Origin of the sequence: Herbaspirillum frisingense, assembly GCF_047325095.1 — a bacterium.
GTDB lineage: Bacteria > Pseudomonadota > Gammaproteobacteria > Burkholderiales > Burkholderiaceae_D > Herbaspirillum > Herbaspirillum frisingense.
Window position 1 is genome coordinate 624,382 of sequence record NZ_CP168558.1, and the last position, 225,808, is coordinate 850,189.

213 protein-coding genes, 1 tRNA gene, 2 pseudogenes and 1 riboswitch (2 of these 217 running past the window's edge) are annotated in these 225,808 nt (G+C 62.4%); of the genes and pseudogenes, 91 read left to right on the forward strand and 125 right to left on the reverse strand.

Annotation, left to right across the window (positions count from 1 at the left end; genetic code table 11):
• The 6 genes from ACEOAC_RS02880 to ACEOAC_RS02905 form a co-directional block, all read right to left on the reverse strand.
• On the reverse strand, positions 1–732 hold the 5' portion of the coding sequence (locus tag ACEOAC_RS02880) for a recombination-associated protein RdgC (protein WP_413444991.1). The gene continues 195 nt to the left of window position 1, outside the view; only the first 732 of its 927 coding nucleotides appear in the window; it begins with the start codon at positions 730–732; its stop codon lies off the left edge, out of view.
• 139 nt (positions 733–871) lie between these two features.
• Entirely contained in the window at positions 872–1,063 is a 192-nt protein-coding gene (locus tag ACEOAC_RS02885; RefSeq protein WP_413628675.1) for a SlyX family protein, read from the reverse strand.
• A complete protein-coding gene (locus ACEOAC_RS02890; protein WP_413628676.1) occupies positions 1,060–2,358 on the reverse strand; it encodes a TIGR03862 family flavoprotein in 1,299 nt (432 codons plus the stop codon). Before ACEOAC_RS02890 ends, ACEOAC_RS02885 begins: the two co-directional genes overlap by 4 nt.
• A gap of 94 nt (positions 2,359–2,452) precedes the next feature.
• Positions 2,453–3,196: an amino acid ABC transporter permease gene (locus ACEOAC_RS02895; protein WP_006461384.1), complete on the reverse strand. Its 744-nt coding sequence runs from the start codon at positions 3,194–3,196 to the stop codon at positions 2,453–2,455.
• Positions 3,197–3,285: 89 nt separating this feature from the next.
• Positions 3,286–4,095, reverse strand: a complete 810-nt coding sequence (locus tag ACEOAC_RS02900; RefSeq protein WP_413443951.1) for a basic amino acid ABC transporter substrate-binding protein — start codon at positions 4,093–4,095, stop codon at positions 3,286–3,288.
• Positions 4,096–4,324: 229 nt separating this feature from the next.
• Entirely contained in the window at positions 4,325–6,397 is a 2,073-nt protein-coding gene (locus ACEOAC_RS02905) for a UvrD-helicase domain-containing protein (RefSeq protein WP_413443950.1), read from the reverse strand.
• Between the two features lie 156 nt (positions 6,398–6,553).
• Between ACEOAC_RS02905 and ACEOAC_RS02910 the strand changes: the two genes are divergently transcribed.
• Complete coding sequence (locus ACEOAC_RS02910; RefSeq protein ID WP_413443949.1) at positions 6,554–7,024, forward strand: SRPBCC family protein; 471 nt, start codon at positions 6,554–6,556, stop codon at positions 7,022–7,024.
• Positions 7,025–7,113: 89 nt separating this feature from the next.
• On the opposite strand, the gene ACEOAC_RS02915 is transcribed toward ACEOAC_RS02910, so the two are convergent.
• A complete protein-coding gene (locus tag ACEOAC_RS02915; protein WP_241811237.1) occupies positions 7,114–8,181 on the reverse strand; it encodes a YeiH family protein in 1,068 nt (355 codons plus the stop codon).
• 174 nt (positions 8,182–8,355) lie between these two features.
• On the opposite strand from ACEOAC_RS02915, the gene ACEOAC_RS02920 reads away from it, so the two are divergent.
• Complete coding sequence (locus ACEOAC_RS02920; protein ID WP_234294807.1) at positions 8,356–9,255, forward strand: LysR family transcriptional regulator; 900 nt, start codon at positions 8,356–8,358, stop codon at positions 9,253–9,255.
• A gap of 21 nt (positions 9,256–9,276) precedes the next feature.
• Here the strand turns inward: ACEOAC_RS02920 and ACEOAC_RS02925 are convergent, their stop codons facing one another.
• The gene (locus ACEOAC_RS02925) at positions 9,277–9,762 is read right to left on the reverse strand and encodes an asparaginase domain-containing protein (protein WP_241811236.1); all 486 of its coding nucleotides are present in this window, start codon (positions 9,760–9,762) and stop codon (positions 9,277–9,279) included.
• A 226-nt stretch (positions 9,763–9,988) separates the two neighbouring features.
• On the opposite strand from ACEOAC_RS02925, the gene ACEOAC_RS02930 reads away from it, so the two are divergent.
• The gene (locus tag ACEOAC_RS02930) at positions 9,989–10,753 is read left to right on the forward strand and encodes an L-asparaginase (RefSeq protein WP_102662800.1); all 765 of its coding nucleotides are present in this window, start codon (positions 9,989–9,991) and stop codon (positions 10,751–10,753) included.
• Here the strand turns inward: ACEOAC_RS02930 and ACEOAC_RS02935 are convergent.
• Both ACEOAC_RS02935 and ACEOAC_RS02940 read right to left on the reverse strand, forming a co-directional pair.
• Positions 10,731–11,717 (reverse strand): D-2-hydroxyacid dehydrogenase family protein, encoded by a 987-nt coding sequence (locus tag ACEOAC_RS02935; protein WP_006461393.1) that lies wholly within the window; start codon positions 11,715–11,717, stop codon positions 10,731–10,733. The two genes, ACEOAC_RS02930 and ACEOAC_RS02935, sit on opposite strands and share 23 nt — an antisense overlap.
• A 101-nt stretch (positions 11,718–11,818) precedes the next feature.
• Complete coding sequence (locus ACEOAC_RS02940; RefSeq protein WP_413443948.1) at positions 11,819–12,829, reverse strand: zinc-dependent alcohol dehydrogenase family protein; 1,011 nt, start codon at positions 12,827–12,829, stop codon at positions 11,819–11,821.
• A 206-nt stretch (positions 12,830–13,035) separates the two neighbouring features.
• Between ACEOAC_RS02940 and ACEOAC_RS02945 the strand changes: the two genes are divergently transcribed.
• Positions 13,036–13,926 (forward strand): LysR family transcriptional regulator, encoded by an 891-nt coding sequence (locus tag ACEOAC_RS02945; RefSeq protein ID WP_413443947.1) that lies wholly within the window; start codon positions 13,036–13,038, stop codon positions 13,924–13,926.
• 386 nt (positions 13,927–14,312) lie between these two features.
• Positions 14,313–16,181 (forward strand): phosphoenolpyruvate carboxykinase (GTP), encoded by a 1,869-nt coding sequence (locus tag ACEOAC_RS02950; protein ID WP_234294803.1) that lies wholly within the window; start codon positions 14,313–14,315, stop codon positions 16,179–16,181.
• A gap of 89 nt (positions 16,182–16,270) precedes the next feature.
• On the opposite strand, the gene ACEOAC_RS02955 is transcribed toward ACEOAC_RS02950, so the two are convergent.
• A complete protein-coding gene (locus ACEOAC_RS02955) occupies positions 16,271–16,714 on the reverse strand; it encodes an acyl-CoA thioesterase (RefSeq protein ID WP_413443946.1) in 444 nt (147 codons plus the stop codon).
• 363 nt (positions 16,715–17,077) lie between these two features.
• On the opposite strand from ACEOAC_RS02955, the gene ahpC reads away from it, so the two are divergent.
• Together ahpC and ahpF are read left to right on the forward strand one after the other, a co-directional pair.
• Positions 17,078–17,641, forward strand: a complete 564-nt coding sequence (gene ahpC, locus ACEOAC_RS02960) for an alkyl hydroperoxide reductase subunit C (RefSeq protein WP_006461404.1) — start codon at positions 17,078–17,080, stop codon at positions 17,639–17,641.
• A 240-nt stretch (positions 17,642–17,881) separates the two neighbouring features.
• Positions 17,882–19,483 (forward strand): alkyl hydroperoxide reductase subunit F, encoded by a 1,602-nt coding sequence (gene ahpF / locus ACEOAC_RS02965; RefSeq protein ID WP_006461406.1) that lies wholly within the window; start codon positions 17,882–17,884, stop codon positions 19,481–19,483.
• A 188-nt stretch (positions 19,484–19,671) separates the two neighbouring features.
• On the opposite strand, the gene ACEOAC_RS02970 is transcribed toward ahpF, so the two are convergent.
• The 4 genes from ACEOAC_RS02970 to ACEOAC_RS02985 form a co-directional block, all read right to left on the reverse strand.
• Positions 19,672–20,826 carry a D-alanyl-D-alanine carboxypeptidase family protein gene (locus ACEOAC_RS02970; protein WP_241811233.1) on the reverse strand — a complete coding sequence of 385 codons (1,155 nt, stop codon included), beginning with the start codon at positions 20,824–20,826 and terminating at the stop codon, positions 19,672–19,674.
• Positions 20,827–21,091: 265 nt separating this feature from the next.
• Entirely contained in the window at positions 21,092–21,754 is a 663-nt protein-coding gene (locus tag ACEOAC_RS02975; protein WP_413443945.1) for an alpha/beta hydrolase, read from the reverse strand.
• Between the two features lie 34 nt (positions 21,755–21,788).
• Positions 21,789–22,109, reverse strand: coding sequence for a (2Fe-2S) ferredoxin domain-containing protein (locus ACEOAC_RS02980; protein ID WP_006461409.1), 321 nt, complete (start codon positions 22,107–22,109; stop codon positions 21,789–21,791).
• 69 nt (positions 22,110–22,178) lie between these two features.
• Positions 22,179–23,339, reverse strand: a complete 1,161-nt coding sequence (locus tag ACEOAC_RS02985; RefSeq protein ID WP_413443944.1) for a VanZ family protein — start codon at positions 23,337–23,339, stop codon at positions 22,179–22,181.
• A 115-nt stretch (positions 23,340–23,454) separates the two neighbouring features.
• On the opposite strand from ACEOAC_RS02985, the gene ACEOAC_RS02990 reads away from it, so the two are divergent.
• From ACEOAC_RS02990 to argB, 4 genes are all read left to right on the forward strand, one after another.
• Complete coding sequence (locus ACEOAC_RS02990) at positions 23,455–24,279, forward strand: biotin--[acetyl-CoA-carboxylase] ligase (RefSeq protein WP_326491456.1); 825 nt, start codon at positions 23,455–23,457, stop codon at positions 24,277–24,279.
• Positions 24,276–25,061 carry a type III pantothenate kinase gene (locus tag ACEOAC_RS02995; protein WP_234294799.1) on the forward strand — a complete coding sequence of 262 codons (786 nt, stop codon included), beginning with the start codon at positions 24,276–24,278 and terminating at the stop codon, positions 25,059–25,061. Before ACEOAC_RS02990 ends, ACEOAC_RS02995 begins: the two co-directional genes overlap by 4 nt.
• A 64-nt stretch (positions 25,062–25,125) precedes the next feature.
• Entirely contained in the window at positions 25,126–25,974 is an 849-nt protein-coding gene (locus ACEOAC_RS03000) for an SPOR domain-containing protein (protein WP_413628677.1), read from the forward strand.
• A gap of 128 nt (positions 25,975–26,102) precedes the next feature.
• Positions 26,103–26,996, forward strand: a complete 894-nt coding sequence (gene argB / locus ACEOAC_RS03005; RefSeq protein ID WP_006465160.1) for an acetylglutamate kinase — start codon at positions 26,103–26,105, stop codon at positions 26,994–26,996.
• An 87-nt stretch (positions 26,997–27,083) separates the two neighbouring features.
• Here the strand turns inward: argB and ACEOAC_RS03010 are convergent, their stop codons facing one another.
• The gene (locus ACEOAC_RS03010; protein WP_413444534.1) at positions 27,084–28,004 is read right to left on the reverse strand and encodes a TraB/GumN family protein; all 921 of its coding nucleotides are present in this window, start codon (positions 28,002–28,004) and stop codon (positions 27,084–27,086) included.
• Positions 28,005–28,077: 73 nt separating this feature from the next.
• On the opposite strand from ACEOAC_RS03010, the gene ACEOAC_RS03015 reads away from it, so the two are divergent.
• Positions 28,078–28,815, forward strand: coding sequence for an HAD-IA family hydrolase (locus ACEOAC_RS03015; RefSeq protein ID WP_077236202.1), 738 nt, complete (start codon positions 28,078–28,080; stop codon positions 28,813–28,815).
• A gap of 42 nt (positions 28,816–28,857) precedes the next feature.
• On the opposite strand, the gene ACEOAC_RS03020 is transcribed toward ACEOAC_RS03015, so the two are convergent.
• The 4 genes from ACEOAC_RS03020 to ACEOAC_RS03035 all read right to left on the reverse strand — a co-directional run bounded on the left by ACEOAC_RS03020 (position 28,858) and on the right by ACEOAC_RS03035 (position 32,730).
• Positions 28,858–29,430: a Fur family transcriptional regulator gene (locus ACEOAC_RS03020; RefSeq protein ID WP_006465157.1), complete on the reverse strand. Its 573-nt coding sequence runs from the start codon at positions 29,428–29,430 to the stop codon at positions 28,858–28,860.
• Positions 29,431–29,555: 125 nt separating this feature from the next.
• Positions 29,556–30,551, reverse strand: a complete 996-nt coding sequence (locus tag ACEOAC_RS03025; protein WP_413444536.1) for a tyrosine recombinase XerC — start codon at positions 30,549–30,551, stop codon at positions 29,556–29,558.
• 64 nt (positions 30,552–30,615) lie between these two features.
• On the reverse strand, positions 30,616–31,284 hold the full coding sequence (locus ACEOAC_RS03030) for a DUF484 family protein (RefSeq protein ID WP_006465155.1): 669 nt from the start codon (positions 31,282–31,284) through the stop codon (positions 30,616–30,618).
• A 291-nt stretch (positions 31,285–31,575) separates the two neighbouring features.
• Positions 31,576–32,730 (reverse strand): porin, encoded by a 1,155-nt coding sequence (locus tag ACEOAC_RS03035; RefSeq protein WP_006465154.1) that lies wholly within the window; start codon positions 32,728–32,730, stop codon positions 31,576–31,578.
• Between the two features lie 368 nt (positions 32,731–33,098).
• On the opposite strand from ACEOAC_RS03035, the gene ACEOAC_RS03040 reads away from it, so the two are divergent.
• The gene (locus ACEOAC_RS03040; RefSeq protein ID WP_413444537.1) at positions 33,099–34,718 is read left to right on the forward strand and encodes a hypothetical protein; all 1,620 of its coding nucleotides are present in this window, start codon (positions 33,099–33,101) and stop codon (positions 34,716–34,718) included.
• A gap of 93 nt (positions 34,719–34,811) precedes the next feature.
• Here the strand turns inward: ACEOAC_RS03040 and dapF are convergent, their stop codons facing one another.
• From dapF to ACEOAC_RS03055, 3 genes are read right to left on the reverse strand one after another with little or no spacing between them, the layout of a single operon-like run.
• Complete coding sequence (gene dapF, locus ACEOAC_RS03045) at positions 34,812–35,675, reverse strand: diaminopimelate epimerase (protein ID WP_006465152.1); 864 nt, start codon at positions 35,673–35,675, stop codon at positions 34,812–34,814.
• Between the two features lie 41 nt (positions 35,676–35,716).
• Positions 35,717–36,601, reverse strand: a complete 885-nt coding sequence (locus ACEOAC_RS03050; RefSeq protein WP_077236195.1) for a lipid A biosynthesis acyltransferase — start codon at positions 36,599–36,601, stop codon at positions 35,717–35,719.
• Positions 36,598–37,446, reverse strand: coding sequence for a lysophospholipid acyltransferase family protein (locus ACEOAC_RS03055; RefSeq protein WP_413444538.1), 849 nt, complete (start codon positions 37,444–37,446; stop codon positions 36,598–36,600). The genes ACEOAC_RS03050 and ACEOAC_RS03055 overlap by 4 nt, the downstream gene beginning before the upstream one ends.
• A gap of 189 nt (positions 37,447–37,635) precedes the next feature.
• Between ACEOAC_RS03055 and metK the strand changes: the two genes are divergently transcribed.
• From metK to metF, 4 genes are all read left to right on the forward strand, one after another.
• Positions 37,636–38,799 carry a methionine adenosyltransferase gene (metK, locus tag ACEOAC_RS03060; protein ID WP_006465149.1) on the forward strand — a complete coding sequence of 388 codons (1,164 nt, stop codon included), beginning with the start codon at positions 37,636–37,638 and terminating at the stop codon, positions 38,797–38,799.
• A 142-nt stretch (positions 38,800–38,941) separates the two neighbouring features.
• Positions 38,942–39,031, forward strand: a riboswitch (S-adenosyl-L-homocysteine riboswitch).
• 49 nt (positions 39,032–39,080) lie between these two features.
• Complete coding sequence (gene ahcY / locus ACEOAC_RS03065; RefSeq protein ID WP_006465148.1) at positions 39,081–40,481, forward strand: adenosylhomocysteinase; 1,401 nt, start codon at positions 39,081–39,083, stop codon at positions 40,479–40,481.
• Between the two features lie 145 nt (positions 40,482–40,626).
• The gene (locus ACEOAC_RS03070) at positions 40,627–40,980 is read left to right on the forward strand and encodes a phage holin family protein (RefSeq protein WP_006465147.1); all 354 of its coding nucleotides are present in this window, start codon (positions 40,627–40,629) and stop codon (positions 40,978–40,980) included.
• On the forward strand, positions 40,977–41,819 hold the full coding sequence (gene metF / locus ACEOAC_RS03075) for a methylenetetrahydrofolate reductase [NAD(P)H] (RefSeq protein WP_413445518.1): 843 nt from the start codon (positions 40,977–40,979) through the stop codon (positions 41,817–41,819). The genes ACEOAC_RS03070 and metF overlap by 4 nt, the downstream gene beginning before the upstream one ends.
• 103 nt (positions 41,820–41,922) lie before the next feature.
• On the opposite strand, the gene ACEOAC_RS03080 is transcribed toward metF, so the two are convergent.
• The gene (locus ACEOAC_RS03080; protein ID WP_413445519.1) at positions 41,923–42,519 is read right to left on the reverse strand and encodes a 5-formyltetrahydrofolate cyclo-ligase; all 597 of its coding nucleotides are present in this window, start codon (positions 42,517–42,519) and stop codon (positions 41,923–41,925) included.
• A 34-nt stretch (positions 42,520–42,553) separates the two neighbouring features.
• On the opposite strand from ACEOAC_RS03080, the gene ACEOAC_RS03085 reads away from it, so the two are divergent.
• From ACEOAC_RS03085 to ACEOAC_RS03120, 8 genes are all read left to right on the forward strand, one after another.
• The gene (locus tag ACEOAC_RS03085) at positions 42,554–44,566 is read left to right on the forward strand and encodes a transglycosylase SLT domain-containing protein (RefSeq protein ID WP_413628678.1); all 2,013 of its coding nucleotides are present in this window, start codon (positions 42,554–42,556) and stop codon (positions 44,564–44,566) included.
• A 59-nt stretch (positions 44,567–44,625) separates the two neighbouring features.
• Positions 44,626–45,594 (forward strand): complex I NDUFA9 subunit family protein, encoded by a 969-nt coding sequence (locus tag ACEOAC_RS03090; protein ID WP_234294788.1) that lies wholly within the window; start codon positions 44,626–44,628, stop codon positions 45,592–45,594.
• Positions 45,595–45,639: 45 nt separating this feature from the next.
• Positions 45,640–46,341, forward strand: coding sequence for a glutathione S-transferase family protein (locus ACEOAC_RS03095; protein ID WP_006465142.1), 702 nt, complete (start codon positions 45,640–45,642; stop codon positions 46,339–46,341).
• A 10-nt stretch (positions 46,342–46,351) separates the two neighbouring features.
• Entirely contained in the window at positions 46,352–47,584 is a 1,233-nt protein-coding gene (locus ACEOAC_RS03100; protein ID WP_413445167.1) for a multifunctional CCA addition/repair protein, read from the forward strand.
• A 14-nt stretch (positions 47,585–47,598) separates the two neighbouring features.
• Positions 47,599–48,324: a GNAT family N-acetyltransferase gene (locus ACEOAC_RS03105; RefSeq protein WP_413445166.1), complete on the forward strand. Its 726-nt coding sequence runs from the start codon at positions 47,599–47,601 to the stop codon at positions 48,322–48,324.
• A gap of 80 nt (positions 48,325–48,404) precedes the next feature.
• The gene (gene phhA, locus ACEOAC_RS03110; RefSeq protein ID WP_006465139.1) at positions 48,405–49,286 is read left to right on the forward strand and encodes a phenylalanine 4-monooxygenase; all 882 of its coding nucleotides are present in this window, start codon (positions 48,405–48,407) and stop codon (positions 49,284–49,286) included.
• A 163-nt stretch (positions 49,287–49,449) separates the two neighbouring features.
• On the forward strand, positions 49,450–50,487 hold the full coding sequence (locus ACEOAC_RS03115; RefSeq protein WP_413628679.1) for a cytochrome-c peroxidase: 1,038 nt from the start codon (positions 49,450–49,452) through the stop codon (positions 50,485–50,487).
• 536 nt (positions 50,488–51,023) lie between these two features.
• Positions 51,024–54,629 (forward strand): indolepyruvate ferredoxin oxidoreductase family protein, encoded by a 3,606-nt coding sequence (locus ACEOAC_RS03120; protein ID WP_413628680.1) that lies wholly within the window; start codon positions 51,024–51,026, stop codon positions 54,627–54,629.
• Between the two features lie 41 nt (positions 54,630–54,670).
• Here ACEOAC_RS03120 and prmC read toward each other — a convergent pair whose 3' ends face one another.
• From prmC to ACEOAC_RS03200, 16 genes are all read right to left on the reverse strand, one after another.
• A complete protein-coding gene (prmC, locus tag ACEOAC_RS03125) occupies positions 54,671–55,504 on the reverse strand; it encodes a peptide chain release factor N(5)-glutamine methyltransferase (RefSeq protein ID WP_413445710.1) in 834 nt (277 codons plus the stop codon).
• The gene (locus ACEOAC_RS03130) at positions 55,504–55,998 is read right to left on the reverse strand and encodes a disulfide bond formation protein B (RefSeq protein ID WP_006465135.1); all 495 of its coding nucleotides are present in this window, start codon (positions 55,996–55,998) and stop codon (positions 55,504–55,506) included. The genes prmC and ACEOAC_RS03130 overlap by 1 nt, the downstream gene beginning before the upstream one ends.
• A 163-nt stretch (positions 55,999–56,161) precedes the next feature.
• Entirely contained in the window at positions 56,162–57,241 is a 1,080-nt protein-coding gene (gene prfA / locus ACEOAC_RS03135; protein ID WP_006465134.1) for a peptide chain release factor 1, read from the reverse strand.
• A gap of 117 nt (positions 57,242–57,358) precedes the next feature.
• Positions 57,359–58,651 (reverse strand): glutamyl-tRNA reductase, encoded by a 1,293-nt coding sequence (gene hemA, locus ACEOAC_RS03140; protein ID WP_413445359.1) that lies wholly within the window; start codon positions 58,649–58,651, stop codon positions 57,359–57,361.
• A 223-nt stretch (positions 58,652–58,874) separates the two neighbouring features.
• On the reverse strand, positions 58,875–59,576 hold the full coding sequence (locus ACEOAC_RS03145; RefSeq protein ID WP_006465132.1) for a response regulator transcription factor: 702 nt from the start codon (positions 59,574–59,576) through the stop codon (positions 58,875–58,877).
• Between the two features lie 95 nt (positions 59,577–59,671).
• On the reverse strand, positions 59,672–59,941 hold the full coding sequence (minE, locus tag ACEOAC_RS03150) for a cell division topological specificity factor MinE (protein ID WP_006465131.1): 270 nt from the start codon (positions 59,939–59,941) through the stop codon (positions 59,672–59,674).
• Between the two features lies 1 nt (position 59,942).
• The gene (minD, locus tag ACEOAC_RS03155) at positions 59,943–60,758 is read right to left on the reverse strand and encodes a septum site-determining protein MinD (protein ID WP_006465130.1); all 816 of its coding nucleotides are present in this window, start codon (positions 60,756–60,758) and stop codon (positions 59,943–59,945) included.
• Positions 60,759–60,837: 79 nt separating this feature from the next.
• Positions 60,838–61,647 (reverse strand): septum site-determining protein MinC, encoded by an 810-nt coding sequence (minC, locus tag ACEOAC_RS03160; RefSeq protein WP_413628681.1) that lies wholly within the window; start codon positions 61,645–61,647, stop codon positions 60,838–60,840.
• A gap of 12 nt (positions 61,648–61,659) precedes the next feature.
• Positions 61,660–61,908: a hypothetical protein gene (locus tag ACEOAC_RS03165; RefSeq protein WP_413445831.1), complete on the reverse strand. Its 249-nt coding sequence runs from the start codon at positions 61,906–61,908 to the stop codon at positions 61,660–61,662.
• A gap of 57 nt (positions 61,909–61,965) precedes the next feature.
• Positions 61,966–63,105: a BMP family ABC transporter substrate-binding protein gene (locus tag ACEOAC_RS03170; protein ID WP_077236178.1), complete on the reverse strand. Its 1,140-nt coding sequence runs from the start codon at positions 63,103–63,105 to the stop codon at positions 61,966–61,968.
• A 100-nt stretch (positions 63,106–63,205) separates the two neighbouring features.
• The gene (locus ACEOAC_RS03175; RefSeq protein ID WP_234294779.1) at positions 63,206–64,126 is read right to left on the reverse strand and encodes an ABC transporter permease; all 921 of its coding nucleotides are present in this window, start codon (positions 64,124–64,126) and stop codon (positions 63,206–63,208) included.
• 16 nt (positions 64,127–64,142) lie between these two features.
• Positions 64,143–65,237 (reverse strand): ABC transporter permease, encoded by a 1,095-nt coding sequence (locus ACEOAC_RS03180; RefSeq protein WP_241811213.1) that lies wholly within the window; start codon positions 65,235–65,237, stop codon positions 64,143–64,145.
• Positions 65,230–66,774 (reverse strand): ABC transporter ATP-binding protein, encoded by a 1,545-nt coding sequence (locus ACEOAC_RS03185; protein WP_413444107.1) that lies wholly within the window; start codon positions 66,772–66,774, stop codon positions 65,230–65,232. Before ACEOAC_RS03185 ends, ACEOAC_RS03180 begins: the two co-directional genes overlap by 8 nt.
• Positions 66,775–66,980: 206 nt before the next feature.
• A complete protein-coding gene (locus ACEOAC_RS03190) occupies positions 66,981–67,760 on the reverse strand; it encodes an ABC transporter permease (RefSeq protein ID WP_241811211.1) in 780 nt (259 codons plus the stop codon).
• Between the two features lie 27 nt (positions 67,761–67,787).
• Positions 67,788–68,573, reverse strand: a complete 786-nt coding sequence (locus ACEOAC_RS03195) for an ABC transporter ATP-binding protein (RefSeq protein ID WP_006461419.1) — start codon at positions 68,571–68,573, stop codon at positions 67,788–67,790.
• An 85-nt stretch (positions 68,574–68,658) separates the two neighbouring features.
• Positions 68,659–69,690 carry an ABC transporter substrate-binding protein gene (locus ACEOAC_RS03200; RefSeq protein WP_006461420.1) on the reverse strand — a complete coding sequence of 344 codons (1,032 nt, stop codon included), beginning with the start codon at positions 69,688–69,690 and terminating at the stop codon, positions 68,659–68,661.
• Positions 69,691–70,399: 709 nt separating this feature from the next.
• Between ACEOAC_RS03200 and ACEOAC_RS03205 the strand changes: the two genes are divergently transcribed.
• A complete protein-coding gene (locus ACEOAC_RS03205) occupies positions 70,400–71,224 on the forward strand; it encodes an outer envelope protein (RefSeq protein ID WP_413444106.1) in 825 nt (274 codons plus the stop codon).
• Between the two features lie 226 nt (positions 71,225–71,450).
• Positions 71,451–72,710: a urate hydroxylase PuuD gene (locus ACEOAC_RS03210; protein WP_413444105.1), complete on the forward strand. Its 1,260-nt coding sequence runs from the start codon at positions 71,451–71,453 to the stop codon at positions 72,708–72,710.
• An 81-nt stretch (positions 72,711–72,791) separates the two neighbouring features.
• Here the strand turns inward: ACEOAC_RS03210 and puuE are convergent, their stop codons facing one another.
• The 5 genes from puuE to ACEOAC_RS03235 all read right to left on the reverse strand — a co-directional run bounded on the left by puuE (position 72,792) and on the right by ACEOAC_RS03235 (position 78,541).
• The gene (puuE, locus tag ACEOAC_RS03215) at positions 72,792–73,724 is read right to left on the reverse strand and encodes an allantoinase PuuE (protein ID WP_241811208.1); all 933 of its coding nucleotides are present in this window, start codon (positions 73,722–73,724) and stop codon (positions 72,792–72,794) included.
• 64 nt (positions 73,725–73,788) lie between these two features.
• Positions 73,789–74,523, reverse strand: a complete 735-nt coding sequence (locus ACEOAC_RS03220) for an aspartate/glutamate racemase family protein (RefSeq protein ID WP_413444104.1) — start codon at positions 74,521–74,523, stop codon at positions 73,789–73,791.
• Positions 74,524–74,563: 40 nt separating this feature from the next.
• Complete coding sequence (locus ACEOAC_RS03225; RefSeq protein ID WP_413444103.1) at positions 74,564–76,030, reverse strand: NCS1 family nucleobase:cation symporter-1; 1,467 nt, start codon at positions 76,028–76,030, stop codon at positions 74,564–74,566.
• A gap of 236 nt (positions 76,031–76,266) precedes the next feature.
• Positions 76,267–77,025, reverse strand: coding sequence for a GntR family transcriptional regulator (locus ACEOAC_RS03230; protein WP_039874068.1), 759 nt, complete (start codon positions 77,023–77,025; stop codon positions 76,267–76,269).
• 457 nt (positions 77,026–77,482) lie between these two features.
• Entirely contained in the window at positions 77,483–78,541 is a 1,059-nt protein-coding gene (locus ACEOAC_RS03235; protein WP_234294773.1) for an adenosine deaminase, read from the reverse strand.
• A gap of 294 nt (positions 78,542–78,835) precedes the next feature.
• On the opposite strand from ACEOAC_RS03235, the gene ACEOAC_RS03240 reads away from it, so the two are divergent.
• On the forward strand, positions 78,836–79,381 hold the full coding sequence (locus tag ACEOAC_RS03240) for a hypothetical protein (RefSeq protein WP_182993156.1): 546 nt from the start codon (positions 78,836–78,838) through the stop codon (positions 79,379–79,381).
• A 123-nt stretch (positions 79,382–79,504) separates the two neighbouring features.
• Here the strand turns inward: ACEOAC_RS03240 and ACEOAC_RS03245 are convergent, their stop codons facing one another.
• The 18 genes from ACEOAC_RS03245 to ACEOAC_RS03330 all read right to left on the reverse strand — a co-directional run bounded on the left by ACEOAC_RS03245 (position 79,505) and on the right by ACEOAC_RS03330 (position 95,481).
• Positions 79,505–80,239 (reverse strand): amino acid ABC transporter ATP-binding protein, encoded by a 735-nt coding sequence (locus tag ACEOAC_RS03245; protein WP_077236161.1) that lies wholly within the window; start codon positions 80,237–80,239, stop codon positions 79,505–79,507.
• On the reverse strand, positions 80,220–80,876 hold the full coding sequence (locus ACEOAC_RS03250; protein WP_006461431.1) for an amino acid ABC transporter permease: 657 nt from the start codon (positions 80,874–80,876) through the stop codon (positions 80,220–80,222). The genes ACEOAC_RS03245 and ACEOAC_RS03250 overlap by 20 nt, the downstream gene beginning before the upstream one ends.
• Positions 80,873–81,544, reverse strand: a complete 672-nt coding sequence (locus tag ACEOAC_RS03255; RefSeq protein ID WP_182993155.1) for an amino acid ABC transporter permease — start codon at positions 81,542–81,544, stop codon at positions 80,873–80,875. The genes ACEOAC_RS03250 and ACEOAC_RS03255 overlap by 4 nt, the downstream gene beginning before the upstream one ends.
• 163 nt (positions 81,545–81,707) lie before the next feature.
• On the reverse strand, positions 81,708–82,490 hold the full coding sequence (locus tag ACEOAC_RS03260; RefSeq protein WP_006461433.1) for a transporter substrate-binding domain-containing protein: 783 nt from the start codon (positions 82,488–82,490) through the stop codon (positions 81,708–81,710).
• A 55-nt stretch (positions 82,491–82,545) separates the two neighbouring features.
• Positions 82,546–83,295 (reverse strand): GntR family transcriptional regulator, encoded by a 750-nt coding sequence (locus tag ACEOAC_RS03265; protein WP_413628682.1) that lies wholly within the window; start codon positions 83,293–83,295, stop codon positions 82,546–82,548.
• 325 nt (positions 83,296–83,620) lie between these two features.
• A complete protein-coding gene (locus ACEOAC_RS03270; RefSeq protein ID WP_413628683.1) occupies positions 83,621–84,571 on the reverse strand; it encodes an NAD(P)H-dependent flavin oxidoreductase in 951 nt (316 codons plus the stop codon).
• The gene (locus ACEOAC_RS03275) at positions 84,568–85,323 is read right to left on the reverse strand and encodes an enoyl-CoA hydratase/isomerase family protein (RefSeq protein WP_006461436.1); all 756 of its coding nucleotides are present in this window, start codon (positions 85,321–85,323) and stop codon (positions 84,568–84,570) included. The genes ACEOAC_RS03270 and ACEOAC_RS03275 overlap by 4 nt, the downstream gene beginning before the upstream one ends.
• Positions 85,320–85,799: a MaoC/PaaZ C-terminal domain-containing protein gene (locus ACEOAC_RS03280; RefSeq protein WP_006461437.1), complete on the reverse strand. Its 480-nt coding sequence runs from the start codon at positions 85,797–85,799 to the stop codon at positions 85,320–85,322. The genes ACEOAC_RS03275 and ACEOAC_RS03280 overlap by 4 nt, the downstream gene beginning before the upstream one ends.
• Before the next feature lie 22 nt (positions 85,800–85,821).
• Positions 85,822–87,456, reverse strand: coding sequence for an AMP-binding protein (locus ACEOAC_RS03285; RefSeq protein ID WP_413444689.1), 1,635 nt, complete (start codon positions 87,454–87,456; stop codon positions 85,822–85,824).
• Complete coding sequence (locus tag ACEOAC_RS03290; protein WP_413444690.1) at positions 87,456–88,193, reverse strand: ABC transporter ATP-binding protein; 738 nt, start codon at positions 88,191–88,193, stop codon at positions 87,456–87,458. The genes ACEOAC_RS03285 and ACEOAC_RS03290 overlap by 1 nt, the downstream gene beginning before the upstream one ends.
• Positions 88,190–88,996, reverse strand: a complete 807-nt coding sequence (locus ACEOAC_RS03295; RefSeq protein WP_077236152.1) for an ABC transporter ATP-binding protein — start codon at positions 88,994–88,996, stop codon at positions 88,190–88,192. The genes ACEOAC_RS03290 and ACEOAC_RS03295 overlap by 4 nt, the downstream gene beginning before the upstream one ends.
• A complete protein-coding gene (locus ACEOAC_RS03300) occupies positions 88,993–89,889 on the reverse strand; it encodes a branched-chain amino acid ABC transporter permease (RefSeq protein ID WP_006461441.1) in 897 nt (298 codons plus the stop codon). Before ACEOAC_RS03300 ends, ACEOAC_RS03295 begins: the two co-directional genes overlap by 4 nt.
• Positions 89,890–89,896: 7 nt before the next feature.
• Entirely contained in the window at positions 89,897–90,769 is an 873-nt protein-coding gene (locus tag ACEOAC_RS03305) for a branched-chain amino acid ABC transporter permease (protein ID WP_039873933.1), read from the reverse strand.
• Positions 90,770–90,843: 74 nt separating this feature from the next.
• Complete coding sequence (locus ACEOAC_RS03310) at positions 90,844–91,983, reverse strand: ABC transporter substrate-binding protein (protein ID WP_413444691.1); 1,140 nt, start codon at positions 91,981–91,983, stop codon at positions 90,844–90,846.
• 64 nt (positions 91,984–92,047) lie between these two features.
• A complete protein-coding gene (gene paaG, locus ACEOAC_RS03315; protein WP_413628684.1) occupies positions 92,048–92,848 on the reverse strand; it encodes a 2-(1,2-epoxy-1,2-dihydrophenyl)acetyl-CoA isomerase PaaG in 801 nt (266 codons plus the stop codon).
• Between the two features lie 3 nt (positions 92,849–92,851).
• Positions 92,852–93,637: a citryl-CoA lyase gene (locus ACEOAC_RS03320; RefSeq protein WP_077236147.1), complete on the reverse strand. Its 786-nt coding sequence runs from the start codon at positions 93,635–93,637 to the stop codon at positions 92,852–92,854.
• Positions 93,634–94,551, reverse strand: coding sequence for a MaoC family dehydratase (locus tag ACEOAC_RS03325; RefSeq protein WP_241811198.1), 918 nt, complete (start codon positions 94,549–94,551; stop codon positions 93,634–93,636). The genes ACEOAC_RS03320 and ACEOAC_RS03325 overlap by 4 nt, the downstream gene beginning before the upstream one ends.
• Positions 94,552–94,575: 24 nt before the next feature.
• A complete protein-coding gene (locus ACEOAC_RS03330; protein ID WP_077236144.1) occupies positions 94,576–95,481 on the reverse strand; it encodes an SDR family NAD(P)-dependent oxidoreductase in 906 nt (301 codons plus the stop codon).
• 733 nt (positions 95,482–96,214) lie between these two features.
• Between ACEOAC_RS03330 and ACEOAC_RS03335 the strand changes: the two genes are divergently transcribed.
• Both ACEOAC_RS03335 and ACEOAC_RS03340 read left to right on the forward strand, forming a co-directional pair.
• A complete protein-coding gene (locus ACEOAC_RS03335; RefSeq protein ID WP_413628685.1) occupies positions 96,215–97,102 on the forward strand; it encodes an IclR family transcriptional regulator in 888 nt (295 codons plus the stop codon).
• Complete coding sequence (locus ACEOAC_RS03340) at positions 97,099–97,956, forward strand: IclR family transcriptional regulator (protein WP_077236142.1); 858 nt, start codon at positions 97,099–97,101, stop codon at positions 97,954–97,956. The genes ACEOAC_RS03335 and ACEOAC_RS03340 overlap by 4 nt, the downstream gene beginning before the upstream one ends.
• A 21-nt stretch (positions 97,957–97,977) precedes the next feature.
• On the opposite strand, the gene ACEOAC_RS03345 is transcribed toward ACEOAC_RS03340, so the two are convergent.
• Both ACEOAC_RS03345 and ACEOAC_RS03350 read right to left on the reverse strand, forming a co-directional pair.
• Positions 97,978–99,537, reverse strand: a complete 1,560-nt coding sequence (locus ACEOAC_RS03345) for a CHAD domain-containing protein (RefSeq protein WP_413445559.1) — start codon at positions 99,535–99,537, stop codon at positions 97,978–97,980.
• Positions 99,522–100,415 carry an AraC family transcriptional regulator gene (locus tag ACEOAC_RS03350; protein WP_077236140.1) on the reverse strand — a complete coding sequence of 298 codons (894 nt, stop codon included), beginning with the start codon at positions 100,413–100,415 and terminating at the stop codon, positions 99,522–99,524. The genes ACEOAC_RS03345 and ACEOAC_RS03350 overlap by 16 nt, the downstream gene beginning before the upstream one ends.
• Positions 100,416–100,539: 124 nt before the next feature.
• Here ACEOAC_RS03350 and ACEOAC_RS03355 point away from each other — a divergent pair, with 124 nt between their 5' ends.
• A complete protein-coding gene (locus ACEOAC_RS03355) occupies positions 100,540–101,751 on the forward strand; it encodes an MFS transporter (protein ID WP_413628686.1) in 1,212 nt (403 codons plus the stop codon).
• Here the strand turns inward: ACEOAC_RS03355 and ACEOAC_RS03360 are convergent.
• Entirely contained in the window at positions 101,748–102,047 is a 300-nt protein-coding gene (locus ACEOAC_RS03360; RefSeq protein ID WP_413628687.1) for a hypothetical protein, read from the reverse strand. The two genes, ACEOAC_RS03355 and ACEOAC_RS03360, sit on opposite strands and share 4 nt — an antisense overlap.
• A gap of 11 nt (positions 102,048–102,058) precedes the next feature.
• Complete coding sequence (locus tag ACEOAC_RS03365) at positions 102,059–102,463, reverse strand: VOC family protein (RefSeq protein WP_182993151.1); 405 nt, start codon at positions 102,461–102,463, stop codon at positions 102,059–102,061.
• 160 nt (positions 102,464–102,623) lie between these two features.
• Here ACEOAC_RS03365 and ACEOAC_RS03370 point away from each other — a divergent pair, with 160 nt between their 5' ends.
• Positions 102,624–103,496 carry an AraC family transcriptional regulator gene (locus ACEOAC_RS03370; RefSeq protein ID WP_413628688.1) on the forward strand — a complete coding sequence of 291 codons (873 nt, stop codon included), beginning with the start codon at positions 102,624–102,626 and terminating at the stop codon, positions 103,494–103,496.
• Between the two features lie 107 nt (positions 103,497–103,603).
• Here the strand turns inward: ACEOAC_RS03370 and ACEOAC_RS03375 are convergent, their stop codons facing one another.
• Entirely contained in the window at positions 103,604–104,545 is a 942-nt protein-coding gene (locus ACEOAC_RS03375; RefSeq protein ID WP_241811193.1) for a 5'-nucleotidase, read from the reverse strand.
• Between the two features lie 252 nt (positions 104,546–104,797).
• On the opposite strand from ACEOAC_RS03375, the gene ACEOAC_RS03380 reads away from it, so the two are divergent.
• The 6 genes from ACEOAC_RS03380 (at position 104,798) to otnI (ending at position 111,129) form a co-directional block, all read left to right on the forward strand.
• Positions 104,798–105,499: a FadR/GntR family transcriptional regulator gene (locus ACEOAC_RS03380; RefSeq protein ID WP_006461461.1), complete on the forward strand. Its 702-nt coding sequence runs from the start codon at positions 104,798–104,800 to the stop codon at positions 105,497–105,499.
• Positions 105,500–105,696: 197 nt separating this feature from the next.
• Positions 105,697–106,593 carry an L-threonate dehydrogenase gene (gene ltnD, locus ACEOAC_RS03385; RefSeq protein ID WP_102663687.1) on the forward strand — a complete coding sequence of 299 codons (897 nt, stop codon included), beginning with the start codon at positions 105,697–105,699 and terminating at the stop codon, positions 106,591–106,593.
• A 45-nt stretch (positions 106,594–106,638) separates the two neighbouring features.
• Positions 106,639–107,925 (forward strand): 3-oxo-tetronate kinase, encoded by a 1,287-nt coding sequence (gene otnK, locus ACEOAC_RS03390; RefSeq protein WP_182993147.1) that lies wholly within the window; start codon positions 106,639–106,641, stop codon positions 107,923–107,925.
• Positions 107,922–108,560, forward strand: coding sequence for an aldolase (locus ACEOAC_RS03395; RefSeq protein WP_006461464.1), 639 nt, complete (start codon positions 107,922–107,924; stop codon positions 108,558–108,560). The genes otnK and ACEOAC_RS03395 overlap by 4 nt, the downstream gene beginning before the upstream one ends.
• A gap of 325 nt (positions 108,561–108,885) precedes the next feature.
• A complete protein-coding gene (locus ACEOAC_RS03400; RefSeq protein WP_006461465.1) occupies positions 108,886–110,199 on the forward strand; it encodes an MFS transporter in 1,314 nt (437 codons plus the stop codon).
• 126 nt (positions 110,200–110,325) lie between these two features.
• Positions 110,326–111,129, forward strand: coding sequence for a 2-oxo-tetronate isomerase (gene otnI, locus ACEOAC_RS03405; protein WP_413445031.1), 804 nt, complete (start codon positions 110,326–110,328; stop codon positions 111,127–111,129).
• 90 nt (positions 111,130–111,219) lie between these two features.
• Here otnI and ACEOAC_RS03410 read toward each other — a convergent pair whose 3' ends face one another.
• The 3 genes from ACEOAC_RS03410 to cheD form a co-directional block, all read right to left on the reverse strand.
• On the reverse strand, positions 111,220–111,708 hold the full coding sequence (locus ACEOAC_RS03410) for an addiction module antidote protein (RefSeq protein WP_413445032.1): 489 nt from the start codon (positions 111,706–111,708) through the stop codon (positions 111,220–111,222).
• Between the two features lie 27 nt (positions 111,709–111,735).
• Positions 111,736–112,035, reverse strand: a complete 300-nt coding sequence (locus ACEOAC_RS03415; protein ID WP_006461468.1) for a type II toxin-antitoxin system RelE/ParE family toxin — start codon at positions 112,033–112,035, stop codon at positions 111,736–111,738.
• Positions 112,036–112,215: 180 nt separating this feature from the next.
• The gene (gene cheD, locus ACEOAC_RS03420) at positions 112,216–112,827 is read right to left on the reverse strand and encodes a chemoreceptor glutamine deamidase CheD (protein WP_102663692.1); all 612 of its coding nucleotides are present in this window, start codon (positions 112,825–112,827) and stop codon (positions 112,216–112,218) included.
• Between the two features lie 518 nt (positions 112,828–113,345).
• Between cheD and mqo the strand changes: the two genes are divergently transcribed.
• Positions 113,346–114,995, forward strand: a complete 1,650-nt coding sequence (mqo, locus tag ACEOAC_RS03425; protein ID WP_413445176.1) for a malate dehydrogenase (quinone) — start codon at positions 113,346–113,348, stop codon at positions 114,993–114,995.
• 106 nt (positions 114,996–115,101) lie between these two features.
• Here the strand turns inward: mqo and ACEOAC_RS03430 are convergent, their stop codons facing one another.
• On the reverse strand, positions 115,102–116,028 hold the full coding sequence (locus ACEOAC_RS03430) for an alpha/beta hydrolase (protein WP_413445177.1): 927 nt from the start codon (positions 116,026–116,028) through the stop codon (positions 115,102–115,104).
• A 72-nt stretch (positions 116,029–116,100) separates the two neighbouring features.
• Positions 116,101–119,466, reverse strand: coding sequence for an autotransporter domain-containing protein (locus tag ACEOAC_RS03435; protein ID WP_413445178.1), 3,366 nt, complete (start codon positions 119,464–119,466; stop codon positions 116,101–116,103).
• A 211-nt stretch (positions 119,467–119,677) separates the two neighbouring features.
• On the opposite strand from ACEOAC_RS03435, the gene ACEOAC_RS03440 reads away from it, so the two are divergent.
• Both ACEOAC_RS03440 and ACEOAC_RS03445 read left to right on the forward strand, forming a co-directional pair.
• Positions 119,678–120,373 carry a hypothetical protein gene (locus tag ACEOAC_RS03440; protein ID WP_413628689.1) on the forward strand — a complete coding sequence of 232 codons (696 nt, stop codon included), beginning with the start codon at positions 119,678–119,680 and terminating at the stop codon, positions 120,371–120,373.
• 12 nt (positions 120,374–120,385) lie between these two features.
• Positions 120,386–121,222 carry a flagellar motor protein MotB gene (locus tag ACEOAC_RS03445; protein ID WP_413628690.1) on the forward strand — a complete coding sequence of 279 codons (837 nt, stop codon included), beginning with the start codon at positions 120,386–120,388 and terminating at the stop codon, positions 121,220–121,222.
• 411 nt (positions 121,223–121,633) lie between these two features.
• On the opposite strand, the gene ACEOAC_RS03450 is transcribed toward ACEOAC_RS03445, so the two are convergent.
• The 4 genes from ACEOAC_RS03450 to ACEOAC_RS03465 form a co-directional block, all read right to left on the reverse strand.
• On the reverse strand, positions 121,634–122,392 hold the full coding sequence (locus tag ACEOAC_RS03450) for a hypothetical protein (RefSeq protein WP_413443969.1): 759 nt from the start codon (positions 122,390–122,392) through the stop codon (positions 121,634–121,636).
• 95 nt (positions 122,393–122,487) lie between these two features.
• Positions 122,488–124,020, reverse strand: coding sequence for an antiviral reverse transcriptase Drt5 (drt5, locus tag ACEOAC_RS03455; RefSeq protein ID WP_413443970.1), 1,533 nt, complete (start codon positions 124,018–124,020; stop codon positions 122,488–122,490).
• Between the two features lie 674 nt (positions 124,021–124,694).
• Positions 124,695–126,926: a S8 family peptidase gene (locus ACEOAC_RS03460; protein ID WP_413443971.1), complete on the reverse strand. Its 2,232-nt coding sequence runs from the start codon at positions 126,924–126,926 to the stop codon at positions 124,695–124,697.
• On the reverse strand, positions 126,919–127,740 hold the full coding sequence (locus ACEOAC_RS03465; RefSeq protein WP_413443972.1) for an AAA family ATPase: 822 nt from the start codon (positions 127,738–127,740) through the stop codon (positions 126,919–126,921). Before ACEOAC_RS03465 ends, ACEOAC_RS03460 begins: the two co-directional genes overlap by 8 nt.
• A gap of 525 nt (positions 127,741–128,265) precedes the next feature.
• Here ACEOAC_RS03465 and ACEOAC_RS03470 point away from each other — a divergent pair.
• The 3 genes from ACEOAC_RS03470 to ACEOAC_RS03480 all read left to right on the forward strand — a co-directional run bounded on the left by ACEOAC_RS03470 (position 128,266) and on the right by ACEOAC_RS03480 (position 131,115).
• Entirely contained in the window at positions 128,266–128,739 is a 474-nt protein-coding gene (locus ACEOAC_RS03470; RefSeq protein WP_413443973.1) for a hypothetical protein, read from the forward strand.
• A 52-nt stretch (positions 128,740–128,791) separates the two neighbouring features.
• Entirely contained in the window at positions 128,792–129,796 is a 1,005-nt protein-coding gene (locus ACEOAC_RS03475) for a DUF4917 family protein (protein ID WP_413443974.1), read from the forward strand.
• Between the two features lie 326 nt (positions 129,797–130,122).
• The gene (locus ACEOAC_RS03480) at positions 130,123–131,115 is read left to right on the forward strand and encodes a DUF4238 domain-containing protein (protein WP_413443975.1); all 993 of its coding nucleotides are present in this window, start codon (positions 130,123–130,125) and stop codon (positions 131,113–131,115) included.
• A gap of 102 nt (positions 131,116–131,217) precedes the next feature.
• Here the strand turns inward: ACEOAC_RS03480 and ACEOAC_RS03485 are convergent, their stop codons facing one another.
• From ACEOAC_RS03485 to ACEOAC_RS03520, 8 genes are all read right to left on the reverse strand, one after another.
• Positions 131,218–131,511, reverse strand: a complete 294-nt coding sequence (locus tag ACEOAC_RS03485) for a hypothetical protein (RefSeq protein ID WP_413443976.1) — start codon at positions 131,509–131,511, stop codon at positions 131,218–131,220.
• A 545-nt stretch (positions 131,512–132,056) separates the two neighbouring features.
• Complete coding sequence (locus tag ACEOAC_RS03490; RefSeq protein WP_413443977.1) at positions 132,057–133,442, reverse strand: type II secretion system protein GspD; 1,386 nt, start codon at positions 133,440–133,442, stop codon at positions 132,057–132,059.
• Positions 133,439–134,740, reverse strand: coding sequence for a zonular occludens toxin domain-containing protein (locus ACEOAC_RS03495; protein WP_413443978.1), 1,302 nt, complete (start codon positions 134,738–134,740; stop codon positions 133,439–133,441). The genes ACEOAC_RS03490 and ACEOAC_RS03495 overlap by 4 nt, the downstream gene beginning before the upstream one ends.
• Positions 134,741–134,743: 3 nt before the next feature.
• Positions 134,744–135,031: a DUF2523 family protein gene (locus ACEOAC_RS03500; protein WP_413443979.1), complete on the reverse strand. Its 288-nt coding sequence runs from the start codon at positions 135,029–135,031 to the stop codon at positions 134,744–134,746.
• Positions 135,032–135,038: 7 nt separating this feature from the next.
• Positions 135,039–136,394, reverse strand: coding sequence for a hypothetical protein (locus ACEOAC_RS03505; protein WP_413443980.1), 1,356 nt, complete (start codon positions 136,392–136,394; stop codon positions 135,039–135,041).
• 139 nt (positions 136,395–136,533) lie between these two features.
• Positions 136,534–136,767 carry a hypothetical protein gene (locus ACEOAC_RS03510; RefSeq protein ID WP_220406282.1) on the reverse strand — a complete coding sequence of 78 codons (234 nt, stop codon included), beginning with the start codon at positions 136,765–136,767 and terminating at the stop codon, positions 136,534–136,536.
• 544 nt (positions 136,768–137,311) lie between these two features.
• Positions 137,312–137,623: a hypothetical protein gene (locus ACEOAC_RS03515; RefSeq protein ID WP_112068111.1), complete on the reverse strand. Its 312-nt coding sequence runs from the start codon at positions 137,621–137,623 to the stop codon at positions 137,312–137,314.
• Positions 137,624–137,644: 21 nt separating this feature from the next.
• Positions 137,645–138,919 carry a replication initiation factor domain-containing protein gene (locus ACEOAC_RS03520; protein WP_413443981.1) on the reverse strand — a complete coding sequence of 425 codons (1,275 nt, stop codon included), beginning with the start codon at positions 138,917–138,919 and terminating at the stop codon, positions 137,645–137,647.
• Between the two features lie 400 nt (positions 138,920–139,319).
• Between ACEOAC_RS03520 and ACEOAC_RS03525 the strand changes: the two genes are divergently transcribed.
• A complete protein-coding gene (locus tag ACEOAC_RS03525; protein ID WP_413443982.1) occupies positions 139,320–140,057 on the forward strand; it encodes a hypothetical protein in 738 nt (245 codons plus the stop codon).
• Positions 140,047–141,045: a tyrosine-type recombinase/integrase gene (locus ACEOAC_RS03530; protein ID WP_413443983.1), complete on the forward strand. Its 999-nt coding sequence runs from the start codon at positions 140,047–140,049 to the stop codon at positions 141,043–141,045. Before ACEOAC_RS03525 ends, ACEOAC_RS03530 begins: the two co-directional genes overlap by 11 nt.
• A gap of 152 nt (positions 141,046–141,197) precedes the next feature.
• Here ACEOAC_RS03530 and ACEOAC_RS03535 read toward each other — a convergent pair.
• Positions 141,198–141,273, reverse strand: a tRNA-Phe gene (locus ACEOAC_RS03535).
• 85 nt (positions 141,274–141,358) lie between these two features.
• Here ACEOAC_RS03535 and ACEOAC_RS03540 point away from each other — a divergent pair.
• Positions 141,359–142,591: a UbiH/UbiF family hydroxylase gene (locus tag ACEOAC_RS03540; protein ID WP_077236112.1), complete on the forward strand. Its 1,233-nt coding sequence runs from the start codon at positions 141,359–141,361 to the stop codon at positions 142,589–142,591.
• A gap of 183 nt (positions 142,592–142,774) precedes the next feature.
• Positions 142,775–143,542, forward strand: coding sequence for a DsbC family protein (locus ACEOAC_RS03545; RefSeq protein ID WP_413444933.1), 768 nt, complete (start codon positions 142,775–142,777; stop codon positions 143,540–143,542).
• Positions 143,543–143,611: 69 nt separating this feature from the next.
• Here the strand turns inward: ACEOAC_RS03545 and pth are convergent, their stop codons facing one another.
• Positions 143,612–144,190, reverse strand: a complete 579-nt coding sequence (pth, locus tag ACEOAC_RS03550) for an aminoacyl-tRNA hydrolase (protein ID WP_006461482.1) — start codon at positions 144,188–144,190, stop codon at positions 143,612–143,614.
• A gap of 223 nt (positions 144,191–144,413) precedes the next feature.
• Here pth and ACEOAC_RS03555 point away from each other — a divergent pair, with 223 nt between their 5' ends.
• Complete coding sequence (locus ACEOAC_RS03555) at positions 144,414–146,765, forward strand: Tex family protein (RefSeq protein ID WP_413444932.1); 2,352 nt, start codon at positions 144,414–144,416, stop codon at positions 146,763–146,765.
• A 125-nt stretch (positions 146,766–146,890) separates the two neighbouring features.
• Here ACEOAC_RS03555 and ACEOAC_RS03560 read toward each other — a convergent pair whose 3' ends face one another.
• The 8 genes from ACEOAC_RS03560 to pilM all read right to left on the reverse strand — a co-directional run bounded on the left by ACEOAC_RS03560 (position 146,891) and on the right by pilM (position 156,064).
• Positions 146,891–147,640, reverse strand: a complete 750-nt coding sequence (locus ACEOAC_RS03560; protein WP_413444931.1) for a DUF5610 domain-containing protein — start codon at positions 147,638–147,640, stop codon at positions 146,891–146,893.
• 470 nt (positions 147,641–148,110) lie between these two features.
• Entirely contained in the window at positions 148,111–149,262 is a 1,152-nt protein-coding gene (locus ACEOAC_RS03565) for a deoxyguanosinetriphosphate triphosphohydrolase (protein WP_413444930.1), read from the reverse strand.
• A 2-nt stretch (positions 149,263–149,264) separates the two neighbouring features.
• Positions 149,265–151,073, reverse strand: a complete 1,809-nt coding sequence (gene aroKB / locus ACEOAC_RS03570) for a bifunctional shikimate kinase/3-dehydroquinate synthase AroKB (RefSeq protein WP_413444929.1) — start codon at positions 151,071–151,073, stop codon at positions 149,265–149,267.
• 210 nt (positions 151,074–151,283) lie between these two features.
• Positions 151,284–153,329: a type IV pilus secretin PilQ gene (locus ACEOAC_RS03575; protein WP_413628691.1), complete on the reverse strand. Its 2,046-nt coding sequence runs from the start codon at positions 153,327–153,329 to the stop codon at positions 151,284–151,286.
• A complete protein-coding gene (locus ACEOAC_RS03580; protein WP_413445830.1) occupies positions 153,326–154,030 on the reverse strand; it encodes a hypothetical protein in 705 nt (234 codons plus the stop codon). The genes ACEOAC_RS03575 and ACEOAC_RS03580 overlap by 4 nt, the downstream gene beginning before the upstream one ends.
• The gene (gene pilO, locus ACEOAC_RS03585; RefSeq protein ID WP_413445829.1) at positions 154,027–154,605 is read right to left on the reverse strand and encodes a type 4a pilus biogenesis protein PilO; all 579 of its coding nucleotides are present in this window, start codon (positions 154,603–154,605) and stop codon (positions 154,027–154,029) included. Before pilO ends, ACEOAC_RS03580 begins: the two co-directional genes overlap by 4 nt.
• Positions 154,602–155,168, reverse strand: a complete 567-nt coding sequence (locus tag ACEOAC_RS03590; RefSeq protein ID WP_413628692.1) for a PilN domain-containing protein — start codon at positions 155,166–155,168, stop codon at positions 154,602–154,604. The genes pilO and ACEOAC_RS03590 overlap by 4 nt, the downstream gene beginning before the upstream one ends.
• A complete protein-coding gene (gene pilM / locus ACEOAC_RS03595) occupies positions 155,165–156,064 on the reverse strand; it encodes a pilus assembly protein PilM (RefSeq protein ID WP_413628693.1) in 900 nt (299 codons plus the stop codon). The genes ACEOAC_RS03590 and pilM overlap by 4 nt, the downstream gene beginning before the upstream one ends.
• Before the next feature lie 343 nt (positions 156,065–156,407).
• Here pilM and ACEOAC_RS03600 point away from each other — a divergent pair, with 343 nt between their 5' ends.
• Complete coding sequence (locus ACEOAC_RS03600) at positions 156,408–158,723, forward strand: penicillin-binding protein 1A (protein ID WP_413444619.1); 2,316 nt, start codon at positions 156,408–156,410, stop codon at positions 158,721–158,723.
• 126 nt (positions 158,724–158,849) lie between these two features.
• On the opposite strand, the gene ACEOAC_RS03605 is transcribed toward ACEOAC_RS03600, so the two are convergent.
• The 4 genes from ACEOAC_RS03605 to ACEOAC_RS03620 form a co-directional block, all read right to left on the reverse strand.
• The gene (locus ACEOAC_RS03605; RefSeq protein WP_413444620.1) at positions 158,850–160,037 is read right to left on the reverse strand and encodes a serine hydrolase domain-containing protein; all 1,188 of its coding nucleotides are present in this window, start codon (positions 160,035–160,037) and stop codon (positions 158,850–158,852) included.
• 38 nt (positions 160,038–160,075) lie between these two features.
• Positions 160,076–160,834 (reverse strand): 7-cyano-7-deazaguanine synthase QueC, encoded by a 759-nt coding sequence (gene queC / locus ACEOAC_RS03610; protein ID WP_077236290.1) that lies wholly within the window; start codon positions 160,832–160,834, stop codon positions 160,076–160,078.
• Between the two features lie 116 nt (positions 160,835–160,950).
• Positions 160,951–161,721, reverse strand: a complete 771-nt coding sequence (locus ACEOAC_RS03615; RefSeq protein ID WP_413444621.1) for a DUF3108 domain-containing protein — start codon at positions 161,719–161,721, stop codon at positions 160,951–160,953.
• A gap of 196 nt (positions 161,722–161,917) precedes the next feature.
• On the reverse strand, positions 161,918–163,066 hold the full coding sequence (locus ACEOAC_RS03620) for a DUF3108 domain-containing protein (protein ID WP_413628694.1): 1,149 nt from the start codon (positions 163,064–163,066) through the stop codon (positions 161,918–161,920).
• 123 nt (positions 163,067–163,189) lie between these two features.
• Here ACEOAC_RS03620 and ACEOAC_RS03625 point away from each other — a divergent pair, with 123 nt between their 5' ends.
• The 4 genes from ACEOAC_RS03625 to rfaE2 all read left to right on the forward strand — a co-directional run bounded on the left by ACEOAC_RS03625 (position 163,190) and on the right by rfaE2 (position 167,041).
• On the forward strand, positions 163,190–164,503 hold the full coding sequence (locus ACEOAC_RS03625) for a branched-chain amino acid ABC transporter substrate-binding protein (protein ID WP_413444625.1): 1,314 nt from the start codon (positions 163,190–163,192) through the stop codon (positions 164,501–164,503).
• A gap of 29 nt (positions 164,504–164,532) precedes the next feature.
• Positions 164,533–165,423, forward strand: coding sequence for a PhaM family polyhydroxyalkanoate granule multifunctional regulatory protein (locus ACEOAC_RS03630; RefSeq protein WP_413444623.1), 891 nt, complete (start codon positions 164,533–164,535; stop codon positions 165,421–165,423).
• A gap of 138 nt (positions 165,424–165,561) precedes the next feature.
• Positions 165,562–166,416, forward strand: coding sequence for a diiron oxygenase (locus ACEOAC_RS03635; RefSeq protein ID WP_241811170.1), 855 nt, complete (start codon positions 165,562–165,564; stop codon positions 166,414–166,416).
• A gap of 142 nt (positions 166,417–166,558) precedes the next feature.
• Complete coding sequence (gene rfaE2 / locus ACEOAC_RS03640) at positions 166,559–167,041, forward strand: D-glycero-beta-D-manno-heptose 1-phosphate adenylyltransferase (protein ID WP_006461502.1); 483 nt, start codon at positions 166,559–166,561, stop codon at positions 167,039–167,041.
• A 96-nt stretch (positions 167,042–167,137) separates the two neighbouring features.
• Here rfaE2 and ACEOAC_RS03645 read toward each other — a convergent pair whose 3' ends face one another.
• The gene (locus ACEOAC_RS03645; protein ID WP_413444624.1) at positions 167,138–167,662 is read right to left on the reverse strand and encodes a copper chaperone PCu(A)C; all 525 of its coding nucleotides are present in this window, start codon (positions 167,660–167,662) and stop codon (positions 167,138–167,140) included.
• A 100-nt stretch (positions 167,663–167,762) separates the two neighbouring features.
• Positions 167,763–168,140 (reverse strand): DUF2946 family protein, encoded by a 378-nt coding sequence (locus ACEOAC_RS03650; RefSeq protein WP_413628695.1) that lies wholly within the window; start codon positions 168,138–168,140, stop codon positions 167,763–167,765.
• 256 nt (positions 168,141–168,396) lie between these two features.
• Between ACEOAC_RS03650 and ACEOAC_RS03655 the strand changes: the two genes are divergently transcribed.
• From ACEOAC_RS03655 to ACEOAC_RS03670, 4 genes are all read left to right on the forward strand, one after another.
• On the forward strand, positions 168,397–169,377 hold the full coding sequence (locus ACEOAC_RS03655) for an ABC transporter substrate-binding protein (RefSeq protein WP_006461505.1): 981 nt from the start codon (positions 168,397–168,399) through the stop codon (positions 169,375–169,377).
• Positions 169,378–169,506: 129 nt separating this feature from the next.
• Complete coding sequence (locus ACEOAC_RS03660; protein WP_006461506.1) at positions 169,507–170,478, forward strand: ABC transporter substrate-binding protein; 972 nt, start codon at positions 169,507–169,509, stop codon at positions 170,476–170,478.
• A 129-nt stretch (positions 170,479–170,607) separates the two neighbouring features.
• The gene (locus tag ACEOAC_RS03665) at positions 170,608–171,501 is read left to right on the forward strand and encodes an ABC transporter permease (RefSeq protein ID WP_006461507.1); all 894 of its coding nucleotides are present in this window, start codon (positions 170,608–170,610) and stop codon (positions 171,499–171,501) included.
• 1 nt (position 171,502) lies between these two features.
• Positions 171,503–172,297 carry an ABC transporter ATP-binding protein gene (locus ACEOAC_RS03670; protein ID WP_413445725.1) on the forward strand — a complete coding sequence of 265 codons (795 nt, stop codon included), beginning with the start codon at positions 171,503–171,505 and terminating at the stop codon, positions 172,295–172,297.
• A gap of 72 nt (positions 172,298–172,369) precedes the next feature.
• Here the strand turns inward: ACEOAC_RS03670 and ACEOAC_RS03675 are convergent, their stop codons facing one another.
• Both ACEOAC_RS03675 and ACEOAC_RS03680 read right to left on the reverse strand, forming a co-directional pair.
• Entirely contained in the window at positions 172,370–172,852 is a 483-nt protein-coding gene (locus ACEOAC_RS03675; protein ID WP_182993106.1) for a tRNA (cytidine(34)-2'-O)-methyltransferase, read from the reverse strand.
• A gap of 60 nt (positions 172,853–172,912) precedes the next feature.
• On the reverse strand, positions 172,913–173,800 hold the full coding sequence (locus ACEOAC_RS03680) for a phosphoribosyltransferase family protein (protein WP_413628696.1): 888 nt from the start codon (positions 173,798–173,800) through the stop codon (positions 172,913–172,915).
• Positions 173,801–173,902: 102 nt separating this feature from the next.
• On the opposite strand from ACEOAC_RS03680, the gene ACEOAC_RS03685 reads away from it, so the two are divergent.
• From ACEOAC_RS03685 to ACEOAC_RS03720, 8 genes are all read left to right on the forward strand, one after another.
• A complete protein-coding gene (locus tag ACEOAC_RS03685; protein WP_413444187.1) occupies positions 173,903–174,853 on the forward strand; it encodes a methyltransferase domain-containing protein in 951 nt (316 codons plus the stop codon).
• A 454-nt stretch (positions 174,854–175,307) separates the two neighbouring features.
• Positions 175,308–175,778 carry a DUF2244 domain-containing protein gene (locus ACEOAC_RS03690; protein WP_006461512.1) on the forward strand — a complete coding sequence of 157 codons (471 nt, stop codon included), beginning with the start codon at positions 175,308–175,310 and terminating at the stop codon, positions 175,776–175,778.
• A gap of 22 nt (positions 175,779–175,800) precedes the next feature.
• The gene (gene coxB / locus ACEOAC_RS03695) at positions 175,801–176,961 is read left to right on the forward strand and encodes a cytochrome c oxidase subunit II (RefSeq protein ID WP_077236087.1); all 1,161 of its coding nucleotides are present in this window, start codon (positions 175,801–175,803) and stop codon (positions 176,959–176,961) included.
• 18 nt (positions 176,962–176,979) lie between these two features.
• Positions 176,980–178,608, forward strand: a complete 1,629-nt coding sequence (ctaD, locus tag ACEOAC_RS03700; protein ID WP_077236086.1) for a cytochrome c oxidase subunit I — start codon at positions 176,980–176,982, stop codon at positions 178,606–178,608.
• A 39-nt stretch (positions 178,609–178,647) separates the two neighbouring features.
• Positions 178,648–178,758, forward strand: a complete 111-nt coding sequence (locus ACEOAC_RS03705; protein WP_006461515.1) for a cytochrome oxidase small assembly protein — start codon at positions 178,648–178,650, stop codon at positions 178,756–178,758.
• Positions 178,755–179,327, forward strand: a complete 573-nt coding sequence (locus ACEOAC_RS03710; protein WP_039873973.1) for a cytochrome c oxidase assembly protein — start codon at positions 178,755–178,757, stop codon at positions 179,325–179,327. The genes ACEOAC_RS03705 and ACEOAC_RS03710 overlap by 4 nt, the downstream gene beginning before the upstream one ends.
• 28 nt (positions 179,328–179,355) lie before the next feature.
• Positions 179,356–179,586 (forward strand): DUF2970 domain-containing protein, encoded by a 231-nt coding sequence (locus tag ACEOAC_RS03715; RefSeq protein ID WP_006461517.1) that lies wholly within the window; start codon positions 179,356–179,358, stop codon positions 179,584–179,586.
• 169 nt (positions 179,587–179,755) lie between these two features.
• Positions 179,756–180,616 carry a cytochrome c oxidase subunit 3 gene (locus tag ACEOAC_RS03720; protein WP_039873976.1) on the forward strand — a complete coding sequence of 287 codons (861 nt, stop codon included), beginning with the start codon at positions 179,756–179,758 and terminating at the stop codon, positions 180,614–180,616.
• 83 nt (positions 180,617–180,699) lie between these two features.
• Here the strand turns inward: ACEOAC_RS03720 and ACEOAC_RS03725 are convergent, their stop codons facing one another.
• A complete protein-coding gene (locus ACEOAC_RS03725) occupies positions 180,700–180,900 on the reverse strand; it encodes a twin transmembrane helix small protein (RefSeq protein WP_006461519.1) in 201 nt (66 codons plus the stop codon).
• 108 nt (positions 180,901–181,008) lie between these two features.
• Between ACEOAC_RS03725 and ACEOAC_RS03730 the strand changes: the two genes are divergently transcribed.
• The 5 genes from ACEOAC_RS03730 to ACEOAC_RS03750 are packed head-to-tail and all read left to right on the forward strand — an operon-like array spanning position 181,009 to position 185,007.
• On the forward strand, positions 181,009–181,731 hold the full coding sequence (locus ACEOAC_RS03730) for an SURF1 family protein (protein WP_413444188.1): 723 nt from the start codon (positions 181,009–181,011) through the stop codon (positions 181,729–181,731).
• A complete protein-coding gene (locus ACEOAC_RS03735) occupies positions 181,718–182,344 on the forward strand; it encodes an SCO family protein (RefSeq protein ID WP_413444194.1) in 627 nt (208 codons plus the stop codon). Before ACEOAC_RS03730 ends, ACEOAC_RS03735 begins: the two co-directional genes overlap by 14 nt.
• A gap of 41 nt (positions 182,345–182,385) precedes the next feature.
• The gene (locus tag ACEOAC_RS03740; protein WP_077236083.1) at positions 182,386–183,522 is read left to right on the forward strand and encodes a COX15/CtaA family protein; all 1,137 of its coding nucleotides are present in this window, start codon (positions 182,386–182,388) and stop codon (positions 183,520–183,522) included.
• A complete protein-coding gene (gene cyoE / locus ACEOAC_RS03745) occupies positions 183,519–184,412 on the forward strand; it encodes a heme o synthase (RefSeq protein ID WP_006461523.1) in 894 nt (297 codons plus the stop codon). The genes ACEOAC_RS03740 and cyoE overlap by 4 nt, the downstream gene beginning before the upstream one ends.
• Before the next feature lie 4 nt (positions 184,413–184,416).
• Positions 184,417–185,007: an SCO family protein gene (locus ACEOAC_RS03750; protein WP_077236082.1), complete on the forward strand. Its 591-nt coding sequence runs from the start codon at positions 184,417–184,419 to the stop codon at positions 185,005–185,007.
• Positions 185,008–185,088: 81 nt separating this feature from the next.
• On the opposite strand, the gene rpoH is transcribed toward ACEOAC_RS03750, so the two are convergent.
• From rpoH to ftsY, 4 genes are all read right to left on the reverse strand, one after another.
• Positions 185,089–185,988 carry an RNA polymerase sigma factor RpoH gene (gene rpoH, locus ACEOAC_RS03755; RefSeq protein WP_077236081.1) on the reverse strand — a complete coding sequence of 300 codons (900 nt, stop codon included), beginning with the start codon at positions 185,986–185,988 and terminating at the stop codon, positions 185,089–185,091.
• Between the two features lie 533 nt (positions 185,989–186,521).
• On the reverse strand, positions 186,522–187,445 hold the full coding sequence (gene ftsX, locus ACEOAC_RS03760) for a permease-like cell division protein FtsX (RefSeq protein WP_413444189.1): 924 nt from the start codon (positions 187,443–187,445) through the stop codon (positions 186,522–186,524).
• Positions 187,442–188,134, reverse strand: a complete 693-nt coding sequence (locus ACEOAC_RS03765; RefSeq protein WP_413444190.1) for a cell division ATP-binding protein FtsE — start codon at positions 188,132–188,134, stop codon at positions 187,442–187,444. The genes ftsX and ACEOAC_RS03765 overlap by 4 nt, the downstream gene beginning before the upstream one ends.
• A 4-nt stretch (positions 188,135–188,138) precedes the next feature.
• A complete protein-coding gene (gene ftsY / locus ACEOAC_RS03770; protein ID WP_413444191.1) occupies positions 188,139–189,332 on the reverse strand; it encodes a signal recognition particle-docking protein FtsY in 1,194 nt (397 codons plus the stop codon).
• A gap of 168 nt (positions 189,333–189,500) precedes the next feature.
• Between ftsY and ACEOAC_RS03775 the strand changes: the two genes are divergently transcribed.
• From ACEOAC_RS03775 to ACEOAC_RS03805, 7 genes are all read left to right on the forward strand, one after another.
• Entirely contained in the window at positions 189,501–190,880 is a 1,380-nt protein-coding gene (locus ACEOAC_RS03775; protein ID WP_413444192.1) for a M16 family metallopeptidase, read from the forward strand.
• A gap of 55 nt (positions 190,881–190,935) precedes the next feature.
• Positions 190,936–191,592, forward strand: coding sequence for an AAA family ATPase (locus tag ACEOAC_RS03780; protein ID WP_413444193.1), 657 nt, complete (start codon positions 190,936–190,938; stop codon positions 191,590–191,592).
• A gap of 26 nt (positions 191,593–191,618) precedes the next feature.
• Positions 191,619–192,953: a M16 family metallopeptidase gene (locus tag ACEOAC_RS03785; protein WP_413628697.1), complete on the forward strand. Its 1,335-nt coding sequence runs from the start codon at positions 191,619–191,621 to the stop codon at positions 192,951–192,953.
• A gap of 30 nt (positions 192,954–192,983) precedes the next feature.
• On the forward strand, positions 192,984–193,646 hold the full coding sequence (rsmD, locus tag ACEOAC_RS03790; protein ID WP_413628698.1) for a 16S rRNA (guanine(966)-N(2))-methyltransferase RsmD: 663 nt from the start codon (positions 192,984–192,986) through the stop codon (positions 193,644–193,646).
• 36 nt (positions 193,647–193,682) lie between these two features.
• Positions 193,683–194,165 carry a pantetheine-phosphate adenylyltransferase gene (coaD, locus tag ACEOAC_RS03795; protein WP_006461533.1) on the forward strand — a complete coding sequence of 161 codons (483 nt, stop codon included), beginning with the start codon at positions 193,683–193,685 and terminating at the stop codon, positions 194,163–194,165.
• 63 nt (positions 194,166–194,228) lie between these two features.
• The gene (locus ACEOAC_RS03800) at positions 194,229–194,489 is read left to right on the forward strand and encodes a YfhL family 4Fe-4S dicluster ferredoxin (RefSeq protein ID WP_102663732.1); all 261 of its coding nucleotides are present in this window, start codon (positions 194,229–194,231) and stop codon (positions 194,487–194,489) included.
• A gap of 211 nt (positions 194,490–194,700) precedes the next feature.
• Positions 194,701–195,588, forward strand: a complete 888-nt coding sequence (locus ACEOAC_RS03805) for a DMT family transporter (protein WP_413445451.1) — start codon at positions 194,701–194,703, stop codon at positions 195,586–195,588.
• Here ACEOAC_RS03805 and ACEOAC_RS03810 read toward each other — a convergent pair whose 3' ends face one another.
• The 14 genes from ACEOAC_RS03810 to ACEOAC_RS03875 form a co-directional block, all read right to left on the reverse strand.
• Complete coding sequence (locus ACEOAC_RS03810) at positions 195,589–196,707, reverse strand: sensor domain-containing diguanylate cyclase (protein WP_077236072.1); 1,119 nt, start codon at positions 196,705–196,707, stop codon at positions 195,589–195,591.
• Between the two features lie 189 nt (positions 196,708–196,896).
• On the reverse strand, positions 196,897–197,829 hold the full coding sequence (locus ACEOAC_RS03815) for a class I SAM-dependent methyltransferase (RefSeq protein ID WP_182993092.1): 933 nt from the start codon (positions 197,827–197,829) through the stop codon (positions 196,897–196,899).
• 232 nt (positions 197,830–198,061) lie between these two features.
• A complete protein-coding gene (locus ACEOAC_RS03820; protein ID WP_413445904.1) occupies positions 198,062–198,850 on the reverse strand; it encodes an enoyl-CoA hydratase-related protein in 789 nt (262 codons plus the stop codon).
• Positions 198,850–200,055, reverse strand: a complete 1,206-nt coding sequence (gene pcaF, locus ACEOAC_RS03825) for a 3-oxoadipyl-CoA thiolase (RefSeq protein WP_413628699.1) — start codon at positions 200,053–200,055, stop codon at positions 198,850–198,852. Before pcaF ends, ACEOAC_RS03820 begins: the two co-directional genes overlap by 1 nt.
• A gap of 37 nt (positions 200,056–200,092) precedes the next feature.
• On the reverse strand, positions 200,093–201,454 hold the full coding sequence (gene paaK, locus ACEOAC_RS03830) for a phenylacetate--CoA ligase PaaK (RefSeq protein ID WP_234294714.1): 1,362 nt from the start codon (positions 201,452–201,454) through the stop codon (positions 200,093–200,095).
• A gap of 120 nt (positions 201,455–201,574) precedes the next feature.
• A complete protein-coding gene (gene paaI / locus ACEOAC_RS03835) occupies positions 201,575–202,057 on the reverse strand; it encodes a hydroxyphenylacetyl-CoA thioesterase PaaI (protein WP_413444540.1) in 483 nt (160 codons plus the stop codon).
• Positions 202,050–203,522 carry a 3-hydroxyacyl-CoA dehydrogenase gene (locus tag ACEOAC_RS03840; protein ID WP_413444546.1) on the reverse strand — a complete coding sequence of 491 codons (1,473 nt, stop codon included), beginning with the start codon at positions 203,520–203,522 and terminating at the stop codon, positions 202,050–202,052. The genes paaI and ACEOAC_RS03840 overlap by 8 nt, the downstream gene beginning before the upstream one ends.
• Positions 203,523–203,649: 127 nt before the next feature.
• Positions 203,650–204,450, reverse strand: coding sequence for a 2-(1,2-epoxy-1,2-dihydrophenyl)acetyl-CoA isomerase PaaG (gene paaG / locus ACEOAC_RS03845; RefSeq protein WP_006461543.1), 801 nt, complete (start codon positions 204,448–204,450; stop codon positions 203,650–203,652).
• A 33-nt stretch (positions 204,451–204,483) separates the two neighbouring features.
• A complete protein-coding gene (paaE, locus tag ACEOAC_RS03850; protein ID WP_102663741.1) occupies positions 204,484–205,554 on the reverse strand; it encodes a 1,2-phenylacetyl-CoA epoxidase subunit PaaE in 1,071 nt (356 codons plus the stop codon).
• Between the two features lie 57 nt (positions 205,555–205,611).
• Complete coding sequence (gene paaD, locus ACEOAC_RS03855; protein ID WP_326491484.1) at positions 205,612–206,181, reverse strand: 1,2-phenylacetyl-CoA epoxidase subunit PaaD; 570 nt, start codon at positions 206,179–206,181, stop codon at positions 205,612–205,614.
• The gene (gene paaC, locus ACEOAC_RS03860; RefSeq protein WP_413444541.1) at positions 206,178–206,930 is read right to left on the reverse strand and encodes a 1,2-phenylacetyl-CoA epoxidase subunit PaaC; all 753 of its coding nucleotides are present in this window, start codon (positions 206,928–206,930) and stop codon (positions 206,178–206,180) included. The genes paaD and paaC overlap by 4 nt, the downstream gene beginning before the upstream one ends.
• Positions 206,931–206,943: 13 nt before the next feature.
• The gene (paaB, locus tag ACEOAC_RS03865; RefSeq protein ID WP_413444542.1) at positions 206,944–207,228 is read right to left on the reverse strand and encodes a 1,2-phenylacetyl-CoA epoxidase subunit PaaB; all 285 of its coding nucleotides are present in this window, start codon (positions 207,226–207,228) and stop codon (positions 206,944–206,946) included.
• Between the two features lie 94 nt (positions 207,229–207,322).
• Entirely contained in the window at positions 207,323–208,309 is a 987-nt protein-coding gene (paaA, locus tag ACEOAC_RS03870; protein ID WP_182993085.1) for a 1,2-phenylacetyl-CoA epoxidase subunit PaaA, read from the reverse strand.
• 148 nt (positions 208,310–208,457) lie between these two features.
• Positions 208,458–209,060 carry a phenylacetic acid degradation protein PaaY gene (locus ACEOAC_RS03875; RefSeq protein WP_413444544.1) on the reverse strand — a complete coding sequence of 201 codons (603 nt, stop codon included), beginning with the start codon at positions 209,058–209,060 and terminating at the stop codon, positions 208,458–208,460.
• 342 nt (positions 209,061–209,402) lie between these two features.
• On the opposite strand from ACEOAC_RS03875, the gene ACEOAC_RS03880 reads away from it, so the two are divergent.
• The 6 genes and pseudogenes from ACEOAC_RS03880 to ACEOAC_RS03905 all read left to right on the forward strand — a co-directional run bounded on the left by ACEOAC_RS03880 (position 209,403) and on the right by ACEOAC_RS03905 (position 217,249).
• Entirely contained in the window at positions 209,403–210,023 is a 621-nt protein-coding gene (locus ACEOAC_RS03880; RefSeq protein ID WP_413444545.1) for a TetR/AcrR family transcriptional regulator, read from the forward strand.
• A 106-nt stretch (positions 210,024–210,129) separates the two neighbouring features.
• On the forward strand, positions 210,130–211,275 hold the full coding sequence (locus tag ACEOAC_RS03885; protein ID WP_413444547.1) for an ABC transporter substrate-binding protein: 1,146 nt from the start codon (positions 210,130–210,132) through the stop codon (positions 211,273–211,275).
• Positions 211,276–211,384: 109 nt separating this feature from the next.
• A pseudogene (paaZ, locus tag ACEOAC_RS03890) lies at positions 211,385–213,447 on the forward strand (phenylacetic acid degradation bifunctional protein PaaZ).
• 140 nt (positions 213,448–213,587) lie between these two features.
• Positions 213,588–214,640: a branched-chain amino acid ABC transporter permease gene (locus tag ACEOAC_RS03895; RefSeq protein WP_413628700.1), complete on the forward strand. Its 1,053-nt coding sequence runs from the start codon at positions 213,588–213,590 to the stop codon at positions 214,638–214,640.
• A 19-nt stretch (positions 214,641–214,659) separates the two neighbouring features.
• Positions 214,660–216,452, forward strand: a pseudogene (locus ACEOAC_RS03900) (ABC transporter permease subunit).
• The gene (locus tag ACEOAC_RS03905) at positions 216,452–217,249 is read left to right on the forward strand and encodes an ABC transporter ATP-binding protein (RefSeq protein WP_413628701.1); all 798 of its coding nucleotides are present in this window, start codon (positions 216,452–216,454) and stop codon (positions 217,247–217,249) included. Before ACEOAC_RS03900 ends, ACEOAC_RS03905 begins: the two are co-directional and overlap by 1 nt.
• A 145-nt stretch (positions 217,250–217,394) precedes the next feature.
• Here ACEOAC_RS03905 and ACEOAC_RS03910 read toward each other — a convergent pair whose 3' ends face one another.
• Positions 217,395–218,435 carry a restriction endonuclease gene (locus ACEOAC_RS03910; protein ID WP_413443464.1) on the reverse strand — a complete coding sequence of 347 codons (1,041 nt, stop codon included), beginning with the start codon at positions 218,433–218,435 and terminating at the stop codon, positions 217,395–217,397.
• Between the two features lie 313 nt (positions 218,436–218,748).
• Between ACEOAC_RS03910 and ACEOAC_RS03915 the strand changes: the two genes are divergently transcribed.
• The gene (locus ACEOAC_RS03915; protein ID WP_413443463.1) at positions 218,749–219,486 is read left to right on the forward strand and encodes a type I restriction-modification system subunit M; all 738 of its coding nucleotides are present in this window, start codon (positions 218,749–218,751) and stop codon (positions 219,484–219,486) included.
• Here ACEOAC_RS03915 and ACEOAC_RS03920 read toward each other — a convergent pair.
• A complete protein-coding gene (locus tag ACEOAC_RS03920) occupies positions 219,448–219,849 on the reverse strand; it encodes a winged helix-turn-helix transcriptional regulator (protein WP_413628702.1) in 402 nt (133 codons plus the stop codon). The genes ACEOAC_RS03915 and ACEOAC_RS03920 overlap by 39 nt on opposite strands.
• A 105-nt stretch (positions 219,850–219,954) precedes the next feature.
• Between ACEOAC_RS03920 and ACEOAC_RS03925 the strand changes: the two genes are divergently transcribed.
• Both ACEOAC_RS03925 and ACEOAC_RS03930 read left to right on the forward strand, forming a co-directional pair.
• Positions 219,955–220,191, forward strand: coding sequence for a killer suppression protein HigA (locus tag ACEOAC_RS03925; protein WP_413443462.1), 237 nt, complete (start codon positions 219,955–219,957; stop codon positions 220,189–220,191).
• Positions 220,184–221,314 (forward strand): helix-turn-helix domain-containing protein, encoded by a 1,131-nt coding sequence (locus ACEOAC_RS03930; protein WP_413443461.1) that lies wholly within the window; start codon positions 220,184–220,186, stop codon positions 221,312–221,314. The genes ACEOAC_RS03925 and ACEOAC_RS03930 overlap by 8 nt, the downstream gene beginning before the upstream one ends.
• Before the next feature lie 145 nt (positions 221,315–221,459).
• Here ACEOAC_RS03930 and ychF read toward each other — a convergent pair whose 3' ends face one another.
• Positions 221,460–222,551 carry a redox-regulated ATPase YchF gene (gene ychF, locus ACEOAC_RS03935; protein ID WP_006461559.1) on the reverse strand — a complete coding sequence of 364 codons (1,092 nt, stop codon included), beginning with the start codon at positions 222,549–222,551 and terminating at the stop codon, positions 221,460–221,462.
• Between the two features lie 425 nt (positions 222,552–222,976).
• Here ychF and ACEOAC_RS03940 point away from each other — a divergent pair, with 425 nt between their 5' ends.
• The 4 genes in view from ACEOAC_RS03940 to ACEOAC_RS03955 are tightly spaced (at most 60 nt apart) and all read left to right on the forward strand, a layout consistent with a single transcriptional unit that may run on beyond the window.
• Positions 222,977–223,780 (forward strand): ABC transporter ATP-binding protein, encoded by an 804-nt coding sequence (locus tag ACEOAC_RS03940; RefSeq protein WP_006461560.1) that lies wholly within the window; start codon positions 222,977–222,979, stop codon positions 223,778–223,780.
• Positions 223,777–224,556, forward strand: coding sequence for a lipid asymmetry maintenance ABC transporter permease subunit MlaE (mlaE, locus tag ACEOAC_RS03945; protein WP_102663538.1), 780 nt, complete (start codon positions 223,777–223,779; stop codon positions 224,554–224,556). The genes ACEOAC_RS03940 and mlaE overlap by 4 nt, the downstream gene beginning before the upstream one ends.
• Before the next feature lie 60 nt (positions 224,557–224,616).
• Positions 224,617–225,093: an outer membrane lipid asymmetry maintenance protein MlaD gene (gene mlaD, locus ACEOAC_RS03950; RefSeq protein WP_006461562.1), complete on the forward strand. Its 477-nt coding sequence runs from the start codon at positions 224,617–224,619 to the stop codon at positions 225,091–225,093.
• Positions 225,090–225,808, forward strand: partial view of a VacJ family lipoprotein gene (locus tag ACEOAC_RS03955; RefSeq protein WP_077236054.1) — the 5' portion only. 19 nt of this gene lie beyond the right edge of the window; the window shows 719 of its 738 coding nt (coding positions 1–719); its start codon is at positions 225,090–225,092; the stop codon falls past the right edge of the window. Before mlaD ends, ACEOAC_RS03955 begins: the two co-directional genes overlap by 4 nt.

Here is a 225,808-nt window from a genome sequence, read left to right on the forward strand (position 1 = left end):
GTTCTCGGTCAGCACGAAGGACACCTTGTCCGCCCAGGTCAGGGCCAGGCGGGTGCACTGCTTGCCGGCCTCGATGTGGCGGCGGATGTCTTCCGCTTCCAGTGCGTGGCGGACATAGCGCACGGTGGCCTTGCTCTCGGCGGTGGAGCGCAGTTCGGTATCCTGGTCCACGGTGAAGCCGTTGGGGGCTTCATCGCTGACCAGCCAGTCGGTCATCGCCGCGCCTGGCGACATGACCGTACGCAGCGTTTCCAGCGGGAACTTCGGAATGGCCTTGAACAGCAGTTTCAGGACTTCCTCGGCCTTGGAGGGCGAGCCGGCATCGACCAGCAGCCAGCCATTGACCGGATCGATCCACACCCAGGTGCTGCGCACCACGGAAAAGGCGCGTGGCAGCAGCTCATCGGTGACCTGCTCCTTCAATTCCTTGGTCTGCTTGCGGCCGGGCGGGAAGCCCTGCTGTTCTTCCAGCTCGGCGGCGCGGGCCTTGGTGACCTGGTTGATGACGGTCGAGGGCAGCAGTTTCTTTTCGGTATCGAGCTTGAGCAACAGCTGGCGGTTCACCACATGCACCAGCTTTTCATTGTTGCGCGGCGGGACCCAGCCCTGGCTTTGCATGTCCAGGCTGGAGCAGGCGGTGAAGGCCTGCGGTGCCAGGTGGGATTCGAGTTCGTCGGCGTTGATCGCCCACGGTGCGGGCAGACGATAGATCTGTAGATTCTTAAACCACATAGGCTTCCGGAGGCAGGGGCAAAAAGGAAGATTTTACACGTCCGTCCCGACACAAGCGATGTCGGATTGTCCACGTCCGTCCCTGAATTCTCCATCCCGCGACAGTGCCGTCGCCTATGGTTCAGTAATGCGGCGGCCTTTAATTGGCCGCCGCACGATCCTGGCTGCTGTCGGACATTTCCTTGAAGCGTTTGGCCAGGGCATGCAGCAGCATTTCCAGTTCCTCGATCTTCTTCTGCTGGCGATAGACGGTCTGGTTCAGCTCATCCACCAGGTCTTCCTGATGGGCGATCTTCATCTCGATGTCGATGATGCGGTCTTCGTTGATCACTTCTGTCCTTCCGTAGAGGGGGTGGCCAGGCCGGCATGGCGGCCTTCGTCCTTGAGCCATTGGACTACGCCAAGGCCGGCGGCATGGCCGGTGGCGAAGCAGGCGGTGAGCAGGTAGCCGCCCGTGGGCGCTTCCCAGTCCAGCATTTCGCCGGCGCAGAACACACCCGGCAGGGCGCGCAGCATCAGTGCGTCGTCCAGCGCCTCGAAGCTGACGCCACCGGCACTACTGATGGCTTCCTCGATCGGACGCGGTCGCAACACCGGCAGCGGCAGTGCCTTGATGGCACGCGCCAGTTTGCCCATGTCGGCGAAATCTTCCTTGCTCATCAATTCGCGCAGCAGGCCGGCCTTGACGCCCTTGAGATGCAGGCGGCTCTGCAGGTGGCTGGACAGCGAGCGGGCGCCCCGTGGATGGGCCAGCTCGGCTTCCACCTTTTCCAGCGACCAGTCCGGCAGCAGGTCCAGGTAGAGGCGGGCCGATCCGGTGCTGGCGATGGTCTCGCGCAGGGCGGCCGACATGGCATAGACCAGGCTACCTTCGATGCCTTGTGCGGTGACGATGAATTCACCGCGACGATTCTGTACGCCGCCGCTGGGCAGCGCGGTACTGGCGACCACCGGCTTGACCGGCTCGCCGGCGAAGCGCTCGCGGAAGTGTTCGCTCCAGTCCAGTTCGAAGCCGCAGTTGGAGGGCTGCAGCGCAGCGACCTCGACCTGCCGTTCACGCAGCAATGGCACCCAGCTGCCGTCCGAGCCCAGGCGCGGCCAGCTCGCTCCGCCCAGGGCCAGGACCACGGCGTCGGCGCGCACGCTGATGTCGCCCTCGGGGCCGGCCAGACGCAGGCTGCCATCGTCCTGCCAGCCCAGCCAGCGATGGCGCATGTGCAGGCGCACGCCGGATTCGCGCAGGCGATGCAACCAGGCGCGCAGCAGCGGTGCAGCCTTCATCTCGCGCGGAAAGACCCGGCCGGAACTGCCGACGAAGGTATCGATGCCCAGTTCGTGAATCCACTGGCGCAGGCGATCCGCATCGAAGCGGCGCACGAAGGGCGCGACCTGCTCGCGGCGATTGCCGTAGCGCGGCAGGAAGTCGGGCTGCGCTTCGGAGTGCGTGATGTTCATGCCGCCACGCCCGGCCAGCAGGAACTTGCGGCCGGCTGAGGGCATGGCGTCATAGACATCCACGGCCAGGCCATGGGCGGCCAGCACTTCGGCCGCCATCAGCCCGGCCGGGCCGGCACCGATCACGATTGCGCGGCCGTTGCCAGGGGTGTTGCTTGGGAGAGTCTGCATCTGTGTCATGCGCGGGATGATACCGCCCGCCTGCGCTGAGCGCACGCGATTGCCGCACATTGCTGCGGTGGCAGTCAGTAGTGGTCAGCTGCGATCAACGACGATGCGGTGCGCTGTACTTGTTTTCCAGGCGCGACACGACCAGCGCCAGGCAGATGGTCATGGAGAAATACAGTACCGAGATGGTGATATACGGTTCCCAGTAGCGGGCATAGGTGCCGGCCACGGTACGGGCCGCATACGCCAGTTCGGCCAGGCCGATGGCCGAGACCAGGGACGAATCCTTCAGCAGCGTGATGGCTTCGTTGCCCAGCGGAGGCAGCATGCGGCGAAAGGCCTGGGGCAGCACCACGTAGCGCATCGTCAGGCCGTAGTTCATGCCCAGGCTGGCGGCGGCATAGGACTGGCCGCGCTCGATGGACTGGATGCCGGCGCGGAAGATTTCCGAAATGTAGGCCCCGGCATTGAGCGACAAGGCCACCGTACCCGACAGGAAGGCGCCGTAGTCCTGCTTGATGGTCCTGGCCAGTTCACCGCTGATCAGGAGGCCATGTTCCTGCTGCACCAGCAAGGGCATCACTGCAAAGTGGATCAGCATGATCTGCACGAACAACGGCGTGCCACGGAAAAAGGCCACATAGAAGCCGGACAGCCAGCGCAGGCATCTGAGCGGCCACTTCCAGGCGCCGTGCTGTACCTCGGCCAGGCGCAGCATGCCCACCAGCAAGCCGATCACGGTGCCGATCAGGATACTGATCAGCGACACCTGCAAGGTCATGAGAACGCCCTTGGCGAACAGCGGCGCATAGCCTTGGATGATGCTCCAGCGGAAATCCATGTCGGACTCGATCGGTGATTGAAGAAATCGGGTGTCGAAAATGCAGGACGGCGGCATGGCGCCGCCGTCCTGTCTTGGCAGCGGTCTGCTTACTTGCCGAAGTATTGTGCGCTGATGGCGGCGAAGCTGCCATCGGCCTTCATCTCGGCCAGGCCCTTGTTGATCCTGGCCAGCAGTTCCGGATCATCCTTGCGCACGGCGATGCCGTAGTCTTCCTTGGGGAAATCCGGATCGGTGACGGTGCGCAGCTTGCTGTTGGGGTTGTTGGCGATGTAGTTCTTGACCACCGGCTCATCGGCCACGACCGCATCGACGCCACCGCTTTCCAGTTCCTTCAGGGCCAGCGGGGTCGAGTCGAAGCGCTTGATCCTGGCGCTGTTCTTGCCCAGCACCTGCTGCACCAGTTCGTCACCGGAGGTGGCGCTCTGGGTGCCCACGGTCAGGGGCTTCAGGTCGGTCATCTTGCTGACCTTGGTATCAGCGGCCGGCAGGGCGATGGTCTGGGTGGCCACGAAGTAGGGCTCGGAGAAGGCCACCGACTTCTTGCGCTCGTCGGTGATGGTGATGGCCGAGATCAGCAGGTCACGGTCGCCCTGCGCCAGGAAGTTGAAGAAGCCTTCGAACGGGGTCGGCACGAACTTGACTTCGATGCCGATCTTCTTGGCCAGCGCCTTCATGATGTCGATGTCGAAGCCGACCACTTCCTTCTGTTCGTTTTCCGAGGAGAAGGGCGCATAGGCCGATTCCACGCCGACCACGTACACGCGTGCCGGGGCGGCCTGCGGCGCGGCGGCGGCGCTCTTGTCTTCCTGCTTGCCGCAGGCAGCCAGGCCCAGCATGCCGACGAAGCCGGCGGTCAGCGCCAGCGCGCGGGCGTGGCGGGAGAACATCTTGATCATCTTGTGGATTTCCTTGTCTGGAATGGTTGGGCGGAGCAAGGCGGCACGCGCGGATGGCACAGCCGGTGATGTTGCTCCGGTGAAACTCGGGGATTTTTTAGCAGGCGGCATTTTAAACCGCGAGACGGCCGGGGCGGGCGCTTGCACATCAAATCCGGGCAAATCGCACAATATATGTGCGTGTGGACGACATTTTTGCCACGTTTTGAACACTCTGGCGCGGCCAGGCTCAACTTCCTTCCGGCGTCGGACGAGGTTTCTGCAACAAGGCCTTCAGATTGGCCAGCCGCGCCTGGGGCGTGATCTTTTCACTTTCCTGCGGCACCGCCTCGCCTTCGTCCAGCCGCATCTCCTTCACGAAGCGCGAAATCTGGCACTCGATCACTTCCTTGGCGCGCTTGCGGCGCTTGCACCAGGACAGGTGCAGCGAGCGCTGGGCGCGGGTGATGCCGACATACATCAACCGGCGTTCTTCTTCCACGCGTGCGGCGGCGGCTTCGGGCGGGGTATCGGGGTCGCCCTTGTGGGGCAGAATGCCTTCTTCCACACCCACCAGGAAGACGTGCGGAAACTCCAGTCCCTTGGAGGCGTGCAGGGTCGACATGCGCACCGCATCCTGCTCTTCATCGCGGCCTTCGAGCATGCTCATCAGGGCCACCATCTGGGTGATCTCCAGCAGGTTCTTTTCCTCGCCGTCGCCATCGCGGCCGCCGCAGGCGCGTTCCTTCAGCCAGTTGATGAAGTCCACCACGTTCTGCCAGCGTGCCTGGGCGGCGCGCTCCTCGAAGCTGTCATAGAGGTAGAACTCGTAGTTGATGGCCTCCATCATGTCGTCCAGCACGCGGCCGGCCTCGGCACCGCTGCCGGAGGGGCCGGGGCGGGTGGCACGCGATTCCAGGGCGTTGATGAAGTCGCAGAACTTGCGCAGCGGCAGCAGCTGGCGGTCGGTCAGCTTGTCTTCCAGGCCGCCCTTGTAGACGGCCTCGAACAGCGAGCACTGCCACTGCCCGGCCAGCGTACCCAGCACTTCCAGTGTGGCCTGGCCGACGCCCCGGCGCGGGGTAGTGACGGCGCGGATGAAGGCGGGGTCGTCATCCTGGTTGGCGATCAGGCGCAGGTACGCAATGATGTCCTTGATCTCGGCGCGGTCGAAGTAGCTCTGTCCGCCCGACATGACGTAGGGAATGCGTTCGCGCCGCAGCGATTTTTCCAGGATGCGGGCCTGGTGGTTGCCGCGGTACAGGATGGCGTAGTCGGCGAACTTGGCGCGCCGTTCGAAGCGGTGCGCCGAGAGGGTGATGGCGATCTGGTCGGCCTCGGCTTCCTCGTCATCCATGGCCATCACGCTGATCGGATCGCCCAGACCGTGTTCCGACCACAGGGTCTTGTCGAACAGCTTTGGGTTGTTGGAAATGACCGCATTGGCCGCCTGCAGGATGCGCGTGCTGGAGCGGTAGTTCTGTTCCAGCTTGATCAGGTGCAGGTTGGGGAAGTCCACACCCAGCAGTTTGAGGTTTTCGATGGTGGCGCCGCGCCAGGCATAGATGGCCTGGTCGTCGTCGCCCACGGCGGTGAACATGGGCTTCTTGCCCACGCCGGTGACCAGCAGCTTGACCAGTTCGTACTGGCAGGTGTTGGTGTCCTGGTATTCATCGATGAGCAGATAGCGCAGCTTGCGCTGCCAGCGGTCGCGTACTTCCTCGTTGCTGCGGAACAGTTCCACCGGCAGGCGGATCAGGTCGTCGAAGTCCACTGCCTGGTAGGCCTTGAGCGTGGCGACATAGCTGCGATAGATGCGGGCCGCCTGGGCCTCGTCCTCGGTACGGGCGTTCTTCTCGGCCAGTGCCGGATCGACCAGGCCGTTCTTCCACAGCGAGATGGCGTTCTGGATGCCGCGGATGATGGCCTTGTCGGTGGTCACCGCCAGTTCTTGCACCAGGGAAAAACAATCGTCGCTGTCCATGATTGAAAAGCGGTCCTTCAGCCCCAGATGCTTGGACTCCTGCCGCAGTATCTTCACCCCCAGCGAGTGGAAGGTCGAGACCGTGAGGTGCTTGGCCTGTTTCGGGTCCTTCAACAGCTTGGCGATACGCTCCTGCATTTCCAGCGCAGCCTTGTTGGTGAAGGTCAGCGCGGCGATGTTGCGCGATTCGTAACCGCAGTTCTCGATCAGGTGTGCGATCTTCTGCGTGATCACCCGGGTCTTGCCCGAGCCGGCCCCGGCCAGCACCAGGCAAGGTCCGGCCATGTAGTGGACGGCTTCGCTTTGTGGCTTGTTCAGGCCGAAAGAAGGGGCGGACATACGGAGGGTATCGGCGGCGGCAGGGGGTGGAAAAGAGGCGCCATTGTAGCAGTCCGCCTGCAGCCCGGCCGCTTCAGGTCGCTACCGGCGGGCCGGCCCTGTGGGACAATGCGCGCATGGGCTCACCCAGCGTGGCCAGACTAAACGAGTGCAAACATGAAATTCAATCACCTCATCCAGATCAACGATCCGCTCAACCCGTTGATCGACACCCTGAGCCGCGACGAGCTGTGGCATGGCCTGGTCCTGCGGGCGGAGTCGCCGCGCCTGTTCATGCCGCACCTGGACGAGTGCCGCCTGTCCGGCAAGAGCCTGGACGGCGTGCATCGCGAGTTGCGCTATGGCGAACTGGTGATCATCGACAAGGTGAGCTACCTGCCGCAGATCCAGGTGCTCTACGAAGTGCCGGCGCAGGGTGACATCCCGGCCTCGCGCATGAGCATGACCATCGAGGAGCCGCAGGCCGAGGTGCTGTTCGTGCGCTTCGAGTACGACGATGGCAAGCCGGCCGATATCGATGGTTCCGAAGCCTTCTACGACAATTTCCGGCGCCAGGCCTATCAGGAGGCCGATATCGATACGATACGCATCATCCGTGAATTGTCCCAGCGCGGCGGCTTGCACTGAGTGACGTCCCCTGTCTGGCAGTCATTTCCGCATGCGAAAAGCGCGGCTCCCCAGGGAGACCGCGCTTTTTTTCAGTCTGGTGCCAACACTCAGGCCAGCAAGCGTCCCAGTGCGCCGTTGACCAGTGCGCCGCCGATCACCAGCCAGGCGAACAGCACGGCACCCAGGATCATCGGCTTGATGCCGGCGCTGCGCAGGGCCGAGAGGTGGGTGGACAGACCCAGGGCGGCCATGGCCATGGCCAGCATCAGGGTATCGATCTGCAGCAGCACCTGGTTGACCTGGGCCGGCAGCGGGAAGAAGGAGTTGAAGATCACCACGCCGATGAAGGCAAAGGCAAACCAGGGAATGGACAGCTTGCGCTGCTGGTGCGACTGGTGCGGTTGGTGTTGCTGACCCGAGCTGCGCGGAGCGACCCGCATCGACAGCATCAGCAGGAAGGGCGCCAGCATCATCACGCGGACCATCTTGGTGATCACCGCCACGTCGGCCGTATGCTGGTCGATGGAGCGCGCTGCAGCCAGCACTTGCGCCACTTCATGGACGGTGGAGCCGATGTAGACGCCGAAGTCCGGCAGGCGCAGGCCCCAGACCGGTTCGGCCTGCAAGGTGTAGAGCAGCGGATAGAGGAAGATGGCCAGCGAGCCGAAGATCACCACCGTCGATACCGCCACGGTGACTTCTTCGCTGCGTGCTCGCAGTACCGGTTCGGTTGCCATCACCGCGGCCGCGCCACAGATCGAGCTGCCGGCGCCGATCAGCAACGCGGCATCGCGATCCAGCTTCAGCACCCGGGTACCGACCAGCCAGGCCAGGCCGAAGGTGGAAAGCAGCATGGCCGCATCGATCACCACCCCGGAGATGCCGACATGGGCGATGTCCTGGAAGGTCAGGCGAAAGCCGTACAGGATGATGCCGGCGCGCAGCAGCGTCTGCTTGGAAAAGCGCACGCCCTCGCCACAGTAGGCGCCCATGCGCGCATAGACGGTGTTGCCCAGGATGATGCCCAGCACGATGGCCACCGTCAGGGCCGAAAAGCCGTGGTTCTGCAGCCAGGCGATATCGCCCAGGCGCATGGCGACCCACGCCACCGCGCCCGAGAGGACGATGCCGGCCAGCGCGGGATGCAGGGGGGAAGTTTGGGTTGCGGTACGCATGATGCTCTCCACACAGGATGTGTTCGATAGATCAGTTCGGTTGATGGAGTGCACTGTACGTGGGCTGGATGTAAAAGAAAAACGCGTTGTTTTGCTAATATCTACCTGTTAAATGGGTAGATTGATGGTGGCTCCCGGGCGCCGGGAATGCACTTGGTGGATATTGGGGAAAATATGCGGATCACACTCAGGCAATTGCAGATCTTCCTGGCCGTGGCCCAGTCGGGTTCGACCACGGCCGCAGCCGGGCTGGTCGCCTTGTCGCAATCGGCGGCCAGCGCTTCACTCAATGAGCTGGAGAGTCTGCTGGGAGTGCAGCTGTTCGACCGTGTCGGCAAGCGGCTGGTCTTGAACGACAGCGGACGGCAGCTGCTGCCGCAGGCACGCCACATGCTGGACGCCGCCCATACCATCGAGCGCCAGTTCAACGACCCGGCCTCCGGCAGCGAGCTGCATCTGGGGGCCTCCACCACCATTGGCAGCTATCTGTTGCCGGCCATGATCGCGGCCTATCGCCGGGATCACACCGGTGCACGGGTACGGGCGCTGGTGGCCAATACGGCCGACATCGTCGATGCGGTGGTCAATTTCGAGGTCGATGCCGGCCTGATCGAAGGCCCCTGCCACGCCGATGACGTGCAGGTCGAACCGTGGATGATGGACGAGCTGATCGTGGTGGCCGCGCCCGCGCATCCCATTGTCACGGGCGGGCGCAAGATCACGCTGAAGATGTTGCGCGAGGCCGACTGGCTCTTGCGCGAGGCCGGTTCAGGCACGCGCGAGGCGGTCGAGCATGCCTTGATTCCCTATCTGCATCACTTGCCGTCGTCGTTCGAATTCGGCAATTCTGAGGCCATCAAGCGCGCTACCGCCGAGGGTTTGGGTATCAGTTGCCTGTCGCGCTCGGTGGTGGAGGACCTGATCGAGTCCGGCAAGCTGGTCGAACTGGAGACCCCATTGCCGACCTTGCGCCGCCATTTCTACATGGTCGTCAGCCGGCACCGGGCTGCTTCGCCCAGCCTGGCGGCGCTGTTGTCGTTCTGTCGGGAGTGGGCGCAGCAGCAACCCCGCTAGCGCAGGGCGGCCGGTACCATTTCAGATCGGCTCGAAGACGCCGGCACTGCGGTTCTTGGCGACCTTGTTCCAGGCGAAGATGCGTCCATTCATCGCCACATACACACCCGGTGGCAGCACTTGCGCCACGCCGCAGGCGAAGCCGAAATTGAACAGGGCATCGGAGTTGGCGATCTCGTAGGGGATCATGGCGCCGGTCAGCACCACGGTCTTGTCGGTCAGCGCCTGGCCCAGCACCTGGGCGGTCTGCTGCATGGTATCGGTGCCGTGCACGATGACAATGGCCTGTTGCTGCGAGGCCTGGCAGGCCGCCAGCACGCGCTGGCGATCGCCATCCTGCATCTCCAGCGAATCGAGCAGGCTCAGGATTTCGAGGGACACTTCGGTGGTGATGCGGGCACGGGCGATGACGTCCGGCAGGTGGCTTTCGCCGAAGCCAAGCTGGCCTGCGATTTCGTCATAGTGCTTGTCGAAGGTGCCGCCGGTGGCGATGATGCGCAGGCTCATGGTCTTCCTATCTTCCAACTGGTCAAAAAATCGAGAAATCGAGAAAAGGGTGTTCCGGGGATCAAGCAAGGAACGCTCCAATGGCGCGGGGAACGGCAGTTCCGGCACGGGCCAGCCGCTATCTTACACGCAGCCGCGGCTGTTTCCTGCCTGGTGCGACCGTGGCGCACGCGTTGCGGCCTGGTCGCCAATGCGATTCTGCAAGGACATCTATAATGGTTCGGATATGAAACCTTTGGCACCCGGCACCGTTATCTTCCACCGCCATCGCGGCTATGGCGTGATCGTGCTCGTCAACCTGTTGACGGGCTGGATTTCTGCACGTTTCGGCAGTGAAGTGCGTACGCTGGATCTGAACCTGTCCTCCGACGAAGTGCAGCACGCCGATGGCACGCCCATCCTGTTCCGTCGCACCCCGCCGGACCGCATGCCGCATGCCCGGCTCATGGAGATGGTGCGCGAACTGCATCGTGCCGGTTATCAGCGGCTCTATCTCTACAGCTGGCCCAAACCGTCCGGGCTGCACTGGCGCTGGCACCTGTTCAGCGGCCCGCGCAACTGGATCGAGCGGCCGTGGCGGGAGGGCTGGTATGGTTCGGGCGCCGATTACAACTTCAATCCGGTGCTGGGCTGGGGCGATGGGCCCTCGGCCTCGCCGCAGGAACTGGCACGCCTGCTGGCGCAGTTCGATCCGCACGGGCTGGCGCAGGCGCTGGGCGAGGACCAGGAGCACGCCAACTGGTTCGAGCTGGTGTGCGCCACCTTGTTGCCGGATTATGCGTTCAGCCTGGGCTGGCACTACAACGGCAGCATGCCGGAGCATCTGCCGGTCATTCCGGTGCGGCGCAATGTCCCGGAGTATGCGGGGCCACCGCTGCCATGGCCGCCGGGATGGCGGCATCTGTGGAAGTCAGGCGGCCCGATGCCGCAGTCGGCGTATCAGCCGCCGGTGCGCACCATTCATCGCATCACCCCAGAACCTCAGGATTGAGCACATTCGCGGGCGTGCCGGCGGCATAGTCCACGATGTTCCGGAAGGCGGCGCGGAAGTAGAGTTCGTAGCCGTCCTTTTCCACATACCCCAGGTGCGGGGTGGCCACCACGTTATCCATCTTCAGCAGGGGGGAGTCCACCGGCAAGGGTTCGCGCTCGAAGACATCGAGCCCGGCCAGGCCGGGGCGTCCTGCCGCCAGTGCGGCTTCCAGCGCGTCCGGCTCGACCAGCTCGGCGCGGCTGGTGTTGACGAAGCAGGCCGTTGGCTTCATCAGTGCCAGGTCGGCCGCCTTGACGATGCCGCGGGTGGCGTCGTTCAGGCGCAGGTGCAGGCTCAGTACATCGGCCTGGGCGAAGAAGGCTTCCTTGCTGGCAGCAGCCTGGTAGCCATCCTTGACTGCCTGTTCGCGGCTGGCCTCGCGGCCCCACACCAGCACCTGCATGCCGAAGGCGCGACCATAGCCTGCCACCATGCGACCGATCTTGCCGTAGCCCCAGATGCCCAGCGTGCGGCCCTTGAGTGCCGTGCCCAGCAGGTTCAGGTGCGGGGTGGGCGAGACCTGCTGCCAGGCACCGGCACGCAGCGCGCTGCAATACTGCGGCACCCGGCGCATGGCCGCCATGATCAGTGCCCAGGTCAGTTCGGCCGGCGCAGTCGGGTCGCCGACGCCTTCCACAATGGCGATGCCGCGTTCGGTGGCGGCAGCCACGTCGACATGGCCACTGACCTTGCCGGTCTGCGAGATCAGCTTGAGCAGGGGCAGCTTTTCCAGGACGGGTCGGGTCAGGGCAGTGCGTTCGCGGATCAGCACCACGGCGTCGAAGGGTGACAGGCGCGCCACCAGCTGGCCGGTGCCGCGGATGGTATTGGTGAATACCTTGACGTCGTGACCGTCGAGCAGGCTGAAGCAATCGAGGTGGCGTACTACATCCTGGTAGTCGTCGAGGATGGCGATCTTCATGGGGGGCTCCGTGGCAGTCTTGCGGGGCTGCGCCGGCCAGGTGGGTGGCCGGCGTGGGCGTCCATCATAAAGCGATTGCCAGGATTCGGCACGAGCTGACCCTAGCGGGCGATATCGATGACCACCTTGCCCCGGGCCTGAGCTTCGCTGACCAGCGCGTGGGCCTGGTTGACCTGCTCCAGTGTAAAGCGATGCGTATCGGTGAGCACGCGCAACTGCCCGGCATCGACCATGCGGGCGGCCTCGGCCATGATCCGGCCGTGACGCGCACGCTCCTGCCCGGTCAGCAGCGGCAGCAGGGTGAAGACGCCCGAATAGCTGGCCGCCCGGAACGACAGCGGCGCCAGCTTGTGCACGCCCCAGCCCAGGCAGCTGACGACATGACCGAGGTAACGCCGGGCGGCCGCGAACGAGGCATCCAGGGTCGCGCCGCCGACGGTGTCGTAGATGACATCGAAGCCCTCGCCGCCGGTGTACTGCTGCACGTACTGCTCCACCTCCTGGGCGCGGTAGTCGATGGCGGTGGCGCCCAGGCTCTCGATCACGGTCTTCTGGTCGGCGCTGCCGGTGGCATAGACCTCGGCACCCAGGGCGACAGCGATCTGCACGGCCACGTGGCCCACGCCACCAGCGCCGCCGTGGATCAATACCTTCTGCCCTGGCTGCACGCGGGCGCGGTCAACCAGGCCTTCCCAGGCGGTGATGAACATCAGCGGCAGCGCGGCGGCTTCGCGCATGGACACCGTGCGGGGCTTGTGGGCCAGCAGATCGGCATCGAAGGCGGCGAACTGCGCCAGCGAACCGGGGACGCCACCGATGCCGCCGCTCATGCCGAAGACTTCGTCGCCGGGCGAAAATCGCGTTTCACCGGGCGCCACGGATTCGACCACGCCGGCCATGTCCATGCCGAGGATGGCCGGCAGGCGGGTCTGGGCGTGGGCGGCATTGCCGGCCTGGATCTTGGTATCGAGCGGGTTGACGCCGCTGGCAGCGATGCGTACCAGCACCTGGCCGGGACGCAGGCTGGGCGTTTCGATGTCGGTGATGTCGAGTGGTGCGCCGAAGCGGGTGAGGACGGCGGCTTGCATGGTGGCAGGGATGGCGTGGGTCATGATGGCTTCCTTGAGACTGGGTGGACGGGTGGATATCGCCATGCGCCAGGTGGCGGTGAGGTCGATGCACGCAGTCTAGGTAGCCCGGGCCAGCGGAAAAACCGGGCGCGACCGAAGTCAGAATTGCGGGGTTGCGGATAATCGCGGCGTCGTGAGGCCCTAGAATCTCGCTAACGGATGACGACAACCAAACCGGGGAGAAAAAGATGGACAGGCTGGACATGCTCAAGGTGTTCTGTACCGTGGTCGAGGCTGGCGCGTTCAGTCGGGCGGCCGAGAAACTGTCGATGTCGACCTCCTCGGTGACCACCCACGTCGCCGCCCTGGAGGCACATTTCAAGGTGCGGTTGCTCAACCGCACTACGCGCAGCATGTCGCTCACCGAAGAAGGCCGCCACTGCCACCAGCAGGCACTGCGACTGCTGGCGGACATGGGCGAGCTGGGGGCCGGCTTGCGTGCCTCCGATACCCGTCCGGCCGGTGTGCTGCGGGTCGACCTGCCCAGCGTCATCAGCCGCCGCTATGTGGCGCCCGCGCTGCCACGTTTCTTGCGCCAGTACCCGGAGCTGGAGCTGCGCATCACCGTCAGCGACCGCATGGTCGACATGGTGGAAGAAGGCGTGGACGTGCTGGTGCGCATCGGCGCGCTGGGCGACTCGGGGCTGGTGGCGCGCAAGCTGGCCGCGACCCGTTACCTGTGCTGCGCCGCGCCGGCCTTCCTGCAGCAATACGGCTGGCCGGAAACGCCCGACGCACTGGACCAGTTTGCCTGCCTGGGCTTTCTCAATCCGCGTACGCGCATGGTCCGGCCCTGGCGCTTCAGTCATGAGGGGAAGGAAAGCTCGCATATTCCCCGGGGCCTGGTGATGATGGATCACGTCGAGTCGATGGTGGCGGCCGCCCAGGCCGGTTGCGGCATCATCCAACAGATGTCGGTGACCCTTGCTCCGGCCTTGCAGGAGGGCAGTCTGCTACCGGTGCTGTCCGAATGGCAGGCGGCTGGTCCCGATATCGTCGCGCTCTACCAGCCCACACGTCGGGAAACCGCCAAGGTGAAAGTTTTTGTCGAATTTCTGCGCGAGATATTCACAACGTGAATGATGAATCGCCCGCAATCCCTCGCAAATCCAGTCTTCATGCGGTTTTTAACGAAATCGATGTTATGCGCCACAGTAATGAAAAAACAGAATTTTTTTGATTTGTAATTACCTACTACATAAGTCGGGTATTTTCCGCTACAAATTTGCGTAAATTCTTTTTTATCGGGGTACAATCGCTGCCACTTTCTTGCATTCTCGACTGTCGAAGAGTGAGCAAAACCCGCCGCCGTCCACGGTGACGGGCAAGGTGGCCGGCCTCGGCGAGGCGGTCGCCATCGACAAGACCGCCGTCTCGCAGCCTGATGTGAACACCCCATCGCCTGGAAACGACGATCCTGCCGTGCCAACCGAATTCATCAACTTAGTGGCATTGGAGGTAGCATATGAACCAACCCCTCATGGCAGGCATTCCCGCAGTGAACGCCCCCGCCTACGTCAAACACCAGAAACTGATCAACTGGGTCGCAGAAATCGCCGCGCTGACCAAGCCGGCTCGCATTTACTGGTGCGATGGCTCCCAGGAAGAATATGACCGCCTGTGCGGCGAGATGGTCGCCGCCGGTACCATGAAGAAGCTGAACGCCGAAAAGCGTCCCAACAGCTACCTGGCCTGCTCCGATCCGTCGGACGTGGCGCGCGTGGAAGACCGCACCTTCATCTGCTCCAGGAACAAGGAAGACGCCGGCCCGACCAACAACTGGACCGACCCGGCCGAGATGCGCCAGACCCTGAACGGCCTGTTCGATGGTTGCATGGCCGGCCGTACCCTGTACGTCGTGCCGTTCTCGATGGGCCCGCTGGGTTCGCCCATTGCCCACATCGGCGTGGAACTGTCGGATTCGCCCTATGTGGCGGTGAACATGCGCATCATGACCCGCATGGGCAAGGCGGTGTACGACGTGCTGGGCAGCGATGGCGAGTTCGTGCCTTGTGTGCACACCGTGGGCGCGCCGCTGGCCGCCGGGCAGAAGGACGTGCCCTGGCCGTGCAATGCCACCAAGTACATCGTGCACTACCCGGAAACCCGCGAAATCTGGTCCTTCGGCTCCGGCTACGGTGGCAACGCGCTGCTGGGCAAGAAGTGCTTCGCGCTGCGCATCGCTTCCACCATGGGCCGCGCCCAGGGCTGGCTGGCCGAGCACATGCTGATCCTGGGCGTGGAATCTCCGGAGGGCAAGAAGCATTACGTCGCAGCGGCCTTCCCCTCGGCCTGCGGCAAGACCAACTTCGCCATGCTGATCCCGCCCAAGGCCTTCGGCGGCTGGAAGGTCACTACCATCGGTGACGACATCGCCTGGATCAAGCCGGGTGCCGATGGCCGCCTGTATGCGATCAATCCGGAAGCCGGCTACTTTGGCGTGGCCCCGGGCACCAACGAGAAGAGCAACTACAACTGCATGGCCTCTGTCTCGGCCAATACCATCTTCACCAACGTGGCGCTGACCGATGACGGCGATGTCTGGTGGGAAGGCATGACCAAGGAAGCCCCGGCCCACCTGATCGACTGGCAGGGCAAGGACTGGACGCCGGAAATCGGCAAGGAAACCGGCCGCAAGGCGGCTCACCCGAACGCCCGCTTCACCGTCGCCGCCACCCAGAACCCGGTGATCGACCCGGCCTGGGATGATCCGGCCGGCGTGCCGATCTCGGCCTTCATCTTCGGCGGTCGCCGCTCCACCACCGTGCCGCTGGTGACCGAAGCCCGCAACTGGGTCGAAGGCGTCTACATGGCCGCCACCATGGGTTCGGAAACCACCGCTGCGGCTGTCGGTCAGCAGGGCGTGGTGCGTCGCGACCCGTTCGCCATGCTGCCCTTCGCCGGCTACAACATGAGCGAATATTTCCAGCACTGGCTGGACATCGGCAAGAAGATCGCCGCCTCCCCGGCCGAGCTGCCCAAGATCTACTGCGTCAACTGGTTCCGTACCGATGCCGACGGCAAGTTTGTCTGGCCGGGCTTTGGCGACAACATGCGCGTGCTGAAGTGGATGCTGGACCGCATCGAAGACCCGCAAGGCGTCAAGACCGGCGGTGTCGAGCACCTGTTTGGCGTCACCCCGCGCTTCGATGACCTGCAATGGGAAGGCCTGGACTTCAGCGCCGAGCAGTTCTCCACCATCACCTCCATCGACAAGGCCGCCTGGCTGAAGGAACTGGAGCTGCATGCGGAACTGTTCGACAAGCTCAAGCACAAGCTGCCGCCCGAACTGCAGGGCGTGAAGGACAAGCTGGAGAAGAAGCTGGCAGCCTAAGCTGACCGGCACGGAGAAGACGAGAGGCGCCTGCCGCAGCGATGCGGCAGGCGTTTTCTTTTGCGGATCAGCCTCGGATCAGCCGCGGATCAGCTCTGTATCAGGCCGGCCAGCGCCTGACGCAGCGCGGCCGGCAATTCCACCGGCCGCCGCGTAGCGCGATCCACATAGACATGCACGAAGTGGCCGCGTGCCGCCGTCAGCTCTTCGCCGGCCTTGAAGATACCCAGTTCGTAGCGCACGCTGCTGCGACCCATGTGTGCCACCCGCACGCCGACCTCGATCGCATCCGGAAAGGCGACTGACGCAAAATAATTGCAATGGGTTTCGATGACCAGGCCGATGACTTCCCCGTGCTCGATATCCAGCACGCCCTGTTGCACCAGGTAGTAGTTCACGGCGGTATCGAACCAGCTGTAGTAGACGACGTTGTTGACGTGACCATAGACGTCGTTATCCATCCAGCGCGTCTGGATCGGGTGGAAATGCGGAAAATCGGCGCGTTGGCCGGCTTGCGGTCGGGAATCACTCATCTCGGGCAGGGCGTCAGGATTGGTCGGCTTGTGCGGCTGCACAAGAACGGCAGGCTTGCAGTAACATTGCTCCCACTTTCGCTGCTCCCCGGTCAGACGTCGGCCGGAGCGTCGAAAGTGCTTCATCTTAAGCGATCGATATCGGATTTTGGCTCGCGTCGCGCTTGCATCTGCAGGCCGTGCCGCCATGTGATCCGGGTGCCCGGGCTGTTTGCCGGTCGCTGGCGAGTCCGATAGCCTCGCCTCTACGACTGATAGATAAATCCAATCAAAAGTATTGATTAAATAAAATTGATCTATTTTGTTTGGCGTTCTACTATTCAACCCATCGCTTCACTCAACCCCCCTTAAAAGGAAATCGACATGTCCCTGATCAACACCACTATCAAACCGTTCAAGGCAACTGCTTACCACGATGGCAAGTTCGTCGACATCACCGAAGCCACCCTGAAGGGCAAGTGGTCCGTGTTCGTGTTCTACCCGGCGGACTTCACCTTCGTGTGCCCGACCGAACTGGAAGATCTGGCCGACAACTACGCTGAATTCAAGAAGCTGGGCGTTGAAGTCTATGGCGTGTCCACCGACACCCACTTCGCCCACAAGGCATGGCACGACACCTCCGACGCCATCAAGAAGGTCCAGTACCCGCTGGTGGGCGACCCGACCGCTACCCTGGCACGCAACTTCGAAGTGCTGATCGAAGAAGAAGGCCTGGCACTGCGCGGCACCTTCGTGATCAATCCGGAAGGCGAAATCAAGGTCATGGAAGTGCATGACAACGGCATCGGCCGTGACGCTTCGGAACTGCTGCGCAAGGTCAAGGCTGCACAATACGTCGCCTCGCACCCGGGTGAAGTCTGCCCCGCCAAGTGGGAAGAAGGCGCTGCCACCCTGAAGCCGTCCCTGGATCTGGTCGGCAAGATTTAATTTCCGATTGGGCTACTGCGCGGCGCGATCTCTGCGCTGCGATGCTCACCGTACTCAAGTACGGTTGCGCTTCTCCCGCAGACCCCGGGCCGCTCGCTACGCCCACCCGGCAATTAAATTCAGCTAGAAATTATCCTGTAGTACCTGTCTGGAGCGGCCCCTTTGGGCCAGCGGCGGATCCCCACAAGGGCCAAGCCGTGCTCCAGAAGACTCGAATCTCCCAACTAGGAAGTAATCATCATGCTTGATGCCAATCTCAAGACCCAATTGAAGGCCTATCTGGAAAAGGTCAGCCACCCGATCGAGATCGTCGCGTCGCTCGATGATGGCGCCAAGTCCCGTGAGATGCAGGAACTCCTGCAGGAAATCGTGCTGCTGTCGGACCGCATCAAGCTGGTCGAGCAACGCGACTCCAGCGCGAACGCACGTACCCCGTCGTTCACACTGAACCGCCCCGGGACCGATATCAGCGTCGAATTCGCCGCGATCCCGATGGGCCACGAATTTACCTCCCTGGTGCTGGCCCTGCTGCAAGTGGGCGGGCACCCGATCAAGCTCGACGACAAGGTCATCGAGCAGATCAAGAACCTGGATGGTGACTACAGCTTTGAGACCTATGTCTCGCTGACCTGCCAGAACTGCCCGGAAGTCGTGCAGGCCCTGAACGTGATGTCCATCATCAACCCGCGCATCCGCTCGGTGACCATCGATGGCGCGCTGTTCCAGGGTGAAGTCGAGCAACGCCAGATCATGGCCGTGCCGACCGTGTACATGAACGGTGAAGTGTTCGGCCAGGGCCGTACCGGCGTGGAAGAAATCCTCGCCCGTCTGGACACCGGCGCCGCCGCCCGCAAGGGTGAGGAACTGAGCGCCAAGGAAGCCTACGACGTGCTCATCGTCGGCGGTGGTCCTGCTGGTGCAGCTGCTGCAATCTACGCCGCCCGCAAGGGTATCCGCACCGGTGTGGTGGCTGAGCGTTTCGGCGGCCAGGTACTCGATACGCTGGCGATCGAAAACTTCATCTCGGTGAAGGAAACCGAGGGCCCGCAATTTGCCACCGCGCTGGAACAGCACGTCAAGGCGTATGACGTCGACATCATGAACGTGCAACGCGCCGAGGCCCTGGTGCCGGGCGACAAGCTGATCGAAGTGAAGCTGGCCAACGGCGGCGTGTTGAAGGGCAAGACCGTGATCCTGTCCACCGGCGCCCGCTGGCGCAATGTGAACGTGCCGGGCGAGCAGGAATACAAGAACAAGGGCGTGGCCTATTGCCCGCACTGCGATGGTCCGCTGTTCAAGGGCAAGCGCGTGTCGGTGATCGGCGGTGGCAACTCGGGCGTGGAAGCGGCCATCGACCTGGCCGGTATCGTCGCCCATGTGACCCTGATCGAGTTCGCTGCTGAACTGAAGGCCGATGCAGTGCTGGTGCGCAAGCTGAAGAGCCTGCCCAATGTCACCATCGTGACCTCGGCGCAGACGACCGAGATCACCGGCGATGGCCAGCGCGTCAACGGCATCAGCTACAAGGAGCGTGACACCGGCGAGGTCAAGCACGTGGAACTGGAAGGTGTGTTCGTCCAGATCGGCCTGGTGCCCAATACCGAATGGCTGAAGGGAACACTGGCGCTGTCCAAGCATGGCGAGATCGAGATCGATGCCCGTGGCCAGACTTCGATTCCCGGCGTGTTTGCAGCGGGTGACGTGACCACCGTGCCGTTCAAGCAGATCGTCATCGCCGTGGGTGCTGGCGCCACTGCAGCCCTGTCGGCCTTCGATCACCTGATCCGCTCCTCGGCCGACGATGTCGCGCCGGCCGTGACCAAGGAAGCCGTGGCTGCCTGAGCATCATCGCAGTCCTGAACAAAACGCCACCGGTTCGATGCCGGTGGCGTTTTTGTTTGTGGGATGCCTGCATCGGAGTCGGCATCTCACGCATTTCACGCATCGCATGCCTACCCAGGAGGCATAAAAAAACGCCATCGATTGCTCGATGGCGTTTTGCTGGATGCCGAAGCGGCCGGAAGACCTGCTTACTTGAACATCAGGCGCAGCGAATCCCAGGCACGGCCGATGAAGCCGGCCGGACCCACCGATTCCAGGGCCACTACCGGCAGTTCTGCCACGGTCTTGTCATCGATGGTCACCTTCAGGGTACCGATCTTGGCGTTTTCCGAGATCGGAGCGATCAGCGGATCGTTGCGATCCAGCTTGGTCTTGACCTTGTCGGCGCTGCCCTTGGGGATGGTGATGTAGACATCGTTCTTGAAGCCGACCTTGATCTTGCCCTGCGAACCTTTCCATACGTCAGGCGTATCGACCGGCTGGCCCTTGGCGTACAGCTTGACGGCGTCGAAGTTCTGGAAGCCCCAGTTCAGCAGCTTCTGGCTTTCCTGCGTACGGACCTGGTCGGAGACGGTACCGATCACCACCGAGATCAGGCGGCGCTCGCCGTTGGGCACCGGGCGATGGGCCGAGGTGATCAGCGAATAGCCGGCGCTGGAAGTGTGACCGGTCTTCATGCCGTCCACCGTCGGGTCCAGCCACAGCAGGCGGTTGCGGTTGGGCTGGGTGATGTTGTTGTAGGTGAACTTCTTGACCGAGTAGTAGCGCTTGTAATAGTCGGGGAAGTCGTTGATCAGGTTGCGGCACAGGATCGAGAGGTCACGCGCGGTGGTATAGGTGTCCGCGCTGGGCAGGCCGTGCGGGTTGCTGAAGTGGGTATTGGTCAGGCCCTGGCGCTGGGCTTCGCGGTTCATCAACTGCACGAAGGCGTCTTCGGTGCCGGAGACCGCTTCGGCCACGGCCACGGCGGCATCATTGCCGGAGACCGAGATCAGACCGTACAGCAGGTTGTCGATGGAGACCGGCTTGTTGGGCTCGATGAACATCTTGGAGCTGCTCGGGTCGACCTTCCAGGCGTTGACCGAGACGCTGACTTCCTGTTCCAGGCTCAGGCGCTTGTCGCGCAGGGCGGCAAAGGCCAGGTAGGCGGTCATCAGCTTGGTCAGCGAGGCTGGCTCCACGCGGGTGTCCGGATCGGCGGAGGCGATCACCTGGTTGGCCGAGGCATCCAGCAGCAGCCAGCTCTTGGCAGCCACGGTAGGCGGCGGCAGACTCTGGGCGGAAGCGGTAAGGGCGGAAACGGAAAGGACGGTTGCGGCGAGCGCCGCGAGAAGCTTTTTCATCGGTGCCTAAGAAAAATTGCCAGCACGGGGGGACATCGTAGCTGTTGGTTTGAAAAGAGAGTAAGGCAGGGCAGGCTCAGTTTGAGGTGGCAGCGTGGCGAAGGCGCCGAGGACACCGGGCCGGCTGCACGCACTGAATTATAAACGTCATGTGGCTTCGTTCCCAATTGAATGGATCTTCACCCCGAAAATCCCCTCACGAAACCGGCATGGCGCCCTGTGCTTCACAGCGCCGCCGTGCCTTCGGGCCGTCGGTGAAAAACGCTCAGGCCTGAAGCTGCGCCGGGCGGCGATGCCAGCTTTCGACCACGACGTTTTTGATATGTTGCAGCTTGCGGTGAAAAAAGTGGTCCGATCCCGGAATGACGACTACCGGCAGTTCCTGCGGGCGGGCCCAGTCCAGTACGGCGGTCAGGGGAATGGTGTCGTCCTGCTCGCCGTGGATCAGGATGGTATTGGCCGGAGCCGGTGGCATGGGCCACTTGCCAGCGGCGGTGCCGACCAGCACCAGGCGCTCGGCAGCCGAGCCCGCGTCCTGTTGCAGCAGGCGCTGCTGCAGTTGGGCCTGGACGAAGGTACCGAAGGAAAATCCGCCCAGCGCCAGCGGCAGGCCCGGATACTGGTTGCGCATGTGTTGCAGCAGCAGGGCCATGTCGTCGGTCTCCCCGGCGCCATGGTCGTGCACGCCCTCGGACTTGCCCACGCCACGGAAATTCATGCGTACCGCCACATAGCCCAGCGCCAGGAAGGTGCGGGCCAGGGTTTGTGCGACCTTGTTGTCCATGGTTCCGCCATAGAGCGGGTGGGGATGGGCCACCAGGGCCAGGCCGACCGGGGCGGCGAAGAGTTCGGGGTCAGGCAGGTCGAGTGCGCATTCTAGCTGGCCGACGGCGCCTGCGATCATGAAATTCTGGGTGTGTGCGTTCATGTTGCTAGATTGCTAAACAGAGGGAGCGGAGAGGCTAGATCTTGAGGCGGTCGACTACCTTGCCACCGACGATGTGGCTGTCGATGATCTCGTCGATGTCTTCGTTATCGACGTAGGTGTACCAGGTACCCTGCGGGTAGATCACCACCACCGGGCCTTCTTCGCAGCGCTCCAGGCAGCCGGCCTTGTTGATGCGGACCTTGCCGGGTGCCGACAGGCCCAGTTGCTTGATGCGTTTCTTGGCATGTTCCTGGGCTGCCTGGGCGCCCTTGTCGGCACAGCAGGTGCGCTCGCCCGGCTTGCGCTGGTTCAGGCAGAAGAAGACGTGGTGTTCGTAGTAGGGTTGATCGCTCATGGATGAAGACCTCTGGACAGTGGCGACGCTGCCGGCGCGGGCCGGCAAAGCGTCAATGATACACCCCGCTCAGACTTGCCTGCGGTGCACCGGGTGGAACAGGAACCAGATCGCCAGGAAGGGCCACAGGACCGACAGGAACTGGGCGGCGCCGTCGAAGTTGAGGAACTTGCCCTGTACCCAGGTCTCCAGCGTGGAGAGGTAGTAGGGGTTGGCCGGTACGGCATTGGTCACCACCAGGCTCAGGATCAGCGCCAGCGCGGCGACGCGTCGCTGTGCCGTGGGGGGCGCCCAGGTCAGGCCGGCGATCATCAGGGTGCCCAGCATGATCCCGCCCACGGCGCTGGGCGAAATCCAGATGAAGGCATTCTGGGGCGCGAAGAATAGCGCGCAGGCTAGCGACTTGGCGGCGATGCAGGCCAGCAGGTACAGCGCCACCAGCCGCCGTCGTGGCGCCTGCCTGCGCAACAGCAGCAGGAACAGCAAGGCGGCCCCGGTCAGGCCGCAGGCGGTGACGATGACGTCGGCCAGCCAGTACTGCTCGGCACTGAGCTGGGCGCTGTTGAGCCAGGTGGTGGCCAGGTCGATGGGGGTATCGAGCAGGTCGGAAAAGAAGGCCGACAAGGGTGGCACCAGATGACCCAGGCCGAACAGGTGGTTCTGGGGATAGATCAGCGCCAGCGGCCACAGGCCCGCCACCGCCAGTCCGCGGCTGGCTTCACCCGAGAACCAGCGCCGCCGTACCAGCAGGAAGCGGCTCTCGTGCAGGAAATAGCGACTGCAGAGCGCTCCCAGTACGGCGCCCAGTGCGGCCCCGGCGGAGTTGGTCAGGAGATCGAGGTTGGAAGGCACGCGGGTCGGCAGGTAGGTCTGCACCGCCTCCATGCAGGCCGACAGCAGCGCCCCGCCCAGCATGGCCGGCCATACGGCCCACCACGGCCGGATGCGCGGATACATGGCCAGCACCAGCAGCGCTCCCAGGGGCGCGTAGCCGGCGACATTGGTCCAGACGTCGAAGGCGGTCCAGTAATAGGGTAGCCGCGCGCCCAGGTAGTCGAAGGGTTTGATGCCCATGTCGCGCCAGCCGCTGAAGGGGTACCAGCTGGCGTAGACGATCAGCACGGCATAGACCAGCAGGCTGACCCGCGCAAAGGAAGACGCGGTCGGCGCAGCAGGAGCGCGGGTGCGGTTGGCCTCGCTGTTGGCGGCGGAATCGGTTGGAGCTGGCATGCGCCAGAGGGTAACCGATTTCGCGGGCCGCCGCCCCTGCCGTCCCTACTGCCCCTGGCCCGCCGCGTGGACACTGTCTGCCGGTACAATGCGCGCTATGACCCTGACTTTTCCCATGCCCGCCGAATCGGAATCGGCGCCGCTGGTGCGTCCCGAGCGCATCGGCATGTTGCTGGCCGGCTCCGACCGCGATGGCCAGCAACGCATCGACGTCGAGGCGGTGGCCCAGACCGGTTCCACCAACGTCGACCTGATGCAGCGTTTGAGCAGCCTGCAGCGCCCTCTGTTGCTGGTGGCGGACCGCCAGACCGCTGGTCGCGGCCGCGCCGGCCGTCCCTGGCGCGCGGCCCCCGAGGATTCGCTGACCTTTTCGCTGGCCTGGCGCCTGCAGCGCCCTACGCATGCTTTGCTGGGTCTGCCGCTGGCCATCGGCGTGGCGCTGGCCGAGGCGCTCGAAGTGTTCGGCGTGCGCCCGCAGCTGAAATGGCCCAATGACGTGCTGCGCGACGGCGCCAAGCTGGCCGGCATCCTCATCGAGACCGCTTCCGACGGTGGGCGCGGTGACGCCACCTGGGCGGTGATCGGCATCGGTATCAACCTGGCCGTGCCGGTGGGCCTGGCCGACGAGCTGCAGCGTCCGGTGGGGGCGGCGACCGAATTGCAGAAGGCGCCCCGCGAGACGGTACTGGCCATCATCGCCAGCGCCCTCGCCGGCGTGCTGGAGGAGTTCGAACAGCGCGGCTTCGGTGCCTTCGTCAAGCGCTGGGAAGCCTTCCACGCCTACGCCGGACAGGCCGTCAAGATCGTCGACAACGGTCGCGTGGTCCATGAGGGGACCGCCGTTGGCGTGGACATGATGGGCCGCTTCCTGATGGATACCGAGCTGGGCCAGGTCGAGGTGCTGGCCGGTGACCTGTCGTTGCGCCTGCAGGACGGATGATGCTGCTGATCGACGCCGGCAATACCCGTATCAAGTGGGCCCTGTCCAGCGTTGACACGGCCGTGACGGGCGGCTGGCTGCAGCAGGGCGCGGTCGAGCGTGCCGACGTGGCCACGCTGTTGCAGGCCTGGTCAGGCATGGTGGTGCCGGCTGCAGGAATGCAGGTGTGCGTCTCCAACGTGGCCGGCCCGGCGTTGCGGGACAGCCTGCAGGCTGTCTTGCAGGAGGCATTCGGGCCGCGCGTCATCGTCGAATGGTTTGCCTCCACCGCCGAGCGTGCCGGCGTGCGCAACGGCTATCGGCATCCCGGCCAACTCGGTTGTGACCGTTTCGCCGCCGCCATCGGCGCGCGCGCGCTATTTCCCGACGAGGAATTGCTGGTGGTCACCTGTGGCACGGCCACGACCATCGACGTGCTCAGTGCCGCTGGTGTGTTCGAGGGCGGCATGATCCTGCCCGGCTTCGGCACCATGGCCACCTCGCTGGCGCTGAACACCGCGCAACTGCCACGCATCGATGGCGCGGCACCGCCCGAGAAGGTGTTTGCCGACAATACGGTGGACGCCATCGTTTCCGGTTGCATCGCCGCCCAGGTCGGGGCGATCGAACATGCGCTGGTGCAGCGCCAGCTGGCGCGGCCCCAGGCGCGGGTGCGCTGCCTGCTGTCCGGTGGTGCCGGCGTGCTGCTGGCGCCTTACCTGCGGCTGGGCGATACGGCGCTGGAAAAAGTGGATAATCTGGTCCTGCTCGGCCTGCAGACGGCCATGAACCATGGGCGTTGAAGCCAGTCCATCGAGTCAGGCAGATCAACCAAGGCAAGCAAAGACAAGGAAAGACAAGGCACGGATGAAGCTGAAACTGCTTTTTTGGCTATTGCTGGTCGGTAACGTGGTCCTGTTCGGCTTGCCGCGTGGCTATTTCGGTGCCAGCGCGACCGAACGACGCGAGCCGCAGCGCCTGGCCGAGCAATTGCATCCCGAGCTGTTGAGCGTGCTGCCGGCCAATAGCGAGAAGCTGGCCTCCCAATTGCGGGCGCAGCCGGCGCCCGGCGCGCCTGCCAGCGCCGAGGGGGCGTCCGTCGCAGCATCCGCTGCCGCCGCCCCGGCCGCCGCCACGCCTGCTGCAAGTGAACCTGCCGCCGCTGCGCAAGCGACGCCGGCGGGGCCGGCCACCTCAGCAACCCCATCCACCCCAGCCACGACGGCGCCTCAGGTCGCTGCCGTTACCCCTTCCTGCACCGAGGTCGGCAACTTCACGGCTGCCGATGCCCGTCGCTTCTCGGCCCAGCTTGCCAGTCTCAACCTGGGTGACAAGGTGGTCCAGAAGCTGACCCAGGATGTGACCAGCCACATGGTCTACATCCCCCCGCAGGATGGCCGAGAGGGAGCCGACCGGCGCATCGCCGAGCTGCGTCGCCTGGGCATCGGCGACTTCTACGTCATTCCTGACAGTTTCCCCAACCCGGCATTGCGCTCGGGCGTTTCGCTGGGCATCTTCCGCACCGAGGAGGCGGCCAAGGCCTATGTCAGCCAGCTGATCTCGCGCGGGGTGCGCAGCGCCCGCATCATTGCGCGCCGCTCCGGGGCCGGCAAGCAGGTCTTCCAGTTGCGTGATCTGACACCGGAGGCGCGCAGCGCCCTGGACAACATCAAGAGCGCTTTCCCGGACCAGGAAATCCGCGGCTGCAGCGCCTGAAGGCGGCGGCGTTGTCTGGATCGGACACGCCGCATGTTGCGCTGCGAAGCCGGGCGGCTTTCCATGTAAAATCCCGTCCCTAACCTTTACCCGTCACCCATCCCTCATCGCATCGACAGGACATTGCCATGACCACCGACCTGACCAACGTAGCCCCCCAGATCAAAGCCGAAATCCTGGCCGAGGCGCTGCCGTATATCCGTAAATTCCACGGCAAGACCATCGTGGTCAAGTACGGTGGCAATGCGATGACCGAGGAAAGCCTCAAGCACGGCTTCGCCCGTGACGTGATCCTGTTGAAGCTGGTCGGCATGAACCCGGTGGTGGTCCACGGTGGCGGCCCGCAGATCGATGCGGCACTCAAGAAGATCGGCAAGCAGGGGACCTTCGTGCAGGGCATGCGCATCACCGACGAAGAGACCATGGAAGTGGTGGAATGGGTGCTGGGCGGCGAAGTGCAGCAGGACATCGTGATGCTGATCAATCACTATGGTGGCCAGGCGGTGGGCCTGACCGGCAAGGACGGCGGCCTGATCCGCGCACGCAAGATGCAGATGCCGGACAAGGAGCATCCGGGCCAGTTCCTGGACATCGGCTACGTGGGCGAGATCGAGGCGATCAACCCGGCGGTGGTCAAGGCGCTGCAGGACGATGCCTTCATCCCCATCATCTCGCCCATCGGTTTCGGTGACGACGGCCAGGCCTACAACATCAATGCCGACGTGGTGGCCGGCAAGATCGCCGAGATCCTGCACGCCGAAAAGCTGATCATGATGACCAACATCGCCGGTGTCCAGGACAAGGCCGGCAATCTGCTGACCGACCTGTCGGCCCGCGAGATCGACGAGATGTTCGCCGACGGCACCATTTCCGGCGGCATGCTGCCCAAGATTTCCTCGGCCCTGGATGCGGCCAAGTCGGGCGTGAACACGGTGCACATCATCGACGGTCGCATCGAACACTCGCTGCTGCTGGAAGTGCTGACCGAGCAGGCCTTCGGGACCATGATCCGCTCGCACTGATACTGCGTTCGGGCAGTCGGCAGCACAAAAAATGGATGAGCATGCTCATCCATTTTTTTATGCCCGCCGGTCAAGGCGTGGTACAGATCAATAGAGTTGTTTGACCTGCAATCCCTTTTGCTTCAGCAGGAACGGCACGCTGTCCGGTCCCACCAGGTGGAGGATGCCGATCGCCGCCACGGCGCCGTCATGCTGGCGCAGCAGGTCGGCCACGCCCTTGGCCAGCCCGGGATTGCGTTGCTGGAGCAGGGTCTTGAGCGTAAAGCGGGTGGCGAAGCTGTCATCCTGCCGCATGTCCTTGAGCGCGGTGGCGAAGCCGGCGCTGTCGGCGTGACGCCAGGCGGTCACCAGCAGGTCGAGCTTGCGGCTCAGGGCGGCGTCATCCAGTTCCCGCAGGGTATCGGCCAGGAATTCGGCCTGTTGTGCTTCGGTAAGCTGGCTGAAGAGGCTCATCTGGCGGTCCGCGCTCTCCAGTTCGACTACCTCGCCACCGTGGGCGCGCACGGCGTTGGCCAGATGGCTGTCCACGGCCAGGTCGGTGCGGTAACCGTGGCGCCCGTATTCCTGCACCGTCAGGGCCATGGCCAGCATCCATGGACGCATGTGCTGCACGGCCTGCAGCGGCAGGCCCAGACGTTCCAGCGTGGCAATCGTGCGCTGCGCCAGGGCGGGATAGAGGTGGTCCTGGATGCGCTGACCGTCAGGGTAGAGGGCATAGCGCTGCACGGCGTTCTGCATCGCGGCGCCATTGTCCGGGTCCAGTTCCAGCGCCAGCACGGGGGCGGCAGACAGGGAGCGGGTCAGGCGCGGCTCCAGCGGATAGAAATCGGGTGCACCCACGTGGATGGTGCCGAACAGCAGCAGGGAATGGCGACCATCGGAGACCTGATACAGCGCGCCGCGCGGCGGGATACTGCTTTGTCCCTCGCCGGTAGCGGCCGCATGGGCGGGGAGGGAGAAGTTAAAGCAGGACAACCAAGTCAAACTCACTATAATCACCCGTTGCATCAATCCGTTCACTGCTGGCCTTTCTTTGCTGAAGGTGCGTCCATGCCTGCTGGCAGGCGCGCCGGTCCGATTTATGGCGTCCAATACTACACCGCTCTGGCTTTTCGACCTCGACAACACCCTGCACAACGCCTCGCACGCGATCTTCCCGGCCATCAACACCAACATGAACCGCATCATCCAGCGGGTGCTGGAGAACGACGGGCAGCCCAGCGACGAGGCGGCGGTGAACTATCTGCGCCGGCATTACTGGAAACTGTACGGTGCCACCCTGCTGGGCCTGGTGCGCCATCACGGCATGGATATCGATGAGTTCCTGCACGAGGCACACCTCTTCGATGACCTGCCCGGCATGGTCCGTGCCGAGCGTGGCATCGGCCGCTGGCTGCAGCAACTGCCGGGACGCAAGATCCTGCTCACCAATGCGCCCCGCCGTTATTCACGCGAACTGGTGCGGCATCTGGGGCTGCACCGCCATTTCTCGCATCACATTTCCATCGAGAGCATGCACGTGCATCGCCAGTTGCGGCCCAAACCTTCGCGGCTGATGCTGCGCAAGCTGCTGGCGCGTCACAAGATCGCGCCGCGTCGCTGCATCCTGGTCGAGGACACCGTAGATAACCTGAAAAGTGCCCGTGAACTTGGCGTGCGTACTGCCTGGGTGACCCAGTACCTGCGCGGCAGCCAGGCGCTCCTGGGACATATGGGGGGACAGCGCGCCTTGAGCCGCTTACCGGGTTTCGTTGATGTGAAGGTTCGTTCAGTGCGGCAGTTGCCGCGCCGGCTGGCGGCGCTGGGAGCCTTGCGCTAGGCGAGGATGGGGTTGCTGGGTTGCTGAGTTGCCGGGCTGGTCTTAGTCGGCGCAATCGGCGCACCAGCCCTTGATGGTCAGCTCCACTTCGTGGCTCTGGAAACCCTTGCCCAGTGTCTTGCGCAGGGCCGATTGCAATTGCGCGGCGGTGGAGCGATGCCGATCGGCATCGGGCAGGACGGTCGCCAGGAAATCGGTGCCATCGCTGGCATCCAGGCAGAACACTCGGTGGCAACGGGTGCATTTGAAATGACCGTGCTGGTGTTGCTTGCCATGGGAGTGGTCGTGCAGGCCGTGCTCGGGATGATCGGCACCGGCGCTGTAGCGGAAGATCCGGTCATCGCTGGAAATCTTGTGCGCCAGGCCGGCCTCGGTCAGGCAATCCAGGGCGCGGTAGAGCGTGACCCGGTCCATGTCGGCGAAGCGATCCTGGATATCCTGGTGTGACGCCGCACTGCGGGTTTCCAGCAATGCTCCCAGCACGTTCACGCGGGCCTGCGTCACCCGCACGCCGGCTTCGCGCAGTTGCGCCTCGGCCAGCGCCGTCACGGTCGCGGCTTGCGCGCTGGTGCTGGCGGAGGAGTGGTCGGCGGCTTTGGCTTTCATGGTCGGCATTGGCTGGAACGTTCGAGGAGCCAGGTCACTGGCAGAGAAACTTGGCGGCGCAGCAAGCGCCGGTCATCTATTTTAGCCCATGCGGCGCTCACCCCCCGCGCCGACAGCCGTAGCGGCGGTCGCGGCTAGTTGTTGTTGTCCTTGCCGCCCTTGCGCGCGCGGGGGTGGGCCTGGTCGTAGACCTGGGCCAGGCGCTGGAAGTCCAGCGCGGTATAGACCTGGGTCGCGGTGATGGAGGCATGGCCCAGCATTTCCTGTACCGCACGCAGGTCGCCCGAGCTCTGCAGCACATGCGAGGCAAAGGAGTGTCGCAACATGTGAGGATGCACGTCGGACGCCATTTCCACTCCCTTGCCATGCGCTTTCAAACGCAATTGCGTGACCCGGGGCGACATGCGGGCGCCCCGCTCGTTGAGGAAAAGTGCATGGCAGTCGCTGCCGCCATCGGCGCGCACCAGGCCGGCCCGCAGCGGCAGCCAGTCGCTGATCGCCTGCAGGGCGGCTTTTCCCACCGGCACCTTGCGCTTCTTGCCACCCTTGCCGGTGACGGTGACCTCGGCTTCTTCCAGGTCGATCCAGCCGGCGGACTCATAGCTGCCTTCGCCGATATCGGCCACGTCGATGCCCACCAGCTCGGAGACGCGTAATCCGCTCGAATAGAGCAATTCGAACATGGCGCGATTGCAGGCCGCCAGGGTGGAGTCGGGGTCGCGCCCCGGATCGGCCTGTGCGACCAGGCGCACGGCATCATCGGCGGCCAGCGCCTTGGGCAGGGGTTTGCTCTTCTTGGGGGGCTTGACGCCATCGACCGGGTTGGCGGGCAGTTCGATTTCCATCGACAACCACCCGAAGAAGCCGCGCCAGGCCGACAGCTTGCGTGAAATCGAGCGGGCATTCAGGCCGCGTGCATGCAGCCGGGCGGCGCATTTCCTGATCTGTACCTGGGTGACGCCGCGCAGATCGAGCTCGGCATTAGATGCGTCCGCGTCGGCCGGCGCCAGCAGCGAGCGTAATTCCTGCAGGTCACGGCCGTAATTGTCCAGTGTATGAGGGGACAGCTTGCGCTGGGCGCGCAAAAAGGAGAGATAGTGGCCGATCAGGGCGGAGGCGGTGCCATCCATGGCGTCATCCTTCACATTGGCGGCGTGCGCAGAACGGAACGGGGCCGCTCTGCCAGGCGGTGCATCAGCGCAGCAGGCAGGCCAGTGCGGCGCTACCGGTTTCGCCGATGCGGGTCAGGAAATCGGTCCCCATGTCGGAGGTGAAACGGCTCGGGTCCGGCGAGCCCAGTACCAGCAGGCCGAAGGCTTCAGGCGCTGCGCCCACGCGCAGTGGCAGGATGGCGACCGATTTCACCGAGTCGGCATCGTCCAGCCAGGTGGCCGCTTCGAATTCCTTGTTGGGACCGCAGAAGGGCGCCGACAGACCGTTGGCAAAGATGCGGGCGTCGTCCGAGACTTGCCGGGTGGCCCAGTTGTCGGCATGGGCCTGGCCCAGATTCCACAGGCGCACGGTCACTTGCGGCACGTGGAAGATTTCCTGCAATTGGGTGACCAGCGTGCGTGGCAGGTCGGCGGCGTCGCGCGTCAACAGCAGGGCGCGGCTCCAGGCCTGGAACTTGTTGGTGATCTCGTCGTTTTCCTGGGCGATACGCATGAGGTCGGCCATGCGCAATTCCTGCACGCGGATCTTTTCGCGCAGGATTTCCATCTGCCGCTCCTGCAGCGAGACCGCGCGGCCCATTACCGGGCTGGTCAACTTGATGGTCGAAAGCAGCTCTGCATGCTCCTCGAAGAAATGAGGATGTTCCAGCAGGTAGTCGGCAATCAGGTTGGAATCCAGTTCGGAGGTCATCGTCGAGGGTCTGTGAGTGAGGTACCAGCGGCAGGCAAAAGGTGGCGTGCCGGAAATATCGCGAGATTATCCTCGCTATCGGACATGCTGACAATCATCGCCGGCGTGGCCAGGCGGCCTTGCCTGCCATGGCGTGCAAAGCATGGCGGCGCGATAAGAAAAGGCAAGGGAAGGTAAAGGAAAGGTAAAAGAAAAAGGCCTGCATGATTGCTCATGCAGGCCTTTTTCGTTCCAGCTCAGGCTCAATTCAGGTTGAAACTGACACATTCATGCCAGTTTCAGATCCATGAATTAGAACTTGTGACGGATACCGGTGATGACAGCGGTTTGGCTGGCATCGGAACCGGTTGCGCCACCGGTGACACCCGGGTTTTGGATGTCGCTAGCGCGCATGTTGGACACGAAGGCGTACAGGTCGGTACGCTTGGACAGCCAGTAGTCAGCACCCAGGCTGATCTGGGTCAGCTTGCCCTTGCCGTCGACGCCGTTGAAGGTCGCGCGGGAGTGGTCAACAGCTGCCAGCAGCTTCAGGGAAGGCGACAGGGAGTAGGCGGTACCGACTTCATAGGTATCAACCTTCTGTGCGTTGCCCAGGGTTGCGGTAGCAACGGTCGGGGTGCCCTTCAGATCTTGCTTGACGCGCGAGTAGTTAGCGTACACGCGGGCGGCGCCGAACTGGTAGGAAGCCACAACGTTCAGGGACTTCAGAGCGGTGTTGCCAGCGACGGCAGCAGCGGTGTTGGCGTTGCCGGTGGTGCCAGCAGCCGGGATCAGGCTGGTGTCAGACGGGGTCGAACCGGCCTTGGATTGGTAGTAGTTGATACCCAGACCCAGAGGACCGTTGTCGTACTTACCACCGATGCCGTAGGCTTGACCAGCGGAGGTCTTGCCAGCTTGTTCGCCGAAACCGTAGATCAGGTTACCGGTGAAGCCGCTCAGGTTGGTGGTGGTGTAGCTGATCGAGTTGTTGGTACGAACACCTTGCAGGCGGTTCAGGCCCGAACCCGAGTTGGAGACCACGCCGCCGAAGTCGTTAACAGCGGTGTAAGCGGAGATGGTGTCCGAGAAGTCGGTTTGACGACCCAGCAGAACGGTACCGAAGCCACCAGCCAGACCGACCACCGACTTGCGGCGGAACAGGTTGGAGGAGGTCACGGCGTCGGAGCCTTGCAGGCCGCCGTCGTCGTTGGTGAAGCCGGCTTCCAGGTTGAAGACTGCGGACAGACCGCCGCCCAGATCTTCAACGCCCTTGAAACCGATACGGGAACCTTGGATCACGCCAGAGTTGATGCCGAACTTGCTGCCGGTGCCACCGGTTGCGGTAGCGACCTTGCTGGAGTAAGCGATACCGGTATCAACGATACCGTAGATGGTGACGGAGCTTTGTGCTTGAGCAGCACCTGCGAACGCGCCGAGGACGGCCAGTGCCAGCAGAGATTTTTTCATTTGACATCCTTCTATAAAAATAGTCTTGAGGATCCGTACTTCTGGTCGGATGGTGAGACATTAAGGGTTCTCATTTGGCGTGGCCGCAGATTGGTCACGTGGGGGGAGGAATTTTGGTTGAAAGCGCCAAAGTGCAGTATGAGTGTTGTTTTTTTCAAACGCTTTCCACCCCGTCAATGCATGACAGGCAAATTTTGGCACTCAGCTTGTCACTTATTAACGGCAGGTATGACGCAAACTTGATCCGCATCGTCTCGTCAATACGCTTGTTGTCAAAAAGATGCATTCTGATAGTTTTTCGAGTCATTTTTAAAGAAATGTCGATTGTGGGGCATAATTTTGGCTTTCTGACCGGACGTGGAGGTCTGATGGCCAATCGCGAGGATCTTGCAATCATCCGCGCCGCGCGTGCTGGAGAGGCGCAGGCGCAATTGACGCTGGGCAAGCGTTATCTGTTTGGCGGTAATGGTTTGCCGCAAAGTGCAGGCACTGCCTTTCATTGGCTGGAGCGGGCGGCGCGCCAGGGGCTGGCCGATGCCTGGATGCTGATCGCCCAGCATATTCCCTATGAGGTCGTGGTACCGCTGGCCAAGCCGCAGGAAGCTGCGCAATGGTACGAACGTGCATTCGACGCCGGCCTGACGCGCGCTGGGTTGGTGTTTGCGCGGCTGGTGCTGGATAACCCTGCCGTCACCGCGACCATCAGCGTCGAGTTGAAGCACAAGGCCATCCGCGCCCTGGAAGTGGTCGCCCGCGAGGGGGATCCGGACGCGCAGTGGTTATTAGCCCGGCAGGGCGAGCGCATGCTGGCCCCCGCCACTGCAGCCTCTTCGAACGCCATCCCTGGCGAAGCGCAGTCGCCCGCGCCGGCGGTCAAGGCCGAGGAGCTGCATCAGTGGACGAAGAAAGCCGCTGACGCCGGCGTCGAACAAGCCCAGCACGCGCTGGCCGACGCGGCCTGGCGGCAATCCGACTTCGCCACCTTCCGCCAGCGGGCTCAGCCCCTGGCTGACGCCCTGTTGCGCCAGCACGAGGGCACGGTGGCGCAACTCAATGCCCCCTCCGAGGCCCTGGCGGCGGCGCTGGGCGCGCAGAACATCCAGCTGCTGTATCGCCTGGCCCAGGTCCATATGGCTGACAAGCGTCCCGACCTGTTGCACGCCCAGCAATTGCTGGAACTGGCCGCGCTGGCCTGCGACCGTGACGCGCAGCTGGCCCTGGGTCTTTTATATGGACGTCTGGACCAGGCGGGCGTGCGGCGCTTCGCCGGCCAGGGTTCGGCCAACTACAAGAAGGCCATCCGCTGGCTCACCCTGGCCGGGGAGCAGGGCATGGCAGCGGCCTGGTATGTCCTGTCGCGTATCTATCTGAAGCCCGAGTTTTCGCAACGCAATCTGGCTGACGTGCAGCATTACCTTGAGCGTGCTGCCGAGATGGGCCATGTGGAAGCGCAGGTCGAATGCGGGGTGGGCGCCTGGCGTAACCGTCGCGATGATCCGGGCAACGACGTGCGTGCCCTGTATTGGTTGCAGAAGGCCGCCACTCAGGGAGCGCAGCAGGCGCGGACCTTGCTGGACAAGGTCGCCGATCGCCCCCTGGCTGCCGAATGGGCGATGCGGGCGCGCGCGCAGCTCAGTCGCGAGCAGATCAATGCGCATCCCTTCCTGGCGGCACGCATCGAACTGGCGGCCCTGTTCGGACTGACCCGGCCGGAAGCGCTGCTGATCGATCTGAAACAGGCCGATTGCGGCCATTGCCTGATGGTGGACATCCGCAGCCAGTATGCGCGCAGCAAGCGGCGCCTGATCCTGGTGGAGACGGGAGAGCAGCGCGGTACGCTCAATCGCATCGGACGCCTGTTCGAAGACATGGATTGTGGCCCCGCCGGTCCGGAAGGCAATTATCGTCAGCGGCTGTACCGCCTCAAGAGCGTGTTGCCGCAGGTGCAGGAGGACGACGAGGTGGAAGAACAGGATCTGGCTGCTTGAACCGCCGCGCCGCGGCCTTCCAAGGTCGCAGGCAAATGAAAACGGCTTGCTGATGTGTTCAGCAAGCCGTTTTCATATGTGTATTAAATTGTCTCAGAGCTGATCCGGCAAATCGATCTCGCCTTCGAACACGGTCACCGCCGGTCCGGTCATCATCACCGGTTCGCCCGGGCCGGCCCAGGCAATGTTGAGCACGCCGCCATGGGTCTGCACCGCCACCGGTGAATCCAGCAGGCCGCGCCGGATGCCGGCCACCACTGCGGCACAGGCGCCGGTGCCGCACGCCAGGGTTTCGCCGGCACCGCGTTCATAGACACGCAGGTTGATGTGATGGCGATCGACCACCTGCATGAAACCGGCATTGACGCGCTTGGGGAAGCGCGGGTGATGTTCGATCAGCGGACCGTCGGTCAGTACCGGCGCTGCTTCACTGTCATCGACCAGTTGCACCGCGTGCGGATTGCCCATCGACACCACCGAGATCCAGGTGGTCTTGCCGGCCACGTCCAGCGGCCACAGATTGTCTTCGGCCTCGCTGCGATGCTGCAGGCCATGGCTGTCGAAGGGAACGTCGGCCGGGGTCAGGATGGGGGCGCCCATATCCACGGTGATCTGGCCGTCGTCTTCCAGGCGCGGTTCGATCACGCCGGACATGGTTTCCACACGGATGGCGCGCTTGTCGGTGAGCCCCTTTTCGGTGACGAAGCGCACGAAGGCGCGCGCGCCATTGCCGCATTGCTCGACCTCGCCGCCATCGGCGTTATAGATGCGATAACGGAAATCGATGCCGGCACCCTGTGCTTTTTCCACCACCAGCATCTGGTCGGCACCGATGCCGAAGCGACGGTCGGCGATGAACTGCCACTGGGCGGGGGTCAGCGAAATGGCCTGGTTGACGGCGTCGAGGACGACGAAGTCGTTGCCGGCGCCATGCATCTTGGTAAATTTGATTTTCATGTGCAGATTATAGGACGGCTGCTGGCCGTCGCGCTCGCTGCTCAGTCCGCGTCGCGTCCATAGACGTCCGGCTCGCCCGGCGGACGGGTCTTGAAGCGCTTGTGGGCCCAGAAGTATTCAGCCGGATGCTCACGTACGCGTTCTTCGATGAAGGCATTCATGCGGCGCGTGGCGGCCACGATGTCCTCGCCCGGATAGTCGGTCCAGGCGGGATAGTAGGTGGCTTTCCAGCCCTTGTAGTTGGGCAGGAAGGTGCAGACCACCGGCACGACCGCGGCACCGGTAGCCGCGGCGATGCGGGCCGTGGCTGTGAGGGTGGCGGCGGGTACCCCGAAGAAAGGCACGAATTCGGCGTCGCGGATGCCGAAGTCCATGTCCGGCAACATCAGGAAGGGCAGGCCCTTGCGCATGGCGCGGATGATGGGCTTGACGCCCTGTTCGCGCGCCAGCAAGGTTGCCGGCCGGAAGCGCAGACGGCCCTTCAGCAGTGCGCGGTCGATGACGGCATTGCGTTGCTTGGTATAGATGGTACAGGCCGAATATTCGGAGAACACGCCCAGGGTCGCGCCGGGAATTTCCAGGCAGACGAAATGCGGCGCCAGCAGGATGGTCGGCCCCTTGGCGAAGGTCTCCAGCGGCATGCCCGGGTCGACCTGGATCAGCCGGCGCAGACGCGATACCGGCGCCCACCAGAGGATGCCGCGTTCCAGTGCACTGCGGGCGAACAGGCGGAAATGCTCGCGGGCAATGCGTACGCGTTCTTCTTCGGTCTTCTCCGGGAAGCAAAGGCGCAGGTTGGTCAGCGCGATATGACGCCGGGGACGCATATAGATATAGAGCAGCGCGCCGATACCTTCGCCCAGGCGGCCGAGGATGGGCAGGGGCAACCAGTGCAGCAGCCACATGATGGCCAGGAGCAGTCTCATGACGATGCCTCCCCGGGCCTGGTCACGCCGGGCGGTGTCTTGTAGCGGTTGTAGCTCCAGATATATTGGGCCGGGCAGTGGGCGATCAGTTTTTCCATGGCGGCATTGATGGCGCGGGCCTGCTGTACCGGCGATTCGGGAAGTTCACCTTCAAATGGAACGAAGTGCACGTCAAAGCCGCGTCCCCAGGACAGCCTTTCCGCATAGACCAGCAGCAAGGGCGCACCGCTCATCTGTTGCAGCTTGGCGGGCAGGGTCATGGTGTAGGCCGGCTTGCCGAAGAAGTCGGCCCAGACGCCTTCGCCGTTTTGCGGCACCTGGTCCGGCAGCAGGCCGATGGCCTGGCTATTCTTCAGCGCCTTCAGCAGGATGCGCACGCCCGCCAGGTTGGCCGGGGCCAGGTGCAGGTTGGCGCGGGCGCGGGCGCCCTCGATCAGGGGCTTGAGGGCAGCCTTGCGCGGAGGGCGGTAGAGGACACTCAGGCTGGTATGGTGCGCCACGACCTGGGCCGAGATTTCGAAGCAACCCAGGTGCGGCGTGAGCAAGATGACACCGGACTTGGCTGCCAGCGCCTGCTCCACCATATCCCAGTTGCGCAGGCGTGCCGTGCGCAGCACCCGGCGGGGCGAGGCGCACCAGATGAACGGCAGCTCGAACATGCCCTTGCCCGCCTCGCCGACCGCCTTGAACAGGCTGGCGCGATGTCCGGCCAGGGCAATGTTGTTCTGCAGGCGGCGCCGGTAGGACGGCGAGAGCAGGAACACCAGCCAGCCCGTCACCACACCGATGGCATGCAGTACTGGCAAGGGCAGGAAGGACAGCAGGCGGAATAAAGAAACGAGCATACGTGCCGATAACGGTTGAGCGGGGCGCTTCCGCCGCCAAATTGCAGAAAATTGCAAGAGGCGTAAAATAGCACAAGCCGTCGAGTTAATGACAACTTGCGAGACGGGGTACAAATTTCGCTAAAGCGTCGCAGGCACGACTAACGATGGGCCGCGACATTGCTAAATCGTTTTCAGTCAGAGGCTTGCATGTCCAACGAATATCTCTTCACTTCCGAATCCGTTTCCGAAGGTCATCCCGACAAGGTCGCCGACCAGATCTCGGATGCCATCCTGGATGCCATCTTCACCCAGGATCCGCAATCGCGCGTGGCCGCCGAAACCCTGTGCAACACCGGTCTGGTGGTGCTGGCCGGTGAAATCACCACCCGCGCCAATGTCGACTACATCGATGTGGCCCGCGAAACCATCAAGCGCATCGGCTACGACAATGCCGATTTCGGCATCGACTACAAGAGCTGCGCCGTGCTGGTCGCCTACGACAAGCAATCCCCCGACATCGCCCAGGGCGTCGATGAGGGCAAGGGAGTGGACCTGGAGCAGGGTGCCGGCGACCAGGGCCTGATGTTCGGCTACGCCTGCAACGAAACCCCGGAGCTGATGCCGGCTGCCATCTACTATGCGCACCGCATCGTGGAACGCCAGTCGCAACTGCGCAAGGACGGCCGCCTGCCCTGGCTGCGTCCGGACGCCAAGTCCCAGGTCACCCTGAAGTACGTGGACGGCAAGCCGGTCGCCATCGACACCGTGGTGCTGTCGACCCAGCATTCGCCCGAGATGGACCAGAAGGACATCCACGAAGCCGCCATCGAGGAAATCATCAAGCCGGTGCTGCCGGCCGAATGGCTCAAGAACACCCGCTACCTGATCAACCCCACCGGCCGCTTCGTCATCGGCGGCCCGCAGGGTGACTGCGGCCTGACCGGCCGCAAGATCATCGTCGATACCTACGGCGGTGCAGCGCCCCACGGCGGTGGCGCCTTCTCCGGCAAGGACCCGTCCAAGGTCGACCGTTCGGCCGCCTACGCCGGCCGTTACGTGGCCAAGAACATCGTCGCTGCCGGCCTGGCCGAGCGTTGCCAGATCCAGGTGTCCTACGCCATCGGCATCGCCAAGCCGACTTCGGTGATGGTGACCACCTTCGGCACCGGCAAGATCAGCGACGAAAAGCTGGCGCAACTGGTGATGGAACACTTCGACCTGCGTCCCAAGGGCATCGTCCAGATGCTGGACCTGCTGCGCCCGATCTACGCCAAGACCGCCGCCTATGGTCACTTCGGCCGTGAAGAGCCGGAATTCACCTGGGAGCGCACCGACAAGGTCGCCGCCCTGCGCGCTTCGGCCGGTCTGTAATACGCACCCTGCCAGCGCGGGCCGGGCATTGACTAACGCCCGGCCCGCGCTACAATGCTGTTCCCGCGGATGAACAGCTTCATCCGCTCCCCGTACCGATGTCGGCATTGCGTCCGGTACGTCAATCCTCACAATGCCTCACCGCCGCAAGGAGCGTTGCGACAGGGACAACCCCTGCCAGGCTTGCAGCGATGAACAGGCGCACCGCGCCTGGCAACCGCGCTCACGTTACTTTTTTTCTGGCTTTTTCATGAAAGGAGGGCGTGAACAGCGCCATTGCCATGACTACTCAACAAGACTACATCGTCGCCGACATCAACCTGGCTGACTGGGGCCGCAAGGAAATCAAGATCGCCGAGACCGAAATGCCGGGCCTGATGGCGATCCGCGAGGAATTCGCTGCTTCCCAGCCCCTGAAGGGCGCCCGCATCACCGGTTCGCTGCACATGACCATCCAGACCGCCGTGCTGATCCAGACCCTGGAAGCACTGGGCGCGCAGGTGCGTTGGGCGTCCTGCAACATCTACTCGACCCAGGACCATGCCGCTGCCGCGATTGCTGCCAACGGCACCCCGGTGTTCGCCGTCAAGGGCGAGAACCTGGACGAATACTGGGAATACACCCACCGCATCTTCGAATGGACCGACGGTGGCTATTCCAACATGATCCTGGACGACGGCGGCGACGCCACCCTGCTGCTGCACCTGGGTGCCCGCGCCGAGACCGACATCTCGGTCCTGGCCAAACCTGACTCCGAAGAAGCGGTCTGCCTCTTCAACGCCATCAAGCGCTACCTGGCCAAGGATGCCAACTGGTACTCCAAGCGCCTCAAGGAAATCAAGGGCGTCACCGAAGAGACCACCACCGGCGTGCATCGCCTGTACCAGATGCACAAGGAAGGCAAGCTGGCCTTCCCGGCCATCAACGTCAACGACTCGGTCACCAAGTCCAAGTTCGACAACCTGTACGGCTGCCGCGAATCGCTGGTGGACGGCATCAAGCGCGCCACCGACGTGATGATCGCCGGCAAGGTCGCCATCGTGGCCGGCTACGGTGACGTCGGCAAGGGTTCGGCCCAGGCCCTGCGCGCGCTGTCGGCCCAGGTATGGGTTACCGAGATCGACCCGATCTGCGCCCTGCAGGCCGCCATGGAAGGCTATCGCGTGGTGACCATGGACTATGCCGCCGAACACGGCGACATCTTCGTCACCTGCACCGGCAACTACCATGTGATCACCCATGAGCACATGAAGAAGATGAAGGACCAGGCCATCGTCTGCAACATCGGCCACTTCGACAACGAAATCGAAGTCGCCGCCCTGAAGCAGTACACCTGGGAAAACATCAAGCCGCAGGTCGACCACGTGATCTTTCCGGACGGCAAGCGCATCATCCTGCTGGCCGAAGGTCGTCTGGTCAATCTGGGTTGCGCCACCGGTCACCCGTCCTACGTGATGAGCTCGTCGTTTGCCAACCAGACCATTGCCCAGATCGAACTGTTCGTCAACACCAAGGCCTACCCGGTCGGCGTGTACACCCTGCCCAAGCACCTTGACGAGAAGGTCGCCCGCCTGCAACTGAAGAAGCTCAACGCCCAGTTGAGCGAACTCACGCCAGAGCAGGCCGCCTACATCGGCGTGAAGCTGGAAGGTCCGTACAAGCCGGAACACTACCGCTACTGATCCATGCCAGCGGCCGGCTTCACGCCGGCCCTGCATGGTTGGCAACGTTTGATCCAGCGGCCTGTGCGGCGTCCCGAGGGGCGCCGCGCTTACAGTGGCCGCTGCTGTCTTCATCACTCCCCTGACGGGGTCGAAAGGAATCTCCGTGCGCCTGCTGCTGACCTGGCTCATCAACGCCCTGGCCTTGCTGGCCGTCCCCTACCTGATGCACTCGGTGCAGGTCGACAGTTTCGGCTCGGCCCTGCTGGCCGCGCTCATCCTGGGTTTCGTCAATACCATCGTGCGCCCGGTGCTGGTCGTGCTGACCCTGCCGGTGACGGTGGTCACGCTGGGTCTGTTCATCCTGGTCATCAATGGCCTGATGTTCTGGGTCGTGGCGCAACTGGTGGGCGGCTTCCACGTGGCCGGATTCTGGTCTGCCGTGGGCGGCGCGCTGCTCTATAGCATCGTGTCCTGGGCCTTGTCGACGCTGTTGCTGAAATCGGGATCGAATCAATGAGTACGCATAATTTCAGTATCGAATTCTTCCCGCCCAAGACCGCCGAAGGCGCGCAAAAGCTGCGCGCCACCCGCGCCCGGCTGGCTCAACTGCAGCCCCGCTATTTCTCGGTGACCTTCGGCGCCGGCGGCTCCACCCAGCAGGGCACCCGCGACACCGTGCTGGAGATCATCGGCGAAGGCCATCAGGCTGCACCGCACCTGTCCTGCATCGGCAGCTCGCGTGCCAGCCTGCGTGCCATCCTGGACGATTACCGCGCCAACGGTATCAAGCGCCTGGTGGCGCTGCGCGGTGACCTGCCCAGTGGTTATGGCGCCATGGACCAGGCATCCAGCGAATTCCGCTATGCCAACGAATTGGTCGAGTTCGTCCGCGCCGAGACCGGCGACTGGTTCCACATCGAAGTGGCGGCCTACCCCGAAATGCATCCCCAGGCCCGTTCGCCGCAGGACGATGTCCAGAATTTCGCGCGCAAGGTCAAGGCCGGCGCCAATGCAGCCATCACCCAGTATTTCTACAACGCCGATGCCTACTTCCGCTTCGTGGACGAGGCTGCTCGCCTGGGCGCTACCGTACCGGTGATCGCCGGCATCATGCCCATCACCAATTACTCGCAGCTGATGCGCTTCTCGGACATGTGCGGCACCGAGATCCCGCGCTGGATCCGCCTCAAGCTGGCCAGCTATGGCGACGATACGGAATCGATCCGCGCCTTCGGCCAGGATGTGGTCACGCAACTGTGCGAGCGCCTGCTGGCCGGTGGCGCACCGGGTCTGCATTTCTATTCACTGAACCAGGCCGCTCCCACCGAGGCGATCTGGCAGCAACTGGTCAAGTAACGCCACACCCGGCAAGCGGGTGCCAGTTGCAGAGCCGGGCCGTGGCCCGGCTTTTTCATTGTCCAATCGATAATGGCGTATGGCTGGCCGACATCAGCCGACATCAGCCGGCATCGGTGAGGATGGCATCCAGCGGCACGTCATGCGCCTGCGGTTCGAACACCACCAGCCCGAAGCCATAACACACGCCCACCGCCAGCGGCCGCACCGGGCCGGCCAGGGTGCGGTCATAGAAGCCGCCCCCGTAACCCAGCCGGAACCCGGCCTCGTTGAAGCCGAGGCAAGGAATGAGCAGGGCCTGCGGATGGACCACTGCGGTACCCGCCGGCGGCACCCTGGTACCCATGGCATCCTTTTCCAGGGCATCACCCGGGCGCCAGCGGCGAAACTCCAGCGGCATCTCCCGCCCCACCACCACCGGCAGGCACAGGTCCACGCCGTGCGCTGCCAGCGCGTTATAGGCGTCAGCCAGGTCGGGTTCACGCCGTATCGGCTGATATACCGCCAGGCTGGTGATGGCCGAGCCGACGCACCAATCCACCACACGCTGGCCGATGCGCTGTTCGGCGTGCAGCTTGTCCGTGTCGCCCAGGGCCTTGCGACGTCCCAGCAGGTCGGCGCGCAGGGCATTCTTGCGCAGCACCGCGAGGGCCTGTTCGGTCTCCGGCGCGGGTGCATCGCGTGCTATGCTTGGGTTCATTATTTGTTCCATCAATCTGCATGAAGAAGCTTGCATGAGTATGCGTCCGAAGAAACATCCGTTCAACCAGCGCCTGCGCGCGCTGGCCGCCTCATTGGCTACCTCGCTGGCGCTGCCCCTGGTCGTGGCGACCGGCACCATCCTGATCGCGGCGCCAGCGGCCCACGCCCAGAAACGCCTGGCGCCGGACGCCGCGCCCGACGATCTCTTCCTCGCCCTGCGCCAGGCCGCTGCCAGCGACAATGCCGCGCTGGCGCAGGACCTGGCCGCGCGCCTGTCCGGTTACGAACTGGCCTCCTACGTCGACTACTACCGCCTCAAGCCGCGGGTGCGCGACTATAGCGCCAGTGAACAGGAAATCCGCGATTTCCTGGCACGTTGGGATGGCCAGGCCATCGTCGACCGCCTGCGCAACGACTGGCTGCTGGCATTGGGCAAGACCGGCAACTGGACCGTCTTCGACGAGCAATACCCCAAGTTCGTGCTCAACGACGATGTCCAGGTCAAGTGCTTCGCCCTCAACTCGCGCGCCCTGAAGGGCGAGAACGTGGCCGAAGAAGCACGTGCCCTCTTGAGCAACCCCAAGGACTATGGTCAGGGCTGCAGCGACCTGATCTCCACGCTGGCCCAGAACGGCCAGTTCAGCCAGGCCGATGTCTGGTTCCAGATCCGCCAGGCGGCCGAGAACGGCAATGCCACCGTCGCCCGTCGCGCCGCCGTGCTGGTCGATAGCGGCGATGTCGGCGTCACCCAGGTCATGGACCGCCCGGCGCTGATGCTGGCCAAGGGGCCGGGCAAGGGTGCTGCCAACCACCAGCTCTACATCATCGCGCTGGGCCGTATCGCCAAGAGCAATCCGACCCAGGCCGCCACCTATCTCGGCGATGCCGGGCGCAACATGACGGCGCAGGAAGTCGCCCAGGGCTGGGCGCAGATTGCGCTGGCGGCGTCCTACAAGCTGGCGCCGGAAGCCTCCGATTACTGGCGCCGCGCCAAGGATGCAGCGCTCACACAAGATGCCATGCAGTGGAAGGTCCGCATGGCCCTGCGCGATGGCGACTGGAAGACCGTGCGCAAGACCATCGAGGCCATGCCGGCCCCGCTGCGCAGCGACACCGCCTGGGTCTACTGGCTGGGCCGTGCGCTGAAGGAAGAAGGCCAGACCGACGCCGCGCGGCGCCTGTTCGAATCGATCGCACCCAACTTCAGCTTCTACGGTCAGCTGGCCCTGGAAGAGCTGGGCCAGAAGATCAGCATCCCGCCCGGACCGACGCCCCCCGGCGCTGGCGAAGTGGCGCTGTATTCGCAGAATGCCGGCTTCAAGCGTTCGCTCAAGTTCTATCAGTTGAACCTGCGCTTCGAAGCCATCCGTGAATGGAACTGGGAATTGCGCAACATGAGCGACCGTCAGCTGCTGGCCGCCGCCGAGTACGCGCGCCAGAGCGACGTGCTGGACCGCATGGTCAATACCTCCGATCGCACCCGCAGTGAATTCGATTTCACCCAGCGCTTCCCGGCCCCGCACCTGCCCGAGATGAACGCCGCCACCAAGCCGCTGGGCATGGAGAACGCCTGGGTCTATGGCCTGATCCGCCAGGAATCGCGCTTCATCAAGTCGGCCCGTTCCCATGTGGGTGCCTCCGGCCTGATGCAGTTGATGCCGGCTACCGCCAAGTTCGTCGCCAAGAAGATCGGCATGAGTGAATTCACCGCCGACCAGGTCAATGACATCAACACCAACCTGCTGCTGGGCACCAGCTATCTCGACATGGTGCTCAACAACATGGAAGGTTCGGAAACCCTGGCCACCGCCGGCTACAACGCCGGCCCCGGCCGCCCCCGTACCTGGCGCGCGACCTTGCCGCGTCCGGTGGAAGGCGCGATCTTCGCCGAGATCATCCCTTTCAATGAAACCCGGGGCTATGTCAAGAACGTGATGTCCAATGCGACCTACTATGCGGCCATGTTCGAGAACCGCCCGCAATCGCTGAAGCAGCGCATGGGCACGGTGGCGCCCAATTCCAGCGTCGCCACCGACCTGCCCTGATCCCGTCGCCCGCGCCGTCGGCAATGGCCGGCGGCCAACAGGAAATCGGAGAGTGACAAATGGCAGTCAGGAAGATCCTCGTCATCGGTGGTTCCGGCTTCATCGGCACGCGGCTGGTGGAACTGCTGGGCAGCAGCACCGCTTATCGCATCATGGTCCCCACGCGCCGCTACGAGCGCGCCAAGCATCTGCTGGTGTCGCCGGTGGTCAGCGTGGTACAGGCCGATATCCATGACGACGCCGTGCTGGCGCGGCTGGTGGCCGAGGCTGATGCAGTCATCAATCTGGTCGGCATCCTGCAGTCGCGCCCGGCACGCGGTGGCGCGCCCTATGGGCCCGACTTCGAACGCCAGCATGTCCTGCTGCCGCGCCGCATCGTCGCCGCCTGCGTGCAGCAAGGCGTACCGCGCTACCTGCACATGAGCGCGCTGTGCGCCGATGCCCAGGGGCCGTCGATGTACCTGCGCTCCAAGGCGGCCGGCGAACAGGAAGCACTGGCCTCGCCGGCGCTGGACGTGGCCATCTTCCGGCCGTCGGTGGTGTTTGGCGAGGGCGACAACTTCCTCAACATGTTTGCCGGCCTGAACCGGATGTTCCCCGTGATCCCGCTGGGCAGCGCCCAGGCGCGCTTCCAGCCGGTCTATGTGGGTGACGTGGCACAGGCCTTCGTCAATGCGCTGGCGTTGCCGCGCCTGGGCGGCAAGGTGTTCGAGCTGGGCGGGCCCAGGCAATACGCCCTGCGTGATCTGGTGCGTCTGGCGGGCTGGTACAGTGGCCATCCGCGCCCGGTGGTGGGCTTGCCGGATGCCCTGGGTTGGCTGCAGGCCTTCGTCCTGGAACACCTGCCCGGCAAGCTGATGAGCCGCGACAACGTGGCTTCCATGCAAGTGGACAACGTACTGCACGGCCCTATCGCAGCCGAACTGCGGCTTGCCCCCAGGTCGGTCGAGGAGATCGTCCCCGGCTACCTGTCGTCGCGCAGCCCGCAACAGCAGTTCGACCTTTTTCGCAGTACCGCGCGGCGCTGAGCCTGTCGCTCACCGCGCTTTTCGACCTTCAAGAAACGAGCCCCCATGCAAGACACTGAACTTGATCCGGTACTATCCGAGACGCTGCAAAAAGCCGGCCGCCACATGCCTACGCTGGTGATCGCCAACAAGAACTACTCGTCCTGGTCGATGCGACCGTGGGTGGCCATGGTCGCCTTCGATATCCCCTTCAAGGAAGTGCGCGTGCTGCTGGACCAGCCTGATACTGCCGCTGACATCGCCCGCTACACCGGCTCCGGCCGCGTGCCGGTGCTGCTGGATGGCGACATCGCGATCTGGGATTCGCTGTCCATCTGCGAATACCTGGCCGAACAATTCCCCGACCGTGGCCTGTGGCCGGCACGCACCGATGCCCGCGCCATCGCCCGCAGCATCTGCGCCGAGATGCACTCCGGCTTCACCGGCCTGCGCAGCGCCATGAGCATGGACATCCGCGGTCGTTACCCCGGCCAGGGCCGCACCCCCGAGGCGCAGGCCGATATCGGCCGCGTCTGCGAAATCTGGGAAGAATGCCTGTCGCAGTTCGGCCATCACGATTTCCTGTTCGGCGATTTCTCGATCGCCGACGCCTTCTACGCGCCCGTGGTGATGCGCTTCATCAGCTACCAGGTGCCGCTGGCCCCGGCCCTGCAAGCCTACGCCGACCGCGTGTGCGCGCATCCGGCGGTGGCACGCTGGATCGCCGAGGCGCTGGCCGAGAAGGAAGTCCTTCCCGATCACAAGTGAGGCAAGCAAGATGAAGATCTACACCGTCGGCGGCGCAGTGCGCGACGGCTTGCTGGGCCTGCCGGTGAAGGACCGCGACCACGTGGTGGTCGGCGCCACCCCGCAGCAGTTGCTGGAGCGGGGCTTTCGTCCGGTGGGCAAGGATTTTCCGGTGTTCCTGCATCCCGAGACCCAGGAGGAATACGCCCTGGCCCGCACCGAGCGCAAGACCGCGCCCGGCTACAAGGGCTTCGCCTTTCATGCCGCACCCGACGTCACGCTGGAAGAAGACCTGGCGCGCCGCGACCTGACCATCAACGCCATCGCCCAGGGCGAAGATGGCACCCTGGTCGATCCTTATCACGGCCGCGCCGATATCGAGCGCCGCGTGTTCCGCCATGTCTCCGATGCCTTCATCGAGGACCCGGTGCGCATCCTGCGCCTGGCGCGCTTTGCCGCGCGCTTCGCCGATTTCAGCGTGGCCCCCGAGACCCAGGCGCTCATGCAGCGCATGGTCGAAGAGGGCGAAGTCGATGCCCTGGTGCCCGAACGCGTATGGCAGGAGCTTGCACGTGGTCTGATGGAGCGCAAGCCCTCACGCATGTTCGAGGTATTGCGCAGCTGTGGCGCATTGCAGCGCATCCTGCCCGAGCTGGCCGCGCTATGGGGCGTGCCGCAACCCGAAAAATGGCATCCCGAGATCGATACCGGCGTGCATGTCATGCTGGTGGTGGACTGGGCAGCGGCACAGGGCTTCTCCTTGCCCATCCGCTTCGCCGCGCTGTTGCACGACCTCGGCAAGGGCAGCACGCCGCCCGAGATGTGGCCACGTCATCATGGTCATGAAGCACGCAGCGAGCGCCTGGCCGAACAGGTCTGCGCCCGCCTGAAGGTACCCGGTGAATGTCGCGACCTGGCGCTGATGACGGCCCGCGAGCACGGCAACGTCGGCCGCGCCTTCGAGATGCGCCCCGATACGCTGGTCAGGTTCTTCGCCCGTTGCGACGCCTTCCGCAAGCCGCAGCGCTTCATCGACATGCTGCGCGCCGCCGAGTGTGATCATCGCGGCCGCACCGGCCTGGAGCAGCAGCCCTTCCCGCAGGCGCCCTATCTGGAGGGTGCGCTGCAGGCCGCGCAACAGATCGATGCCGGCGCCATTGCAGGCCAGCAGACGCAGCCGCAACGCATCCCCGAGGCCATCCTGGCAGCCCGTACCGCCCAGGTCGAGGCCTTCGTCGCGCAGCACCGGCCGGTGCAGCACTGAAGCAGAGGCCGACCATGGGCAACCCCTTCACCCGCTGGATGCAACGACTGCGCGGCGCCTCTGCGGCCACGGGCGAGCGGCATGAGAAGCCGAATGTCTTCGTCAAGGAATTGTCACCCCGCTCGCGGCGTCACCTGTTGCGCCACTTCCTGGCGCTGGAAGAAAAGGATCGCCTGCTGCGCTTCGGCTCCAAGCTTTCCGACGAGATGGTGACGCGCTACGTCGAAGGCATCAACTTCGAACGCGATACCGTCTTCGGCGTCTACGACCGGCGCCTGCGCCTGCTGGGAGTGGGGCACCTGGCTTTCGCGCCCAAGGAAAGCACGCGCATCAGCGGCGCCACCATCAAGCCGGTGGTGGCCGAGTTCGGGGTCTCCGTCACGGCCGCCGCACGCGGGCTGGGCGTGGGAACGCGCCTGTTCATGCGGGCTTCCATGCGCTGCCGCAATGCCGACGTCGATACGCTGTACATGCACTGCCTCTCCTCCAACAAGGTGATGATGCACATCGCCAAGAAGGCCGGCATGGAAATCCATCGTGATTACGGCGAAGCCGATGCCTACCTCAAGATCAAGCCCGCCAATTCGGCCACGGTGTTCCAGGAGGCCGTGGAGGAACAGGTCGCCATGCTCGACTACATCGTCAAGGCCAACTTCAAGGCCCTGCTCAAATGGGGCGCCCGCGTGACCGGCATCGGCAGCGACAAGAAGGACCGGACGCCGCCTCCGCCCGGCGCATAGATTCACTCCCGCACCGCCACGCATGACCATACCGGCAAGGGGGCGCATAATATGCGCCTCACTTTGATAACGGGTATGCCATGAGCACCAATCCCAACACTGACGATTTCTTTGCCACCGTCGCCACCAAGTCCGATAGCGGCGCCTTGCGCGGCGACTACAGCCAGGCCGACGCCAACTATGTCGTGGCCCAGAACTGGGAAGCCTATACGCCGGCCCAGCACGCACTGTGGCGGCGCCTGTATGAACGCCAGGCGCGTCTGATCCCGGGGCGCGCCTGCGACGTCTTCATCGACAGCCTGAAGGCTCTGGATGTTTCGCAAGGCATCCCGCGCTTCGACCAGACCACCGAAGCACTCTTCAAGGCCACCGGCTGGCAGCTGGTGGCCGTGCCGGGCCTGGTACCGGACCACACCTTCTTCGAGCATCTGGCCAACCGCCGCTTCCCGGTCACGGTCTGGCTGCGCGAAGAACACGAATTCGACTACATCGTCGAGCCCGACGTGTTCCACGACTTCTTCGGTCACGTACCGCTGCTGTTCAATCCGGTCTTCGCCAATCACCTGCAGGAATACGGCAAGGGCGGCCTGAAGGCGCTCAAGCTCGACGGCCTGGCCTACCTGGCGCGCCTGTACTGGTACACCATCGAGTTCGGCCTGATCCAGAGCGAACAGGGTTTGCGCATCTACGGCGCCGGCATCCTGTCTTCCGGCGGCGAGGTGGAATATTGCCTCTCCAGCGAGCAGCCACGCCGCGTGCCTTTCGACGTAGAGCGCATCATGCGCACGCTCTACAAGATCGATACCTACCAGGAAACCTATTTCGTCATCCGCGATTTCGAGCAACTGTTCAATGACACCGCGCCCGATTTCACGCCCATCTATGAGCGACTGAAGCAACAGGAAGCGTTGTCCGCCCACAGCCTGCTGCCGGGCGAGACCAACCTGCCACCGAATCGCTGAAACCTGAAGAGATCGGCAGGCGGCCTCGTTGAAAACCACAGAAGAACTTCGAGGCCGCCGGTCAGCTTGCTGACCCTTCACGGGGAGATGATGCAGGTCAAGAAAGGGGCGCCTTGGCTACAGACAATGATCGGCTTCATTGTCCATCACCAAGGAGTAAGCCATGCCCTTCAAGCCCATCCTGTCCACCCTGCTGCTGGCCGCCAGCACCTTGCTGGTACCGCCCGCCCACGCGGCCCCCACCACCACCGTCACTACCGCCACCACCGGGAAAGAGCCGATCACGCCCATCCAGCCCGCCCGCGTGAGCAATCGCGCCATGGTCGAGCTGGGCAAGCAGCTGTTCTTCGATCCCCGCCTCTCGCGCTCCGGCGCCATCTCCTGCAACTCCTGTCACAACCTGTCGATGGGTGGGACGGACAACCTGAAGACCTCCATCGGCCACCAGTGGCAACAGGGACCGATCAATTCGCCCACCGTGCTCAATGCCAGGTTCAATGCCGCGCAGTTCTGGGACGGACGTGCCGCCGATCTCAAGGCCCAGGCCGCTGGCCCCATTGCCAACCCCAAGGAGATGGCCTTCTCGCATGCCCTGGCGGTGGATGTTCTGCAGTCCATTCCGGGTTACGTGGCTGCCTTCAGGCAGGCTTTCGGTCACGGCCGTCTGGGTATCGATGAAGTGACGCAGGCCATTGCCGCCTTCGAAGAAACCCTGGTCACGCCCAATTCGCGTTTCGACAAATGGCTCAAGGGCGACCGCAAGGCGCTCACCAGGAACGAGCTGGACGGCTACAAGCTGTTCAAGTCGGCCGGCTGCGTGGCTTGTCACAACGGTCCTGCGGTGGGCGGCAATTCCTTCCAGAAGATGGGCCTGGTCGCTCCCTACCTGACCAGCAATCCGGCCCTGGGTCGCGCCGATGTCACCGGCAGGGAAGAAGACCGTCACCACTTCAAGGTGCCGACCTTGCGCAACGTCGAGCTGAGCTATCCCTACTTCCATGACGGCGCTGCCGCCACCTTGACCGAAGCCGTCGATACCATGGCGCGCCTGCAGCTGGGTCGGCAGTTCAGTGCCGATGAAAACGCCAAGGTCGTCGCTTTCCTCAAGACCCTGACCGGCGAGCAGCCGCGCGTGAGCCTGCCATTGTTGCCACCTTCGACTGGAAAGACGCCGCCTCCACGACCCTTCGACCAGCCCTGACCAACCCTGCAGACATAAAAAAAGCGGACCCGGCAGGGGGGGCCGGATCCGCGAGCTAGTGGTGCTTTCAACACTAGAGGGGAGGAACCTTGCACAGTAACGGATAACCAATCAATCGCTGTTCAAGTGAGGTCTATTAAACGTCAGCGCAGAACCTCGTCCAATGGCTTTTACTGGTTGTTACATTCACGTCTTGCTTGTAACAACTGAACTTGTCGCCCATTTTTTTTCAGCCGGAAATATTGTTCTTTTCACCTTTCCGGCATTTTCTCCTCCCTATCACCGGGATTGCCGCAGGACCTGCGGAAAGTGTTTCCGGTATGTCAAAAAAGCCCGGAAACCCTGCTGCAGCGTGCGTAGCGGGGCGATCACCCTTGTGCTAACTTGATACCACAACATTAAGAAAACCCGGCCCACAAGGCCGAGGTGTTCCCTTTTCCCGACAGCGCGACGGATTTCGAGATTCTGATTCTGCTGCCGATTCTGCTGCCGGGAGCATGTGCAGGCAAAAACAAGATTTTTGGCACGGAGACCACATGAACGCACCCCTACCCGCCGGGCAACGCCTGCTGCTGGACGATGTATCCCTGGACGACAAATATGCGCTGGAGCGCGGCCGCGTCTTCATGACCGGCATCCAGGCGCTGGTGCGCCTGCCGATGCTGCAGCGGCAATACGATGAACGCGCCGGGCTCAATACCGCCGGCTTCATCACCGGCTATCGCGGCTCGCCCCTGGGCGCGGTGGACCAGACCGCCGAGAAGGCCCGCAAATACCTCGAAGCGAAACAGGTCCGCTTCCACCCTGGCATGAACGAGGACCTGGCTGCCACCAGCGTGTGGGGCACGCAGCAGGTCAATCTCTTCAAGGACGCGCAATACGATGGCGTCTTCTCGCTGTGGTACGGCAAGGGACCGGGCGTGGACCGCTGTGGCGACGTGTTCAAGCATGCCAACATGGCCGGCACCTCCAGGCATGGCGGCGTGCTGGTGATCGCCGGCGACGACCATGCCGCCAAGTCCTCCACGGCTGCGCACCAGAGCGAACACATCCTCAAGGCCTGCGGCATTCCGGTGCTCTATCCGTCTTCGGTGCAGGAGTATCTGGACTACGGTCTGCACGGCTGGGCCATGAGCCGCTATACCGGCCTGTGGGTGGCCATGAAGTGCGTGACCGATCTGGTGGAGTCCGGGATGTCGGTGATGATCGATCCCGATCGCGTCAAGATCCAGTTGCCGGAAGACTTCGCACTGCCACCTGATGGCCTCAACATCCGCCAGCCCGACACCGTGCTGGGTCAGGAAGCGCGGATGATCAACTACAAGTGGTACGCCGCGCTGGCCTATGCCCGCGTGAACAAGCTCAACCGCATCATCTGGGACAGCCCGCGTGCGCGCATCGGCATCATCACTGCCGGCAAGTCCTATCTCGATACACGCCAGGCCCTGGAAGACCTGGGCATCGACGAACAGGTCGCCGCCGACATCGGTATCCGCCTCTACAAGGTCGGCATGACCTGGCCGCTGGAAGCCGAAGGCGTGCGCGAATTCGCCCAGGGACTGGATGAAATCCTGGTGGTGGAAGAGAAGCGCCAGATCCTCGAATATCAGTTGAAGGAAGAGCTCTACAACTGGCGCGACGATGTGCGCCCGCGCGTGGTCGGCAAGTTCGACGACACCGGCGAATGGAGCGGATCGCAGCGCGAAGGCCATGGCAACTGGCTGCTGCCGGCCACCTATGAACTGAACCCGGCGCAGATCGCGCGCGCCATCGCTACCCGCATCTCGCGCTACTTTGCCGGCCATCCGGTGGAGCAGCGCGTGCGCACCCGCGTGGCCTATCTGGAAGCCAAGGAAGCCGCACTCAACATCAGCAGCAAGCCCGATCCCGACAAGGACCGCATCCCGCATTTCTGTTCAGGTTGTCCGCACAATACCTCCACCAAACTGCCCGATGGCAGCCGTGGCCTGGCCGGTATCGGTTGCCACTACATGGTGACCTGGATGGACCGTGAAACCAATCTCTTCACCCACATGGGTGGGGAGGGCGTGACCTGGGTCGGGCAGGCGCCCTTCACCAGCGAGAAGCACGTGTTTGCCAATCTGGGCGATGGCACCTACTTCCACTCCGGGCTACTGGCAGTACGGGCCTCGGTCGCCGCCAAGGTCAATATCACCTACAAGATCCTCTATAACGATGCGGTCGCCATGACCGGCGGCCAGGAGTTCGATGGCCCGCTCGATCCGGCCATGATCTCGCGCCAGCTGGCCGCCGAGAACGTGGGGCCGATCATCGTCGTCACCGACGAGCCGGACAAGTATCCGGCCGGCACCCGCTGGGCCGAAGGCGTGACCATCCGCCATCGCAGCGAACTCGATGCGGTCCAGCGCGAGCTGCGTGAGAAGCCGGGCGTTTCGGCCATGATCTACGACCAGACCTGCGCCTCGGAAAAGCGTCGTCGACGCAAACGCAATGCCTACCCGGACCCGGCCAAGCGTGCCGTCATCAACGAAGCCGTGTGCGAAGGCTGCGGCGATTGCAGCGTGCAGTCGAACTGTCTCTCGGTGGAGCCGCTGGAAACCGAGTTCGGCCGCAAGCGCCAGATCAACCAGTCGTCCTGCAACAAGGATTATTCCTGCGTCAACGGCTTCTGTCCCAGCTTCGTGACGGTGGAAGGCGGGCAGTTGAAGAAGCCCGCCCGTGCCAAGGCCGCCGCCGCTCCGAGCTTGCCGGCGCTGCCGCAGCCCGTGCTGCCGGGGCTGGCCCAGCCCTACGGCATCCTGGTCACCGGCGTCGGTGGCACCGGCGTGATCACCATTGGCCAGATCATCGCCATGGCCGCGCACGTGGAGGGGCGCGCCTGCTCGGTGCTGGACATGAGCGGCCTGGCACAGAAGGGCGGTCCGGTGATGTCGCACGTGCGCGTGGCCGAGGATGCGACGCACATCCATTCCACCCGTGTCGGTACCGGCATGGCGGATCTGGTCATTGGTTGCGACGTGATCGTCACGGCGGGCCGTGACGCCCTGTCACGCATGGGAGAGGGGCGTACCCATGCCGCCGTCAATTCCACGCAGATGCCGACGGCAGCCTTCGTGCGCAATCCCGACTGGCAATTCCCCACCGCCTCCAGCGAGGGCGAGATCGCCCAGGCCTGCGGGCGCGACAACCTGTCGCTGGTCGATGCCGGCCGGATCGCTACCGCCCTGATGGGGGACGCCATCGCGACCAATATGTTCATGCTGGGCTATGCCTGGCAAAAGGGCTGGGTCCCCTTGTCGGAAGCCGCCCTGCTGCGCGCCATCGAGCTCAATGCCCTGCAGGTGGACTTCAACAAGCAGGCCTTCGCCTGGGGCCGGGTGGCGGCGCATGACGTCGAGTTCGTCCTCAATGCCGCCGGTCGTAACGGCACGAGTGCGCAAGTGATCGATTTCAAGCGCACGCCATCGCTGGATGAATTGGTGGAGCGTCGCGTGGCCTTCCTGACCGATTACCAGAACGCCGCCTATGCCCGCAGCTATCGTGATTTCGTCGAGCAGGTGCGCCAGCGTGAGAGTGCGCTGGGCGAGGCCGGTCGCGGCCTCAAGCTGAGCCGGGCAGTGGCGAACTACCTCTTCAAGCTGATGGCCTACAAGGATGAATACGAGGTCGCGCGCCTGCACAGCGATCCGGCCTTCCGCGCCAAGATCGCCGGCATGTTCGAGGGCGACTACAAGCTGCGCTTCCACCTGGCGCCGCCGCTGCTGGCCCGCCGCGACGAAAAGGGCCACCTGCGCAAGCAGGCCTTCGGCAGCTGGATGATGCCGGCCTTTGGCGTGCTGGCCCGCTTGCGCTTCCTGCGCGGCACGGCCTTCGATCCCTTCGGCTATACCGGGGAACGCAGGCAGGAGCGCGCCCTGATCGGCGCCTATCGCGACACCCTCATGCGCCTTTTGTCACAACTTACACCGGCCAATCTGGAGCAGGTCATTGCCGTGGCCCGCGTCCCAGAAGGGATTCGGGGCTATGGGCATGTCAAGGAGCGTCACTTGCAGGATGCAAAACTGAAGGAAGCTGCATTGCTGGCTCAACTGGGCCAGGGGTCGTCGCAAGCACCGCAATCACCACAATCACCGCCGGATGGAGGAAAGCAGGCGGCCTGAGCGGCCCCTGTGGAGTGAACTGAGGGTGTGGAGGGAGCGCGTCAGGCCAGGCGGCCGCCGCTGACGCGTTCGATGCCGGCCAGGTCGTGCCAGCTTTGCACGTCCGTAAAACCGGTACCGGCCAGCAGGGCGCACACCGCGGCGGCCTGGTCGTAGCCGTGTTCCAGCAACAGCCAGCCTTGCGGTAGCAGATGCGCCGGGGCGCCATCGATGATGGTGCGGAGGTCGGAGAGGCCATCGCCGTGGTCGGTGAGGGCATCCACCGGTTCGAAGCGCAGGTCGCCTTGCGACAGATGGACGTCACCCTCGACGATGTAGGGCGGGTTGGAGGCGATCACGGCAAAACGCTGGTCCTTGGCCAGGGCGCCGTACCAGTCGCTCTCCAGCAGGGTTACGCGGGCCTGGTGGGCGGCGGCGTTCTCGCGTGCGATGGCCAATGCCGCCGCGCTGGCGTCGAGCGCCGTGACCACGGCATCGGGGCGGCTATGGGCGATGGAGACAGCAATCGCGCCCGACCCGGTGCCCATGTCCAGCAAGGCGCCGCCGGTGGGTAGGCGCTCCATGGCCAGCTCCACCAGCAGTTCGGTATCCGGGCGCGGGATCAGCACGTCCGGCGTCACCCGGAAATCCAGTCCATAGAACTCGCGCAGGCCCACGATGTAGGCGATCGGCTCGCCCCGCAGACGGCGTGCGAAGAGGGCCTTGAGCGCATCGGACTCGGCCTGGTCCAGGCGCCGTTCCGATTGCGTGATCAGTTGCACCCGCGTCAGACGCAGTGCATGGCAGAGCAGGATGCGGTTTTCCAGCGGGTCCAGCGGCGCCGTCTTCAATACGGTAGCCAGCGTGCAGCCGGCGTAGCTGGACAGCGGTTCCATCATTTCCAGATGGTGGTGCGCGGCGCGCGCTTGAAGGCCTGGACCGCCAGCACCACGGCCAGCACGCCGAACCAGATCAGCGACCAGGTCGGGATCTGCAGTCCGAATACCGGCGGCCACGGGGCCGAGCAGAAACCGTCAGCGGTGAACATCTGCGGCAGCAGCTTGGCGGTGGGCAGCTGGTTCAGGGCCGTTTCCAGCGGATCGGTGGTGCAGGAGACGCCAGGATGCGCCTTCACATACAGATGCCAGATCGCCGTGCCGGCGCCGCCCAGCGCGGCCAGCAGGCCCAGTGCCGCGCTACCGCGACGCGCCCCGGCCGGCAGGCCGGCGCCGATCAGCGCAAAGATGCCCACCAGCACGAACATGTAGCGCTGGATCACGCACAGCGGGCAGGGCTGCATTTCCTCGACGATCTGCAGATACATGGCAAAGCCCAGCAGGCCGGCGCACACCAGCGCCACCAGCAGGAAAACCGGTTTGGATGATTTCATGGTTGTTGTTCGAAATTGTCTTGGTTGGTGGGATTCTCATGGCTGCGGCAATCCGGCCATGACGCGATTGTAGAGACATCCCGGGGACCCTGCACTCTGTTCCCCCGAACAGGCCGCATGGTCAGCCTGAGACCGGTGCAGGAAAACCTGGTTCCGTGACCGCTCAGTCATCCCCCAGCTGCGCCAGCAGTTCGGCCTGGTGTTCGGTGATGAGCGCATTGGTCAGTTCGTCCAGGTCGCCATCCATGATGAAGTCCAGCTTGTAGAGCGTGAGATTGATGCGGTGGTCGGTCATGCGCCCCTGCGGGAAATTGTAGGTGCGGATGCGCTCGCTGCGGTCGCCCGAGCCGATCAGGGACTTGCGGGTGGCCGCCTCCTTGGACTGCTGTTCCCGCAGTTGCACGTCCTTGATGCGCGCGGCCAGCACCTTCATGGCCTGGGCCTTGTTCTTGTGCTGGCTGCGGTCGTCCTGGCACTCCACCACGATGCCGGTGGGCAGGTGGGTGATACGCACGGCCGAATCGGTCTTGTTGATGTGCTGGCCGCCCGCGCCGGAGGCGCGGTAGGTATCGATGCGGATATCGGCTGGGTTGATGTCCACATCCTCGACCTCGTCGGCCTCGGGCATCACCGCCACCGTGCAGGCCGACGTGTGGATGCGGCCCTGGGTTTCGGTGGCCGGCACGCGCTGCACGCGGTGGCCGCCCGATTCGAACTTCAGGCGCGAATAGGCGCCGAAGCCGACGATGCGGGCAATCACTTCCTTGTAGCCGCCCAGTTCCGATTCGGAGGACGAGACGATCTCCACCTGCCAGCGCTGGCGTTCGGCATAACGCGTGTACATGCGCAGCAGGTCGCCGGCAAACAGGGCCGATTCATCGCCACCGGTGCCGGCGCGGATTTCCAGGAAGATGTTGCGTTCGTCATTGGGGTCGCGCGGCAGCAGCATCTTCTGCAGGTCCAGTTCCAGCGCCTCCATGCGCGCCTTGGCGCCATCGATCTCTTCCTGGGCGAAGGCCTTCATGTCAGGGTCCGACAGCAGTTCCTGGGCGGTGCGGATGTCGTCACCGGCCTGTACGTAGTCGTGATACAGCGCCACCAGCGGCCCCAGTTCGGCGTGTTCGCGGGTCATCTTGCGGAAGTTGTCCATGTTGGCGGTGGCATCTTCCTGGGCCAGCAGGCTGTTGAGCTCTTCCAGCCGTTCGGCAAGCTGGTCGAGTTTGGCGAGCATCGATGGTTTCATGGGTGTCGAATCCGGTAACGTAAAACAGGGGAAGAAGGAGATATCGGCGGCCCGGGAAAGGCAGCACGATCAGCCGTCGGCATCAGGCAAGGATGCAGGCGGCGGGAGAGGGGAACGCTAACGCTTGGCGCGGAACAGTTGCGGCAGCAGCGAAGCCAGCTGGCTGCGCTGTTCGCCCTGAGCGTGGTGCAGGGCCTGTTGCGGGCCGTGCAGGAACTTCGCGGTCAAGCCCTTGGAGAGGGCTTCCAGGACGGCTTCCACGTCGTCGCCCTTGGCCAGCATGCGACGGGCGCGATCCAGTTCGGCCAGGCGCAGAACCTCACCGGTTTCCTGCAGGTCCTGGATCAGCGGCACCATGGCGCGGCTGTCGATCCAGTGCATGAAGGACTGCACGCGGGTCTCGATGATGGCCTCGGCCTGCGCCACCGCTGCCTGGCGGTTTTCGACGCCGCTCTGGACCACCGAAGCCAGGTCGTCCACGGTGTAGAGGAAGACGTCATCCAGGCGGCCGACTTCGGCTTCGATGTCGCGCGGCACGGCCAGGTCGACCATGAAGATGGGTTTGTGGCGGCGCGCCTTGACGGCCCGTTCCACCAGCCCCAGGCCGATGATGGGCAGTTGCGAGGCGGTACAGGAGACCACGATGTCGAAACTGGCCAGCTGCGCCGGCAGGTCGGCCAGGCGGATGGCACGGCCGTTGAAGCGGTGGGCCAGGGTTTCGCCGCGCTCCATGGTGCGGTTGGCCACCGTCAGGGTCTTGGGATTCTGCGCGGCGAAGTGGGTGGCGCACAGCTCGATCATCTCGCCGGCGCCGATGAAGAGCACGTTCTGGCCCGAGATCGAATCGAAGATGCGCTGTGACAGCCGCACCGCCGCTGCCGCCATCGACACGCTATGGGCGCCGATCTCGGTGGTGGTGCGCACTTCCTTGGCCACCGCAAAGGTGCGCTGGAACAGCTGGTGCAGGTAGGTGCCAAGCCCGCCGGCGGCATCGGCCTGGCGCACCGCATCCTTCATCTGGCCCAGGATCTGCGGCTCGCCCAGGACCATCGAATCCAGGCCGGAAGCGACGCGGAAGGCGTGGCGCACGGCATTGTCCTGCGGCAGCGAATACAGATAGGGGCGCAGGTCGGCGTAGGGGATGTGATGGTAATCGGCCAGGAACTGCGCGGTGCGGTCGATGGCGAACTCCACCCCGTCGCGCCCGGCCGCCGCCGCGGCATACAGCTCGGTGCGGTTGCAGGTGGAGAGGATGGCCGCTTCACCGCTGGCGATGATCTTGTCATTGCCGCCAAACCAGGCACGCGCGGACGACACCGCCTGACCGATCTGGTCAGCGGGGAAGGCCACTTTCTCGCGCAGCGAGACAGGCGCGGTAGTGTGGTTGAGTCCGACAGCGAGCAAGTGCATGGAGTGCGCGGCAGCAGTGCCGATGAGCTGGGATGGTGCGATCTATGAGTCCCGAAACGGACAATTTCGAACAGTTTCGGGCCCGGTTTTGGGAATAATTATACTCTTCGGGCCATTCCGGGTTGGGACGGTCCCCGATAATCGGTATATGTCTGTGACATGGATCAGGTTTGGCGTTCACTGGAAACGACAAAAACAACAGCCCGCTGACCGGCCCCGGCGGCTATTCCAGCCGTTCCAGCTGATAACCGTAGCCATAGACGGTCGCCAACTGGTAGCCATTGGCCGGTTGCAGGCCCAGCTTGGTCCGGATGCGCGAGACATGGGTATCGATGGTGCGGGTCGGGGTCTCCGGCTCGGCGCCCCAGATGCGCTCCTGCAGGAAGGCACGCGACAGCGGGCGCCCCAGGTGCTGCATGAACAGCAGCGCCAGTTCGGCCTCCTTGCGGGTCAGCGTGGCATCCAGATGTGGCAGCCCTGGATGGGTCACCCGCAGGCGCGCCAAGTCGACCATGAAGCCGCCGGCCTCGACGATGCTGGGCGGCGCCTCGTAAGGTTGCGCTGCCAGCAGCAGCAGGTCCAGGCGCAAAGCCAGTTCCTGGCGTCGCACCGGCTTGACCAGGAAATCGTCGGCACCGGCCAGCAGCAGGCTGCGCAGCCAGGCCTGGTGCGCCGGTGTGCACAACAGCAGCAATACCGGCCTGGCCTTGGCGGCCGCCGGCGGGCGATGGCGTTGCACCAGGGTCGTGATCGCCTGGAGATGCCGTTGCACGTCATCCAGGTCCAGCACCACCAGCTGGGCGCCATCGTCGCAGGCCGCAGCAAAGCCATCGGCGCCACGATAGACGGTGGCGTCGTGACGTTCGGCCAGTTGCGTCACCAGCGTGACGGTATCGGCGTCGGAAGAGATGATCCCGATCTTCATGGCATCAGGCTGGACAAGGGCAGGTTATCGACAAGGAGACTCAGATGGACGAAAGGGCAGCCAGGGCTGCCCTTGCATCGGTGGCGACCGTCGCGTCAGGCCGCCGGGACGTCGCTGTCGGGCAGCACCACGTTCACGTCCAGCACTTCCAGGTTGCCCTGGCGGTCCAGCGAGATCTTGATGTCGTCGGCATTGACCTTGGTGTACTTGGAGATGACCTCGATCAGTTCCTTGTGCAGGGCCGGCAGGAAGTCCGGACCCTGACGGCCGTTGGAGCGCTCGCGGGCGATGATGATCTGCAGCCGCTCCTTCGCCGCCACCGCGCTCTTGGGCTTGCTGGGGAACAGGAAAGAAAGCAGGGACATGTCACTTACCTCCGAAGATGCGCTGCAGCAGACCCGGCTTTTCGTAGGTGGTGAAACGCAGTTCGACGGTCTCGCCGAGGAAGCGCGACACCACGTCCTGGTAGGCCTGGGCGACGTCGGAATCCTTCATGTGGATCGCCGGGGAGCCCTGGTTGGAGGCCTGCAGCACGGTTTCCGACTCGGGAATGATGCCGATCAGGGGAATGCGCAGGATTTCCTGCACGTCGGTATAGGACAGCATCTCGCCGTCTTCCACGCGCTTGGGCGAATAGCGGGTGATCAGCAGATGCTCCTTGACCGGCTCGCCGCCGGCCGAGGCACGACGCGACTTGGCCTGGATGATGCCCAGGATGCGGTCCGAGTCGCGCACCGACGACACTTCCGGGTTGGACACCACGATGGCCTCGTCGGCGAAGGTCAGTGCCATCACCGCGCCATGCTCGATGCCGGCCGGCGAATCGCAGATGATGTATTCGAAGTCCATCTTCGACAGGTCGCCCAGCACGCGCTCCACGCCTTCTTCGGTCAGGGCGTCCTTGTCGCGGGTCTGCGAGGCCGGCAGGATGAACAGGTTGTCGCAGTGCTTGTCCTTGATCAGGGCCTGGTTCAGCGTGGCTTCCTTGTTGATCACGTTGATCAGGTCGTAGACCACGCGGCGCTCGCAGCCCATGATCAGGTCCAGGTTGCGCAGACCGACGTCGAAGTCGATCACGGCCGTCTTGTGGCCACGCATGGCCAGGCCCGATGCGAAACTGGCGCTGGACGTCGTTTTGCCGACGCCGCCCTTACCCGAAGTCACAACGATGATTTTTGCCACGAAAAACTCCTTAAGAAGAACAGTACGCCGGTGGGGTCCGGCCCGATTATTCGTTTAGATGATGATGGTCACCGGAGGCTCACGACGCCGACATCGGCAGCACGTCGATGCGTTCGCCCTGCAGGCGCACCTGCACCTGCTTGCCCGCGAGCTCCGGCGCGTGACCGTTCTCGAAGGTTCGATAGACTCCGGCAATGGAAACCAGTTCCGCTTCCAGTGAAGCGGCGAAGATGCGCGCCTCGGTATTGCCCGACGCACCGGCCAGCGCCCGGCCGCGCAAGGGCGCGTAGACGTGGATGCAGCCGTCGGCGATCAGTTCGGCACCGTTGTTGACCGCAGCCAGCACCACCAGGTCGGCGCCACGCGCATAGATGCGCTGGCCGGCACGCACCGGAGTATCGACCACCACGGTACGGGCCTGGGGGGCGGCGGGCGCTTCAGGCGCGGCAGCCGGTGCGGGGGAGGCGGGTGCCGGTGCCGCAGCGACAGGCGCGGGAGCCGGTGCGGGTGCAGCCACGGCTTCCTGGGCGGCCTCCTGGGCGCGGGCATTGGCCGCACCGGCGCCGGACACCGCCGAGGTATCGATGGCCAGTCCGTGGCCGACGATGCCGGCGTGCAATTGCTCGGGCGCGTTGCGCACCGCCACCGTGTTCAGGCGGAAGCGCTTGAACAGCGCCACCACGGCGCTCCAGTCGATGCCGGCAGCCGCCTCGGCGTCCAGGGAGCCGATATCGAGGACCGCGAACTCGTCTTCGAAGAAGTCGGCCACACCACCGGTCATTTCCTTCAAGGCGGATTCCAGCGAAGTCGGATCAGTTTCATGCAGGATTGCCGAAATGGCAACCACAGTGGAAATTTTGATTTCGATCGGTTTGCGGGCTTTTTGCATAAATCCTGTAGTTCAATGCGGCAGAAAGTGAAGGAAAAAGCCAGCTTTCCGCCCGGGCTGGCTGTGCATTATACAGGCAGGATGCGGCTGCGATAGCGGTGGATCGCGGCTTTCAGCGGATATCCGCCGCACCGCCCGCAAGCCGAAATCGGGCATCAAAAAATTGTAGGGAGGCAATATATAGACGAGAAGCGGCTTGCGTGGAATGCCGATTTGCCAAAAAAAAGCCGCCGACACCTCGCGGTGCCAGCGGCCTTTCATGCTCACCCCCGGTACGGGCGCCGTGACTGCGCCCGTAACACCGTTAAGCCGTAGCTATCAGCCCGGAACCTTGCCGTCCACGCCTTCGACGTAGAACTTGATGCCATGCAGGAAGCCGTCATCGGCCACGGCGTCCTTGCCCAGCACTTCCTTGCCGGCGTTGTCCTTGATCGGACCCTTCCAGATCGGCGCGGAGCCATCGACGATGCCCTTCTTGCGCTCTTCCACCAGGGTCTTCACGTCAGCCGGCAGTTCCGGATTGAAGGCGGCCAGGTCGATGCCGTTTTCCTTCAGGCCGATCCAGCTGGTGCTGCTCTTCCACGAGCCATCCAGCACTGCCTGCACGCGGGCGGTGTAGTACACGCCCCAGTTGATCATCGAGGCGGCCAGGTGGGCCTTGGGGCCGAAGCTGGTCATGTCGCTGTCCCAACCGAAGGCATAGACGCCCTTTTCCTGCGCGGTCTGGACCACGGCGGCGGAGTCGGTGTTCTGCATCAGCACGTCCACGCCCTGGCCGATCAGGGTGGTGGCGGCTTCACGTTCCTTGCCCGGATCGAACCACTTGTTCACCCAGACCACGGCGGTGGTCGCCTTGGGGTTCACCGAACGCGCACCCAGGGTGAAGGAGTCGATATTGCGGATCACTTCGGGGATAGGCACCGAGGCCACCACGCCCAGCTTGCCGGACTTGCTCATCTTGCCCGCGACCACGCCGGCCAGGTAGGCACCTTCATAGGTACGCACGTCGTATTGCGCCAGGTTGTCGGCGGTCTTGAAGCCGGTGGCGTGTTCGAACTTGACGTCCGGGAATTCCTTGGCGACCTTCAGCATGGCTTCCATGTAGCCGAAGGTGGTGCCGAAGATCAGCTTGTTGCCATCGGTGGCCAGCTGGCGGAACACGCGCTCGGCGTCGGCTGCGGATTCAGGAATGTTTTCCACGAAGGTGGTCTTGACCTTGTCGCCGAACTTTTCCTCGACGGCCTTGCGACCCTTGTCGTGGGCGAAGGTCCAGCCGGCATCGCCCACCGGGCCGATGTAGACGAAGGCTACCTTCAGCGGATCGGCGGCGGGAGCGGCGGCGGCCGGCGCAGCAGCGGGCGCGGCGGCAGCGGGTTCTTCCTTCTTGCCGCAACCGATCAGGGTTGCTGCCGCCAGGGTGGCGAGCATCGTCAAGGATGCCCTGCGCGAAATCTTCATTGTGTTCTCCCTCAAGGTCAGTGGATAAATACAGGTGCTGCTACAAAAACGGAACGGAACGAAAGCAAAAAACGAAAGCCGCAAAGACCGTCTGCGCCCATCAGGATGCCCCGGGGCGGAAGGGCTTGCCCAGCGAGGCCGGCATGTTCAGGCGGATCCAGTCGGGGTTGCGCGAGATCAGCGCCAGCACCACGATGGTGGCCAGGTAGGGTGCCATCGACAGGATCTGCGACGGCACCGTCACGCCCATGCCCTGCAGGTAGAACTGGGCGATGGTGACGCCGCCGAACAGCAGCGAACCCAGCAGCACCCGCGCCGGACGCCAGGTGGCGAACGCGGTCAGGGCCAGCGCGATCCAGCCGCGTCCGGCCACCAGGCCCTCCACCCACATCGGGGTATAGACCAGCGACATATAGGCCCCGGCCAGTCCGCAGCAGGCACCGCCGAACAGCAGCGCCAGATAGCGGATGCCGCGTACCGAATAGCCCAGCGCATGGGCCGACTCCGGCGACTCGCCCACCGCGCGCAGCACCAGGCCGGCGCGCGTGCGATACAGGAACCAGATGCTGGCCAGGCACAGCGCCAGCGCCACGTAACTCATCCAGTGCTGGTGGAACAGCGCCTTGCCCAGAAAGGGAATGTCTTCCAGCAGGGGAATCGAATTGGGTTGGGCCGGCAGCGCCAGTCCGACGAAGCGCTGGCCGACGAACGCCGACAACCCCGCGCCGAAGATCGACAGCGCCAGGCCGGTGGCCACCTGGTTGGTGGCCAGGCGCAGCGCCAGCCAGGCGAACAGCGTGGCCATCAGCATGCCGCACACGGCACCGGCCATGAAGCCCAGCAGCGGGCTCTTGGTGGCATAGCCCACGGCGAAACCGGCGATGGCCGCCACCAGCATCATGCCCTCGGCGCCCAGGTTGAGCACGCCGGAGCGTTCATTGATCAACAGCCCGATGGCCGCCAGCAGCAAGGGTGTGCCGGCATTGATGGAGGCTGCGATGAGAGGAGCGAGTTGTTCCATGTCCTGTCCTGATTCCTTAGACTTTCTTTTTCCACGCCAGGCGGTAATCGATCAAGGTATCGCAGGCCAGCAGCAGGAACAGCAGCATGCCCTGGAAGACCCCGGTGATGGCCGATGGCAGGCCCAGACGCGACTGCGCCAGCTCGCCGCCCAGATACAGCAGCGACATGATCAGCCCGCCCAGGATCGCGCCGATCGGATGCAGGCGGCCGATGAAGGCCACGATGATGGCCGCAAAGCCATAGCCCGGCGATACCGACGGCAGCAACTGACCGATCGGCCCGGCGATCTCGAACGCTCCGGCCAGGCCGGCGAAGGCCCCCGAGATCAGGAGCGACACCCACAACGCCGAGCGTGCCGAGAAACCCGCGTAGCGCGCCGCATGCGGTGCCACTCCGCCCACCATCAGCGAAAAGCCGCGCAGGCTGCGCATCATGAAGATCGCCATCAGCACCGCCAGCACGATGGTCACCGCAAAGCCCACGTGCAGGCGTGTGCCGGAGAGCAGCATGGGCAGCATGAACTCACTGGAGAACACTTTCGATTGCGGGAAATTCATGCCATTGGGGTCCTTCAGCGGACCATTGACGGCCCACATCAGCAACAGCTGCGCCACATAGGTCAGCATCAGCGACACCAGGATTTCATTGGCATTGAACTGGTCGCGCAGGTAGGCCGTCACCGCCGCCCACAGCGCCCCGCCGACCACGCCGGCCAGGATCATGAGCACCAGACCCATGCCGCCGGAGATACCATGTCCCGGCACATCCAGCCAGACCAGCATGGCGCCCGAGCACAGCGCGCCGACCGTGAACTGACCCTCTGCACCGATGTTCCAGATGCTGGCGCGGAAGCACACCGCCAGTCCCAGCGCACACAGGATCAGCGGTATCGATTTGAGCAACAGTTCGCTGATGGCGCGCTTGCTACTGAAGGGATCGACCAGGAACACCTTCAGCCCGGCCAGCGGGTCCTTGCCCAGCGCCAGGAACAGCAGCGCGCCAAGCAGCAGCGTGGCGACGATGGCGATCACCGGCGAGAGGTAGGTCATCGTCTTCGACGGTGCGCCACGCAGCTCCAGGCGCAGCGGGAAACTCATGCGCTCAGCCATGACCCACCTCCGTGGCGGCGGGGGCATCCCACAGGCCGCTCATCCACACGCCGACCTGCTCGCGGGTGGCTTGCTCAATGGGAATGGAGGGCGACAGCCGACCCTTGGCGATGACGTGCAGGCGATCACATAACGCGAACAATTCGTCAAGTTCTTCCGAGATCACCAGCACCGCACACCCTTCCTGTTTCAGTTTCAAGATTTCGCCGTGGATCTGTGCCGCCGCGCCGACGTCCACGCCCCAGGTCGGCTGTGCCACCACGAAGACGGCGGGCTTGCGCTCCATCTCGCGGCCGACGATGAATTTCTGCAGATTGCCGCCCGAGAGGCTCTTGGCCGGCGCATCGGGGCCTGCCGCCTTGACCTTGAAGCGTTCGATGATGGAGGCTGCGGCGCGCCGGGTGAAGGCGAAATCGATCATGCCGCGCTTCACGTAAGGCGCCTTCTGGTGTGACAGCAGCATGTTGGCCGTCAGCGAGAGCGTGGGGACGGCACCGCGTCCCAGGCGTTCTTCCGGCACCAGGCCGAGGCCGGCGGCGCGACGCGGGTTGGGCGACAGATCACCGACCGCCTTGCCGCCCAGCATGATCATGTTGGGCGCGGCGCGCTGGTCCTCGCCCGACAGCGCCGCCAGCAATTCCTGCTGACCATTGCCGGACACCCCGGCGATGCCGACGATCTCGCCAGCCCGCACTTCGCACTCGATGCCCTTCAGCTCGGTGGCGAACAGGTGGGCCTTGGGCAGCGACAGGCGATTGACGTGCAGCTTGCGCTCATTGCGCTGCGAATCGGGATTGCGCTCGCGCTGCAGGCGCACCAGTTCGTCGCCGATCATCATGCGCGACAGGCTGGCGCTGCTTTCATTGCGCGGATCGCAGTTGCCGGTCACGCGACCGCCGCGCATCACCGTGGCGCTATGGCACAGGGCGCGGATCTCGTCGAGCTTGTGGCTGATGTAGAGGATGCTGCAACCCTCGTCGGCCAGGCGACGCAGGGTGATGAAGAGTTTTTCCACCGCCTGCGGCGTCAGCACCGAGGTCGGCTCGTCCAGGATCAGCAGTTGCGGCTCCGTCAGCAGGGCGCGCACGATTTCCACGCGCTGGCGCTCGCCCACCGACAGGGTGTGCACATGACGTTGCGGTTCCAGTTCCAGGCCGTATTTCTCGCCGGTACGGGTGATGCGCTCGGCCAGTTCCTTCAGGTCGGTCTTGGCATCCAGGCCCAGGGCGATGTTCTCGGTCACCGTCAAGGTATCGAACAGCGAGAAATGCTGGAACACCATGGCGATGCCCAGCTTGCGCGCCACCTGCGGATTGGCGATCTGCACGGTCTCGCCGTTCCAGCGGAGTTCGCCGGCATCGGGCTTGACCGCGCCAAAGATGATCTTCATCAAGGTGGACTTGCCCGCGCCGTTCTCTCCGAGCACGGCGTGGATCTCGCCGGGCGCGACCGCCAGGCTGACATCGTCGTTGGCCAGCACGCCCGGATAGGACTTGCGCACATGGCTGATTTCAAGACGGAGTGGAACTGCGCTCACGTGATTTCCCTGTGGTTTCGTATCGTTGTTGCTTCGATGGTCGCGGGCAGCCCCTCTGCCCCGGTTTCTTCAACTGCCTGCTGCGGCCTGCCGTGCCGGTAGCGAGCAGCCGGCGCGTCCGCGCGACATCATAGACAAATTGGGCCGCGCCGCATACCGCTTTCGCCGTGTTGGCCCCGGCGCTGTGGCGCAAAGCCCGATTTGTTTCATTTTCCGCGATGCGCCCAGCCGGTGGTGCGCCGTTCGATGATCGCAAACAGTTCGTACATCGCCATGGCCATGGCGCCGATCACCACCAGCCCGGCAAAGGCCAGCGGCATCTTCATCGACGACCCTGCCGATACCAGCAGATAGCCGATGCCCTGGTTGGACGCATTCATCTCGGACACCGTGGAACCCACGAAGGCCAGCGTGATGGCCACCTTCAGCGAGGCGAAGAAGTAGGGCATCGAGCGCGGCAGGCCCACTTTGAGCAGGATATCCATGCGGCGCGCGCCCAGCACGCGCAACACGTCCTCCAGTTCGGGCTCCAGCGTGGCCAGCCCGGTGGCGATGTTGACCATGATGGGGAAGAAGGAAATCAGGAAGGCCGTCAGGATCGCCGGCCCCGCCCCGATTCCGAACCAGACCACCAGCACCGGCACGAAGGCCGCCTTGGGCAGGGCATTGAAGGCCGTCATCAGGGGATAGGCGGCGGCATACAGCATGGGCGAGGAGCCGATCACGAAGCCCAGCGTCACCCCCACGAACACCGCAATGGCAAAGCCCACCATGGTGACCCAGAAGGTCGAGAGCGCATGCTCGGTGATCGGCCCGGCATAGTCCACCATGGCCTGCAGGATGGAGGCCGGACTGGGGAAGATGAAGTCCGAGACCTGCCAGACACTGCAGATGAACTGCCAGATGCCGAGGATGACGATCAGCAGGAACCACGGCGCGAGCGTGGTGGCGGCGCGGTTGAGCTTGCCGTTGAACGGTGTTTTCATGTTGGGTCCTTGGCCGGTCGATCAGGGTCAGGTATTGCGCACATGGCCGATGTGCTCGCGCAGTTCATGCACCAGCGCGTTGAAGCCGTCGGTATAGGTGGTTTCCAGGTCGCAGGGACGCGGCAGCGGGTTTTCGCGGCGCACCACGATGCGCCCCGGGCGCTTGCTCATCACGTAGATAGTGTCGGCCAGGAAGGCGGCTTCGCGCAGGTCATGCGTGACCAGGATGACGTTGAAGCGGCGCTCGGCCCACAGGTCGCGCAGCACGCACCACAGTTCCTCGCGGGTGAAGGCGTCGAGCGCGCCGAAGGGCTCGTCCAGCAACAGCATCTTGGGTTCGTGGATCAGCGCCCGGCAGATCGAGGCGCGTTGCTGCATGCCGCCCGACAGTTGCCAGGGAAACTTGTCGGCGTAGCCCTCCAGGCCTACGGTCTTCAACAATTTCAGGGCGCGCTCGGTATATTCGGCCTTCTTCTGCTTGAAATCGCGCCGGTAGGGCTCGACGATCTCCAGCGGCAACAGCACGTTGTCCAGCGTAGTGCGCCACGGCAACAGGGTCGGCGCCTGGAAGGCCATGCCCACGAACTTCAGCGGCCCGGTCACTGGCTGACCATCGATGACGACGCTGCCGCGATTGGCTTGCTTCAGGCCCGTGGCCAGTTTCATGAAGGTCGACTTGCCGCAGCCGGAGGGGCCGACGATGGCGATGAATTCGCCCGCGCGGGTCTGCAGGTCGATGTCTTCCACTGCAAAATCGGTGGCGCCGTCATAGGCCAGGTAGACGTGGCGGAAATCGACGAAGGGTTCGCTCATGGAAACGGTCTGCCAAGGATGCGGCCTTGTTCCTGGCTGGCCCGTTGTGGCCAGCCAGGGTCGTGGCCGGAAAAAATTAAATGATTTACTTCGGGAACACGTCCAGCTCGGCCTTGGAGGGCAGGAAGCTGGCATTCCAGATCTTGTCGGCATTGACCCGCGTCTTGGTGCCGTAGGCATCCGAGACCTGCGAGGCCATCAGCGTCAGGCGCGGGCCATAGACCTGGCCATAGCCTTCCGACTTGGCATGCGGCGTGGCGATGGCGCTGGCAATGGCCAGCTTCAGCCGACGCAGTTCGAGTTTTTCGTCGATCAGGCCGTCGCGCTCCTTGAGCACCTTGATGGCGGCGTCCGGATTGGCCATCACGTCACGGCTGGCCTTGGCGAAGGCGCGCAGGAAGCCCTTGATGGCTTCCGGCTTCTGCTTGACCATGGCGTCGGAGGCGATGATGGCGTTGCCGTACAGACGCACGCCATAGTCCGGATACATCATCACGTTGATGTCTTCATCCTTGATGCCGCGGGCATTGAGGTTCAGCAGGGAGGTGAAGTAGAAACCGGTGATGGCATCCACATCGCCGCGGGCCAGCATGGTTTCACGCAGCGGCGGGTCCATGCTGGTCCACTGGGTCTTGGTGGCGTCCAGGCCGTTGGCCTTGGCAAAGATGGGATAGGCACGGCGACCGGCGTCGAATACCGGTGACCCCAGCTTCTTGCCGACCAGGTCGGCCGGTTTCTTGATGCCGGATTTCTTGAGCGAGAAGATCGCTGCCGGCGTGTCGTTGTAGACCATCATCACGCCCACCGGCTTGCCCGGCGCATCCGGGTTGTTGGCGGTGAATTCCATCAGCGCGGCCATGTCGGCAAAGCCCATGTCATAGGTGCCCGAGGCCACGCGGTTGACCGCATTGCCCGAGCCATTGCCGGCGTCGATGGTGACATCCAGTTTTTCCTGGGCGAAGTAACCCTTGGACTTGGCTACCAGGAACAGGGCCGACGGACCCTCGAAACGCCAGTCGAGCTGGAACTTGATCCTGGTTTCCTGGGCGGCCGCGAGGGTGCAGCTGGCGCCCAGCAGCAGGCTGATGCCGAATTTGAAGAACTTGCTGGAATGCACGGTGGACTTCCCTTCCTGGTTCGTTTGAATGGCAGATTCCCACCGGTTAAAAGCATTTAATGTGCCAAGCGCCGTCCGGCCCCGTTGAGCACCCTCACGCTCCCCGCGGCTCGCGGCCGCAAGCGCAATCCGGTCGGCAGGCCGGTCAGCAAGCCGCTGGGCAATGATCGACAGCGCCTGGATTTTTTGTCGACAATCAAAAAATCCATTTGCGACAATTTGGTGCTTGTCTGCACCTTCATAGATAAAAATGCACTAAAAAAAATGCGATGACGGGGCTGGAAGGCTTATCGGCTGCGCCTTTGCCTGTTCCCTGTCGGTTGCCGGATGAGCGGGTTGATTGTCGACAATCGAAATGACGGACCCAGGGTGTCGCCCGCAGGCCCTTGGGATTCGGCCCGGACTCGGCTAGGATTGCGCCCCTGCGCGGGCCGATGCCTGTCCTTTCGGGGGAAAGCGACTCGTGTTTTTGACCACCGCAGACAAGTCAACCGGAGCCCCCGGAAGGGCTGGCACGGGCTTTGCGTAATGGCTGCCGTCGGTGCGGGTGTCGGCAGTGCTGTCAGCAATTTGCCAGGCCTTATTTGACAGGTAAGCACAGCGGAATGGCCGGTTTCATCCGGTGGCGGGGAGAGTGCAGGACGCCACGGGTGAACACGGAGATCCGGTCCAACAGCATTTTTTACAGTAGCAATACAGGGAGAAACTTATGAAAAAGGGTATCAAGGGGAAGTACTGGATGATGGCGGCCGTGGTCGCCTCGGCAGCTGGCAGCATGTCGGCGCAGGCTGCCGACTGGGCTGACAACTCGATTGGCTATCGCTACGGCACCCGCTTCGCCGAGCCGTACAACTCGCAGGACATCACCAAGAACATCGTCAACTTCCAGCACGCCAGTGGCTACAAATACGGTACCAACTTCCTCAACGTCGACCTGCTGATGTCCGACAGCAAGGATGACAATGCGCAGGAAGCCTACATCACCTATCGTCATACCCTCGATTTCAGCAAGATCAGCGGCAAGAACCTGGCCTTCGGCCCGGCACGCAGCGTGGGCCTGACCCTGGGCTTCGACTGGAACACCAAGAACGACAACAGCTATGCCTCCAAGAAGCGCATGCTGGTGATCGGTCCGACTCTGATGATGGATGTGCCTGGCTTCCTCAACGTGAGCGTGCTGGCACTGTTCGAAAGCAACCAGCCCAAGGGCATCAGCAGCCGCTATACCTACGATACCCACCCGATGCTGAACCTGGCCTGGGGTATCCCGCTGGGTTCGACCGGCCTGGCCTTCGAAGGCTACATGAACTATATCGCCGCCAAGGGCAAGAACGAGTTCGGTGGTTCCACCGGTCCCGAAGTCAACTTCGACGGCCAGATCATGTATGACGTCGGCACCCCGCTGGGCATGGGCAAGAACACCTTCCGCGTCGGTCTGGAATACCAGTACTGGCGCAACAAGTTCGGCAACCCGTCCAACGTCCCGGGCTCGCTGGCCAAGACCCCGATGGTGCGCGCCGAGTACCACTTCTAAGCGGTCCGGTCGCTGCCGCTGCTGGCAGCATCATGGCGATGCCGGATCATTCGATCCGGCATTTTTTGTTGGCGCGCCGCCTGCGTGGCGCGAGCCGGAATTGGCTACACTGTCGGTCCCCGGGTGCATGGATGGCGCGCCCGGAACGGCGGGATGGCAATCCCGGAAATGGATCACCCCTGGTCGTGATGGGGGAATGATCGGCGGTACTTGAGAGCGGAACATCATGGAAGCATATCTACTCGACTGGCTGAACCTGCTGCTGCGCTGGCTGCACGTGATCACGGCCATTGCCTGGATCGGTTCATCCTTCTATTTCGTCTGGCTGGACAACAGCCTGGTGGCGCCCACCGATCCCGAGCTGAAGGAAAAAGGCGTCGGTGGCGAACTGTGGGCGGTCCATGGTGGCGGCTTCTACAATCCGCAGAAATACCTGCTGGCGCCCAAGGCCTTGCCTGAGCATCTGCACTGGTTCTACTGGGAGTCCTACAGTACCTGGCTGTCGGGCTTCGCCCTGTTTTCACTGCTGTACCTGTTCAATGCCAATGTGTTCCTGGTGGACCGCAACGTGTTCGACATGTCGGCCTCGATGGCCGGCGGCACTGCCATCGCCTTCCTGCTCTTCAACTGGCTGATCTACGACGCCATCTGCAGCACCATCGGCGACCGTCCCGGTGCGGACCGGCTGGTCAACCTGCTGGTGGGCCTGCAGGTGATCGTCTCGGTGTGGGCGGCCTGCCATCTGTTCTCGGGACGGGCAGCCTTCCTCATCAGCGGTGCCTCGCTGGCCACCATCATGAGTGCCAATGTGCTGATGTGGATCATCCCGGGCCAGCGCAAGATGGTGGCGTCGATGCGCGCCGGGCAGGCGCCCGACCCCATCCACGGCAAGCGCGGCAAGCAGCGCAGCGTGCACAACACCTACTTCACCCTGCCGGTGTTGTTCGCGATGCTCTCCAATCACTACAGCATGACCTACAGCGCGCCACATAACTGGCTGGTGCTGCTGTTCATCATGGCCGCCGGCGCCCTGATCCGGCAGTTCTTCGTGTTGCGCCACAAGGGTGTCTACAACTGGTGGTATCCCGGAGCCGCCGTGGTGCTGCTGCTGGCGGTGATCATCTGGATGAGCCCGGCGATGCAGGCCAGACCGGCTGCCCCGGCGGCTGCTGCTGCCACGCCTGCCGAGGCTGCTGGCGCGGCAACAGCGCCATCGACATCGCCATCGGCTGGCGGGTTTGCCCAGGTGCAGCAGGTGATACAGGCGCGCTGCATCCAGTGCCATGCGGCCAAGCCGACGCTGATGCCGGTGCCGGGCAAGGGCGTGCTGCTGGATAGCCCCGACAACATCGCCCAGCATGCGCAGCAGATCTATCAACAGGCCGTGGTGCAGAAGTCCATGCCACTGGGGAACATGACCCACATCACGGATGACGAGCGGGCGGTGATCGGCAAGTGGTTCGAGAGCGGCGCCTCCATCAAGTAGAAATGCCGCCAGCAGAAGCGGGCGGCATCGGTCCTGATGCTGATGTCATACAGGGCGTCCAGCCATCCGACGCCCTTCTCTTCAGCGTTGCGCGAAGGGATGCGTCTTCTGCCAGTGCTCGGCGATATCGATGCGGCGGCAGATCCAGACCTTGTCGTGTGACTGCACGTAATCCAGGAAGCGCTGCAAGGCGCGGAAGCGCCCCGGGCGTCCCAGCAGGCGGCAATGCATGCCGATGGAGAGCATCTTCGGCGCTTCTTCTCCCTCCTCGTACAGTACGTCGAAACTATCCTTCAGGTACTGGTAGAAATGCTCGCTGGTGTTGAAGCCCTGCGGCGTGGCAAAGCGCATGTCGTTGGAGTCCAGCGTATAGGGCACGACCAGATGCGGACGCTTTTCGCCGCTGGCGGTCTGGACTTCGGTCCAGAACGGCAGGTCGTCGCCGTAGTAATCCGAGTCATAGGCGAAACCGCCATGCTCCACCACCAGTTGCCGGGTATTGGGTGAATCGCGGCCGGTGTACCAGCCCAGCGGGGCCGATCCGGTGAGTTCACGGAAGATCTGCACGGCCTCGCGCATGTGGGCGCGTTCGGTCTCGATGTCCATGCTCTGGTAATGAATCCAGCGCAGGCCATGGCAGGCAATCTCATGCCCCAGCTCCTGGAACGCCTGCGTGACGTCGGGTGAGCGCTGCAATGCCATGGCCACGCCGAAGATGGTCATGGGCAGGCCGCGTTTCTCGAATTCGCGCAGGATGCGCCAGACACCCACCCGTGAGCCGTATTCGTAGATCGATTCCATCGACATGTGCCGCGCCGGATACGCCGCCGCGCCCACGATCTCCGAGAGGAACTGCTCCGAGGCGGGGTCGCCGTGCAATACGCAATTCTCGCCGCCTTCTTCGTAGTTCAGCACGAATTGCAGCGCCACCCGCGCCTGGCCGGGCCAGTGTGCGTGCGGCGGGTTGCGGCCGTAGCCGGCGAGGTCGCGTGGGTAAGTTTGTTGCTGTGACATAAGTTCTTCGTTTGGCTATCAAGAAAGAAAACCGCAGCGCCCGACAACGGCGCTGCGTGGGAAATCAGATGCGTGCAAAACCGCTGAGCAAACCATGATAAGCCTTGGGCAGCGGGCGCGCCCATTCGCCACCCTTGGCCGTACCCAGGCCCAGTGCCACCAGCGACTCGGCCAGCTTGACGGCGGCGGTGACGCCATCGATCACCGGTGCACCGATGTCGCGACCGATTGCCGCGCACAGGTCGGCCATGCCGGCACAGCCCAGGACGACGGCCTCGGCGCCGTCTTCGGCCAGCGCACGCCGGCATTCCTCGGTGATGCGGGCACGCGCATCGGAGGCCGGGTTCTCCAGCTCCAGCACCGCGATCTCGCAGGCGCGCACGTTGCGGCAGAAGCGCTGCATGCCGTAGCGCTCGGCCAGGTGCCAGGCCATGCCGCTGGTGCGCGCCAGCGTGGTCACCACCGAGAACGAAGGGGCGACCAGGCTGGCCATGTGCATGGCCGCTTCGGCAATCCCGATCACCGGACCACGGGCCAGCTCGCGTGCCGCCGACAGTCCCGGGTCGCCGAAGCAGGCGATCACGTAGGCATCCATGCCGGCGCGCTCGCCCTCTTCGATTTCCTGCAGCAGCCCCGGCACGGCCAGCGCCTCGTCATAGTGGCTCTCGATCGAGGCCGGCCCCATCTGCGGGCTCACGCCCGTGATCTCGGTGCCGGGCGCGGCCACCTGGCGGGCGCAGGCGGTCATGGCCGCGGTCATGCTCATGGTGGTGTTGGGATTGATCAGCTTGATGCGCATGCTTGTTCCTTGATGCAAGGGGGGACGATGTCGACGGCGTTCAGCGCTTGCGCGTGAACATCAGGTAGAACACCGAGCCCAGCGCCGCGCCGATGAACCAGGAGAAGTCGGCTGCCTTGCGCAATTGCGGCAGCATGACGCAGGCCACGCACACGGCAGCGGCCAGCACCAACGCCTTGACGGCGTCGCGGTTGATCCCGTTGGTGTACCAGTAGCGACCCTCCGGACGCATGGTGTACAGGTCCTCGACCTTGACCTGGCGTTGCTTGACCAGGTAGTAGTCCGCCAGCAGGATGCCGTACAGCGGGCCGATGAAGCCGCCCAGCACATCCAGGGTGTAGTGGATCACTTCGGGATTGCCGAACAGGTTCCAGGGCGTGATGAAGATCGAGGCCGTGGCCGCGATCATGCCGCCGGCACGCCAGCTGATGCGGCTGGGCGAGAGGTTGGAAAAGTCGAAGGCGGCCGAGACGAAGTTGGCCACGATGTTGATGCCGATGGTGGCCGTCAGGAAGGTCAGTGCGCCGATCACCGCAGCCGTGGTGCTGTCGATGCGCGAAACGGTTTCCACCGGGTCGGTGATGAGTTCACCGAAGACGGCAATGGTGGCCGAGGTGGTCACCACGGTGACGATCGAGAACGCCAGGAAGTTCACCGGCAGGCCCCAGAAGTTGCCGCGCTTCACATCGGCGAAGCTATGGCAGTAGCGCGAGAAGTCGCCGAAGTTGAGCATCGGCCCGGAGAAGTAGGACACCACCAGCGAGATGGCCGTGATCATCACCGAGACTGCCGCCCAGCCGCTGTACTTGATCTCGCCCAGGTTCAGGCCGACATTCTGCCAGCCGGCCTTGTAGATCATCCAGCCGGCCAGCAGGAACATCACCACGTACACCGCCGGTCCGGCAAAGTCGATGAATTTCTTGATGGTCTCCATGCCGTTCCAGAACACCAGCGCCTGCAGCACCCACAGCAGCAGGAAGCCACCCCAGCCCAGCGCCGAGAGGCCGGCGAAGGAGTGCACGTGGACATCGGCATAGGGCTTCAGTTCGGGGAAGAACTTCAGCACCACCACCACGAAGGCGGCCGAGGCCAGGTAGGTCTGGATGCCGTACCAGGCCACCGCGATCAGGCCGCGGATCATGGCCGGCACGTTGGCCCCCAGCACGCCGAAGGACAAGCGGCTCATCACCGGATAGGGCACGCCATGCGCCTGGCTGGGACGCGCCACCAGATTGCACAGCAGGTAGACGATGCTGATGCCGATCAGCAGCGAGATCAGCACCTGCCAGCTGGTCAGGCCCAGTGCGAACAGGCTGCCGGCGAAGACATAGCCGCCCACGCTGTGCACATCGGACATCCAGAAGGCGAAGATGTTGTAGGAACCCCAGGTCTGTTTTTTCAGCGGGGCGAGATCTTCATTGGTCAGGCGCGCATCATTGCCGCCGGTGGCACCGGTGGCGCCAGCAAGCGCAGGGCCGGAAGCAGAGGGGGAAGCATCGGTAGTCATGGCCGGTCTCCATCAGAGAGAAAGGGTGGGGCGAAACGAATCACGCCCGGCCGGGCCGGGCTGTTCAACGGACTTCCTGCATGCTCTTGGCGGCATGGTGGTGGTCACACGGTCGGTGCTGCAGCGAGCCGCGCGACGTGGCCCTGTCTGTTGCTGACTTCCTTTTTCACTTCCTTCTTCCATCTTCCTGAGGCCCCCCGTCGGGGGAAATCAGGGTGTGCGCGCCGGCCCGTGGTTCACAGTCCCTTGCCGAGCACGGCGCGCAGATCGAACTGGTCATCCGCATCCGGCCGTACCCGGTCCTCGCACAAATGCAAGTGATGTGCCATATGCGACTGGGCTGCGGCGATGTCGCCCTGTTCCAGCGCTTCCAGCACGGTCTCGTGTTCATCGAAGGAGCAGGCGTTGTGGCCCGGCGCCTCCGTCTTGGCAATCATCAGCGTGGTGCGCGAGACCAGCTTGCGCAGCGTCTCCACCAGCAACGCGTTGCCGGTCAGTTCCGCCAGCGCCAGGTGGAACTGGGCCGAGAGCCTGATCCAGCGCGGCCGGTCGCCGTTGAGATAGCAATCCCGTTCTTCTTCCACCATGCGCCGCAGGCCTGCGATCTGGCGCGTCCCGGCGGCCTGCCCGACCTTTTCCAGCACCGCGTGTTCGAGGATGTTGCGCAACTCGAACATGTCGCGCACCTCGGCGTGCGAGGGACTGGCGATGAAGGCGCCGCGATTGGCTTCCAGGTCCACCATGCCCTCCGAGGCCAGCCGCGAGAGCACCTTGCGCACCGTGTGGCGGGCCGTGTCGTAGATCTGGCACAGCGTCTGCTCGGTCAGCTTGGTCCGCGGCGGCAGCCGGTGTTCCATGATGGCGTCGTAGATGTCCTGATACATCCTCTCCTCGACCGCCCCGGTGTGTTCACGCTCGCGGGCGCTGGTACCGGAACTGGCACTGGCACGCGTGGCGGGGGCAGGGGGGCGGGCGGTCTTGTTGGCTTTGTTCATGGTGATCGTGCTCTGGCTGGTCATTCTGGTCTGGAAGGTCTTCGCCGGATGACGAGGGAGTGCAGGAATCGTCAACAATCGCGGAACAGATGTGCAACAAAACGGGGCTTATTCTGCACCAAAAAGAGAGGAATGTGTCCCCCTTTGGTTCAGCCATCTGCCGCGTTTCGATGCTGCGATGCAGCGCCGCTCAGCCTGTGCTGCCTTGAGGGCCAGTGCTTGTCGGCATGTTGCAGGGCATGATCTGCGTTCCACAGATTGTCGGCAATCCGTCTCGTGATTCCCGGCAAAAATCCTGCTCAATGGCGTAGTCCAGTTGCCGTCATTCACGGACGGGACGGTTGCCAATTCAGGGCCACACACATGCAAGAAGCGTGCTTGCCGGCGTCTTGCCAAACAAAAACGCCCGGCCAGGGCCGGGCGTGGAAGGCGGAAAGCGGGGCAAAGCGGGCTGCGCTCAGTGGGCGGCGGCGTACTGTTCCAGTTCCTGATGCAGGATGGCCTTGTCCTCGTCGGACAGGAAGCAGGCGTCGATGCCATTGCGTGCCAGTTGCAGTACCTGTTGGCGCGACAGCTCAAGCGAGCGCGCCACGGCGTGGTAGTTGGCATTCATGTAGCCACCGAAGTAGGCCGGGTCGTCGGAGTTGACCGTCACCGCCAGCCCGGCATCGAGCAGGCGCGCCAGGTTGTGTTCGGCCATGTCCTTGACCACGCACAGCTTCAGGTTGGACAGCGGGCAGACCGTCAGCGGCGTGCGCTGCTGCGCCAGGCGTTGCATCAGGGCCGGGTCTTCCTCGCTGCGCACGCCATGGTCGATGCGCTCCACGTGCAGCACGTCCAGCGCACCGATGACGTAGGCGGCCGGGCCTTCCTCGCCGGCATGGGCCACCAGGCGGAAGCCCAGTTCGCGGCAGCGCGCATAGACGCGTTCGAACTTCTCCGGCGGATTGCCGCGCTCGGAGGAGTCCAGGCCGATGCCCAGCCACAGGTCGGCATATTGCTCGCGCAGCGGCAGGGCGGCCTCCAGGGTGGCGAAGGCATCTTCTTCCGACAGGTGGCGCAGGAAGGACATGATCATCACGCTGCCGAAACCATCGCGACGACGCGCATCGCGCAGCGCACCGGCGATGCCGGCAAACACGGTGGCGATTGGAATGCCGCGCTCGGTGTGGGTCTGCGGATCGAAGAAGATCTCTGCATGACGCACCTGGTCGGCCTGGGCGCGGGCGATGTAGGCAGCCGTCATGTCGTAGAAGTCCTGCTCGGTGCGCAGCACGTTGGCGCCGGCGTAGTAGAGGTCGAGGAAGGACTGCAGGTCGCTGAAGTTGTAGGCGGCGCGCAGGTCTTCCACCGAGGCGTAGGGCAGATCGACCTGGTTGCGCTGGGCCAGGGCGAACATCAGCTCGGGTTCCAGCGTGCCTTCGATATGCAGATGCAGTTCGGTTTTCGGCATGCCGGCGATGAAGCCGTCGAGGGCGGTGCCGGTGGCGGTGGAGGAAATGGCTGCTGAGCTCATGGAGACGACCCTTCAAAAATGGCGGTAACAGGGGAGGCGGGCATAGGCTGGCCCCGGGCCAGTTCAAGCAAACGGGGTTCGCGCCAGTATGGCCGCCTTCCGGACCCCGCATTATCACGCAAATCCCATACCGGGCTCCATCTGCGTACGCGATGCTGAACCATCCGCAGGCACCGTGCTCTGAGTAGCACGGCAACAGGCATCCCGCCAGACGGGACTTTGACGGGGATGCAAGGAAATATCGCCAGCGACCGGCAAGACATGATTAAATGCTAAGCTTCTTGGGGGAAACGAATGCGCAACACGATCAGGGGTACTGTGCAGTGGATGTTGACCGGAACCATGCTGGCCACCATGGCCGGCTGTTCCATGATGCCGTGGACCGACGAGGAGGACCCGACCGTGGTCCCCTACAAGACCATTCTCAGCGGTTCCTACCAGGGCTTCCTGAAGAACTGGGATGACCAGCGCCAACCGGTCTTCTGCGCCCTGATCCGCAGCCGCAGCGAATGGGACCGCTGGATGCAGCCGGCCCCGACCAACGGTGACCAGCGCCCCACCGGCCCCTCGGCCGATCACTTCGAACGCAAGCAATACCTGCTGGTGGCCCGCACCATGAGCGCCCCGGATGCGGCCGAACGTCCGCATGTCTTCACGCCGCTGTCGGTCCGCCTGCGCGATGGCCGGCTGCGCCTGAACTACCTCTATCGTGCCCCGGCCTCGGGCGCTTCCTACCGCATCAAGGATTACCTGATGGTGGCCATTCCCAAGGAACGCTTCACCACCGGACCGGTGGTGTTCTATGAGAATGATCGCAAGGTGTGTGAGATCGAACGCTGATCACGCGTCCCGGCTCGGCTTGAGCGCTTTCATTGGCATCAAATAAAAACACCCCAGGTCCGGAAAATCTTCCGTACCTGGGGTGTCTTCTATCCGGCAATCGATGCAGTACAGTGCGGTCGCTCAGGCGCCCTGCGTCATGCCGATGAACTGCTGCAGTTCCGGGGTCTTCGGATTGCCGAACAGTTCTTCCGGCGGTCCGATCTCATGGACCTTGCCCTGGTGCATGAAGACCAGGCGATTGCAGACCTCACGGGCGAAGCGCATTTCGTGGGTCACCATCAGCAGGGTCATGCCCTCCTTGGCCAGACCGCGCATGACGGTCAGCACTTCATTGACCAGTTCCGGGTCCAGCGCCGAGGTGATTTCGTCGCACAGCAGGGCCTGCGGGCTCATCGACAGCGCGCGCGCAATCGCCACGCGCTGCTGCTGGCCGCCGGAGAGCTGGTCGGGGAAGGCGTCGAACTTGTGACCCAGGCCGACCTTCTCCAGGTTGGCCTTGGCCGTGGCCATGGCTTCGGCTTCGGACGTGCCCTTGACGATCATCGGCGCGATCATCACGTTGCGACCCACCGACAGGTGCGGGAACAGGTTGAACTGCTGGAAGATCATGCCGACCTTCAGGCGCAGGTTGCGCAGTTCCAGTTCGCTGGCGCCCAGCTTGGCGCCGGCCACGCTGATGTTGCCTTCGTCGATGCTCTCCAGACCGTTGATGCAGCGCAGGAGGGTGGACTTGCCCGAGCCGCTCTTGCCGATGATGGCGATCACTTCGCCGGGCTCGACATCCAGGCTGATGCCCTTGAGGACCTCGTTGTCGCCGAAGCGTTTCTTGACGTTGTCAATGGCGATGAGCGGCATTGTATTTCCTTTCTAAAGACTGGCTGTACTTGGACAGCGGCCAGCAAAGCACGAAGTAGAAGGCGCCCACGATGGCGAACACCGTGAAGGGGCGGAAGGTGGCGTTGGTGATGACGGTGCCGGCCTTGGACAGTTCGATGAAGCCGATGATGGACGTCACCGCAGTGGATTTGATGATCTGCACGCCGAAGCCGACGGTGGGCGCAATGGCGATACGGAAGGCCTGCGGCAGCACGATGTAGCGCATCTGCTGGAAGTAGCCCATGGCCAGCACCGAGGAGGCTTCCCACTGCCCCTTGGGTACGGCTTCCACGCAGCCGCGCCAGATTTCGGCGAGGTACGAGGCGCTCCAGCACATCAAGGCCAGTCCTGCCGCCAGCCAGGCCGGCACTTCGATGCCGAACAGCGCGATGCCGAAGAAGACCAGGAACAGCTGCATCAGCAGCGGCGTGCCCTGGAACAGTTCGATGTACAGCCGCGCCACCTGACGCAGCCAGTTCTGGCGCGAGGTGCGCATGAACAGGATGATCAGGCCCAGCGCGCCGCCGAGCAGGAAGGTGACCAGCGAGAGCAGAATGGTCCAGCGCCACGCCAGCATCAGGTTGCGGACGATGTCCCAGGTGGTGAACGAGATCATGCGGTCCTCCGGGCGGTGATGAAGTGTTGACCGATCAGGCGCAGCAGTTGGCGCAACAGGATGGCCAGTACCAGGTAGATGGCGGTGGCCACGATGTAGGCCTCGAAGGCGCGGAAGTTGCGGCCCTGGATATAGTTGGCGGCGAACGACAGTTCTTCCACCGCGATCTGCGAGCATACGGCCGAGCCCAGCATCACGATCACCACCTGCGAGGACAGCGCCGGCCAGATCTTCTGCAGCGCCGGGCGCAGGATGATGTGGCGGAAGATCTGCATGCGCGACATCGATAGCGATTGCGCCGCTTCGATCTGGCCGCGCGGGATGGCCTGCACGCCGGCACGGATGATTTCGGTGCTGTACGCGCCCAGGTTGATCACCATGGCCAGGATGGCAGCGCTGATTTCACTGATATGGATATTCAGCGAAGGCAGGCCGAAGAAGATGAAGAACAATTGCACCAGGAAGGGCGTGTTGCGGATCATCTCCACATAGGCGCTGACGATGGGCTTGAGCCAGCCCGGTCCCTGCGTGCGCGCCCAGGCGCCGAAGATGCCCACGGCCACGCCGAGCACGCCGCCGATGGCAATGAGCTCGATGGTGGTCACCACACCCTTGACGATGACGTCGGTGTAGTCGAGGGTGGAAAGGAAATCGAATTGATAAGCCATGATGTCGTGTCTGCCCTGCCTTTATATTGCTGCGTGCTGCCGGGTTGTCCGCCTGCCCTGCGATGGTGCTCTTGCTCTGAAAACGTGTATCTGGTGCTGCGTGCATCGCCGGTTCCGGGCGGAATCGGACCGGCAATGCAGGGTACTGCGGGGCTATTGCAATTTACAGGCCAGCCGGCAGCGGCAGGCCCAGCCACTTCTGCGAGATGGCGTTGAGGCTGCCATCCTTCTTGGCTTCGGCCAGGATCGCGTCGACCTTGTCCTGCAGCTTCTTCTCACCCTTGTTCAGACCGATGAAGCAAGGCGAATCCTTGATCAGGAACTTGGTTTCGGGCTTCTTGGGCGGGTTCTTGGCGATGATGGCAGCGGCCACCACGTTGCCGGTGGCCACCAGTTGCACCTGGCCCGAGAGGAAGGAGCTGATGGTGCTGTTGTTGTCTTCGTAGCGCTTCACTGTCGCAGTGGGCGGGACGATCTTGGTCAGTTCCAGGTCTTCCACCGAACCACGGGTGACCGCGATGGTCTTGCCGGCCAGGTCGGCCGCGCCCTTGACGGACAGGTCGGCCGGGCCGAACACGCCGTTGAAGAACGGTGCATAGGCAGCCGAGAAGTCGATCACTTTCTCACGCTCTGCGTTCTTGCCCATGCTGGAGATGACCAGGTCGACCTTCTTGGTGGTCAGGTAGGGGATACGGTTGGCGCTGGAGACCGGGATCAGTTCCACCTTCACGCCCAGCTTCTTGGCGATCAGGGTGGCCACGTCGATGTCCAGGCCCAGTGGCTTGAGATCGGAGTCGACCGAGCCGAACGGCGGGAAGTCGGCCGGCACGGCCACGCGCAGCGTGCCGTTCTTCTGGATATCGTCCAGGGCGTCGGCACGGGCAGCCGAAGCGGAGAACATCATGGCGCCGGCCATCAGGCCGAGCAGGAGTTTGGTCAGTTTCATAGCAGTTTCCCTAGTGTTGACGACGTTGATGAGTGGCCCTGCGCGGTGCTGGCGCTTACTGCGGCCGTTTGCCTGGCGGGCCCGCGACGCCGGTCCCTGCGGCGGCCCCCTGCCGCGAGACCGATGCCAGTGCCTGCCGCAGCGGTTCCAGCGGATCGCTGCTGCGCACCTGGTTGAGACCTGATTCCACGTGTTGCAAGTGGACCTGCATCAGGTGCTCAGCCTGTTCCAGATCGCCGCGTTCCAGCGCCTCGACGATCAGGACATGTTCCGAACACGAATCCTCCGCCTGCTCCGACGACTGATGCAGCATCGCCGTCAGCGTGGTGCGGGCGGTCAGGTCGCGCAGCGTTTCCGACAGCAGCGAGTTGCCCAGGCATTCGCACAGGCAGACGTGGAAGTCGCCCAGCAGATAGCTGCGCGCCCCGACATCGGCGCCGGCAATGGCGGCCTCTTCGCGGGCGATGTGCTCGCGCAGTTGCCGGATTGCCTCGCCGCTGACCGGACGTACCCGCGCCTGTCGCAGCAGACCCAGCTCGATCACGCGGCGCGCCTCGAAGGCCTCGCGCGCCTGCTCCGGCGTGGGTTCGATGACGAACCAGCCGCGTCGCGCACTGACCGTGACGATGCCGCGTGCCATGAGCCGCGTCAGCGCTTCCCGCACCTGGGTGCGCGAAACGCCGAACAGGTCGGCCAGTTGCTGCTCGCCCAGCCGGGTACCCGGCGCCAATTGCTTGGCGAGGATGGCCTCGGTGATGCGGATCGCAATCTGCGACGACGACTTGACGGAAGGATTGGTGCTCATGTCCCCTCATCAGCAAGTTGTGTGCCACGCTGATATACAAGATTGGCATACAACACACGGCGACGATTATTGGTGGCGAAAAGCTAGTGTGGCAAGGATTTTCGCTGGGTGCTGGGCAGGGGGAATACTGCGGGGGTGAAGTGTGCTGCAGTGCGATGCGAGTGGAAGTGAAGCTTAATACTGCACCTTCTGCTGCTTTTTGGTGCAGGAAAAGATACGCCGGGGTCATCGCCGCCGCCCCGGTTTTGTGCATTGCATTGTCGTCATGCCATCGTTGGTGGCGGGCGACGGCGGGCCTGTCCCGGCCTGCGGGACGATGGTGTGGCTAGGGCAACCGGCCCAGCGCTTCCCTGGCCTGCCGGTATTGCTCGACCAGCTGCTCCACAATGCCTGCGGCCGGCAGCACTTCGCTGACGGCGCCCAGCCCCTGGCCGCTGCCCCAGATGTCCTTCCAGCGCTTGGGGCGGGCTACATCCATGCCTTGCACCGGCGCCTCTCTAAGCTGGTCGGGATCGAGGCCGGCGGCGCGGATGCTCGGTCTGAGGTAATTGCCGGGGACGCCGGAGAAGTAGGGGGTATAGACGATATCCTCGGTGCTGCCCTGCACGATCATCTGCTTGTACAGCGGTGCCGCCGCCGATTCTTCCGAGGCGATGAAGCGTGTTCCCATATAGACCAGGTCGCAGCCCAGGGCCTGTGCCGCCAGGATGCCGCGTCCATCGGAAATGGCACCGCCCAGTACCAGCAGCCCGTCGAACAGACGGCGCACCTCGGCCGCCAGGGCGAACGGACTGAGCGCGCCGGCATGCCCTCCGGCCCCGGCGCAGACCAGGATCAGGCCATCCACACCGGCGGCGATGGCCTTGCGCGCATGGCGCAGCGTGGTCACATCGTGCAGCACGATACCGCCATAGGCATGTACCGCAGCCACTACCTGCTCGGGCGCATGCAGCGAGGTGATGACGATCGGCACGCGGTGGCGCACGCAGGTGGCCAGGTCATCCTGCAGGCGCTGGTTGGAGGGATGCACGATCAGGTTCACTGCATAGGGCGCAATGATGCGCGAAGGATGGGCCTGGCGCAGGGCGTCCAGGTCTTCTTCGATGCGGCACAGCCATTGCTCCAGTTGTTCCTGCGGACGGGCATTGAGGGCCGGGAAGGCGCCGACGATGCCGGCCCCGCATTGCGCCGTCACCAGCGCCGGATTGGACACCAGGAACATGGGCGAGCCGATCACCGGCAGCCGCAGCCGTGCCGCCAGGGTGGCGGCGCTCATGCCGTCCTCCCGCTGGCCTGGCCGAAGGCGGCGATGCGTGCGGCCATGTCCGGGCCCTTGCCGGCATTGCGGAATACTTCGTGCGCCAGTCCGGCCGCCAGGGGCAGCCCATCAGTCTCTTCCAGCAGGCGCTTGGTGGCGCGGTGAGAGAACCAGGAGCCGGCCAGCAGCTCGCGTACCAGTGCCTGGAGTTCGGTCTCGAACTGCGCATCGTCGAAGCAGAGATTGGCCAGCCCCATCTCTGCGGCGCGCTGACCGTCGTAACGCCGGCCCAGCAACATCATCTCGCGCGCACGGGCCACGCCGATGCGTCTTGGCAGGCGCTGACTCATGCCCCATAACGGCGTCAGCGCCCAGCGCGCATGGGTATCGGCAAAGCTGGCCGAGCGGCTGCAGACGATCAGGTCGCCGGCCAGCGCCAGTTCCAGCGCACCGGTGTAGCAATGGCCGTGCACCGCCACGATCACCACCTGCGGCAGCCGCGCCAGGCGATCGATGGTGCGCGCCTGCAGATGCGGCAGCGGCAGGGCCTGGCCGGCGGCGATGTCGTGCAGATCGTTGCCGGCCGAGAAGCAGCGGCCGGCACCACGCAGCAGCACCGCACCGATGTGCTCCTGTTGCTGTTCCAGCGCACCCAGGTGGGCGTGCAACTGCTGGAACATCTCTACCGTCAGGGCATTGAGCTTGTCGGGCCGGTTCAGCGTCAGCGTGCATAGCCCATCGCAGTCCTCCCGCAACACCTGCGCGCTCATGACTGCACCGACTGCGCCTGCTGGCGCGCGCCTTCGCGGGTGAGGACGAGGACCTCGCTGTCGCCTTCCTGGGCGACCTCGCCGCGCTGGTTCAGCAGCCGGAAGCGTCGTCCCAGCTTGCCGCTGCGTCCGCTCTTGCCGGCTTCCACCGTCAGGATCTCCAGCTCCAGGTGCAGTGTGTCGCCCACCAGGATGGGTTGCTTGAACTCCCACTGGCGCAAGCCCAGCATGGCAATCACCGAGTGTTCGAAGATGCCCAGCTGGTGCAGCATCCCGGTGCACAGGGCGATGCCCAGGGTGCCATGCACCAGGCGCTGACCATAGCGCGTGTGGCGCGCAAATTCGGCATCGGCGTGGATCGGGTTCCAGTCACCGGACAGCATCGAGAACATGGTCAGGTCCGTCTCCGTGAGAGTGCGTCCGCCGCTGGTGAAGCGTTGGCCGGGCTGGAAATCTTCGAGGTAGAGGGAAGGCATGCGGGCTCCGTGGGCAAAAGGGTCAGGCGGCTGCGGTCAGCCGTTGCAGCGCCATGTCGCGCAGCTTGGCGCGCTGGATCTTGGTGCCGTTCGAACTCTGGGTGGTCGGGAAGGCATCGACCAACCAGACATGCGCCGGCACCTTGAAGGGCGCCAGGTTCTGGCTGGCGCTGCGCAGGATGGCCTGCGTATCGGGACGGGCGTCGGGCGCGGCGATGACGAAGGCCACCGGCCGCGCCTGGCAGCCGATATCCACCGAGACCACCTGCACATCGGCGACCCCGGCCACGGTCTTGATGACATCCTCGATTTCCACCGGGCTGACCAGATAGCCGCCCAGCCGCATGGCGTCGCCCTGGCGAGTCAGATAGACGAAGCTGCCATCGGCGCGCAGGTATCCGACGTCGCCGGTACGGAAGTAGCCTTCGGCGTCCATTGCGCGGGCGCTGGCTTCGGGGTTGTTCAGATAAGTCACGAAGTTGGTATCGGCGCGGATTTCGATGGCGCCGCTCTGGCCGGGACCCAGCAGCTCGCCACTGTCGATGTCGCGGATGCGGATCTGCACGCCGAAAGCGTGGCTGGCCGGCAGGCCACCGCCGAGAATGCGCTCCGACAGCGGCAACGCGCGCGCTTGCAGCGAGAACAGTGCCTGCACCTCGGACGAGCCGTACAGACCGATCAAGGGGATGCCTCTGGCCCAGGCGGCCTCGGTGAATTCCACCACGCCCGGATGGAAGCAGGCAAAACCGAATACGCGTGCACTGGGGAAGGGGCGTTCGCCCTGTCCGTGTTCGATGATGCGACGGAACATCTCGTCGCTGCCGAAGACATGCGTGACCGCGTGGCGCACGATGAGCTGCGCGGCCTGTTCTCCATCGAAGGTATCCATCATCACGATGGGCTGGCCGGCAACGAAGGTCGCCATCGCCGCATTGAATCCGAACACGCCGGCGAAGGGCAGGGCCGCCAGCAGCCGCACCCCATCCTCGCTGAAGCCATAGGCCGGCGCCGCGCGCTGGCTGTGCAGGCAGATCGTGCGCTGGCTATGCAGCACCAGCTTGGGACCACTGGTGGTCCCTGAAGTGGTGAATAGGATACTGGCCATATCCGGTGCGGCGGCCGTGATGGGGTCGTCGGCGGCCACCGGCGGCAGCCGATGCAGATCGAAGCGCACTGCGGGTTTGCCCAGTACCTGCGCGGGTGGCGCATCGCCGGCATCCAGTACCACCACCTCGCGCAGCGCTGCCGCAGCTTGCGGCGGCACATCGGCCAGCACCGCCGGAAAATCGATCTTGCGGAAGTTCAGTTGCAACACCAGCAGACTGGCCTGGGAACGTTCCAGGATGTAGGCCAGCTCGTGCGAGCGATAGCGGGTATTGACCGTCATCACGGCCGCGCCCAGACGCGCCAGTGCGAAGTACAGCGCCAACCACTCGATGCGGTTGACCAGCCACAGCGCCACCCGGTCGCCGGGCTTGACGCCGCGCGCCTGCAGCCAGGCTGCGCTGCGTCGGACCATGTCATCGAATTGTGCGTAGGTAATGCGCTCTTCATCGACGATGAAGGCGGTGGCGTCGCCGCGTTCGGCCACATGACGGGCCAGCAGAGCGGGCAGGGTCAGCAGGGTCTGCGGAGTTTGCAGAGTTTGGTCGGGCATCAGTACAGCTCCATCAGCTTGGCGTTGTCGTCCAGTTCGGCGGGCAGGGCTTCGCGGATGATGGCACCGGACTTCATGACCACCACCCGATCCGAGATCTTCAGGGCCTGCTTGACGTTCTGCTCCACCAGCAGGATCGCCATGCCGGTCTCGCGCTGCAGTTGCCGGATCGGTTGCAGCAGGTCCTGGAACAACTTGGGTGCCAGACCGATCGAGGGTTCGTCCATCAGCAGGCAGCGTGGCCGCGACAGCAGTGCGCGGCCGATGGAAACCATCTGTTGCTGGCCGCCCGAGAGGGTGCCGGCGCGGCGCCCGTAGAACTGCCGTAGCGCTGGCAGGACCGACATCACCCAGTCCAGTCGTGCCTGGCGTTCGCCTTCGGCTACGCCGGCGGCCCACAGCCCCGTCTTCATGGTCTCGGCCACCGTCAGTCCGGGAAACACGCCGCGTCCCTCCGGCACCAGCGAGACACCGGCCGCACACAGGCGACGCGGTTCCACTACCGCCAGCGGTTGGCCGTCCAGCAGCACCTGGCCTTCCTGGCGGGCGACCAGACCGAACAGCGTCTTCAACAGGGTCGACTTGCCGGCGCCGTTATGTCCGATCAGGCAGAGCACTTCGCCCGGCAGCAGGCGGAAATCGAAATCGCGCAATACCGGACGACCGCCGTAGCCCACCACCAGCTGGCGGGTTTCCAGCAGGGCCGGGGCAGGGTCGGGATGGACTTGGGCATTCATGAGGTCTGGTCTCCGAAATAGATGGCGGCGAGGTGCGGATTCTTCAGTACCTCGTCCGGCAGGCCATCGGCCAGCAGCTTGCCCTGATCGAGGAAGGCGATGCGGTCGGAAATGCCGACCACGATGTCGAGGTTGTGTTCGATGATGCACACCGTCACGCCCTTGGCGACCTCGCTGCGCAGTAGTCCGAGGAAGCGCTCGTAGGAGCTGCGGTCCAGGCCCGAGGCCGGTTCGTCGAGCAGCCAGATGCGGGCATCGGCGGCCATGATGCGGGCCATGCTGAGAAACTTGCGTTCCGCATAGGAGAGGTCGAGGGCACGGGTGCGCGCCTTGGTCGCCAGGCCGGTGCGTGCCAGGATATCGTGCACCCGTTCCAGGCGCTGCTGGCGCGCGGCACGCCCGCCCGGTTGCCAGATCCACGACACCGGCTCCATCACCGTCAACACGTTTTCTTCCACGCTCATCTGGTTGAACAGGCGCAGGTCCTGGAAGGTACGGGCGATGCCCATGCGCGCGATCTGGAAGTGGCGGCGACCGATCAGGGATTGACCGCGCCACAGGATCTCCCCGTCATCCGGGACCAGATGGCCGGTGATCTGGTTGAACAGCGTGGTCTTGCCCGCGCCATTGGGGCCGACCAGCGTGGTGACGATGCCGGCGCGCAGATCCAGGCTCACATCGTTGGTCACCTTCAAGCCGCCGAAGCTCTTGTTGAGGTGGCGTATCGACAGCAGCACTTCGCCATCGCCCTGCGGCGCAAGCGCAGCCTGCATGGCGCCTTCGTGTTCGGTGATGGCATTCATGCGGCCTTCTCCTTGGCGGGTCGTGCGGACGAGGAACCGACGATGCCGCCGGGGCGATAGATCATCAGCAGCACCATGGCCAGGCCATAGGCGATCTGCTGGATCGAGCCGATCTCGGTCTGCGGCAGGAAGGACATGTAGCTGAACACGCCCGGCAGCAGCATCAGCAGCACCGTGCCTACCAGGGGGCCGAGCAGGGTGCCGGTGCCACCGATGATGACCATGGCCATCAGCAGTACCGAGGTGTCGAGCATGAAGCTCTCGACATTGATGAAGCCCATGTAGAACGCGTAGAGGGCGCCCGCCACCGCGGCCAGCATGGCCGAGATCACCACCGACAACGTCTTGATCACGGCCACGTTCTTGCCGCAGGCATGCGCGGCCGATTCACTGTCGCGGATGGCCTTGAGATTGCGACCGAACGAGGAGCGCAACAGCACGCTGGTCAGCAGCAGTACCGGGATCAGGCAGCACAGTGCCAGCAGCAGGAACTGCACCGGATCGGCCACGGCATGCCCGAACAGTTCGGCGGGCGGGATACCGATCATGCCGCCCAGCCCGCCGGTGACCGACTTCCATTCGGAGAACACGGTCACCCCCAGGACCTGCAGCCCCAGCGAGGCGGCCACGAAATATTCGCCGCGTACCCGCAACGCCGGCAGTGCCAGTACCAGCGACAGGGCGCCGGCCACCAGCATGGCCAGCGGGATCACCAGGAAGATGTTGGCGCTGGCGTGGAGCGCCAGCCAGGCCGCGCTATAGGCCCCTACGCCGAAGAAGATGGCATGGGCGATCGAAAAGATGCCGGCATAGCCCATGATGAAATTGAGCGTGATGGCCAGCACCGCATTGATGCACATGAGCGTGGCCAGATTCAGGAGATAGGCAAGCATGGTGGCCTCAGCTGGTGGCGACCCGACCGAAGAAGCCGGAGGGGCGGAACAGGATGAACAGGAACAGCACGATGAAGGTGATGGCCTCGCTCCATTGCGGCTCGAACCAGGCCAGCGCCAGGTTTTCGGCCAGGCCCAGCAACAGGCCGGCGCAGGCGGCGCCACGCAGGCTGCCCACACCGCCCACGATGGTGGCGGCCAGGCTGATGAGCATGACGTGGTGACCGATGGCTGGATTGAGTCCCGAGCCGGCCGCCGACAGCAGCGCTGCCGGCACCACCAGCAGCGAACCGAGTGCGAACACCATCATCGACAGCCGGCGCGGCGACAGGCCGTAGGCGCGCACCAGTTCCGGGTTCTCCGAGAGGGCGCGCATGGCCATGCCGGTATGGGTGCGCATGAGGAAGAGCTGCAGTGCGAAGAAGAACAGCAGCGCGATCACGATGGCAATGCCGGCCAGCGGTGACACATATAGCCCCGGCAGCCATTCGACGCTGCGCGAGAGCGGTGTGCTGACGGCCACGAAGCTGCGTCCGAACAGCATGCCGCACAGGTTCTGTACCACGATGCCGACCCCGAAGGAAGCGACGAAGACGGTGAAGAACGATCCCTCGTGCTTCTGGATCGGTACATACACGAAGCGGTTCAGCGCCAGTCCGAACAGGACCGCCGCTGCAGCCGAAGCCAGTACCGCCAGGCTCCAGTGCCACTGCGCGATGGACAGCAGGTCATAGAAGACGTAGGCGGCGATGGTAAAGGTGGAGCCGTGGGCGAAATGGAAGATGCGGGTGGAGCCGAAGATCAGCGAAAACCCCACCGCAATGAGCGCATACAGGGCGCCCACCTGTACTCCATTGATCAATAGCTGTAGCAATAGCATGTCTGGATCCTCCGGGTGCCGTCCGGCGACGGACGGCACGCTCCTGTAGTTGCACCGATGGCCGGGATACCGGATCAGCGGGCCGAGGTGCTGACCACCTTGCCACCCTTGCCGTCGATCTCGTTGATCTGCATCGGCATGGTGACCGTACCGTTGGCCGCGAAGCTGACCTTGCCGCCGACCAGGTCGAAGCTGGCGCTCTCGATGCGCTGCTTGAGCAGGTTCTCACCGGTGACAGGCAGTCCCTTCTTGATCAGCTGCTGTGCCAGCAGGCCGAACATGCGTACCGCGTTGTAGTAGTTGGCGATATAGGCCGTGGGCATCTTGTTGTACTTCTTGCGGTAGTCGTCGACGAAGCGTCGCGTCACCGGATCCTGTGAATTCCAGTCGATGTTCTGCGAGGTGTAGAGCGAGCCGGCGGCCTCGGGCAGGGCATTGATCTCCGGAATCGAGAAGGCGGTATAGCTGGCGAACTGCTGCTTGATGCCGTTGTCGCGGAACTGCTTGACGATCTGCGACTGCTGCGAGCCGTAGGAGGCCACGTAGATCACGTCCGGATTGGCGGCCCGCACACGCGCGGCGATGCCGCCGAACTGCTGCGCCGTGGCCGGCACCGACAGGGCTTCTACCAGCTTGCCACCGGCACCGGGCAGCACGCTTTCCATTTCCTTGCGGATGGCCTGGCCGAGCGGGTCATCGACATAGATCAGCACGAAGTTCTTCAGCTTGCGCTCGTTGATCAGGTAGGGAATGATGGCCCGCACTTCATAGTTGGCCAGCGGGATGATGTTCCAGAAATAGGGACCGAGTTCGGCCAGGTCCGGTCCCACGCCGCCGCCGTTGACGGCGACCGTCTTGCTGCGTCCGGCAATGGTGGAAATGGCCTTGGAAACGCCGGTGAAGGCCGACAGTACATAAGGAACCTTCTCCACGTTGACCAGCTTGTTCATGCCGATCACCCCCTGTTGCGGCAGCGCCTGGCTGTCTTCGTACTGGATGCTCAGCTTGCCGCCCAGCATCTGGTCGGCATTGATGTGGTCGGCCGCCAGATTGGCACCTGAACCGAAGATGTCGCCATAGGAAGCGTTCGGGCCACTCATCGGGAACAGCGCGCCGATGCTTATGTCCCCCGCGCGCGCCAGACCCGGTGCGGCAGACATTGTCAGTGCGCAGGCCATGATCCCGGCCGTCCATGCCTTGTTCCACTTGCTCATGTTCATCTCCTTGTCTCCTCGCTTGTGATAGGCGCTGGTCGGATGGCCGCGCCGGTTTGTACCGTCAATGCCCCCGAAAGACGGGGCTGCGTTTTTCGCGGAAAGCGCTCACGCCCTCCCGGTAGTCATCGGTATGGCCGAGCGCACGTTGACCCTCGGTCTCCAGGTCGAGTTGGCGTGCCAGGTCGTTGTGGGCGGCGGCATGGATGGCGGCCTTGGTCAGACCCAGGGCACGGGTGGCGCTGCCGGCCAGCTGCTGCACCAGCGCCTGGCTGGTCGCCTCGAACTGTGCGTCGTCCACGCAGCGCCAGATCAGGCCCCAGTTGGCCGCCTGTTCGGCATCCAGCCGCTCGTTGAGCAGGCACAGCCCCAGGGCGCGCGCCGTGCCGATGCGCTGTGGCAGAAACTGCGTGGCACCGCCGTCTGGCATCAAGCCCAGTCGTGAGAAACCCTGCATGAAGTAGGCCGAGCGAGTGGCGATGACGATGTCGCAAGCCAGCACCAGGGTGGCGCCTACGCCCACCGCCAGTCCATTCATGAGGCACACCACGGGCACCGGCAAGGCACGCAGGCGCAGCATCAGGGGTTTGTAGTAACGCTCCAGGGCTGCACCGAGATCGCGCTGCTGGCCGGGCGGCAGCGGCGCGCGGTCGCTCTGGTCCTGGCCGGCGCAGAAGGCGCGTCCGCGACCGGTCAACACCAGCACCCGCAAGCCCGACTCTGCTTCGATGCGATCAAGGAAGGCACGAATCTGCTCATGCATGGCGTCGTTGAAGCTGTTGAGCCGCTCCGGCCGGTTCAGCGTAATGCTGGCCACGCCCTGCTCGAAGCTGCACAGTACGGAACTGTCCTCCATGGCGCTCATCCCTTACTCCTGCTCGCGCAGGTGGGCGCTGGCGCGGGCTTCGATCTCGTGCCACAGCTGATAGGACATGGGCGACTCCGATTCCTCCAGCAGATGGCCGACCAGGCCGATGGCGCGCGCCATCACGCCGAAGCCGCGCACGATCTTCCAGGGAAAGCCGAACTCGCAGCAGATGGCGCCCAGCGCGCCGGTGGCATTGATGGGCAGCTGCTTGCCGGAGGCCCGTTCGGCCTCCTGCTGGATCAGCTGGATCAGTTGCACATAGCGTCCCGCCATGCCGTTCTCCTGCGCCAGCGCGAACAGGCGTGGGGTACGTGGATCGATGGGCTTGTGCACCGGATGGCCAAGCCCGGGGATGATCTGCCGGCGCTCGCGATAGTGCGCCACCGTCTGCACTGCCAGGGTCGGCAGGTCAGCTTCGTCGCCGGCCTGTTCGAAGGCTTCGTAGAGCATCCGGGCGGCGCCTTCGGTGGTGCCGACGAAGACCGTACCCAGTCCGCACAGGCCGGCTGCCACTGCCGCCTGCAGCGACTCCGGCGCACCGGCATAGGTCATGCGTGCGGCGATCGCACTGGGAGTGATGCCGTGTTCCACCAGCGTGATCAACAGGGCGTTGAACATGTTGGATTGTTGCGGCGTGGCAGTCTTGCCGGTCAATTGCAGGTAGGCGAAGTCGCCCAGGTTCATCTTGCCCAGGATGTCGTCGGGCAAGCTCTTGCCGCGCACCACGATGCGGTCGGCCGTGCTGAAGGCGATGTCGGAGCGGATCGGCTGGTTGTTGCTGGTCATGGGGTCTCCGTGGAGAAGTTCGAAGGCGTGGCATCGGTCATTTCGGCGGTACCGTTGGCGAGCACGATCACGTCGCGTTCCAGCGCACGCATCTGGAACTGCAGGTGGCGACCGTCACGCCAGATTTCGGTACGCAGGGTTTCACCCGGGTAGACCGGGGCGGAAAAGCGCGTGGCCAGGGCGCACAGGCGGCTGGCGTCGTAATCGCAGCAGCTGCGTAGCAGGGCGTGGCAGGCGATGCCATAGGTCGCCAGGCCGTGCAGGATGGGCCGCCCGAAACCGGCACGCAGGGCGGTCTGTGGATCGGCGTGCAATGGGTTGCGATCGGAAGAGAGGCGATACAGCAGTGCCGCCTCCGACCGGGTCGGCAGGTCACAATGCAGATCTGGCGCGCGCATCGGGACCGTTGGCATGGGCGCCGACGGGGCATCGGCTGGCGTGTGCGCATCGCTGAAGCCGCCGTCGCCACGACAGAAGCTGGTCTGTTCCACCGTTGCCAACAGCTCGCCGCCGGCATCGCGCAATTCGCGCTCCACGATCAGCAGCGCGCCCTTGTCACGCCCCTTGTCGATCACCGCCCTGACCCGCGAGCGGCCGACCACGCTGCCGCTGGCCGGCAATGGGCGATGCAGACGCAGGCGCTGTTCACCATGGACGACCTTGAGCAGGTCCACCCCGGCTTGCGGCGCGCCCATCCACAGGCCGGGGTGCGCCAGGATCACCGCCATGCTTGGCAAGGCCTGCAGGCGGGCCTCGTAGACGTAGCGCAGGGCTCCGTCGCGTTGCCCGTCGTCGCTGGTGGCGGCGGCTCCCAGTCCCACTGCCAAGGCATAGCGCATGGTGTCATCGGCGTCGTAGGCGTGCTGCAGGACCGGGAATTGCCAGTTCTTCAGGGTCTGGTAATCGATGCTCATGATGGGCTCGTTGCCGTGACCGGTTCAGACCGGGTCCCACTGGAAGACATCGGCGGAGCGATCCAGCGGTACGAAGCTGGCCTTGAGGGCTGGCATGGCATGCTCGGCCACGGTCTGTGCGGTCCAGCCCTCGCCACGGTGGATGGAGCGCAGCGGACGCGGCTGGCTCATCAGGAAGATCTCATTGTTGCGCACCGTGAAGACCTGGCCATTGACGTCGGCGGCAGCGTCGCTGGCCAGATAAGTGGCCAGCGGCGCGATCTTGTCGGGCGTCATGCGCTTGATCTTGTCCACCCTGGCCTGCTGTTCCTCGTTCTTGACCGGGATGGAACTGATCATGCGGCTCCACGCAAACGGCGCGATGCAGTTGGAGCGCACATTGAATTTCTGCATATCCAGTGCGATCGATTTGGACAATGCCGTCAGTCCCAATTTTGCGGCCGAATAGTTGGCCTGACCCAGATTGCCGATCAGGCCCGAGGTCGAGGTCATGTGCACCAGGCTGCCCGATTGCTGTTCGCGGAAGTGCAGCGCCGCAGCGCGACTGACGTGATAGGCGCCATAGAGGTGGACCTTGATCACGGCATCCCATTCGTCGCCACTCATCTTGTGAAACAGGGCGTCACGCAGGATGCCGGCGTTATTGACCACGCAATCGACGCGACCGAAGCTGTGCACTGCCTGCTCCACGATGCGTGCCGCGCTGGCGGCGTCGGCCACGCTGTCGGTGTTGGCCACAGCCTGGCCACCGGCCTGTCGGATCTCATCGACCACCTGCTGCGCCGGACCGGCGCTGGCGCCTTCACCGGTGAGCGAGACACCGATGTCGTTGACCACCACGGCGGCGCCCTGCTGCGCCATCGCCAACGCGATTTCACGTCCGATGCCGCCACCGGACCCGGTGACGATGACGACCTTTCCTTCCAGCATGCGGGGAGTGCTCATCTTTTTTCCTGTGCGGGAAACGACGGGCAAAGCTGCGCCCTCGCGCCGGTCTGCGCGTTGTCGTTTCGGTTGATCGGTGGTGCCGGTTCCGGTCGTGACCGGGATCCGGTGAACGCTGTGCGCCGTGACTCCTGCGGGAGTGGCGGCAGCGAACTGCTGCTGATGCTGACGTGATGGTGTTGCTCACACGTGCGGACTGCTACGACGGGTGTGGCTGGTGTCTCGTATGTTCTGCTGTTCTTGTATGCGCTTGACGGTGCTGCGGGTACTGCGATGTGCGTATAGTCTGGAAGAGCCAAAACAGTGTCAAGCCGGCCGGGGACGATGTTCCGTACATCGGAATGAATTTTTTTCTTCCATCCTCCGTGTCACTGATCGTCCGGCCGGCAGCGGCCAATTGCGCGCCGCAAGAGAAAATCCGAGTGCCTCTAGAAGTCCCCAGAATACAAGGCCGATTTGGGATAGCTGCATCGCATCAAAGCTGGTCAGGAATCTGCGGATGATCTGCGCCGTTGGAGAGAAAATTCAAAACTGCATTGGAAATTCCAAAGTACGGAACATAAAATATTCATCGGTTGACCCTCGGCGGATCGTTGTCGCAAGGTAGCGTCCAGGAAACAATCCCGCGCCTGGCGCTCTGCGCAAGGCCGGACCATAGAGGGCAAGGAGACCCGGTGAATCTGATCATTGCAGCGGCATCCATGGCCGCCGGTCGCGCATGAGCACGGCGACCCGCCAGCCTCACCCGCAGGCCCCACGGCAGCGGCGCGCACGCATCAAGGATGTGCGCCTGGTGCTGCGCGCTCCCCATCCGCCCGGCTATCGCGCAGGTGCCGATGCCGGTACGGTCGGCGAGAGTGCGGTCATCAAGCCGGTCGAACGCGGCTTCGCCGTGCTGGATGCCTTCCTCGGTACCGACGAGTGGCTGGCCAACCAGGACCTGGCCGCGCGCACCGGTCTGCCCAAGGCCACGGTGTCACGCCTGACGCAGACGCTGACCGCCTTGGGCTATCTCGGCTACAGCGAACAGCGGCGCAAGTACCGGCTTGGCGTGGCCGTACTCACCCTGGGTTTTGCCGCCATGGTCGATGCCGACGTGGTCCTGCAGGCGCGTGCACTGATGCAGAAGCTGGCCGACGACAATGGTGTCTTCGTGGCGCTGGCCGGACGTGACGGACTGGACATGATCTTCTTCGAGAACTGCCATAGCGCTTCCAGCAATGCGACCGTGGGACTGGGTGTGGGCGAACACCTGCCGATGGCATCCTCTCCAGTGGGATGGGCCTTGCTGGCCTGCCTGCATGAAAACGAACGTAATTACCTGCTGGACCACATGCGCCCCTATCACAAGCGTGACGAATGGATGCTGCTGCGCCAGAAGCTGGCCGATGCCCAGCAGCAGATCGCCGACAAGTCGTATTGCCTCTCCACCGGTGACTGGGGGCCGGAGATCACCGTACTGGCGGCGCCGCTGCAACTGGCGCAACGCATGCCCATGGTGCTCTTGTGCGCCGGCCCTGCGCTTAGCCTCAGCAAGGCCCGTGTCGAGCAGCGCATCGGTCCGCAACTGCTGGCCGTGCGTGCGCGCCTGGGGGCGGGCACATGAGTGGCGCTGCAGGGAACCGGCGTGCGGCACGTCAATTGCCGGCCGCAGCGGCGGGGCAGGCCGATGAGCGTAGCGAGGCCGGACAGGCCGCCACCCATTCGCTGGAGCGCGCGCTGTTGCTCATGAAGGTTTTCCAGGGCAGCGCCAAGCCCTTGTCGCATGCCGAACTGGTGCGTCGCAGTGGCTACTCCAAGGCGTCGGTCTCGCGCCTGACCGCCACCCTGGTGGCCCTGGGCTATCTGGATCGCGCACCGGATGGCGTGCGGGTGCAGGTGGGTGTGCGCGGCTTGCGACTGGGGCAGCGCTACCTGTCCAATAGCCTGGTACAGGATGCGGCCCGTCCTATCATGCAGGACTTCGCCGACCGCTTCGACATGTCCGTCGGGCTGGCCGTGGCCGATCAGCTGGACATGGTCTATATCCAGTATTGCAATGGTCGCAAGATCGCCACCTTGAGACTGGGCGTGGGACGTTCGGTGCCGATGGCGCTCAGTTCGATAGGACGCGCCTACGTCTGGTCACAGTCGCCGGAGCAGCGCCAGCGCCTTCTGTTCGGCATATGGAAGAAAAGCGGCGAGCACGGCCCGCAGGTGGTGGCACGGATGGAGCGTGCCTTCGGCGAGCTCGATGCCCATGGGTATTGCCTGGCGGCCGGCGAATACCAGCGCGACACCTTTGCCATCAGCGTCCCGCTGGCGCTGGGCAATCCACCGCTGCGCATGGGCCTGAACTGCAGTGCCGTGGGAGCGCTGCCGGATCGCGAGGTGATCCGCGAACAGCTGGCGCCAGCCTTGATGAAGACTGCCAGGCTGCTGATGCTGGAACTGGAAGAGGTCGACTCCAGCTGCTTCTGAGCGACTTCCGGCTGAGGGTACCTAACGCGGCAACTCCTGCGCCTGCCATTTCTTCCAAAGGCGCCGTGTGCGCGCATGACCATCCCCCGCCTGTCCGCTCAGGAAGCCGCGGACCCAGGCCACGCTGGGCGCCAGCCGGGCCTGCCGGCGCTGCAGTTGCTGCAGCAGGGCGTCGGCCACGATCAGGTCGTTCTGCTGGCCGAGCTGATCCTGCAGGCGGGCCAGCGCCTTGAGATAGGGGCGGCTCTTCTTCTCGCCATACAGGGCCAGGAAGAATTCGATGTCATAGCGCATCTTCTTGGCGGCGATGCGGGTGCGGTGACGGGCGCGAGCGCTTTCGTCCATGTGCGCGCCGCGTTTGTTCAGCCGCTTTTCATCCTGACGCAGATGCTGTCGGGCAAAGCGTGCCAGGGCTTGCTCCAGGGCTTGGCGGTTGTCCCCCGTGGCGGTCGTGCGCCAGCCGGCCTGCAGCAGCCAGCGACTGAATTGCAGCACCAGTGCGGTGTAACGCGGCGAGGCTACGGTTTCGACCGCCTGCGCATGTTGCTTGCGCGCCTGGATCAGGGCGGCGTGACGTACCGCCTCAAGATCGATTCCCGCGATGTTGTCTGCTGCCAGGCCCGGCAGGGTGGATAGGGTCTGGGTGGCCAGCACGTCCCAGTCGCGGGCGTGGCCGATGGCTTCGGCGATCCAGGTGAATTCCTGCTCCAGTGCAGCGGGCAGGGCGATCACCTCGCCGAACAGGCTGAAGGCAGAACGCAGGCGTCGCAGGCCTACGCGCATCTGGTGCAGGCGTTCGATGTCGCCGCTGTCCTGGTCGGCAATGTCGTTGGCCTGGATCTGCGCCACGCAATTGCCCACCACTGCGAGGAAGGCCTGTTCCACCGGCATTTTGCGCGCCAGTTGCAGCGCCGTGGCGCGGCTGGCGGAGGAGATCGGCGCCGCATCGCCGCGCCGGGCCTGGTGGAACAGGGTATAGCCGCGCTGCGCCTTGCTCTGGATGCCGATGCGCAGGGGCAGGTCCTGCAGCAATTGCAACGCGAAGTCGAACAGGGCATTGACGTCACCGCTCTTGAGCTCCAGCTCGATCTCGCACACCGGCGACTGCAACGCGCCGTGTTCCACCGTCCCCTGGTCCAGTACGCATTCCACTTCGGTGCCGTCTTTCAACCGCAGGTCCCACACCATGCGCTGGATGCGGGTGCTGAAGATAGGCGTGATGCGTGCCGCCACCTCGTCGGACAGGATCTCGGCCACCTGCTCGTCGTCGCCGGCCACCAGTGCACGCAGCGCGAGCAGGTCCGGGGTCTCCGCTGCCACCTGCGACTCCCACTCGTTGCGCTGATGCAGCCCGCCGGACACGCCGCCGCCGGCCTTGAGGGTCTGGATGAATTCATTGCCGGTGCGGCGCACCCGCAGGCCGGCATCGTGACGACGCAGCAGCAGGTCGGGGGTATCGAAGTAGGTGCCGGTCTGGTCCTTGATGCGCGGCGCAGCCAGGGCATGGCGCTTGACCAGCGGATGACGGATGAAGGCTTTGGTGTGGGCCGGGGCGAGCAGGAGTTTCAGTTCGGTTTCCATGAGGGGGTCCGTTTCGGTTGGAAGTAGGGGGCCGTCGGCAGCGGTGGCGAAGTTGGCGAGGGCGGCGGCGGGTGCACCTGGCGCTGCGCCATGTAGCGCGCCGGTGGCTTGCCCAGGGTCTTCTTGAACATGGTGATGAAGGCGCTGACCGAGTCATAGCCCAGGTCCTGCGAGACGCGTTGCACCGAACTGCCCGAGGCCAGACGCTGCAGCGCCACCATCAGGTGGATCTGGCGCCGCCAGCGGCCGAAGCTCATGCCGGTCTCGGCCTGGACGAAGCGGGCAAAGCTGCGCTCGCTCATGGCGTGGCGCTGACCCCACTCGGCCACGGTGCTGCGGTCGGCCGGCTGTTCGGCCAGGCGCCGGGCGATCTCGCGCAGGCGCGAATGCTGGGGCATGGGCAGCGGTGGCGGCAGGTGTGCGGGCTGGGCCTGGCGTTGGCTGTGTTCCAGTTCTTCCACCAGTACCGCCGCCAGGCGCGCAGTACGTTCATGGGGGGCATAATCCTGTGCCTGTTCGGCCAGGTGGCAGATCATCTGAACCAGCAGGGGCGTCAGCGCCAGTGTGCAGCAGGTGGTGGGCATGCGCGCCGCATCGGGATCGATGAACAGGAAGCACAGCTGGCCGTCCAGTGTGACCCGGTTGCTGTGGGGCACGCCGGCCGGGATCCACACCGCCGATTGCGGCGGCACGATCCACATGCCCTGCGCCGTCTCGCAGGTGACCGCGCCATGCAGTGCCACCACCAACTGACCCTTGCGATGGCTGTGGAAGGGCGTTTCCCGCTCGCTCTCGTGGGTATGCACGCGCAGCGCCGTCACGGCGGCGGCCAGGCGGTCCGGATCGTGTTCGACGAGGCTGGCGTAGAGAGTGGGCATATGCGTGGTCATGCGGCGGCAGGGCAGGTGGGTTGACCGTTTTTAGCAATATCCTGGCATTGTAGCCAAATACGTCCACGCTGCGATTGGCTAAGCTTGGCGCTCCATCTTTCCGCCCGCTGACATGCACGCTACCGACACCGATTCTTCTTCCCCAGCCGCCAGCCCGTCGGCTGTGCGCCGCGCCGCTCGTCTGTGGCTGGTGGCCGGTATCCTGCTGATCGCCGCCAACCTGCGCGCCCCGGTCACGGCCGTGGGGCCGGTCATGGAACTGCTGCAGCAGACCTTTGCGCTCTCGGCAGGGGCAGCCGGACTGATGCTGACCTTGCCCCTGCTGTGCTTTGCGCTCATTTCGCCGCGGGGGGCGCGGCTGGCCCGAAGCCTGGGGCTGGAACGCGCCCTCTTGCTGGCCTTGCTGCTGATCGCCGCCGGCATCGTGTTGCGCTCGACCGGCTCGATGGCCGCGCTTCTGGCGGGGACCTGTATCATCGGCTGTGGCATCGCCGGCGGCAATGTCCTGCTGCCCAGCCTGCTCAAGCGCGACTTCCCTGACCAGCTCACGCGCATGACTGCGATCTACGCCCTGACCATGGGCGGTGCCTCGGCGCTGGGCTCGGTGTGTGCGGTGCCGCTGGCCGGCGCCCTGGGCTGGTCATGGGCGCTGGCGACCTTCATCGTACTGCCGCTGGTGGCCATCCTGGTCTGGTTGCCCCAGTTGCGCCGTGCCACCCGCCCCGCTGCCATGCCGGCCCGCGCTGCGTCCATGTGGCGCCAGCCCCTGGCCTGGCAGGTGACTTTTTTCCTCGGCACCAATTCGCTGGTGTATTACGTGGTCACCGCCTGGCTGCCTTCGATACTTGCGGCCAATGGTCATAGCGCGGTCGAGGCCGGCAACCTGCATGGCCTGATGCAACTGGCCTCGGCCCTGCCGGGCTTGCTCCTGATCCCGCTGGGCGGGCGCATCCGCGACCATCGTCCGGTGGCAGCCAGCATGTCGGCGGCCACCGTGCTGAGCCTGGTCGGCCTGATTGCCTGGCCGCAGGCCTCCATCGTCTGGGTGCCGCTGTTCGGGTTTGGCACCGGCGCGGTGCTGATCCTGGGCCTGGCTTTTGTCGGCACCCGGGTATCGACGCCACCCCAGGCGGCGGCGCTGTCGGCGATGGCGCAAAGCGTGGGTTACCTGCTGGCCGCCGCCGGTCCCATCCTGATGGGCCGCCTGCACGATGCCAGCGGCCACTGGACCGTGGTCCTGGCCTTGTGCGCGGCCGGTGCGGTACTCATGGGTGTGCTGGGCTGGCTGGCCGGCAAGCCGGGCCGGGTGATTGCGTCGCCCTAGTCCACTGCATCGACGGCATGCTGACAAGACCTGACTGACCAGTCGACCGTGGCATGGTCGATGGCGGCATGCACGGGTGAACCGGCCAGCTCGGTGACGATGCCCCGGGCCGCCCGCTGGCCGTTAGCGACCGAGGTCCACAGGAGCATGTCGACGACCATCCCGTCGTCCTGTACGCAGATGCGCCGCAGGATGAATCCGGGCTGTTGCCTGAGCCATTCGTCGACATCGGCATTGGCCGCGATGAATTGCTTCATCGTCACGCCGGGCGCGAGGTGAAAGCGCGTGATCTCCATTGCCTGCGCCATCATGCCTCCGGGTGTTGCCAGCTCTTGTAGACGAACTCCAGGCTGTAGCCATCCGGGTCCAGTACATTGGCGGCGTAGTAGCGTGGATCGTAATAGGTGCGTGCTGCCGGCGCGCCATTGTCGGTGGCACCGGCGGCCATTGCCGCCGCATAGGCTGCCTGTACTTCATCACAGCTATTGGCGACGAAGCCGACATGGGCGGCCTGTCCTTCTACCTTGCCCTCGCGTAACCAGAAGAACATGCGCCCACGGGCGCCGAAGCCTTTCAGGTCAGGGTGTCCTGGCGGACCGTCCTTGCCGTCATAGTCATGGCGTGCGGTGATGCCCAGTGGCGCCAGGGTTGCCGTGTAGAAGGAGATCGAGCGTTCAAGGTCGCTGACCGACAGAAATAGGTGATCCAGCATGGCGTCGTTTCTTTCGTGAAGCAGGGTTTGTCGGAATCCTTCAGCTTAGCCACTCAGGCGCAGACTCGCCGTGCCGGTTCCTGCCTCAAGCCTGCCTGTTTCTGCTTTTTCATTGCCGGAGCACCGTCATCCCGGTTCTAATGCGCAGATGAAAGATCAATTGAACGAACTACGCCAGCTCGCCGCAGGGGCCGAGAACCGGCGTACCGAGACCGGCATTGCGCGCGTGGCCATGGTGCAGGGGGAGATTCCCCAGCACCAGTTGGCCGCCGTCTACGATCCCATGGTCAACCTGATCCTGCGCGGCAGCAAATCCATGACCGTCGGCGGCAGCACCCTGCATTACGATCCTGCGACCTATTTCGTGATGTCGGTAGACCTGCCGGCAGCCGGGACTGTCCATCCGGATGCACAGGGGAATCCCTATCTTGCGGTGAGCCTGACGCTGGACCCCGGCATCATCGTCAAATTGCTGGGCGACCTGCCGGACCATATCGGGCGACCCAAAAACTCAGCCGGTTTTTCGGTGGCGTCGGTGACGCCGGAACTGCTCGATGCCTGGATCAGGATGTTGCGCCTGATGGGGCAGCCGGCCGACATTGCCGCGCTGGCCCCGGTGTATGAACGTGAAATCCTCTATCGTGTCCTGCAGGGGCCGATGGGCTGGATGCTGCGCGACATCGCCCTGCCCGACAGCGCGCTGGCGCGGATCAATGCGGCAATCCAGAGAATACGTCGTGACTATGCGCAAGCCCTGCGCATCGAGGACCTGGCCGATGGCGTGGCCATGAGCGTGTCTGCCTTCCATCGCCACTTCAAGGCGGTCACCGCGATGAGCCCGCTGCAATACCAGAAGCAGATCCGTCTGTTGCAGGCCCGTACCTTGCTGGTGGCCGCGCGCTATAACGTCAGCGCCGCCGCCCATGAAGTGGGCTACGAGAGCGCGACCCAGTTCAGCCGGGAATACGCACGTGAGTTCGGCAGTCCTCCCGGACGTGATGCCGAAAGGATAGTGCGCGAGATGAAGCCCTAGGAACGTTGAAAAAGCCGTGCCGTGTCGCACAGGTTGCCATGGCTCTGCGATGTGTGACCGGGTGAATGCGGCTGAAGGGTTTGTCTCCGCCCGCATCCAGTCTCACCTCAGCCCTTGCCGGCTCGGCTTCGCGCCACTCGCCCACCCTCCAGCGTGCCGCCCTTGTACGGCACGCGTCCCGACGGCACCACCACTGCCGCCTTCTGCACATGCCCCTCCTGATCGTCGAAGAACATGTGGGCGCCGAAGGCCTGCAATACCTCCGCCTTGTTCAGGCCACCGAGGAAGAAGGCTTCGTCCACCGTCACGTTCCAGGTACGCAGGGTGTGGATCACGCGCTGGTGTGCGGGACTGTTGCGGGCCGTGACGATGGCGATGCGCACCGGGCACTGCTTGGGCGGAAACTGTTTCTGGATCGCCGACAGGGCCAGCAGCAGCTTGGCGAAGGGGCCTTCCTTCATGGCCTTCTTGCGATGCCGCTGCTCGTGGCGGGCGAAGGCTTCCAGGCCCTTCTCGGCAAAGATGCGTTCGGACTCCGCCGAGAACAGCACGGCGTCGCCGTCGAAGGCGATGCGGATCTGGTTGTCCGGTGCGCTGTAGTCCAGCGGTGCCGCATACAGTTGCGCAGCGGCCACGCCGGCATCGATGGCTTCCTGCACGTCACCGGTATCGCGTGACAGGAACAGGTCGATCTTGAAGGCCTGCAGGTAGGGTGCGGTCGGTCCACCGCCAGTGAAGGCGGCACGGCTGATGTCGAGCTTGTGGGCGGCGATCGCGTTGAAGGCGCGCAGGCCGGTATCGGGCGTGTTGCGCGAGATCACCACCACTTCCACCAGCCGGCGTTCCGGGATCAGTTCATTCAATTGCAGCAGCGCCTTGACCAAGGGGAAGGCCGTGCCGGGTTGCAGAGGATCGTTCTCGTGGGCGCGCTGGTAGTCAGCGTAGGTCTCGACGCCTTGCTCGTCGTAGATGGCGTTTTCCACCTCCAGGTCGAACAGGGCGCGGGAGGAAATTCCGATGACGAGCTTGTCCGAGAGATCGTAGGGCATGCGGCGAATCCGTAGCGGGAAACCGTCGATTGTAGAGCCAGCCGCCCGACGATGCAGCTATGGCTCAGATATTCACATTCTTGATGTCTGGAGCGAACGGCTGGATATAACACTCCAATTTCTTTCATCTCCTTCAAATTCTTGCAAAAAGGGGGTGTTACTCCGCGTAAAGAGAAAAAATCGGATTGCCGGCCTCAAAATAAATTTGTATGATGACCGGATAACCTGACGATAAAACGACCGCGAGACAGCATGTTTCAGAAAATCCCCGCCCAGGCCCTGAGCGACACGGTAGCCCGGCAATTGCTGGAAAACATCGATGCCGGCGCCTTCCCGCGTGGCAGCAAGCTGCCGACCGAAGCGGTGCTGGCTCAGCAGTTCGGCGTCAGCCGCACGGTGGTACGCGAAGCCATCGCGCGGCTCAAGCATGAGGGCGTGGTCGAGCCGCGTCAGGGAAGTGGGGTGTTCGTCACCGAGCAGGCCGGCATCAAGCCCTTGCGCATCGATTACACCGAAGTCAGTTCGCCCGACGCGGTGCTGCAGATCGTCGAGCTGCGCCGCGCCATCGAGGCCGAAGTGGCAGCGCAGGCGGCCAAGCGTCGCAGCGCCGAGGACCTGCGCGCCATCGACGATGCGCTGGCGCAGATCGGCGCCGATGTCGCCGGCGGCGGTGACGGCGTGGCGGCCGATGTGGCCTTCCACCGGGCGCTGGCGCAGGCCACGCGCAATCCCTACTTCATCAAGACGCTGGAATTCCTGTCGCAGTACCTGGAGGCGGCCACGGCGGTCACCCGGGGCAACGAGGCCCGTTATGAGGACTTCTCGCGCCAGGTGCGCGAAGAACATGAGGCCATCGTCGAGGCGATCCGTGCCGGCGATGAAATGGCTGCGCGCAATGCTGCGCAGACCCACATGTTCAATGCGGCGCGTCGCCTGAGCCAGGGCCAGGCCTGAAGCCGGCGGCGTCAGATGAGCCGCACGTAAGAAGCAAGCAGCAAATGAGCAGCACATGATTCGATGATCTGGCGGGGACTTCCCTCCAGACCAAGTTGGAAATACGGACGCCGGCATGAGCCGGCGTCGCATCATCAACCCGGCGCAACGTCCTGCCCTCATTCATCGGCAGCGGCGCCAACAACGCGGAGGCAATTATGTCCAGGAATGTAGGTGTGATCGGTTTGGGTGCCATGGGTTATGGCGTGGCCAGCTCGCTGTTGCGTGCCGGCTTCAACGTGCATGCCTGTGACGTGCGCAAGGAAGTCCTGGACAAGTTCGCCGCCGCCGGTGGCGTGGCCTGCGCCAATCCGGCCGAGCTGGCCAAGTCGGTGGACGTGGTCATCACCCTGGTGGTCAATGCCGCCCAGACCGAGACCGTACTCTTCGGTGAGAACGGTGCGGTAGCGCAGATGAAGCCGGGCAGCGTGGTCATCTCCAGCGCCACCGTGGCGCCGGACTTCGCCATTGAACTGGGCCAGCGCCTGGCCGCCAAGGGCCTGCTGCTGCTGGACGCGCCGGTCTCCGGTGGCGCCGCGCGTGCCGCCTCGGGCGAAATGACCATGATGACCTCCGGCCCCGCCGAGGTCTATGCCAAGATCGAAGACGTGCTGGCCGGCATGGCCGGCAAGGTCTACCGCCTGGGCGACACCCACGGCATCGGTTCCAAGGTCAAGATCATCAACCAGCTGCTGGCCGGTGTGCACATCGCCGCCTCTGCCGAAGCCATGGCCCTGGGCCTGCGCGAAGGCGTCAATCCGGATGCACTCTACGACGTCATCACCCACAGCGCCGGCAATTCCTGGATGTTCGAAAACCGCGTGCCGCACATCCTCAATGGCGACTACACCCCGCTGTCGGCCGTGGACATCTTCGTCAAGGACCTGGGCCTGGTGCTCGATACCGCCCGCCGCAGCAAATTCCCGCTGCCGCTGTCGGCCGCTGCCCACCAGATGTTCATGATGGCCTCCACCGCCGGTCATGGCGGCGAGGATGACTCGGCCGTCATCAAGATCTTCCCGGGCATCGACCTGCCGCCGGCCAAGGCCAAATAAGTCGTCGGCAAGACGCCGTCACCACCACAGAATCGAGGAGCTTCCATGTCCCAATCCCGACCCTTGCTGGGCTGCATCGCCGATGATTTCACCGGCGCCACCGACCTGGCCAACATGCTGGTGCGCGGCGGCATGCGCACCGTGCAGACCATCGGCGTGCCCAGCGAAATGCCCGGCGTCGCTGCCGACGCGCTGGTGATCGCGCTGAAGTCGCGCACCGTGCCGGCTGCCGAGGCCATCGAACAATCGCTGGCCGCGCTGCGCTGGTTGCAGCAACAGGGCTGCACGCAGTTCTTCTTCAAGTACTGCTCCACCTTCGACTCCACCGACGAAGGCAACATCGGTCCGGTCACCGATGCGCTGATGAAGGAGCTGGGCGTGGACTTCACCATCGCCTGCCCGGCCTTCCCGGAAAACGGCCGCACCCTCTATCGTGGCTACCTGTTCGTAGCCGATGCGCTGTTGAATGAATCGGGCATGGAAAACCATCCGCTCACGCCCATGACCGACGCCAACCTGGTGCGCGTGCTGCAGCGCCAGACCGAGTCCAAGGTCGGCCTGGTGCGCTACGACACCGTGGCCCGTGGCGCGGCTGCCACCCAGGAGCGCTTCACCGCGCTGCGCACCGAAGGCGTGAAGATGGCGATTGCCGATGCCGTCTCCGACAAGGACCTGTTCACCCTGGGTGAAGCCTGCGCCGAACTGAAACTGATCACCGGCGGCTCCGGCGTGGCCCTGGGCCTGCCCGAGAACTTCCGCCGCGCCGGCCTGCTCACCGCCGCCGGCGAAGCCGCGCAACTGCCCAAGGTCGATGGCCTGTCGGTGGTGCTGGCCGGTTCCGCTTCCAAGGCGACCAATGCCCAGGTGGCCGAATGGAAGGCCAAGCGTCCGGCCTTCCGCATCGATCCGCTGGCCCTGGCCCGTGGCGAAGACGTGGTGGCCCAGGCCCTGGCCTTCGCCGACGAGCGCATCAAGAACGAACCGGTGCTGATCTATGCCACCGCCACCCCTGACGAAGTCAAGGCGGTGCAGAAGGAACTGGGTGTGGCCAAGGCCGGCCATCTGGTCGAGCAGGCGCTGGCCAGCATCGCCGCCAGCCTCAAGCAGCGCGGCGTGCGCCAGTTCGTGGTGGCCGGTGGCGAGACCTCCGGCGCGGTGGTGCAGGCGCTGGATGTGCGGGCGCTGCGTATCGGCCCGCAGATCGATCCGGGTGTGCCGGCCACGGCCACGCTGGATGAGCAACCGGTGGCACTGGCCCTGAAGTCGGGCAATTTCGGCAGCGTCGATTTCTTCGAAAAGGCACTGCGCTACCTCGACGGGAAAACCGCATGAGCCAGGAAAGCCAACTGCGCGAAGAGATCTGCCGCATCGGTGCTTCGCTGTACCAGCGCGGCTACACCGTAGGCTCGGCCGGCAACATCAGCGCCCGTCTCGATGACGGCTGGCTGATCACGCCCACCGACGCCTGCCTGGGCTACCTCGATCCGGCCGCCATCGCCAAGGTCAATGCGGCCGGCGAATGGGTCTCGGGCGACAAGCCCTCCAAGACACTGGTACTGCATCGCGCGATCTACGACAACAATCCCGAGATGCATGCCGTGGTGCACACGCACTCCACGCATCTGGTTGCGCTGACCATCAACGGCGTATACAGCGAACAGGACGTGCTGCCGCCGATCACGCCGTACTACGTGATGAAGGTGGGCCACATCCCGCTGATCCGCTACGCCCGCCCGGGTGCACCGGAAGTGGCCGAGCAGGTCGCCAGGATCGCCACCAGCGTGCGCGGCGTACTGCTGGAACGTCTCGGTCCGGTGGTCTGGGAGAGTTCGGTGTCCAAGGCCGCCTTCGCCCTGGAAGAACTGGAAGAAACCGCCAAGCTGTGGCACCTCGCCGGTGGCCGCGCCACGCCGCTGGAAGAGCCCGCGCTGCAGGATCTGCGCGATACCTTCAAGGCGCGCTGGTAGGCCAGGCGATTTCAGGGCAGGTCCGGACAAGTTTGCGCAAGTCCGGGCCAGCCCAAGGAAGCTCGCGCCACCCAACAGCAACAACGCAATCATGGCGGCCATCGAATGGCCGCCATGCCCTGCCTGCGCCCATCGTCAGGAGATAGGTGCAGGAATGGGACAAGAAAGCCGGCGCAAGACCGGTCCATCAATGCCGGGCGCCAGCCTCTTTCGGAAGGAGAGGCTGGCGCCCCGATTGAATCCATAAATTGCCCGTCAGACCACGGGCGCCAAGCAACCAGCGGCCGCAGCTGCAGCCGCGACACTCTTAGGGAGATGTAACACCATGACCACCGCAAGCAACACCGGCGTCGGACTCGACGTCAACGACAAGACCAAGGACGGTCTGTACAAGAAAGTCTTCTGGCGCATCATGCCCTTCCTGATGCTGTGCTACGTGATCGCCTACCTGGATCGCGTCAACGTCGGCTTCGCCAAGTTGCAGATGTCGCAGGACCTGGGCTTTTCCGAGACCGTCTTCGGTCTGGGCGCGGGCCTGTTCTTCATCGGCTACTTCCTCTTCGAAGTGCCCAGCAACATCCTGATGCACAAGGTCGGCGCGCGCATCTGGATCGCCCGCATCATGATCACCTGGGGCATCCTCTCGGCGGCCTTCATGTTTGTGCAGAACGCCACCCAGTTCTACATCCTGCGCTTCCTGCTGGGTCTGGCCGAGGCCGGTTTCTATCCCGGCATCATCCTGTACCTGACCTACTGGTTCCCTTCACACCGTCGTGCCAAGGTGATCGCGGTGTTCATGTCGGGCATCCCCGTGGCCGGTATCCTGGGCAACCCGCTGTCGGGCTGGATCATGGATGCCTTCCACAACAATGGCGGCCTGGAAGGCTGGCAGTGGATGTTCCTGATCGAAGCCATTCCCGCCGTGCTGATCGGCGTGGCCACGGTCCTGTACCTGGACAACGACGTCAAGAGCGCCAAGTGGCTCAGTGACGACGAAAAGAAGTCCCTGCAGGCTGACATTGACGGCGACGCCAAGGGCAAGGAGAGCAAGCACGGCTTCGGCGCCATCGTCAAGGATGCGCGTGTCTGGCTGATGTGCCTGATCTACTTCTCCTTCGTGATGGGCCAGTACGGCCTGACGCTGTGGATGCCGACCCTGGTCAAGGCCACCGGCGTGAAGGGCAACCTGGAAATCGGCCTGCTGTCGGCCATTCCCTTCGGCTGCGCCATCGTCGCCATGAACCTGATCGGCCGTAGCGCCGACCGCATGCGCGAGCGTCGCTGGCACCTGGTGATCCCGGCCCTGATGGGTGGTGTGGGCTTCGTGGGCGCGGCCCTGTTCGCCGACAACACCGCCGTGTCGATCGCCGCACTGTCGCTGGCAGCCGCTGGCGTGCTGACCTGCGCACCGTTGTTCTGGTCGCTGCCGACGTCCTTCCTGTCGGGTGCTGCTGCTGCCGTCGGTATCGCCGCCATCAACTCGGTGGGCAACCTGGCCGGTTTCGTCAGCCCCTACCTGATCGGTTACTTCAAGGACCTGACCCAGAGCAATGCGACCGGCATGTACATGCTGGCCATCATGCTGGTGGTAGGTTCGGTCGCCACCCTGATGACCAAGCCCAGCGTGGTCAACAAGTAATGTGATGTCCCGTTCGAAGCCCGCATGCCTGTGCCTGCGGGCTTTGACGTTTTCTGCACCGTCGGTGTCTGCGCGGCGATCCGCGTTCGCGCTACACTGGCCCCCTTCGTTATCAAGGAGAACCCGATGCTGCGTTTTGCCGCCAACCTGAGCATGATGTACGTGGAACACGATTTCCTGGACCGCTTCGCCGCCGCCGCCAAGGATGGCTTCTCCGGCGTCGAGTTCCTGTTCCCCTACGACTATCAGCCGCAAGAGATCAAGTCGCGCCTGGAGGCCAACGGCCTGACCCAGGCGCTGTTCAATGCGCCTCCGGGTGACTGGGCTGCCGGCGAGCGCGGCATTGCCTCGCTGCCGGGCCGCCAGGATGAATTCAAGCGCAGCATCGACATCGCGCTGGAATACGCCGCCGTGATCGGCAACCAGACCCTGCACGTGATGGCCGGCCTGATCAAGCCTGATCAGGATCGCGCACAGCACCGCGCCGTGTATCTGGACAACCTGTCCTACGCCGCGCACCAGGCCGAGTCCGCCGGCCTGACCGTGGTCATCGAGCCGATCAACACCCGCAACATTCCCGGCTTCTTCCTGAACCGCCAGGATGATGCGCAAGCCATCTGCGCCGAAGTGGGCGCACCCAATCTGAAGGTGCAGTTCGACTGCTACCACTGCCAGATCGTCGAGGGCGACGTCGCCGTGAAGCTCAAGCGCGACATGCCCGGCATCGGCCACATCCAGATCGCCGGTGTGCCGGAACGTCACGAGCCAGACGTGGGCGAGCTGAACTATCCCTACCTGCTCAAGCTGATCGATTCTCTGGGTTACCAGGGCTGGATCGGTTGCGAATACAACCCGGCCGGCGCTACCTCGGCTGGCCTGGGCTGGCTGAAGGCCCTGGTCGAACAGGGACTGACGACGCTGAAGAAGTAAGTGCCCAGGCGCCCGCAAGTTGGGCGTCGATGCAACGGAATGCCGCCCGGTGTTGTGCCGGGCGGCATTTTTTGTTGATGGTCAGAGGGTTCAGGCGGAGGGCTGACTTCGTGCAGCACCGGTCTTGGCGGGACCTTTTTCTTCATGGGCCTTCCGCGATCGGGGCTTGGCGACGGAAGACTGAGTCGACGCCGATTTCCTGATGGGCCTGCCTTTCGTCGCAGGCTTCGCAGGTTTGGCAGCGGCAGGTTTTCTCGCTTTGCGAATTGCCCGCGCGGGGCTGATGCTCAAGCGGATGCCAAGCGCGCCCAGCAGGCGCAGGATCGTTCCCAGCCTCGGTTCGGCGCCCGGCTTCAGGGTCTTGTAGAGGCTCTCCCGTCCCAGCCCGGCCTTGCTGGCAACTTCCGCAATGCCGCGGGCGCGGATGACGTCACTGAGTGCGCCCATCAGGAAGGCAGGATCGTTCTCTTCGAAGGCGGCCTCGAGATAGGCGACCATTGCCTGGTCGCTGTCGAGATAGTCCACCGGATCGAACACGGAGACTTGCAGATCCCCGCTGTTGAATTTCCGACTTGTCATGCTGGCTCCCTTGATGTCCTGGCCGAATCACTTCTTCCTGAGTTGCCGCCAGAGTTCCCTGGCTGCCAGAATGTCGCGCGCCTGAGAAGACTTGTTGCCGCCACATAGAAGGAGATAGGTTATCTCTCCTTCGCGGGCGAAATAGACACGATACCCAGGGCCATACGCTATCCGCATTTCACTGACGCCATCGCCCACAGGTTCGCAGTCGCCGAGGTTACCCTGTCCCGCACGTACGATGCGGGCCACGATTCGCGAACGCGCCCGCAGGTCCTTCAGACCGGCCAGCCACGTCTTGAACTTTCCGGTTTCCTTGATGGTGTACATCGACGGCAGCCTGATCATTGAACGCGATATCGCGCGCAATTGTATCCATGTGGATACTTCGCTGCCGAAGCGCCATGTTACCAGAAGCGGAAAATCGTGAAATGACGAGCGCGCACGCCGGCATCGTACCGGTCGTACGCAATACGGAAGGGGAAGAAGAGGTGTTGGTGGAGCAGAAATTCAGAACAGATCGATTTCCCCACCCACCGGCTTGGCTTGCAGCTTGGAGGCATATTCGCGTTCGCGGCTGGCCAGGTCGGCGCCGGCGTCCTTGATCTTCTTGACCAGCACCTTGCCGCTGCGGGGGAAGAAGTGGACCTTGCGCGGCCAGATGTCGTTGAGGTCTTCGGCCACCACGCGGATCTTTTCGGCGGAGAGGAAGCTCCTGACGAAGGCGGCATTGCGTTCGCCGACATTCATTGCATTCATCCCGCGCAACACCGCACCGCCACCAAATACCTTGCATTCCAGGTTTTCGCGCCGGGCGCCGGCCTTGAGGACGTCGTTGATCAACACTTCCATGGCATAGGTGCCGTAGCGCATCGAAGCCGAGACGGGGCTATCGGCCTCGCCACCGCCGTCGGGCAGCATGAAGTGATTCATCCCGCCCACGCCGCTGACGCGATCGCGCAGGCAGGCTGATACGCAGGAACCCAATACGGTGACGATCATCATGTCGGCGCCGGTGTAGTAGTACTCGCCCGGCAGGATCTTGGCGGTTTCGCAGTCGAAGGCCCGGTCGTGATAGACGTAGGAAGCGAAATTCTCCGGCTTGTTGATGACGGTCTGCATACGGGCCCCTGGCTGTTCTGGTGATCCCTGTGAGGGATGGTGACTGTTTTTGCTGTTCACATTGTCAGGCCTGCATCGTGCTGCCGGTATCGGGGATTTCCTGAGCGAGAACAGGCTTGTGCCTGCACGGTAATGAGGGATATCCGCAATCGCCGCCGGTATCGGCACCGTGCTACCCTGCGCTCCCTCGACATGACCCGATCCCGGTCCGCTCTGACGGAGACGATTTGTACAGGCATTCCCCAAATGCCGGAGACAGGCATCGGACAGGCAGTTGAATCCGGCAGGCACGCCGCGGGCAGCGAACCCCGACCCGCGACCCGTGACGTGCGCCGTGGCCCCGCGCGGCCACGCCCGGTCGCCGATACGCCGCCCGGCAGTGGCGCGGATTGCACGTGGCGCCTCATGTCGCGCCTGCCCTCCACGGCAGGCGTGCAGGAAGCGTCCCGCACCGGTTGTCCGACTCCCGCGCCTGGCGCAGGGAGGCAGCCCTCTCTCCATCACAAACGGTTTAGACAATGTTGAAAAAATCTTTCCTGGCCTTGCTGGGATTCGTAGTTGCGCTGGTCACCGTACCAGCCTCGCAGGCGGCCGACGTCAAGAAGGTCGACGTGCTGCTGATCGGCGGCGGCATCATGAGCACCACCCTGGCGGTCTGGCTCAACGAGCTGGAACCGGGTTGGTCCATGGAAATGGTCGAGCGCCTGGATGGCGTGGCCGAGGAAAGCTCCAACGGCTGGAACAATGCCGGCACCGGCCACTCGGCCCTGGCCGAACTGAACTACACGCCCGAAGACAAGAACGGCAAGATCCAGATCGCCAAGGCCATCGAGATCAACGAAGCCTTCCAGATCTCGCGCCAGTTCTGGTCCTGGCAGGTCAAGAACGGCGTGCTGAAGAACCCGCGCTCCTTCATCAATTCGACCCCGCACATGAGTTTCATCTGGGGCGACGAGAACGTGGCCTATCTCAAGAAGCGCTATGAGGCGCTGCAGGCCAGCCCGCTGTTTGCCGGCATGCAATATTCGGAAGACCACGCGCAGATCGCCAAGTGGGTACCGCTGATGATGGAAGGTCGCGATCCGGCGCAGAAGATGGCCGCCACCTGGACGCCGCTGGGTACCGATGTGAACTTCGGCGAGATCACCCGCCAGTTCGCCGGCTATCTGCAGAGCCGCCCCAATTTCGCCCTGAAGCTCTCCAGCGAAGTGCGCGACATCACCCGCAACGCCGACGGCAGCTGGCGCATCGGCTACAAGAACCTCAAGGATGGCAGCACCACCGAGACAGATGCCAAGTTCGTCTTCATCGGCGCCGGTGGCGGCGCGCTGAAGCTGCTGCAGAAATCCGGCATCCCGGAAGCGCGTGACTACGCAGGCTTCCCGGTCGGTGGTTCGTTCCTGATCACCGACAATCCCGCCATCGCCGAGCGCCACCTGGCCAAGGCCTATGGCAAGGCTTCGGTGGGCGCGCCGCCGATGTCGGTGCCGCACCTGGATACCCGCGTGCTGGATGGCAAGCGGGTGATACTGTTCGGACCCTTTGCGACCTTCTCGACCAAGTTCCTGAAGCAGGGTTCGCTGTGGGATCTGTTCTCCACCGCCACCACCCACAACGTCTGGCCGATGGCCCGCGTCGGTATCGACGAGTATCCGCTGGTGGAATACCTGGCCGGCCAGTTGATGCAGTCCGATGACCAGCGTTTCGCGGCTCTGAAGGAATACTTCCCCAACGCAAAGAAGGAAGACTGGCGCCTGTGGCAAGCCGGCCAGCGCGTGCAGATCATCAAGCGCGACGACAGCAAGGGTGGCGTACTGAAGCTGGGTACCGAGATCGTGGCCTCGGCCGACGGCAGCATGGCCGGCCTGCTGGGTGCATCGCCCGGTGCCTCCACCGCGGCGCCGATCATGCTGACCGTGCTGGAGAAGGTCTTCAAGGACAAGCTGGCCACACCCGAATGGCAGCAGAAGGTGCGCCAGATCGTCCCCAGCTACGGCACCAGGCTCAATGACCATCCCGACCAGGTTGCCAAGGAATGGGCCTATACCAGCGAGGTGCTGCAACTGGCACCGCCACCGGAGATCGCCCCCAAGGCCGGTGGCAAGGACAGCGCCAAGGGCAGCATGGAAAAGCCCAAGGCCAATGCCGCAGCCGACATGGCGCTGTAAGGTGCCAGCCCCGGTGTGACGGAATCGGCAAGCCGTGATGCGGCGACCTGATCCCCGCACCAGGAAATCGAAAGAGGGTAGCCAGGGTAGCCGTGGCTACCCTTTTTTATTGTGTCTTGCCGCCGGCAGCAGCAGTGTGCGAAGTGCAGGGCAGAGGCTGGCGCAGCAGTCCCGGCCAGATGGCCGGCCAGTCACTCTCGTGGGCCATGCCCGGCACCACCTGCAGGGCAGCGCAGGACCCGGTCTGTGCCACGAAGTCGCGGGTAATGGCGGTGGGGACGACGCGATCATCGGCGCCGCTGAAGTGACGTTGCGGGATAGTCCTCACCCGTTGCGCCAGGTCGATGGGATTGAGCGAGCCCGGCATCTGCGAGACCTGATGCCAGCGGTTCACGGCCACGTGGTCCAGGTTGCCGGCGATGGTGCGGATGGCACTGACATCCTGGCGCCGCGCTGCCAGCAGCACCGCGATGGCACCGCCGCCGGAATACCCGACCAGTTCCAGGCGTGCCGGCCTGAAGCGTGCCACGTACTGGCTCAGGGCCTGGTTCATGGCATCGACCACCTCCGGGGCATAGCGCAGACCGGTCCAGTAGGCCGGGCCACAGGCAGGGTTGCGCGCCATCGGCGTGAACTGGCAGGGGCGCGCCAGATAGAGCAGGGCGGTACCGTTCGCCGTATCGGTGGCGGTACCGGCGGCGGTGTTGGTGGCCGTATTGGCGCGGGCATCGCTCAATGCCAGCTGCAGGCCCATGGCCTCATGCGGGGTCGGATCGGGCGAGACCTGGGTGCGGCTGAGCCAGGCACGGCCATCCCCCTCGATATAGACGCGCAGCACGGCCGGCGCGGGCCGCGCCTTCACGTAGGTGGTGAGCACGAAGCGGCCGGTGTCGATCTCTTCGCGCTGGAAGGCCGCGCCGGAGGCCAGCCCGTCAGCATGTTGCAGGGGATCGCCGGCACAGCCGGCCAGCAGGATGGCCAGGCCGGCGAGGAGATTCCGATAGGGCAGTTGAGGTAGGAAGGGTAAGCGCATGGCGCGCATTGTCACCCGAGTAAAAACGGCCCGCAAGCTGACGCTGCGGGCCGTTGGTGGAATGAGGCCGGATCAGAACAGCCAGCCCACCCGTGCCGTCAATTGATGCACCAGTGCACGATCGCGGATTTCGGCATCGTAGCCCAGCGTGCCGTAGCTGCCGTGGGCGGCATTGAAGCGATAGCTCGCGCCCAGTTGCACGGCATCGCGATTGGGCGCGGCGCTGGCGGTGGTGAAGCTGGGACCGCCGGCCACGAAGCTGGCGGTGACATCCGGATTGCCGGCCAGTTCACGCAGGTAGCGTGCGCGCAGTTGCAGGCGGTCGCCGTTGTCGTTGACGCGATTCAGTTCCACGCCCAGCGTTGGCTGTACGGAATTGGCATTGGTCGCGCCCACGCTCTGCGCCAGCGCCGCGTTGCCGCTCTCGGTATAGCCCTGGTTGGCCAGGTGCGACAGGCGCAGGCCCGCCAGCCAACGGCCTGACCAGGTCTGGCTGATGGCAAAGGGCAGGCCGGCTTCGACCCGTGCGCCGAGCTGCCAGCCGTTGTAGCTGCCGTTCACGTTCTGTCCGAGGAAGTTGATGGCGCGCTTGCTGCTGTAGTGATTGCCACCCACCATGAGCGAGCCGTCCAGGGTCCAGCCGCCCATGTCCAGGCCGAGGTAGCCGCCCAGGTTCACCGCATCGACATCGACATCATTGCCGCTGGCATTGTCGTTACCACGGGTACCGGCGCGGGTGTAGCCCAGCGTGAGGCCAGCCACTTCACGTGCGGAGAGGTCGGTTTCCAGGCCAGCCGCCATGCCGTAGGCGTTGATGTTGTAGCCATCGGCGCCGGCACGCGCATCCTGCCTGCCCCAGGCACCCAGGCCTTGCAGCCAGACACGGCTGCGGGCAGCCGCTTCACCGGTGGAGATGCCGCTGCCGCGCTTGCCATCCATGCCGGAGGTGCTGGCAACCTGGCTGTCATTGCGGGCGCTATCAATGCGCCCGGACACCGCCGAGAACACGCTGCCCATGGCCACCTGTGCCGCCTGCTGGCTGGCACGATTGGTCTCGGGCTGCAGTTGTCGCACCGCGCTGCGATAGGCGCTTGCAGTGGGCAGCGCATCCAGCGAGGCCAGCAGCGATTGCACCTGCGCGTTGTTGCTGTTGTTGCCCAGTGCATCCAGGGCCCGGCCCAGCGGACTGCCGGTGACATCGCTGACGCTGCTGGTGCGCTGCGCGCTGAGGATCAGGTCATTGCCACTGAGCTGCAGGCTGTAGTTCAGCGTGGCCGTGTTGGCCACCTGGAGTTGCGACACATCGGCCGAGACGCCGCCGGCCGCCGACAGGATGGTCCAGCGGGCGCTGTTGGGGACGTAGGTCTTGACCACCGGCTGCACGGTGGCGCCATTGGCCAGCGTGGCGCTGCCGGCGGTGACGATCTGGTTGGCCTGCGGACCGGCCACGCCGACCTGCAGGGTGGCGCCACTGCCCAGCGAGAAATTGCCGCCGACATTGATGCGGCGCACCGCCGTCCCATCGGCCGCCTGGAACACGCCATTGACGGCCAGGTTGCCGCTGGTGCCAAAGGCGCCATTGACCTGCAGTACGGCGCCCTGGCTGACGGTCATGTTGCTGACCGTGCCCAGGTCATAGTTGAAACGCGTGACGCCATCGCGCACGACGAAGTTCTCGAAGCCCGACAGCACACCCGCCGCGAAGGTCTGGGTGCCGCCGGTGGTGAGCGTGTCGGTACCGGCGCCGCCGTTGATGGTGCCGATCACGGTGCCACCCAGCAATTGCAGCGAGTCGTCGCCATCACCCATGTCGATGGCCAGGCCGTTCTTGCCTTCGATGCGGCCGTAGTTGATCAGGGTGTCGTTGCCACCGCCCATCTGCACCGCCGCGCCCGGTGTGGTGCTGCCGCCCTGGCCGGTCAGCGTGGCCTGGGCGCCACCGGTGATGACGCCGCTGGCATTGTTGATCAGGGTGTCGTCGTAGTTGCCCACCAGGCCGACGGCCACACCCTTGTTGCCGATGATGCTGCCGTCGTTGACGATGTAGGCCTTGCTGCCATTGACGCTGCTGGTGCCGCGCCCGGTGGTGTTGCCGTTGTTGTAGGTGATGAGCGGATTGCTGGCGTCCTTGGACCAGTCATTGCCGTCGTCGATCAGGATGCCGTGCGCATCGCCATAGATCACCGCGCCGGCATGGTTGATCACCGTGCCGCCGCCAGCGGCCACGCCATCGGCGCCATTGGGCTGGCCGGTCGAATCCAGACCACCGGCGCCGGTGCCGCGAATGCTGCCCCAGTTCTCGATATAGGCGGTACCGTCGATGTCCACGCCGTCACCGTCGCCATTGCTGGTGGTGGCACCGTTGCCCAGCACGTCATACACGCGCCCGCTACCGGCATAGTTGCCGACGATGGTGCCGTAGTTGAAGACCACGCCGTGACTGTCGAAACCGACGCCCGAGCCGTTATTGCCGGTGATGACGCCGCCGGCCTGGTTGATCACCACGTTGTTGCTGATGGTGACATTGCTGCGCGTGCTGCCGTCGGCATAGGTGGCATCGAAGCTGATGCCGGTGGTGGTGAGGTGCGGGGTGAGCTGGATGGCATTGGCCAGGTTGTTGTCCGGCGTGGCGGCGACCGGGTCACCACCATCGATACCGTGCCGTGCGCCGGTGATGCTGCCGTAGTTGACCACGACGGCATTCTTGATGCCGTCATCGATGGAGATGCCATCGGCCGCCTTCGGCGGCGAACCGCTGGCGCAGGCGCTGAGGTAATCCGGGCAGGAGGTGTTGACCGGGCTGGTAGTGAAGATGCGCCCATAGTTGGTCAGCAGGATGTTGGAGCCCATCTTGATCGCGGTCGAGCTCGACGAACTGATGGTGGCACTGCTGTTGGTGGCCGAGCCGTTGACGATGGTGTTGCCGGTCGTGGAGTAGTCACCGTTGGCATTGATCGCGTAGTTCTTACCGTTGTCCGCATTGGTCGGCGTCGGCCCGGTCTGCGAGATGGTGCCGAGGTTGACGATGGAGAAGCTATCGCTGCCCTTGCCGATCAGAATGGTCGGCGTCTTGGACGCGCTCGACGAACTCGTGATCACCCCACCCAGCGCATTGTTGAGGATCAGGTTGACCTTCTTGTTGTTGATGCTGATGGCCGACAGTCCGCTGGTCTGGCTGATCGTACCGGCGTTGTTGATGGTGACCGTGGAGAGGTTGTCGTTGTCCTGCGAGGTCTTGATGCTGGCCGCGCTGCCCGAGGCCAGCGTACCGCCGGCATCGACGGTGATGGTGTCGCTGCCGTTCTTGGTCAGTGTCTTGGCCGTGGTGTCGGTGGTGCCGTTGCCGACCGTGTAGTTGGCCGCGTGGGCGGGAGCGTAGATCGCCTGCAGGGCAAGCACCAATGGAAGCAGACGAAGAGGGAAGGAGGAGCGCGCCATGTGCAAAGAGTTGATAGCAGATTGTAAAGAACTGAAATTCTGCTGACGACTTGTGACCGGTTCATTACAGCAGTCTGCTGAAGTCGGCATTTGGTTACCGAGTGTGGTCTTTCTGCTAATCTTCATTCTTTACAGGTGGTAATGAGACAAAAGCGACCAAGCGACAAGGGGGAAGGGATGAGGGGATGGACGATGCAGACGGGGGCCGGCGATGAATAAATCCGTGCTGGATTTTTTGATGCCGCAATGGAATGGCGCGGCCGATGGCGGCCTGCAGCTCGTGGTGGCGCTGCTATTGCTGGCGCTGGTGATCGGTCTGCCGCTGCTGCTGGCGCGCAGCGCCCGCCCGGCGCAATGGGAGGCCCGCCTGGGCGCACTCACCGGCGGGCGCCTCGCCCTGCCTGCACCCACCACCCCGGAAGAATTGAGCCAGGCCGTCGCGACCGCGCCGGAACGCTGGGCGCAGGTCGCGCCTGGCATGGTGCTGATGCTGGGCCTGCTCGGCAGCTTCATCGGCCTGGGCCTGGCCCTGGGCGATACGGCTGCGGTACTCGGCCCGCAACAGGCGCCGGGCGCACTGGCAGCGGTCATCGATGCGCTGGGCGCCAAATTCAGGATGGCCACCTGGGGCATCCTGGCCTACCTGATCCTGAAGATCTGCATCACCCTCAGCGCGCGCGAACAGGCGCGCCTGGCCTGGAGCGTAAGCACCCTCAGGCGGCTCGATGCCGAACAGGCACACGCCCGCGCACAACTGGAGGCGCAAGACCGGCAGCGCCTGATCGACGCCATCACCCACAGCGGCAACGCGCTGGTGGCGGCACAACAGGCCGAAGCGCAACGCGCCCACCTGCGCCATGCCGAGTTGATGGACGCCCTGCAGCGGCAGACTGCACGCTCTTCCTGACCTGAGGCAGCGATGAAACAGGCAGACAACGAATGGGTGGTCGCCACCGGCCTGATGGCCGCCCTGGCGGCGGTGCTGGTGGTGCTGCTGGCCGTGCATCGCGCAGGCGGGACCGAGGCCGCGCAGGCCGCCCTTGCGCAGCAGCGTACGGCGCAGAGCGTGCCGGCTGCGGCACCATTGCCGACGCCGGCATCGCCGCCAGCAACTACAACAGCAACTACGCCAGCACCGACACCGACCCCACCCCAGCCCACGCCCTCGACGGCATCAGCGTCGGCGCAGCCGACAATGACGCCGGCTGCATCGCGTGCCGACACGTCCACGGCGGCGCAGGAACAGCGGGAACAGGATCAGCGCGAGCAGGGCGTGACCGGCGTATTGCGACAGGTGCAGAACGTATTTGCGCAGCAGGGCGCTTCCCGATTGGTTGCCATCGATACCGAGGCAGGCACGATCACCCTGAAGGAAGGCGCCTTCCGCCGCGGCAGCGCCTGCGTGGAACCGGAAGCCCGGGCCGCCTTTGCGCAGGTGGAGCAACGCATCGCCGATTACCTGAAGCAGAACCCGGCCGGCCGCATCTATGTGGAAGGCCATACCGACGACAAGCCGGTCAAGGCACCGGTGACGGATGTCCGTGCCTACTGCACCGTCTATGACGACAACATCACCCTCTCCGCCGCCCGTGCGCGCGAAGCGCGACTGCTGCTGATCGGACGTAGCGCATCGGAAGCCGCGCGCAGGGTGATCGTGGCGGGGTATGGGGATTCGCAGCCTTTATCGGGGCTGGCTGCCGGTGATGAGCGGAATCGGCGGGTGGAGGTGAGGTTTGTGAATGGGGGCTCGAAGTAGTCAGCCCAAAGCGACGCGCCAACTTGAGAATAAGCACCGCGAGTATCGGTGTTATTTTTTGCCTCGTGTTCCCTCACACGCAATCAATGAGCCGAACCATGAACTCAAGGGGCGAGACACAATTCAAGATGCTTCCATCTCTACGGACAACGTAAAGGCCTGCTATGTCGTCACTGAAAAGCTCTGAAAAAGTGATCTTCGAAAAGCTTTTTGATCGCGGTGGATATGTCTTGGATTTCAACGAGCCAAGATATGCGGAGTTCTTTCGCGAACACAGGATTGACATCAATCATCAACGGTATCAGTTCAATGGAGCATCCAAAAATGGATTGGTGCAATTAACTGGGATTGATTCTTGAAATACAATTCCGGGCCGAGATAGATGATTGTCTTCTTGGGGTAAGAGACAAATCAACGCCATTTCATAAAATTGAGAAAATATCGGCGAACGATTCTGCGCAAAGTTTTTTCTGTCGATGCAATAGTTGGGGGGGAACTTATTGAGGGGCGGCTAGCCTTACCGTCTTTTTCCAATTTGTTGCCGATTTGCGTGGAGAAACCTTCAAGATGCCAATAGGCTTTTTTTGCGGCTTTAAGATCGTAGGTTAGTCCTCGACGTAGTTCTGCATGTAAGTGAATAGCATTTCTCATGCTATAGATATCACATATGACCTCCTTGGTTTTTGAGTTTATTAATCCAAGATCCATTGCAGTTTGAGCCTTATCCTCGAAGACAATTTTTCGCTCATCAATCTGCTTGTTTTGATTCTTGTAAACTGCAAAGGCACCTGTCGGTACATAGGTCTTTTTGATCTTCTCAAGAAGATCCTTTGAGGGATTTATTGGAACCTTGTGTTCATAAGACGTGAGCTTATTGACTGGAAGGGTATCCTTATAATCCTGAAGTAAAACGTGATGAAGAATAGCTTCGTATATGGACGCATAGAGCAAGATTTGTATCTTGCATTGAGCAACCAAAAGCGCATCCTTCACCTGCAGGCCTTCCAGCAACTTGTAGATATAGCGTGCCGCTTTAAACTCGTCTTCTAGGCGTTCTCTGAGGGCTCCGTCGGAGATAAACCAAAAATAGTTTTTGTAGAATCTTTCGTCTGGAAGATGTGCCTCAACGTAAGCTGCAACTGCTCTTTTGATTTTTTCTTTGAATGCCATGGCGCGCTAAATGAACGGTAGATATTGAAGATATCAGTACTATCTATTTGCGGGATATATACTCACGACAGCGATAATTAAAACCGAAGAGGTTTTTACAATCCTCGTACACATTCAGCAATCAGACTGTTGAGAGGGGAGGATTTGGCGAAATACCCTAATAGATGATTCCGCTCCCGATTGCTCATGCTGCGAGCACCCATGGCTGAAGCCCACCCTAGCCATTCCGAACTTCCTGATTTCAGAATTTCTTCTCGAATTTCCTTTAGGCCAAAACGCTGCTCGGGAATTTCGAGAATTTTAGATCGAGCGATCTTGTGGTCTGCTGATCTGTCATAAAGCTTGAATAGAAGTTTCCCAAAATCCCTTGTTTCACTTAGGTGTTCTTCTGCAATAACTGCTAACCAGAAAAGCTGGTACTCAATTAATTGAGTGTTTCCTGATATGAATTTCAGGATTTCCTTTGTTAAGGCGTTTTTATCTGAAATTGCCCCGGCAACAATATGGAGTTGTTTTACGATATTTGGAAATCTAGCGAGCAAAGTTGGGATATGGGCGATTAATCCATCGGTATTTGAATGAAGCAAGTTTAAAATTGCTTCGACATCCGACTCATCAGCTGCAGGATTTGAAAGCAGCTTTAATAGCCGCTTAATCTGTGATTCGTCGAGAGATGGTCGCGAGGCATCGCTATTGGTTTTAACTTCTTCATCATCGTTATCCCAATCGTAAAGTTCTGCTCCGGACGCCATAAATGACCTATCGTTGTAATCCTCGTCCAAGATTTCACTCAGCTGCAATTCTATTTCGGACATCGCATCATGGACCTCTGTGGCACTCCGGTTGAATCTCGTTTTAGTTGGATTTACGTTTAACCCTCTTAAGCCAAGCAGTCGTTGGATGACCATGAAGTCATGGAGTAAAACGTCTTTGTTGTCATCAAATAGGATGAAGTCGTCCATGAATCTGAGCACCTCTGCGCTCCGTAACTGCCCAGACTGTTCGACGAATTGAAGAAACGCGCTCCCAATCATTTTGGTCGGGTATATTCCCTGGGGGAGGAAGTCAATCGATCTTCCCGAATTTATTTCGCGAAAAAATCTGCCAAAGGCATCAGCGTCCTTTTCGTCAATTCCACTCAATTGACTAAACCAGCTGGTAGCATCATGGTGATAGATTGAGTTGAAGTATGACGAGACATCAAATGATAGCCAGTGCTCATAAAACAGTTCACTTGCATTTGCTTCCGCTGAATAATCTTGGTACGCAGCGTGCACTGAAACTGGAATCCCTTTAGCGAAGCAGTACCCGAAACTCTTGCGATTTTTAATCGAGGTCGGGCGGAAAACAGCTCTGTTTCTGTAGGTAAGGTCGTATATAAAGTAAGACGCTACCGGGTCAAGAATTGCAGTTCGACGCAAGTGGTGCTTGGGCTTTGCCGCAAAAACGCGTGTTTGAGCCAGAAAGCTCTTATCAGCATGCTGAGGAGCTTTCGAGAAAATATCTTCTATGTGTTTCTCAAGCGCCAGATGGTGTTCTCTGATTAAGATTAAGTTTGTTTTTAATGGGTACAGCGTGGAGTGGAAGTCGTTCTCAAAAAATTTTTTTACACTCAAAGTGGCCCCCATTTTTCAATTCTTATTTAGCTTAAATTTAGTCTGCGCTTCTCTTGATGGGTAAGAGTAAGAAAGCAAGATCGGCAAGCAGTAGCAAGCAGTATATTGCAGGAGAGATAAGGCAGCGTCGCTGGCGCTCGTAGATCGCAATCATAGTTTCATTGCCAATGAGGAATGTTTTTCCCCAAGCAAGTACGAGTGATTTGAGTTACTAAAGCGCCAGTCTTTTTTGCCTGGAAGGCAGGGGGCAACGTTCAGCGGCGGTAGGAGAGCGTTATTTTGCGCGAGAGTCAAGAATAGACGAGGCACAGGATTTTCGGTCCCGGAAATGAAAAACGCCAACCGGTAAGGGCTGGCGTTTTTGCTTGGGACATTCTTGGTGGCCCGGGGCGGAATCGAACCACCGACACAAGGATTTTCAATCCGTACGTAACTCCCGCAGTGGAGCTGCTTTACCTGTCAAATCAGATGGTTAGCAAAATCTCTTGCCGCATTGATCCCGCTTTAAATCACTATACTGTTGACGTTTCGTCGACAGTAATTACTCCCTAGTTGTCGTCATGGGTTGCGTCACCCAAGGGCTGTCGCAACCCATGACAGAGGGTATTTTCTCCATCGCCGATCAAGGGACTTTCGCGGCATAAACGCGAATGAATTCGCATTTATTCCACGATCCCTTGACGGTGCTAACTTCGGCGCGGTCTATTGGTAACAGAAATGGGCAGATCGAGACGAGGCTTGATAACTGTAAGCCGGTTGGCATAGCGAGCAAGCACCCGATCATAGAGATCTTGGTTTTTCTCGCTAGTCACCGTTACAACTAGCGCATAGGAAAGGGATGTGGCATCAACTGGGCTAGATGCGATACCCGGTTGACGGGCCAAATAGTGTATGTCAAACACCGGCTCATGCAGAGAGCTTCCTCGCTTATTTAGCTCGTTATGAAGAACAGTATCCCATTTGTGGGCGTCGTTTCTGAGCTCCTGCTCTTTGCTCTTCTCATTTCGTTTAAAGAAAGAAGCGGTGTCAGGATACAAGGGATCTTTCTTGAATTTCTTAGAATGCGGTCTGAACGTTACGTCTAACCCTGCACGAGTGTAATCGCCAGGCGTATGAGGATCGGTTGTGCAGCTATAGCAGAACGTAGCGGCAATGTGCACATCCCCTTTGAGTTCTTGACTAGGTAACGGAATTGGCGCTCGCAAAACCTTGCCTGGTTTTAACTTGCCTTGATACAGCACTCTTACTGAGCCATCAGGGCAGACTGTAATATTCGTAATATCACGAGGAACAGAGCCCCAACCTACTGAATCACGATCATGTCCAGCCTGATCTGCACTATGAATCAGTAGGGTTCGAATCGCAAGCGGGGATAGGGAGCTTCCAAAGAAAGCACGTAAGCCGGCTGCAACGCGCATTACCGCAGGCGTTGCATAACTCGTGCCACAGTCTCCAGCGATAACAGGACCAGGGAAGACAAATCTAAATGGGTTTTCCTCGATTCCACCAAAGTGTACGAGATCTGGCTTTACAAGACCCGGATGTCTTCCAGGGCCAATGCAACTATATGATGCCCGCTGCCATTCCTCGCTGAGACTGTCGGAAGCACCAATGGCAATCGCGTTCACACTATCACTTGGAATCATGATGCGATTATCTGGCCAAGGAAGTTCCCCGTTGTTGCCAACGGCGACGGTAGCGAGCAATTCCGAAGATCCGAGATGGTCATCCAGCATGGACGTCCAGGCCGTTACGTGATCATCACCTGCGACCTCGTTCGGTCCGAAGCTAAACGTTGCGAATGAATAATTGCTTTGTGAAAGAATCTTGTCCACGTAGAGCATGACGTTATACAGAGCCTTATCACTCACCTTATCTCCCAGCACACGATAATGGTCTACCGAGCAATATGGGCGAGGAAGATGACCTCCCTCAACATGGCCAAATAAAACTGCAGACGTAACGGCCGTTCCGTGGTCGAGCAGCTCCGGAATAGCGTTGCCGATGCCATCGATTGGTGCTGGCTCAATTGCTGTTGCCCACAGACCAAATGGATGATTTGGATGAAGGCCCCCGTCAAAAACAGCGACCTTGCAATCGGGATCCACTGCCTGTTCTGCGGGAAGAATAACTTTGGGAGTCGATGCGGCAGAGCGCAACATCGTTGGCTTTTCCAAAATTCGAAGTTTTGGCATTGGTCGGATGGCACGGACAAAAGTGAACTGTGCCAATTTCCCTGCTGCGGCAGAAGTTCCACTAGCCGATAGGAACCAGAGTCCCCGAGATTGGTATGTCTTGTTCGCCTCTAGCTTTATGCCTGCTTGCTTGGCAAATTCGACAAATTCATCTTCCCACTCCCAATCGTTGAAGGAATCGAAATGGACAACTACCTCTAGATCACTCTTTTCTTTGGATAACTGCCCCATGAGTCGGTCGTCGACTCCATATGAAGATACGCTTTCAATTTTTAAAATGTCTTCAGAGACTTTGTCATCCTCGGTCAGAGATTGAACTTTTTCTGCGAGAGCTGAAAATGTTGAGCGCTTCGCTGCGACAAAAATAGCTGTCGAAGATGCGCCTGAGTCATTCTCGCTACCTCGTCCGGCTCGGGGCTTTACCTGAACAGGCTTACTCCCGATTAATCGGAGGTCGAATTTTTTAAGAAGACGTTCAGGAAAAGCACTTCGAGAGTAATACTGTGGATGCAGAACAATAATGGAAACGGCTTGGTCATTCGGACATGCGTCTTTAGGAATGGATCGCATGGCCTCTGCTTGCTTTTTGAAAAGCGGGGCAAGATGCTTCTTCTGTGCTGATAGCGAATACGGTGGTTCGGACCTACCGTCGCGATTTCTGTACTTAACATCAACCGCAAGTGTCTCTCCCCTACCAAGTATGAAATTTACCTTCTCAGCCATTCTTTCCCCCTGCTAATGCTGTTCGTAAAGTTTCTCTAGCAATCCCCGTTAGCCTATTTACCGATCGTTGGGTAAGGTTGGCATCTTTGACGAGTGAAACAGCAAGCTCCTTCTTTTCGGCCTTCGAAAGCTTATCCGAGCGCTCAAAAACCAACTCCGATAAAACTTGCTCCCCACTCTCACTACCACCGATAACAATGGCGCGACGCAAGCGATCTACTTGCTTAACAAATTCGCTTTGAGAGGTTCCGCTCAGTAAAATAGTTAAGAGAGAACTCCAGGCTTTTGGAAGCGGGTCGCCTTTCATTGACGTGGCAGAAGAAAGTCGTACAAGTTCATCTCTTTCCGGGCGCGGGAAATCAATTATGGTCTCAAAGCGGCGCCAGACAGCTGCATCAAGAAGCTGTCCATGATTGGTTGCAGAGATGAGTAAATTGTCTGAAGGCCACAGGTCAAGTTCTTGGAGAATGACCGTAACTAGACGTTTCAACTCTCCTATATCACCGTCATCATCTCTGCGCTTCGCGACTGCATCTAACTCATCAAGAAAAAGTACGCATGGTTGTGAGCGCGCGAATTCAAAAGCTTGCTTCAAATTATTGCCAGTGCGGCCAAGAAAGCTGCTAACACTGGTTGCTAGATCTAATGTCAACAATGGTCGCTTCAGGGCGGCAGCGATGTGCCGTGCAGCCATCGTTTTCCCGACCCCAGGCGGGCCGGTAAAAAGAACGGTACGGGTAGGGTGTAGCCCGATCTTTGACAATTTCGAAATGGCTTTACGCTCATCTATCAAGCGAGCTAATTGTGCACTCACTACGTCATTGCAGATCAATTGATGAGGTAGGTGCGGAGGGTCCTCGACTCGAAGAAGATCTAGGCGACTATCAGTGTCTACGGGAACTGCCGCTGAAATGCCAGATACAGAGCTCTTTCTTTGTGATCGAGTAGCCTGGTTAGCAAAATCTCCCTTCACCATTACCTGCTGAAGCAAGTCAGCTAACGGGTCCCCCGTCGCTCGCAATGAGCGAATCAGTCGCATTACCTGTATGCGAACACGCTCGGCATCACCATTGACACCAAACTTTACAATCTGGACTAATTCTTCTGCTATATCTACCATTTGGGCCAGTGAAAACCTAAGTAACTGAATTTAAAGGATATTTAGTTGTATAAAATCGGCCTAATAGTTGGATTATTGCATGGTGTGTTAGTGAAAACAAGTAATGATTGCCGAGAATCTATGACATTATTGAGTTCTTCCTCGGGAAATGTACTCATCCGAGGATAGTGGCGGGGCAAGTATTGGTCCCTTGAGAACTCTCTATGATTGGAATAGCCCGTGGCTTTTAATGACGACAATGGCGGCTTCATGTTCGCTTGCGATGATGCCAAGATGTCAATTTGCGCAAGCACATGGAACACCCGCTTGTCCCAGATAGGGCGGGCAACAGGCCCCATTTTTGTCATGACCGGACTTTTGCCAGATCCGGATTACATTTCGCAGATCATTGGGAAGCGGCCACGTGATTTTTTTATAATCGCCAACAGCGACGCTGAACCTGAGGCGCAATATCTTAAGCGTCGCTATCCTAATATCCGAATTGTTCTTCACTCAAAGAACAACGCGAAAGTAGTGTTGGTGGCCCCAGGGACAGTCTGGGTGTCGAGTTCTGATTTTGGCAAGAGCGATCAGATTGAATCAGCGGTTGGCATGCATTCTGAAGTTCTCTACAAAAAGACCTTGGATAAGCTTTTCAATAGAGTTTGGGTGGAGTCGCGAGAAGTTCAGTGCCGCCCAATGTCTGACATCTGAATCATTCAGTCCTTACGACGGAAGAACTGAGGAAAATTACAAAGGAAAGATAGTGCCCGAGCAAAAAATTGATCATCATCTAATTCACTGGGACGAGATCCGCGAAACTGCATGGAAGTCACTTCTACTGGGTAATGGCTTCAGTATCAATGTTTGGGAAAGATTTGGGTATAAGAGCCTTTATGAGGTAGCAAAAGGTGGTGAGGTTCAGCAACGCCTCAATGCACAAAGTGTCGCTCTTTTTGATAAGCTGAATTCGACAAATTTTGAAGAGGTTCTGCGCATACTTTTTCACGCCAGGCTGGTGGATGAGCAGTTGGGGGCACCGCAAAGAGATGCAATCGACGATCTCTACACCAGCACAAAAAACGCTCTCGCGGCAGCCGTCAGCTACTCTCATGTACCTCACGATATGGATGGATTGAGTGCTATCAATCGGGAGTTGCGAAACTATAGAAATATATTCACGACCAATTATGACTTAATTCCCTATTGGTCAATAATGTTCGAAGATACATGGCGATTTAAGGATCTTTTTTGGAACGAGGGAAATACTTTTGATCCCGAAAATACATCGGTGAATGCTGATCGAAGCGTGATTTGTTATTTACATGGCGCTATTCATTTGGTCGAACTTCCAGACGGCAAAACAAAGAAGTTAACTGCTAATGGCCTGAATTCATTGGTTGACTTATTTGACTTAGAGCATCCGGAGTACTTTCCCCTTTTCATATCGGAAGGCACATCAGAACATAAACTGTCTCGGATAAAAAGAAACGACTATCTACGATTCTCATTTGAAAAATTCCAGGCACTGGATGGAAGCCTTGTTGTCCTCGGTCAATCTCTTAACAAGGATTTTGATCAGCACCTTTTAGATGCACTCCGAAATAGTGATCTAGCGTCAATTGCAGTCGGAGTTTGGCCCAATCAAGCGGAGGAGAAAATCCTTGAGTTTAAAGCTCGGGTACTTGCTGAAATCGGGAAAAAGGAAATCTACTTTTTCGACAGTACCACTCATCCACTAGGTATATCAGCGCTTCGTCATGAGGTCTAGTTGGTGATTTTTTGATCTCAATCATCGTCTGTCGCTTTGCGTTTAGATCTGACCATCACTCTCCGGAACTTCCTCAATTGACCATTGTGTAGGCCCACAATGCTGCTCATGACAGCGAAGGAAGAAGGTAGGAATAGACGTTGCCCTACTTGGAATTATTCAACGCTGATACATTCGTGACCGGGTCTCGATCAGTGATTATCCGCAGACTCGATATTTCCCTAAATACGGTTTGTCGCTACATTGAGCAGAACCGATTGAGCCTTCCCATGCCAGCAGGCATCCGTCAAGCTTGTTGAGCGCATGTGATCTACGGAGCGAAGTTAATGTCGAACGGTCAAATTGAAATAAAAAGACGGCACCATTATGTTTGGGCACAATACTTAACCCGTTGGGGAGCGGGAACTAAAAAAGTCTTTTACACCACATCAACAGGAAAAATTGCTTGTGACAGCGTGCGTTCCTTAGCTGTCGACGACTACTTTTATAAGACTACAAAGCTCAATGCATTGCATGTAAGAGTTATTCAGACTATTTCTAAAAATAGCCCGGAAAACCTGCAACAATTGCATATGTCTCTACTCTCGGATTTTCTGAAAATTCAGGATGCCGAGACGCTTTACCGTAGGCGTGGCGTCTCTAACCAAGAGGTCGACCAAAGCATTCACGCTTTGAGTTGCAATACTCTTGAAAATCTACATGCGGATCATGAAAAAAGAGCTCGTCCGATTTTAGATGGACTGGCCACGGGAAGCCTGGATGTACTACAAAGCGAAGAGAACATGTTGGCATTCTTGGCATTCTTTGCGCATCAGGTATTTCGCACCAAGACATTAAGGGATAACGCTGTCAGAGCATTTTCACGAGGTACAACTCAAGAGCGTCATGTAGCCGATGCAATAGAGCACGCATGGTGGTTTATCAGCTACATGAGTGGAATAAACCTGGGCTTCAGCCTATATCAAGATCGCCAAGTATCGCGACACACGCTGCTCGTCAATGACACGAAGGTTCCTTTCATTACATCTGACCAACCGATTGTCAATGTGCATGAATGTGTATCGGAGACAGAGTTTTCTCCTCCTAAATATTCTGACTTCTACTACCCGATCTCTCCGCGGGTAGCTTTCGTCGTATGTGATTCCGAAAGATTTAAGTCAGGGGTTACTCATGTCGACGAACTCACAGCCTCTGAATTCAATACAAAAATTGCCGCGCAGGCTATGGTACATATTGTCGGCGACACCGCGGATGCAATTCGCCCGTATCGAGGATTTATTGGCCGCAGATACTTGAAGATAACCAAACTGCATAAATGAGCGTTTGGCTTTCCAATCAGCCGGAACAAAGGAAGGTGAGTACGGCAGTCAAAAAATAGAAAATGAGGAGCAGATCAATCAAGCAGAAAGACAGCTAATTTCTCATTTTCGGTTTATAGAAAAAATGTGAACGGCAGCTTCTTTCACAACCGCACTTCGGACTGACAAGGGCGTTTTCTCGTCATCAGCAGCATGTGCACCAGACCCATGTTCATGAGGCGTCTCGGTCCAGTGAGTCATCCCTAAACCAGGTCGACCGACTTTGTTTGCGTCTACCAAAATACATTGAACGCAGACATCAGTCACATCGTCAAATCCCTCCTCATATCCATCCACTACGACTCGCTGCTGTGGATCGCATTTCTTCAACAGCTCTATCAGCTCAGAAACGTTCATTTTTGCACCTCGAACACATCAAATTTACGGACCTACGCTATAAGACCGAAGAGCGGCCTCCGAACTCATCGCATCTTTCTCCAACTAATCCGCACGGCTTTTCGAAAAATTTATTCTTCATCTTTATATCCCGATTTTTTAGTTTCGCATACGAAATCAGAAGCAAGACACCCTTGAGATTCTGTAACGGCTTAAGAATAAGATGCTCGAGAACCGTCAATTTTTTAATCGAGGTGAGTAAAGTCAGAATCCATAACGTAACGTTCATCGATACGATACGATACGAATGAGATGATATGAAATGATATGAATGAGATGGTACGAATGAACTACATAGCTCTATTCATTTCGCATGCGAAATTGAATTTGAATAACGTGCCGCCTCTTAGCACAAGTCGGAAACGAATACGGCCCACCGAAGTGAGCCGTATCCAAACATCATTTGTCTTGTGGGGGAGGCTGTTGCCAAAAGTGGCACGCCCGCTTGTCCTCAAGCACACAAGTAAAGTATATCATGACAAGAAGTTGAACGATAAGCCGTCTCGCTAAATTCCAGTAGCGTCCTCTTTTACCGTGAGGAGGAGCAAAATCTCGGTATCATTTCGCGTAAATTGCTCACCGATTTTAAAGCCAAAGAATGTTGATTTACTCGTGGTTTGATTATTGGAATTTAAACCACCAATAACATAAACAACGCCCGGGCGCATCATCAGGTCTGCAACTAAATCGCGCTTCAATATTGATGGGTTAGCATTGGGTGAAGGAACGAAGTCACTCACGGTCTCATGAAGACTGACATTAACTACATCACCTCGCACTTGTGGTGTGACCTGAAATGTCACACCAGCGGTAACATTTACAAGCGACTGCAACGACTGCCCGCTGGCATTGATAGTAATCGGGCCTGGAACCATTACATCTTGGCCAGTCGTAAATACCACTTGCTGCCCGCTACGAGCTAAAACCTTAGGCCTCGAAACCGATCTGAAGTGCGAGTCTTCATCTAGAAGAGAGAGCACTGCACTAAAATCAGGAGTAGCAAACGATAACGTGTTATACGATGCGGAAGATGCTGAGCCCGACGAGGATAAGGTACTTTCCCCTCCTCTTGTTCCGCTACCCAACGACAACCCCAACTTTGCTCTAAATAATTTTAGCGCAGCAGTAACAGCACTCCCGCTAGAAGCACCGGCTTGATATTCATATAGACCGGCGCTTATTTCGACCTGCTTATACGGGACGTCCAATAGCTGCAGCAAATCACGCACCGCCTTTACTTCATTAAGCGGCCCATAGAAAATCAAAGTTTCGACTGCCTTGGACGTGATAGAAGCGCCGTTACTTCCAGTGTCTGGAACCTGCTGCACCGAACTCTCACCTTGTGTCGCAGTGGCAGTGACATTCGCCATTCTGCGTTGATGTGCAAAAGACCCCTTTGAATAAGCCACTATACACTGATCGGCCAACTCCACCGGATCGCGGAACCTCGGCCTAAAAATTAATTGTTCCCAATCTTTGCGATCGTCCTGCTTTCGAATCCTCTTCACAACGTCGTAAGACGCATGGCTTTCCAATCCGAGTTCCCCTCGAGAAATTGCACCGAGAACCATTGACTTTGCCTCTGCACAAGTCAGCGAATCGGCTTTGATAAGAATTTTCTCCTCCAACTTTGTAGCGTCAGGATCAAAGATCAACCCTCTTTTTTCACATTGCTCGTAGTACAGCAGAATCATCTGCGAAATTGGAAGTGAGTCAGAATAGAGTGAAAAAACCAGTTTTCTATTTGAGGAAGCGGGAAGCTGCGAATTCGGAGGCGATGCCGATTTATACCCAGGCAGCGGATCACTCAGCTTCAGGGCATCGAGATTGGTTTCCCCAAACGCACATTTTGAGATGAGGAAAATAATGAACAGAACAAAAAGACGCCTCATTTTCTCTCCCCAAAGGTAAAGCCGATCATACGTCCATTGAACGCGGCAACTGACTGCCACCCGTCTACAAAACCTGCTTTCACTTTTGTTCGAACGTATCTCCCGTCTGATAACTGAAACACTGCAATTGTCTCTCCTACGGACGGCTCTAAAATCGACACGAGACGAATGTCGGAAGGCAGCGGAGGACTATCCTTCTTCTTTTGATTCATATTCGCGTCCGCCAGATCGGTGAAGTCTGCCGGAATATCTGCCGCTCTTAATTGCGGCTTAGTGGCTGCATCGCCATGAACTCGCGTCAAAAATGAATAGAGCCATTTCCCGCCATAGAAAAACAAAGAAAGACCAACCAGCATCGCAAAAATAAAGAATCGGTTTTTGAACAGATTTTGCCGATCATCCGTACGACTTTCTTGGCCATTCGCCCCGTCGTATGACTTATACAGCGGAAAGATCTTGCGGTCGTATTTCTGAATTGGCGATGTGGAGACCAAAGATCTCTTTGAAGGTTTTCCCTCATACACCTCCACTCGATATCGAGAATTAAAGCCGAGAACCTTGAGTTTTTGAAAAACAAGTACAAGTTCACAGACCCCCTTGAGGAAGCGATGCAATGATGAGAAATCCTGAATGATTACGAGAAGATCACAAGCGACTCCGCTAGCGGAAACGTAGTGGCGATGCATGCGAAAAAAATTCATATGTTCTGACGAGAGCTTTTCGCTGGAGCTCCAATATCGCCAGGCCTCATCAATGACGACAAAATCCCCAGGCTGAACGACTGAAGGACCATAATCCGCGATCTGCGCAAATACCTCGCCAGGAGCCTTATCCGAAAAGTAGTCAGCTGAAAAGCTTCGCAATTCGCGTTCCGCGGCGACGACCAAACAGGATGCGATATCAATCCCAAGCTCATGCAGCTTTCTCAACTCCGGCAAAAGAAGCTGAAAGGCGACTTTCGTAAAAGTCTTTCCATGCGCCAAAACATACTCATCAGCATAGTGTTGAAGCTCACGAATCGGCACAAAATCTGGAACGTCAAACTTCAGTCGGCTCGGGGCTTCACCAGGGAAAAATCCCGCTTGCGAAACCGCTTCGTTAGCCACGTTAACCACGTCTCCTAACTTGGAGAGCTCAGCTCCGCTTTGCAAAAGATATTCGCGAATCTTCTCGGAGCTAACACCCGCTATGTTTGTTACAACTCTGCGCCCAGCTTTTATAGCCGGAAGAATTCCATTAAGAACAGCCTCATAGGTCTTACCAGATCCCATCACTCCGCTATAGACAGAAATAGCCATCCGTCACCCGATCACCGGCATCCGCCGAATCAAAAATCGATAGCTCAGCGCTGTGATAACAAGCGGTGCGCCAGCACTAAAGCACATGAGATCAAGAAAATACCAAGTTGCAGAATCTAAGCCCGCGAGCGCACCAGTCAAGCTCGAAGGTGAAGGTATAAAGGCTCCGAGAAATTCCATCAGATCTGAAATAATGAAATAGAGTGCAAACATTACGCAGAACTTGACGATGATCTGACTAAAGATGAAGCTCAATACCTGATAAAGAGCTGATAGCAATATTCCGTACATATTTGACCTATGCAGAAAGAACGATCATTGCAGCAACGACCAACCAGGCGACCATTGCGACAGCTGCGATCGAGGAGCGCCATTGCTCCGCAAATACGCACTGCTCTTTTAGCTCGATGTTGAAAACATGTCCCGCAATCGCTGGAGAGATTGACCAGGTAGGGCAAACACCAGAGTGACTAGGTACTGTCCATGCCGTCCAGCCAGACAGAAGCTTTTGAATCGGTTCGAAGACTCGCGTTGGAGCAGACTCAAGCGTTGGCGGAGGATTCCCAGGGTCCGCGCCAAGATTGATCTGCGGATTGCCTGCTGCGGGATTTGAACTATTCTGATTTGATGATGACGATGGTAGGGTGATCGCGGTGTCTACCGACGTCGGCACACTAGAACTCAAAGATGATGTTGTTGGCCACAAATTCGGATTGGAAGATTGATAATCGGAGAAGTTATCTGGTGATACTGGAACGCTGCTAGCGATCGGCAATCCTGGATAGTTCGGCTGTGCGGAAGCATTTTTCCAAAGGCGATTTGCCAGTTCTGCCGCCAGCTCTGGACTTAATGGAGCTGACTGAACGGCTGCGGAGAGATTTCCATAGGCAGTAGGCAACGATGTCCCAGTTACCTGCACCGGGGCGAAGGGTGTCCCCGCAAAATTAACTGCGACGCAGGCCCCCGATGAAGAGCTAAAGCCTGAACCGCTGGGACATGTCACCCCACCTTTATTGACGCTTGCTTGGGCGTAACCATAGATGGACTTCGTGGCCGAAACATTCGAAATTCCGGATCCAGGTATCGTGAATGTGTAAGTTGCAGTGTATTGACTAGCGCTTACTTGTTTGAAGCTAGGCGTGCTAAACGTTGCGTTTGGACTAGAGCTAATCGTTTGAGCAAAAAAATAGCCTAACGCCTCCTGTGGAGTTCCGAAGTAAACCGAATACCCCGGTGCCAACCACAACGTGGCACCCAGTTGAACTCCGGGAGAGGTGATAGAAGAGACACTGCTTCCTGGAGGAGCGCTATAGACGTTTCCGTCTTTATCGAAATACCAATACAGACCCGCGCCGATTGCGACGGCAGCAAGGGTATATGGAGCTAGTGCAGCCATCGCTCCAAGCCAAGTTCCTCCAGCACCCGCCCCTGCCGCCAAAGGAATGACTTCAGCGCTAATAGCTCTGATTGTCGTAAGGATGCGAGGATCATTCGCCGCAAATCCTCGAGAAATGAGATTTCTTGTAATGCCTTGTCCCAACGCGGAGCTCAACATACTTGACTGCGTAGGAAGTGCCTGAGCAGATACTTCGGAAAGAGACAGACTCATCATCGATGCCGCGAAAAAAATCAATCTCATAGAAAATTTCTTCATCAAAATCCTCTTGCTCCAGTAACAAATGCCCAGCCACAAAGTACCCCTGCAAAGAATAGCGATAGGTACCAAAAATCTGTGTTCACGACGCCTCCCACCGAAAAGACGAGGGGAGCAATGCGCCCCCCGTCCCGATCTATCAGATCTTAGGTTTGAATTTCGACTCGACCAGACGGGCACCCCACAGGACGACGCCCACGCCGACCAAGAGGCCCACGATTACGAGGCCAGCGGACTGCGCATCGCTCATGCTGATCGATTGAGCCAGCGCAGTTGCCGTGGTTGGGGCAGCGCCGGTATCGGCATATGCGCTGGAGGTAACACCAATCACACCCAGGATGGATGCCAGTCGAGTAGCGTTGATCAATTTCATATAATTTCCTTTCTTGAGATAAATAAAACAGTTCTACTTGCCCCAAAAGGGACGAAGTAGAACTGAACCTTTGAGTCCGAGCAGCCAGAAGAACACGACTATTCCGAACCCAAATCCAAAAATTCCACCACCTGCAGCTGCATCAAATGGGAGTGCAAGTCCTTCAAAAATCGGCTGCGAACTAGCGAATGGAACATACGACGAAACGAGGTAGGCATTTTGGCCACGCGGGCACGCAGCTTCTAGGACAGGACCATATACCTGCCCATTTCCACTACCTGGATCTGTCTCCGCACAAACGAGAATCTGCAAGATTTGGCCTGCTGCCATACCGCCCACCCAAGTTAGTTATCCGTAGAGCGCTCATAGAATGCGTGCAGAGCGAATCCTTCTCCGCAATGAATTAAGGCGGTCTCCACGGCAGATTCCTCGTCAAGGAATCGTCCCGCTTGATCAAGCCAAGCGGTAAATCCGACGTCGCTGAAATCAGGGTAGAGAAACAATGCTGTTTCTTTATCCTGCACTATGAAGACGCGCCGCATGGTTAAGCCGCTGCCTTCTGCTTCGCGATCTCGATAGGACGAAGTTCGATCAGCAACGTCCTTTGAGCCTTGCCGGTAGTTGCAATTTCGAAGGTTGCTTCTCCTGTGAAAGGAAAAGTCAAATGCTTGTATTTTTCGTATTCGGATGAGTTCCCGAAGGAATGCTCGATGACAGAAAAGCCCTTGGCGTTGCCTTTGGAATCGTCCAGTGAAGCTTCGACGTAGACCTTGGTGCTGTCGTAGCTCGCGCCATTCTCCAAAGTACCTTTCGACGCTTTCATACCCATGACCTTGACTTGTGCGGTAAAGCGCATAACGTTCCTTTCAGTTTTAATTTAGGCCGGGTTGTTTTCGGATTTCTCTGAAGGCCCTATTTCAGATCCGTGTTCTTCGTTTTCAAAAACATAGGTTTTCACTCTGTGGCCCGAATGAAATCCAGTAAACTTTTCGGGGACCAATTTAGCCAGCCTCGCCGGCCATTTATCATCTTCTGACTGAAGCTCTTCCAAAAGCTCATCGCCGGAGTCTGCTAGTTCTCGTAAGACCCTCAAGTACTTACCAAACTGAACTTTGATGATTCGTTTGGCGTCCTCCACATTGATTTCTGCCCGTCGCTCGCGTGTAGCTATTCGTTCTGCGAAACTCTTTTGCAGCATTTCCAGCCATGGGTACTGGCAGAAATAAGCTTCTGGCCGAAGGAGTATGTCTAGTGGTATCACGGTGTCTTTCGACTTCATTTCCAATTCAATCCGAACCCAGGTCGACTCTGGATCTCCCTCGGCCTTACCTTTGTCATAGCGACGAAGATAGAGATCGCCTGTACGGACACCGATTGCATCAGTGATACCCTTATCTCTCCCGCGTTTGGTATGCACGCATCCGAACACTTGGTAGTGAGGCCAGCAGTCAGGGGTCCCCAAGTGTCTTCGTTGTCGTACGAAATCCCCTCTGCTGTAGGCTTCCTGAAAGGACTCGTGAGTCGGACCGTTTTCGTAAATATCGACTGCCAAGTCAATTCGACTAATCGAAACCCGACCACCAGCTTGGTCGATATGGCAAAGCCATTCATAGAGTCGAGAAGCGGCCTCGTCCGGTGCGTGCAACCAGCCCTCCCCCGAGATGGAGATCAACATGCGATCACTTCGGTGACCAACGCAGAAAATCCCCCATTTTTGGCCGATGACATAACTCTCTTTGTAGAAATGCATGCCATAGCCATTTTTAGTACTGATGGCAAAGTCATCTCCAAATATCTGGGTCAGATCGTAGGAAACTGCCCTTGCTACATCGTCGTCGGTCAAGATGATTCTTTTGTTATTCAGAAGATAAGCTCGGACACCCAACGTCACCGAGATCCAATCATGAAAGACGGTTTGTTCTTTCCGCGTTCGTTTTAGTAGCTGTTTGAGCTTGCCGTCGGAAAGCACTAATTTGACGTAGTCGTCATCATGTTCCCCTCTATTAGCTCGGAGGGGTTCAAGCTGCCCTGCTGGAATTTCTTTCGATGCGCGACGTGGAGCCTCCCCGTCCTCGCGCTTCGCGCTGCGGGCGGGAAGTTCCACGCCGCGCACGTTGTGGTTAGCGTCAATGGCGCGCTTGATCTTGCTCACAATGCGAACTCCAACGCTCGCTCCGCGCACTTAATGCGCAACGCCTCTACATTCACGAACACGCGCTTGCCGATTCGTATAGGGGCACCCCAATAGCCCCGCTCAAACTGCGCTTTGAAAACGGTCACTTCAAGACCGATGGCGGCAGAGAACGCTGCTGGCGTCATCAATGGCATAGAAAGCGAAGAACCAGGGTTCGTCGCTGAATCTCCACTAGGCATAGCGAGGCTGGGCATTAAGGTCTCTAAGTTGTGCATGTTAGGATTGCAATTGCATTAGAAATCCGACAAATAATTGCTATAAAAATTTAAATGACTTAATAAGTGTGTCAATTGACGCATAATATATGTCAATATAATTTTTGTGGCAAGCCAAATCATGCTTTTTAGAAAGGTTGTCTATGAAAAATTTCCCACAGCTCTATGCGAGTGTCAGAAAGCGACTGCAGCAAATCGTGGCTGCAGAAGTCCCAGAGAAGGGGCGGTTTGGCTGGCTGGAGGAGCAAACAGGAATTCCACGGGCTACTTGGCAGAGCTTGTACCGAAGAGAGACCGCCTCGCCTAGCGGTGAGATGATCCAGGCGATCGGGCGACTCTTCCCCAGGTATGCGTTTTGGCTGGCGACAGGGCTAACTGATAGCCACTACGGGCACACGCTACCGCGTCACTCGAAAAGCTTTCCTGAGGGGCATGTTGGGAATTGGCACAAGCGATTTGATGACTACTTCAGTCATTGCATGGAAATGCAAATGAAGGTGTATGGGAGTGAGGCTCCCTATGTGGGCGATGAGTATCAAGACGCCGTGGCCATGATGTTTCACTTGCACTGGTTGCGGAACAAAGAAATTGAAATGTTGAAGGAGTCAGAGGTTGCAGAACAAATGCGTAAGGGAGTTGTGGTCGATGAAATTGAAACCGAGGAAGAGAGGGGAGGGGAGCTGCCTAAGAGTAAGCAGCGCGCGACAAGAAAGCCGCTAGATTTCAAGGTAAATGCGAAAGAAAAAGCTAAGTTAGGCGAGCGCACAACAAATACCGCGGGCGGTCCTCAAATAGTAACTGAGGAAGAAATTAACTCGGTATGGGCTCCCTTACCAAAGGTCCCAGTAAATCGAAGGAAAAAGAAAGAAGATGGCGATTAAGAAAATGGCTAGTGGCTGGCTAGTGGATATCCAGCCAGCTGGAAGAGGTGGCAAGAGATTCCGTAAAACGTTTAAGACGCAGGCAGAAGCCAAGGTTTATGAGACTTGGCTGAAAAATAAACTTGTCGAATCTCCCGAATGGCAACCACCGAAGAAAGACCTCCGCAAGCTATCTGAATTGGTGGATATTTGGTTCGAACACCACGGATTAGGATTGCGGGCAGGGAAGAATACATATAGTAGGCTCAAGCATCTGTGCGCTTCACTGGGCGACCCCATTGCGGAGAAATTCGCCCCTGAGCAGTTCGCAGCCTATCGTCGCATCCGCCTGGCTGACGGCATTTCACAAAACAATCTGAATCGAGAGCATTCTTACTTGCGGTCGGTCTTCAATGAACTGAGGCGGTTGGGGTACTGGAAGAGTGAAAATCCTCTTGAAAAAATCCGCCAATTCAAAGTCCAGGAACGAGAGCTCACTTATCTAACGCACGCGCAAATACAGAAGCTCTTGAAGGAAACTAGGCGCGGCCGAAATCCGGATACGGATTTAATCACTAGGATATGCCTGTCTACTGGCTCGCGCTGGAGCGAGGCAGAGGAGATCCGAAAAAACCAAATTCAGCCTAGGTTATTGCAGTTCGCCTTGACCAAATCTGGGAAGACGCGCGCAGTGCCTATTGATGAGGCTTTGTACAAGGAATTGATGGATAGAGCCGAAGAGGCTGACAGTGAGCGTCTGTTTAAATATTCATATGCCGCGTTCAGAGAGGCTATTGAGCGTGCACAAATTAAGCTCCCAGAGGGGCAGCTGACCCACGTACTTCGCCATACCTTTGCTAGTCACTTCATGATGAATGGAGGAAATATCCTGATATTGCAAAGAATATTGGGCCATAGCAGTTTGGCCATGACTATGAAGTATGCTCACCTGGCACCAGACCATTTGCAGGAGGCCGTGCGGCTTAACCCATTGTCTTTCACTAGCTGAGAATGATTTTTTTGGGGATTCGCTTTTGGCTGCGATTAGAGGGGATGCGTAGGCAAAATATCGCTGTTTTGCCGCGTTGACACTTGGTTGACAGTGCCGGAAAAGAAAAAGGGCTTACATTTCTGTAAGCCCTTGTTTCTTGTATGAATTCTTGGTGGCCCGGGGCGGAATCGAACCACCGACACAAGGATTTTCAATCCTCTGCTCTACCAACTGAGCTACCAGGCCAAGACGGATAAGTATAGCGGCTTTGAGGAAATATGCAAGTCCTTTTTGAAAAATAGTTTCCGCCACCCCGTTTATAATCGCCGGCATGAATACCAATTCACATTCCCCATCTTCCTCGCCGGCCGCGGCTGGCACTGATATTTGCATCGTCGGCGACGGCGCGGTCGGCAAGACGGCGGCGCTGGGGCTGGCGCAGGCCGGCTTCAAGGTGACCCTGCTGGCACCGCCACCCAAGCCCGCCGCACCCGACCCGGCCAGCTGGGACGTGCGGGTCTATGCGCTGAACCATACCGCGCATCGGCTGCTGTCCTCGGTCCGCGTCTGGGATGCCATGGATGCCGCACGCATCGCGCCGGTGGATAACATGACCGTCCACGGCGACGGCCTGCCGGAAAAGGCGCAGCCCGGCTTGCTCAGCTTCGATGCCTACGCCGCGCGCACCGATGCCCTGGCCTGGATCGTCGAAGACCGCAATCTCGACCAGGCGCTGGACGCCGCCCTGCGCTTTGCGCCCAATGTGCGCGTGCTGCAGGGCCGCGCCACGGCGCTGGCGGTCAGCGGCGAGACTGCCACGCTGACGCTGGAATCCGGCCAGGCCCTGTCCGCTTCGCTGGTGGTGGGGGCCGATGGTGCCAACTCCTGGGTGCGGGGGCAGTGCGATATCGGGCTGGATTACCGCTCCTATGGCCAGAACGCCATCGTCACCAATTTCACCTGCGAGCTGCCGCATCGCGGCGTGGCCTATCAATGGTTCAGTCCGACCGAGGGCGTGATCGCGTTGCTGCCGCTGCCGGGTAACCGCGTCTCGCTGGTGTGGTCCGCGCCGCAGGCGCTGGCCGAGCAGTTGCTGCGCCTGCCGTTGTCGGCGCTGGCCGAGCGTCTGGCGCAGTGGGCGGCGCCGGTGCTGGGCGCGCTCACGCCACTGCAGCCGGAAGTGGCCAAGGCTTTCCCGCTGCGCCTGATCAAGCCGCATGCGATGATTGCGCCGCGTGTGGCGCTGATCGGCGATGCCGCCCATGTGGTCCATCCGATGGCCGGGCATGGCATGAACCTGGGCTTTGGCGATGTGGCCGCGCTGATCGATATCCTGCTCAAGCGCGAGCCCCAGTACGATTGCGGCGATGATCGCGTGCTGCGTCGCTACGCCCGCGCCCGCAAGGAAGAAGTATTGCTGATGCAGATCGCCACCGATGGTCTGCATCGGCTCTTCTCCACCGAGGCCGAGCCGGTGCGCCTGGTGCGCAATATCGGCATGAGCCTGGTGAACCGTCTGCCGCTGCTCAAGCGCCGGCTGATTGCCCACGCGTTGGGACAGTGAAGCGCGGCGATTTCAGGTAAGGTAGTGGCCTTTGGCGAGCCAGTAGGGCTATTTGCGCCTGCCGTTGCCGGAAAAACTTCCCCGCGATTTTTTTTGAGAGACATCTGCAACCCCAGTCTTTGCAAGGCTTTGCGGCCGATGCGTCAAGGATTGGGTGTGCGTTTGATTTGAATCAGGACGAGTATGAAAAAATTTCTGACCGCCGGTGCGAGCCCTTTGCGCCATCTGAGCATGGCGGCATTGCTGCTGGTTTCCACCGTCGTCGGCGTGAGCGCCCATGCGCAGGCCGAGGCGGCTGACAGCACCGAGGCCACCATCAAGAAGCTCATCGAGCCGCGCCTGGGCAAGGATGCCAAGGTCGATGCGGTGACCAAGACGCCGTATTCCGGCCTCTATGAAATCCAGATCGATGGCGACGTGATCTACACCGATGCCAAGGCCCAGTACCTGTTCATCGGCCGCGTGGTGGATGCGCAGAGCTACCGCGACTACACCAAGGAAAAGATCGATTCGCTGAACCAGGTGCCGTTCTCGGGCCTGCCGCTGGACAAGGCGATCAAGACCGTCAAGGGCAATGGCAAGCGCGTCATCGCCATCTTCGAAGATCCCAACTGCATCTACTGCAAGCGCCTGCACAAGACCCTGCAGGAAGTGGACAACATCACCTACTACACCTTCCAGTACAACATCCTCTCGCCGGATTCCATCGTGAAGTCGCGCAACATCTGGTGCGCGCCCAATCCGAGCAAGGCCTGGAACGAGTGGATGGTCAACGGCAAGGAGGCTCCTGCAGCGGCATCCTCCTGCAATGCGCCGCATGAGGATGTACTGGCACTGGGCAAGAAGCTCAAGGTGACCGGCACGCCGACCATCTTCTTCACCGACGGTTCGCGCATTCCTGGCGCGGTCGATGCCAAGGGCCTGGAACAGAAACTGTCTTCGCTGAAATAAGTCCAGGACGCAAGGGAGCGCCTCGCAGGTTGGGGCGCTCCTGTTGCGTTGTGGTTCAGCGCATCAGGCTCATTTCCCCGTATGCAGTTCCATCATGGCGGCCTCGAACTTGCCCTGCACCAGCAGGGGGATGACGTTGAGGCTCTTGTCCAGGGCGTCGTTGATGAGCGCCTGTTCTTCCTTGCGCGGCCGGTGCAGTACGAAGTCGGCGACCGGCTGTTGCAGTCCCAGCGTGCGCGGATGACCGATGCCCAGGCGCAGGCGCCAGTAGTCCTGGGTGCCCAGTGCGGCGGTGATGTCCTTCAAGCCATTGTGGCCGCCGGAAGAACCGCCTTTCTTGATCTTGGCCGCGCCCGGTGGCAAGTCCAGTTCGTCATGCACCACCAGTACTTCGTCCGGATTGATCTTGTAGAAGCGCGCCAGCGCGCCGACCGACTGGCCGGAGCGGTTCATGTAGGTCTGCGGTTCCAGCAACCACACCTCATTGCCGGCGATGCTGGTCTTGCCGGCCAGGGCGTTGAAGCGCTGCTCGCGGCTCAGGCGCACTGGACCGGCGAGGTTGTCGACCAGCCAGAAGCCGGCGTTGTGGCGGGTTTGTTCGTATTCCGGGCCGGGGTTGCCGAGACCGACGATGAGACGGATGGACATGTTGCAAGAAATGAGGGGTTGCACGAGGCGGAAGCGCCGATTATCCCGGCTTTGGCCGCCGCCGTCCAATCCCCCATGGCCCGGATGCGCCCGCGCCGCCTGCCTTCCCGTGCAATCAGGCAATGTCAAGATTGGCGCGGGTGGCTGAATTGCGTATCATCCAACGCTTGTTTTTCTTCACCGCATAACTGCTTAATTGCTTAACTGTTGACTGGGTTTCACCATGCTGCCTTCTATCGAACAACGACTCGCCCTTGAACTCGCCGCCAAGCCGGTTCAGGTCGCTGCCGCCATCGCCTTGCTGGACGAAGGTGCCACCGTCCCCTTCATCGCTCGCTACCGCAAGGAAGTTACCGGCGGCCTGGACGACATCCAGCTGCGCCTGCTGGAAGAGCGCCTGCGCTACCTGCGCGAGCTGGAAAGCCGTCGCGCCGCGATCATCGCGTCCATCGAAGAGCAGGGCAAGATGACGCCGGTGCTGCTGGACGCCATCACCCACGCGGAAGACAAGACCCGCCTGGAAGATCTCTACCTGCCCTACAAGCCCAAGCGCCGCACCAAGGCCCAGATCGCCGCCGAAGCCGGCCTGACCGAACTGGCCGATGCACTGCTGAACGACCCGAGCCTGAACCCGGAAGAGGAGGCCGCCAAATACATCAAGGCCGCCTTCACCACCGACAACGGTGACAATCCGGGCGTGCCCGATACCAAGGCCGCGCTCGATGGCGCACGCCAGATCCTCATGGAACGTTTCTCGGAAGATGCCGAGCTGCTGCAGAGCCTGCGTGAGTACATCACCGAACATGGCGTGGTCGAATCCAAGGTGATCGATGGCAAGCAGGACGCCGGCGAAAAATTCGCCGACTACTTCGATTACTCCGAGACCTATTCCACCATCCCTTCGCACCGCGCGCTGGCGCTGTTCCGTGGTCGCCGCGAAGAGATGCTCAACGTCGTGTTGCGTCTGGATAGCGAAGAGGAAAAGCCGAAGTGGGATGCTCCCCATAATCCCTGCGAAGGTCGTATCGCCTCGCGCTTCGGCGTCTCCAACAAGGGCCGTGCCGCTGACAAGTGGTTGTCCGACACCGTGCGCTGGGCCTGGCGCGTGAAGGTCTTCATGCACCTGGAAACGGAGCTCATGACCAACCTGCGCGAGAAGGCCGAGCTTGAAGCCATCAACGTCTTCGCCCGCAACCTGAAGGACCTGCTGCTGGCTGCGCCTGCCGGCCCGCGTGCCACCATGGGCCTGGACCCTGGGCTGCGTACCGGCGTCAAGGTCGCCATCGTCGATGCCACCGGCAAGGTGGTCGCCACCGATACCATCTATCCGCACCAGCCGCGCAACGACTGGCACGGTTCGCTGCACACCCTGTCGCAGCTGGCCGAGAAGCACAATGTCTCGCTGATCTCGATCGGCAACGGCACCGCCTCGCGTGAAACCGACAAGCTGGCACAGGACCTGATCAAGCTGCGTCCCGAACTGAAGCTGACCAAGATCGTGGTGTCCGAAGCGGGTGCGTCGGTGTATTCCGCCTCGGAATTCGCTTCCAAGGAATTGCCGGATCTGGATGTGTCGCTGCGTGGCGCAGTCTCGATTGCACGTCGTCTGCAGGACCCGCTGGCCGAGCTGGTCAAGATCGATCCCAAGTCCATTGGCGTGGGTCAGTACCAGCACGACGTGAGCCAGTCGCAGCTGGCACGCTCGCTGGATGCCGTCGTGGAGGATTGCGTGAACGCCGTTGGCGTGGATGTGAACACCGCTTCCGCTCCGCTGCTGGCACGCGTGTCGGGTCTGAATGCCAGCGTGGCACAGAGCATCGTGTCGTATCGGGATATGAAGGGGATGTTCAGCTCGCGTGCTGCCTTGCGCGAAGTGCCGCGCCTGGGTGACAAGACCTTTGAACAGGCGGCCGGCTTCCTGCGCGTGATGAATGGCGAGAACCCGCTGGATGCGTCGGCGGTTCACCCGGAATCCTATCCGCTGGTGGAAAAGATCCTGGCCGACATCAAGAAGGATGTGAAGAGCGTGTTGGGCCAGACCTCGCTGTTGAAGGGCCTGACCCCGGCCAAATATGCCGACGAGAAGTTCGGCGTGCCCACCGTCACCGACATCCTCAAGGAACTGGACAAGCCCGGCCGCGACCCGCGTCCGGAATTCACCACTGCCACCTTCAAGGAAGGCGTGGAAGAGATCAAGGACCTGCGTCCGGACATGATCCTGGAGGGCGTGGTCACCAACGTGGCGGCCTTCGGCGCCTTCGTCGACATCGGTGTGCACCAGGATGGTCTGGTGCACATCTCGGCGCTGTCCAACACCTACGTCAAGGACCCGCACACCGTGGTCAAGGCCGGCCAGGTGGTCAAGGTCAAGGTGCTGGAAGTGGACGAGAAGCGCAAGCGCATCGCCCTGACCATGCGCCTGAACGACACCGCCCCGGCCCCGGGTGCACGCAACGAGCAACGTGGTGACCGCAACGATGCGCGTCGTCTGTCGCAGCACCAGAACCAGCGTGGTCGCGAGCAGGCACCGAGCAACAATGCCATGGCGGCGGCGTTTGCGAAACTGCGCGGTTGAACTGATGCACGTCGCTGCAATGGCATTGCGGCGACGTTGATGTGATGCAATGAAAAGAGGCTGTTCCCTTGCGGGGACAGCCTCTTTTTCGTTCGCGTAGCGGCCCGGATCGACGGGCGTCAATCCTATGCGGTGGTGCTGATCCGCGTCTGGCTCACCGATACCGAGATACTGACGGTGGTCTCGCTGGCAACCACGGTGCCGCCCTGGCCATCACCGTTGTCAGCGCTGCCTTCACTATCGCCACCCTCCTGCTTGCCACCCTTGACCTTGTTGATGAAGTCATTCAGCGACTTCTGCACCAGGTCATAGGTCTTGTCGATGTTGCTGGCGATGTCGCCCTGCAGGACGCTCAGGCTTTCCAGGATGCCGCGTGCTTCCTTGAAGCCCTGGTCGACGCCCTTGAAGATCAGGTTCATGTAGTCGTCGATGTTGGTCGCATCATCCTTGTCGGGATTGTTCTGCTTGTAGAGCTCGAACATGTTGGTGATGAAAGAGACGATGCGCCCGGCCGTGCCTTCCGGCGAGTTGTCCTGGGACGCTGCATTCTGCACGGCGTTGTCGCCCAGCTGAGAGCGCAGGATGTCGTTGATGTTTTCGATGGCGGTCTTGTAGACCAGCGACAGCGGATCGTTGCCGCTCTGCAGTGACACCTCCAGCGAGGACTGGACGATGGACAGGTTGAACTGTGCCTTGGCGCCTGCTTCGGTCAAGAGGTTCGCCTTTCTGGCTTCGGCGATCTTGTCATTGCTGGTGCCGGAGGTACCGGACGCATTGGCAGACAAGGCAGTGCTGTCGCCGTTGGTAGCGTTGGAGGAAGTGGTGCTGGGCAGCAGGGATTTGCTGTCCAGGCCGTTGGTGTTGCCGATGGCCATGACGGTCTCCTGTAAAAAAAGGGGATCCGGGCATCAAGGGGGAAGACGGATCCACTGGAAATGATGGCGCGTCGGATGACGAGCCACTCCATTCCTGCATAACGGCCCGGTCGTGACGGACTTGATATTGACAAAAATTAACAGGTGTCAGTTTCCTAGTCCGGGTGGCAGCACTTACTGCGGTGGATTTGTTCGATCTGACGCAAAGCCTTTTCGGTAAAGGCTTTGCGGCGAGCCGATGCGGGTCGATACGGTGGCTCTCACGATAAAAAATTTTTCAGAAAAAATGTAACGAAATGTCCGATCCGTGGCGGCAGGCGGATTTCATTTGCAGTGATGCAATGAAATCACGATGACATGCTGCCAAGACCGAGCTGAGAGAAAACGCAGCGTATCGAAACGCTGCGTTCAGTGACGATGAGGATGTAGATATGGATGTGGATGTGGATGAGCTGGAAAGCCTGCTCCACTCATTCCATGACGAACAGGCGACGATGTTCGCGGATGGCGTAACGGTCGGTCATGCCGGCGATGTAGTCGGCGACCTTTCTTGCCTGCTTGTCCAGCTGCTGGGCGTCATCATGCATTGCCTTGACCTGATAGTCCGGTGGCAGCAGGCTGGGCTGGCCCATGAAGGCGGAAAACATCTCGGCAATGATGCGCCGCGCCTTGGCGGTCATGCGGTTGACCTGATAGTGACGGTAGAGCTTTTCACGCAGGAATTTCTTCAGCACTGCCGCTTCGCCGGCCATGGCATCGGAGAAGGCAATGAGCGGCGGGGCGTTGCGGACATCCTCGATGTCGCGTGGCGCGAGCTCGGCGATGCGCACGCTCGCGGTCTGGATCAGGTCGACGATCAGCGCGTTGATCATGCGGCGGACCGTCTCGTGGATCACGCGGCGACCGGTGATGCCGGGATAGGTCTGTTCGACTTCGCGCAGATGGCGGGCAAAGAAATCCACTTCGCTCATCAGCTCCATGGTCAGCAGGCCCGAGCGCAGGCCGTCGTCGATGTCGTGGTTGTTGTAGGCGATCTCGTCGGCCAGGTTGGCCAGCTGGGCTTCCAGCGAGGGCTGTTTCTTTTCCAGGAAGCGTACGCCGATGTCCCCCAGTTGCCGGGCATTGTGCAGCGAGCAGTGCTTGAGGATGCCTTCGCGGGTTTCGAAGGTGAGGTTCAGGCCATCGAAGGCGCCATAGTGCTGCTCCAGCTCATCGACCACGCGCAGGCTCTGCAGGTTGTGCTCGAAGCCGCCGTGCTGCTTCATGCAGTGGTTCAGCTCATCCTGGCCGGCGTGGCCGAACGGCGTGTGGCCCAGGTCGTGGGCCAGGGAGATGGCTTCGACCAGGTCTTCGTTGAGTTGCAGGTTGCGGGCGCAGGAGCGAGCAATCTGCGCGACTTCGATGCTGTGGGTCAGGCGGGTACGGAACAGGTCGCCTTCGTGATTGACGAAGACCTGGGTCTTGTATTCGAGACGGCGGAAGGCGGTGGAGTGGACGATACGATCGCGGTCACGCTGGAATTCGCTGCGCGAGCCGGGCGGGGTTTCACTGAAGCGCCGGCCCCGCGAGCTTGCCGAGTGGGCGGCATAGGGAGCCAGACGGGGGGGCGCTTCAGCGTGCATGTTTACTCTCCGGTGCAGGCCGCCAGGGTTTGCAAGAGCAATTCCTGCGGCACGTTGGTGATCAGGGGGCTGCCCAGCGGTTTGATCAGGATGAACTTGATCTGGCCGCCTTCGTTTTTCTTGTCCACTTCCATCAGTTCCAGCCAGCGTTCGGTACCGAGGCTGGGGGCCACCGTCGGCAGGCCCGCTGCGGCGGTGACTGCCTGGATGCGGTCCCGCGTGCCGGCATCGATATAGCCCAGTCGCTGCGACAGGTCGGCCGCCATGACCATGCCGCAACCGACGGCTTCACCGTGCAGCCATTGGCCGTAGCCCAGGCCGTTTTCGATGGCGTGGCCGAAGGTGTGGCCGAAGTTGAGGATGGCGCGCAGGCCACCTTCGCGTTCATCCTTGCGCACCACGTCGGCCTTGATTTCGCACGAGCGCTGGATGGCATAGGCCAGGGCAGCATCGTCCTTGGAGACCAGTTGGGCGATATTGGTTTCGATCCAGTCGAAGAAGGGCGCATCGATGATGGCGCCATGCTTGATGACTTCGGCGATGCCGGCGGCCAGTTCGCGCGCGGGCAGGGTATGCAGGGTGGCGGTGTCGGCGATGACGGCCTGCGGCTGGTAGAAGGCGCCGATCATGTTCTTGCCCAGCGGATGGTTGATGCCGGTCTTGCCGCCCACCGAGGAATCGACCTGCGAGAGCAGGGTGGTCGGCACCTGCACGAAGGGTACGCCGCGCATGTAGGATGCGGCGGCAAAGCCGGTCAGGTCGCCAATCACACCGCCGCCCAGGGCGACCAGGGTGGTCTTGCGATCACACTTGTCGGCCAGCAGGCGGTCGAAGATTTTCATCAGGCTGGCCCAGTTCTTTTCTTCCTCGCCGTCGGGCAGCACGATTTCGCTGACCTGTTTGCCGGCAGCGCGCAGGGCGTTGGCGACCTTGTCCAGGTACAGCGGGCCGACCGTATCGTTGGTGACGATGGCCACGCGCTTGCCCTTGACGTATTGCGGCAGCAGGGACGCATCGTCCAGCAGGCCGCGACCGATGTGGATGGGGTAGCTGCGCTCGCCCAGGTCGACGTTGAGGGTGATCGGGTTGATGGCGGTGGAGGCGGTGTTCTGGTTCATGCGGTAATGGCTGGGTTCGGCGCCGGCAGCGCCATGGAAGGTCTGGGAGAAATGGCTGGTGGCGACCACCGTAGTACCGTCGGCGGTACGGGTGACCAGCGCGCTGCTGCGTTCGATGACGACGGCTTCATCGGCCTGCGCTCCATCAGCCTCCGGCGAGGGCTGCCAGGCACCCTCCTTGGGTGACAGTTCCAGATGGCTGATGATGGTCTGTACCAGGAATTGGACATTGGGCCGGTTGGTCTCGATCACGAAGTCGGCCACCTCGCGGTAGAGCGGGTCACGCTGGCGCGAGAGTTCTTCCAGCTTGCGACGCGGGTCGGCGGTCTGCAGCAACGGGCGGTTCTTGTCGCGCCCGGTGCGCTGGAGAATCTGGTTGATGCTGGCCCGCAGGTAGACGACGGTGCCACCCTTCTTGAGGTTTTCACGATTCTCGGCACGCAGGACGGCGCCGCCACCGGTGGCCAGCACGATGTCGGGCTGGGCCGAGAGTTCGCGGATCACCTCCGCTTCGCGCCGGCGGAAGCTTTCCTCGCCCTCGATCTCGAAGATCACCGGGATGGTGGCGCCGGTGCGCGCCTCGATCTCGTGGTCCGAATCGACGAAGCGCTTGTTCAGCTTCTTGGCCAGGGCCCGGCCTATGGTGGTCTTGCCGGCTCCCATCAGGCCGACAAGGAAGATGCTTCCAGTCATATCTAAGAATTCTGCGCTCTGCGCTACTGGCCAATGTCGATGGCGCCGCGCATCTGACGGCACGGTCACCCGCCGCCCGGTGGGCGGTGTCCGGGCCGGCCGCCGGCCGGCTTGCGCCCGGCGGTACGGGCCTGGAACAGCGATTTTACCGTTCTTTGTGCCGCCGCCGGGAAAAATCGGGCTGGACAGCCCGCCGGGGGGCAACGGGCGTCAATACGGGCGCGGCGGTGCGACGATGCGGGGTGTGAGGAAGATCAGCAGTTCGGTCTTCTCGCGCACCCGGCTGTTGCTGCGGAAGAGGGCGCCCAGGATGGGGATGTCGCCCAGCAACGGTACCCGGGTTTCATGGTCGTTGTCGGTCTGGGTATAGATGCCGCCGATGACCACCGTGCCGCCGTCTTCGACCTGGACCTTGGTCTTGACGTGCTTGGTGTTGATCGCCAGGCCGCCCGGGGTGACGTTGCCCCGGCTGTCCTTGTTGAGGTCGACGTCGAGGATCACATTGCCGTCGGGGGTGATCTGGGGCGTCACTTCCAGCTTCAGGTTGGCTTTCTTGAAGGCAGTGGCGGTGGTGCCATTGCCGGCGGCCTGCTGGTAGGGGATTTCCTCGCCTTGTTCGATCAGGGCCGCCTGCTGGTCGGCGGTGATCAGGCGCGGACTGGAGACGATCTTGCCGCGCCCGTCGGCTTCCAGGGCCGAGAGTTCGACGTTGAGGAAGCGCTGGGCGGCGGCGTTGAAGAGGGTAAAGCCGAAGCTGCCCGGAGTGGCGCCGCTCAATGGCTCGGCACGCAGGTTCAGTGCCGGTTCGCTCAGGTAGAGACCCGGTGCGGGTGGCGTCTGCCGGGTCTGCTCGCCGATGGCTGCATAAGTGTTGCCCACCGCTGCGCCGCGGGTGGTCGCCGCCAGCCCGAGCTTGACGCCGAGGTTGCGGGCGAAGCTGTCGTCAGCTTCGACGATGCGGGCCTCGATGAGGACCTGGCGTGCCGCCACGTCGATGCGCTCGATCAGCTTGCGCACGTTGGCCAGCACGGCCAGGGTGTCGGTCACCAGCAGCTGGTTGGTGTGATGGTCGATCATGGCGCTGCCACGGCGTGACAGCAGGGTGTTGCGGCGCCCGGCCTGGGTGTTGCCGTCCTCGCCGATGCCCAGTGCGCGGCGCAGGGTGTCGGCGCGCTGGTAGTTGAGCTGGAAGCTTTCGGCATGCAGCGGCTCCAGGTCGGCGATCAGGGCTTTCTGTTCCAGTTCCTGGCGTTCGCGCGCCTGCATTTCCTCGCGCGGGGCGATCCACAGTACCTCGCCAGTGCGCCGCATCTCCAGTCGCCCGGCCTGCAGGATCAGGTCCAGCGCCTGATCCCAGGGGACATCCCTCAGGCGCAGGCTCAACTGCCCGGCCACGGCGTCGCTGGCCACGAGATTGACGTCGCTGTAATCGGCCAGGACCTGCAGGGCGGTGCGGATGTCGATGTTCTGGAAATTGAGCGATAACCTGTCGCCGCCATCGTGCTTGTCGGTCGGTGTTCCGGAGGAAGCGGGGACGGTGCTGCCGCCGGTGACGGGCAACACGTCGATCACCAGACGGCGACCGCTCTGATAGGCCTGGTAGCGCCATTGGCCCTGCGTTTCGAGCACCACGCGTACGCCTTGTTCGTACGGGTAGGCATGGTATTGCGTCACGGGGGTGGCGAAACGCCCGACCTCGACCGGCCGCTGCAGGTCCGGTGACAGGCTGGCACCGCCGATGTCCACCACCAGGCGCCGGCCCATTTGACGGACCTGCAGCGGTTGATCGGCCGCGCCCAGCTCCAGTATCAGTTGTCCCTCGCCGGCGCCGCCGCGGCGAAAGTCGATGTTCTGCAGTGCGCCGGGCTCGGGCGCGGCGCGCTGGTCGAGTTCGACCAGCAGGCGAGCATCCTCGACCCGCAGACGATGGCTGACGGCGTGCTTGAGCTGCAGTTGCAGCCGCAGCCGGTCGTCGTCGGCGGCCACCAGCACGCGCTTGAGCAGGCCGCTGCCGGCCAGCGCGCGGGGCAGCATGTCGGCAGGCGTGGTCTTTGGCAGGTCCAGTACCAGTTGTGCCGGATCAAGCAGCTGGAATGCGCCTACCTGTGCGGGGTCCACGGGATGGGACAGTTGCAGGCTCAGCGTGAGCCCTTGCGGGCGGTACTGGATACCGATGCCGTAAAGGCGGTTCTCGGCCAGGGTCGGCCAAGGTGACAGGGACAGCAGACCGGCGAACAAGAGCAGCAGGGTTCTCATTGCCGGCTCCGGGGGCGGATCAGGCGGCGCCCGTTGCTGCGGGGGGCCAGGCGTTGGTTGCGTGCATTGCGTGCGTAGGGCGTCACGGTTGGCAGCGCACCGGCCGCGTAATTTTCCATCGTGATGGTCTGGGTCGACCCGGCGTGGTGGAGGGCGATCTGGTCTTCGTGGACCGCCAGCACTTCGCCCAGCGCGCCGGGAAGCAGGTCGCCGACCTGCAGGCGGCGGGTGGCACCGTCCAGCTCCACCAGTGCGATCCGCTGATCGTTACGACGTAGCGTACCCAGCAGGCGCAGCGCCGGACGTGCGGGTGTTGCCGGGGCGGAGGATGGCGATGGGGCGGCAACGGCTGTAACAGCTGCAACAGCTGCAACAGCAAGGTCTTCCTCTTCATCGCTTTCCGTCGCAGGGCTGGCTTTGCCGCGCGCCTGCCGTGACGTGAGCGTTGCTGTCGCCGCTTCATCTTCGAGTTGGAATGGATCGGGAAGGTCGGACGAGGGATGTTCGATTTCTCCCGCAGGCGGGCGCGAGGCCGACGCTGTGGCGGGTGGCAGGCGCAATGACTGTTCACGGCTGAGGGTGATCCACTGCCGGGTTGCCGTGGCCTCGTCAGGGTGTTCCAGTGTCACCAGCGCGGCATAGGCGGTCGCGGCCAGCAACACCGGCGCAAGCATCAGCGAGGCGAGGGAAAGCACGCTCATGGTGGAGACTCCATGGAAGCCGACTTGGCATTGCCGGTGGGGGCGGAGACCGTGGCCTTCATCAGCAAGGCCGCCTGCGTGCCGCGCTCGCTGGTGATCTCCAGGTTCTCGAAGAGCACCAGCTTCGGTGGCCGGCTGACCTGCTCGACGAAGCGCAGCAGGCCCGCATGCTTGCCACGCAGGCTGATGGTGGCGCTCAGTTTGCCGGGCTGGGGCCGGAAGGAGGTCAGTACCAGACCATGTTCCTCGGCGCGGCGCGCCAGCTTGGCATGCAACAGTTCGGGTTGCTGCTGGTCGGGGCGCCATAGCTGAACCTGTTGCGCGACCAGTTGCATCTCCAGCGCGGTCTGGCGCGACCGCAGGCCATCCCGCAGCGCCACCTGGTTCAGGGCGGATTGATACTGCACGCGCAGGTCCTGCTGCTGCCGTTGGGCCGACTGGCGCGATTCGTCCAGTTCTTCGACCGCCAGCAACAGCCCGCTGGCCGCGCACGCCAGCGTTGTCAGCAGGTACAGCGCCAGCCGTGCCGGCCGGGGCCAGTGGGCCGGATGGGTGCGCAGGCTTGCACGTTTCATTTCGGCTCCTGGGTAGCGTTCGCGGCGGGTGGCGCCAAGGGGATGACGATGCTGAAGGCGTAGCCACGATCTTCGGCGTGCAGATCATTGAGGGTGGCACCGTCCAGGCCGGCGCCGGTGAGCGCGGCGGCGTATTCCTGCACCGCTTGCGCGCTTGCCGCATGGCCGCGCAGCTCGGCCCGCCCGGCTTGCAGCATGACCCGCTGCAGACGGGTCTGCGGGTTGCCGGCCTGGGCCGCGCCGCGCAGCAACTGGATGGCCTGCTGGCGCCGTCGGGCCAGTTGTTCTTGCGCACTCAGCTGTGTGTTGAGCGCTTCGATGCGGGCGCGCAGTGCGCTGGTCTGTTGCACCAGGGGCGCCATCTTTTGCAGCTCCTGGCTCAGCATGGCATTGGCCTGCTGCAGCGATGCCGTGTGCCACCACACCCGCAGGCCGGGTACTGCGGCGATCAGGCAGCCCAGCAGCGCAGCCACTGCCAGCCAGCGATAGAAGCCCAGTTCGCGCCGGCGGCGACGCTGCTGCGGGGTGCGCGAGAAATCGAAACTTGCGAAGCTTGGCTTCATGCCATGCCCTCCCACGCCAGGGCCAGGGCCAACTGATAGTCGGCCGGGATTTGCGCAGCGATCGCGGAGGACAGCATCAGCGGTGAGGGGATGGGGGCGAGCTGCGCATCGATGCCGGCATATTTGACGAAGGCGCGCCCGATGGCGCCCAGCTGAGGGTGGTCGCCGCTGAGCAGCAATCTGCGCGGCAGGGGTTTGAGCAGCGGTGCCACGCTGGCCAGCAGGGGCAGCGCTCCGCCTGCGGCAGCCTGCGCCGGCAGGTTGTGGGCCGGGCCCCTGCCGTGCAGCAGCCAGTTGCCGCCGCGGTCCAGCCGCAACACCGCAGTCTGGTCGGCGCGCCGCTCGTCGCGCAGCCAGGCGGCCAGGCACAGGTCCTCCGGTGCCAGCGTCGCCAGGGAGCGATTCAGGGCCTCGGCCAGTGCCAGCCGGTCTTCGATGGCCAGCGTCGAGGCGGCCAGCGCCAGCACCTGGACGTCGGCGGGTGAGGCCGGTTGCGGACCGAGTATCCGGTAATCCAGTACCTGCTCTTCGGCCGACGCGCCATGGGCGGCCATTTCGGCGCGCACCTGTGCCAGGCGCTGGACCTCGCTGGAGCCGGCCGGCAGGACCAGGCGACGGCCGGTCAGGGTCGCCGCCGGCAGGGCCAGCGCCAGGGTGGCGCCCTGGCACACCGGGTTGTCCAGCAGCGAGCGGCAGATCAGCACCAGTGCATCGAAGTCGACCACCTGGCCATCGCGGCACAGGGGCCTGGCCGAAAGGCGCTGATCCAGGCGCAGCAGTTGGGCGCGCTGGCCGCAGCGGCGCAGCAAGGCCAGTTGGACCCGGTCAGGACCGATGTCGACTCCGGCGCACAGGCGCGCCGACATCCGGCGGGAAGGAAAGATGGAACTAGCCATGCCGCAGTTCTTTCGCAAGGGAAAAGGGGGAATTGTCTGGCCGGCGGGAAGGCGGGGGAATAGCGGAAACTTGAGGAATGCCTGTCAATTTGCAGTAAATGATGTCAATTGCTTCACTTCCGGCCATCCTGGTCGGAACCGCGCTCCTGTGCTTTGGTCTATTTGCAACACCTGGCCGCGCGGCCCGTCAGGGCGAGCCGCTATAATGCGGGCTTGTTTCTTCCAACCCGGCTCCGGCCTGCTTTAACGCTTATCTCGAATGTCTTCATCTTCCAACGGCGGCGATCAACACCAACCGGCATCGGCGGCGGATAAACCCGCAGGAAAGGCCCCGCGCAAGCGCATGCACTGGTCGCTGCGCATCCTCCTGGGCCTGTTCGGCACGGTGCTGGGCCTGGTCGTGATGGTGGCGCTGGGCGTGACCTTCATTGTCGCGCTGACCTATCCCAAGCTGCCCGACCTCGATACGCTGACCGATTACCGTCCCAAGATCCCGCTGCGCATCTTCTCGGCCGATGGCGTGCTGATCGGCGAATTCGGCGAGGAACGCCGCAACCTGGTGCACTTCAAGGACATCCCGGAGATCATGAAGAAGGCCGTGCTGGCCATCGAGGATGACCGCTTCTACGAGCACGGCGGCGTCGATTACCAGGGTATTGCCCGGGCGACCTTCTCCAATCTCTCCGGCGGTGGCGGTGGTGCTTCCACCATCACCCAGCAGGTGGCGCGCAATTTCTTCCTGACCAGCAACGAGCCGACCTTCCTGCAGAAGGCCACGCGCAAGTTCTTCTATGAAATCCCGCTGGCCTGGAAGATCGAGAACAACCTCACCAAGGACCAGATCCTTGAGGTCTACATGAACCAGATCTATCTGGGCCAGCGCGCCTATGGCTTCGCCTCGGCCGCCCAGATCTATTTCGGCAAGCAACTGAAGGACATCAGCATCGCCGAAGCCGCCATGCTGGCCGGCCTGCCCAAGGCGCCGTCGGCCTACAACCCGGTGGTCAATCCCAAGCGCGCCCATGCGCGCCAGCAGTACATCCTGCTGCGCATGCGCCAGCTGGGTTACATCACCGATGCGCAATACCAGGAAGCCAAGGACGAGGAACTGCGGGTCAAGGGTGACAGTTCCGCCTTCGGCATGCATGCCGAATATGTGGCCGAAATGGCGCGCCAGCTGGTCTACGCGCAATACAAGGACGAGACCTATACCCGCGGCCTGAACGTCTTCACCACCATCACCAAGACCGAACAGGACGCGGCCTACATCGCCCTGCGTCGCGGCATCATCGACTATGAGCGCCGGCATGGCTATCGCGGTCCGGAAGGCTACATGGACCTGCCGGACAACGCCACCAAGGAAGCCGTGGAAGACGCCGTGGAAGTGGAGCTGGCCGATCACCCCGACAGCGATGACATGGTCGCGGCCGTGGTGCTGGATGCCAAGCCCAAGGAAATCACGGCCATGCTCTCCACCGGCGAGGAGATCAGCATTTCCGGCGCCGGCCTGGGCTTCGGCGCCAACCTGCTGTCGGACAAGGCCCCCCCGCAGAAGAAGATCCGTCGCGGCGCCATCATCCGCGTCTTCCAGGATGGCAAGGCCTGGATCATCACCCAGATGCCGGAAGTGGAATCGGCCTTCGTCTCGGTAAACTCGCAGGATGGCGCGATCCGCTCGCTGGTGGGCGGCTTCGACTTCAACCGCAACAAGTTCAACCATGTCACCCAGGCCTGGCGTCAGCCGGGTTCGTCGTTCAAGCCCTTCATCTATTCGTCCTCGCTGGAAAAGGGCCTGTCGCCGGCCACCATCATCAATGATGCGCCGCTGACCTTTACCCAGACCGGTGGCCAGGTGTGGCAGCCGAAGAACTACGGTGGCAAGTTCGAGGGCCCGATCTCGATGCGCCGCGCGCTGCAGAAGTCGATCAACCTCGTGTCCATCCGCATCCTGGAGCGCGTGGGTGTGAAGTATGCGCAGGAATACATTACCCGCTTCGGCTTCGACGCCGACAAGAACCCGCCCTACCTGACCCTGGCGCTGGGCGCGGGCAACGTCACCCCGCTGCAGATGGTGGGTGCGTATTCGGTGTTCGCCAACGGCGGCTACAAGGTCAATCCCTATCTGATCACCAAGGTCACCGACAGCAACGGCGAAGTGCTCTCGCAGGCCAAGCCGGCTACCGCAGAGGATGAATCAAACCGTGTCATCGATGCCCGCAATGCCTTCATCATGGACAGCATGCTGCGCGACGTGGTGCGTCATGGCACGGCGGTCAAGGCGTTGTCGCTGAAGCGGACCGACCTGGCCGGCAAGACCGGTACCACCAACGACTCCATGGATGCCTGGTTCGCCGGCTACCAGCCCGGCCTGACCGCGATTGCCTGGATCGGCTACGACCAGCCCAAGAGCCTGGGCGACCGCGAAACCGGCGGCGGCCTGGCCCTGCCGGTGTGGATCAGCTACATGTCCAAGGCGCTCAAGGATGTGCCCAACGTGGATCGCAAGGTCCCGGACGGCGTGATCGAATCCGGCGGCGAGTATTACTACGCCGAGTTCCCGCCCAGCGCCATGGTGCGTGATCTGGGCATGGGTGATCGCAGTGGCCTCACGCCTGAAGAAGAAAAGGCCAAGACCCAGATGAAGAACGAGTTGTTCTGAGTCTGCCTGGAAGGAACGATCAGATAATGATTTATATCGTTTAGATTTTCTGCTGATCCCATGCAAAACCGCCGGTCGCGAGAGCGTGACCTGGCGGTTTTTTTATGGCTGCCGGCAGCGAGAGGCTCAGTCGCGGCCGGCCAGGTAATGACTGATCCTGCGCATGGCCAGCGTGGTCAGGACTTCGTCCTGTTCGGCGCCGTAGTCGCTCAGCTTGACGATGACGGTGCGGGTCGCCGGATTGACGTAGATGTACTGTCCGAACACGCCGATGGCCGAGAAGTCCTGGTCCTGTGCATTGCCGGGTGGAATCCACCAGCCATCGCGGTATTCCAGGATGTCGCTGCGGTTGTCCGGACGTCGCGGTTCATTGGCCCATGCGGTGCTGACCACCTGGCGCTCGCCGATGCGTCCCTGGTTCAGATAGAGCAGACCCAGGCGGGCGAATTCGCGCGCGGTGGTGTTGAGGCAGCAGAACGCCTTTTCCACGCCGTGCTTGCGGCTGTCCACGCTCCAGCTGGCGTCCTGCTCCATGCCCAGCGGTTCCCACAAGGCCTGCTGCGCGTAGTCGGAGAGGGGCATGCCGGTCGCGCGCGCCAGTACCCGCGACAGTACCAGGGTATCGACGCTGCGATATTCGAACCGTTCGCCCGGTGCGAAGCGCAAGCCATGGCGCCGGGCCAGGAAACTGTGCAGGTCGGTGCTGACGAACATGCGCACCACCGGTGAGGTCAGCGACCCCGCATAGCGCTCGTCGACGTCGATGCCGGAACGCATGTCCAGCAGCTGGCCGATGGTAATGCCGGCGTAGGCGGGGGCCAGTTCATCGCTCTTGAGGTAGTGACCGATGGGCTCGTCCAGCGACTTGATCTTGCCTTGCATCAAGGCCACGCCGGTCAGCGCCGAGACAAAGGATTTGGCCACCGAGAAGGACGTGAAGCGGGAATTGGCATCGAAGCCGTCGATGTAGCGCTCGTAGACGACGCTGCCATCCTGCACCACCACGAAGGCGTGGGTGGCAGTGGTCTTGAGGAAATCGGCCATGCTGAGCTGGCCATTCTTCTTCCATGGCACGTTGATTTCCAGCGGCCGCAACGCCACCGGCAGCGCTTGCGGATGACTGGAACGGGCGATGGGATTGGCGTCGAAGACCTTGTAGCTCTGGCTGCGCGGCGTCAGGTCGAACTGCAGGTCGACCAGCGCCGGCAGGCTGGGCAGATCGGCGACACGACGCCCGATCTCGGCGCCGGCCAGCAGGATCAGCAGGGCAGCAGCGCCGCGGGCGAGGCGCTGGGAGGTACGTGGGCTGGGCATGGGGCTCGTTCTTTTTGGAGTGAGCCTATTGTGCCTGATCAGCCGATCTTTTTGCTTGCCCTGTTCTGTACGTCTTGCACGTATTGCTCGTAGCCGCGTGCGCGCAACTGGCAGGCCGGGCAGGTGCCGCAGCCATGGCCCCAGTCATGCAACTGGCCGCGCTCGCCCAGGTAACAGGTGTGGGTGTCTGCGCGGATCAGGTCCACCAGCGCCTGGCCGCCCAGCGATTCGGCCAGCGCCCAGGTCTGGGCCTTGTCGATCCACATCAGCGGTGTCTCGACCTTGAGTTGCGTGGCCATGCCCAGGTTGAGCGCCACCTGCAGGGCCTTCATGGTGTCGTCACGGCAATCGGGATAGCCGGAGAAATCGGTTTCGCACATGCCGCCCACCAGTACGTTCAGGCCGCGTCGATATGCCAGGGTCGCGGCCACCGTCATGAACAGCAGGTTGCGGCCCGGGACGAAGGTATTGGGCAGGCCATTGTCCTGCATGGTGATTTCGACATCGCGGGTGAGCGCGGTGTCGGAAATCTTGCCGATCAGCGACAGGTCGATCATGTGATCCTCGCCCAGACGCGCCTGCCAGTCGGCGGAAAAGCCCTTCATCTTCTCCAGCAGGGCCGGACGCACTTCCAGTTCGATGGCGTGGCGCTGGCCATAGTCGAAGCCGATGGTTTCCACGCGCTGGTAGCGCGACAGCGCCCAGGCCAGACAGGTGGTGGAATCCTGACCGCCGGAGAAAAGCACCAGGGCGCTCTGGGTGTTCAGGGTCGGGGCGATGGCGGAGGTGGCGGACATGGAGGACATGGTTTCTGGCTCAGTGCTGGCTGGGAGGATGGAAGGATGGGGCGATGGACGCGGGGCCTGGCGGCATCCCTGCCGGCCAGGCCCCGCACCTTGCGTGGGAAGCTAGCTTAGTTGGTTTTGCTGACCGAATCCAGCACCTGCTCGATATAGTCGCCATTGGGATCGGTGAATTTCAGACGCACCGGATACCACTCCATCTTGGGGGCCAGCCAGATATCGAGTTTCTGGGCCTGGTCGTCCGGCGGCGGGTTGCGGAACAGGTGCAGCGCCTCGGTTTCGCCCTGGGCGGTCTTGATCTTTTCGCGGCCGACCACCTTGAAGGTCCACTGTTCGGCATCACGCGGGCCGGCCACGAAAAACTTCCACTCCGAACCCGGCTTCATCTTGGCGGCATTGGCGCGCGCGATGGCCACGAACTGCCAGGTGATGCCGGTGCGATCCTGCTCGCCCCCCTGCAGCGGGAAACTCTCGCCGGATTCGGTGAAGGTGATCTTGTTCTGCTCGCGGTTGAAGGTGGTGGTGGTGGGTTCGCGACGCAGGCGCTTTTCCACGAAACGGGACGGCGCCAGGCCGTAGGCATCGATGGCGCCCTCGCTACTGGTTTCCAGGATCTTGCCCAGGAGCATCGCCCGGGTCTCGGTGGTGACGCTGTAGGCGGTCTTGCTCTGGGTCCACTTCACCAGGCCCTCACCCTTGAGGTCGAGTCCGCTCTGCTTGGCCTGGATGGCATAGTGCAGCTCGGCCGACGGCGGCAGATTGAAGGGACGCTTTTCGACCGGGTGCGGGCCGTCGGCGGCCAGCAGCGGGCCACTGGCCAGCAGGCCGGCCAGGGTCAGGGCGGAAAATCGTGTCAGGAGGCGGTGGGGGATACGGTTCATGGCGAGCTCTTCGTAGTGGTCTCTGTGGATGGGTTCGGGCCATCGGGATGGTAGACAGCGGATGGCTTTCGGAGCGGTCGGAAATCCTGTGACTACGGATACGACTGCGATCATTGCTGACGGTTCGGCTATCCCGGGGACGCAATTGTGCGCAATTGTTTCGGATTTTGACAGGACTTCGCGAATGCGGCAGGACTCATGGCGGCAAGGCTTCCATGCCGGAGAGCGACAGGTCGATGAAATCTCCTCCCCGGGAAGGTGGTTCGGTATAGCGCACCCGCACCGGATACCACTCGTGCTGGGGCGCCAGCCAGATGTCGACGCGATCCTCATAAGAGCCGGGTTTGGGCATGCGGACTACATGCCAGGTATGCAACTGCCCGATGGGTAGCGTCACGTCTTCTTCGCCCTGCACCTGCATGCGCCAGACCTCGCCATCGCGCACGCCCGCCACGAACATGTCGATCACCGCACCGGCCCGGAACTGCGCGGGGTCGCCGCGACCGATGGCAGCCAGCTGCCAGATGACACTGCCGCGATCCTGTTCGCCGCCGCGTCGTGGATAGGTGGTGGTCGAGGCAGAAAAGCTGACCACGTTGCGCTCGCGGTTGAAGTGGGTGTTGGTGGCCGACTTGAAGCCGGTCTGTTCGGTGTACAGCTCCGGTGACAGGCCATTTCCATCCAGGTCGCCCTGGCTGGTGAAGTTGAGCACGGTAAACACCAGGACCTTGGCCTTGCCCTCGACGCTGTAATGCGGGCCGTCATTGCGCCAGGCGATGCTGCCACGGCCGTAGCTGGCCCGTCCATCCTTGGTGCCGGTGGCGTCGTAGCGCAGCAGTACGCTTGGTGGTGCGCTGGTCTGGTAGGACTTGCCGGGCGCATCGCTTTGGGCTTGGCCGCCCTCGGCGGCGGCGCCCGCCGTTCCCTGGCCCTTGCCATCCGAGGTCTTGCCAGTGCCATCGTCCGATGCCGTGGCCGTGGCCGTCGCGGTGGCGGGCGCGGAATGCGGCGCTTCGGGGGCGGGTGTATAGATGGGCTCGACGGTCTCCCGTATCGGTTCATCAGGCGGTTCGATGGAGGGCTCGCTGCGGCGCGCCGGCGCGGCATGACGACTGGCCGGCTTGGCTGCACGCGGTTGAGTCGGTCTGGGAACCGGCAGCGCCACCGGTTGCTCGGGTGGTGGGAGGGGGCGCAGTTCCACGGTCATGGCCTGTTCTTGCGTGGCACCCGGCAGGATGATCTGGCGCCGTCCCCAGTCCACCAGCAGGGCGTGCAGCGCCAGGCTCAGTGCAATCAGCAGCAGCAGGCGCGGCCAGCGCCGGGGTGGGGGGGAAACTTCGCTCATGTGCGCCAGTTTATCGGATCACGCCTGCAGCGTCGTGGGGACGGAGATCAAAAGAGCGGTCATTCAAACAACGTACAATGCGCGTTTGCGCCTTTGCTCTGTTGACGCTGTCTCTTTCGAATGATGAACCTGTCCTTGTCCTTCCGTCTGCTCTCCCTCGCGGCGCTGCTCGCCTCCTCGCTTTCACTGTCGTTGCCTGCACATGCAGTACAGGGCGTACAGGGCACGCCTGCCTTGCCACCGGTACGCATCGGCATGATCGATGGTCTTTCCGGCCCCTTTGCCAATGCCGGCGAGGCCGTGGTGCGCAACATCAGCTATGCCATCGAACGGATCAACGCGCGCGGTGGCGTCAGCCTGCCCGATGGCAAGCACCTGCTGCAGCTTTCCACCTTCGACAACAAGCTCGGCGTGGAAGACTCGCTGGTGCAATTGCGCCAGTTGACCGACGAGCGCATCCCCTTCCTGATCGAGGGCAACAGCTCGGCGGTGGCGGCGGCCCTGATCGATGCGGTCAACAAGCACAACCAGCGTGAACCGGATCGCCGCGTGCTGTTCCTGAACTATTCGGCGGTGGACCCGACGCTGACCAATGAGAAGTGCAGCTTCTGGCACTTCCGCTTCGACGCCAGCGCCGACATGCGCATGCAGGCCCTGACCGAGGCCATCAAGGCCGATCCCGCGACCCGCAAGGTCTACCTGATCGGCCAGGACTACAGTTTCGGCCGCCAGGTTGCCAAGGCCGCCCGAGAGCAACTGGCGGCCAAGCGGCCCGACATCGCCATCGTCGGCGATGAGCTGCACCCCATTGGCAAGATCAAGGATTTTGCCCCCTACATCGCCAAGATGCGCAGCGCCGGGGCTGACGCCGTCATCACCGGCAACTGGGGCAATGACCTCACCCTGCTGGTGAAGGCCGCGCGCGATGCCGGCTTCAAGGCCAAGTTCTATACCTTCTATGCCAACAGCCTGGGCGCGCCGGCGGCCATTGGCGAGGCGGGCGTGGGCGTGGTGCGGGCGGTGGCGGAGTGGCACCCCAATGCGGGCGGGAACCCCGGTTCGCCCAGCGATGCCTACTATCAGGAATTCCGCAAACGCTATCCCCAGCCCAAGGATGACTACCTCTACCTGCGCATGCAGGTCATGGTCGAGATGCTGGTCAAGGCCATCGAAAAGGCCAGGAGCACCGATCCCAAGGCGGTTGCATATGCCCTGGAAGGCGCGCATTATCAGAACGCTTTCCACCAGGCCACGATGCGGGCCGAGGATCACCAGCTGATCCAGCCGCTGTACCTGATGCAGATGCAGCGTGCCGATAGCGGCGGCATCCGCTTCGACAATGAGGGCAGCGGCTATGGATTCCGCACCGAGCGCTTCATCCCGGCCGAGCAGACCGCACTGCCGAGCTCATGCCGGATGCAGCGCCCGCCGCGCTGACGACCAGAACACGACAACAGGAGCGACCAATGCTGAACCACGACAAGATGCCGGGCGCCGGCTCGGTAGGCGATACCATCGAATTCATGAAGAAGATGTGGAGCAGCATGGGCGCCCCGGCCATGGCCACGCCCTCGCTTTCGGTGGAGGATATCAACAAGAAGATCTCCGACCTCAAGACCGTCGCCTCCTGGCTGGAGCTGAACCTGAACATGCTCAAGGCCACCATCCAGACCCTGGAAGTGCAGAGCGCCACCTTGTCCACCCTGCAGGCCATGAGCGCCATCATGGCCTCGCGTGGAACCCCGGAAGCCGCCGCCGGCAGCGATGCCGATGAACAGGCGGCCACGCCGCCGCCGTTCCCCTTCGGCTTCCCGCTTTGGCCGGGTGCCGCTGCTGATGCTGCTGCTGGCGCCGAGCCTGAGCCCGCAGCCGACGAGCCCGAGGAAGCCCCGGACGAAGCGGAGCCCGAGCTTGCAGCAGGACAAGACCGTCAGCCCGAAGCGGCCACGCCAGGGGAAGAGGGCGGTTTCGCTTTCCCGCCCGCGCCCGATTTCCAGTCCGCCATCGCCAATCCCAACGCCTGGTGGAATGTGTTGCAGGAGCAATTCAAGCATGCCGTCGGCAATGTGATGGCCGGCGCCCAGGCCGACCAGGAGCCCTTGTTGAAGCCCGCCAAGGCGCCCAAGCCGGCCAAGCGTAGCGAAAATAAGACAGTGTCACCAAAGTCCAAGGCCAGCCCCAAAGCCAAGCCGGCTGGCGCTCCCAAGGCTGGCAAGGCGGTCAAGGCGGCGCCGAAGAAGCCACCGGTCAAGAAAGCCCCGAAGAGCGCGGCAAATACGAGCGCCCCGGCCCGGACGCCTGTTGTACAATCCCGGCAAAACAAGAAGCCAGCCTCCCGCAAGCCAATCTCCCCCTGATCCTCGCCATGGCACTGCCTGGCCCTGGGCGCAGACGCGTCCGGCCGGCTGTCATATTGCTGAAACCTGAGCGTTTTAGTATGGTTCAGGAAAATCTTGTTAAAATCAAACACTTAACGCATATAGGTCCCTACTGAGATGCTGTACCCAGAATTGTTCAAATCGCTAGAGCAGGTCCGTTGGAATATGGATAAGGATGTTCCCTGGGACAAGTTCGACGCTTCCTTGCTCACCGACGAACAGGCGCAGACCATCCGCATGAATGCCATCACGGAATGGTCGGCACTGCCGGCGACCGAGATGTTCCTGCGCGACAATCGCGGGGACAGCGATTTTTCGGCATTCATGTCGGTATGGTTCTTCGAGGAACAGAAGCACTCGCTGGTGCTGATGGAATACCTGCGCCGTTTCCGTCCGGACATGTGCCCGACCGAAGAAGAACTGCACAACGTGCGTTTCGAGTTCGATCCCGCCCCGCCGCTGGAAACCCTGATGCTGCACTTCTGTGGCGAGATCCGCCTGAACCACTGGTACCGCTGCGCCGCCGACTGGCACACCGAACCGGTCATCAAGCAGATCTACAAGATCATCAGCCAGGATGAAGCCCGCCACGGTGGCGCCTATCTGCGCTACATGAAGAAGGCCCTGAACGAAGTGGGCGACAAGGCCCGTGCAGCCTTCGCCAAGATCGGTGTCTTGATGGCATCGGCCCGCCGCACCGAGAAGCCGCTGCACCCGACCAACCTGCACGTGAACCAGGCGCTGTTCCCCAACGACACCGTGCAAAGCCGCCTGCCCGATCCGGAATGGCTGGAACGCTGGCTGGACAACCAGATCAAGTTCGACGGCGAATGGGAAAAGAAGGTCGTGGACCGCATCCTGCACAACATGTCGCTGTTGTTCGAACGTACCTTCAGCAACGTCCAGGAGCTGAACCGCTACCGCAAGGAAGTGACCCAGCGCATCCTGCCGGCGGGCGCTGTCGCAGCCTGAGTGCGGATGCAGCACACCGGATAGCACAGGCAGTACAATCGCAAGCCGCAACCCAGGTTGCGGCTTTTTTCATGGGATGCGCCGCCTTCCGCTCCACAGCGCGCCCATCTGATCCACCCCACAGCCAACCCAGCTCACCACGATGGCCGATTTCGAATCCAAACTCTGCACCCGCGAAGAACTCAAGGCCCGCGTGGCCCAACTGCCCAAGCCGGTGGTGATGACCAATGGCGTGTTCGACATCCTGCATCGCGGCCATGTGACCTATCTGGCCCAGGCCCGCGCCCAGGGTGCCTCGCTGGTCGTGGCGGCCAATACTGATGCCTCGGTCAAGCGGCTGGGCAAGGGGGATGACCGTCCCATCAATAGCTGCGAAGACCGCATGGCGGTGCTGGCGGCGCTGGAATCGGTGGCGCTGGTGGTGCCCTTCGACGAAGACACGGCGCTGGAAGCCGTGCAGGAAGCGCATCCGGATATCTACGTCAAAGGCGGCGACTACGACATGCACGCCATCCCCGAAGGCCAGGCGGTGGCGGCCTATGGCGGCCAGGTACTGGCGATCGCCTTCGAACATGACCGCTCCACCAGCAAGCTGCTGGCCAAGGTACGCAAGCTGGCCGGCTGAATACGCCACGCAAGACCGTCAACGACAAGGCCGGCAGGAGCATCGCTCGCTGCCGGCCTTGTCGTTTCAGGCGATGGCCCGCCGGGCCGGGGTGGCTCAGTGGTGCATATGTCCCTTCATGTCCTTCATGTCCTTCATGTCATCCTTGGCGCCGGCCGCCGCAGGGTCCTCGACATTGACGACAACCTCGATCTTGCCGGCCTTCTCGAAGTTCAGGGTGAGCGGGATTTTTTCGCCCGCCTGGAGCGGCTTGGACAGGCCCATCAGCATGATGTGGTAGCCATTGCCGGGTTGCATGGCGATCTTCTGGCCGGGTTTGATTTCCAGTCCGCCATCGACTTCGCGCATCTTCATCAGATTGCCTTCCATGGCCATGGTGTGGATTTCACCACTCTTGGCAACCGGCGAGGAAACGCCCACCAGGCGGTCCGCAGCGCTGCCCTTGTTCTCGATGCTGATGTAGGCGCCGGCGGCCGGCTGGCCGGGTACCGTGGCCCGCGCATAGGGATGGCCGATTTCCAGTTGGCCCAGCTTGAAGCTGTGGGCCTGCGACAGCGGCGCAGCAGCCAGCAGGGCAGCGGTGAGGGCCAGGCCGGCGCAGCGTTGGAAGAAATGTTTCATATTGTTTAGTCCTTTTGTCCTATTTGAATCCTGATCGGGCGGGCCTGACTCGTCGTGATGGCATGGCCCGCGTAAGAAAGCCTGGTACAGCGGAATCTGATCAGGCCGGAGGCGCACGCGCCTGCGGAGTCAGTGACGTCGGACTGGCCGAGCGCCCGGTGGAAGTCAATAGTGCCAGCGGGTAACTGATGCCCGGTACGGCATCAGCGTGGAAGGCGGCGGTCGGTGTGGTCGCCGCATGCTGGCTGCCGCAGCACAGCGGGCAATGGCTGGCGGCCAGGTGGGCGGGGCCGTTGCCGGTGTTGCCGCCCACGCTGCAGATGGCCATGGCCGGCGCTTCACGGGCGGTGCGCGCCAGCGCCTGCTGCCACCAGGGCGCCGCGACCATGGTCAGCACCAATGACAGGCAGGCCCATGCCGCGAGCCAGGGGCGGCGCGATGCAGCGGATGCAGTCAATGGAGAAGGGCGCGAAGACATGGGCTGCGATTATAACAATGGTTGATGCACTGCCTGTGCGTCGCCAGGATCGCTCAGGGTGTCCGCATAACGAATGCGAGTGTGTCACTCGCTGGCGCCGATCCTGCCAACAGGCAGGGCCGCCGGCCGCCTCTGGAGCGGGCCAAACATGCGTCTTTTATGCGCCGTTCCAAATTGATTGTTCACATCCGCTAGGCTAGACTTACCGTCTTTCGGGTTTTTGGGTAATCCATCCACATTTTTCTAGGGAGACTGCATGTCCTACAACAACAAGCTGACACTGCGCGCAATGGTCGCCGCCCTGTCCCTGGCTGCCGTCTGCGCAGCTCCGGCCATGGCTGCCGACAAGTCGGTCGCGGTGACCGCCATCGTCGAACACCCGGCCCTGGATGCCGTGCGTGACGGCGTGAAGGACGAGTTGAAGGAAGAAGGCTTCGAAGCCGGCAAGAACCTGAAGTGGGAATACCAGAGCGCCCAGGGCAACACCGGCACCGCCGCCCAGATCGCCCGCAAGTTCGTCGGTGACAAGCCCGATGTCATCGTCGCCATCGCCACCCCGTCGGCCCAGGCCCTGGTGGCCGCCACCAAGAGCATCCCGGTGGTCTATTCCGGCGTGACCGACCCGGTCGCGGCCCAGCTGGTGAAGGACTGGAAGGCCTCCGGCACCAACGTCACGGGCGTGTCCGACCTGCTGGAACTGGACAAGCAGATCGACCTGATCAAGCGCGTAGTGCCCAATGCCAAGCGCGTGGGCATGGTCTACAACCCGGGCGAAGCCAACTCCGCCGTGGTGGTCAAGGCGCTCAAGGAGCTGCTGGCCAAGTCCAACATGACCCTGGTGGAAGCCGCTGCACCGCGTTCGGTGGACGTCGGTTCGGCCGCCAAGAGCCTGATCGGCAAGGTCGACGTGATCTATACCAACACCGACAACAACGTGGTCTCGGCCTATGAAGCACTGGTCAAGGTCGGCAACGATGCCAAGATCCCGCTGGTGGCCTCCGACACCGACAGCGTCAAGCGTGGCGCCATCGCCGCCCTGGGCGTGAATTACTACGACCTGGGTCGCCAGACCGGCAAGGTGGTCGGCCGCATCCTCAAGGGTGAAAAGCCGGGCGACATCGCCTCGGCCACCAGCAGCAAGCTGGAGCTGTTCGTCAACACCGCCGCCGCGCAGAAGCAGGGTGTGACCCTCTCGCCGGAACTGGTGAGTTCGGCCAAGACCGTCATCAAGCAATAAAGTGAACCTGTCGATCCCGCTGCAAGGCGGGATCGGCACATCAGGCGCCCTGCTGCCTGCGACCAAAACGAACAGGATGCCCGGCCACGATCATGCCGAGGCACCGACTACCATCATGAGGAGATGAACATGTTTGCCCTGTCCCAATCCCTGCGCGCCATCGCCGGTGCGCTGGCGCTGAGCGCCGTATGTGCCTCGGCCCTGGCTGCCGAGAAGGTGGTGGCCATCACTTCCTTCGTCGAACACCCGGCGCTGGACGCCGTGCGCGACGGCACCAAGGACGAACTGATCGCCGAAGGCTTCGAGCCCGGCAAGAACCTGAAGTGGGATTTCCAGAGCGCTCAGGCCAATGCGGGCACCGCCGGCCAGATCGCCAAGAAGTTCGTCGGTGACAACCCCGACGTGATCGTCGCCATCGGCACACCGTCGGCACAACCGATGGTGGCCGCCACCAAGAGCATCCCCATCGTCTATTCGGCCATCGCCGACCCCATGGCCGCCCAGCTGGTCAAGGACTGGAAGCCCTCCGGTACCAACGTGACCGGCCTGTCGCACATGCTGGACCCGGTCAAGCAGGTCGAGGTGATCAAGCGCGTGGTGCCCGAGGCCAAGCGCGTCGGAGTGGTTTACAATCCGGGCGAAGCCAATTCCGTGTCGGCCCTGAACAACCTCAAGGGCGAGCTGCAGAAAGCCGGCTTCACCCTGGTGGAAGCCGCTGCACCGCGCTCGGTGGACGTGGCCCCGGCCGCCAAGAGCCTGATCGGCAAGATCGACGTGATGTACACCACCACCGACAACAACGTGGTCTCGGTCTTCGAGTCGCTGGCCAAGGTCTGCAACGATGCCAAGATCCCGCTGATCGCCTCTGATACCGGCAGCGTCAAGCGCGGCGCCGTGGCGGCGCTGGGCGTGAACTTCTACGATATGGGCCGCCAGACCGGCAAGGTGGTGGCACGTATCCTGAAGGGCGAGAAGGCCGGCGATATCGCCTCTTCGCCCGTCAAGAACCTGGAGCTGTACGTCAATACCTCGGCGGCGCAAAAGCAGGGCGTGACCCTGTCGCCGGAGTTCCTGAAGTCGGCCACCAAGGTGCTCAACTAAGCTTGTCCTGACGGTCCGGACATGCACCGCCGGCGGCTGCATCACCCTTGCCGCGGCCGGCGTAACGCAGAAGACATTCGGCATGGCGTATCGCGCCGTGCCGAATGTGTTTTTTAAGAAAGCCTTTTTATGTCGCTGTATACCCTCTTGGGCGCCCTGGAGATCGGCCTGATCTTCAGCCTGGTGGCCCTCGGAGTGCTGATTTCCTTCCGCATTCTGGTTTTCCCTGACCTTACCGTCGATGGCTCCTTCCCGCTGGGTGGCGCCGTGGCGGCCACGATGATCGCGGCCGGCTTCAATCCCTTCCTGGCCACCTTCGTGGCGCTGCTGGCCGGCGCCCTGGCCGGCTTCACCACCGCCTGGCTGAACGTGCGCCTGAAGATCATGGACCTGCTGGCCAGTATCCTGATGATGATCGCGCTGTACTCGATCAACCTGCGCGTGATGGGCAAGCCCAACGTTCCGCTCATTTCGGAGCCGACCATCTTCACCATCCTGCAGCCGGAGGCGATCCCCGACTACGTCGCCCGTCCGCTGATCCTGCTGGTGGTGGTGGCCATCGCCAAACTGATGCTGGACTGGTTCTTCTCCTCCGAGATCGGCCTGGCCATGCGTGCCACCGGTGCCAACGCCCGCATGGCGCGCGCCCAGGGCATCGCCACCGGCCGCGCCACGCTGGCCGGCATGGCGCTGGCCAACGCCCTGGTCGCACTGGCGGGCGCGCTGTTCGCCCAGACCCAGGGCGGCTCCGACATCTCCATGGGCATCGGTACCATCGTCATCGGCCTGGCGGCCGTGATCATCGGCGAGAACATCCTGCCGGCACGCCGCCTGGTGTGGACCACCCTGGCGGTGATCCTGGGCGCCATCCTGTATCGCTTCTTCATCGCCCTGGCGCTCAACAGCGACTTCATCGGCCTGCAGGCGCAGGACCTGAACCTGGTGACGGCCGTGCTGGTGATGCTGGCGCTGGTGCTGCCCATGGGCAAGCGCAAGCTCAAACTGCTGAGAAAGGGAGCCTGAGATGTTGAAAGCCACCGATCTCAAGATCACCTTCAATCCCGGTACGCCCATCGAGAACACGGCCCTGCGCGGCCTCTCGCTGGAAATCCCGACCGGCCAGTTCGTGGCCGTGATCGGCTCCAACGGTGCCGGCAAGTCGACCTTCCTCAATGCCATCTCCGGTGACCTGCTGGTCGATACCGGCAAGATCGAGATCGACAGTACCGATGTCACCCGCAAGCAGGCATGGGACCGCGCCGGTCTGGTGGCGCGTGTCTTCCAGGACCCGATGGCTGGCACCTGCGAAGCGCTGACCATCGAGGAAAACATGGCCCTGGCCATGGCGCGTGGCCGTCGTCGCGGCTTCAATTTCGCCATTCGCGGCAAGATGCGCGAGCTGTTCCGCGAGAAGCTCTCCATCCTCAACCTGGGTCTGGAGAATCGCCTGACCGACCGCATCGGCCTGCTCTCCGGCGGCCAGCGCCAGGCGGTGAGCCTGCTGATGGCGTCGCTGCAACCGTCACGCATCCTGCTGCTGGACGAGCACACGGCCGCGCTGGACCCCAAGACCGCTGCCTTCGTCCTGGAGCTGACCGCCAAGATCGTCGCCGAGAGCAAGCTGACCACCATGATGGTGACCCACAGCATGCGCCAGGCGCTGGACTACGGCGACCGCACCGTGATGCTGCACCAGGGGCGCGTGGTGCTGGACGTCTCCGGGCCGGAACGCGCCGGGCTGGACGTGCCGGACCTGCTGAAGATGTTCGAGCAGACGCGCGGAGAGAAACTTTCCGACGATGCCCTGCTGCTGGGGTGATCCTCAGCCAGCTGACGCTGCAAAAAGAAAACGGCTCCCTCGGGAGCCGTTTTTCATGAGCGCGAGCGGTAATCAGCTACCGCCGTCATAGCCATTCTGCCGCCAGGCCTCATAGACCACCACCGCCACCGTATTGGACAGGTTGATGCTGCGATTGCCCGGGCGCATCGGCAGGCGGATGCGTTGCGTCGTGGGAAAGGATTCGCGCCGCTCCGGCGCCAGTCCCCGCGTTTCGGAGCCGAAGACGAAGGTGTCGCCAGCACGGAAGGCCAGCCCGGCGAAAGGCGTCGAGCCATGGGTGGTCATGGCGAACATGCGGGTTTCATCGAACTGCGGGTCTTCACGCCGGTGCGCCAGGAAGCTGTCCCAGTCGGGATGTACCTGCATGTTGGCGTATTCGTGATAGTCCAGCCCTGCGCGCCGCATCTTGGCGTCGTCCAGCGGAAAGCCGAGCGGCTCGACCAGATGCAGTTGCGCGCCGGTATTGGCGCACAGGCGGATGATGTTGCCGGTATTGGGAGGGATCTCCGGCTCGACCAGGACGACGTGGAACAAAAGACTCTCCTGCGGGGAAATGGGACAAGCAATAAAGGGAATAAGGGGACCGGCCTGCGCTCAGGTTGGCAGGGTGCGGGCAAACACCAGGTTGGTCACCCGGCGCGCGCCGTGCCGTTTGAGCACGATCGCCACTTCATTCAAGGTGGCGCCGGTGGTCATGACATCATCGACGATGCCCACGTGCAGGCCGCGTACCTGGTCCATCGCTGCGAAGGGCAGGGCGAAGGCCGAGCGTACGTTGCGGGCCCGTGCGCCTACCGGTAGCGCTGATTGCGCCTGGGTTTCCTTCTTGCGCTCCAGCAGGCGGCCATTGAGGGGGATCTCCAGCATCCGGGAAAGGGGCTTGGCGATCTCCAGCGCCTGGTTGAAGCCGCGCTCCTGCAACCGTGCCAGTCCCAGCGGTACCGGTGCCAGTAGCGTCGGCATGGCCAGCTGCACATCACTGCCAGGGACCGGATTGCGACGCGAGGCGTCATAGATCAGGCGGGCCAGCAAGGGCGCCAGGCGCAGGTCTGCGCCGAATTTCAGGGCCAGCGCCAGCTGGTCGGACGGCGCGAAGTAATCGGTGGCGACAATGGTGGCGTCGAAGGCCGGGCGATCCTTGAGACAGGCGCCGCAGCGCAGTTCCTTGCCGGTCACCGGCATCGGCAGGGCGCACTGGATGCAGCGCCGGTGCTGGCGGGTATAGAAGCGCTTGTGACAGGGCGCGCACAGCGTCTCGCGCCCGGCCGCGCCGCACAGCGCGCAGGACGAGGGCAGCAACTGCGGCATGTGCGCCAGCAGCCGCTGCAGCCAGCCGGGACCGGCCGGCTTGCCCGAATTCGACGGTTTCGACGACATGGACGGCTTCGACGACGTCGGCGGCTTGCCAGTGACGGCGCGATAAGCGCCGGCAGGCTTGGCCTGGGCCGGTTTGGCAGGGGAAGTTGGCGGTTTGGGGTCCATGCGTGCGGCGCCCGGGAAAAATGGATTTCGACTAAACTACGCGCATTATCGCATCAGCCCTCCCGGATCTGCTGCCCCTCTGTTTCCCTACACCCGATCCCGATGTCCCTGCCGCCGCCTACAGCCAGCGCCAAGCTGAGCGCTCCCATCGATCTGCCCCTGGTGCGTCGCCGTTTCGGCCAGCCGCAACGGGTGGCCGAGTCCGATTTCCTGCGTCGCGAAGTGTCGGCGCGCATGCAGGAGCGCCTGGCCCTGGTGAAGATAGAACCGCGCGAGGTGCTCGACGCCGGTTGCGGCGAAGGTGCCGACCTGCCGGTGCTGCAGAAGCGTTACCCCGAGGCCAGCGTGATCGGCCTGGATGGTGCCTACGGCATGCTGGCCCGCGCCGCCGAGCACCAGCGCGGCGCGCAGACGGCCATGAACCGGCTCTTCGGCTCCATCAACAAATGGCTGGGGGCTGGCCCTGGTGCCGGCGCCAACGGTCCGCAACTGGCCTGCGCCGATTTCGCCCAGCTGCCGCTGGCCGCCAATGCGCTGGACCTGGTCTGGTCCAACCTGGCCCTGCACTGGCACCCCCAGCCCGACCGGGTATTTGCCGAGTGGCGCCGGGTGCTGCGGGTGGAAGGGCTGCTGATGTTTTCCTGTTTCGGTCCCGATACCCTGCGCGAGGTCCGCAGCGCCTTCGAGAGCATCGATCTTGCACCGCACACCTTGCCTTTCGTCGACATGCACGACTTCGGCGACATGCTGGTCAATGCCGGCTTCTCCACGCCCGTCATGGACATGGAGACCATTACCGTGACCTATGAAACCCCTCAGCGCCTGCTGGAAGACGTGCGTGCCTGGGGCGGCAATCCACTCGAATCGCGGCGCCGCAGCATGATGAGCCGCCATCAGTACCAGCGCCTGCTGGCGGCCTTCGAAGCCATGCGCAAGCCCGACGGCAAGATCCCGCTGACCTTCGAGATCGTCTATGGCCACGCCTTCCGTCCGGTACCCAAGACCACGGCGGCCGGGGAGAGCATCATCCGTTTCGAACGGCCCCCGCGATAGGCCCTGGCTGTTCTCCACTTTATCCATTACTTCATATAAGGCTTAGTCGCACAGCACTATCTGGCTGTGCGCATAGTTGCTGTATCGTGACGCCCGGCCTCACCCCTGCACACCCTGTAGTCGCCCGCCAAGCCAGGCCCATGGCCGCTGTGCGGCAGGCGGCGGGGTGTGCTGGTGCGGCCGCCGGCGCTGCCGTTGTCAATGCGGCGGTGCGTGCTTGATCCATGGCGACGTTAGCCCTTATACTCAAATGGGTAAAAAAATTCACACAAAGAAATTCCAGCACGAACAAATAGCAAGAATAAATAAAGACCGCAAAACGGATAGCCACGGATAGCGTCAAGACCAGGCAGGCCAGCCAGCAAGACCGGGCCGCCCCCGCCATCCAGTGAGTGATCCTGCAGCGGATCGAAACAGAGACACGCTCGACCGACAATCATGCTGGCGAGGTGCTATGGAGACGCGGGAATGGATATTGAAGCGCAATTGTTCGATTGCGCCACGTCAGCTGGCGTGGGTCTTCGCAATCCTTTGTACGGTTTCACTCACGGTCGCGCTGGGCTTCACGCTCCACGGCGCCTGGACCATCCTGTTTTTTTCAGTCATTGAATTATTGGCGGTGGGCGCGGCCATGCTGGTCTACGCCCGTCACGCCACGGATCGCGAAGTAGTGATGCTGGTCGATGATGGCCTGGTGGTCGAACTCTTCCAGGGTAGTCATCGGCATCGCAGCAAATTGCAGTTGCATGGCATGCGCATCGCTTTTCCAGCAGGACGCCAGGCACTGGTGGCCCTGGAGAGCCGGGGGCAGCGCGTGGAAGTGGGACGGTTCATGAGCGAGTGGAAGCGATACGAATTCGCGCAGGAGCTGGAGCGCGCACTCTCCGCCAGGGCCGGCGGGACGGCTGCACTCTCATTCTTATAATTTTGGGCTTTTGAGGAAATCCATGAAACTTGCGAAGCGCCTTCAATCCCTGACCCTCGGTGCCTCGCTGCTGGCAGCCGGCTTGCCGGCCTGGGCAGTGGTGGACAGTCCGGGGGGACCGGCCGTGCTGCAGATGAACTTCCAGCCGCCGGTGACCAAGATCGCCGAGCAGATCTACGACCTGCACATCCTGATGCTGATCATCTGCCTGGTGATCTTCGTGGCGGTGTTCGGGGTCATGTTCTATTCCATCATCAAGCACCGCAAGTCGGTCGGCCACAAGGCCGCCACCTTCCACGAAAGCACGACCGTGGAAATCGCCTGGACCGTGGTGCCATTCCTGATCGTGATCGGCATGGCCCTGCCGGCTACCAAGACGGTGGTCGCCATGAAGGACACCTCCAACGCCGACCTCACCATCAAGGTCACCGGCATGCAATGGAAGTGGGGCTACGACTACCTCAAGGGCGAAGGGGAAGGCATTTCCTTCCTCTCCAACCTGGCCACGCCGCGCGAGCAGATCACCGATCCCTCGCTGAAGAAGAACGACAACTACCTCATCGAGGTGGACAACCCCGTCGTGGTGCCGGTCAACAAGAAGGTGCGCATCGTCACCACCGCCAACGACGTGATCCACTCCTGGACCATCCCCGCCTTCGGCGTGAAGCAGGATGCCATCCCCGGCTTCGTGCGCGATACCTGGTTCCGCGCCGAGAAGATCGGCACCTATCGCGGCCAGTGCGTGGAACTGTGCGGCAAGGACCACGCCTTCATGCCCATCGTGGTCAACGTGGTCAGCGATGACGACTACAAGAAGTGGGTCGACGAAAAGAAGAAGGAAATGGCCGCCAAGGCTGATGACCCCACCAAGACCTGGACCGTGGACGAGTTGAAGCAGCGTGGCGAAAAGGTCTATGCCGCCAACTGCGTGACCTGCCACCAGGCCAACGGCAAGGGTCTGCCGGGCGCCTTCCCGGCGCTCGATGGCAGCCCGGTGGTCAATGGCCCCAGGGCTGACCAGATCCACCTGGTGCTCAACGGCAAGAACGCCATGCCGCCCTGGAAGGGCTCGCTCAACGACACCGAGATCGCCGCCGTCATCACCTACACGCGTAACGCCTGGTCCAACAAGGCCGCGGAAAACATCGTGCAGCCGGCCGAAGTGCTGGCCGCCCGCAAGTAATCGTTTGGAGAACCGGACATGACTACCACTGTCGACCACGCCCCCGACCATTCCCACGATCACGGGCATGGGCATGCTCACGACGATCACCACGATCATGCGCACGATCACCCCCACGGCTGGCGGCGCTGGCTCTTCGCCACCAACCACAAGGACATCGGCACGCTCTACCTGTGGTTCTCGTTCACCATGCTGCTCTCTGGCGGGGTGCTGGCGCTGTTGATCCGGGCCGAGCTGTTCCATCCCGGTCTGCAATTCTTCCGTCCCGAATTCTTCAACCAGTTGACCACCATGCACGGCCTGGTGATGGTGTTCGGCGCGATCATGCCGGCCTTCGTGGGCTTCGCCAACTGGATGATTCCGCTGCAGATCGGCGCCTCCGACATGGCCTTCGCGCGGATGAACAATTTCTCCTTCTGGCTGCTGCCACCGGCCGCCCTGCTGCTGGCGGGTTCCTTCCTGGTGCCGGGTGGCGCCACTGCCGCCGGCTGGACGCTGTACGCACCGCTGTCGACCCAGATGGGGCCCGGCATGGACATGGGTATCTTCGCCATGCACATCATGGGTGCCTCTTCCATCATGGGCTCGATCAACATCATCGTCACCATCCTCAACATGCGCGCGCCCGGCATGACGCTGATGAAGATGCCCATGTTCTGCTGGACCTGGCTGATCACCGCCTACCTGCTCATCGCCGTCATGCCGGTGCTGGCCGGTGCCATCACCATGACGCTGACCGACCGTCACTTCGGCACCTCCTTCTTCAACGCCGCCGGCGGTGGCGACCCGGTGATGTACCAGCACATCTTCTGGTTCTTCGGTCACCCAGAGGTCTACATCATGATCCTGCCGGCCTTCGGCATCGTCTCGCAGATCATCCCGGCCTTCGCCCGCAAGCCGCTGTTCGGCTATGCCTCCATGGTGTATGCGACCGCCTCGATCGCGATCCTGTCCTTCATCGTCTGGGCGCACCACATGTTCACCACCGGCATGCCGGTCACCGCGCAGCTGTTCTTCATGTACGCCACCATGTTGATTGCCGTGCCCACCGGCGTGAAGATCTTCAACTGGATCGCCACCATGTGGCGCGGCTCGATGACCTTCGAGACGCCGATGCTGTTCTCGGTGGGCTTCATCTTCGTCTTCACCATGGGCGGCTTCACCGGCCTGATCCTGGCGGTTACGCCCATCGACATCCAGATGCAGGACACCTATTACGTGGTGGCCCACTTCCACTACGTGCTGGTGGCCGGTTCCCTGTTTGCGCTCTTCGCCGGTTACTACTACTGGGGTCCCAAGTGGACCGGCTACATGTACAACGAATGGCGCGGCAAGTTCCACTTCTGGGCCTCGCTGATCACCTTCAACATCACCTTCTTCCCGATGCACTTCCTGGGTCTGGCCGGCATGCCGCGTCGCTATGCCGACTACCCGGCGCAGTTCACCGATTTCAACATGGTCGCCTCCATCGGCGCCTTCGGTTTCGGCCTGTCGCAGGTGTACTTCCTGTTCTTCGTGGTGATTCCCTCCATCAAGGGCGGCCAGAAGGCCGAAGCCAAGCCCTGGGATGGCGCCGAAGGCCTGGAATGGACCGTGCCCAGCCCGGCGCCCTTCCACACCTTTGAAGAACCGCCGGTGGTGAAGTAAGCGCCTGTGGACAAGACAACCTACGCCAACGGAGCCGCCATGAGCGAACGCAAGAAGCCCAACAACCTGCGCACCGGCCTCCTGCTGGGGCTGGTGGCGCTGGCCTTCTTCGTGGGGATTTTCATCAACCGTATCTGGTTCGCCAAATGACTCGTCCATCGGATCAGGAGCAACAAGCAGAAGAGCGTGGCCTGAACCGCACGATGCTCAGGAAGCTGGTCGTGGTGGCGGTACTGATGTTCGGTTTCGGTTACGCGCTGATCCCGGTCTATCGCAAGATCTGTGAAGTGACCGGGGTGAATTTCCTCACCCCCAAGGACGTGACGGTAGAGGCGCCGGCCAATACGCAGATCGACAAGACGCGCACGATCACGGTGGAGTTCGATGGCAATGCCCAGGGACCGTGGCGTTTCCGGCCCACGGTGACCAGCATGCAGGTGCATCCGGGCGAGATGACGCAAGTCACCTACGAGGTGGTCAATACCCAGGCGCGCAATGTCGACGCCCAGGCCATCCCCAGCTATGCGCCGCAGCAATCGGCGGCCTTCTTCAAGAAGGTGGAGTGCTTCTGCTTCACCCAGCAGACGCTGGGGCCCAACCAGGCCAAGCAGATGCCGGTGGTGTTCTATATCGATCCGAAGTTGCCCAAGGAGGTGACCACGATCACGCTGTCCTATACCTTCTTCGAGATCAACGGCAAGGACAAGACGGCAGGCTGAAGCAGGGCTGGCCCTGCGAGGAGACGGTTTGGACGATGAGCTGAAACAGGCGGCGCAGCGCAAGGCCTCGTTCGGCGCGACGATGAAGGCGGTGTTCTGGTCCTTCTTCGGCGTGCGCAAGCGCAAGGATTACGAATCGGATGCCGCCAGGCTCAATCCGGTGCACGTGATCATCGCCGGCATCCTCGGCGCGGCCATCTTCATCGCCATCTTGGTGACCATCGTCAAGCTGGTGGTGGCCAGTGCGGCGGGTGGCTAGACGGGTGGTGACGCGCATGGGACGTGGGTGGCCATTGAGCGGGCCGGTAGAGGCAGCGATGGATTTGAGCATTAGGAAAAAGTGAACCTGGAACGCAATGGCATTCACCACAGATGAATGCAGCACCAGACCAGGCAACCGTAATCGGATTTCGTACCGGGAGAAGAACATGAGTTCTCAGCAAGCCAAGGCGCCCCATTATTTCGTTCCAGGCCCGTCGCGCTGGCCGATGATGGCAGGCATTTCCATGCTCATCACCATGATCGGGGCCTCGGCCTGGGTCAACGGGGTGTCGTGGGCGCCCTATGTCAATATCCTCGGTATCCTGATGGTGTTGGTGGTGCTGTATTACTGGTTCGGCGACGCCATCGGCGAATCCGAGTCCGGTCTCTACAGCGAGCGCATCGACCTCTCCTATCGCTGGAGCATGAGCTGGTTCATCTTCTCGGAGGTGATGTTCTTTGCCGCCTTCTTCGGTGCGCTGTTCTATGCCCGCAGCATCACCATGCCCTGGCTGGCTGACCTCGACCACAAGCTGATCTGGCCAGACTTCGCCGGTCAGTGGGGCAATGTCGGCCCGGCGGGAACGGTGGAGAACTTCACCACCATGGGACCGTTCCCCATTCCCACCATCAACACCTTGCTGCTGCTGACCTCCGGCGTGACGCTGACCATTTCGCACCATGCGCTGCGCGCCGGACATCGTACGCAGACGGCGGTGTGGCTCTTCCTCACCATCCTGCTGGGCGCGGTCTTCATGGGCTTCCAGGCCTATGAATACATCCACGCCTACCATGAGCTGAACCTGAAGCTGACCTCGGGCATCTACGGTTCCACCTTCTTCATGCTGACCGGTTTCCACGGCTTCCACGTGACCATGGGCGCTATCATGCTGTCGGTGGTGCTGTATCGCCTGCTGCGGGGGCACTTCACGCCGACCCACCATTTCGCCTTCGAGGGGGCGGCCTGGTATTGGCACTTCGTAGACGTGGTGTGGCTGGGACTGTACGTGGTGGTGTACTGGCTGTAAGCCTGGTGAATTCCTGGCAATCCAGGTAGTCCAGTCAAGTGAGGGCCGCACTTCGGTGCGGCCTTTTCATGTGAGGGAAGGTTTCAGCGGATGCCGGTCGGCTGTATCCAGCCCAGCTTGTAGCTCAGCAGGATGAACAGGAACAGCGCCACCGAAAAGCCCACTCGCAAGGTCAGCGCCTGGACCGTGCGATTGCTCTTGCCCTTGTCGCGCATGAGGAAGATCAGTGCCGAGGCCAGGCTGGCCAGGATCAGGATGAAGGCGATGGCGACGATGATTTTCATGGCGGTAGAATTCCTGTCTCGGTCCGCTGGCTTGGGGTAGTATGCAGCGCTGGTTTACTTAGTTTTTCCGTTCCAGTTGTGGGTTCATTGTAAGGCCAAACCTCCCCGATGCCGACCAGATTCCGCTTTCGCATTATTCCCTTCTGCGCCACGTTGATCGTGGCCGCCGCCGGTATCGCGCTGGGGCAATGGCAGAGTCATCGGGCGGCGGAGAAAACCGCCCTGCAGCAGCACATGCAGGCGCGTGCCGGCGAAACGCCATTGCTGACCCTGCCCGCGGAAGCGGTCACCAGCGATATGGAATTCCGCCATATCAAGCTGCGTGGAGAGTTCGTTCCGCAGTGGACGCTTTATCTGGAAAATCGTCCCTACAATGGCGCCGTCGGGTTTCACGTGCTGACGTTATTCAAGCCGGAAGGCAGCCCGCAGGCCGTGGTCGTGGCGCGCGGCTGGGCGCCGCGTGATGCCGCCGATCGCACGCGGGTACCGCAGGTGGCACCACCTGCGGGTGTGACGGAAGTGGAGGGCGTGCTGCGCCATGATGCCGGCCACGTGCTGCAGCTGGGCCAGGCCGATGCGCCCCGGCCGCAGGCCATCCTGCAGAATCTGGACATCCCCGCACTGGCGCAGGCCAGCGGCATGGCGCTTTCGCCGCTGGTGCTAGAGCAGGGCGGTAAGCCCGGTGATGCGCTGGTACGCGACTGGCCCGCGCCTTCGCTGGGCATCGACCGCCATCGCGGTTACGCGGTGCAATGGTATGCACTGGCCGCCATGGCGCTGATTTTTTTCATCGTGACAGGATACAAACGTGGTCGTCATGACAAAGCCTGAAGTCCCTGCCAAGCCGGCGCCCCTGGAAGATGCGCGCCGTCGCCGCCTCGGTCGCTGGAAGATGCTGGCCATCGTGGCGGTCTGTGCTGCGCCGCTGATCGCCTCCTATTTCACCTACTACGTGGTCAAGCCGCAGAGCCGCAACAACTACGGCGCCTTGATCGACCCGCGCCAGTATCCGATTCCCGACCTGGGCAGCAGCGCCATCGATGGCGGCCCTGCCAGGCTTGAGGATTACAAGGGCAAGTGGGTGATGTTGCAGGTGGACCGCGGCGAATGCGGCGCGCCCTGCCAGCAGAAACTGCTGACCATGCGCCAGCTGCGGCTGATGCAGGGCAAGGAGATGGAGCGCGTCGAACGCGTCTGGCTGGTGACCGATCGCGCACCCATCCAGACCCTGCTCCTGCGCGAATACGACGGAACCGATATCCTTCGGGTGGACGCCGGCAAATTGCAGTCCTGGTTGCCGGTCGATGCCGGTACCTCGGTCGAAGACCACATCTACCTGATCGACCCGCTGGGCAATCTGATGATGCGCTTCCCCAAGGACCCCGATCCCGGCAAGATGAAGAAGGACATTTCCAAGCTGCTGCGCGCTTCGGCCATCGGGTGATGCCCGGGCCGGCACGCATGCTGACGCAAGTTTGAATCAAGATGAATGCAACGACGCTGATACAACTGGGCCTGACCGGGCTCGTGGTCGCCCTGATCCCCCTGGCGCTGGTCTCGCGCGCACAGGGCGTGGCCAACAAATACCGCAAGCTGGTGTGGGTGACGCTGTTCTTTACCTTCGACCTGATCATGTTCGGCGCCTTCACGCGCCTGACCGATTCCGGCCTCGGTTGCCCCGACTGGCCGGGTTGCTACAGCCACGCCAATCCGCTGCTGGCGCATGAACACATCAATGCCGCCCAGGAAGCCATGCCCTTCGGCCCGGTCACCTGGGCCAAGGCCTGGATCGAGATGATCCACCGTTATTTCGCCATGGCGGTGGGCTTCCTGATCATCGTGCTGATGGTGACGGCGTGGCGACGCTGGATCAGATCGGGCAGGACCGAGCTGCAGTTCCGCCCCTGGTTCCCTACGGCCCTGCTGGGCTTCGTCTGCCTGCAGGGGGCCTTCGGTGCCTGGACCGTGACCATGAAGCTGCAACCCGTCATCGTCACGATTCACCTGCTGCTGGGCCTGACATTGCTGGCCATGCTGGCCTGGCTGGGCGCGCGGCAGGAGACCCATGTGCCGGTTTCTGCGGCCGGGCGCGCCTTGATCGTGCCGGCCACCATCGGCGCCGCCCTGCTGGCGCTGCAGATCGCGCTGGGGGGCTGGGTGAGTACCAACTATGCGGCGCTGGCCTGTTCCGATTTCCCGCTCTGCAACGGTCAGCTGGTGCCGCAGATGGACTTCGAGCACGGCTTTACCCTGTGGCGCCACCTGGGCATGACCTCGGCCGGCGACTACCTGCCGGTCGAAGCGCTGACCGCAATCCACTGGGTGCACCGCAGTTTTGCCTTTGTCGTGATCTTGTATGTTGTATGGCTGGCACACCGCGCCCTGCGTGACGAGGGCTTGCGCAAGACCGCCCGCTGGATGCTGATCGTGCTGGGTTTGCAGCTCTGTACCGGTCTGGCGACCATCTATCTGAACTGGCCGCTGGCCATTGCCGTGGTCCATAACGGCGGGGCGGCGCTGCTGGTCATCCTCATGGTCATGTTAAACTACAAGGTCCGTTACGCACCCTCCGGCCTGGCCGTCGCTGCTCCACCAGCATCCGCCCGGCCCGTCACGCCATGACCACACTGACCGCCCAACCCAACCGCATCGCCCAGTACTGGGCACTGACCAAGCCGCGTGTGACGCAGCTGGCCGTGTTCTGTGCCGTGATCGGCATGTTCCTCTCCACGCCCGATCTGCCGGATTGGCACAAGGTCATTTTCGGGACGGTGGGTATCTGGCTCCTGGCCGGGGCCGCCTTCGCCATCAATTGCCTGGTCGAGCGCGAGATTGATTCGCGCATGGCCCGCACCGCCCGCCGGCCACTGGCGCGCGGCGAAATCACGGTGCCGCAGACGCTGGTGTTCTCGGGCGTACTCGGCGGCCTGGGCATGTGGGTGCTGTACAACCTGGTCAATCCGCTGACCATGTGGCTGACCTTCGCCACCTTCGTCGGCTACGCCATCATCTACACCATCATCCTCAAGCCCGCCACCTCGCAGAACATCGTCATCGGCGGCCTGGCCGGCGCCATGCCACCCGCCCTGGGCTGGGCTGCGATTGCCAACGACGTGCCGATGCAGGCCTGGGTGCTGGTGATGATCATCTTCATCTGGACGCCGCCGCACTTCTGGGCGCTGGCCATGTACCGCCGTGACGACTACGCCAAGTCCGGCCTGCCCATGCTGCCCATCACGCACGGCATGGATGTGACCAAGTTGCACATCCTGATGTACACCATCGCGCTCTTCGCCGTGAGCCTGCTGCCCTTTGCCATTGGCATGAGCGGCCTGATCTATCTGGCCACGGCGGTCGTGCTGGGAGCGATCTTCTTCTGGTATTCCTGGCAGATCTATCGCCGCTACACCGACCTGATCGCGCGCAAGGCCTTCGCCTATTCCATCGTCTACCTGTCCATCCTGTTTGCGGTACTGCTGGTGGATCACTATTTCCTGTTCCGCGGTTTCTAAGCCCATGAAAAGATTTTTCTCGGCGCTGCTGCTGGCCGGCTGCGCAACGTTGCTGGCGGCCTGTGGCCCGTCCAAGCCTGAGCTGAAGTTCAACAATACCGATGTCACCGGCCTGGACTACGCCAAGGACTTCGCCTTGACCGACCACAACGGCAAGCCGCGCACCCTGGCCGATTTCAAGGGCAAGGTGGTGGTCATGTTCTTCGGCTACACCCAGTGCCCGGACGTCTGCCCGACCACCATGATCGAGATGGCCAATGTCATGAAGGAACTGGGGCCGGATGCGGACAAGGTGCAAGTGCTCTTTGTCACCGTCGATCCCGAGCGCGATACGCAGGAAGTGCTGTCGCAATACGTGCCAGCCTTCGACAAGCGTTTCCTGGGCCTGCGCGGTGACCTTCCGCAGACCGAGAAGGTCGCCAAGGAATTCAAGGTGTTCTACCAGAAGGTACCTGGCAAGCAGCCCGGCAGCTACACCATGGACCATACGGCCGGCAGCTATGTGTTCGACACCCAGGGCCACATCCGCCTGTTCGTCAAGCACGGCCAGGGACCGCAGACCCTGACGCATGACATCAAGCTGCTGTTGAACTGAGCCGGAGAGCTCATCCAGAGATGGAAAAAAGAAAGGCGCCCGAGGGCGCCTTTCTTGTTGCTGCGATGCGGATCAGCCGGATCAGGAATAGGCCTGCAGCGCCGTCTTCATCTTCTTCAATGCGACCGCTTCGATCTGGCGAATACGCTCGGCAGACACACCGAACTCATCAGCCAGCTCATGCAGGGTGGCACCCGAACCATCGTCATTGGCCAGCCAGCGGGCTTCGACGATACGGCGCGAGCGGTCATCCAGCTTGGACAGTGCGGCTTCCAGGCCTTCCGATTGCAGGCGATCGTACTGCTTGGCCTCGATCACGCGGGTCGGCTCCGAATTGTCGGAAGACAGGTAGGCGATGGGTGCGAACTTGTCATCTTCATCATCGGTGGGCGACTCCAGGGCGATATCGCGACCGGACAGACGGGTTTCCATCTCGATCACTTCCTCGCGCTTGACGTCCAGGGTCTTGGCCAGCGCCTCGACCTGTGCCGGGGTCATCGCGTCCAGACCTTCCTTGTGGCTGCGCAGGTTGAAGAACAGCTTGCGCTGGGCCTTGGTGGTAGCAACCTTCACCAGACGCCAGTTCTTCAGGATGTACTCGTGGATCTCGGCCTTGATCCAGTGCATGGCGTAGGACACCAGACGCACGTTCTGCGCCGGATCGAAACGCTTGACGGCCTTCATCAGGCCGATGTTGCCTTCCTGGATCAGGTCGGCGTGCGGCAGGCCATAGCCGAGATAACCACGGGCGATCGAGACGACCAGGCGCAGGTGCGACAACACCATCTTCTGGGCGGCACCCAGGTCATTCTTTTCGCGCAGGTCGCGGGCCAGCTTGATCTCTTCCTCGTGGGTCAGCATGGGCAGGCGGTTCACTGCGGAAATATACGCGTCGATATTGCCCAGGCTGCCGGAAAAACCCAGCGCGAGTGCATTGGACTCGGCAGGCATGAGTGCAGTTTGTGCAGACGCAGTTTTCATGGATTCTCCTCGTTCCTAGCGGAAACAGTATGAAGCGGTAAGCTTTGGGGCCGGCGCCGGTGGCTTGGCGCGGCAGATGCGCAGCGGGCGCATCGTCTCGGTTTGTTGCAGTGCTCACATAAAACTGGAGCAATTCGATAAGGTATTCTAGCACTCGTCACCCCAGAGTGCTAATAGCATGATTGGGAAGCGTTGATAGCCGACGACTATTGCCGATCAGTCCCTCATTGCATTATTTCCCCTTCATATTAGTCGCCTTTGGGCGACAAAAGTTGCGATGCGGGTCAAAAGCAGGCGAGAAACTTGTAACAATTTTTGCAGCGCGCCACGGGGCTGGGAAGAGGCAGACGCCAGGGCAGAAAAGGGAGCACAGACAGAAGTGCCGCTTTGCCGGCAGGGACCGGCGACCACCCTTGGGAAGACGTACGAGACTTGGAATTATTGCAGGGCGAGGAGTTCCACCGGTGTTTCCGATGCCAGAAAAACCGAAGCCCGCTACTGCGGGCTTCGATCTGGAGGCGCCAGGAACAGCCTCAGGCCTTGCGGGTCAGCTGCCGATGCACCGACAGCATTGCCCCGAACAGGCCCAGCAGGGCGCTCACGGCCAGCAGCAGCGCGATGGCCATGGGGCTGGGCAGGGCCAGCTGGAATTCCGACGCATACAGGTGCGCAAAGTCGAGGATGGCCGCATTGAGCGGTTGCTGTGCCGCCACCACCAGCCCCAGCGCCACCAGTCCCGCGCATCCGCCCAGCAGCGCGCCGGTGTAATAGAAGGGCCGGTAGATGAAGGAATTGGTCGCCCCGAACAGGCGCGACACCTCGATCTCGTCGCGCTGCGTCATCACCTGCAGGCGGATCGTATTGAACACCACCGCCACCACCACCGCACCCAGCGTAATGCCGAGGAACAGCAGCACCAGCCGCAGGATGCGCAGCAACGCCGCCAGCCGCTTGACCCATTCCGAGTCGATCTGCACCGTATCCACGCCGGCCTGCTTCTTCAGTTGCTGCGCGATGTCATCGACGCGGCCGGCATTCATGGCGTTCTCGAAGCCTGGCAGGCGCACCACGAAGCTGTCCGGCAGCGGATTGCTGCCCAGGGTATTGAGCACATCGGCCAGGCCGGTCTTGCTCTTCAAGGCATCGAAGGCCTTCTCGCGCGGGATGAACTCGACCTTGCCGTTGGTATTGCCGTCCTTCAACACCTGGTTGATGGTCTTGCCCACTGCCAGCGCAGCATCGCGGCTGGCCTCGGGTTTCATGAAGATGCTGATTTCCGGCTCCACCGACATCTGGTCCGAGATCGGGCGCACGTTTTCCAGCGCCGAGAGGCCCGCAAAGGGCAGCGCCAGCGCTATCGAGACCACCAGCACGTTGAGCACGAAGTTGCCCGGCGAGCGCAGCAGGTGGCGCAAGGCGTCGGCGATGGCGGCGAAATGCTGTCCCAACCAGTTCATGGCGATACCTCCACCGGATTGGCCACGCCGTTGTGCCAGCCATCGACGATGCGGCCACGGTCCAGGTAGACGATGCGGTCGGCACCGGTCAGGAATTGCTCATCATGGGTCGAGATCAGGCAGGTCACGCCCACGCCATGGAAGGATTTCAGGGCCGCCAGCACCTTGTTGGCATTGGCGCGGTCCAGGTTGGCCGTCGGTTCGTCGGCCAGAATGATCTGCGGACGGTTGACGATGGCCCGTGCAATGGCCACCCGCTGCTGCTCGCCACCGGACAGTTCCAGCGGTTCGCACATGGCCTTGTTTAGCAGGTCCACCTTGTCCAGCGCGGCGCGGGCGCGCTTTTCGGCGTCCTGGCGCGAGGAACCGGTGACGATCAGCGGCAGCATCACGTTGGCCAGCAGGTTGCGGTCCAGCAGCAGCTTCTGCTGCTGGAAGATCAACCCCAGATTGCGGCGCAGGTAGGGCAGGCCGGAAGCCTTGATGCCACCGATGTCGGTGCCGTTGACGCTCAGCTTGCCCGCCGTGGGGCGCTCGATGGCCGCGATCATCTTCAGCAGCGTCGATTTTCCGGCGCCCGAAGGGCCGGCCAGGAAGATCAATTCGCCCTTCTTTACCGACAGCGTGATGTCGCGCAGGGCGTAGACCTCGCGCGCGTATTGCTTGGAAACCCGGGTAAATTCAATCATCAGTTCAGCTCAGGAGGGCATCGACGAATTCGGTGGCGTTGAATGGTTGCAGGTCTTCGATCTTTTCGCCCACACCGATGAAATACAGCGGCACCGGGCGGGTCTTGGCGATGGCGGCCAGGATACCGCCCTTGGCGGTGCCGTCCAGCTTGGTCACCACCAGGCCGGTCAGCCCCAGCGCATCATCGAAGGCCTTGACCTGGGCCAGCGCATTCTGGCCGGTGTTGCCGTCGATGACCAGCAGCACTTCATGGGGGGCCGAACTCATCGCCTTGGCAATGACCCGCTTGATCTTCTTGAGTTCATCCATCAGGTGCAATTGCGTGGGCAGGCGGCCGGCGGTATCGACCATCACCACATGCGTGCCGCGCGCCTGCGCCGAATGCACCGAGTCATAGGCCACCGCAGCCGGATCACCGGATTCCTGCGCGATCACCTGCACATTGTTGCGCTCGCCCCAGACAGCCAGCTGCTCGCGGGCGGCGGCGCGGAAGGTGTCGCCGGCGGCCAGCAGTACCGACTGCCCATGGGCCTGCAGGTGCAAGGCCAGCTTGCCGATGGTGGTAGTCTTGCCGGCACCGTTGACGCCGGCGATCATCATCACCAGCGGCTTCTCGCGGCCCAGCACCAGTGGACGCTGCAGCGGTTGCAGCAGGTCGATCAGCAGCGTGCGCAAGGCAGTACGCACCTGGGCGGCTTCGGTCAGGCGCTCGGCCTTGACCTTCTTCTTCAGTTCGTCCAGCAGCCACTGGGTGGCCTCGACACCAGCGTCCGACACCAGCAGTGCCGATTCCAGTTCTTCGTAGAGATCGTCATCGATGCGCGCTCCCACGAACAGGGTGGTGAGATTGCTGGACGTCTTGGACAGCCCCGCCTTCAGGCGCGACAGCCAGGAACGCTTGACCTCCGGTTCCGGCTCGGGTGCGGCGACGATCTCGGCTTCTTCCTCGGCCGTATCCTCGACGGGGGCAACTGCCTCGGGCAGCACTGGCGGCGCAGGGGCCGCGGTAGAAGCCGCTACGGGCGCGACTGCGGGTGCAGACACCATCGGCGCGGTTGCAACGGGAGCAGCAGGTGAGACGGGGGCTGCCGGTACGGGCTCTACCGGAGTGGGGGCCGGCTGCGGCGCCGCTTCGGGCTGGGGCGGCAGCGCGGGCTGCGCTTCCGGTTTGGGTTTTCTCTTGAAGAAACTGAACATCGGATGGCGATAGGCTGGATTCGGGCTGCGGCCGGGGCGGGAAGGCGGGAGGGGAGGCGCGCATGGCTGTCCTGACAACCGCAGTGGACAGGTTACAATTGCCCTTCCACAAGACCCGCGCATGGCCGCCAGGGTCAATGAATCCAGCATTTTATCAGAGCACAGCCCATGAATTTGAAGATCAGAGCCCTTCTCGCCACTGCCCTCTTCAGCCTGCTGGCCGGTGGCGTCACCCCGGCACAGGCCGAGCCGGCACGCGAATTCGTGCTCGGCAATGGCATGAAGGTGGTGGTCAAGGAAGACCGGCGCGCGCCCACGGCGGTGCAGATGGTCTGGTACAAGGTCGGTGCGGTCGACGAGTTCAACGGCACCACCGGTGTCTCCCACGCGCTGGAACACATGATGTTCAAGGGCACCCGCAACCACAAGGTGGGCGAGTTCAGCCGCCTGGTGGCCGAACTGGGCGGGCAGGAAAATGCCTTCACCGCCAATGACTACACCGCCTACTTCCAGCAGATCGAGAAGAGCCACCTGGAAAAGGTCATGGCCCTGGAAGCCGACCGCATGGCCAACCTGCAATTCGACGCCAACGAATTCGCCAAGGAAATCCGCGTCATCATGGAAGAGCGCCGCTGGCGCACCGATGACCAGCCCATGGGCCTCCTGAATGAAGCCCTCAACGCCGCCGCCTGGACCGCCCATCCCTACCACCATCCGGTGATCGGCTGGATGGATGACCTGCAGCACATGACGGTGCAGGACATCGCCAGCTGGTACCGTCAGTGGTATGCCCCCAACAACGCCACCCTGGTGGTGGCCGGCGACGTCGATGCCCAGCGCGTGCTGGCGCTGGCCAAGAAGTATTTCGGCAAGATTCCCTCCCACGCCCTGCCACGCGGCCGGCCGCAGAACGAACCCCAGCAGATCGGCATGCGCCGCGTCACCGTCAAGGCCCCGGCCGAGAATCCCTATGTGGTGATGGCCTGGAAGGTGCCGGCCCTGCGCCAGGTGGAGCAGGACCAGGAAGCCTACGCCCTGGACGTGCTCTCTGCCGTCCTGGATGGCTATGACAACGCCCGCCTCACCGCGCAGCTGGTGCGCACCAGCAACCAGGCCACCTCCGTGGGCGCCAGCTACAGCGGCGTGGCACGTGGCCCGGTACTGTTCACGCTGGAAGGCAGCCCGGCCAATGGCGTCACCACCGAACAACTGGAAACCGTGCTGCGGGCCGAAGTCACCCGCATCGCCAGCGAGGGCGTCTCCGAACAGGAACTGCAGCGCGTGAAGACCCAGCTGATCGCCTCCCAGGTCTACAAGCGCGACTCCGTCTTCGGCCAGGCCATGGAAATCGGCATGCTGGAAACCGTCGGACTGGGCCAGAAGAACATCGACCGCATCATCGATCGCCTCAACAGCGTCACCGCCGCCCAGGTGCAGGAAGTGGCCCGCAAATACTTCGGCGATGACACCCTGACCGTGGCCACGCTGGTGCCGCTGCCGCTGGACGGCAAGAAGCCCGCGCCGCCACCGGCCGGGCTGTTGCACTGAGGCGCGTGCCGCCAGCGGCCACCGAGAGTCTTCCCAGTCCTTGCCGGAGGAAAACATGCCCGTCATCGTCGTCGCCAACCCCAAAGGGGGTGTCGGCAAGACCACCCTGGCCACCAACCTGGCCGGCTATTTCGCCAGCCAGGGCCATGGCGTCCTGCTGGGGGATATCGACCGCCAGCAGTCTTCACGCGCCTGGCTCGCCATCCGCCCGGAGCAGGCCCGTCCGATTGCCACCTGGGAAGTCAATGAAGACTACGTCGCCAAGCCCCCCAAGGGAACCAGCCACGTCGTGCTCGATACCCCGGCCGGGCTGCACGGCTGGCGCCTCAACGACGCCCTCAAGCTGGCCGACAAGGTACTGGTGCCGTTGCAGCCCTCGATCTTCGACATCCTCGCCACCCAGGACTTCCTGCGGCGGCTGGCCAGTGAAAGGGCGGTGCGCGAAGGCGAGATCGACGTCGGCATCGTCGGCATGCGGGTCGATGTCCGTACCCGCTCGGCCGAGCAGCTGCAGCGCTTCATCGAGGGCCTGAAACTGCCGGTGCTGGGTTATCTGCGCGACACCCAGAACTACGTCCAGCTGGCCGCGCACGGCCTGACGCTGTGGGATATCGCCCCCTCCCGCGTACAGCGCGATCTGGAGCAATGGCAGCCCATCCTGCAGTGGCTGGCCAGCGCCAAGGGCAATGAACAAGATGCACAACGCGGATGATCCGCAGGTTTCGATTCCAGGCTTCCATGAAAAAATACTTAGGTTTTCTCCTCCTTCCGCTGAGCCTGCTGAGCAGCGCCCCTGCTTCGGCAGCCCTGGCCATCCAGTCGTGGACCCAGCCCGACGGCGCCCGCGTACTGTTCGTGGCCAACCATTCCATCCCCATGCTGGACGTGAGCGTGCAATTCGACGCCGGCCAGCGCCGTGATCCCGCCGCCAAGGCCGGCCTGGCCGAACTGACCGTGGCCAGCCTCACGCGTGGCGTGGACGCCGGCCAGGGTGCTGATGGCGCCAATGCTGCCCTGTCCGAAGCGCAGATCCTGGATGGCTTCGCCGATGTCGCCGCCCAGCAGCAGGGCGGGGCCGGCCAGGACCGCGCCGGCGTGAGCCTGCGCACCCTGTCTGCCCCGGCCCAGCGCGACGTCGCATTAGGCCTGCTGGCGCGCATGCTGGCCCATCCCAGCTTCCCGCAGGCCGGCCTGGATCGCGACAAGGCCCTGGCCATCGCCAACATCAAGGAAGAACTGACCAAACCTGAAGCCATCGCCGAAAAAGCCTTCATGCAAGCGGCCTATGGTACGCACCCCTACGCCGTCGACGCGGATGAAGCCAGCCTGCAGGCCATCACCCGTGATGACCTGGTGGCCTTCCACCGCGCCCATTACGTGGCCAATCGCGCCGTCATCGCCCTGATCGGCGATATCACCGAAGCCCAGGCCCGTGCCATTGCCAGCGCGCTCACCCGCCAGTTGCCACAGGGTGCAGCCTTGCCGGCGCTGCCACCGGTGCCCACGCCTAAAGGGGGAGAAACGCGTATCGCCCATCCGGCCTCGCAATCCCATATCCTCATCGGCGCCCCGGCCCTGCAGCGTGGCGACAATGATTTCTTCGCGCTGACGGTGGGCAACTATGTGCTGGGCGGCGGCGGCTTCGTCTCGCGCCTGACCGACGAAGTGCGTGAAAAGCGCGGCCTGAGCTACAGCGTCTATAGCGGTTTCTCGCCACTGGCCCAGCCCGGTCCCTTCCAGATCGGCCTGCAGACCAAGAAGGAACAGACCGCCGAAGCATTGCGCGTGACCCGCGCCACGCTCGACAAATTCCTCCAGGACGGCCCCACCGCCGCCGAGCTCAAGGCCGCCAAGGACAACCTGGCCGGCGGTTTCGCGCTGCGCATCGACAGCAACGCCAAGTTGCTGGAAAACCTCTCGGTCATCGGCTTCTACGGCCTGCCGCTGGATTACCTGGACCACTGGATCGAACGCGTCCGCGCCGTCACCGTGCAGGACGTGCGCGCCGCCTTCCGCCGCCATGTGCAGCCGGCGCAGCTGTCCACGGTCATCGTCGGTGACGACGCCCGATAGAGGCTCAATAAGCAAGCTGTAAGGAAAGTCATGAGCAAGAGCAGTCCCCCCAAGTCCGCCCCACCGGGCAAGCCGCGCAAGCCCGTCAATCGCGGCCCGCACCAGGTCCGCATCATCGGCGGCCAGTGGAAGCGCACCCCGCTCCCGGTGCTGGATGCCGAAGGTCTGCGCCCCACGCCGGACCGCGTACGCGAAACCGTCTTCAACTGGATCACCCACCTGATCGATGGCGACTGGGCCCAGGTGGCCTGCCTGGACCTGTTCGCCGGCTCCGGCGCCCTTGGTTTCGAGGCCGCCAGCCGTGGCGCGCGTCGCGTGGTGATGGTGGAAAACAGCAGCCCGGCGGTACGCCAGCTGGAAGCCAATCGCGACAAGCTCAAGGCCGACGCCATCGCCATCCTGCGCGGCGACGCCCTGGCGGCCGCCCAGAATGCGGCCCAGCGCGAGCCCGGCTGCTACAGCCTGGTGTTCATCGACCCGCCGTATCACCAGGGCTGGCTGGAAAAAGTGTTGCCTGCCTGCATGACTTTGCTCACCCCATCCGGGCTGGTCTATGCCGAAGCCGAATTCCCGCTCGACGGCGACGATGCCCCGGCGTGGATGCAAGACTGGGAAGTGGTCCGCGCCGACAAGGCCGGCATGGTCTTCTATCATTTATTGCAACGCAAAAGCAGTGCCCGAATTGAGGCATAATGCGCCTTCTGATTGAATAGCCGGTGAGGAGACACCATGGTCACAGCTGTATATCCAGGGACATTCGATCCGTTGACGCGTGGGCATGAGGACCTGGTCCGCCGCGCTTCCGGATTGTTCGACAAGCTGGTCGTGGGCGTAGCCGACAGCAAAAACAAGAAACCCTTCTTTTCGCTCGAAGAGCGTCTGTCGATCGCCAATGAAGTGCTGGGCCACTATCCCAATGTCCAGGTGGAGAGTTTCTCCGGCCTGCTGAAGGATTTCGTGCGCCAGAACAATGCCCGCGTCATCGTGCGCGGCCTGCGCGCGGTGTCCGACTTCGAGTATGAATTCCAGATGGCGGGGATGAACCGCTACCTGCTGCCGGACGTCGAGACGCTGTTCCTGACGCCCTCCGACCAGTACCAGTTCATCTCCGGCACCATCGTGCGCGAGATCGCTCAGCTGGGCGGGGACGTCTCCAAGTTCGTCTTTCCTTCGGTCGAGAAGTGGCTCAAGGAAAAGATCGCCAAGCAATAAGGCCAGGCGATCCACAAGAGGTAAAGGTAGGGCAATGATGTTTCAAGCAAGCGAGGTGCGGCAATGGCACTGATGATTACCGACGATTGCATCAACTGCGACGTCTGCGAACCGGAATGCCCCAACGAGGCCATCTACATGGGTCCGCAGATCTACGAGATCGATCCGGACAAGTGTACCGAGTGCGTCGGTCACTTCGAGGAGCCGCAGTGCCAGCAGGTCTGCCCGGTGGCCTGCATCCCCTTCAACCCGGCCTGGCGTGAAAGCCGCGAGCAGTTGATGGAAAAGTACGAGCGCCTGCAGGCCGGGGCCAAGGCTTCCTGATTCCATTCCCGCCGTCCTTTCCGAGATGCCGTTCAGTGTCGCGCTGAACGGCATTTTGGTTTTGTGGATGCGCATGGAAAACACCATAGGCCAGGCTTGATACCGGCTATCGGCAGGCACAGATCGGCCCCGGTGCAGACAATGCCAGACTCGTGCCAGCCTCAGATTCATCCGCCCGGTATTCATCCACCCGGCTTCATCCTGCTACAACATGCATTCACTGCAAAAATCCGCCGTCGCCGCGCTGCTGCTCAATTCCACCCTCTGGGGCTTGTCCTGGACCGGCACGCGCGCGCTGGAAGGCATGGGCCTGCATCCGGTATGGGCCACGGCCGCCATCTTCAGCGCCTGCGCACTGCTGCTGGTGCTGCTGCGCTGGCGTGAGCTGCCGCAACTGTGGCGCCACCCGACGCTGTGGTGCGTGGGCCTGGCCACGGGCCTGACCAACTGTTCCTTTAACGTCGCGGTGGCCTATGGCGATGTAGTGCGGGTGATCCTGCTGTTCTACCTGATGCCGATCTGGACCGTGATCCTGGCGCGCCTGGTCCTGCACGAAGCCATCACCTCGCGCTCCCTGGCCCGGGTGGCACTGGGCCTGGGCGGCGCCTTCATCGTGCTCTATCAGCCGCGCCTGGGCCTGCCGCTGCCGCAGAGCCTGCCGGACTGGATGGCCGTGCTCTCCGGTCTGCTGTTTGCCATCACCAACGTCTTGCTGCGGCGCCTGCACGGACTTTCCGATGGCGCCCGCGCCGTCGCCATGCTGGCCGGTAGCGGTGTATTGGCGGGTCTGTTGGGTGTGGGGTTGTCCCTGGCCGGCATGATCGCATGGCCGCTGCACGTGCCGGTGGCTGCGTGGCCGGTGGTCGGGCTGTGGGCAGTGCTGTTCCTGGTATCGAACCTGTGTCTGCAATATGGGGTGGCGCGCCTGCCGGCCAACATCACGGCCGTGATCATGCTGGCCGAAATCCTGGTGGCCAGCAGTTCGGCCTGGCTGCTGGGCGCGGCCGGCCTGCGTGCGCAGGACATCGTGGGCGGTATCCTTATTCTGGCCGCACCCTGGATCGTGCGCGACCGTCGGCCTGCCGTGCAGCCGGCCTGATCAGTCCGCCGGCGCCAGCATCACGCGGTTGCGGCCGGCTTCCTTGGCCTGGTACAGCGCCTGGTCGGCCGCCTTGAGCATGGACTGCTTGACCTCGCCCGCCGGCCGGCTGCGGTCCGGCGGCGACAGCGAGGCCGCGCCGATGGAGGCACTGATCTTCAAAGGATCGCGCGAGCCCTCGATCATCACACCCCGGCTGCAGATGCCGGCACGGATACGCTCGGCGATGCGGGCTGCATCGTCCCGGGTGGCATGCGTGAGCAGCACTACGAATTCCTCGCCGCCGAAGCGCCCCAGCGCATCCGACAGGCGCAGCTCCTTCTTGATCCGCGCCGCTACCTCGCGCAACACATCATCCCCGCTCTGGTGACCGAATTGGTCGTTGACCCGCTTGAAATGGTCGATGTCGATGAACAGGCAGGACAGGGCCGAGCGGTCGCGCTGGCTGCGCGCCACTTCTTCCTGCATGCGCTGCTCGATGTAGCGGCGGTTGTTCACGCCGGTCAGCGGATCGGTCAGGCCGATGTGCTTCAGGCGTTCATTGTTGATGACGTTTTCCAGGCAGACCGCGGCGATGGTGGCCAGCCGTTCGATGAAATCGGTGGCCAGCGAACGGGTGAATCGCTCGCTGTAGGCGCTGCCCAGCGACAGGTAGCCCAGCAGCCGATGCTGGCGTACCAGCGGCAGCACCGCCACGCTGACCGGCTGATAGTGCGGGAACAAGGGGCCATGCAGCGCCGGCACGTATTCGCCCAGGCGCGGCTTGTCCTCGGGCAGGGCATGCTGGTCGTCGATGAAGGCCAGCGGGCGCGTCAGGAACAGCAGCTTAGGGAATTCGTTCACGCCGATCTGCAGGTCGCGCAGGATGCGCTGGATCGCGTAATCGCCGTCGATCAACGACAGGGTCACCGTCTCCAGGCTGAACACCCCCGGCATCACGGTCAGCATTACATCGATCAGTTCGCGGAATTCGCTGGCGCCGATCAGCTTGAGGTCGAACGCCTGATGGCGCTCGATGATGGACTGGTTGATGTGTGCCTGCTGCAGCAGGTCCTGCAGTTCAGCCCGCAGTTGTTCGTTGTCGGCAATCAGTGATTCCATAGCGATGGTCGATCTCATGTGCTCATCTGCATTTTCCGGCACCCGGCCGGCCCCTTGCCCCGACCGGTCGCCCGGCCTCCCAGCGGCCGGTTGCGCTTGTGGCGGCCGGCCTTGCTCTCATGCAATATATCGACAGCATCGGCGCCGGCTTGATGCTGCCGCGCCTGATTTTTTACCAGCAAGAAACGTTCCTGTCCCGCTGCCTGCTCAGGCCGCCTGCGGCGCGAAGAAGCGTGTCCCCATCTCATCCAGGCCCAGCGTGCGCAACACTTCCTGCAGGCGCTCGGCCGGACGGCGGCGCGGCAGGTCGCGGTATTGGGCGATGATCAATTCATTCTTCATCGAATGTTCCCAGCCCACCAGTTCGGTCACGCTGACCTTGTAGCCATGCGCTTCCAGTTGCAGGCAGCGCAGCACATTGGTGACCTGGCTGCCGAATTCGCGGGTATGCAGCGGATGGCGCCAGATTTCGGTCAGCGAATTGGCCAGCGACTTGCCCTTGTTGCGGTTCAGGACCGAGGCCACCTCGGCCTGGCAGCACGGCACCAGGACGATGAATTTCGCCTGTTTGGCCAGCGCGAAATGGATGGCGTCGTCGGTGGCGGTGTCGCAGGCATGCAGGGCGGTCACCACGTCGATGCGCTCCGGCAGGCTGGGCGAGCTGATCGAATCGGCCACCGACAGGTTGAGGAAGGACATGCCGCCAAAACCCAGACGCGCCGCCAGTTCCTCGGACTTGCGCACCAGTTCTTCGCGGGTCTCGATGCCGTAGATGCGCGGCGCACCGGCCAGCGCCTTGAAGAACAGGTCGTACAGGATGAAACCGAGGTAGGACTTGCCCGCGCCATGGTCCACCAGGCTCACGTCCGGATGGTCGGCCAGCACTTCCTGCAGCAGCGGTTCGATGAACTGGTAGAGGTGATAGACCTGCTTGAGCTTGCGGCGGCTGTCCTGGTTCAGCTTGCCGTCGCGGGTCAGGATGTGCAGTTCCTTGAGCAGTTCGATGGACTGGCCGGGACGGATCTCATGCGCCTGCGGCGCAGTGTCGGCATGGCCGGTGGCATTGGCTGCACCGGCGGCGTCGGCGGGTTTGCCACGGCGCTTGTCGCGGCCGGGGGCGCTGGGGGCTTGCTTGCTCATGGTGCTGCACTGGCGAAGAGCCGGCGCGGAGCCGGCGGGTTGGAATCGGGGGGCGGGACGGGTGGCGCGCGTGCGGGTACAAGTGCAAGTCCAACAAGTGCGCAGCCAGGGCCTGCCGTGGCCGGGCATTTTACCCGATCCCGATGTCAAGCTCGTGAAGTGTCGTCGCCGCGCCAAGCCCTGTTGTCAGCCTGAAAACATCCCTGCCCAGGGTCGCAGACTGGCAGTGAATTCAGCGCCCGCTGAACACCGCTGCCCGTTTCTGCTGGAAGGCCGCGATGCCCTCCTGGCGATCGGCACTGGCGGCCATCAGCGAAAAGGACTTGCGCTCCAGCAGCAGCCCGGCCTCCAGCCCCAGTTCGAAGGATTGCAGCATGGCCTCCTTGGCCAGGCGCACCGCCAGCGGCGATTTCTGCGCAATGATGGTGGCCAGCGCCAGGGTGCGGCCCAGGGTGTCGGCATCGTCCACCACCTCGGCCACCAGGCCGGCGCGCAGGGCCTCCTCGGCCGCGATGAATTCCCCCGACAGCACCATCTTCATCGCCAGCGGCTTGCCCACCGTGCGGATCAGGCGCTGCGTGCCACCGGCGCCGGGCAGGGTGCCGACATTGATTTCCGGCTGGCCGATGCGGGCGCCGCGCCCGGCGATGGCGATGTCGGCATGCATCAGCAGTTCACAGCCGGCCCCCAGCGCATAGCCGTTCACCGCCGCCAGCAGCGGTTTGGGGAAACGGGCGATGGTGCGCCAGTACTGGGCACGCACATCGAGCTGGGTGGCGATGGCGTCCTTCTGGATCATTTCGTTGAGATCGGCGCCGGCGGCGAAGGCCTGCTCGTTGCCACTGATCACCACCGCCCGCACGCTGTCGTCGATTTCGGCGCGCGCCAGTTCGCCGGCGATTTCCCGCAGGCTCTGGTTGCGCAGGGCATTGCGCAGCGCCGGCCGGTTCAGGCGCAGATGCAGCACGTGCGGCCCATGCCGCGCCACCAGGATGTCTTCCGGTTCTGGCTGCGCCGACATCAGGCCACCCTCTCGATCACCAGCGCGATCCCTTGCCCCACGCCGATGCACATGGTGCAGAGCGCATAGCGGCCGCCGCTGCGTTCCAGCTGGTTGATGGCCGTGGTCACCAGACGCGCACCCGAAGCGCCCAGCGGATGGCCGATGGCGATGGCGCCGCCATTCGGGTTGACGTGGGCGGCATCGTCCGGCAAGCCGAGCGCACGCATCACCGCCAGCCCCTGTGCGGCAAAGGCTTCGTTGAGTTCGATCACGTCCATCTGCGCCAGCGTCAGGCCCACTTGCGCCAGCACTTTGCGCACCGCCGGCGCCGGGCCGAAGCCCATGATCCGTGGCGCCACCCCGGCACTGGCCATGCCCAGCACGCGGGCGCGTGGCCGCATGCGGTAGCGGTCGACCGTCTTGGCCGAGGCCAGCAGCAGCGCGCAGGCACCGTCGTTGACGCCGGACGCATTGCCGGCGGTGACCGTGCCGTCGGGCCGCACCACGCCCTTGAGCCGGGACAGCGTTGCCAGCGTGGTCTCGGGGCGCGGATGTTCGTCGGTGGCCACGAGCAGCGGATCGCCCTTCTTCTGCGGGATCGCCAGCGGCGCGATCTCTCCCGCGAAGAAGCCGTTCGCCTGCGCCGCGGCCCAGCGATGCTGGCTGCGCAGGGCGAAGGCGTCCTGGTCGGCGCGGGCGATGCCGAATTCCGCGGCCACGTTCTCGGCCGTCTCCGGCATGGAGTCGATGCCGTGCAATGCCTGCATCAGCGGATTGACGAAACGCCAGCCGATGGTGGTGTCGAAGATCGCCGCGCTACGCGAGAAGGCAGTGTCGGCCTTGCCCATCACGAAGGGTGCGCGCGTCATGCTCTCCACGCCACCGGCAATCATCAACTGCACCTCGCCGGAGCGGATGGCGCGGGCGGCCATGCCCACCGCATCCAGGCTGGAGCCGCACAGGCGGTTGATGGTGGTACCCGGTACCTCCAGTGGCAGGCCCGCCAGCAGCCCCGCCATGCGGGCCACGTTGCGGTTGTCCTCGCCAGCCTGGTTGGCGCAACCGTAGAGGATGTCGTCGACCTGGCCCCAGTCCACGCCGGGATTGCGCGCCATCAGGCTGCGTATCGGTGCGGCTGCCAGGTCGTCGGCGCGCACCGCGCCCAATGCGCCGCCGTAGCGGCCGAAGGGTGTGCGGATGGCGTCACAGATGAATGCGTCCATGTGTTTTCTCGTCGCTTGTGTCGTGAAGTTGCAGGGTTCAGGCCGGCACGGCCGGGGAAGAGGTGGCCGCTCCCAAGGCGGGCGCGCCCTCGTTCTTCCTGCGGTTGTCGATCACGCGCCGGGCCTTGCCCACCGAGGAACGTTCGATCATGCCCGCCGGCACCACGGTGACCTTGGTGGAGATGCCCACATAGGTCTTGATGCTGTGCTGCAGCTCCTTCTCCAGTGCCTCCACATGTTCGATGGAGGCATCCTCGCGCAGTTCGGCGAAGACGCACATGCTGTCCATGTGACCATGGCGCTCGATCTGCAACTGGTATTGCGGCGCCAGTTGCGGCAACTTCAGGATCAGCTCCTCGATCTGGGTCGGGAACACATTCACCCCGCGGATGATGAGCATGTCATCCGAGCGCCCGGTGATCTTGCCGATGCGGCGCATCGAGCGCGAGGTCGGCGGCAGCAGGCGTGTCAGGTCACGGGTGCGATAGCGGATCATCGGGAGTGCCTCCTTCGACAGCGAGGTAAAGACCAGTTCGCCCTCCTCGCCATCGGGCAGCACTTCCCCGGTATCGGGATCGATGATTTCCGGATAGAAGTGGTCTTCCCAGATCACCGGGCCATCCTTGCTCTCGATGCATTCGCTGGCCACGCCCGGCCCCATCACCTCCGACAGGCCATAGATGTCCACTGCATCGATGCCGGCGCGTTGCTGGATTTCACCGCGCATGGCATCGGTCCAGGGCTCGGCACCGAAGATGCCGACCCGCAGCGAACTGGCCGCCGGGTCCAGACCCTGGCGCTGGAATTCCTCGATCACGTTGAGCATGTAGGAGGGCGTGACCATGATGATGCTGGGCTTGAAGTCGCGGATTAGCTGCACCTGCTTCTCGGTCTGACCGCCCGACATGGGGATGACGGTGCAGCCCAGTTTTTCCGCACCGTAGTGGGCGCCCAGGCCGCCCGTGAACAGGCCGTAGCCATAGGAAATCTGCACGATGTCGCCACGCCGGCCGCCGGCTGCCCGGATCGAGCGCGCCACCACGGTGGCCCAGGTATCGATGTCGTTGCGCGTATAGCCGACCACCGTGGGCTTGCCAGTGGTACCGCTGGAAGCATGCACCCGCACCACCTGCTCGCGCGGTACCGCGAACAGGCCGAAGGGATAGTGGTCGCGCAAGTCCTTCTTGCTGGTGAAGGGGAAACGGGCCAGGTCCGCCAGGCTCTTCAGGTCGTCCGGATGCACGCCGGCCTGGTCGAAGGCGTGGCGATAGTGCGGCACATTGTCGTAGGCATGCCGGAGCGACCACTTTAAACGCTGCAGTTGCAGTGCCTGCAGTTCGTCGCGGCTGGCGGTCTCGATGGCGTCCAGCTCGCCGGGTTGGGGATTGCGGGTGGTCATGCTCGTCTCCAGTCTCGTTGTCGTTGTTCGGGATCTCTGGTTCTGGTGGTGCGGTGGTGCTGCCGTAGATGCGGCTGTAGGTGCGGCTGTAGGTGCGGCCGTAGGTGCGACCGGGTGGGGTCAAGGCGCGGCATGCAGGCCGGCGATCACCTCTCCCTTGATGCGATAGGACTTGCCCCGGAACAGCGCGATCAGCTTGCCGTCCTGGTTGTTCACGGTGATGTCGTAGACACCGGTGCGCCCGCTCAGCGAGCGTTCCTGCGCCTCGGCGGTCAGCACATCGTTGCGCAGGGCCGGTGCCACGTATTCGATGCTGCACCCCGATGCCACGGTGTTGAGGTTACGGCTGTTGCAGGCGAACGCAAAGCAGCTGTCGGCCAGTGCAAAGATGAAGCCGCCGTGACAGGTGGCATGGCCGTTGAGCATGTCGCTGCGCACCAGCATGCTCATGCGTGCGCGGCCCGGCGCGATGTCCAGGATCTTCATGCCCAGTCCCTGGGAAGCGTTGTCGCGCGGGTACATGGCCTGGGCCGTAGCCTCGGCCAGGGTTTGCGGGTCCGTCCCCGTGTCCGGGGTGCAGGTGGGAAGTGCGGTCTCATTCATGGAATTTCCTCTTCGCGGCTTGCAGGCGTTGCAGCAGCGGCGAGACGCGGTAGCGGTCTTCGCCATAGGTGGCGCTGAGCCGTTGCAGCACCTTGACCACGTTATCCACACCGATTGCATTGGCCCATTCCAGCGGTCCTCGCGGATAGTTCAAGCCCTTCTGCATGGCCATGTCGGCGTCGGCGGCGCTGCACACGCCCTGGTTGACGGCATCGGCGGCTTCGTTGATCAGCATGCAGACGGTGCGCATGACGATCATCCCCGGCACATCGTCCATCGGCGAGAGTGCGAAGCTGCAGGCCTGCAATACCCCGGCCACGGCCTGATAGGCGCGCGGGCTGCACTGGTCGGACCGGGTCACCGCCAGCCGGCTGGTGGTGGCATAGTCCAGCGCCAGGTCCACCAGCACCACGTCAGGCATGTCGTAGTCGTAGGATTGCTGGGTGGCGGTGCGCCCTTCGGTGACGTACAGCCGACCGGGGCCAGCCTTCAGGAGCAGGTTGTCGGCACGTGCCCCATGGTATTCAACATGGCCCTTCTTGTAGCGCTTCCGGATGACTTCCACCAGCGGATGGGAGCCGAAGATCTGCAGTGCCACCGGGGGCGTGCTGCAGGGCAGCTCGTCCTCGATCGGAGGCGGTACGTGCTCCGGACCGTGATGATAGAAACCGCGCCCGGTCTTGCGGCCGAGGTGGCCGGCGTGTACCAGTTCCTGCTGGATCAGCGACGGCGTGAAGCGCGGATCATTGAAGCAGGCCTGGAACACCGATTGGGTGACCGCGAAATTGATATCGTGGCCGATCAGGTCCATCAGCTCGAACGGCCCCATGCGAAAACCACCGGATTCGCGCATCACGGCATCGAGAGTGGCCGGCTGGGATGCCCGCTCATTGAGTACCCGCAGGCCTTCGGCGTAGTACGGACGGGCCAGGCGATTGACGATGAAGCCGGGTGTGGAACTGGCAAACACCGGCGTCTTGCCCCAGGCGAGGGCGGTGTCGTGCACGCATTGCACCACGGCGGCGTCGCTGGCCAGGCCGCGGATGACTTCCACCAGCTCCATCTGCGGCACCGGGTTGAAGAAATGCATGCCGATCAGGCGCTGCGGGTGGCGCAGCGAGGCAGCGATGCGCGTGATCGAGATCGACGAGGTATTGCTGGCCAGGATGCATTCCGGGCTGACGATGTCTTCCAGCTTGCCGAACAGTTCCTGCTTGGCCGGCAACTGCTCGACGATGGCTTCGATCACCAGTCCGGCACAGGCCAGCTCCTGCAATGAAGTGGCCGGCGCCAGGCAGTCGTTGGCCTTCTCGGCCTGCTCCCTGGTGATCTTTCCCCGGCTGGCCAGGCGGTCCAGGCCGAGGCGGATGCTGGCGATGGCACGGGCGCAGGCACCTTCGCCGCTGTCGTAGATCAGCACGGGGTACCCGGCGGTGGCCGCGACCTGGGCGATGCCGGCGCCCATGGTGCCGCCGCCGACTACGGCAACGGTGGTGTCCACGGGTAGCGCCCGCGCTCCCGGTTGCGACTGTGGCGCCAGTCGCGACCGTTGCGTGACGCGTAGATATTTCGGTGTGCGTTCTGCCTCCATCTCACTGCCCCGTAAAGTGTGGCGCACGCTTTTCCTGGAAGGCGGCCACGCCCTCCCGGTAATCACGGCTATGGCCGAGGGTGCGCATGGTGTCGCGCTCCAGGTCCAGTTGCTGTTCCAGCGTGTGCGCCGGGCTACGGTACAGGGTGGCCTTGGTCGCGGCCAGACCCAGGGTAGGCGCGCTGGCGAAATGACGGGCCATGGCGCGGGCCTGTTCCATCAGCTGTGCATCGTCCACGCATTTCCAGATCAGCCCCCATTGCTCGGCCTGTTCGGCGCTGATCTTCTCGCCCAGCAGCGCCATGCCCATGGCGCGCGCGGTGCCGACCAGGCGCGGCAGGAAATAGGTGCCGCCGGTATCGGGGATGAGCCCCAGCTTGCAGAACACTTCGACGAAGCTGGCCGAGCGTGCCGCGATCACGATATCGCAGGCCAGCGGCAGGTTGGCGCCGGCCCCCGCGGCGACGCCATTGACGGCGCAGATCACCGGAAAGCGCAGGGCGCGCAGCGATTTCACCAGCGGGGCGTAATACTGATCGATGGAGTGGCCCAGGTCGACGCCGGCGCTGCCTTCGTCACCGGGCTTGACGGCGCGGTCGCCCAGGTCCTGGCCGGCGCAGAAACCGCGTCCGGCGCCGGTCAGCAGCAGCACGCGCACCTCGGGATCGGCTTTCAGCTTGTCGATGGCCTCGCGCAGTTCCAGATGCATCGCCACCGTGAAGCTGTTGAGTTTGTCGGGACGATTGAGGGTGATGACGGCAACGCCGTCCTGTTTCTCGAAGAGGATGGTTTGATAGCTCATGGCATGGAGGGAGGAAGAATCAGTAGGCCCGGATCAGTTGTCCTGGTCGAAGTCCAGCAACAGCTTGTCGGTGACCGGGAAGGACTGGCAGCTCAGGACGAAGCCACGGGCGATCTCGTAGTCTTCCAGCGCGTAGTTGGCGTCCATGTCGACCTTGCCCTCCACCACCTTGCAGCGACAGGTGGCGCATACGCCACCCTTGCAGGAGTGGCGCAGGTCGATGCCGCTCTTGAGGCCGGCTTCCAGCACCGACTCCTTTTCCTTGTCCATGGTGAAGACATTGTGGGTGCCGTCCACGATCACCGTCACCTCGCACTGGCTGCTGCCGATCACCGGACGCGCAGCGTGGTTGCGCGCCGGCACGCTGGCGGCGAACAGTTCGGTCTTGATCTGCGACTTTGGCAGGCCGTGCGCCTGCAGCGATTCGCCGATGGCGTCCACCATCTGCTGCGGGCCACACAGGAAGGCGGCATCGATATCGTCCAGCCTGATCCAAGACGCCAGGAAGGCATCGCACTTGGCGCGATCGATGCGGCCATTGAACAATTCCACATCCTGCTGCTCACGGCTCATCACGTAGACCACGTTCAGGCGGTCCAGGTAGCTGTCCTTGAGATCGCTCAGTTCGTCCTTGAAGATCACCGAGGACGACGCGCGGTTGGCATAGACCAGCGTGAACCGGCTGCGCGGCTCGGTCAGCAGGGTGGTCTTGATGATGGACATCATCGGCGTGATGCCGCTGCCCGCGGCAAAGGCCAGGTAGTGCTTGCGGTTGGCCGCATCCAGCGGCACATTGAACTGCCCCATGGGCGGCATGACCTCGATCTGCTGGCCGGCCTGCAGGTGGTCATTGGCCCAGTTGGAAAACAGCCCGCCCGGTGCGCGCTTGATGGCCACCCGCAGGCGCCTTTCCTGCACGGCCGAACAGATCGAGTAGGAGCGGCGCAGTTCCTCGCCATTGACCTGCGAGCGCAGCGTCAGGTGCTGGCCCGGCAGGTAGGAAAAGCTGTCCTGCAATTCGCCGGGAACGGCGAAGGAGACCACGATGGTGTCGCGCGTATCCTGCTTCACGCTGTCGATGGTCAGTGGATAGAATTTGCTCATGTTGTTGTGCCTTCTGTCATGTTCTGGGTGGGACCGGGTGCCACGCTGCGGTCCGGTTCAGTGGGCCTTGAAATAGTCGAATGGCTCACGGCAGTCCTTGCACTGGTACAGCGCCTTGCACGAGGTCGAACCGAACTGGCTCACGCACACGGTCTGCGTCGATCCGCAGTGCGGGCAGGGCACTTTCGGCGCGGCGTGACGCTGCGGGCTGATACCGCCGATGTCGATCACCTGTTGTGCCGGCGGGGCAATGCCGTAGTGGTTCAGGTTGCGGCGGCCTTTCTCGCTCATCCAGTCGGTGTTCCACGCTGGTGCCAGCTGGGTGCGCACACTGACCTGGGCGACACCATGCTGCTGCAGCGTGCTCACGATGTCTGCTGCGATCACGCCCATGGCCGGGCAGCCGGAGTAGGTGGGCGTGATCACCACCGTGCAGTGCATCTGCTGCGCCGGGTCGCGCTGCAATTGCACCGCACGCACGATGCCCAGGTCGACCACCGAGATCGCCGGGATCTCGGGATCGGCGATCTGGTCCAGCCAGTGCCAGATCTGCGCTTGCAGCGCCTCCAGATCGCTCTCCGCCTGCGCGGGAAGCGGCCTGGCCTGGATTGCCGGGCTCACGCTCACCACGCCGCTCCGGGATAGCTGCGCTGCAGGAACTGCATTTCCGCCAGCAGGTAGCCGAGATGTTCGGTATGCCGGCCCTGCTTGCCGCCGCTCTGCATCCACAGTCCGGTCGCCGGGATGCGCAGGGTGGCCAGCTGCAGGACCTCGGTCACATGCTGCTGCCACTTCTGCTGCAGTTCATCCAGGGCAGGCGCCAGGCCCTGCTGCTGCATCGCCGTGTCCAGCGCGTCGGGCGTGAACAGTTCACCGGTGTACATCCACAGGTTGTCGATGGCGACCTGCATGCGGCGGTGGCTTTCCTCGGTGCCATCGCCCAGGCGGATCACCAGGTCCGTGCTCCGGCGCACGTGGTAGGTCACCTCCTTCAAGCACTTCTGGGCGATCTCGACGATGCGGGCATCGTCGGACTGGCACAGGCCCTGCAGCAGGAAGTAGTGCCACACATCGAACAGGAACTGGCGCGCCAGCGTATCGGCATAGCTGCCGTTGGGCAGCTCCACCAGCAGCAGGTTGTGGAACTGGTGGGCGTCGCGCAGGAAGGCCAACTGGTCTTCGCTGCGGCCCTGTCCCTCCAGCTCGCCGGCGTAGCTCAGCCACAGGCGGGCCTGGCCGATCAGGTCCAGCGAGACGTTGATCAGGGCCATGTCCTCTTCCAGCGCCGGCCCCTTGCCGCACCATTCGGAGAGGCGTTGCGAGAGCACCAGGACGTTGTCGCCCAGGCGTCGCACGTAATCGGTTTTGCTTGTCATGTCGGGCTCCGGTTCAGAGGTTCTTCAGTTCGGCCGGCATGGGAAAGAAGGTCGGGTGGCGATAGACCTTGCTGTTGGACGGCTCGAACAGCGGCGCCTTGTCACCCGGGCAGGAGGAGACGATATCGGCGGCGCGCACCACCCAGATGCCCACGCCCTCGTTGCGGCGGGTGTAGACATCGCGGGCATTGTTGATGGCCATCTCGCCATCGGGGGCGTGCAGGCTGCCGACGTGTTTATGGGCCAGACCGTGCTGGCTGCGGATGAAGACTTCCCAGAGAGGCCATTCCTTGCTCATGATCGATTTCCTTGTTGGCGGGCCGCGCAGGGGGCGGCCACTGGCATTGTTGTGAATTGAAGCGAAAGGGATTGAAGATCGGACAGTCGACGGATCAGGCGGCCTTGCGGGTGGCCTGTTTGTCGGCGTGCGCCACCAGGGCATCGCGGAACCAGGCACCGTCCTCGTAGGCCTGCCTGCGGGTAGACAGGCGCTCGCGGTTGCAGGGGCCATTGCCGCGCACGACGTTGTGGAATTCGTCCCAGTCGACCTGGCCGAAGTCGTAGCGACCGCGTTCTTCGTTCCACTTCAGATCGGGGTCGGGCACGGTCAGGCCCAGGTATTCGATCTGCGGAATGGTCTGGTCGACCATGCGCTGGCGCAGTTCATCATTGGAGAACAGCTTGATGCGCCACTGCATCGATTGCGCGCTGTGCACCGAGGTCGCGTCGGACGGGCCGAACATCATCAGTGCCGGCCACCACCAGCGGTTCAGCGCATCCTGCGCCATCTGCTTTTGCTCGGGGGTGCCACGACACAGCGCCAGCATGATGTCGTAGCCCTGGCGGGCGTGGAAGGATTCTTCCTTGCACACCCGCACCATGGCACGCGAGTAGGGACCGAAGGAACAGCGGCACAGCGGAATCTGGTTGATGATGGCCGAGCCATCCACCAGCCAGCCAATGGCACCCATGTCGGCCCAGTTCAGGGCCGGGTAGTTGAAGATGCTGGAATACTTGGCACGACCGGCGTGCAATTCGGCCAGCAGGTCTTCGCGGGATACACCTAGGGTCTCGGCGGCGCTGTACAGGTACAGGCCATGGCCGGCCTCGTCCTGGATCTTGGCCAGCAGGATGGCCTTGCGTTGCAGCGTGGGCGCACGCGTGACCCAGTTGCCCTCGGGCAGCTGGCCGACGATTTCCGAGTGCGCGTGCTGCGAGATCTGGCGTACCAGGGTCTTGCGATACGCCTCCGGCATCCAGTCCTTGGGCTCGATCTTGACGCCCGCATCGATGCGCGCCTGGAACGCCAGTTCTTCCGGCGACATCTCCTCGGCTTTGCGCACCTGGGTCAGGCCGGTGTCTACCATCTGTGCATACATGGTACTTCTCCGTGAAAGGGTTGCACGCTGAGCGACGGGCGAACGAGGTCCTGACCGCATCGGCCCGCTTCAGGTGGGTGAAACAAAAAAGCTAAAAAGCTGAAAAAACTGCTGAATCGAAAATCGGTAAAACTGTCCTGTCGCAGCGCTACGCGCGCCTGGCGGCGATCAAGGGCTGGACCCGGGGCGCGGCAAGGGCCGGCCGGTTCTCCTCGATCTCGCTCAACGGGCTGACCTCGCGCAGACTGCGCAGGCTGCGCCGGGTCAGGTCGTGATACGTGCTGGTGCCGGCCTGCTTCCAGGCCATCTCCTCGGGCGAGAGTTCGCGCACCACCTTGGCCGGCAGGCCTGCCACCAGCGTGCGTGGCGGCACCTGCATGCCGGCCCGCACGAAGGCACAGGCCGCCACGATGGCCTGCTCGCCCACCACCGCTTCATCCATGACCACCGCGTTCATGCCTACCAGCGCATCGCGTTGCACGGTGCAGCTGTGCAGCACCGCGCCGTGGCCGATGTGGCCGTTTTCCCCGACCAGCGTGTCGTGACCGGGAAAACCGTGGATCACGCAGGTGTCCTGCACGTTGGCGCCACGCTGCAGCACGATGCGACCGAAGTCGCCGCGCAGGCAGGCCGCCGGGCCGACATAGCAATCGGCACCGACGATGACGTCGCCGATCAGTACCGCCGTGGGATGCACATAGGCCGTGGGGTGGACCACCGGAATCACATCTTCGATTGCATAGCTGGGCACCGCGTCTCCTTGTGCAGCGGCCCTTGCCGGGCTGCGCCGCCTTGTCGTTGCAGCGAAACTTGCTGGCTTGTCCGCTACTTTCTTCCTGGCTGAAGGCGGGAAAAAAGCATTTGCCTGTCGCTGTTTTTTAGGGAATAATAATTTCGACCGACCGGTTGGTCAATAATGTTTTTGAAGTTTTTCCTGACCGGTATCGGAAAGTTCGGGATGCACCGATGGTCGGGCAGGGCAGCTGGAGAGGTCGGACGCTGTGCTGGTTGCAGATGTTGCGTAGATGTTTCGTAAGAGTTTTGATTTACGGCACAATCATGACTTTGCGGAAATATCAAAGAGGACGCACTTATGCCACGCAAGCGTGCAGCGGGATACGACAACCAGCGCGAGACCATCATCGAACAGGCGGCAGCCTTGTTCGCGCGCAACGGTTTCGCCGGCACATCGATGAATGAAGTGGCACTGGCATGTGGCCTGTCCAAGGCCTCGCTGTATCACTACTACACCGACAAGCATCAACTGTTGATGACCATCTGCGAAGGCCATATCGACCGCCTGTGCGCTCTGGTCGATGAGGTGGCACAGCAGGACCTGCCACCCGAGCCACGCCTGCGCCTGCTGATCCAGCGCTTCGTGGAGGAATACCGCGACGCCCAGAACGAGCATCGCGTGCTGACCGAGGACGTGCGCTTCCTGGCGCCGGAGGACCAGGAAAGCATCCTGGCCGGCGAACGCAAGGTGGTCAGGGCAGTGGCCGATGCCATGTGCGCGGTGCGCCCGGAGCTGGATCGCAGTCGCATGGCCAAGCCGCTGGCGATGCTTCTGTTCGGCATGATCAACTGGATGTTCATGTGGCTCAAGCCCGATGGCGAGCTGACCCATGAGCGCATGGCGGTGGTCGTGTCCGATCTGTTGTTCGGTGGTATCGGCGCCGTGGGCCTGGACGGCGTCCCCAGGAAGAAACGATGACGTGAGCCCTTGATCGGTCGCGTCATTGCAGGCATGCACACCACAATGACAACACCATCAAGGAGACTCCATGCCGTACCGCTTGCCCTCTATTTGTCCACCTCGACTGCCGTTTTTCCGTCCGCTGTTTGCACTGGCCCTGGCCGGCTGCATGCACCTCGCTCACGCCGACATCAACGTCGGCGTCACCGTCTCCACCACCGGTCCGGCCGCCTCGCTGGGCATTCCGGAGAAGAACACCATCGCGCTGCTGCCGACCACCATCGCCGGGCAGAAGATCAACTACATCGTCCTCGACGACGCCTCCGACACCACGCAGGCGGTCAAGAATGCACGCCGCTTCGTCACCGAAAACAATGTCGATGTCATCGTCGGTTCTTCCGTCAGCCCCAACTCGATCTCGATGATCGAGGTCGCGGCCGAAGCGCAGACGCCGATGATCTCGCTGGCCGCGGCCGCCCGCATCGTCGAGCCCATGGATGCCAAGAAGAAGTGGATCTTCAAGACCCCGCAGAATGACATCATGATGTCGCTGGCCATCGCCCGCGACATGGTGGCGCGGGGCTATCAGCGTGTGGCCTTCATCGGTTATGCCAATGCCTACGGTGAAGGCTGGTACGAGGAATTCAAGAAGGCCGCCGGACTCAAGAAACTGGAACTGGTGGCCAACGAACGCTTCGCTCCGACTGATACCTCGGCCACCGCACAAGCCCTGAAACTGGTGGCGGCCAAGCCGGATGCGATCCTCATCGCCGCCTCCGGCACCCCGGCCGTGGTCCCGCAGCGTGCTCTCAAGGAGCGTGGCTTCAAGGGCCAGATCTACCAGACCCATGGCGTGGCCAATGCCGACTACCTGCGGGTGGGCGGCAAGATGCTGGATGGCACCCTGCTGCCGGCCGGCCCGGTGCTGGTGGCGGCGCAACTGCCGGCTACCAATCCCATCCGCAAGGTAGCGCTGGACTATACCGCCCGCTATGAGGCCGCCCACGGCAAGGACAGTGTCTCCCTCTTCGGCGGTTATGCCTGGGATGCCGGCGTGCTGCTGCAATCAGCCATTCCCGTGGCGATGAAGCGTGCCAAGCCCGGTACCCCGGAGTTCCGCGCCGCCCTGCGCGACGCGCTGGAAGCCACCCGTGAAGTGACCGGCGTACACGGCGTCTACAACATGTCGGCCAGCGACCACCTGGGTCTGGACCAGCGCGCCTCGGTGATGGTCAAGATCGTCGATGGCGCCTGGCAATACCAGCCCTGATCCGCTTTGTAGGTCGGCCTCTTCAGGCCATTTGATTCCCATGCCGGCCATGCACCCGGGCTGACCTTCAGCCGGGTGCGCCAGCATCTTCACGTCCACAGGAGTTCCCATGACGGTACGTACACCGCAGCTACAGAGTTTCATTGCCGGCCGCTGGCTCGGCGAGAGTCCCGCCCAGATCTTGCACAGCGCCGTCAACGGCCGTGCCGTCGCAACCACCCACGCCGAGGCGATCGACTTCGGCGAAGCACTGGATCACGCCCGCCAGCAGGGGCTGCCCGGCTTGCTGGCGCTGGACTTCCAGCAACGCGCCGCCCGCCTCAAGGCCCTGGCGAAGTACCTGACCGAACACAAGGAGACGCTCTACGCCATCTCCGCCCACACCGGTGCTACCCGCGCCGATAGCTGGATCGACATCGAAGGCGGCAGCGGCACGCTGTTCACCTATGCCAGCATCGGCACCAATGAATTCCCGTCCTCCAACTTGTTGCATGAGGGGCCGGCCTTTGCGCTGGGCAAGCAGGGCCGCTTCGCCGGCAGCCACATCCTGGTACCGCGCGGCGGCGTGGCGGTGCATATCAATGCCTTCAACTTCCCGGTCTGGGGCATGCTGGAAAAATTCGCGCCAGCTTCCTGGCGGGCATGCCCTGCATCGTCAAGCCGGCCACTGCCACCAGCTATCTAGCCGAAGCTGCAGTGCGGCTGATCCAGCAATCCGGCCTGCTGCCGGCCGGTAGCCTGCAACTGGTGATCGGCGGCACCGGTGACCTGCTGGATCGCCTGCAGCCGCAGGACGTGGTGACCTTCACCGGCTCGGCCGACACCGCCGCCCGCCTGCGGGTCCACCCCAATCTGGTTGCCAATGCCATTCCCTTCAACGCCGAGGCCGATTCGCTGAACTGCGCCATCCTTGGCCCGGATGTGAGCGCGGACGATGAAGAGTTCGAGCTCTTCGTCAAGGAGGTGGCACGCGAGATGACTACCAAGGCCGGCCAGAAATGCACCGCCATCCGGCGCGCCATCGTGCCGCGCCAGCAGGTCGATGCCGTGGCTGAACGGCTGGCAGCGCGGTTGCGCAAGATCGTGGTCGGCGACCCGGCGCTGGAGTCGGTGCGCATGGGGCCGCTGGCTTCCCGTGACCAGCAGCGCGATGTCGAGCAACGGTTGGCGCTGTTGAAGCAGGGCGCCGACATCCTGCTTGGTGCCGGCACGGCATTCCAGCCGCAGGGCGAGGGTGTGGCCGAGGGCGCCTTCTTCGCGCCGACCCTGCTGCTGGCACGCGACACGGCCGCTGGCAGCCCGGTGCATGAAGTCGAAGCCTTTGGCCCCGTCAGCACCCTGTTGCCCTACGACGACCTGGACGAAGCCCTGGCCCTGGCCGCCCGCGGACGCGGCAGCCTGGTGGCCAGCCTGGTCACGCGCACGCCCGCCGTGGCGGCACGTGTCATTCCTGCGGCCGCCGCCTGGCATGGCCGCCTGCTGGTGTTGGATCGCGAATCGGCGCCGGAATCCACCGGCCATGGTTCACCCCTGCCGCAGCTCAAGCACGGCGGCCCCGGTCGTGCCGGCGGCGGCGAAGAACTGGGCGGGGCGCGGGCGGTCAAGCATTACCTGCAGCGTAGTGCGGTGCAGGGTTCGCCCACCATGCTGGCGGCGGTGGTCGGCGAGCATGTGCGCGGCGCCCAGGTCCGTGAATCGGACATCCACCCCTTCCGTCACTATTTCGAAGACCTGCAGATCGGCGATTCGCTGAGCACCCATCGACGCACCGTCACCGAGGCCGACATCGTGAATTTCGGTTGCCTCTCCGGTGACCATTTCTACATGCACTTCGACGACATCTCGGCACGCCAGTCGCCCTTCGGCAAGCGCATCGCCCACGGCTACTTCGTGCTCTCGGCGGCGGCCGGGCTGTTCGTCTCGCCGGCACCCGGGCCGGTGCTGGCCAACTACGGGCTGGATACGCTGCGCTTCGTCAAGCCGGTCGGCATCGGCGACACCCTGCGTGCCCGGCTGACCTGCAAGCGCAAGATCGACCGCAACAGGAAGGACGCCAATGGCCAGGGGCAGGGCGTGGTCGCCTGGGATGTGGAGGTCAGCAACCAGGAGGACGAGCTGGTCGCGTCCTACGACATCCTGACCCTGGTGGCCAAGCGTCCGGTGGCCGCATAGTCATATGACTGAACGGCTGGATGCCGGCAGTCGTTGATTGCGTAAATGATATAAAAAATATAAACGGCTCGACGGAGCCGGAGACCTGCCCGGCCAGCCGCAGCCCGAACTGCGACGGCCGGCAGAACAGGAGGAGACAAATGGATGCAAGCATATTGACCGTGCTGGTGCAGGACGGCATTACCACCGGCGCCATCTATGCGCTGTTGTCGCTGGCGCTGGTGCTGGTGTTTTCGGTGACGCGGGTGATCTTCCTGCCGCAGGGCGAGTTCGTCGCCTTCGGCGCCTTGACGCTGGCGGCGATCCAGAACGGCCAGGCACCCGGCACGGCCTTGCTGTTGCTGGCACTGGGCGGCGTGACGCTGGCGGTGGAAGCCGGCAGCGCATTGCGCCTGCCGCAATCCCGCGCGCGCCTGCGGCGACGCTGGCCCTGGATGCTGGCCACGCAGGTACTGGTGCCGCTGCTGGTGGTCGCAATCACCCGTTACGTCGACCTGCAGACACTGGGCATGCCGCTGCAGATCCTGCTGGCACTGCTCATCGTGGTGCCGATGGGGCCGATGATCTATCGCGTGGCCTACCAGCCGCTGGCGCATTCCAGCGTGCTGGTGCTGTTGATCGTCTCGTTGGGCGTGCACCTGGCCATGGTCGGGCTGGGGCTATTGATGTTCGGGCCGGAAGGCAGCAATACCCGGCCCTTCACCGATCTGCAGTTCAACCTGGGCGAGAGTCCCGTGTCGGGACAGAGCGTGATCGTGCTGGTGACGGTGGCGGCGCTGATCGCGGTGATCTATCTCTTCTTCGAACGTACGCTCACCGGCAAGGCCTTGCGTGCCACCGCCGTCAACCGGCTCGGCGCCAGACTGGTGGGCGTGGGCATCAACCAGGCCGGCAAGCTGTCCTTTGCGATGGCGGCCGGCATCGGTGCGCTGTGCGGCATCCTGATCGCGCCTTTCTCCATTGTCAATTACGAATCGGGGTTCATCATCGCCCTGAAGGGCTTCGTGGGGGCCATCTTCGGCGGACTGGCCAGCTATCCGCTGGCGGCACTGGGTGCGGTCTCGGTGGGCCTGGTCGAGAGCTTTTCCTCGTTCTGGGCCAGCTCGTTCAAGGAATTGATCGTCTTCACGGTCATCCTGCCCATCCTGCTGTGGCGGTCGCTGACCAGCCACCACATCGACGAAGAAGCCTGAGGTCTCCACCATGCCATCCATGCCATCCTTCATGACCCATCGCGCCGCCTGGCCGGTGCTGTTCTTCGCCGTCGTGCTGGCCCTGCCGCAGCTGGGCCTGCCGCCGTTCTGGGTGACCCTGCTGTCCTATGTCGGCCTGTATGCCATCGTCGCCCTGGGGCTGGTCTTGCTGACCGGCGTGGCCGGCCTGATCTCGTTCGGGCAGGCGGCCTTCGTCGGCATCGGCGCCTACACCACCGCCTATCTCACCACGCAATTCGGCCTCTCGCCCTGGGTCGGCCTGTTGGCCGGCATCGCCCTGACCGCCTGCTCGGCGCTGGTGATCGGCGCGCTGACCATGCGCATTTCCGGCCACTATCTCCCCTTGTCCACGATTGCCTGGGGGCTGTCGCTGTACTACCTGTTCGGCAATCTGGAGATGCTGGGCAAGCACGATGGCATCAATGGTATCCCCGCCATCAGCATCGGCAGCTTCGAGTTCGGCAACGGTGGCTCGATGTATCTGTTGATCTGGGGCGTGGTGATCCTGGCGCTGGTTTCGGTCGTCAACTTCCTCGACTCGCGCGCCGGTCGTGCGGTGCGGGCGCTCAAATATGGGTACGTCATGCCCGAGTCCATGGGTGTGGATACCGCCCGGCTGAAGATCGTCATCTTCGTCTATGCCGCCGTACTGGCGGGCATCTCGGGCTGGCTCTACGCGCATCTGCAACAGGCGGTCAATCCCACGCCCTTCGGACTGAAATACGGCATCGACTACCTGTTGATGGTGGTGGTGGGCGGTGCCGGCCATGTCTGGGGTGCGCTGTTGGGTGCGGGATTGCTGGCGGTGTTGAGCAACTTCCTGCAGGAGTGGCTGCCCGGCCTGTTGGGGAGCGGCGGCAACTTCGAAGCCATCGTCTTCGGCATTGCCCTGGTGATCTTCCTGCAGTTCGCCAACGAAGGCCTGTGGCCGCGCCTGCAGGCGCGCTTCGGCCAGCGCCGGGTGCATAGCTTGCGAACAGGTGGCGCGCCGCTGGCACAGTTGCCCAAGCCGCAGCGGGGAGAAGTCATCCTGCAGGTCGAATCGGCCCGCAAGCAGTTCGGCGGATTGGTGGCGGTCAACGATGTCAGCTTCGCGGTCAAGGCTGGCGAGATCGTCGGACTGATCGGGCCGAACGGCGCCGGCAAGTCGACCACCTTCAACCTCGTGACCGGTGTGTTGTCGATCACCAGCGGCAAGCTCGACTATCGCGGCCAGTCATTGGCGGGATTGTCGTCACGCGAAATCTGCAGTCGCGGCATTGCCCGCACCTTCCAGCATGTGCGCCTGGTGCCGGGCATGAGCGTGCTGGAGAACGCTGCCATGGGGGCCTTCCGTCGTGGTGAATATGCCCCCCGCAGCGCGGCATCCTCGCCAGCCTGGTGCGCGCCAATGCATCCGAGGAAGCGCGCATCCTGCAGGAGGCCCGCCACCAGCTGGAGCGCGTCGGCCTGGGCAACATGCTGGACCGGCCTGCCGGCAGCCTGGCGCTGGGCCAGCAGCGCATTCTCGAAATCGCCCGTGCACTCTGCTGCGACCCCGCGCTGCTCCTGCTGGACGAACCCGCCGCCGGCCTGCGCCTGAAGGAGAAGCAAGCCCTGGCGGCGCTGCTGGACAAGCTGCGCGGCGAAGGCATGGCGGTGCTGCTGGTGGAGCATGACATGGACTTCGTCATGCAATTGACCGACCACATCGTGGTCATGGAATTCGGCACCAAGATTGCCGAGGGCACGCCGGCACAGATCCAGGTCCACCCTGCCGTGCTGGAAGCCTATCTCGGAGGAGCCCAATGATGACCGCCGCCACCATGAGCCTGCCGCTGCAGGAGCAGGCCGAAGTACGCACTGCCGTTGCCCCGGTCCTGCTGGAGGTCAGTGGCCTCTCGGCCCGCTATGGCAAGGTCGCCGCGCTGACCGATGCCGCGCTATCCCTGCGGGCCGGCCAGATCGTCACCGTCATCGGCCCCAACGGCGCCGGCAAGTCCACCCTGCTCAACGCCATGATGGGCGCGCTGCCCACGGGCGCCACGGCCAGTGGCAGGATCGTCTTCCAGGGCGAGGATGTGGGGCGGATGGAGATCGAAGAGCGCGTCGCACGCGGCCTCTCGCTGGTGCCGGAAAAGCGCGAACTGTTTGCCAGCATGACGGTGGAAGACAACCTGCTGCTGGGGGCCTACAAGCGTCGTCGCCATGGTGAAGCGGGTTATCTGGATCAGCAGGATTTCGTGTACACCCTGTTCCCACGCCTGAAGGAACGCCGCAAGCAGGCCGCCGGCACGCTCTCCGGCGGCGAACGCCAGATGCTCGCCGTAGGTCGAGCATTGATGGCCAAGCCGCAGGTATTGATGCTGGATGAGCCCAGCCTGGGCCTGGCACCATTGGTGACGCGCGAGATTCTTGCCATCATCAGCCAGCTGCGCAGTACCGGCGTGGCGACCTTGCTGGTGGAACAGAATGCGCGGGCGGCATTGCAGGTGGCTGATTATGGCTATGTGCTGGAGATGGGGGAGATTGTCTGCGAAGGGCCGGCGGTGGTGCTGGGGGCGGATGGGCGGATTGTGGAGAGTTATCTGGGGGTGGGGCGGGGGTGAGCCTGGCTGGTCAGTGGTGTTGACGAGCTATGCCAGCGCCTTGGCGCAGATAAGGGAATGTAGGCCAGCATCAGGCCATGTGCCAAGACTCACCGGCCAAGTGATGTATCCACCAGGAATAAAACCTGTGACCGGCAAAAATGATTTACAGGATTTCTTCCTGTGAAGCGACCATCCACACGCGTTTGAGAGGAAGCTCAGCCTTGAGATCCTCGTCAAGTCGCTCGTATTGTTCGAAGAGTTGCTCCAGGATTTCCTTTTGAGTCCACAGGCGCAGGCGGAAGAACTGTGAGGCCAGTTCCTTCTGCACGTTGCGTTTGAAGCCGCCCCAGGCCACGAACAATCCCTGATCGGCATTGAACTTGGTCATCGCCCCTAGCAATTTATCCACAGGCTCGCGACCAATGGGCGAATCTTCCGACTTGACCTCGATGCACAGGCGCGGCGCAGAGAAGCCCAGGGGGCCGGAGCCGGCCAGGATATCGGCACCGCCATCGGCTCCTTCAGGGCTGCGATAGGTGGTATAGCCCTGCGCCTTGAGGATGCCTTCAATCAAGCGAGTCAAGCCATGGCCTTTGAAGCGGGCAGCGATCAGCGACGCGATCTGGTCTCGCGCCAGCTCGTCCAGATCGGTATCGACCACTTCTTCGTCGACACTGGCCACGGTCACCCCCTTGGTGGCGTCGGCCAGGGCCTCGGCCTTCCACCCACTGGCACGCATGGCGGCGATCCGCTCTTCGGCGTTGTTGCGCTGGATACGGCAGATGGTCATGAAGGCGCCGAAGGAGAACAGCAGGTCCTTGCCGAAGTGGGTGCGGGGGATGGCCTCACCGATCCACTTGACCGCGCGCGAATGGAAGAACGGGCTGGGACCGGCTGGCAGGGCCTGGTAGTTGCCGGTGATTTCACCGATATAGACCGCAGGCTGGGATTTCAGGGGGACTATCACCAGGTCCCCCTTCTTCATGTCGTGGCCGAAGCGCCAGACCTGGCTGACCCAGTTCTGGATGGTCTTGGGCTTGGCCTCGGTATAGCGCTGCATCATTGCGGCGGTGAGCTCACCACGCTGCTGCATCTTGGACAGGTCGACGTCGAGGTCGTCCCAGGTCACGTAGACGCGATTTTCCTGGATGAACTTGTGTTCGTACTCGCCGTGGGAGCCGGCGCGGATGAGCCAGATGGCCATGGATCGTTTCCCCTTTTTTGTTTTCTGCGGCTGATGCGCATGCGATGGTCGGCGTCGATGATAGCTGAAACCTAGGCTCACCGGGCGCCATTGGCTAAGGTAGCGCCGGTTGCAGAGTATTTCGTGGGCTGCCGGGCTGATCTTGGCTAGCCGTCGCCAGGATGCCCAAAAGGCCTCCAAATGGTAGACTCCCGCGATTCAGGACTATGCTCAATGAGTACAGCGCGGCATCGGCTGGCATTGCAGGCGCACGCCGCCGGGTGCTGATTTTTCGCGTGGTCCATTGCAACAGATTCAAAAAGGGAAAATGACGATGACAAGCACACAGCAGCGCGCGGCACTACAACGCCAGATCTGGCAAATCGCCAATGAGGTACGCGGCGCGGTCGATGGTTGGGATTTCAAGCAATATGTGCTCGGCAGCCTGTTTTATCGTTTCATCAGCGAAAACTTTACTGATTACATCACCGGCGGTGATCCCTCAGTGGATTACGCCGAGATGAACGACGACGATGAGAACATCGCAGCCGCCAAGGATGACGCCATCAAGACCAAGGGGTATTTCATCTACCCGAGCCAACTGTTCGTCAACGTGGTTGCCCGGGCTACCACCAACGAAAGTTTGAACACAGACCTGGCTGCGATCTTTTCCGCCATCGAGGGATCGGCCAGCGGCTATGAATCCGAGCAGGACATCAAGGGTTTGTTTGCGGACTTCGATACCACCAGCAACCGACTCGGCAACACGGTCAAGGACAAGAACTCCCGGTTGGCTGCGGTGCTCAAGGGGGTGGCAGGACTGGATTTCGGCGATTTTGATGCGAGTCACATCGATCTGTTCGGCGATGCTTACGAGTTCCTGATCTCCAACTATGCCGCCAATGCCGGCAAGTCGGGGGGCGAGTTTTTTACACCGCAGAATGTGTCCAAGTTGATCGCACAGTTGGCCATGCATGGTCAGAAAACCGTCAACAAGATCTACGACCCGGCTTGTGGTTCCGGATCGCTGTTGTTACAAGCGAAAAAACACTTTGATGCGCACATCTGTTGATTTGCTCGCAGATTTGACCCTCTCCATTTGACCCACCTTCCATTGCCTGCTGAAGGCAGCCACCCGGTCATACGACCCCTCGTATCCCAGTTCTCTTAAGTCCAGGAACATCTGTTTCAGGGTCCTTCTTTGCTTCCGAGATTTGACCGCCTCTGCGCTGAGCCAAGCAGAGAGCCTGGCGGTGAATTCATCGAGCGAGCTTGGCGAACGCCTTGCTGGATAAGCGGGTTCGCTGACATCGGATCGGATGTAGCGGCGAACTGTGTTGCGGGAAATGTCGAGCCTGCGAGCGATTTCCCGAATTGAGATGCGGTCTCTGATGTACCAGCGTCGAATAATTCCAAGTAGGGCCACGTCTATCACTCCGTTCTCCCGCTCGCTGTCATGAGCAGGATTGTGGTCTAAACATGGGTCAACTTTGGATGCAAATTTCCTGGGAAAGTGGGTCAGTTTTCAATGCAAATCAACATGATTTTGCGTCTCCAGGCTTTGGAAGCTGCCGCACGTGTGAGCGATCTGGTTGCCGGCAACCCGCACCCCCTCAAAGGAGACCGTCACGGTCAGTTCGCCCTGGATCTTGCCGGTGGCTGGCGACTCGTCTTTGCTCCGGATCACGACCCTTGTCCCACCGGCGAGGATGGTGCGATCGACTGGTCCGAGGTCACGATCATCTGCATTGAATACATAGGGGATTACCATGATTGAGGCTGATCAGAGCGCTTCCTTTGCTCCAGACTGGGTCCTGCCCCCGGGGGAATCCGTTCTCGACCTGGCCGAGGAGCGTGGCTGGACCCAGGCCGAGTTGGCGCAGCGGCTGGGTTACACTGAAAAGCACGTCAGCCAGCTTATCCATGGCAAGGTGGCGCTCACGCAGGATGCTGCGCAGCGTCTGGAACGTGTGCTGGGTGGCACCATGGATTTCTGGTTGGCGCTGGAGGCAAATTTCCAGAAGCACCTGGCGCGTCTGCGGGCGGCTGAACTTCATGCGGCCTGGATTTCCTGGCTGGATGAATTGCCGCTTCGGGAGCTGATGGCGTGTGGTGCCATTCCGAAACAACGGGTTGACGGCAAGCATAAGCCCGGCCTTGTGGATAGCTGTCTGCGCTTCTTTGGCGTCGCTACGCCAGACGAGTGGCGTACTCACTACGGCGGAATGCAGGTGGCGTTTCGTCGTACCCGCTCCGAGCAGAGTGACGTCGGCGCCATTTCGGCCTGGCTTCGATTAGGTGAGCAGCAGGCGGAAAAGCTTGATGGTCCCCCCTATGACAGAGGTCGTTTCGAGAGGTCGCTGGAGACTATCCGCGGCTTGACGCAGCATGCTCCTGACGTGTTCGAGCCGAAGTTGCGCGCCTTGCTGCACGATGCCGGGGTGTCGCTGGTTCTCGTGCCTGCCATTTCCCGGGCGCATGTTAGCGGGGTGGCGCGCTGGTTGAGTCCGACGCGTCCACTGATTCAGCTGTCGCTCTACGGCAGGACCAATGACAAATTCTGGTTCAGTTTTTTCCACGAGGCTGCGCACATCTTGTTGCATGCCAATAGCAGGGAAGAGAAAAAATCCATCTTTCTCGACGATCCCAATGCCACAGACAGACAGGACCCGCAAGAGCTGGAGGCGGATGCCTGGGCTCGTAGCCGCCTGATCCCCGAGAAGTATGAGGGCGACTTGCCGAAACTGAAGACCAAGTTTGAGGTCAAGGCATTTGCAAGCAGGGTTGGTGTGCATTCGGGCATCGTGGTGGGGCGACTGCAACATGATGGCTTGATTGCGCCTTCATGGATGAACGATCTTAAGCAGAGTTTGCGGTTCGGCGAAAAAAGCGCCGTCTGAGTTGATGGTCGCCGTCAGAAACCTTTATCTGCCGATGCGTTTGCGCTCATGATCTGACTCAAACGACAAGCCCCGCTGATGCGGGGCTTGTCGTTGATGCGCACTCAATGAGGCAGAGAGGCGAAATACTCTGAAATGTCTTGTCTCAGACGTTGAACAGGAAGTTCATCACATCCCCATCCTTGACCACATACTCCTTGCCTTCGGCCCGCATCTTGCCTGCTTCCTTGGCACCGGTCTCACCCTTGCAGGCGATGTAGTCCTCGAAGGCGATGGTCTGCGCGCGGATGAAGCCGCGCTCGAAGTCGGTGTGGATCACACCCGCGGCTTGCGGGCCGGTGGCGCCGACAGGCACGGTCCAGGCGCGCACTTCCTTCACGCCAGCGGTGAAGTAGGTCTGCAGGCCCAGCAGCTTGAAGGCAGCGCGGATCAGACGGTCCAGGCCCGGTTCTTCCATGCCCATGTCGGCCAGGAAGTCGACCTTGTCGGCGTCGTCCAGGTCGGCGATCTCGGCTTCGATGGCGGCGCAGATGGCCACGATGGGGGCGTTCTGTTCCTTGGCATAGCCGGTCAGCTGGTCCAGCAACGGGTTGTTGGTGAAGCCGCTATCGGACACGTTGGCTACATACATGGCCGGCTTGGCGGTGATCAGGCACAGCGGCTTGATCAGCAGCATCTCTTCGGCATCCAGGCCCAGGGCACGCACCGGCTTGGCTTCGTCCAGCGCCGGCATGATGCGTTCCAGCAGGGCGACCAGCTTGGCGGCGTCCTTGTCGCCGGAACGGGCTTTCTTCTGTTCGCGGTGGATGGCCTTCTCGACCGTGCCCATGTCGGCCAGGGCCAGTTCGGTCTGGATCACGGCGATGTCGTCCAGCGGGCTGACGCGGCCGGCAACGTGGATCACGTTGGGGTCTTCGAAGCAGCGCACCACGTTGACGATGGCGTCGGTCTCGCGGATGTGCGAGAGGAACTGGTTGCCCAGGCCTTCACCCTTGGAGGCACCCGCCACCAGGCCGGCGATGTCGACGAATTCGACGGTCGCCGGCAGGATGCGCTCAGGCTTGACGATCTCGGCCAGCGCCTTCAGGCGCGGATCGGGCACTTCCACGATGCCGACATTGGGCTCGATGGTGCAGAACGGATAGTTCTCGGCGGCGATGCCGGCCTTGGTCAGCGCGTTGAAAAGGGTGGACTTACCGACGTTGGGCAGACCCACGATGCCGCATTTGAGGCTCATGACAGATTCTTCCGAAAGCAAAACCGACATTGTAGCAAGCCGTGCGCCGCAACCCTATGCTTTGCTTGGCTGCATTGTTCTTCCGGGCTGGTCCTCGGTGCGCCGGCATCCTTGTCGGGAAACCATGAGGGCCCCTCGACATGGAGCGTTTTGGGGGCAAATCACACCCGTGTTGTCTTTTGTATATGAATTCGTTGCGTATATGCCACGCAATGGGAAATATCTGAAATGCACAATATTTAACTGACTCATTCGTCAGCAAGTTGGTTGTTGGCAATAGTTATCAAGTTCCTCTAAATTGCATGCAACTTGTAAAGAAAAGGCTCGTTTCGCCGCGGCCATTTACACGCTGTATTGCCCTCTTGAAAGCGATTTGTAAAATTTGCTCTACAATGTCGGTTTTCCAAAGAACTCGAAGAATCCCTTTGCCTAATATCGTTGAAATCCGCGATCTGCACTTCCGTTATGGCGACCGGCCGATCCTGTCCGGTCTCCATATGGATTTCCCGCGCGGAAAGGTGGTGGCGGTCATGGGCGGTTCCGGTTCGGGCAAGACCACCATCCTGCGGTTGATCGGCGGACAGTTGCAGCCGCAGCAGGGCAGGGTGGAAGTGGATGGCGAAAACGTGCCCGACCTGGGGACCGGACAACTGTATTTGTTGCGTCGCAAGATGGGCATGCTGTTCCAGAACGGCGCGCTGTTTACCGACATGACGGTGTTCGACAACGTGGCCTTTCCACTGCGCGAGCATACCGACCTGGATGAAACGCTCATCCGCGACCTGGTCCTGATGAAGCTCAACGCTGTCGGCCTGCGCAATGCGGCAGCGCTGAAGCCGGCGGAAATCTCCGGCGGCATGGCGCGGCGCGTGGCGCTGGCCCGGGCGATCGCGCTGGACCCGGCGCTGATCATGTATGACGAGCCCTTCGCCGGCCTCGATCCGATTTCCATGGGTGTGACCGCCAACCTGATCCGTCGTCTCAATGATGCGCTGGGGTCGACATCCATCCTGGTGTCGCACGACGTCAATGAATCCTTCGGTATCGCCGATTATGTGTATTTCCTGTCCGCCGGCAAGATCGTGGCCCAGGGTACACCGGAAGAGATGCGTCATTCCACCGATCCCTATGTGAAGCAATTTGTCCACGCCGAGGCCGATGGGCCGGTGCCTTTCCACTATCCCGGCAAGTCGCTGGCCGAGGACCTGGGTCTGGGAGGCGGCGCATGATCGTCGGTCTCGTCAGCGGCCTGGGCCGCAGTATCCGGGAGTTCGTGGTCGGGGTCGGCTTTGCCACGCGCATGTTCGTCAACATGCTGGGCGCCTCGTTGGGCTTGCTGCGTCGTCCGCGCCTCATTACCGACCAGATCCACTTCATCGGTAACTATTCGCTGGTGATCATCGCGGTGTCCGGCTTGTTCGTGGGCTTCGTACTGGGTCTGCAGGGTTATTACACGCTCAATAAATACGGTTCCGAACAGGCGCTGGGTCTGCTGGTGGCCCTGTCGCTGACGCGTGAACTGGGTCCGGTGGTGACTGCGCTGCTGTTTGCCGGGCGCGCCGGGACCTCGCTGACCGCCGAGATTGGCCTGATGAAGGCCGGCGAGCAACTGTCGGCCATGGAGATGATGGCCGTGAACCCGCTGCAACGCGTGGTCGCGCCGCGTTTCTGGGCAGGTGTCATCGCCATGCCGGTGCTGGCGGCGATCTTCAGTGCCGTGGGCGTCATGGGCGGTTATGTGGTCGGCGTGCTGCTGATCGGCGTCGATGAAGGTGCCTTCTGGTCGCAGATGCAGGGCGGGGTGGACGTCTGGAACGATATCGCCAACGGCGTGCTGAAAAGCGTCGTCTTCGGCGTGGCAGTGACCTTCGTGGCGCTGTTCCAGGGTTACCAGGCGCAGCCCACGCCGGAGGGGGTGGCACGCGCCACCACCCGCACTGTGGTGATCGCTTCGCTGATGGTGCTGGGCCTGGACTTCCTGCTGACCGCGCTGATGTTCAGCTGATCGCGGCAAAGAATGTAGAGCGCCCGTACGCGGGCGACGATGAATATAGAGGGTTGAACTATGCAACGTAAATCACTGGATGCCTGGGTTGGAATCTTCGTGCTGCTGGGCGTGGCTGCGCTGGTGTTCCTGGCGCTCAAGGCTGGCAACATGAGCTCGATGTCCTTCGGTCAGAAGACCTATGCGCTCAAGGCCAGCTTCGACAACATCGGCGGCCTGAAGTCGCGTGCGGCGGTCAAGAGCGCCGGCGTGGTGGTGGGCCGCGTGGACTCGATCCGCTTCGACGACCAGACCTTCCGCGCCGTGGTGATGCTGAACATGGACGAAGGCTACAAATTCCCCAAGGACAGCTCCGCAAAGATTCTGACTTCGGGTCTGTTGGGTGAACAATACATCGGCATCGAACCGGGCGGCGATACTGCTAACCTGGCTTCGGGCGATACCATTAAGATGACGCAATCCGCAATCGTGCTGGAGAACCTGATCGGTCAGTTCCTCTACAGCAAGGCGGCAGAGGGAAAGGATGATTCAAAATGAATAAGAAGACCATCAACACCGCCTACGCGAGCCGCCTGGGCGCCATCGCCCTGGCAGCCGCAGCCCTGACCGGCTGCGCCAGCACCAGCAACAATCCCAATGATCCGTTGGAAGGTTTCAACCGGACCATGTTCAGCTTCAACGACACGGTCGACAAGGTGGCCCTGAAGCCGGCAGCGCAGGCCTATGACGCGGTGGTGCCCAATCCGGTGCAGCATGGCGTGGGCAACTTCTTCGGCAACATCGGCGACCTGTGGTCGTCGATCAACCAGCTGCTGCAGGGTCGCGTCGAGCAGGGTGTATCGACCTTCATGCGCGTGGCCATCAACACCACCTTCGGTCTGGGTGGCGTGCTGGACGTGGCGACCGAAGCTCGCCTGCCGCGTGAAAAGTCCGATTTCGGCCAGACCCTGGGCAAGTGGGGCGTAGGCTCGGGCCCGTACGTGGTGCTGCCGTTCTTCGGCCCGTCGACCGTGCGTGATACCGCCGGCCTGCCGGTGGACCTGTATGGCGACCTGTGGACCTACAAGCGTCCGGTACGCTGGCGCAACGTCGGTGCGGTGGTGCGCATCGTCGACCGCCGCGCCCAGTTGCTGGATGCCTCGACCCTGCTGGAAGACGCCGCGCTGGACAAGTACGATTTCGTGCGTGATGCCTACCTGCAACGTCGCCAGAGCCAGATCAATGGCGCCGGTGGCGGCAAGGATCAGCCGGA

Bases quoted from the DNA above. Each gene is read 5' to 3' on its own strand.
- ACEOAC_RS03210 (WP_413444105.1), top strand. From the start codon at position 71,451: ATGGAAGCATATCTACTCGACTGGCTGAACCTGCTGCTGCGCTGGCTG.
- ACEOAC_RS03130 (WP_006465135.1), bottom strand. From the start codon at position 55,998: ATGAAATCATCCAAACCGGTTTTCCTGCTGGTGGCGCTGGTGTGCGCC.
- ACEOAC_RS03145 (WP_006465132.1), bottom strand. From the start codon at position 59,576: ATGAAGATCGGGATCATCTCTTCCGACGCCGATACCGTCACGCTGGTG.
- ACEOAC_RS03080 (WP_413445519.1), bottom strand. From the start codon at position 42,519: ATGAACCCAAGCATAGCACGCGATGCACCCGCGCCGGAGACCGAACAG.
- ahcY (WP_006465148.1), top strand. From the start codon at position 39,081: ATGACTACTCAACAAGACTACATCGTCGCCGACATCAACCTGGCTGAC.
- paaE (WP_102663741.1), bottom strand. From the start codon at position 205,554: ATGAGCAAATTCTATCCACTGACCATCGACAGCGTGAAGCAGGATACG.
- puuE (WP_241811208.1), bottom strand. From the start codon at position 73,724: ATGTCACAGCAACAAACTTACCCACGCGACCTCGCCGGCTACGGCCGC.
- ACEOAC_RS03430 (WP_413445177.1), bottom strand. From the start codon at position 116,028: ATGCGCTTACCCTTCCTACCTCAACTGCCCTATCGGAATCTCCTCGCC.
- ACEOAC_RS03680 (WP_413628696.1), bottom strand. From the start codon at position 173,800: ATGGACCCCAAACCGCCAACTTCCCCTGCCAAACCGGCCCAGGCCAAG.
- ACEOAC_RS02955 (WP_413443946.1), bottom strand. From the start codon at position 16,714: ATGAGTGATTCCCGACCGCAAGCCGGCCAACGCGCCGATTTTCCGCAT.
- ACEOAC_RS03485 (WP_413443976.1), bottom strand. From the start codon at position 131,511: ATGAACGTTTCTGAGCTGATAGAGCTGTTGAAGAAATGCGATCCACAG.
- ACEOAC_RS03030 (WP_006465155.1), bottom strand. From the start codon at position 31,284: ATGACCTCCGAACTGGATTCCAACCTGATTGCCGACTACCTGCTGGAA.
- ACEOAC_RS03050 (WP_077236195.1), bottom strand. From the start codon at position 36,601: ATGAGACTGCTCCTGGCCATCATGTGGCTGCTGCACTGGTTGCCCCTG.
- ACEOAC_RS03625 (WP_413444625.1), top strand. From the start codon at position 163,190: ATGAACCTGTCCTTGTCCTTCCGTCTGCTCTCCCTCGCGGCGCTGCTC.
- prmC (WP_413445710.1), bottom strand. From the start codon at position 55,504: ATGGAACCGCTGTCCAGCTACGCCGGCTGCACGCTGGCTACCGTATTG.
- otnK (WP_182993147.1), top strand. From the start codon at position 106,639: ATGTCCCAATCCCGACCCTTGCTGGGCTGCATCGCCGATGATTTCACC.
- ACEOAC_RS03735 (WP_413444194.1), top strand. From the start codon at position 181,718: ATGACAAAGCCTGAAGTCCCTGCCAAGCCGGCGCCCCTGGAAGATGCG.
- rpoH (WP_077236081.1), bottom strand. From the start codon at position 185,988: ATGAAAACTGCGTCTGCACAAACTGCACTCATGCCTGCCGAGTCCAAT.
- ACEOAC_RS03275 (WP_006461436.1), bottom strand. From the start codon at position 85,323: ATGAGCGCGCAGGTGTTGCGGGAGGACTGCGATGGGCTATGCACGCTG.
- ACEOAC_RS03690 (WP_006461512.1), top strand. From the start codon at position 175,308: ATGGAGACGCGGGAATGGATATTGAAGCGCAATTGTTCGATTGCGCCA.
- ACEOAC_RS03800 (WP_102663732.1), top strand. From the start codon at position 194,229: ATGGCACTGATGATTACCGACGATTGCATCAACTGCGACGTCTGCGAA.
- mqo (WP_413445176.1), top strand. From the start codon at position 113,346: ATGTTGAAAAAATCTTTCCTGGCCTTGCTGGGATTCGTAGTTGCGCTG.
- ACEOAC_RS03190 (WP_241811211.1), bottom strand. From the start codon at position 67,760: ATGAAAACACCGTTCAACGGCAAGCTCAACCGCGCCGCCACCACGCTC.
- ACEOAC_RS03775 (WP_413444192.1), top strand. From the start codon at position 189,501: ATGAATTTGAAGATCAGAGCCCTTCTCGCCACTGCCCTCTTCAGCCTG.
- ACEOAC_RS03165 (WP_413445831.1), bottom strand. From the start codon at position 61,908: ATGAAAGGCCGCTGGCACCGCGAGGTGTCGGCGGCTTTTTTTTGGCAA.
- ACEOAC_RS03895 (WP_413628700.1), top strand. From the start codon at position 213,588: ATGGATGCAAGCATATTGACCGTGCTGGTGCAGGACGGCATTACCACC.
- ahpF (WP_006461406.1), top strand. From the start codon at position 17,882: ATGCTTGATGCCAATCTCAAGACCCAATTGAAGGCCTATCTGGAAAAG.
- ACEOAC_RS03565 (WP_413444930.1), bottom strand. From the start codon at position 149,262: ATGCACGCTGAAGCGCCCCCCCGTCTGGCTCCCTATGCCGCCCACTCG.
- ACEOAC_RS03810 (WP_077236072.1), bottom strand. From the start codon at position 196,707: ATGAGATCGACCATCGCTATGGAATCACTGATTGCCGACAACGAACAA.
- ACEOAC_RS03375 (WP_241811193.1), bottom strand. From the start codon at position 104,545: ATGCCCTACGATCTCTCGGACAAGCTCGTCATCGGAATTTCCTCCCGC.
- ACEOAC_RS02990 (WP_326491456.1), top strand. From the start codon at position 23,455: ATGCCCGCCGAATCGGAATCGGCGCCGCTGGTGCGTCCCGAGCGCATC.
- ACEOAC_RS03495 (WP_413443978.1), bottom strand. From the start codon at position 134,740: ATGGCTATTTCTGTCTATAGCGGAGTGATGGGATCTGGTAAGACCTAT.
- ACEOAC_RS03620 (WP_413628694.1), bottom strand. From the start codon at position 163,066: ATGAGCGAAGTTTCCCCCCCACCCCGGCGCTGGCCGCGCCTGCTGCTG.
- ACEOAC_RS03880 (WP_413444545.1), top strand. From the start codon at position 209,403: ATGCCACGCAAGCGTGCAGCGGGATACGACAACCAGCGCGAGACCATC.
- ahpC (WP_006461404.1), top strand. From the start codon at position 17,078: ATGTCCCTGATCAACACCACTATCAAACCGTTCAAGGCAACTGCTTAC.
- coaD (WP_006461533.1), top strand. From the start codon at position 193,683: ATGGTCACAGCTGTATATCCAGGGACATTCGATCCGTTGACGCGTGGG.
- argB (WP_006465160.1), top strand. From the start codon at position 26,103: ATGACCACCGACCTGACCAACGTAGCCCCCCAGATCAAAGCCGAAATC.
- ACEOAC_RS03705 (WP_006461515.1), top strand. From the start codon at position 178,648: ATGAGCGAACGCAAGAAGCCCAACAACCTGCGCACCGGCCTCCTGCTG.
- ACEOAC_RS03230 (WP_039874068.1), bottom strand. From the start codon at position 77,025: ATGAACAAAGCCAACAAGACCGCCCGCCCCCCTGCCCCCGCCACGCGT.
- ACEOAC_RS03645 (WP_413444624.1), bottom strand. From the start codon at position 167,662: ATGAAACATTTCTTCCAACGCTGCGCCGGCCTGGCCCTCACCGCTGCC.
- ACEOAC_RS03105 (WP_413445166.1), top strand. From the start codon at position 47,599: ATGGGCAACCCCTTCACCCGCTGGATGCAACGACTGCGCGGCGCCTCT.
- ACEOAC_RS03530 (WP_413443983.1), top strand. From the start codon at position 140,047: ATGGCGATTAAGAAAATGGCTAGTGGCTGGCTAGTGGATATCCAGCCA.
- ACEOAC_RS03545 (WP_413444933.1), top strand. From the start codon at position 142,775: ATGAAAAAATTTCTGACCGCCGGTGCGAGCCCTTTGCGCCATCTGAGC.
- metF (WP_413445518.1), top strand. From the start codon at position 40,977: ATGAGTACGCATAATTTCAGTATCGAATTCTTCCCGCCCAAGACCGCC.
- ACEOAC_RS03380 (WP_006461461.1), top strand. From the start codon at position 104,798: ATGTTTCAGAAAATCCCCGCCCAGGCCCTGAGCGACACGGTAGCCCGG.
- paaG (WP_413628684.1), bottom strand. From the start codon at position 92,848: ATGAGCGCCATGGAGGACAGTTCCGTACTGTGCAGCTTCGAGCAGGGC.
- ACEOAC_RS03310 (WP_413444691.1), bottom strand. From the start codon at position 91,983: ATGAGCAAGTGGAACAAGGCATGGACGGCCGGGATCATGGCCTGCGCA.
- ACEOAC_RS03010 (WP_413444534.1), bottom strand. From the start codon at position 28,004: ATGCAACGGGTGATTATAGTGAGTTTGACTTGGTTGTCCTGCTTTAAC.
- minE (WP_006465131.1), bottom strand. From the start codon at position 59,941: ATGTCCCTGCTTTCTTTCCTGTTCCCCAGCAAGCCCAAGAGCGCGGTG.
- ACEOAC_RS02895 (WP_006461384.1), bottom strand. From the start codon at position 3,196: ATGGATTTCCGCTGGAGCATCATCCAAGGCTATGCGCCGCTGTTCGCC.
- ACEOAC_RS02945 (WP_413443947.1), top strand. From the start codon at position 13,036: ATGGACAGGCTGGACATGCTCAAGGTGTTCTGTACCGTGGTCGAGGCT.
- ACEOAC_RS02915 (WP_241811237.1), bottom strand. From the start codon at position 8,181: ATGCGTACCGCAACCCAAACTTCCCCCCTGCATCCCGCGCTGGCCGGC.
- ACEOAC_RS03555 (WP_413444932.1), top strand. From the start codon at position 144,414: ATGCTGCCTTCTATCGAACAACGACTCGCCCTTGAACTCGCCGCCAAG.
- ACEOAC_RS03515 (WP_112068111.1), bottom strand. From the start codon at position 137,623: ATGCGCTTTACCGCACAAGTCAAGGTCATGGGTATGAAAGCGTCGAAA.
- aroKB (WP_413444929.1), bottom strand. From the start codon at position 151,073: ATGACTGGAAGCATCTTCCTTGTCGGCCTGATGGGAGCCGGCAAGACC.
- ACEOAC_RS03280 (WP_006461437.1), bottom strand. From the start codon at position 85,799: ATGCCTTCCCTCTACCTCGAAGATTTCCAGCCCGGCCAACGCTTCACC.
- pilM (WP_413628693.1), bottom strand. From the start codon at position 156,064: ATGGCTAGTTCCATCTTTCCTTCCCGCCGGATGTCGGCGCGCCTGTGC.
- ACEOAC_RS03170 (WP_077236178.1), bottom strand. From the start codon at position 63,105: ATGAAGATTTCGCGCAGGGCATCCTTGACGATGCTCGCCACCCTGGCG.
- ACEOAC_RS03510 (WP_220406282.1), bottom strand. From the start codon at position 136,767: ATGAAATTGATCAACGCTACTCGACTGGCATCCATCCTGGGTGTGATT.
- coxB (WP_077236087.1), top strand. From the start codon at position 175,801: ATGAAACTTGCGAAGCGCCTTCAATCCCTGACCCTCGGTGCCTCGCTG.
- ACEOAC_RS03505 (WP_413443980.1), bottom strand. From the start codon at position 136,394: ATGAAGAAATTTTCTATGAGATTGATTTTTTTCGCGGCATCGATGATG.
- drt5 (WP_413443970.1), bottom strand. From the start codon at position 124,020: ATGGGGGCCACTTTGAGTGTAAAAAAATTTTTTGAGAACGACTTCCAC.
- rsmD (WP_413628698.1), top strand. From the start codon at position 192,984: ATGAGCAAGAGCAGTCCCCCCAAGTCCGCCCCACCGGGCAAGCCGCGC.
- ACEOAC_RS03915 (WP_413443463.1), top strand. From the start codon at position 218,749: ATGACAAGCACACAGCAGCGCGCGGCACTACAACGCCAGATCTGGCAA.
- ACEOAC_RS03340 (WP_077236142.1), top strand. From the start codon at position 97,099: ATGAGTGGCGCTGCAGGGAACCGGCGTGCGGCACGTCAATTGCCGGCC.
- ACEOAC_RS03195 (WP_006461419.1), bottom strand. From the start codon at position 68,573: ATGAGCGAACCCTTCGTCGATTTCCGCCACGTCTACCTGGCCTATGAC.
- ACEOAC_RS03365 (WP_182993151.1), bottom strand. From the start codon at position 102,463: ATGCTGGATCACCTATTTCTGTCGGTCAGCGACCTTGAACGCTCGATC.
- ACEOAC_RS02920 (WP_234294807.1), top strand. From the start codon at position 8,356: ATGCGGATCACACTCAGGCAATTGCAGATCTTCCTGGCCGTGGCCCAG.
- paaI (WP_413444540.1), bottom strand. From the start codon at position 202,057: ATGAATGAGACCGCACTTCCCACCTGCACCCCGGACACGGGGACGGAC.
- ACEOAC_RS03235 (WP_234294773.1), bottom strand. From the start codon at position 78,541: ATGAGCTCAGCAGCCATTTCCTCCACCGCCACCGGCACCGCCCTCGAC.
- ACEOAC_RS03290 (WP_413444690.1), bottom strand. From the start codon at position 88,193: ATGAATGCCCAAGTCCATCCCGACCCTGCCCCGGCCCTGCTGGAAACC.
- hemA (WP_413445359.1), bottom strand. From the start codon at position 58,651: ATGCACTTGCTCGCTGTCGGACTCAACCACACTACCGCGCCTGTCTCG.
- ACEOAC_RS03040 (WP_413444537.1), top strand. From the start codon at position 33,099: ATGGCCAATCGCGAGGATCTTGCAATCATCCGCGCCGCGCGTGCTGGA.
- ACEOAC_RS03440 (WP_413628689.1), top strand. From the start codon at position 119,678: ATGAATAAATCCGTGCTGGATTTTTTGATGCCGCAATGGAATGGCGCG.
- ACEOAC_RS02935 (WP_006461393.1), bottom strand. From the start codon at position 11,717: ATGAAGATCGCCATCCTCGACGACTACCAGGATGTAGTACGCCACCTC.
- ACEOAC_RS03905 (WP_413628701.1), top strand. From the start codon at position 216,452: ATGACCGCCGCCACCATGAGCCTGCCGCTGCAGGAGCAGGCCGAAGTA.
- ACEOAC_RS03325 (WP_241811198.1), bottom strand. From the start codon at position 94,551: ATGAGCATCGATTACCAGACCCTGAAGAACTGGCAATTCCCGGTCCTG.
- ACEOAC_RS03265 (WP_413628682.1), bottom strand. From the start codon at position 83,295: ATGAGCACCAATCCTTCCGTCAAGTCGTCGTCGCAGATTGCGATCCGC.
- ACEOAC_RS03655 (WP_006461505.1), top strand. From the start codon at position 168,397: ATGTCCTACAACAACAAGCTGACACTGCGCGCAATGGTCGCCGCCCTG.
- queC (WP_077236290.1), bottom strand. From the start codon at position 160,834: ATGTCCGCCACCTCCGCCATCGCCCCGACCCTGAACACCCAGAGCGCC.
- ACEOAC_RS03435 (WP_413445178.1), bottom strand. From the start codon at position 119,466: ATGGCGCGCTCCTCCTTCCCTCTTCGTCTGCTTCCATTGGTGCTTGCC.
- ACEOAC_RS03350 (WP_077236140.1), bottom strand. From the start codon at position 100,415: ATGCCCACTCTCTACGCCAGCCTCGTCGAACACGATCCGGACCGCCTG.
- ACEOAC_RS03820 (WP_413445904.1), bottom strand. From the start codon at position 198,850: ATGTCGGCGCAGCCAGAACCGGAAGACATCCTGGTGGCGCGGCATGGG.
- ACEOAC_RS03300 (WP_006461441.1), bottom strand. From the start codon at position 89,889: ATGCTTGCCTATCTCCTGAATCTGGCCACGCTCATGTGCATCAATGCG.
- pcaF (WP_413628699.1), bottom strand. From the start codon at position 200,055: ATGGACGCATTCATCTGTGACGCCATCCGCACACCCTTCGGCCGCTAC.
- ACEOAC_RS03635 (WP_241811170.1), top strand. From the start codon at position 165,562: ATGCTGTACCCAGAATTGTTCAAATCGCTAGAGCAGGTCCGTTGGAAT.
- ACEOAC_RS03490 (WP_413443977.1), bottom strand. From the start codon at position 133,442: ATGAGGCGTCTTTTTGTTCTGTTCATTATTTTCCTCATCTCAAAATGT.
- ACEOAC_RS03750 (WP_077236082.1), top strand. From the start codon at position 184,417: ATGAAAAGATTTTTCTCGGCGCTGCTGCTGGCCGGCTGCGCAACGTTG.
- ACEOAC_RS03670 (WP_413445725.1), top strand. From the start codon at position 171,503: ATGTTGAAAGCCACCGATCTCAAGATCACCTTCAATCCCGGTACGCCC.
- ACEOAC_RS03180 (WP_241811213.1), bottom strand. From the start codon at position 65,237: ATGGCTGAGCGCATGAGTTTCCCGCTGCGCCTGGAGCTGCGTGGCGCA.
- ACEOAC_RS03285 (WP_413444689.1), bottom strand. From the start codon at position 87,456: ATGCCCGACCAAACTCTGCAAACTCCGCAGACCCTGCTGACCCTGCCC.
- ACEOAC_RS03115 (WP_413628679.1), top strand. From the start codon at position 49,450: ATGCCCTTCAAGCCCATCCTGTCCACCCTGCTGCTGGCCGCCAGCACC.
- ACEOAC_RS03660 (WP_006461506.1), top strand. From the start codon at position 169,507: ATGTTTGCCCTGTCCCAATCCCTGCGCGCCATCGCCGGTGCGCTGGCG.
- ACEOAC_RS03250 (WP_006461431.1), bottom strand. From the start codon at position 80,876: ATGATCTCGTTCACCACCTGGGACATCGTCCGCAACCTGATGCTGGCG.
- ACEOAC_RS03605 (WP_413444620.1), bottom strand. From the start codon at position 160,037: ATGCCCAGCCCACGTACCTCCCAGCGCCTCGCCCGCGGCGCTGCTGCC.
- ACEOAC_RS02900 (WP_413443951.1), bottom strand. From the start codon at position 4,095: ATGATCAAGATGTTCTCCCGCCACGCCCGCGCGCTGGCGCTGACCGCC.
- ctaD (WP_077236086.1), top strand. From the start codon at position 176,980: ATGACTACCACTGTCGACCACGCCCCCGACCATTCCCACGATCACGGG.
- phhA (WP_006465139.1), top strand. From the start codon at position 48,405: ATGAGCACCAATCCCAACACTGACGATTTCTTTGCCACCGTCGCCACC.
- ACEOAC_RS03360 (WP_413628687.1), bottom strand. From the start codon at position 102,047: ATGGAGATCACGCGCTTTCACCTCGCGCCCGGCGTGACGATGAAGCAA.
- cheD (WP_102663692.1), bottom strand. From the start codon at position 112,827: ATGCAGACCGTCATCAACAAGCCGGAGAATTTCGCTTCCTACGTCTAT.
- ACEOAC_RS03730 (WP_413444188.1), top strand. From the start codon at position 181,009: ATGCCGACCAGATTCCGCTTTCGCATTATTCCCTTCTGCGCCACGTTG.
- ACEOAC_RS03615 (WP_413444621.1), bottom strand. From the start codon at position 161,721: ATGAACCGTATCCCCCACCGCCTCCTGACACGATTTTCCGCCCTGACC.
- ACEOAC_RS03650 (WP_413628695.1), bottom strand. From the start codon at position 168,140: ATGTCTTCGCGCCCTTCTCCATTGACTGCATCCGCTGCATCGCGCCGC.
- otnI (WP_413445031.1), top strand. From the start codon at position 110,326: ATGCTGCGTTTTGCCGCCAACCTGAGCATGATGTACGTGGAACACGAT.
- mlaD (WP_006461562.1), top strand. From the start codon at position 224,617: ATGCAACGTAAATCACTGGATGCCTGGGTTGGAATCTTCGTGCTGCTG.
- ACEOAC_RS03245 (WP_077236161.1), bottom strand. From the start codon at position 80,239: ATGCCGCTCATCGCCATTGACAACGTCAAGAAACGCTTCGGCGACAAC.
- ACEOAC_RS03120 (WP_413628680.1), top strand. From the start codon at position 51,024: ATGAACGCACCCCTACCCGCCGGGCAACGCCTGCTGCTGGACGATGTA.
- ACEOAC_RS03665 (WP_006461507.1), top strand. From the start codon at position 170,608: ATGTCGCTGTATACCCTCTTGGGCGCCCTGGAGATCGGCCTGATCTTC.
- ACEOAC_RS03460 (WP_413443971.1), bottom strand. From the start codon at position 126,926: ATGGCTGAGAAGGTAAATTTCATACTTGGTAGGGGAGAGACACTTGCG.
- rfaE2 (WP_006461502.1), top strand. From the start codon at position 166,559: ATGGCCGATTTCGAATCCAAACTCTGCACCCGCGAAGAACTCAAGGCC.
- ACEOAC_RS03710 (WP_039873973.1), top strand. From the start codon at position 178,755: ATGACTCGTCCATCGGATCAGGAGCAACAAGCAGAAGAGCGTGGCCTG.
- ACEOAC_RS02970 (WP_241811233.1), bottom strand. From the start codon at position 20,826: ATGAAAAAGCTTCTCGCGGCGCTCGCCGCAACCGTCCTTTCCGTTTCC.
- ACEOAC_RS02890 (WP_413628676.1), bottom strand. From the start codon at position 2,358: ATGCAGACTCTCCCAAGCAACACCCCTGGCAACGGCCGCGCAATCGTG.
- ACEOAC_RS03740 (WP_077236083.1), top strand. From the start codon at position 182,386: ATGAATGCAACGACGCTGATACAACTGGGCCTGACCGGGCTCGTGGTC.
- ACEOAC_RS03025 (WP_413444536.1), bottom strand. From the start codon at position 30,551: ATGGATGGCACCGCCTCCGCCCTGATCGGCCACTATCTCTCCTTTTTG.
- ACEOAC_RS02930 (WP_102662800.1), top strand. From the start codon at position 9,989: ATGAAACCTTTGGCACCCGGCACCGTTATCTTCCACCGCCATCGCGGC.
- paaA (WP_182993085.1), bottom strand. From the start codon at position 208,309: ATGTATGCACAGATGGTAGACACCGGCCTGACCCAGGTGCGCAAAGCC.
- metK (WP_006465149.1), top strand. From the start codon at position 37,636: ATGTCCAACGAATATCTCTTCACTTCCGAATCCGTTTCCGAAGGTCAT.
- ACEOAC_RS03085 (WP_413628678.1), top strand. From the start codon at position 42,554: ATGAGTATGCGTCCGAAGAAACATCCGTTCAACCAGCGCCTGCGCGCG.
- ACEOAC_RS03925 (WP_413443462.1), top strand. From the start codon at position 219,955: ATGATTTTGCGTCTCCAGGCTTTGGAAGCTGCCGCACGTGTGAGCGAT.
- ACEOAC_RS03580 (WP_413445830.1), bottom strand. From the start codon at position 154,030: ATGAGCGTGCTTTCCCTCGCCTCGCTGATGCTTGCGCCGGTGTTGCTG.
- ACEOAC_RS03270 (WP_413628683.1), bottom strand. From the start codon at position 84,571: ATGAGCGCCGCCACCCTGGCGGCACGGCTGCGGCTGCCGGTGATCGGC.
- ACEOAC_RS03015 (WP_077236202.1), top strand. From the start codon at position 28,078: ATGGCGTCCAATACTACACCGCTCTGGCTTTTCGACCTCGACAACACC.
- cyoE (WP_006461523.1), top strand. From the start codon at position 183,519: ATGACCACACTGACCGCCCAACCCAACCGCATCGCCCAGTACTGGGCA.
- ACEOAC_RS03805 (WP_413445451.1), top strand. From the start codon at position 194,701: ATGCATTCACTGCAAAAATCCGCCGTCGCCGCGCTGCTGCTCAATTCC.
- ACEOAC_RS03335 (WP_413628685.1), top strand. From the start codon at position 96,215: ATGAGCACGGCGACCCGCCAGCCTCACCCGCAGGCCCCACGGCAGCGG.
- ACEOAC_RS03100 (WP_413445167.1), top strand. From the start codon at position 46,352: ATGAAGATCTACACCGTCGGCGGCGCAGTGCGCGACGGCTTGCTGGGC.
- pilO (WP_413445829.1), bottom strand. From the start codon at position 154,605: ATGAAACGTGCAAGCCTGCGCACCCATCCGGCCCACTGGCCCCGGCCG.
- ACEOAC_RS02985 (WP_413443944.1), bottom strand. From the start codon at position 23,339: ATGCCAGCTCCAACCGATTCCGCCGCCAACAGCGAGGCCAACCGCACC.
- mlaE (WP_102663538.1), top strand. From the start codon at position 223,777: ATGATCGTCGGTCTCGTCAGCGGCCTGGGCCGCAGTATCCGGGAGTTC.
- ychF (WP_006461559.1), bottom strand. From the start codon at position 222,551: ATGAGCCTCAAATGCGGCATCGTGGGTCTGCCCAACGTCGGTAAGTCC.
- ACEOAC_RS03035 (WP_006465154.1), bottom strand. From the start codon at position 32,730: ATGAAAAAATCTCTGCTGGCACTGGCCGTCCTCGGCGCGTTCGCAGGT.
- ACEOAC_RS03090 (WP_234294788.1), top strand. From the start codon at position 44,626: ATGGCAGTCAGGAAGATCCTCGTCATCGGTGGTTCCGGCTTCATCGGC.
- ACEOAC_RS03560 (WP_413444931.1), bottom strand. From the start codon at position 147,640: ATGGCCATCGGCAACACCAACGGCCTGGACAGCAAATCCCTGCTGCCC.
- minC (WP_413628681.1), bottom strand. From the start codon at position 61,647: ATGCAAAAAGCCCGCAAACCGATCGAAATCAAAATTTCCACTGTGGTT.
- ACEOAC_RS02980 (WP_006461409.1), bottom strand. From the start codon at position 22,109: ATGAGCGATCAACCCTACTACGAACACCACGTCTTCTTCTGCCTGAAC.
- ftsY (WP_413444191.1), bottom strand. From the start codon at position 189,332: ATGTTCAGTTTCTTCAAGAGAAAACCCAAACCGGAAGCGCAGCCCGCG.
- ACEOAC_RS02940 (WP_413443948.1), bottom strand. From the start codon at position 12,829: ATGACCCACGCCATCCCTGCCACCATGCAAGCCGCCGTCCTCACCCGC.
- ACEOAC_RS03840 (WP_413444546.1), bottom strand. From the start codon at position 203,522: ATGGGCGCCGGCATCGCCCAGGTCGCGGCCACCGCCGGGTACCCCGTG.
- ACEOAC_RS03410 (WP_413445032.1), bottom strand. From the start codon at position 111,708: ATGACAAGTCGGAAATTCAACAGCGGGGATCTGCAAGTCTCCGTGTTC.
- ACEOAC_RS03415 (WP_006461468.1), bottom strand. From the start codon at position 112,035: ATGTACACCATCAAGGAAACCGGAAAGTTCAAGACGTGGCTGGCCGGT.
- ACEOAC_RS03685 (WP_413444187.1), top strand. From the start codon at position 173,903: ATGTCCCTGCCGCCGCCTACAGCCAGCGCCAAGCTGAGCGCTCCCATC.
- ACEOAC_RS03295 (WP_077236152.1), bottom strand. From the start codon at position 88,996: ATGAATGCCATCACCGAACACGAAGGCGCCATGCAGGCTGCGCTTGCG.
- ACEOAC_RS03095 (WP_006465142.1), top strand. From the start codon at position 45,640: ATGCAAGACACTGAACTTGATCCGGTACTATCCGAGACGCTGCAAAAA.
- ACEOAC_RS03910 (WP_413443464.1), bottom strand. From the start codon at position 218,435: ATGGCCATCTGGCTCATCCGCGCCGGCTCCCACGGCGAGTACGAACAC.
- ACEOAC_RS03260 (WP_006461433.1), bottom strand. From the start codon at position 82,490: ATGAAACTGACCAAACTCCTGCTCGGCCTGATGGCCGGCGCCATGATG.
- ACEOAC_RS03320 (WP_077236147.1), bottom strand. From the start codon at position 93,637: ATGACCAGCAACAACCAGCCGATCCGCTCCGACATCGCCTTCAGCACG.
- ACEOAC_RS03225 (WP_413444103.1), bottom strand. From the start codon at position 76,030: ATGACTACCGATGCTTCCCCCTCTGCTTCCGGCCCTGCGCTTGCTGGC.
- ACEOAC_RS03765 (WP_413444190.1), bottom strand. From the start codon at position 188,134: ATGATTGAATTTACCCGGGTTTCCAAGCAATACGCGCGCGAGGTCTAC.
- ACEOAC_RS03815 (WP_182993092.1), bottom strand. From the start codon at position 197,829: ATGAGCAAGCAAGCCCCCAGCGCCCCCGGCCGCGACAAGCGCCGTGGC.
- ACEOAC_RS02905 (WP_413443950.1), bottom strand. From the start codon at position 6,397: ATGTCCGCCCCTTCTTTCGGCCTGAACAAGCCACAAAGCGAAGCCGTC.
- ACEOAC_RS03540 (WP_077236112.1), top strand. From the start codon at position 141,359: ATGAATACCAATTCACATTCCCCATCTTCCTCGCCGGCCGCGGCTGGC.
- ACEOAC_RS02975 (WP_413443945.1), bottom strand. From the start codon at position 21,754: ATGAACGCACACACCCAGAATTTCATGATCGCAGGCGCCGTCGGCCAG.
- ACEOAC_RS03395 (WP_006461464.1), top strand. From the start codon at position 107,922: ATGAGCCAGGAAAGCCAACTGCGCGAAGAGATCTGCCGCATCGGTGCT.
- ACEOAC_RS03305 (WP_039873933.1), bottom strand. From the start codon at position 90,769: ATGCTATTGCTACAGCTATTGATCAATGGAGTACAGGTGGGCGCCCTG.
- ltnD (WP_102663687.1), top strand. From the start codon at position 105,697: ATGTCCAGGAATGTAGGTGTGATCGGTTTGGGTGCCATGGGTTATGGC.
- ACEOAC_RS03355 (WP_413628686.1), top strand. From the start codon at position 100,540: ATGCACGCTACCGACACCGATTCTTCTTCCCCAGCCGCCAGCCCGTCG.
- ACEOAC_RS03600 (WP_413444619.1), top strand. From the start codon at position 156,408: ATGCACTGGTCGCTGCGCATCCTCCTGGGCCTGTTCGGCACGGTGCTG.
- ACEOAC_RS03055 (WP_413444538.1), bottom strand. From the start codon at position 37,446: ATGCTCGTTTCTTTATTCCGCCTGCTGTCCTTCCTGCCCTTGCCAGTA.
- ACEOAC_RS03785 (WP_413628697.1), top strand. From the start codon at position 191,619: ATGAAAAAATACTTAGGTTTTCTCCTCCTTCCGCTGAGCCTGCTGAGC.
- ACEOAC_RS03000 (WP_413628677.1), top strand. From the start codon at position 25,126: ATGAAGCTGAAACTGCTTTTTTGGCTATTGCTGGTCGGTAACGTGGTC.
- dapF (WP_006465152.1), bottom strand. From the start codon at position 35,675: ATGAAAATCAAATTTACCAAGATGCATGGCGCCGGCAACGACTTCGTC.
- prfA (WP_006465134.1), bottom strand. From the start codon at position 57,241: ATGAAACCATCGATGCTCGCCAAACTCGACCAGCTTGCCGAACGGCTG.
- ACEOAC_RS03330 (WP_077236144.1), bottom strand. From the start codon at position 95,481: ATGCTGGAAGGAAAGGTCGTCATCGTCACCGGGTCCGGTGGCGGCATC.
- ACEOAC_RS03450 (WP_413443969.1), bottom strand. From the start codon at position 122,392: ATGGCATTCAAAGAAAAAATCAAAAGAGCAGTTGCAGCTTACGTTGAG.
- ACEOAC_RS03345 (WP_413445559.1), bottom strand. From the start codon at position 99,537: ATGGAAACCGAACTGAAACTCCTGCTCGCCCCGGCCCACACCAAAGCC.
- ACEOAC_RS03720 (WP_039873976.1), top strand. From the start codon at position 179,756: ATGAGTTCTCAGCAAGCCAAGGCGCCCCATTATTTCGTTCCAGGCCCG.
- ACEOAC_RS03255 (WP_182993155.1), bottom strand. From the start codon at position 81,544: ATGGCTTATCAATTCGATTTCCTTTCCACCCTCGACTACACCGACGTC.
- ACEOAC_RS03630 (WP_413444623.1), top strand. From the start codon at position 164,533: ATGCTGAACCACGACAAGATGCCGGGCGCCGGCTCGGTAGGCGATACC.
- ACEOAC_RS02995 (WP_234294799.1), top strand. From the start codon at position 24,276: ATGATGCTGCTGATCGACGCCGGCAATACCCGTATCAAGTGGGCCCTG.
- ACEOAC_RS03175 (WP_234294779.1), bottom strand. From the start codon at position 64,126: ATGGAACAACTCGCTCCTCTCATCGCAGCCTCCATCAATGCCGGCACA.
- paaG (WP_006461543.1), bottom strand. From the start codon at position 204,450: ATGAGCTATCAAACCATCCTCTTCGAGAAACAGGACGGCGTTGCCGTC.
- pth (WP_006461482.1), bottom strand. From the start codon at position 144,190: ATGTCCATCCGTCTCATCGTCGGTCTCGGCAACCCCGGCCCGGAATAC.
- ACEOAC_RS03020 (WP_006465157.1), bottom strand. From the start codon at position 29,430: ATGCCGACCATGAAAGCCAAAGCCGCCGACCACTCCTCCGCCAGCACC.
- ACEOAC_RS03480 (WP_413443975.1), top strand. From the start codon at position 130,123: ATGTCGAACGGTCAAATTGAAATAAAAAGACGGCACCATTATGTTTGG.
- ACEOAC_RS03500 (WP_413443979.1), bottom strand. From the start codon at position 135,031: ATGTACGGAATATTGCTATCAGCTCTTTATCAGGTATTGAGCTTCATC.
- ftsX (WP_413444189.1), bottom strand. From the start codon at position 187,445: ATGAACTGGTTGGGACAGCATTTCGCCGCCATCGCCGACGCCTTGCGC.
- paaC (WP_413444541.1), bottom strand. From the start codon at position 206,930: ATGACAAGCAAAACCGATTACGTGCGACGCCTGGGCGACAACGTCCTG.
- ACEOAC_RS03780 (WP_413444193.1), top strand. From the start codon at position 190,936: ATGCCCGTCATCGTCGTCGCCAACCCCAAAGGGGGTGTCGGCAAGACC.
- ACEOAC_RS03590 (WP_413628692.1), bottom strand. From the start codon at position 155,168: ATGAAGCCAAGCTTCGCAAGTTTCGATTTCTCGCGCACCCCGCAGCAG.
- ACEOAC_RS02910 (WP_413443949.1), top strand. From the start codon at position 6,554: ATGAAATTCAATCACCTCATCCAGATCAACGATCCGCTCAACCCGTTG.
- ACEOAC_RS02925 (WP_241811236.1), bottom strand. From the start codon at position 9,762: ATGAGCCTGCGCATCATCGCCACCGGCGGCACCTTCGACAAGCACTAT.
- ACEOAC_RS03445 (WP_413628690.1), top strand. From the start codon at position 120,386: ATGAAACAGGCAGACAACGAATGGGTGGTCGCCACCGGCCTGATGGCC.
- ACEOAC_RS03525 (WP_413443982.1), top strand. From the start codon at position 139,320: ATGAAAAATTTCCCACAGCTCTATGCGAGTGTCAGAAAGCGACTGCAG.
- ACEOAC_RS03220 (WP_413444104.1), bottom strand. From the start codon at position 74,523: ATGCGCATCAAGCTGATCAATCCCAACACCACCATGAGCATGACCGCG.
- ACEOAC_RS03930 (WP_413443461.1), top strand. From the start codon at position 220,184: ATGATTGAGGCTGATCAGAGCGCTTCCTTTGCTCCAGACTGGGTCCTG.
- ACEOAC_RS03400 (WP_006461465.1), top strand. From the start codon at position 108,886: ATGACCACCGCAAGCAACACCGGCGTCGGACTCGACGTCAACGACAAG.
- ACEOAC_RS03575 (WP_413628691.1), bottom strand. From the start codon at position 153,329: ATGAGAACCCTGCTGCTCTTGTTCGCCGGTCTGCTGTCCCTGTCACCT.
- ACEOAC_RS03205 (WP_413444106.1), top strand. From the start codon at position 70,400: ATGAAAAAGGGTATCAAGGGGAAGTACTGGATGATGGCGGCCGTGGTC.
- ACEOAC_RS03725 (WP_006461519.1), bottom strand. From the start codon at position 180,900: ATGAAAATCATCGTCGCCATCGCCTTCATCCTGATCCTGGCCAGCCTG.
- paaB (WP_413444542.1), bottom strand. From the start codon at position 207,228: ATGAGCAAGGAATGGCCTCTCTGGGAAGTCTTCATCCGCAGCCAGCAC.
- ACEOAC_RS03240 (WP_182993156.1), top strand. From the start codon at position 78,836: ATGCGCAACACGATCAGGGGTACTGTGCAGTGGATGTTGACCGGAACC.
- ACEOAC_RS02950 (WP_234294803.1), top strand. From the start codon at position 14,313: ATGAACCAACCCCTCATGGCAGGCATTCCCGCAGTGAACGCCCCCGCC.
- paaK (WP_234294714.1), bottom strand. From the start codon at position 201,454: ATGACCACCCGCAATCCCCAACCCGGCGAGCTGGACGCCATCGAGACC.